A 230,686-nucleotide genomic window follows, 5' to 3' on the forward strand; every position below is an offset into this window, starting at 1 on the left:
GTCGAGTTCATAGCTGACAACCGAATATCCTACACAGTTAAACCCTTCATCTATTCCAAGTTCGTTGCTTGCTCTTGCAACAGCTTCAAATTCCAGTTCAGAAATGTCTTCAGCTGTGATTTCTCTGTAGGGTATTTCCACCGAGATTTTTACATTCGATGTCTTCAGAGCTCTTCCTGCAACAGCAACTGATACTTTGGATAATTTATGCCCGATTTGCTTTTCCAGATCGGTTTTGACTGTATCTACGACTTTAGCGACCTTTTCAACATCATGTATCTGTCCATCCTGCATGCTTCGTTCACTATGTTCATGAATGCACGCAGCCCTGATATTGAGGTGCTCATCCTCTGTAATGAGGCCAACTACAGTCCTTGTTCCGATATCCAGAGCAAAGTGGGCACTGTTCATCTTATCCCATCATCTTTTTCATGACCGCTGCCATTATTACGTCTGTAGCACCTGGTTCAAAAAGCATGTTGAATTCGTTCTTTGAATTTGTAGAGGGTATGAAACATTCTCCTTTAACAACAATGAATTGATCAGCAAGAGTTCCAATCTGTGCTTTAATGAAGTCACCTACTCCTTCCATATTGACTTCAATACTCGGATCGCCTATTTTCAGGTCAATTCCAAGGAATTCATTGACAACCCTCATGTAGGAACTGCAGAGATTTAATCCCATTTCACGCAGTTTCCGAATCTGTGGTTCCTCTATCTTTGTGGTTGTACCTATGGATTTCTTCATAAGTAGGTCAGAAAATGAGAGTGCGGAAAATTTAGGAAGCAGTATAAGAGTTCCACCAGTCACATCACCGGACATGTGGAGGTGTATTCCTATTACACTTTTGTTCTTCCCTTCTTCATTGCTCTTTGCAATTATCTCATCAAGAGTAAGCATTTCAACAACAGGGATATCTATCTTTACGTCCCTATTCACCATCTTTGAAAGTGAAGTAGCCAGATGGCCCATTCCAATGTTTCCTGCTTCTTGAAATGCTCCTTTTGCCATTTCGTCCAATTCTGCCATGTTATTCCCTCATATTTAGATTAATGTAGCAATATCCAGGATCAATGCGACACTTCCATCTCCTAGGATAGTTGCACCTGCGAATCCTCTTATGTTTTTCAAAATTTTATTATCAAGTGTTTTAATTATTACTTCCTGCTGGCCAAGAAGACTGTCAACTACCAACCCGATGTTGTTTCCCATTTTTTCAACAACAACAACGATTAGAGTCTTTTTCTCTTCCTGTTCTTCCGTACAATCCAGAACATCATGCAATCTCAACAACGGAAGTACTTCGCCTCTCAGAAGAACAACTTCTTTACCTTCTATGGTCTTTATTTCGCTGGCTTTTATCCCAACATCACGAATAACATTGCCAAGTGGAATGGCGTATGTTTCATCGGCTACAGTGACCATAAGTGACTGAATAATGGCTACTGTTAATGGTAGCTGCAGTTTCATTATGCTTCCCTGGCCGGGTACTGAACTGATCTTTACGCTTCCGCCAAGGGACTCAATCTTTGTTTTGACAGCATCCATACCGACTCCCCTTCCGGAGATGTCAGTAATAGCTTTAGCCCCGCTAAATCCAGGCATGAAAATAAGGTTCAGGGCATCTGTATCTGAAAGCTTATCAACTTCTTCCCTGCTCATTATTTCTTTCTTAACAGCTATATCTCTCAGAGTAGCAGGGTCCATTCCTTTTCCGTCATCTTCCACTTCTATCAGAACACTATTTCTCTGACGTGAAGCTGCCAGCCTGACAAGACCTGCAACAGGCTTCCCTATTTTTCTACGCTCGTCCTCTGATTCGATTCCATGGTCAACGGCATTACGCAGAAGATGGACGAGTGGGTCCCCAATTTCATCCAGAACAGTTCTATCAAGTTCGATCTCTTTTCCTTCGATGATGAGGTTTATTTGTTTACCCTCTGATTTTGCAAGGTCTCTTATCATTCGTGGGAACCTGCTGAAGATCTGGTCGATAGGGACCATTCTTGATTCCATGACTTCTGTCTGTATCTCGTTTGTCAGGCGGTCAAGGTTTGCAAGTGATTCATCCAGATCCTTTGCATTAAGGTCAGAGGCAAGCTGGTTTAACCTTATCTTGTTTATGATAAGTTCTCCAACCAGATTCATCAGGTTATCAAGCCGTTCAATATTAACCCTGACACTTTGTATGCTTTTGACCGCATCTGACCTTTTGACACTGGAACTGTTTTGATGTACTTCTTCATCGTTCTCTTTTTTGTCATGGTCTATTTTATCATTCTGGGTGCTCTGGGAAATTGTGGTGGGGACTACATTTTTGATTTCTGAAATTTTCGTTATGTTTCCAACTATCTCTTCATCAGTAGCTTTTGTAGAAAATATGACTGTGAACTCAAGATCGAATTTTTCATCTTCAAGCTGTTCCTCCCCGGGTTCACACTTTATAATTTCTCCCATCTTTGTAACATTGATAAGTACAAGCGTTGACCTAGCTGATTTAAGCACACATGATTCATCAAGGGTAACTTTTAAGGATACAACCCTGTTCCCATCCTGTGCAGCACATTCGATTGCCTGTTTTTCAGCTTCAGAAAGTTCGATGTCAGTCTCACTGGCAATCTTTACTGCAGACTGTAATTCACTACCGATATCATTTTCAATTGTACTGGTACTTGCAGCTATTGAACATGTTATCTCGCCGGTAGCTATTGTTCCTTCCATGGCTCTTACAAGTGTGGCCTGTAGGGATGTAATATTTACTGTTTCTCCGCTATCCACAGTTGCAACAAGCGCTTCCAGAGTATCCAGACATTCAAAGAGAATATCTATAAGACCATTACTAATCGCCAGCTGTGACTTTCTTACCATGTCCATTAAATTTTCCATTTCATGTGTCAGCTCTGCAATGGTATTGAATCCCATTGTTGCTGACATTCCTTTCAGAGTATGTGCTGAACGGAACATGGTATTGATGTACTCAAGATCATTGGGGTTCTGTTCAAGCCCCAGTAATGAATCATTAAGTTGCTGCAGATGTTCTTCTGATTCTGCTTTAAATATTTCTTTATATTCCGACATATCCATGGTCACACCAACCCTAAGATCATAATGATCTTCTATCCTTTTGCAAAAACATTTTAATCACCAGATGAATTCAGCATTCGTACAATTTCATTCGAGACCTTTTCCAAAGGAACAATACTGTCTGCAAGACCTCGCTGTACTACTGCTTTTGGCATGCCATAGACAACACAGGATTTTTCATCCTCAGCAATTGCTTTTCCTCCGGCATTCTTTATCTCTTCGACTCCGTCAGCTCCATCAGCTCCCATCCCTGTCAAAACGGCAGTTACGATGTTTGCTCCATATATAGGCACCAGCGATTTGAAAAGTATGTTTGCACAGGGTCTTACTCCCTGTTCCCGGGGATTCTGATTAAGTTTGATCACTTCATGGTAAACGCCGCCGGATTCTTTTGAGACAATCTCCATATGATAGTTTCCAGGTGCAAGATACGCATGTCCTGCATGAAGCACATCTCCTTCTTTTGCCTCAGTAACTGTCAATTGTGATTGTACATCCAGTCTTTGTGCAAGTGATGCTGTAAAGCCTGCAGGCATATGCTGGACTATTACCACAGGAACTTTGAGATTACCTGGTAATTTTGGAATAACCTGTTCAAGTGCACGCGGTCCGCCTGTTGATGATGCAATTGCAATAATTTTTCCTCTTGCATGGTGTTTGTTCTTCGGGATAACTTGCTTCTTTTGTTTAGTGGGCAAAGTTTTTCCTTCATTTTCACGTGCATTTTTCACGTGTTCTTCCATGAACCCGAGTTTTTTCAGGTCCACTTTTGATGCAATTTTTACTTTAGTACGGATCTCTAAAGCAATATCCGCAATGTTCAGACTAATATTTCCAGATGGTTTTTGTATAAAGTCAACTGCTCCATACTCAAACGCATTTAGTGTACTCTCTGCTGACCTGGAGTCGACCGCTGTCAACATGACAACTGGTGTGGGACATTCGCTCATGATATATCCCAAAGCGTGTAATCCGTCCAACACGGGCATCTCAACATCCAGGGTTACTACATCCGGCCTGAATTTTTCAACTTTCTCAATAGCTTCCTGCCCATTTCTGGCAGTAGCTACTACGTTTATTTCAGGATCTTCTTTCAGGATATCTGAGACTACCTTTCGCATGAGTGCGGAGTCATCGACTACAAGTGCATTGATAGTCATATTAGATTACTTTTCCAATTACTTCCAGGACTTTTGCTGCATCAAAAGGCTTAACTATAAAGTCAAGAGCTCCGGTTTTGAGTGCATCAGTTACAACAGATTGCTGTCCTATGGATGAACACATCACTACTTTTGCAGCAGAGTCCATTTCCATTATCTTTTTAAGAGCATCAATTCCTTCCATATTTGGCATGACAATATCCATAAAGACCAGTTCTGGTTTTAGCTGTGGGTATTTTTGTACAGCATCAAGCCCATCGACACATTCGCCAACCACTTCATGGCCATTTTTTGTTAATATGTCCTTGATGACCATACGCATAAAGGCAGCATCGTCCACAATCATTACTTTTACCATTTTGTTCATATCTCCAGTTTTTGGTATCATTTAATATGTGCAAAAATTGCACTGCACGTTAGTATAAAGCGGATTGTATCTCCACGTTATTATATAGAGGATAATATAATATATTAAATTATTGTTTGTTCCATATTCTGTTTTTGTATGGTTAATAGGCTATTTTCTACTCCTTTTTGAAATAACCACATCTTACAGGCTGTGCAATTTATACTATGCAACAACAATAAAAGCAAAAAAAATGCATCCTCATGTAAATATTCAATACAATTGATATATAAATACTTGATAATACTGACTTTAAAAATGTAAGCACTCGCTACATAATTTTACATTTGAGAAAATAAGTGAAAATTGTTCTTTATGCTATAGATAAAAGAATTAGCAGAATGCAAAACCTGACGAATATACTGATTCCTGTAGAAAATGCTACAATTCTGATTCCTATGCGTGGACCAAATATGGATATATAACGTGGTAATAGTGTCCTGATGCTGAATACCGGGAGCATGAACATACTTCCCAGCATGAGCACTATCATCGCCTGGATATATGATATCCCGTTATTGCTTATCATGGGGCCAAGCAGTGAAATTCCAAGAATGGGGCTTGCAACATAGCTGGTTAGGGGTACAATGCTTTCAGGCGGTATTCCAAACAGCTCGGCAAGAGGTAACACATTAAATATTTCAAAAGCACCTCGTTCCTTGAGAATAAACACCAGTGTGGTCATCGAAAGATATATTATCGCTATCTTGGTGAAAAGTTTACGATTACGTTTCAGGGATTTTTTGATTGCGTCTTTCAGGGAGACCTTCTTTGATGAAATATTATCTTCATACATGCATCTGTTCTTTTTGAGGAAGATCTTACTGAGTATTAGTACAGCACTTACCTTTACAATTGCAGTCAATATGAATACCATTACATAGAACCCTCCAACTACTGGACCAAGTGCCGGAAGAACTATGGGTATCTGGTAGGTTACTATTTCCCTGATATATGCCGGTGTGCTGTTAAGCAATGCACATAGCATAGTTTCCCTTTCATTGATACATCCTCCTTCTTTAAAATTCACTACCATACTGTTTGCAGCTACTGTAGAGCCCAATGCTACCATAAAAGATGAGGCACATGTATCAGGAAGGTTCGTGTACTTGAAAAGAGGCCTGACAAGTCCTGAAAATTTCTGCATGAATCCAAGTTCTATAAGGACGCCGGTTCCGAAAAGTCCTACGAATATCATTATCAGTATAGGAACTGCAAAGTCCAGTACCTTAAGGAAAATGGAAAACATGGATTATTGTACGGGCAAGGAACTAAATTAAACTATCTCTTCTTTTCAAAAACTCATACATAGAACTATCAGTGTTGCAATATTGTTTCAGGTTCTGCAATAGAAAAACCTTATATTGATTGTAACATATTCAAAGGTGGTGATCGAGTTGAAAAAGAACCTTATAGATATTCTTGCATGTCCTGTATGTAAAGGAGATCTTATCCTAAACATAGAAAAGGAAGATGCCAATGAGGTTATATCGGGCACCCTGTACTGTTCTGTCTGCAATGAATATTACCCTATAGAGGAGGGTATCCCAAATATGCTTCCTCCTGATCTTAGGGAATGAAATTTGTGAGGAAATTCAATTGCAACAGGTTCATATTAACAGACTTGGTGTAAATTCACTGGAATTCGAAACGGATACCGTCGAGTTACCTTTGTCTCCTGGTGAGGAACGTAGTTTTGAAATTGTGTTGATCAACTATGGTGCACCTACACATGTCAATTTATCCGTAAGTGACTCTATCAGGGAAAATATTACTGTTCTGGAAGACAATCCTTATGTCAAACATGAGGAATATATCCCGTTGATAGCAAGAATACCTTATGATGGAAGGCTCTATAGTAAAGGCCAGATATATATTACTGTAGGTTACGGTTCAAAGAGGCAGGGATTTAACCTGAATCTGGGTCACCAGAGTCCAAATGACAAAAGTTTCTCTGTAGATGTTGATGAGTCATTATACAAACCAGCCCCATCAAAACCAGTAAGGTCCTCTAAACCTTCTTCTTCCAGTATGTATGAAGGAGAACATTGGAGTGCTCAGCTTCCTTCTATATCATTTGAAATGATAAGATCTGCTTTAGGTCTTGCTGCTCCTCATTCACTTAATATTTTCAAGGCAGTTATGATATTGCTATTAGTTTCTGTCCTTGCTGCTATAGTGCTGTCTATTGATTTTGGACAGTTCTTTGGCTTTTACCAATCTATATTATATTCCATTTTACTGACATATTTTATGGCTTATCTATTACTAAGACTTCCTAAATCTAAAAGATAATCAAGGTGAATAATATGAAATACATCATAGTGACCGGCGGAGTAATGAGTGGGCTTGGAAAAGGAATTACTACTGCTTCTATTGGGCGTAACCTGAAGAACAAGGGACACAAAGTTACGGCTATAAAGATCGATCCTTACATCAATATAGATGCAGGTACTATGAGTCCTTTCCAGCATGGTGAGGTTTATGTTCTTAAAGATGGAGGCGAGGTAGACCTTGACCTTGGGAATTATGAACGTTTCCTGGATACGGAACTTACAAGAGAGCACAACCTGACGACCGGAAAGATATACGAATCTGTGATTTCCAAGGAGCGCAGAGGCGAGTACCTGGGAAAGACCGTGCAGATAATCCCTCATATAACAAATGAGATAAAGGACAGGATTCGCAGAGTTGCTGCAAAGAGTGGCGCTGATATCTGTTTGATCGAGGTGGGCGGTACAGTTGGTGACATTGAGAGTATGCCTTTCCTGGAAGCTGTAAGGCAAATGCACAGGGAGGAGCCAAAGGAGAATCTCGCTTTTGTTCACGTGACCCTTGTACCCATGGACCCACAGGGTGACCAGAAAACCAAGCCTACACAGCATTCTGTGAAAGAATTAAGACAGCTTGGTCTTAAACCCAACATCATAGTGACCAGGTGTCAGGAACCATTGCTTGAAAGCACGGTATCCAAGATCTCCCTTTTCTGTGATGTAGCTGAAGAAGCGGTTATAAGCGCTCATGATGCAGATGATATCTATGAAGTACCTTTGATGATGGAAGAAGAAGGGCTTACTGATATCCTGATGAAACATCTGGAGCTGAGTTCCTTCGGATCGGATGATGCATGGGCTAAGATGGTAGACCGGATGCACAATCTGAAGGGTGAGGTCAGGATAGGCATTGTAGGAAAGTACACTCACCTTGAAGATTCATATTTGAGTATAAGCGCTTCCATCAAGCACGCTGCCATTGAGTGTGGTGTCAATTATGAAGTATGCTGGATAAATGCAGAATCATTTGAGGAAGAGCCTGATACAATATCATGCCTCTCAGAATATGATGGCATACTTGTCCCCGGTGGCTTTGGGGAAAGGGGTACTGAAGGTAAGATAAAGGCCATACAGTACGCCAGGGAGAATAACATTCCTTATCTTGGTCTTTGTCTTGGAATGCAGCTTTCTGTCATAGAGTTTGCCAGAAACGTGGCAGGTCTTGAGAATGCTAACAGCACAGAATTCGATGAGAATACGCCTTATCCTGTTATCGATATACTCCCTGAACAGGAAAATGTGGTTGATATGGGTGCAACAATGCGTCTTGGAGATTACGAGGCAGACCTTAAGCCAGGTTCACTTGCAGAGAAGATATACGGTCAATCCAAAATAGTGGAACGTCACAGGCACAGGTATGAGGTCAACCCGAATTATGTTGACAAGATCGAAGCCAGTGGGATGGTATTTTCCGGCAAGAACAGGAATAGGATGGAGATTGCAGAGATTCCGGGACACAAGTTCTTCTTCGGATCACAATTCCATCCGGAATTTAAATCCCGCCCTGGTAATCCGTCACCACCTTTCAAGGCTTTTATCCAGGCAATGCTTAAAAAATAATCTCGAATTTGGATTAGAAATAAAAATATAATGCCCACTTTGTGTGGGCTTAGCTCATTTTTAGCGGTTCTACTTTCATATATTCCCTGAGAACTGTTGTTGCATAACTTCCCTTTGGCAGTGAAAATGTGAGTGTTGCCTTACTCTTTCCGGGATTCAGTTCGTCTTCTCCGGTTTCAAATACAGGTTCACAGTAGAGTAGTATTTCCCTTCGAAGGCCTTTTGATGCAAGCACAGGCATTTGTTTTATTTTGAAAGCTTCCTGTGAAATATCGGATTCTTTAAACATATCTATTTCAATATCACCGGGTACATCAGATGCAAACTCAGTATTGTATCCTACAAGAGGGGCTGTTACAAATGCCCTCCTTCTTTTAAGGAGATTATTCATGCCGTCAACATTTTCCTCAGTGGTCTTCTGCATTTTAGTGACATCTGGCAGACCTTCCTTATTCTTGAAACATATGATATCCCCGGGACATGCTTTATCAAGGGGAAGCCCGCGTTCTATCCTTTTGCAGATAACACGGTTGAAGATATATGACTGGTATGCGTGTATGAACATTCTGCTGATATTTTCTGAAAGTACGCTAAAGGAACCTATGAAATCCCCTGGATTTTCCACAAGGTAATGCATCATTGCCCTCTCATATCTGAGACGTAAAGGATAGTTTTTCAGTCCTTCAGCAAAGTCTCTTGTTTCCCATACATAGTCCCTTACCTCTTTCACATCATCAGTTTCATCCGGGAATGATTGCGCAATATATATTAGTGCAGCCTTTTCAAAATCACCTCTAAGAAGCTGTTCTCCAACCATGTGTGTGATAGGCCTGATAGCTCCAAACCTCTGAATTCCAAAAAAGTTAGGAACTCCGCCAAAAGCATTTATTTCTTCTGTGGTTTCTTTGAGGGTTCTTTCCAGCTCTTCAGGTTTAAGATCAATATCTCTTATGGTGATGCGGAATTCATTACCGTACAGGTCTCCAAGACCGAGTGACCTGTTAGACCTTCCTATGACCTTGAGTTCCACATCTTTGAGGTAGAAGTTCTCAATATCTGTTTCCGAGATATCATATATGCTGATCTTCTGGGTGGTCTTTGCTCTTTTATCCTTGGTACCGGCAAATCCGATTCTCTTCTGGCTGATGCCTAATTTGCGTGACATATCCCTGATGAGGTGGTGCATATCCCAGTTTGTTTTTGTCATCTCGAGGATCAGGTACTTCCCGCTGTCACCTTCTTCCCTGTTTGTTATCTCATTGACAATAAAATCATCTGGTTCCTGTCTCAGCATGCCTCCAATTCCATCGGCATGTGTACAGTAAAGGTCAATTCCCATCTTTTTTTCGACTTCTGGTATCATTTGTAATCATCCTAATTCTGGGGCGCAATATCAATCACAGTGACTGTCGTAGTATTGAGGAAGGTCCATCCTTCATCGGTTGGAGCTGTTCCTCCCGGGAGTCCTCCTGCATATATGCTGGATGTTGGGTCCATCATAAGCCATGAGCCATACTCGTCTGTAGTATAATATATTGGTACAGGGCCGTAGTACTCTCCTATTGCAGTTCCCATCTCTTCTGTGTTGTTGCCTATGTATACTGCTGCAAAAGCGTGTGTATCGGTCAGGTAGATTCTGGAAGTCCCTCCGATGGACTCTATCAGTGATGAAAGAAGGATAGCATAGTCATCACAATCTCCTGCTCCTACTTTTAATGTGTCACCGGGTGTGGACCACAGGTCTTTTCCTCTGGGGTCGCTTATGTACTGTATATTCTCTTTTGTATCATCGAATAATGCACATATCTGGTAAATGTTATACTGTCCGGGATATTTCTTTGCAGACGCTGCAGCCATTGTCCGCACTTCCACATCAAATGGCTCAATTTTATCATTGATCTGATTGAATATACTTTCGGGGTTAAAGACATATTCCGGTTCCTGCATACTCTTCTTTTGAGAAACTTCAATTGTAATATCTTCAAAGTCTTGATTTTCGTAGTCATGCCAGGTGTCAGATTTCGTTTGTGCGAGCAATGACATATGTGGCTGGAGTTCAAGTTCTTCTACATTCTCCGGAACCTCTATTGATATGACTCCAATATTCTTTTCTTCCCCTGGAAGTATGGTTATGCCTGTATCTTGTGAAGTAAGTTCTTTTTCCGGTAGTAATGAAAAACCAAACTGGTATACGTAAACAGGTGTATTTCCCATGTTTTTCACATACACACTGATAACGCTCTCGCTTCCTTCGTAAAATTCCGTATAGAAATAGTAGCTTGAAATCTCAAAACCTGGTAAATTATTTGACAGGTCATCTGGCTTGCTCTCATACGTGGAGATTGGCTGGACTGGAATAACCGGAGTCGTAAGTTCATCTGCATCTATCTGGTAATAATTCTCTTCCTGGAACAATTTGACAGACGATGGATTGAAAATATCCCCTACTTTTTCCATTGGTTCGGAAAGGCATCCGGAAGACAGGATTGCAGCTATCAGTAATACATGTAGTATTGCATGCAACACCCATCTCGTTTTTTCCATTCTCACCATGCTATACTTCCGCCCGAACGCAAGACCAAAACTCAGACGAGCTTCAAGTTTCCTGTGACCTTGTCGAGTTCATCAGCCTTTGCAGGTCCTATGCCAAGTACTGTAACTGTTCCCGGTGCAATTTCGGTAAGTCCTGCATCCTGTATAAGTGCAGTAGGAAGTCCCTGTCTCCTTGCTACTTCTTTCAGCTGGAACATGTCTTTTAATGTAGCTACTCTCAAGACCACTTTCTTTTGGCCGCCTTCTTTCCATTTATCGAGAGTTGTACGGTCTGCCCATTCAGAAGCAGAGACTGCAGCATGTGCAACCTGTACTGCAAGTTTTCCTTTGGATAACTTGAGGTCATCCCTGATAACAATACATTGTTTGTATTCAGTCATTGTTCTTCCTGATCCCAGACATTTACAGCCTGTTCTCGATAGTATCTATTATATGTTCTGCTACATTGATATTCAGAGATTTATAGATGCCTGCTCCCGAAGGAGTTGCATTTACTTCCAGGACAAAGCATCTATCATCACTTTCGATAATATCCACACCGGCAAATACTGCTCCAATGGCTCCAGCAGCATCAATACACATTTTTTCCTGTTCTTTTGTCAGTTCGCATCTCTGCGGAGTCCCACCCTGACTCAGGTTATTTAACCACCAGCCATCCGGCGCTTTCCTGTATATGGCCCCTATAACCTTTCCGTCAACAACAAATGCGCGAATGTCCCGTCCGGGATTTTCTATGAATTCCTGTATATAAGCAATTCCTTTTTCATTTATTGATTCAGAAAGAAAATCATAAACTGTCGTATTTTCTGCATTTCCGTCCGGTCCTATCACTTTATTGTTTTTTATGCGTTTGATCCCTAATCCCTTATACCCGAAAACCGGCTTGACCACAGCATCTTTCATTTTTTCAATGACGTCGATGGCAGTCTCAGTTTCCTGGCTTACAAAGGTCTCAGGCGTGGAAATTCCGGCTTTTGATATAAGGCAGCTTGCATGGAACTTATTGGCCGCGTTCTGTATGGCAGCCGGAGGATTGATCATAATCTTCCCGCTTTCTTCCAGTTCCTGAAGTACATCGAAACGGAATACATGGGCATCATTCTTGCCAGGTCCCATGTCCCTTATGACAATTGCATCCAGTCCTGACAGTTTAACTCCATCTGCAATATGCTCAATATCTTTCCCTATGGAAGTTTCCAGTTTTCCAAGGTTCAGGCAAAAAGTTTCAAAACCTCTTTTTCTGGCTTCCTGCACAAGTGCATCTGCAGTCCAGTCATCGGGGTCAGTGACGACTATTCCCAGTTTTTTCATGTGGTTTCCTTAAGTATTCTGTATTATTAGACTTATTGCTCATGTACAATTAAGACTTTGGCATTATTTTCCTTCATTATTCTCTGGATATGCAGGCCGGAATATCAATCACGTTATTCACAGAATCTATTATAATTCCGTCAGCGGTAGCTACAACATCTGAGATGTAACAGTTCTTCAGGTCATAGTCAACATGTCGTGATGTCATGGCACTTCCTGTAATTTCCAGTTCTTGCATTCTTTTTCTGATAAATGCTGCCAGTTCTCCACTGTTCTTCATCTGTGTGTCCAACAGTACATTCGCTTCTTTTACTTTTGATCTTGAAACGAAAGATAACATCTTCTCAACAGCTTCAAACGTAACATCATCATTTGAGTGGTTCCTGAACACTCCTCTGATATCCCTCAAAAAAGAATCATCTGCCAGCCACGTTCTTTCTCCTTTAAGCAGGCTTTCCAGTGTGATAAGTACATTGTATCCGTCTATCAGGACTGTTCTTCCTTTAAGCTCCCCACAGTTCAGTTTTTTCTTCTTGCGTTCCATGGATGTCTCTGATGAAAACACCGTACGCGCAAGTATGTATCTTTCATTTCTGCCAAGACGGTAATGGTCTCCTGCAAATCTGATGGAGCTTTCCCTTTGATACCCTCTCTCCAGAAGATAGCGAATATCTGTTGCAGCTTTCGCCATCATTTCAGGCTGTCTGTCTTTTTTATTAAGATAATTTCCAATCATCGGGTCTCATATGTAATTCTGTACTTTGGAAGAATTATATGTGTCGGAATGCAGGCAATTTCGGGGTTTATTTATATAGATTAAATATTATACTACCTTTTAACGTCGATGTCTGCTTATCCAATTCAGGATCAGATGTCAACAGAACGTTTTATGAGTGACCGGGATGGATGAACAAAAAAAGGGAAAAGTGCTGATAGTCGACGATGAATCAATGAATATCAGGCTGCTTGAAGCCTACCTTATGCACGAATATGACCTAATTTCTGCATCAGGTGGAATTGAGGCATTGGAAAAGGTAGAGGCACATAACCCTGACATAATCCTTCTTGATGTGATGATGCCTGATATCACCGGTTATGAAGTATGCAAAACTCTAAAAGGTTCTGAAAAGACACGTTTTATTCCTATTATAATGGTCACAGCTCTCTCCAGCCTGGAAGATCGTATAAAAGGTATTGAGGCTGGTGCAGATGATTTTTTAACAAAGCCGCTTGACAGGATTGAAATAAAAACAAGGGTAGGTTCTCTTCTCAGAATAAAAAAACTTCATGATGAACTCATAGCTGAAAGGGATCAGGCACAAAATTATCTTGACCTTGCAGGAGTAATGCTTCTCGTTCTTGATGAAAAAGGTATTGTCAGGCTGATTAACAGAAAAGGCAGTGAAATTCTCGGTTACAGTGAAGATGAGATTATTGGTAATGACTGGTTTGATAGCTATGTACCTGATATTTTCAGGGAAGATGCCAAAGAAGGATTCAATAACCTGTTATCTCGCGGAAGTACCGAAAACGGGAACTTTGAAATACCATTTCTCAACAGCAAACAGCAAAAAAGAATAATGAGCTGGAACAATATTGCGATAAAAGATTCTGAGGGAAACATAAATGGTTTGCTTGTTTCAGGTGAGGATATTACAGAAAGACTTGAAGCAGAATCTAAAATTAGACGGGCCAATGAATATCTGGATAATCTGTTAAAAGCATCTCCTATAGCTATCCTGTCTCTTGATGGCAAAAGGAAGATAGTTACAGCCAACAAGAATGCAGCCGACCTCCTTGGCTATGATGTTGGTGAGCTCATTGCAAGACCTATAAGGAATTTTGCAGATGAAACTGATCTGCTGGAATTTGCTGACAAAAAAGATTTTGGTATGGACTTCTTCACAAAACATGGTGAAAAAGTGTTAATGAATGTTTCAACTTCCCTTCTTACGGACGATGGTGGAAAACAGGGTCTCATCGTTGCCTTGCAGGACCGTTCCCGGCTAAGGGGAATATTCATCACTCCTCTTACTGAAGATGTTGAAGAGGATACAAACAATAATATAGTCGAGCTGGAAAGTGGTTATATCTATCTTTCCGAGTGTGAAGGTCCTGAGCAAAGTTATCAGGCATTCTCCGAGCTTGTTAAGGGTGGAAAACCAGGTCTTTGTATTACCAGGCAGAACCCGGATAAGATTCGGAATATGTATGGTATCACAAAGACACCGATTGTCTGGCTGACTAAGAACAAGATAAATGGCCAGCAATCCATTGATTCAACTGAACTTTTCAAAATATATCCTACGATAGCCGATTTTGTGAATAAGGTCGACGATGGCGTAATTTTAATGGACGGTCTGGAGTACTTGATACTTGATAATGATTTTCTATCAGTGGTCAAACTGATAGAGCAAACGAATGATACTATAATGGCATCCAGCTCAAGAATGGTTTTACAGGTGGATCCGAATGTACTGGAGAAGAAAGAATTCCATCTGCTAAAAAGATGGATGAGGTCTGTATCCGGGGATTCTATTAGTTAACTTGAATTTGTGTTTATATCGATTTTCTCACCATATTCTCCATTAAACATTTATATTATTTTGACTCTATTATTCTTACTTCTTTTTTGCATACGTCAAGAAAAGAGGGGTATTATGCGATTTGTGGATACTATAGATGGTTTGAATGAGGTTTTTGAGACTGATATACCCAAAAACAGTGTTGTGCTGGTAACCGGTGCAGCAGGTACTTTGAAGTCCGGTTTTACTTTTCAGGTTCTTTCCAATTATCTGGAACAACAGGATGACTATGGATTATACGTAACATTTGAGCAAAGCAAAGAGAACCATCTTCAGAATATGGGTAGTATGGGTATCACCCTATCTAAAAAATTGCATATTTCTGATTTTAGTGACTACAGGGTTCAATATGATGATTTTTCAGAGGATCTTTTGAGTATCCTGGAAGAGAATATAATTCAGTTCAAAAAAGAAGTCGGTGAAAAATGCACCTGTGTTGCTATTGATTCCCTTGGTGCCCTGTATTCTCTTCTGGATGTAGAACCTCAGCACTTAAGGAAAAAGATGTACAAAATGCTTGAAACCCTCAGACGCGAGGAACTCACAACATTTCTAATCCTTGAAGAAGAGAAGCTATCCGGTATTTCTGATCCTTCGACTGGTATGGAAGGTTACCTTGCCGATGGAATAATTGAGTTAGGCCTGCATCTTAAAGGCAATGTTGCAAACAGGTACATGAGAGTACGTAAAATGCGTTCGGCTTCCCATAGTATGGAGCCCTGGATTCTCACTGTATCGGAAAATGGTCTTAAGGTATACAAAGGTAATTTCTAAAACAGGGGTAAGAATATTTTTATATATTCCCGACAAAGCATATCTTTGTTACTAACCGGGGTGTACGGGATATGTTTTCAGAATTCAACAATGCTTTTATGAATTTATTATTACAATTTTTATCTGTTCTTATACTGGGAATTGCCCTTTCGCAGGTATCAAAAGATCCCTCTGGAAAACACTGTAATCTTGTGAGTGTTGCTGTATTGTTGCAATTATTATCCATCATTGCATTCATGTTCCCATCGATGTCAACACTTACCAATATAGGGGTAGGTTCTTCCCTGAGTACCCAGATGTACCTTCATCATCTCGCAGGTTTATTCGTGATCCTTTTCGCGATATACATAAAGCTTGCAGTTGATGGCAGGATAAAGCCAATTGTAAATCCCTTCAACCTAATGAAAATCACCCTTGCATTGTGGGTGCTTGTTTTCATAGGAGGTCTCAGTCTCTATCTGAAGCTCTGGGAAGGTATCTCACTTCTGTGATCACCTTCTGTCAACTATTCGTTTGGGTCTTCCTTTAACACGGTAAAATTCAAGTTCACCGGGCTTTGTATAGTTAAAAAGGATGTTCAAGCTTCCATCAATGTACGAATTTTCCAGATTTTGCTTATAAGCAAAGAATGATCTCAGGAAATTTTCCTTAATCAATTCTTCATCGCACTTATGAAGGTCATTACACTCCATACTGACCCTCAGGGTTGTTTCTCCTTCATCCTCTCCGCCATAAAGGAAAGCCTCATATTCACCAGTCAGGTATTCCATGTTCTCTCTCTGGAACACGCCTTTTTCAACCTCCACACGATTGAACGGAGTTCCGGAAACCCAGAAAGTTTCAGCTTCTCTTTCCGGATTCATTATCTTCATATGAGTTCGTCCGCAGGAACATTTATCCCGGCTAAGGACTACGGTTGTGTCTTCTGTATCGTAATTCAGAAGTACGTTTCCACCCTTTGCACCGACAGGTAGCAAAGTTGTGAGTACAAGTCTGCCACATTCTCCATCCTTCACAAATTTATCCATGTGGGGGTCATACACATCCAGATGCACCAGGTCTTCAGGAACATGCAAGCCACTTATGTCTGTACATTCTCCGCACATGGTTCCTTCGGTACTTCCGTATGTATTGTATACCTCACAATCCCATATTTCCGAAACGTAGTTCCTTGATTCCTCTGCAAAGCTCTCTCCGCCTATCACAAGATGTTCAATACTGGACTTTGCAGGATCCATTCCCTGTTCCTTCATCCTCTTTGCAAGGTGAATGAGCTTGAAGATACTTCCGACAATGGAAGTTGGCTTGTATGCTTCCATGATTCTAACGGGAAACGTACACTTCCCCTCAGGAATCATTGTCATACCAATGTTCCTAGCTGCGAGTGTCATTGTGTTCGCACCTACATTCATACCATAGGATGCGCAGACAATGACGCGGTCATCAGGTCCGAATCCCTGGGAAAGGAAGCTTCTTGCATATTTTTCTGCATATCTTTCCCAGTCATCCCATGTAAGGAAAAATGATTTAGGTGTCCCACTGGTTCCACTTGTTTCATGCACTGTAAAAACATCTTTCCATTCCACAGTTTTAAACCCAAAATCCTCTTTAACAGGTGGTTGGTTTTCTCGAATGGTCTTCCCGGATATTATTGGAAGTTCCAGAAGGTCCTCATGGGTTCTGATATCAGAAGGATTAACACTATTTTCCCTGAACCATTTTCTGTAGAACAATGAGTTCTCTGCTGCATAGTTCACCGTGTACCTGATCCTCTCGTCAATCAGGGCGTCAAGGTCACTTCTGCCCATAGTTTCAATATCTGGATTATAGAATTTTCCATTTGTCATACTCATCACCAGTTATGTATAAATTTAGGAAAGTGTTTCGATCTGTTCCTTTATCTTATCCATGTCATTGGAAGGAAGTTTGCAGTTGTGGTTCTGGCATATGTGCACTGTCGTCTTACCATCTATCATTTCCATCTCTTTGGTATAAACTGCAAAATCTGATAGCCTATCATCTTCTTTCTCTGTTTTGAGAAGCAAAATCTTTCCGGGAATGAACCTCTCATTTATGAATGAGGTGATATCTCCTGTGTCTGTATCTTCCTGATTACCGACAATGACGATTTCCAATGAATCTCTCATATCAAAGTCCAGGGCAGACATGAATTGGGTATATCCAATTGGAGTCGCATTTACTTTTTGTGAGAATGCCTGTATTGTTCTATGGGCAATACTCTCAAGTTTTGTATCTGCTGTTATCTTTGCAAGTTTCAGGAGATTCAATACACATACAGAGTTTCCTGAAGGGATAGCTCCGTCATATACTTCCTTACTTCTGAATATTAGCTCTTCTGCTTCATCGGATGTATGGAAGAACCCTCCATTCTCATTGTCGTTGAAGTGAGTTATCAGATAGTTGTTGAGTTTCAGTGCATGTTCCAGATACTTACTATCAAAGTTTGTCTGGTAGAGTTCTATAAGTCCCCATATGAAAAAAGCATAATCTTCAAGGAAAGCATCTATGGCTGCTTCTCCATCGCGATATCGATGCTTCATTTTTCCATCAACATCTGTCATTTCCTTCATGAAAAAATCTGCTGCATTTTCAGCGATTGTTGCATATTCTGTTTCACCGAAAGCCTGTGCAGCTTTGCAGAGTGCGACTATCGTAAGTCCGTTCCAGTCGGTTAGCATCTTATCATCTTTAGAAGGATGAATACGCCTTTCGCGTTCAATGAACAATTTTTGTCTTGAACGTTCCACAGAAGCCGCGATATCTTCCATACGGTCTGCATTTTTAGAAGTAAATATCCGCATGGTTTCTGTCATATGGGGTATATTTTTCCCAGTGAACTGTTTTGTGTGTTCTTCAGTGAAATTACCTTCATCTTGAATGTTGAAAATGTTTTTGAAAAGAGTTGCATCATCCTTTCCAAGTATTTCTTCGATATCTTCTGTTGCCCAGAGGTAGAACTTGCCTTCTTCTCCCTCACTATCTGCATCTTCAGCTGAGTAGAATCCTCCTTCCGGTGAAATCATATCTCTTTTAAGATAGGTCAATATCTCTTTTGCAGTGGTCTTGTATTCCGTATCTGCTATTGCCTGGTATGCTTCAGCCAGTGCAATTATCATCAATGCCTGGTTGTACAACATCTTTTCAAAATGTGGAACAAGCCATTGACTGTCGGTTGAGTATCGATGGAACCCAAAACCGATCTGATCGAAGATCCCTCCCATACGCATTGCACTTAAGGTTCTTTCTACCATTTCCAGTGCATTTGCATTACCGGTTCTTTTCCAGTATCTCAGAAGGAATGTAAGGTGGTGGGGTGTTGGGAATTTCGGTGCTCTTCCAAATCCTGCATGGACGGTATCAAAGGTATCTGATAGCTGAACGAATGCTCTTTTCAGGAGCTCTTCATTGATATTTATTCCCTGTTCATTTTTCCCGGTAGATGAAACTGCAGATGTTATGGCATCTGCGCTATTGAGAAGCTCTTCTTTTTTGTTTATCCACAGGTCCCTTATGGCAGGTATGATCTCAAGCATTCCCGGGATTCCGTATCTGCTTTCTCTGGGAATGTAGGTGGCGGCGTAGAATGGTTTTTTGTCAGGGGTCATGAGAATGGTCAGTGGCCAGCCCCCGCTGCCGGTAAGTGCCTGACAGACTGACATATATATGTTATCAATATCCGGTCGTTCTTCACGGTCCACCTTTATAGAAACAAATGACTCATTCAAAAGTTGTGCAACACTGTTATTTTCAAATGATTCTTTTTCCATCACATGACACCAGTGGCATGTGGAGTAGCCTATTGACAGGAATATAGGTTTATTCTCTTCTCTTGCTTTTTTGAAAGCTTCCTCTCCCCAAGGGTACCAGTCTACAGGATTATATGCATGTTGCAGCAGATAAGGACTTTTTTCCTGAATTAGGTTGTTACTTTTTCCTGAAATATTCTCTTTTACTCCGGTCAATCTGTCACTCCCATTTTCTAATTTCTTTGGTAGGTATAGATAGTCTTGACTCTTGAAATAGCCTACTGTGCAATAGTTTCTAAATTATTTAGTCTCAGGCATCTTCCTAAATCAATTATCTCATTATGAGTATCATTTTTGAAAGTATCAATATCATTATATAGTGCTCTCCCTCTTATCTTTACTTAAGTAATATTGTTCAGTAACAATGCTTCGAATAAGGATTAAACACAAATGGTGGTACATTTATGAATAAACGATTGATCTTACCAGTTATTATTATGCTTGCATTAGTTCTGCTACTGGCAGGTCTGATGAATTTCCAGGCAGGATCGGCAGAAGAATTGCCGGATTCTGATAATTCAGGTCCGACAATGGAAGAACCAGTAATAGTCGCTCAGAAAGCAGCTTCTACTCCCACAACAATGGCAGCAGCAACCTCTAATAACTCAAGTGGTACGGCTCCTGCTCCAGCACCTACTATGATGGGTTCAATGGGTGCTGCATCAGTTCCAAAAGTAACAACTGCTACAGTTCCAAAGGAATCAAGTGTTGCAGTTCCTTTAGTCGTCACTGCTAATTTCACATATAATACTGAGTGTCTGACCGTTAGCTTTACTGACATGTCACTAAATACTTCAGAAGATACATCATGGGCCTGGGACTTTGGAGATGGTAATTCTTCAAGTGAGCAGAACCCTGTTAATATATATGCAAAAACAGGTTCTTATGAGGTAAACCTGCTCGTTGATAATGGGGATGGAAACAGTGATTCCAAAATGAAGATTGTATCTGTTGATGAATGCACTGGTTATGAAAGACCAACTATCCCTGTTACACAGGAAGTTCCGGAATTCCCAACAATTGCAATCCCAATGGTGGCAATTATTGGAATGGCATTCTTCTTCGGCAGAAAGCAATAAAATTGAAAAATACGAAAACCGCTGAATAGCGGTTTTTATAACATTATTTTTGCAAAACCTCCGACTCTGTCCTTGCAGATGTTTGCGTGTTTTTCTTCATCTTTTATTAGTTGTCCCATATCCTGAAGGAATTTTATCTGGTCATCTTCATCTGGGAATAACTCTTTGATAACGTCCTGATTGGTGTTTTTAACATCAGTATATGCATTCTTTGCAAGTATTTCGTATTTCATTATTTTTTCGAACATCTCGTTACTTGACATTCCTTCAAAATCAAAGATGTGTTTTGGAAGTCCTGATGGGGCTGTTTCAGGAACAGTTATGCCTCCTTTTGTCAACCATTTTTTGAGAATGTCTCCGTGTCTGTCAGAGTCATGAGATAGCATTTCAAGTGCAGCTATATTATCATCCATCATCTCTATTCGTGCTTCCCATGTGCCGAGTTGCTCCATTTCAGCCTCTATCCAGTACATTCTCTGGAGTAATTTCTCAAGGGTTATTTTATCTTTGATCGCTGGCAAAAAGATTCCTCTTATATTATATTTATTTTTTTTATATTTATGTATATTGAGGCATTTGACGATGGGTATTTATATTCATATGTTCTTAAAGTACTCCTTCAATATTACTACAGTATTATTCGGCTCATGGAGGATTATCTATCAGTTCAATTGCTTTGTTAAGTAGCGGTCTTGATTCAGTTACTGCCATTGCGGCAGTTCAGGAACATATCGGAGTTAAGATGGCCCTTATATTCAATTACGGTCAACGCTCTGTGGAGCGTGAGATCGAGAATTCAGTGAAGGTTTGCGAACACTTTGGAATCGAATATCGTATTCTTGACATCAGGTGGATGTGTGAGATAACCAATACATCTCTTGTTAATACTGATGTAGAAGTTCCATCACTGACCATGGAAGAAATATCTGATGATGCAGACCCTTCAATAACCATTCAGTCTGCTAAATCTGTCTGGGTTCCAAACCGAAATGGCATCCTCATAAACATAGCAGCAGCTTTTGCTGAAAGCATGGATTGTGAGTATGTAATTGTGGGTTTCAACAAGGAAGAAGCTGTAACGTTCCCGGATAATTCTGCTGAATTTATCATTGCTATTGATGATTCGCTTTCATATTCAACAGCAAATGGTGTTAAAGTACTTGCACCACTCATCGGTCTGGATAAAAAAGAGATCGTTGCTAAGGCAATGGAGCTGAAAGCCCCATTAGAATATAGCTGGAGCTGCTATCATGGTGCAGATGTACCATGTGGTGAATGTGAAAGCTGTACTCGCAGAAGAAGGGCTTTTGAGACCGCAGGTGTTAAAGACCCACTGCTTGCAAGGTTAGGGGTCTGATCTGGATTTGTTAATTTTTGGTGCGATAAAATGAAATGCATAATTCTTGATAAAACCACAGATTATGACGGAAGTCAGATATCATCGCTCTGGGCCTACAACCTTGCAGACGTCCAGACAGACTCCATCATTGCTTTCAGGGGCGGCTGTGACGTTAAGATAGAACACATGATCGATCTTGAGGATAAGAAACAGGGTGATATGATATTTTCCACAGACATGGTCCACTTTATCATAGAACACTTTGACTCAACTGACCTCAAACTGGTGTATGCAAGACAGAGGTTGTTCACTGCAATAGTTGCAGAAGTACTTTCAGAGTTCCGCAATGATATCATCAGAAAAGGTGATGATCTTTTTGTGGATAACAAGAAACTGACAGTATCCATTGCCAGTACATCTGCCGTGTCACAGAAGATCCATTTCGGAATAAATGTCGTGCACGATTATTATGGTAGTCTTGAGGATGTCGGGGTAAGCAGTGATAATGTGGCAGTACTAATGGAAAAGATTGCAAATTGTTACTATAATGAATTCATCGACATTGAGATGGACCTTAGAAAATCCAGACCACTGGATGTGATATGATGTTCGCACCCATTAGTGAGATATTCTGCTCTGTACAGGGTGAAGGTCCTTATGTAGGTTACAGGCAGGCATTCGTTCGTTTTACCGGATGCAATCTGAATTGTAATTATTGCGATACCCCTGTGGAAGCAACAAAGGTTTGCAGGGTTGAGAAAAAAGCAGGATCCAATGTTTTCCAGAATATTGAAAATCCTCTTTCTTCGGATGAGGTAAGCGAGATTGTAAAATCATTCTCAGGATTACACTCCGTCTCACTAACCGGTGGCGAACCGTTACTTCATGCAGAATTTATATCTTCGCTGGATACGGGAATCCCTCTGTATCTGGAATCCAACATGACATTGCCTCATATGGCAAAAAAAGTAAAAGATAATCTGTCATATGTTTCCGGTGATGTAAAACTTCTGCCTCATTCATTGCTTGAGGACCCGGAGCTTCATCTTGACAGTACTATCGAGTGCTTCAGGGTTCTGAAAACTACGCAGAACAGGGATTGTTTCTGTAAGATAGTTGTTACAAAGGATACTCCTGTTGACGACATTGAAGGTATCGTGGGTGCTATATCTGGCTATATATCCAGTCTTATATTGCAACCGGTGACACAAAAAGACATGCAGCCGGAACCTGGCTACTTGTTAAGTCTGCAGGAGTCCTTCCTTAATGATATTGATACGAGAATAATACCACAGACCCACAAAATGTGGGGGTGCTTATAGTGAAAATGAAACTTGGAATAATTGATTATATTGACAGTGCCCATTATCTTCCCGGGCATGAGACATGCGGAATAGTTCACGGACACACTTACAAGACCGAAGTCGTGATCGAAGGTGAGAAAAAGGACACCGGAATGGTCATGGACTTTTATGAAATTAAAAAGGTCATAAAGGAAGTTCTTAAACAATATGACCATGTGTTGTTGAACAACATACTGGAATTTCCTAGCGTGGAGAACCTGTGTGAACATGTCCACACAAACCTTTCATCCAGACTTGACTTTCCGCTTTCCGTAAAAATGTGGGAAGGCGAAGGCAAGTGGTGTGAAGTAAGTACATGTTAAACTGGAAGATTATACAAAACTATATCTATGAGTTTACCTTAAATTGAGCCGTGTTTATTGGAGCTGCATAGGAGCTATATTTATGGAAAATGAAGAAAAAGACATTTGTGAAATAGAAATTTCCAAGGATGAAGATGTCAAGAGAGTGATTGCACAGCATCCTTGTTATTCCAAAGAAGCCCAGCACAAGTTCGGAAGAATCCACCTTGCAGTAGCTCCGAAATGCAATATTCAGTGTAATTATTGTGATCGTAAGTTTGACTGCGTTAATGAGAGCAGACCCGGTGTGACCAGTGAAGTACTGTCTCCACAGGAAGCCCTTGAAAAGACCAGACAGGTACTGAAGGAATATCCTTTCATCAAGGTAGTCGGTATTGCAGGTCCTGGTGACCCTCTTGCAAATGATTCGACCTTTGAGGCACTGGAACTTATAAAGAAAGAGTTCCCGGATGTGACACTCTGCCTGAGTACCAATGGTCTCGCATTACCTGAGAAATTGTCCGATCTGATCAGGGTAGGGGTTACTACATTAACGGTAACAATGAATGCTATCGATCCGGAAATAGAGGCTCAGTTGATAGGTCATATTTCCTACAAGGGAAAGATCTACAGGGGCATCGAGGCTGCTGAGATCATGGTGAAGAACCAGCTGGAAGGTATCAAGCTTGCAGTCGAGGCTGGTCTTGTTGTAAAGGTCAATACTGTGCTTGTTCCAGGTATCAACGATAAGCATATTATTGAAGTTGCAAAGAAGATCAATGAACTTGGTGTCTTTATCATGAATGTGATGCCACTTATCTGTCAGGCAAAGTTTGCAGACAGAGAGCCACCATCGCCTGCAGAGTGTAAGGCTATTCAGGACAAGTGTGCTCCCTATGTCCAGCAGATGAGACACTGTCGCCAGTGCAGATCAGATGCATATGGACTTATTGGACAGGATATGTCACAGATGAGCGAGGATCGCAGGAAAATCATTAAACTCGATATGGACAAGAAGATGCATTCAGATGAGAAGGCTTAAGCCTTTTCACTGACGTTTTATAGTTGTTCTACTTATTAATTCTATTATCATTGTGCAGGTGTTTTTTTTGTATATTGAAGAGCTTGCGGCAAATTTAAGGAACTTTGAAGGGGTTACCCGGAAAAAGCCAATTGCAGATATTGTTAGTATATTCGAAACAGTTCGCTCGGAATACGGAGAGGTCATTGATGATTTCGGAGACGATGCTGCAGTTATTGATATTGGTACTGATGACGTGATACTTTTCGCAGCTGACGCAATCTGGGGAAAGATAGTCAATAAGAGTCCCTGGTGGACAGGTTACACCTCCGTTGTTGTCAATGTGAATGACATATCAGCGATGGGTGGCCGTCCTCTTGCAATGGTCAATGTCATGGCTTCCAGCGACCTGGAATCCACTGAAGAGATCATGAGAGGTATCCGGGATGGAATCAAGAAATTCGGTGTGCCCATGGTAGGCGGGCACATGCATCCTGACACTCCTTATAATTCACTTGCGGTATCGATCATAGGTATTGCTAAGAAAGACTGTGTTATTCGCAGTGACAGTGCAAAGCCAGGAGATGTCGTGATAGTTGCCTATGATATGGACGGCAGGGTCGGACAGAATTCTCCATATAGCTGGGACACAACTTCATTCAAGGAAGCTGATGTTGTTCGTGAGCGTTTCATGGTAATGCAGGAGATCGGGGAAAAGAAACTGGTAACTGCAGGCAAGGATATCAGTAACCCCGGTACAATTGGCACTCTTGGTATGCTCTGTGAAGTGAGCAGGATGGGCGCTTCTGTGGACCTTAGAAAGATACCACGACCTGATGATGTTGACTTTGAGCAGTGGTTGAAGATATATCCTGCAACTGGTTATGTTGTCACTGCAAAAGAAGAGAATGCTTCTCAGTGTGTAGAGGTATTTGAGAATGCAGGGCTTAAGGCTGCTATTATAGGTGAGATCAATGCCAGCCAGATCATTGATATCTATGATGACAGTGGTAAAGCCATTGTATTTGATCTCAGAAATGATACAATAACCGGAATTTGAAAGGACTGGCCATAGAGCCTGTCCATTTACATTTATATTTTTTAATCGCTTTCTATCCAGGCCTGCAGTTCTTCATACAGATATCTTTCAGCAGCCTGTACTTCTTCCAGAGCGCCTCTGAGGACGATTACTTCTCTTTCATCTGTTTCCACAATATGGACACCCATCTTCCTTCCAAATGCTTCGAGATCAAACTCTTCCACAAGGTCGTATATGATGTATGAAGGAGTTCCGGGTGGTATTATAAGATCGTAGAGATTTTCAAGGTCCTGTACAGCAGGATCTGCTTCTTTTTTACTTTTTGCTCTTTCAAGATCCTCAAATTGCAGTTTTCTTGCCAATGTGATCACCGTCTATTCTGGTTTGATGGTATAATAGACATAAATAGTAATCGCTGTGTTTAACAGGGTTTAACTATTAATAGTGTTAGTTATAAAAATGTGCATAGTTGAAATGTGGTCAAAACCACATGTGACATCCGGAGGGTATGAATGAGATTAATCGATCTATCAGATGCAAAAGGACAGATAAGAGTTGAGTTTGGTGGATGTAACATGAAATGTCCTTATTGTGTTCATATACACCAGCCTGTGAAGGAGTGGACCGTTGATGAGATCGTGGACTATGCCAGCAAGTCCACAACTGCGAATGTATATCTGGGAGGTGCTGAACCTACGCTCCAGAAAGACCTTTTGCCGTTAATTGAGGAACTACAGAGGATAGGCAAGAGTGTAATACTGAAGTCAAATGGTATGAAACCTGATGTGCTTGAAAGTGTGCTTCCGCTTGTGCATGGTTTTGTACTTGAGATCAAGACGGCAAATAATGATATCAAAGGCATCATGGAGCTTACGGGAATGTCAGAGCAGCGCAGCATAAAGTATGTGACGCTTCTTAAAGAGTCTCTGTCCATTGCTAAGAAAAAGTGGCTTAGGGTATGGATAAGGGTCATACCTGAATATGTGAATGAAGATACACTTCCACGTATAATGCCTGATCTGGAAGGTGCTTCAGAGGTAATGTTGTACCAGTTCATGAGCAATCCTGAGTTTGACAATCCTTTCATGGGTCATGATACACCTACACCTTCATGGACAGAGATGAAAAAGCTTGGGGAGATCGTGGCAAAAGTGGTTCCAACAGTGAGGATTGTTGGAGAAAGAGGCCAGATATTGTTGCAGGAATCATAATGTTATTGATATTGCATTGTGTTTGAATATATTTGTGATACTTTTGTATTCAAATACACCTGCATGATAACCAATAGGATTAAAAACAGTGTGATGCATGATACATAGCAGAATTTTATTCAATTCAAGCCTTACTATAGGGGATAATATTAATGCAGGAATATAAATTAAAGCGCGGTTTTGCACCTGATATGGATAGAATCTATGAATGCCTGACAGAGACTTTTCCAGGCGAGGTCAAGAAGGAAGATGGTAAATTCGTTACTTCTTACGGTGTTCTTTCCAGCCTGAGTGTTTGGATAGAAAACAAGAAACTGGCTGTTGATACAGTATCTGATACTTCTTTGACGGATGATGAACTTATACTTGATTCTAACAAGCGTTTCAGGGATTTCCTTTTACAGGCTACAGGGTATACTGCAAAGGAACGCCTGAAGCAGGCAAAGAAGGAAGTTTCCAAGTAATTTCCTTTATTTTTTTACCAATGCCAGAGATTGTTAGCATGGGATTTCTCGAAAATCTGAAGAGCTTTGATATTCCTACATGCCTGAGGGTGTGCGCAGGAACTGACGGTTCGGTCACTTTCCTGCTTGAGATCATGACCAAGCATCCTACAGCCGTTGTTACGGAATACCAGCATATCATTCCGGCGGATGAGCATATGGCAGATATCTTCGATGTGGATGTGGGCGCGGATATTAATGAGCGCGTGGTCACTCTCACAGCAGGGGATGTCCCTTATGTGCATGCAAGATCCCTGTCAGCCATTGAGAAGATGCCTGAAGGTGTCCGCTGTGACATGATGAAAGCCGACATCCCAATTGGCAGGATACTGCGCGACCACGATATTGAGACTCGCAGGGACTTTGAAAACATTGAGATACTTGAGGAGACCCCACTCTTCGGAGCTAAAAAAGTTCTTTCACGTTCTTACCGCATAGTCCACCACAACGGTGTCCTCATGTGGATAAACGAGAAATTCCCGGTTGATGACCGCTGGTGCTTATAAACCAACGTCTCTCCAACCGAAAACTTATTAATTGAGTCTGTGTATTAAGGGAAAGCACCCCAATACTTCTTGTGTGCCTCGGTGGCTTAGGGGTATAGCGCGTCCTTGGTAAGGACGAGGTCGTGGGTTCAAATCCCACCCGAGGCTTCAAATCTCGGGGTCAAAAGCCCCAATTTCCTTTTACTTTTTGTTACAACTTAGTCATAGATAAGCGTAAAAACAAAACTATCTGAATATAAAATAAGTTTTGATACAAAAAACATCTCAAAGAATAAAAATCAGATAATTGTTCTTATAATCTATTCAATAAAACTCATTGAAGTTAAAAAAGGATTTGAGTAGATATGGTGAAAATATTCACTTTATCTAAAAAGCTTAATATCATATCTCTTTGAGGTTATAGTGAAAATAACTTATCACTATCCTTTGCTTTTTTATATAGAACAAGTATCTACACGATAGCCACACTCAGCGGATTATTCATACTACACATATGACTTCTGTGATTATTTGGTAAAAAAGATAATGATAATTTTACTTGTCTGAATACAAAAAAACCAGGCCATCTATAGCTGAAGATATGTCGTAACATTTATCAGTTTGAGGTTACGAAATTATCTTGTGGGGAAAAAATATCAACTCGCACAATGGGGAACCAAACATGAAGGAAACAAGCTCTTCCAATCTCACCCAGGTGACCTATCACAAAATATATGTGGACTCACAGGGTGATTCTCACTTTGATGTCGTGACAGTCGAACAGAGCCTCGCGCAAGCAGCACCACCAGCTGCCCCGTTCTACGTATCCGAGGATGGACCTGCGTTGAAGTATCGTTTCTATACATTTGATCCCGGCTGGATCGGTGAACTGCATCCGGCTCCAACCCGGCAGTTCCTAGCCCTCATGTCGGGTGTAGTGGAGATGGAGACAACAGATGGAACTGTCAGGCGGTTTAAGCCTGGAGATCTGGTCCTGCTGGAAGATACATCCGGCAAGGGCCATGTGACGAGGAACATCGGGGACGGGTTCTGCACGTACCTTGTGGTTCCGGTTCCATCAGCCTGATATATTTCATAAGATATCGACTCTTCATCACCTCCTTTCTTTGCAATGTAGCAAGCTAGGACGAGCAGATCACCTATATAGGGAGATAATAGTCTTCACACAGTAATATAGGGTATTTAAATCCAGCCAGAGGCTCCAAATCTCGAGGTCAAGAGCCTTTTTTTGCTCTTTGCTTCAAAAAGCAATTTGTTATCTATCAGGAAAGGATATTATTTTTCCAGAAAAATATTTCATCAGGTTTTCTTTCATACTCTTCGATAGCATTTAGGTATAATCCTGGATATTGCGTACTCTCCCTGCGAAGATGGATTAGTCTGATCATCTTTAGCATCATTTGTTTGATTGTCCACTACGCAGATGGATGTACCATCCGGCTCTACACAGCCGGTGGCTGCCAGTAGCAGTAAGGTCATTAACAGAACACTAAGTATGATTTTTGGATAGCCCATGTTTTACTCCCCCTGTCTAATAATAAAAAGATGGATTTGAAGCGTTATTTACGTTTTGATTTTGATGTAGGTGGCTCTTACCAAAGATATTAATTATACGGCAGGCACATAATAACTAGGGATATAATAGTGGTGTTACCAGCCAGCTTTAGGGGTATAGGGTACTGGTTGGATCAGAGGGCTGCAGGAATTGCTTCTCATGTCCGGGATAACTGACATAAATGGGTTCCACAGGAAAATACTGGATAGTATATGGATTGGGGTCTGGGCTGTGGATAAATATGAAAATATAGTCTTTTTCAACAAAGGGATGGAGTATATTTTCGGAACTTCAAAAGAAAAAGTTCTGGGCACCAATGTTCTGCGATATATCAAGGAACAGAGCATGCGTGACCAGAAGCATTTCTGCGAACTATTCTGTCGTGTAAAAAGAACAGTGACACCGGCTCCATATGATTCTCTATCGATGATCACAAGGAAAGGCAATCTGACATATCAGAGTGGTGTTCTTGTACCCCTGCTCGATGACATGGGAAACTACGATGGGATGGTAGGTACTGTTGAGGATATAACTGAAAGAAAGCTCAGTGAAAAACAGACACTGGATTTCCTCAAAACAGAGAAAGAGCTGGAGATGATCTATAAGAGCAGTCCGGTTGTTGCATTCCTGTGGCTTGCTGAAGAGAACAGACCGGTTGAATACGTGTCAGATAATCTGGACCAATTTGGTTACAATCCTGAAGATTTCACTTCCGGAAGAATGAATTATTCTGAGATCATATTTCCGGATGACCTCAAAAAGTTTCAATCCCATATTCGTAAAGATGAGGCAGAAGGCCACAAATACTTCTCTCAGCAGTACCGGATACTTACAAAGGACGGGAAAGTACGCTGGGTCAGTGAAAGATCACTTATCGTGCGTGATGAGACTGATATTCCTGCTCACCATCAGGGTATAATCATCGATATAACTAAACAGAAAATATCTCAGGAAGCCTTGCTTGAAGCTGAAAAGAAGTATCGCCTGATATTTGAGAACTCCCCATTGGGGATATTTGATTTTGACAATGAAGGGGTTGTCAGGCATTGTAACGATAACCTGATAAAGATACTCGGGCTGCCAAAAGAGGAGATAGTCGGATTCAACCTCATGACATCGCTGAGGGATGAACAAATGAAGACTGCTTTTGAGTCCGTTCTTTCAAAGAAGTCCGGACATTACGAAGGCGAGTATAAATCTACAACAGGTGACAAAGTCACACCCATAAGAGCCTGTTACAGCCCGAATATCTCCGAAGATGGCTCGGTGCTTGGAGGTATTGGCATAATTGAAGACATCACCGAACGTAAAATTGCGTATGATGCCCTGAAGGCTTCCGAAGAAAGATATTCCTCACTTGTGGAGAATGGAAATGATGGGATTGTTATTATCCAGGAACATGTGCTCAAATTTGCCAACTCAAAGTTTGAGGACCTTACGGGGTATTCCAAAGAAGAAATGATCGGGAAATCGTTTTTTGAATTCATATCTCCCGAGTACAGGGACATCGTTTTTGAGATGTATGAAATGGGATCAAAAAAAGACCCGACAATTCCTCACAAATACGAGATATGTATTCTCTCCAAAGAAGGAAAAAAGGTTGCCACTGAATTGAATACATCTTACATTATCCATGATGGGAAGCCTGCCGATATGGCAATAATACGGGATATCACTGAGCGCAAAAAAGCTGAGAGAGCCCTGAAAGAATATGCCCACGAGCTGGCCAGGGCGAATGAAGAGTTGAAATCCCTCGACAGGATGAAGGATGAGTTCCTCTCCAACGTAAGTCACGAACTGAACACTCCCATTGTTTCAATAAAAGGATATTCCGATCTTGTCTATGACGAAACACTTGGAGGCATAAATGACAAACAAAAGGATGCCCTTGAGGTTGTTTTACGTAATACCCAGAGGCTTATAAACGTGGTAAATTCACTTTTATATATCAGTATGGTGGAGTCAGGATCAATTGAATACAAGTTTGAGGATGTACTGATTTCGGATATCATTGATAATGTTGCAGATGATATGACGGCACAGATCAAAAAGAAAAGTCTCTCTCTTGAGAAAAACGTGCCTGCTGATCTTCCTCCTGTAAAAGGTGACAGGGATAAACTGGCAATCCTGTTTACCAATCTGATGGATAATGCAATCAAGTTCACCGATGCCGGTGGACAGATTATACTTAATGTGGAAGAAGAAAAACAAGAAGGAAAAGAAGAAGAACAAAATTACATCCACATAAAAATCAGTGATACGGGCATCGGTATCCCGGAAGAACTTATACCAAAGCTTTTCCAGCGTTTCTACCAGATAGACGCATCAACCAAGCGTAAATACGGTGGAACCGGTTTAGGGTTATATATCTCTAAAAGCATTGTCGATGCGCATGAAGGTCAGATATGGATTGAGAGTGAAAAAGATGCTGGCACTACTATTCATGTAAGATTGCCATGCCAATAGGCCGGACCATGATTGAGAATTTCTGAGTCCGCTACTTGAGTCATGCAACTTATTTGACAGGAACATATTGATGGGAAATCGCAAAGTATATGTCGTTGTGGTCTTGGTTGCTTGAAGGTCTGAATGAACAGAGTGATTGAATATCTATTGGGACTAATCTAAAATATGTGTCTAGTATCACTTTAAGCTAGTGCCCCTCAATATTTTTTAGACGCATATCAAATTATCAACAATTTTTCGTTTGCTCAACAAACGCACATTTATATATTAATAATCCACAATAAAACTTTAAAACTCTTTATTTTAAGGGTCCTGAGTGCAAAAGATTTGTAATTTCTGTATAAAGCCAAGACTGGAGTTATTGGATGGATAAAGAAAAACGATTATCTGATGAAAATAGTGATTTGTACAGGTCATTTTTCCAGGAAAATAACGCAGTCATTCTTCTTGTTGATCCAGAGAACTTTGATATTGTCGATGCAAACACAGCAGCATGCATGTATTATGGGTGGCCGCTCGAAAAAATAACCCGCAGGAGAATCCACCACCTAAACGTTTTGTCGACTGAGGATATCGAAGCTGAAACGCAGAGGGCTGAAGAAGAAAATAGGAATTACTTAACCTTAAAGCACCGTCTTGCAAACGGTGAGATACGTGATGTTGAAGTTTATAACGGTCCAATGGTGCTGAATTCACGAAGAATGCTCTACTATATAGTTCATGACGTCACTGAACGCAAATTAGCAGAAGATAAATTAAGACGAAAGGAAATGCAACTTCGCGCTGCACAAAAGATTGGTCAGTTCGGTAGCTGGGAGATGGACTTAAATTCCGGCAATGTGGATGCTTCAGAGGAAGCAAGAAGAATATACGGATTCGAAGACGAAGAGCTTAGCCTTGAAATAATAAAAAACACGCGGCTGGAGGAGTATCTTCCAGCAATGTATGAAGCATTAGCTAATCTTGTAGAATTAAATTTACCTTATGACCTGAAGTTTAAAATAAGAAGGCAAAATGATGGCAATATCCGTGTTATACACTCTGTGGCTGAATACTATGCTGAGAGGAATGTAGTTATAGGGATGATTCAGGACATTACAGAACGTAAACACACAAAAAGTAAACTACGGGAAAGTGAAGCTCATCTGAATGAAGTTCGCAGTATCGCCAACATCGGTAGTTGGGAATTTGATTCAAATGGTTTAGCCAAATGGAGTCCTGAAGTTGCAAGGATTCATGGAGTAGACCCTGATGATCCTACGGGCATTAACTGTTCTTTTAGTTTTTATACACCAGAGTCAAGAGCAAGTCTTGAAAAAGCCATTCGTAACGCTCTTGAAAAAGGTGAATCTTATGATCTGGAAGTGGAATTTGTCACCGAAAAAGGTGAGCATAAATGGGTTCGTACAATCGGTCATCCTAAAATAGAGGATGGTAAAGTAACAACAGTAACCGGTTCATCGCAGGATATTACAGAGCGCAAGCAAGCTGAAATTAAGGCTGTTGAAGAGGTAGGCTGGCGCAGTATACTCATGGAACAGTCCCGGGATGGAATAGTTATCATTGACCAGGATGGTAAAGTTTTCGAGGCGAACCCCCGATATGCGGAGATGCTTGGATATTCTCATGAGGAAATGAAATCATTACACATGTGGGATTGGGATACTCACTACACACGTGAGCAATTACTGGAAATGCTTCGGTTGGCTGACAGTAAAGGGATTCTTCATGAAACCCGCCAGCTTCGTAAGGATGGCTCTCTCATTGATGTGGAGATCAATGCAAATGCAGCTAAATTTGGAGAACGAAAACTGAGTTTTTGCGTGTGCAGGGATATTACCGAACGCAAACAGGCTGAGGAAGAATTGCTAAATGCTAAGCTGGATGCTGAGGATGCCAACCAGTCTAAAAGTGAGTTTCTGGCTACAATGAGTCATGAACTCAGGACTCCCCTTAATTCTATCATAGGTTTTTCAGATGTACTGCACAGTGAAATATTCGGAAGCCTGAACAAAAAACAGGCAGAGTATCTAAGTCATATTTCAAGCAGTGGCAAACATTTACTGAGACTCATTAATGATATCCTTGATCTCTCAAAAGTTGAAGCTGGCAAGATGGAACTTGTCTGTGAAAAGTTCTATGTTTCTGATGCAATCGAGGAGATTAACATTACAATGATCCCTCTTGCAATAAAAAAAGGCATTTACCTTGATGCAAAAATCGCTCCACATCTTGAAAAGATCAATGCAGATAGGTCAAAATTCCAACAGATACTTTCCAACCTGATTAGTAATGCTATCAAATTCACACCTGATAAAGGTCATGTAACGATTGAAGCACAAAAATCCGGTAATTTTGTCCAGATAGCTATAAAAGATACAGGAATCGGAATTGCAGATAAAGACATGGAAAAATTATTCCAGCCATTTAAACAACTGAATTCATACCTCACTCGTGAACACGAAGGAACAGGATTAGGTCTTGCCCTTGTCAAGAAATTTGTCGAGATGCACGGTGGCAGGATACGGGTTGAAAGCAAAGTTGGAGAAGGCAGTATTTTCACCTTCTTGATCCCGGTTGATTTCAAAGAACAAATCCCGAATCCGGCTTGAGACCAAGATGGGCTATTATTCTTGTCTTAATCAAACATTAGAATCATCAATCTCTCTTCCCTCTACTCCTCTTGTCTCTGATATAAACAACAACACTCTTACCAGCGCCATTCTGTGCTCTTTTATCAATATCAAACAGGTTTGTCGCTTCCACAAGTTCTCCGAGTTTCTTGTATCCGTAGTTCCTTGGATCGAAATCCGGACTGCGCTTGATGAGATTTCCGCCCACCTCTGCCAGGAAAGCCCATCCGTCATCATCAGCGGAATCCTCAACTGCATTTCTCAGGTGACTCACAAGCCTTGTGTCTCCCTTGAGTTCATTTGTATTCCACTTTTCTCTTTTAGATGAAGCAGAGGTATTTTCCGTTTCCGTTTCCTGTTTTCTCAGGATTTCAGTATAGATGAATTTATCACATGCTGAAATAAAAGCCATTGGAGTTTTCTTTTCACCAAAACCATAGACTTTAAGGCCTGCTTCCCTTATCCTCTGTGACAGGCGCGTAAAATCACTGTCACTTGAGACTATGCAGAATCCATTAAGTTTGTCAGTATAAAGCAGGTCCATAGCGTCAATTATAAGGGAACTGTCCGTTGCATTCTTTCCGGTGGTATAGGCGAATTGCTGTATCGGTTGTATGGAATGGTCAAGTAGTGTATCTTTCCATGAATTGAGGTTTGGTTTCGTCCAGTCTCCGTATATTCTTTTTACACTGGCGATACCATAGAGCGCAATCTCATCCATTAATCCTTCAATGATCGATGGCTGGGCATTATCAGCATCTATTAGCACAGCTAACTTATCCTGAATTCCGTTCTCTTCCATTCCTTACACCATTATAGTTTGATATCGTCGACGAACTGCAAGTTCAAAAAGAAGAAAGCATCTACTTATTAGCTTTCCTCAGACTCTTCATCTTTTCAAGCTCAGCTTCAAGTTCCTCTATTTTAGAATCATTGATTTTCTCAGCGAGTTCTTCAAGTTCTTTATCTGCCATCTTCAATGAACTCTGCAGTTTTTCAATGATATTCTTCTCGATGTCAAGTTTTTGTCTTTTTGTTTCGCTTATAAGATCCTCAACAAGTATCTTGCCTTCCTCTTTGCTGATCTTGCCTGTTTCGATCTTTTCCTTTACGAATTCTCTGATTCTCTCTTCTGACAATGCTGCAAGGCCTGCACCGATAAGTGCAGCTGCACCAAGAAGGCCTACTTTCTTCATTTTATCCATGTCAAAACTCCCATCAATTTGTATGCTGGCATGATTTTTATGGTAACATCAAGATATTCCCTGCTAAAATCCTGGGATTCTGCAAGTTAAGATCTAAACGTACCGAACAGGATGCCATGTCCCCACATCCAAATTTAATACAGATATAGAATTATTGGAAGTTCAATCTATATTAATACAATGGCACAAACAAAAAAGTTAGAAATGTGCAATGGGTGTTATGTAGTTCGCAGGACTGGTATACAAATCCTGCGAGATTAATGAATAAAAAAGCTTCTATTTCGCTTCAAGGCATTTCAAGGTGGCCGCAGCCACAACTTCTTCCAAGGAATGTAGATACCCTATGATTAAGGTTGTGAGCTTCACTCTCACTCATAGTCTCAAGGAGGTCCTTGTGTTCAGTTTCGATATGACCAAGCATATTCTTTTCAACTTCATCAATGTCATATCCAAGTGCTATATAGTCACAATCGCAAATTCCTACATCGCTGCATTTTACCATTCTCATTTTCATCAGGGCTGTGCTCCGCTTATCCTTATGAAAACCAATGCATGTAGTATGATATAAACTTAGTTAATTATGCCAATATGTGTCCTCTCCGTGATATCAGCGAAAGTATCATATTTGTAAATCCTACGATATGGATTTTGAATATATATTGGAATTCAGTCCTGCCAACTTATTTAACAATGGATATCAATAGTTATTTGAGCAGATATGAAGGTCAATGATCTCAAGGCAATTCTTAAATTCAGTGCAAAAGAAGAGGCCATGTTTGGCAGATTCGATCTTCCCAAGGATGCATTCTATCCAATGATACTTTCCCTGAAGGTGGGCGGTGCCTGGAGCTATTCTACAGGTGACCTCAAAAGCATCTCAGTTATGAAGGTGTTCACAACCTATAACGAGGAAACCGGAACAGGTCACACCATAGAGGAGGTCTATCTCTTTTTAGATCCTGAATATGTGTCAAAGGAAGGAACCGTATACAGGCTTGAAAAGTGCGGTGGCCGGGATGAACGGGCGCTGGTAACAAGGCCATACTCAGTGACCCTGAAAGCAAAAAGGATAATAGTTGCATCTATAAGTACGGAAAAGAAGAAGATATTCATCAAAGAACTCGATGAAAAAACAATGTCATTTACGGGTCCTTCTGCTTTTTATGCCGCCCATGAGATGGAACATCTGGAACATATCGAAATAGACGGTCTTCCAATGTGGGCTTTTGAGTATGAAGAAGTGAAAAGCTGATACTGCTATCCAACAAGCATAAATTATTCTGTAAAAACATTTTTATATTTCATATACATGCTTAAAAATGAGCAAAAACAATTATTCAATAAAGCCATAATAACTGGCAGGTACTAATTATTTCAAACTGTGCTGGACTCTGCAGGGGTGCGGTAATTGATTAAAAAAAGGTGTTAATATGGGAATGCTAGATGACGTAAAATCAAAGAAAAAGCAGAAAGCTGCTGAGAACTGGATGAAGATGGCCGATTCGGCCAAAACACTTGAAAAACAAATAGAATACTATACAAAATCACTGGATATCGATCCATATAATGCGGAAGCATGGTTCAAGAAAGGCAGAGGTCTCGAAAAGCTGGGACGTTTCGAGGAAGCTAAAAAGTCCTTTGACCTTGCAATAGAGATCGATCCTGATTATCAGGGTCTTATTGGCAAAAAATATGAATCAACTGCTTCTCCTGCACCTTCAGTAGCTGAGAATATATCTTTTGTAGCTGCTCCTCCCACACCAGTTGTTGCAGATGAGAAGGAAAGCGATGAGCAATGGACCACAGAAACCCCGGAGCCTGCTGTTGCAGAAGAACCGGTCATTGCAGAAGAGAGTGAACTGCTAGAGGAATTTGAATATTCATTCAGGCCTCCTGTAGGTGATGAGTCAATATTCAGCAATGTGATCTCCAGAGAAAGTGATGATAACGGTTCTCCGTCAACACTCAGGGAAGAAGAGGAAGAAGATGTTTTTGGCAGTAGCGATGAGGAGCCATCTGTATTATCTGAACCTGAGGTAATTTCAGGCAATAATTACGCAGCCGATAAAGAAGATGATGAAGCGTCTATATTTGCAGCATCTGTTCCTGCTGAGGTTGAAGAAGAAACAGTGGATGAACGGGAAGACACATTCTCCCCGACACCTGAAAAGGTAACTGAAGAACCTTCTTCATTCCGTAGCGATGAAAACATTATCGGAAGCAGAGAGCCTGTGACCTCCAGCGCTGAAGCGATTAACAAACCATCAGCAACTTTCGCTCCTGATTCCAAACCGGCGCAACAGGAAACCGCTACCGCAGGTTCTGATGAAAGTCCTGCAATATCAGGATATGTTCCATCATCAGGTGCTATTGCCAGTTCAAAGTCAGTTGCTTCTCAGGGAGTTGAGATCGTGGATATCAGGATACCATTAAATGAAACAATAAAATTCTGGGCAATAGGCATTGTTGCAATGCTTATAGTTCTGCTCATATCATCAATTCTTTAAATATCCTTGATTTCCGGGATTATTTTCACATGAAAATAGTAAAATGATGTCTGAGGGATCAGATATCATCTAATTTTTTATGATTCTCTTTTCTGTTTCTTGTTTTCGACATTTGCATTATTTGCTGAATAATTTGCTGTCATGACAGAAAGAGCCAGTATACGAATACCTGTGTAATGGTCAGTGGGATCCCAACCCTGGCAAACTCAATGAAACCGAGGGAAATATTGCCTTTACGCTCTGCATTCTGTATAATTATCACATTACTTGCAGCTCCGAGTATGGAGAGGTTTCCTGCGATGGTACTGCCTGCTGCAAGTGCAAGTAATCCTCCGGTCGTTACATGTGCGTGAGAGAGTATTGGCATGTACAGAGCAACAAGGGGAACATTTGATATGAACTGGCTAAGGAAGACACTTATTGGAAGTATCACGGAGGTCGCGGTGATATCCGCTCCAGAACCATTGATAGCATTTTGGAAAAACCCGCTGTTCCAGACGCTTTCCATAAGAATGAACATTGCTGCAAAGAATATGAGGGTGTGCCAGTCCATACTCTTCAGGACTTCTTTTCTTCTTTTGCTCAGCAACAGTACCGGTAATGCTGATATCATGGCTATATAGGTCAATTTGATATCTAATTGCAGGCCGGATAATGCTACCACTATTTTGATGCAGACAAGTAGCAGCACAAGTCCCAGTGATATTCTGGAAAGTCCGGCAAGCCTTGTATCCGTAATAGGTTGTTTTGTATGGTTCAGTGGAGAAGAGGTAAAGTGTTCCTTGTATGATATTTTGAGGAAGAGGTAAGCTATGAAAAGGTTGATCAGTGTTGGTAGCAGCAGGTGTTGCATAAATGTGAGGAAAGGTTTATTCATATCGCTTCCAAGTGCTATCAGGAGATTTTGTGGGTTTCCTATGGGACTTATAACACTGCCTGTGGTCACTGCAAAAGCCAGTGCTATCAACAATAATTTAGGGTCGATACGATGCTCTTTTGCAAGCAACAGCACAACCGGTGTGCCTATTATTGCAAGGGTATCATTCATCAGGAACGCTGATGCAAAGCCCATCCCAAATAGTATGTAAAGTATTACAGCGTCAGTTGATCCTGCATTTTTGAAAAAGTGATATGAAAGGTGGGACAGGTATCCGCTCATCTCAAGGGCTTGTCCGATAATGAACATTCCGAAAAGGAAGAGCATAACATCAATATTAACGGCATCAATTGCATCAGCTATTGATATCTGGTCTGTCAGAAGCACCATCAGGGCACCCAGGGACATTATCTGCCATATTTCAAGTCGGATGTTTCCAACCTGCCTTACGGCTGTAAGAAGGAACACAATTGCAAGTATGAATACAGGTATTATCATCAGAAATCCAGAATCAGTTAGGGTACTTAAATACTTATCTGACTTCACATTTTACTCTTCTTGAATACTCATCCTTATCTAGAATGAAAGCAAAACAGTTGCACTAATGTTTGGACGATTCAGGTGCAATGATGATGTATTTTACGGAGAGGTAAGTGGCAATACTGTAATTTCACAGGAAGGTGCAGTTATAGAGTATAAGCTATCCGAGTTAGAGGTGCTGCCGCCATCACATCCTTCAAAGATCGTTTGTGTGGGTCTCAATTATCATGACCATGCAACTGAACTTGGTTTGAGTGTCCCTGAAGAACCAATACTTTTTATTAAGCCCCCGTCTGCCGTGATAGGGCAGTATGGGAAAATATTGTACCCAAAAGTAAGCAAAAGAGTGGACTTTGAAGCTGAACTGGCTATTATTATCGGAAAAAGATGTAAGAATATAACCTATGACAGGGCTTATGACGTTATCGCCGGTTTCACATGTATTAATGATGTGACCGCCCGGGACCTGCAGCAGAAGGATGGACAGTGGACAAGGGCTAAATCTTTTGATACTTTTGCCCCGGTAGGTCCTTTCATAGTCCCTGTTGAGGATTTCAACCCGGAGGATGCTTCAATTGTAAGTCGTGTCAACGGGGAAGTAAAGCAGGATTCCAACATATGCAACCTGATATTTGATGTGCCGTACCTGATAGAGTTCATTTCTGGAATAATGACACTGGAAGTGGGTGATGTGATTGCAACAGGCACTCCTCCGGGTGTGGGTGAGCTTCATCCCGGGGATGTTGTAGAAGTAGAGATAGAAGGAATAGGAACTTTGACCAATGAGGTTGTATAATGCTATTCGATCAGGTTAACAGGGAACTGGAACTTGCCCAGCGCCATCTGGAAGTTTTAAAAGTGGTTATTGGCCGCGGACCTATTGGTATACTCAAGCTAGCAGAAGAAACAGGCATGCCTACACACAAGGTGCGTTATTCTTTGCGTGTGCTTGAACAGGAACAGTTGATAAAGCCTTCATCACACGGTGCCATTGCAGGTGATTCTGTGGAAAAGTTTCTCTCTGAGTTTGAAAAGGATATTGAGGAATTGATTGTCAGGGCAGAAGTAGTAAAAGATATCGGAAAATCCTTCTGACCATATATTTTAAGTTCAGTTCTTATAATTCAGCCTACTATGCCTATCTTTGCAGGGATTACGGAACTTTCCGTGTCCTTTATGAATGTTGATTTGATTTTTTCGGAGATCTATTATGACTTTAACTGATGAAGATAAGAAGACTATAGAGAAGTATGCACTCCAGAATGCTGTTAAATACGGCCAGGCACCACAGATTGGTGCTGTTATGGGTCGTGTTATGGGTGAGTGCCCTGAACTTCGTTCCAAGGCAAAGGACGTTACTCCGCTTATACAGGAGATCCTTGTGGAAGTTGCAAAGGAAACACCTGAACAGTGGCAGGCTCGCCTGGAAGCTATTGCCCCTGAGCTCATTGAGGAGCTAAACACTAAAAAAGAGCCTGATAAAGGTCTAAAGGCGTTGGACGTTGAAGAGGGACAGCAGGTTGTAATGCGTTTTGCACCAAATCCTAACGGTCCGCCAACACTTGGAAGTACCCGTGGTATCGTTGTAAACTCCGAGTATGTGAAAAAATACGGTGGCAAGTTCATCATACGCTTTGATGATACCGATCCCCAGACAAAGCGCCCAATGCTTGAAGCATACGACTGGTATGTGGATGATTGTAAATGGCTCGGCGCAGACCCTGATGAGATAGTCATCGCTTCTGACAGGGTACCTATTTATTATGATTATGCCCGCAAGCTCATAGAAATGGGACATGCATATGTCTGTTTCTGTGATGGTGCGGATTTCAAGAAATTCAAGGATGCAAAGGAGCCATGTCCGCACAGGAATGCAGGTCCTGAGGAAAATCTGGGACACTGGGACAAGATGCTTGCAGGTGAGTACGAGGAGAAATCCGCCGTCCTGCGTATCAAGACCGATATAACTCACAAAGATCCGGCATTACGTGATTTTGGTGCTTTCAGGATAGTAAAGACAGCTCACCCTCGTCCGGAAGTTGGAGATAAATACTGTGTCTGGCCATTGCTTGACTTTGAGGGTGCCATTGAGGACCATGAACTCGGTATGACTCACATTATCAGGGGTAAGGACCTGATGGACAGTGAGAAACGTCAGACCTATATCTACAATTACCTGGGCTGGACATATCCGAAAACAACTCACTGGGGTCGTGTAAAGATGCACGAGTTCGGTAAGTTCAGTACAAGTGGATTACGTCAGGCTATTGAAGCTGGTGAGTATTCCGGCTGGGATGACCCACGTCTTCCAACTATCCGTGCCATACGCAGGAGGGGTATTCTGCCCGAGGCCATCCGCAAGTTCATGATAGAGCTGGGTGTCGGTGAAACTGATATCAGCATCAGTATGGATTCTCTCTACGCAGAGAACCGTAAGCTTGTGGATTCGGTGGCAAACAGGTATTTCTTTGTATGGGATCCGGTAGAGCTTGAAATAACAGATGCAGAACCATGCACCACAACTCCTGCGCTTCATCCTACAGAGGACAGGGGATGTCGTGAGATCGAAGTGAACAACAAGGTCTATATCTGCAAGGAAGATGCTGAAAAGCTTCAGGAAGGTTCAAAGCTCAGACTCAAGGACCTGTATAACGTGGAAATAACTTCCATAGAACCCCTGCAGGCAAAGTATCTTGGCGATTCCATGGAATCCATGAAAAAGGAAAAGATGAGAATTGTTCACTGGGCCCCAATGGACGGGGTTCCTGTAAAGGTTCTCTCACCCGATGGTGAGTTCACAGGTATTGGTGAGAAACAGGTTGCTACAGAACTGGACAAGGTCGTACAGTTTGAGAGATTCGGTTTCTGCAGAATAGATTCTGTAGCCGAAGAAGTAGTGGCTTATTATACACATAAGTAAAAAGGGAATTCTGTTATTCCCTTTTTTATACATCTATTTTCATCCAAAAACTCTTTTTTGTTGTTTACTGTATTAACATACTATAGAGGTTCTTCTAATGTCCGGATTCCCACGCCCTATCATCGTGATCAGTAAATGTCTTGGCTTTGCAGCCTGCCGTTATGACGGAGAAATTATACCATTTCCTTTAGTCAGATCCATGAGGGCATATGTTGATTTTATCGATGTCTGTCCGGAGTGTGAGATTGGTCTGGGTGTTCCCAGAGAACCTATTAGCATAATCCTTGGTGATAAGAAAAGACTTATTCAAGCAGCGACAGGGCTTGATCTTACGGATAAGATGGAGGCTTTTGCAAGATCATATCTTGGAAAGCTGGATGATTTTAATGGTTTCATTCTAAAATCTAAATCTCCCTCATGTGGGATAGGTACAAGCAAAGTTTTCCCCGAACCTGATGCTGATGAGTACTTGTATCAAAATGAAAATGGTTTTTTTGCAGAGGCAGTGTTAAGGGATTATCCGGGTCTGCCTGTCATCGATGAAAAGCAAATAGAGGATTCTTTTCTCAGGGATCATTTCCTGACCCGAATATTCACAATGGCATCTTTCAGGGAAACTTCATCTTCCACAAAGATGCATGCATTGGTTGAGTATCATACAAAGAACAAACTTCTGTTCATGGCATACGATAAACAAATTATGACTGCTATGGGCAATATTGTTGCAAACAAGGATGATCTTCCGGTTGAGGCTGTTTATGAAAAATATCTGGTCCTTTTATCGCAGATCCTGTCAAAACCGGCAGAAACGGGTAATGTTGTTAATGCTCTGATGCATGCATTCGGCTATTTTTCCCGAAATCTCAGTGTCAGGGACAAGTTTCTTTTCATGAAGAAACTACAGGAATACCGCGAAGATAATTCTTCTGTTTTTGAACTGAAAAAATGGTTCATATCTAAAGCAGAGGAATTCAATGCAGACTATCTTCTGACGCAAACATTTTTCAGTCCTTATCCTCAGGAACTGTCCGGTAGTTTGCAGATAGTTTGATATGTTTTAAAACTGCATATTATATTGTCGATACAGTGTCCATCAGGGGTAAGCACAAAAGGAGGATATTGTCGTGGAAGATAGTGATGTCGAAAGAACTGATATTCAGGAATCGAATGAAGGCGAAGATGAAGAACTGATTGAAGTGTGTCCTGTCTGTGGCAGCCCAGACCTCTATTATGAGACCGGGGGGATTGAAGGCCTTTACCATTGTAAATACTGTGGTTATATTGGTGGATTTGTAATTGATGCCAACAAGAAAATGATGGGCCTTATACGTGATGAATACGAGCGCAAGCTCAGAATATCTGAATAAACTTACAGTTATTTTACCGGACAGATATTAAGAAAAGTAAAGATTAGGTGGTTAGAACCACCTGGATATTAATTTAAGCTTTTACAGGGACAGATTTTACTTCTGTCTTTCTGATCTCTACCCTTCTGAGTGGGTAGATGGACTTTGCATTCCTGTAAATGTTTGCGGAAAGCTTGCCCATGATAGCCTCTTCGATAAACTGCTCGTAGTTAAGTTCTGATGCACGCTCTTTTACGATGACGTTCATTACTTCTCTTATGCCTTTTATCTGGCTTGTTCTTGCTCTCTTAACAGTGAAGCATATTGGTTTCACTCTAACGATGTATCCGTCCTTTGTTGTAACGTCAAGGTTTGCGTCGATCCTTGAGGTCTGACGCTTTACGATAGAGCGCAGGTAATCTGTAGTGATCTCGTGACCAAGGAATCTGGTACTTGCGACGTCACCATTGACATCGTTGATCTCGAGTCTGAGCTTTGTGTTATGCTTTGTGAAATCGTTAGCAATTTCTCCGACAGTGGTCTCAACAACACGACCAATGAGCTGCTCCGGGGTTTCTGCAGGTGTAACTCCAATGTTAGCTCTGCTCATGAATTCAGGTGTTTCAACGTTGTACCATGTCTTAGACTTCCATTTGTCTAACTTTCTCTGCACTTTCCTTGCCAAGTAATTCCTCCGAATAAATGTGATTTGATGATAGATGTAATTCTAATGATGTAATGTAATTGTTCAACAAGCTGTCATAATATAATTCTGAAATAAGGTATGCACTGATAAATTGGCTCTCTATACTATGCATATCTCTATATAAAGAAATCGGTTAATCATTTCAGGCCGACAATTGTTTTAACTCAATTGTTTCACTTCCTGATTGTGAATTACAAAAAGTATTTTAGTGATAAATCCTTCTCTAGGATATTCACAATTGTAAATACATTATCACTAAAATGTCTTCCTGACATAAGGGGCAATTTGTATATGAATCTTCCACTGCAAAAAATAAGGGAAACAAAACCACTGGTACACCATATAACCAACTGGGTAACGATCTATGACTGTGCGAACATGACGAGGGCCTTCGGTGCCCTTCCAGTAATGGCCCATGCACCCCAGGAGGCTGCAGATATGACGGGTATCTCCTCGGCACTTGTGCTCAATATCGGTACTCTCACTGAAGAGCTGATCAATGCAATGCTCATATCGGCAAAAGCTGCAAATGAGAAGAGTGTTCCTGTAGTTCTTGATGCTGTAGGTGTGGGTGCCACACCTTTCCGTGATGAGATGGCAACAAAGATACTTGACTCCGTAAGAATTGATATAATCAAAGGCAATTATTCCGAGATTGCAAAGCTGGCAGGTGAAAATGCCCAGACCAGAGGTGTTGAAGCAACAGCAATTGATGCTGACCCGAAGCAGGTTGCAAAAGAGTTTGCAAGAACAAGGTCATGTGTTGTTGTAATGACAGGTAAGGAAGACATAATCAGCGATGGAGAAAGGACCTTTGTTGTTAAGAACGGACACGAGTCCATGGGCCTGATCGTAGGTACAGGATGTATGGCAGCATCTGTCATAGGTTCCTTCGCTGCTGTCAATGCAGATTACTGCGTTGCAGCAAAGGATGCATTGTGCTATTTTGGAATAGCCGGAGAACAGGCAGCTGAAAAGTCCGCAGGTCCGGGAACTTTCAAGATGTATTTCTATGACGAGGCATTTAACCTTTCAGATGAAAAAGTACAGTCCATGATGAATTTTGAAGAATGCTGAGTTGAGTATGGAACATAAAAGATCATTGTTGAAACTCATAGACTTCTACCTTGTGACTGATTCCGTTTTGTCTAAAAAAGGAACACTGTCAGATGTAGAGAATGCAGTTACTGCAGGTTGCAGGATAGTCCAGTACAGGGAAAAATCCAGAAGCACAAAGGATATGATCCTTGAAGCATCGCAAATCAAAACCCTGTGTGGCAGTGAGGCAATATTCCTGGTGAATGACCGGGTGGATGTTGCTCTTGCTGTTGATGCCGATGGTGTTCATATAGGTCAGGATGACATGCATATATCAACTGCACGGAATCTTCTGGGTCCTGATAAGATAATCGGTCTTACGGTCCACAATGTTGAAGAGGCTCTTGAAGCAGAACGGAATGGTGCTGATTACGTGGGTCTGGGTCCTATCTTTGACACCACCACCAAAAACGATGCAGGTGATGGTATCGGTCCGGAGAGCATCAGAGCTGTAAAAGATGCCATAGACGTTCCTATCGTTGCTATAGGTGGCATTAATAAACAGAACTGTGAAAGTGTTATTGTAGGTGGTTCGGACAGCCTTGTAGCAATTTCTGCGGTAGTGTGCAGTGATGATGTTGCCAGAGAAACAAAGGATTTCATTGACATTATAAAGCAGTTCAAGGAATAAGCAATAATAAAACAGAAACAGCAATTGAACTTGAATAACTAAAATAGTATTTTGATGGGTTTTTCCCATCAAAAACAAAAAGATCAGAGGAACCTGATTCCTCTGGGAACCTCTCCAACTCTTTTCCTGAATTCCTCAGGCCAGTTTGCAGGGTCCAGTCCTTTCTGTGCAAAGAACGCTGAAGCCCATCTTTCCAGTCCGACACCGGAACATCCGGACCAGAGTTCTTCTCCTGACTGGCATTTGACATTGAATCCTGATGGATACTTGTTGCCGTTCACACTGACATTCTGGAATTCCAGCCATTCTCCGTCTTCGCCGCGATAAGGCAGAACTGCTTCATAGTCGGTTGTTCCGGCCTCGGTCTGCTCAGAGACTCCGGTAAGTCCTTCCTGTGCCATGAACCATGGTGTAACCCATGCTTTTCTCCATTCGAGGTCCAGTATCTCATTGAAGATATGCATGTATCTCTCGTGCAGTTCATTGGCAGTCTTGATTACCTGTTCTTTGTTTCCAACCCAGAGGATCTCTATCCTGTGGAATTCATCCACACGTTCCATGCCGTGGATTCCACCACTCTCATACCTGTGTGAAGTTCCTGACCTGTCGAATACCTTGATAGGGAATTCATCTGTAGGTACTGTTTCACCCTGCAGGTATGTCCAGAATGGAGGGCACTGTGCATAGCACATTCCACCAATTGGGTCTCCTATCTTCTCTTTGATAAGGGATGTAGGGACCTCAAGGGTTACTTTATAATGGTCAATTACTTCTTCCCAGAACTCAGGGTCCCTGGTCTTTGGAGGACATACGTAATATATCTCAGGATAAACACCCTTTGCGTGTCCTGATTTCTGCCATACCTCCCATGGAACCAGCTTTGGGAAGATCATTTCCCTGTATCCCAATGGTTCCAGCAGTTCATCAAGAACTATCTTTTCAAAGGTCCTGAACATTTTAGTGGACTGCGGGCCATGTATCCACTGTCCCCTGCTGGCACCTCTCTTAAGCCATCCGGCTTCCATCATTGCCTTGGTAGGGTCTTCTGTGAATGCATGTTCCTTCTTTTCACTCTGCCACAGTACGTTCCAGTGCTCGGTCTTTCCGCCGTATTCTCCCTGCTCCAGTTTATCTTCCATCAGGGAAAGTATCCTGTCAGGAACACGATTTGACATTGCAGCTTCATCAACATCAAGTACAAGTTTGATGCTTCCATCCTTATATGTCATCTCGCTTACATAGGGAATCCTCATTGGAGGAAGTTCTTTTTCGGAAGGTACTTCAATTGTGTATGAGTCAACCTCTATTCCACGGACACCTATCTTGAACTCTTTTCCAAGCTTTCCAGCAAGTGGTTTTCTCATACGGAGCAGTGCATCGTGTACACGGACATGCCTGCCTGACTCGATGATGAGTTTTATCCTGTCACCCTCGACTCTCCATCCAGTGACCTTTGCACCCTGTCCCTCCGGTGCTCCTTTGGTAAGAATAGTGTGATTAGCCTCATGTATGTAGTCACCGATAACATCTGCAGCCGGTGTTGCATCGGCACTGGTCTTAAGTGAACACTCCAGCCTGAATTTGAAATTGATTACAGCTCCGAAACCTTCCGGTTTGTCTGCCGGACAGCATTCATCTCTTTTCTTTGCTTCCATTATGATTCCATTCCTTTTTGTGATTATGATAATTCAGCAGTGATAAGTAAGCTAAGATACCTGATTTCCACAAATATTTCTCTGTGTCTGGTTACTTTATGCATGATGTATCTTTTGCTAATTAAGAGCTTCTCTTTATTGGCTGCCATCCAAGAGTTATTCTTTTAATGGAAAAAAACATCTAAGTCAGAAATGAGGTGCTCTATGAAAGTCCTGATATTAGGTGCGGGAGCAGTGGGTCTTTCACTTGCTGCAAAACTGTCTTCGGTTTGTGATGTGCATGCGGTCTGCCGCCAGAGGCATGCTGACAGGATAAAGGATGCAGGTTTTAAAATGACCGGTCTCTGGGGTGAATCAACCTGCAAATTCAGCTGCTCTGAAGAAGTTCCAGAAGATAATTATGATTATATATTCATCACTTCCAAGTCCACTGCAACTGAAGCTATATGTGAACAATTCTCCAATATAATTAAGGGCAGGGAGGTTGTCAGTATGCAGAATGGCCTGGGTAATGAGGAAATAATTGCCAGATATACTGATAAGGTAATTGGCGGCACTATTATTACCGGGTTTGAATGGGTGGGCGATGCAGAAATACACGTGTCTGTTGAAACCGGACCAATGAACCTTGGAAGATTCCCATCAGGAATTGATGACAGTGTACTCCAACTTGTAGAACTGATTAAAAGTGCAGGTATTCAGGTTACAGGAACAGAGAATATCATGAGTTCTGTCTGGTCAAAGGTTCTTTACAATTCAGCCCTCAATCCACTTGGTGCTGTTATGGGTGTTCCTTATGGAAAATTGGAAAATAAACACGCATGGAATATTATTATCAATGTGGTAAAAGAGGCTTTTATGGTCACAGAAGCAGAAGGAGTTATTCTTCCATGGAAAAGTGCGGATGAATATCTTAATTACCTGCATGATTTCCAGCTCCCAAATACTGCAGAACACCATTCATCAATGCTCCAGGATATCTCATCAGGAAGAAAGACCGAGATCGATTTCCTCAATGGTGCTATTGTTATAAGGGCAAAGGAATTTGGTATCGATACGCCTTACAATACTTTTATCTCAGAGCAAATACGCTTCATGGAAGCTCTTCAGGCAGAAAAACAGACTTAACTTATGCATTAAGCAGAATCTAATGAAAACGAATCAGGTGTTTCATATGGCAATCCGATCAGTTAGTGAACTTGTAGAGCAGGGATTTGAAGGGATCGAGAATGAGATTAATACATGCACTGACTGTCAGCTTCATGAAACGGTCACAAACAGGGTCATTAGTAAAGGCTCTCGTAGTCCGAAGATAGTTTTCGTGGGTGAGGCTCCTGGCAAGAATGAAGATGAGACTGGAATTCCTTTTTGCGGCAGAGCCGGAAAGAACCTTGATGGCATGATCGAATACATGGGCCTTTCCGAGGACGGCTATGCAGTGATAAATACTATAAAGTGCCGCCCTCCAAATAATCGCAATCCCCTGAAAAGTGAAATAAATGCCTGCAAACCCTTCCTCCAGGCTCAGATCGAGCTTCTTAACCCAAAGGTGATCATCCTGCTTGGCAACACTGCGGAAAAAGCCTTTTGCAACGGTGAGAAACTTGATTGGGGTGTCCCCCGAATAGTGGATGGAAAGCACACTCTCCTGAAGATATATCATCCGGCGGCACTCATATACCAGCGTTCAAGAATAGAGGAACAGAATGCCCTGATCGATAACAACAGGCATTTGTGGGAATAAAAAAAGTAATATTTGATTTCCTCACTCATCGAGGTCTTCAGCAATCTCTTCTGCTATTTTTGCATTCATCAGAAGGTCATCGACCGTAGCTATTAGTGATGTGATCTTCTCAGTAGTGATGTGAATGCATACACTATCCTCTTTGATCTCTGTATTCATATTTGTCAGGTTATCAGGTGCCAGCGAGTTTGCAATCCTTTTAGCTACCTGCATAGCTCCTTCATCTTTGAACTCGATGGTAGTAGTAATTTTCATTCACTCTGCTCCTTATGAGGGAGTTGCTCTGCAACGATCTCGTCAACTTTGGCGATGAACTGTTCTGCGGTTCCCGGAGGTATCGAGGCACCGGATGCCACATTATGTCCTCCACCTTCGCCACCTACCAGCTTAGCAGCTTCTCGGAGCGCAAAAGACAGGTCAAGTCCTTTTTCCACAAGTGCACGGGTACCTCTTGCAGAAACCTTCACAAGTTCCTCTACCTGATTAACTGCAACAAATGGCATTTCAGGGTTGACATACCTGACGAAAGTACTGGCTATCATGCCTGTTGATTCCATTTCCTCACCTATCAGGTAGCCGATACTTTTCCCCTGCTTTACCATATCCATACCTTTCTTGATATTCTCTACAATGGATATCTGGTGGGACATTGCCATGTCCGTTGCTTCTGCAAGGTGTGTGTTATTCTTCATACAGATAGACAGCCCCATGCCACCTTTATCGGCCTTGCCACAGGTGTTCAGTATTGCAACGAGGTCATAGACATTATGTACTATCTCCTTGTTCAGGATGTACACATCACCAATAGCTGCATCTATGGCTTCGGGACTTGCATGTTTTGCAAGTTTAAGTGCGATTGCGGATGTTAGTTTCTTGGTCTGGTCGGGGTCGAGGTCCTCAATATTGCCATGAAGCCCGAGAATATCAAGGAAATTATCAATTTTCTCCCTGTCACCAGTGATGTCGAGGTAAGGTTCAGGTGTGTACTCAAGCACTTTTGCCAGGTCTCCGTCACCAATCCTAAGTCCTTTTTTAACAGTCACTACTTCTGCATTCACGGCCTCTTCCAGTATATGGCCATTAAGGGTGCTGAAAAGCTGTTTATCACCTACAGCACCTGCAATTGCAAGTCCTGCAAGGTCTATGTTTGCAGGTTCCATTTCCATTGCCACAAAGAAAGTGGTTCCGGACCCGGACACATGCATTGCTCCGTCAATTCCAACAAGATGAGGATTTACAAGAACCTTTGCAGGTGTTTTTCCCACCGGAACATGGTGGTCCAGTACAACTATGTCCTGTTTGATCTCAGATATGATGTCTGACTGCCCGCTGCCCATGTCGCAGAAAAGTACAAGGTCATCGTCTCCAGCGCTTGCCTTCACTATTTCAACCACGGATCTGTCAAGTCTGGGTACGATAGTAGTGTGAAAACGGATGTCTTTTCTCATGAGTGCCTGGCAGATTATTCCTGCAGATGTAAGGCCGTCGGCATCATTGTGTGAAATGACACGTACATGGTCATGCTTTTCAATGACATCTGCTGCCTCTCTTGCCAGTTCCTTGAGTTTTTGCATCTCTATATTAAATTTCATCCGAATCTCCGGGGTAATGATAGTAAAGCGACTTAATTAGTTTTTCTTTTGTACATAACAACTTCACCGGGCATAGTGGAACTTCCCGGTTCCATTACTGTACCGATGTTGATGCTTGTATTGATGCCTGTGTGAACATCATCTCCCATGATGACGCCAAGTTTCCTGCGGCCGGTATCTACCAGTTCACCCTTAACCATTGATTTTACGTTCTTATTATCGTGTCGCAGGTTCGCAACCTTTGTACCGGCACCGAAGTTGCAGGCTGTGCCTATGACACTGTCACCGAGATAACTGAGATGTCCTATTTTAGTGCCATCCATTATTATACTGTTCTTGACCTCAACAGCATTGCCAATATGGACATCGTTACCAATGGCAGTTGAAGACCTGATGAAGCAGTTAGGTCCGATATCACAGTTTTCACCAATGACCACCGGTCCGATTATATAGGCACCATTGCGGACAATTGTGTTCTTGCCAACCTTTACATTTCCATGCAGGGTCGCATAAGGTTCAACAGTACCTTCATGGGTATCATCGATATTCTCAAGTAGCACCTTGTTTGCATCCAGCATATCCCAGGGCCTTCCAATGTCGATCCAGTCACTGGTGAGTATCTCATAACCAACACTGCAGCCATCATCTATCATCATCTGCAATGAATCAGTTATCTCATACTCTCCTCTTTTTGATTTTCCTGTTTTATCTATGTACTCAAAAATAACATCATCAAAAAGATATATTCCGGCATTTGCAAGGTTTGTTGCCGGGTTCTTTGGCTTCTCGATGATCCGTGTGACTCTCTCTTCCTTATTTTCAATGACACCGAACTGTGAAGGATCTTCCACTTCCTTTACACTGATGATCGCATCCTCTGTTCTGGATATCAGATGTTTGATGTGTTCTGTGCTTACAAGCATGTCTCCGTTTAGAACAATGAAATGCCCTTTAACGTAATCTTTTGCATAACCTATGGCGTTGGCAGTTCCAAGTTGCTCTTCCTGGTGCACATACTCCACACTGATCCCAAGGTGGTTTCCATCCTTGAAATACTCCATTATTGAATTTTCACGGTATCCTGTAACAATAAGGAACTCTTTGATTCCTGCATCCATAGCAGCATTAATGGTATGTTCCATCATGGGTTTGTTCGCTATGGGGAGCATCACTTTTGGTTTAGATGCTGTCAGCGGTCTCATCCTTGTGCCTTCACCGGCAGCAAGTATAACTACTTTCATTGAAGGCACTCCTTCACAATAGTCTCAACCTTTGCATGGAGCTCTTCCACATTCTTCCTGGCTTCTGCTGTAATCCTTATCTTTGCCTCGGTTCCCGATGGCCTGACCAATACCCATCCATCTTCCATATCAACCCTGATACCATCGATGCTGGAAACTTCCCCCATGCTCGCAAGCCTTGAGCTGATAGCTTTCATGACTTCTGATTTTCTGGAATTATCGCATTCAACCGTACTTCTGAGTGTGGGGTACTGTGGCAATTCCTCCCTAAGCACAGAGAGTTTTTTCTCCTTGACAATATCAACAAGCAGAGCTGCCGCATAGATCCCGTCCGGGCAATATGATATCCTAGGGAATATCCAGCTTCCGGATGGCTCTCCGCCAAAATCAGCCTTCTGCTTCTTCATTTCCTCCGCGACATATACGTCACCGACTCTAGTGTGGATAATAGTTGAACCCGGGAGTGCATCATCGACTATCATTGAAGTGTCCACAGGGACTACAACTTTCGGATTGTCCTTGCATTCGTAGCGTGCAAAGATGGCAAGCATTTCGTCACCTGACACAAAAATGCCGTTCTCATCCACAGCCATCATCCTGTCAGCATCACCATCATGAGCGATACCAAGTTCAGCCTTGAACTCGGTCACTGCTCTTTTCAGCATCCAGAGATTCGAGTCTTTAGGTTCTGGATTGCGTGCAGGGAAATGTCCGTCGATCTGTGAGTTAAGCGTGATTACTTCGCATCCCATTTCGCGTAGAAGGAATGGTGTTATAGTTCCGCCTGCACCGCCTCCACAATCGACAACAACCCTTATGGGTGCACCAGTCGAGTGGCTTTGTATCATATCAATGTGATCCCTGACCGCATTCTCGTATGAGGTTATTTCTCCTATCCTGTTCCATGGAACATTGACAAAATCCTCTTTCTCGATGATATACTCAATTTCTTCCTGCTGGGTGGAGTCAAAAGCCATCCCATCAGGGTTCCAGAGTTTGATCCCAACATCCTGTGCAGGGTTATGTGATGCAGTGACCATAACTCCGCAGTCATAATTGCGGGCTGCATATGCAAGAGTCGGTGTTGTCAGGATGCCTGCACGGACAACATTGCATCCTGCAGACATGAGGCCTGAGATGAGCGCATGTTCTATCATCTCTCCGGCTACACGGGGGTCTCTTCCAATAACGGCGGTCTTCTTTGATCTTCCAAGAGCCATTCCCACTTTCAGAGCCAGGTCAACGGTGACTTCTACATTTGCAAGTCCCCGGATGCCTGATGAACCAAATAATTTCATTCAAAATCCTCTCTTAAAATAAAATGATCATTCAACGGTTACACTCTTTGCAAGGTTCCTTGGTTTATCAATAGAACAATCCTTTGCCAGTGCTGTATAATATGAAAGCAATTGCAATACTACTGAAGAAAGTACCGGTGCAAGGAGTTCATGTGAAGAAGGCACTCGAAGTACAATATCAACGTACTTGTCTATCTCAGTATCATCGTCATCAGCCACCGCAATGACAGTGGCATTACGTGCCTTTACTTCCTTGATGTTGCTGAGTATTTTCTCATATGTATGTCCTCTGGTGGCGATTGCAACCACAGGGGTCTCATCAGTAATAAGTGCCAGAGGGCCATGTTTTAGTTCACCTGCTGCATAGCCTTCAGCATGTATATATGAGATCTCCTTCAGTTTCAGTGCCCCTTCAAGAGCCACAGGATAATTCAGGTAACGACCTATAAAGAAACAATCTCTCTTGTCTGCAAACTGTGCAGCACATTCCTTTATCATTTCTTTTTTGTTGAGGATTTTTTGTATCTGACCCGGGAGACGCTTCATCCCGACGATAAGGTCCTTTGCCTCGTTTGCGCTGACAACACCTCGTATCCTTCCAAGATGGATGGCAAGCATGTAAAGTGCTACCAGCTGTGCTGTGAAGGTCTTTGTCGCAGCAACGCCTATTTCAGGCCCGGATCTTGTATATAGCACACTATCCGATTCTCTGGTAATGGTGCTACCCACAACGTTTGTGATTGCAATACTACGGCATCCGTAGGAGCTTGAACTCCTGACTGCAGCCAGGGTATCTGCTGTCTCACCTGACTGTGTGATGGCAATTGTCAACTCCTCTCCGCACAGTACCGGGTTACTGTACCTGAACTCAGATGCAGTTTCCACGTCAGTGTGGAGGCCAGCAAGTTTTTCAAAGAGGTATTTGCCAAGTATGCCTGCATTCCATGAGGTTCCACAGGCTATAATTGTAACTCTTTTTAGTCTTTTGATCTCGTCACGCTCAAGATATAGTTCATCCAGTGTAACGGTCCCTTCAAGTTCGGATAATTTGCCTGCAAATGTATTCTGTATTGAAGTAGGCTGTTCATGTATCTCTTTTAGCATAAAATGCTCGTAACCTGCTTTTTCAGCAGCTTCAAGAGTCCATTCAATGGTTTCCGTATCCCTGGAAATGCTGTTTCCATCAAGATCAAATATGTCAATTGAGTCTGGTTTTAAAAGCCCTATCTCATTGTCGTTGATATATATTACTTCTTTTGTATGCTTTAAAAAAGCAGTAACGTCGGATGCAGCATAATTGCTGCCATTGCCGATTCCAATGACTAGGGGGCTGTCCTTTCTGGCAAAAGCCAGTATACCTGGTTCTTCAGCACATAGTGCTGCAATTGCGTATGAGCCTTCAAGTTCTTTTATCGTTTCTGTCAGGCCATCAAGCAGGTATTTCTTACCATTGCAATTCATGTTAAAATGCAAAAGATGAGCTATAACTTCAGTATCCGTATCAGACTTGAACTCGTAACCAAGACCTGTCAGTCTTTCCTTGAGTTGCATATAATTTTCGATAATCCCATTGTGGACCACTGACACATTAGATGAAATATGCGGGTGAGCATTTCTGGTTTCCGGTTTTCCGTGTGTTGCCCATCTTGTATGCCCTATGCCGGTACTTCCATTTACATTCTCAGGAATTATGTCTTCCAGGTTCTTTATTCTCCCCGCGATCTTATACGTTTCAAGTGATCCGTTGAAAATCGTAACGCCTGCGGAATCATATCCTCTGTATTCCAGCATTTTGAGTGATTCAAGTATTATAGGTACAGCCTGACCATCGCCGATATATCCAACTATTCCGCACATTTTTTCACCCTAAATTACTATAGAATCTGTGGGGATATCCTCAGAGATTGTTTTACCTGAACTTATGCGACAATTTATGGATAGCATGTTCCCTGCACGGACAAGGACGTTGCCTCCAATCTCTGTATCGTCACCTATAACGGTCCCAAGCTTTCCTGCATTTTGAAGCTCGCCTTCTATCTGTATAAGCATATCATCACCTTCTTCAGTGATGAAGTTGGGTCCTGTTGAAACGTTACTTCCGAGTACGGAACTGGACACATTACTGTGTGTGCTGATACGCACATCGTTCATGAGAATACTGTTTTTGATATATGAGAATGAAGCTATTGAAACGTTATTTCCGATGCTAGTGGAAGGGAGAATGACAACATTAGGTCCTATGTCACAATTATCTCCAATGACAACAGGTCCTACTATATATGATCCTGCTCTGATGGTTGTGTTTTTGCCAATGGATACACTGCCTTTTATATTAACTCCATCTTCTATTTTTGCATTTGTAGTATCAGGTTCAAGATCACCAAGTACAATTGTGTTCGCTTCCAGCAGGTTCCATGAGAAAGCGGCATCAAGCCATTCTGCATTGGTTGCTGTCATTGTCACATTCATTCCATTATCGATCATTGCCTGAAGAGTGTCTGTGATGGCATATTCACCCGTTGCAGATATCTGTGTATTTTCTATCATTTCAAATATTTCAGTCCTGAAAAGATAGATTCCTGTATTGATCAGGCGGCTTACAAGGGTCTTGGGTTTTTCAATTATCTCACTGACACGTTTCCCTTTTGCAACTATTACTCCATAGCCACTAACGTCATCCTTTTTACAGGTAAGGAGTGTTGCATCACCCTCTGCTCCGGTTATTAGATCTGATATCGCATCGGGACCTATTATATTGTCTCCGTTTAAAACAATGAATTTCTCTTCGCCATGGTCGATAATAATATCCCGTGCCTGAAGGATAGCATGTGCTGTTCCGATCTGTGTTTTTTGTTCGATGTATCTTATTTTGACACCAAAATTGATCCCGTCTTCAAAATAGTCCATAATACGTTCTTTTTCATATCCTACTACCAGAACAATGTCCTTGATATCGTTCTTTACAAGGGCATTGATGGTGTATTCGAGAATGGGCTTATTCGCCACCGGAAGCATTACCTTTGACCTTGTAAGTGTAAGAGGCCGGCATCTTTTACCTTCACCGGCTGCAAGAATGACCGCTTTCATGGCATATAATGCTCTTTAAAACAATTTATATGTTACCTTCTAATCAATTTTGAAATTGATGAGATTGCATAGTTAACACTACGCGAAAAAGTCATTATAAAAAAAGAATTGAGTTTGACCTTTCGGCCAAACATTAGTATATACTACTTATCTGGTGATCAGCATTTCAGCTGTCTCTGGCTTGTACTTCCATTCAACTGGAAGGACCTTTGTAGACTGGTAGTATTTGACCAATCTTCTGATCTTGGCTTCAATGTTCTGAAGGGAACGTTTGTTGTGAACATCTTTGTGATTATTGTTCATGTGTTTCCTCAGTCCGATAGCCTTTACGATAAGGTTGTACAGGTCCTCAGGTACAGCGAATTTCTCGCCACCCTCTCTGAGTATCTGTGTAATTTTCTTGCCTGTAGCGAGTTTGACATCAGGTACGCCGTATTTGTCTCTGAGTACCATTCCAATTTCACTTGTGCTGATACCCTGTTTCCACATGTCATTTACTACGGTTGTCACTTCTTCAGTGGTCATTGTAGACCATGCAGGTGCTTCTGTACGAAGTGGTCTTGTAGGTCCGGAGTTTCCTTTCCTACGGGTGTGCATTTTTGCCATTAGCTTCCTCCTGATAATTGTAAATTAAATTTTGAATTAAATATGTACGGTTTAAGTTTTAGATACTAGATATTACCAGATCGTTGAACTTGGGAGTCGATCCGATAATGTGTTAATGTGATTGGCGAAGTGCTTCCTATGAATACCATCATCTAATATATATGTTGTGATTGATGAAATTGACCATGTATGCGGTTGCTTGCTAAAGGTTCTTTATTATTTACCATAGCATAAGTACAATGTCTGCACCAGCCGGATTTGCAGTTCTGTAGATTCTATCAAGTTGGATATCAGCAAGCTCATATCTGGTTTTAATCAATCATTTCTTTGTGAGTTTTTGAATGACTTCATCAATGGTCAGCAGTTCCTGTTCTCCGCTAGCCATATCCTTTAACATAACTTTTCCAGCTTCAACTTCCTTCTCACCGATAATTATCACATGCTTTGAATCGATGTTGTTGGCATATGATAATTGAGCCTTAAAGTTCCTTTTCATCAGATCATTGTAGACTGGCATGTGCTGCCTGAGTTTGTTGGCTGCTTTTATTGCATCAAGACGTGTGCTGTCCTTTGCAATTATTACAACGGGCACATCATCTGGTGCTTCAAGTTTACATACTTCCATTATCCTGTCAAAACCAAGACCAAATCCTGTGGAAGGAACATCTCCACCGCCAAATAGCTGAATGAGTTGATACGAACCGCCGCCACATACCTGATTCTGGGCACCAAGTCCTTCTGCATAAATCTCAAAAACTGTACCTGTATAGTAATCAAGTCCTCTGGCGATTCCGAAATTAATTGTGTACTCCACACCATAGGCATCCAGAAGAGTAAGCAATTCTTGGAAATCTTCTATCTCAGGTATATCGCCTATAATGTCCCTTGCTTTTGTAATGGCATCAGTGCCAGTGAGGGAGATAAGCTCAATAAGTTTCATACGAAGGCTGGCAGGAGCATTAATTTCTTCAAGGAACTCATCAAGTCCGTCATAATCCTTTTTGTCAACAAGCCTCATAATTTTGCTCTGATGTTCAGTTTCCAGAACACTCAGGATGTTCCTGATGACACCTAGATTGTTCACATGAAGGTCACCTTTGATACCTACTGCTTTCAGCATCTCTGTTGCCAGTCCAATTACCTCAGCATCAGCATCCATTTTCTTGCTTCCGATGAGTTCTACGCCGAATTGCCAGAATTCTCTGAATCGTCCCTTTTGAGGTCTCTCATACCTGAAACAGTTCTCAAAATAGAATAATTTCAAAGGCTGTTGGTATGCCTGCATTTCATTGACGTACATCCTCATGACAGGAGCTGTCAGTTCAGGACGCAGGGTCATTTCCCTGTCTCCCTTGTCTGTGAAGTTGTAGAGTTCTCCTATTATTCCTTCACCAGATTTTAGTGTGAAAAGTTCCAGGCTCTCAAATGTAGGTGTGATTATTTCGTTGAATCCCCAGTTCTTAACGACCTGACGTAATATACCCTCTACATACCTTCTTTTCTTTGTATCCTCTGGGAGGAAATCACGGGTGCCTCGTGGTTTTGTGATCTTCATTTTGTGTCAACCTGATGATTTGAATTACGGATTCTGGATTGATGAAATATAAAGCAATGATTGTTTGAATTAGCTGAACAAATATCACAGCTTATTTTAGTTATGTCTGGTAGTATTAGTATAGTATATTTTACAGTTTCGATTAGTTGTTATAAAGTTCTTCTTATAATCGATATGATAAAAATTGATATATACTACATTCTGATTTTCAATATTCTACTTATTGAAAGTTTAATGGTAAATAAAGTATTTCTTATTCTGAATGGAAGGAAATGGGATTCTCTAAGGGTACATTGCATTATATGAAGAAGAATGCTGAGGCTGAGAAACCGTTCACTTTTAATTCTCATGTAAAAGAAAGGTTGGAGATGTGGGAGCAAACATAAAAGTATACGTATGTATCTATATTACATAATATACGCAATGTCTGCTTATAGGATGTAAATCTGGTGAAAAAAAGATTACTTGATGTAGCATTCGCTTCTGATAAGAGAAAGAATGTATTATTGTTCTTGCAGGAAGGAGCGAAAGAAATGGATACTCTTCTTGAATTATTGGATACAATCAGACAAGCATTACTTCCTCAGATGAAAATCTTAGAAGAACATTATCTTGTATTTCACTATGATGATAAATATGAACTAACAACTATTGGGAAACTGGTTGTTGATGAGATGGTTCCTTTATTGAATACTGTTGAGCTTTTTGGTAATGATATTGATTACTGGGGAACCCGTGATCTGAATTGTATTCCCCATCATTTAATATCAAGAATAAGTGAGATTGGAAAATCCAAAGTGATATCTATTTCTCCTACAGAGCAATACGATGTAAGAAGTACACATCATGAAAAATCTACTGAATGTAAGTTTCACAGCGTAGTTACCACAATACTCTATCCCAATTATCATGATATATTCTCTTATCTGATTGAAAATAACATAAAAATAGATTTAATTGTCTCTGAAAGTCTACTTAAAAAAATATGTACTGATCATCATGTAAATTTTGAAAACTACATGAAAACTGACGTAGTGAATATCTACGTTTATAATAAGAAAATGGACTTCCTGTTTTTTTCGTATGATGAGTTTTACACCAACTTATGTTTATTAAGAAATAATGGAGAATTTGATTCTAAATTTATTCTATTTGATAACAAGAATGCACTCAAGTGGGGAAAAGACTTTTTCGACTACTACTTGGAGAACTCTACGCCAATAACAGAACTTTAATCACAATACATTTTTTCTTGATTAATATATAACACACAGTTAATTAATAATGGAAGTTCTGTTTTTTAGCTTTATAATTTTGAATGTCATTTAAATTTTCAAATGCATCAAATAGTCCCATCCAAGAGTACAATTCACAAGGAATCGTGCTATATATCGTAAATGTCTATCTATGATCGGGGTTACCATGCGGGAGTGGAACCTTATAAACATCAGCTTCCGAGTTGATGTTCCAGATTATAGCCTGATAAGAGAAGAATCCTAATACCAACAAACTTTGCCTTATCAGGCTATAATTCCTAATCTCTGGGCAGACGCTTTAGCCTACGTAAGCATTTTTGGATTTCTTTACCTTCTATGAAAACATTGGCATTATACATCTTGTATAAATATTGTTCTATCAACTTTTTATAATGACAACAAATTATATATAGTATAAATCTGATTAGAACATCAGATATGCGGGGGAACTATTTTAAATAATTAACCACTCCCACACTAACCCCCACTCCCCAAATCCCCCGCACAATATTCTAATTTTAGTATTGGTATTCTCTAATTTTAAGGGCGTTATAAATTATAACACCATTGTAATTTGCCAATTGATGAAAAAAAATACTGGGATTTGTTTATATGTAATACTTAACAATCATACTAATCAATGGGGTATGAAATTAAGCACACGTGGGGTGGGCTTATCGTGTATCATTCTTCTAATGAAATAGCGATAGTACGATATTAGAAGAGTGATACCTCTCCTACATTCGGTGACATACATTATCTACAAATGAACCTGCCTGATAGCGTTCATCATATAAAGATCTACACAACAACCAAAATGACTCTATCAGGCAACCCTTCCTAATAGATAGTTAATAATAAGAAAAAATGATGTTCATTGATTGAAAATCGCATCATTGAATTTAGTGGTACAATTAAATAAAATGCTGGGGGCATTACTATAAGGCGTAGTAGGTTGGATATTTCTATCGCTATCTTAAAGATAGCCATGCATGGTGCAAAGAAGACTCATATTGTTTATAAAGCGAATTTGAATTCTACAATTGCAGATAAGTATATTTCTACACTGGAAGACAAAAAGCTCATCGAGCGTAAAGAAAATATTTTTATGACAACTGACAAAGGGAGAATGTATGAGGAAACTGCAAGTGAACTAATGGCCCACTGACCTCAGTTACTGAACCTATTTCTTATTATTTTTATCTTTAAAATGAAAAAATATCAAATTCAGCCTCTATAGCTGAAAGTAGCAAATCTATTCTATACGCGACAATACTTTTTGAATTATTACTATTGTTGATTAACATTCATATAAAGGTTCTACAGAACTGAAATCCTAGCGTACAAAAAATCAGAGATAACTATATCCCATAATATAATTGCTGGGATATAGTTATCTCCAAAAAACCGAACTTCATTTAAGAATTATAACTGTGAAAATATTTTAGATTCAAAGAAAGTAATAAATAATACTAACAACTATTATGCAGAAATAAAAATATAAGTTCGGTTATTATGGTATTAACTAGCTATCCAAATAAAAATAATTCTTTAATAGACATCCTGAAGAATTTCAAAAATAACCAACTTAGCAATTTTAAATCGTTTATACATATGTTCACACAAGCATTCAAAAATAATAAAATTAATACAACAGTAGGTTTACTTTTTACTATTCAATTTATAATTCTCATCAAAAATATTGGTCTGTTTACTGAATTTAAAATACATCCTTATTTGATTGCTTCTAGTTTAACAATAGAAATAATAGGGTTGTTTTTGTTATCTCCATTTTATAAAGACTTCATTTTTTTTAGAACACAACATAAAGCATATAAAAACATAATGAATCTACATTATTTTAAAGATAAAGATATTAAAGAAGCCACATATAATTTAGAATTAGAGAGTTTTCAAAAAAACTATAATAAATTGAGAGTACAAGCTAAGAATCATATTCTTTCCTCTGAGGGAAATATTTTGTCTCATGATTTTGAAATCAATCGAATTCTTCAAGATATTGACCTTTTTTTTGATTCAACAATAAGAATTTTGTTTAACAAGAATATGATGGAAATTCCATATCTACCTGTAGAAGAATTTGAGGAAATGGTGAATTCAGGTAGACAAAAAACGTATTGTAATAATCTCAATGAATCACCAGAACTACATGACCCAAATCACTGGAAAACTCATGAAATAAAAGAAATTAATTTTTATTCTTTATCTAATTTTATACGGATATATGGCAATATTATTAGAAGAAATCCCCGAAATAAAAGTATAAATATAATTGCTATAGCTGAACTTTTCAAAACATGGAATGGTATAGTAATAAAGCTTGAGCCTAAAATATATTCATATTCAAAAAAAGAAATTATTGCATTTTATAACGAAAAACAAAAAACTAAAAATTATTTTTATTATAAATACTATGAATTATTTACTGCTTCTATACTAGGATTGATTACAGCATCTATTTTAGAAGTGATTAAATTTCTCCTAGATTCAACTTGAATACTACGTCAACCTCTTCACAGCAGGAGTACTCAAGTTTAACTCTCCTGCTTCCCTTATCCTTTTCTGCATATCCCACAATGTAGTCTTTGGAACTCCCAGAGATTTTGCTTTTGATACGGATATGTTGAGAATATTGTCCATAATCTCTTGCTTGTTGATAAACTCCTGAGCCTTCCTCACATCAAGAGCCTGCTCATCAATATTATTTGCTTCTTTGCCAATATAGATTACAGAATCAGCCTTAACGGGCTTTCTTTCAAGTATTCCTATTTCCCCATGAAACTTTGATTCAAGATGATTAGCGTATTCTATTATTGTCCTACTAAGTTGCTTGAAATAATGTGAACCATTTTTAAGATTCCCGGTCTCATAATCAATAAAAGATTCGTAAACTATGCTCTGTGAATCGCTAGAATAAGGAACTAGAGGCTTTACAGCTTTACCATTTTCCTCTATTGTCTGGAATCCAACAAGATAGAAATTAAATGGTTTAATTTGATGCTTCCATGTCTTATTTTTATTAATCCTCTTGAATCTGTTCAGAACATTAGGAGTAGTAACGGTCAATCTTGAAATGGCAAAAAAACTGGAATACTTTCTTTCAAGATCTGATTCTGAAATTATCCTGTAATATAATTTAAGCAAATCTTCCCATACTTCTGCTTGCCAATCCCCAACAGCCTTCGGAAATGGATTTGTTAGATGACCCAGACCATGAAGTTTGAATGACCTTTCATGCTCCATGAACTTGATATTTCCATCTTCATAAGTGTAAAGAGCATATCTCTTAGAGGAAATCCCATAGAACCACATATCCACCTTTTCAGGTTTCAATAGATCAATATCAAGATTATAAGGATTCAATGGCTGGAAATAATCAATTATTTCCTGTGCATGTCCTGGAGGAACAAAGATACTATCAGTATCCATGTAGGCATGAGTAGAACCTAACTCTCTTGTTTTGGCTTCAGCCATTGCAAGAAAGAGCCTTGAACCTGAAGTAATCATAACAGCAAGCAAAGGATGATAGAAATTACCTTCCTTCTCAAATCTGTTCTCTGAGGTCTGGAAACTATCCAAACCATAGACCTGAATATCACTCTTCTTATCTTCAGGATTAAGTTCTATGAATATGCCATAGCTCATTGCATTAACAAGGATCTTAATAGCCTGTGCCCTGCTCTTTAGAGCTTGATACTCTGAATCTCCCCTTTCAAGTGATTTCATCCTTAACTTTATCTTCTGTCTTTCCTCAACAAGTACCTGGACCAAATTATCTTCTGAAGGGTCTATGTCTATTCCAAGTATCTGAGAGCTGTTCAGGTCATCCTGAATCCCTTTAGGGAGGAATTTAACAGCTTCCACTATCTCAGGTACTTTTCCAGTAAGAAGGACAGAACTAACAACATCAGGTAATGAGTACCATAGTTCAAGCTCAGAGGAAAGATAATTAACGCCTACATTGAAAGAAGTACTGTCTTTCTTGTATGCCATCCTTACAGGTAGAATATCTTCATCAGGACATAATTTGACCATTACAATGAAGTCCTTCCAATTATCCTTGTTCTGGAGATATGCAAGGGTGACATTTGCAAGCATCTTTTTTATTTCACCAGTAACAACCGTTGTTTCGATATTCTCAGCAATAACGAACTTCCAGAGATCAAGAACCATTGTGACGGTAGGGTACATACTTGTAAAATCAAGGGTTGTTACCTTTACAGGTTCTTTTCTGATCTTACATTCACACCTACCACCAAAATAAGAGGTCATTATATTCCCTTTGTGAGTATCGGGAAAGTCGGGTAGCTGTTCACTCAAAGGTTTAATTCCAAGTTGTCTTAGTGCATGTTTACCTAAAGATGCAGAACTGTATATCTTTGTAGGTGCCAAGTCTATTTGATAAAGGTCTAATTCATCTATGAGCTTTTGATAGACCTCAAATGTACTTTCAACATCTGTTACCAGATAATCAATGTACCTTTTTGTAACCCTTCCATGCTCTATATCTTTCATCTTCTGGATGCGGGTGTCCAGTTTCTCACATGCCTTTGCAAGGGAAATACGGGGCGATTGGAGCAAGACTTCAGCTAATGTCTGAACATCAAGGAAATAGCCAGCAAAATAGTTCTCTCCCTTATTCTGTTTCGTAGTTGTGAACTTGACATTGTGAGAGCCACCCAGTTTCTTAATCACAATAGGAGGATTGAAGCGATTATCTGAAAGGGTAAAAGTAAATCCTCCCCTATTCTTTCCTCTTGAATCACTAGACCTTTTTGCTATCCTGCTGAGATCGAAAGGGAGATTGAAACCTATACAAAGACTTCTTAGGTCGAACATTTCAGGATAGAACACATCCTGAATGAACTCATCAAGGTCATACAATAAGATACCACATTCCTTTGAATATGATCTAAGAACAATAGTCTCTCTTTCATCAAGCATGGAAGGATCATAGAAAAGCCCTTCATGCTGGATGAGATTCTCATAGTAGATCTGAAAATATCCTATCTTCAGGTTCTGGAACTGGTCTATTGTTGTTTCTGTATCAAAGACAAATATCCTATCATGCCTTAAAGGATGTTCATTTCCTACTTTTCGTGTATCCTTTTTTGAGTTAGATGCTTTCTGAGTATATCCTCTGACAGCTATCTTACTCATCGAAATCACCCTCAAAACCAATAAATAAAAGCTGGTCAGCGATTATCTTTAGGATTCCACCAACAGAAACAAGAAAAAGTCTGATGTTGTTCTTTCGTGAGGAAGTTTTCGACCTTATTTTAGGTGATAGCTTATTCTGTTCTGACGTGATCTTTGCATGACAGTTCTTGCATAATGGTACAGTCATTTCAGAATTAGCCCTACTGAACAAATGATGATTCTCAAGGGTTTCAGGACTGGATTCACCACATATTGAACAACAGAGAGATGTTTTCTTATCTCTCTTTTGTTTATTGATGCTTTGTTTGTATGCTTCCTTGTTCATGGTTTCACCTCACTCCTTGTAAATCTCGAAAAATTCGGGTTCTTCCTGGGCTTCTGTTATCTCATACAGTTTTTCAAGATCTGTTTCAAGATAGTGTTCTATTCCATCAGCATCCACTATCCTGAGGTCTTTGAACTTGTCCAATAATGAAGGGTCATTGGTTCTGAGTGCCTTTTGTACAAGAGCAAAATGCTCTCCTATCAATGATCTGTCCTTTGAACTCTTGGTTACAATGGATACATGTCCCTCAGTTCCAAAGATGGACATTTCGACTTCCATTGTATCGGTCGGTTTAACCTTCCATTCTTTGCCGGACTTCTGAAGGTAGCCACCAAGGTTCTTTAATGCGAACTGTCTATTGATGCCTCTTTTTTCTATAACATTGGTTAATGTTTCTCCTTTCCTTATCTCCCTCAATATCTCAAGGGACAGTTTTCTATCACTTTTCTGAGATGAGCTTAAACTGCTCCAGTCAGTCTTGCTTATATCATAATCGCTTATCCTGAGCTTTCTTAACTGGCTCAGACTCTTATCAGGGAAATACTGATGTTTTCTGATTATTTCCTTAGCATATCTGGAATCTCTAGGAAGGGCTTTTAACCATTCACCATAGGTCCTATATTCTCTGGAAAATTCAGGACGACTCATTTCTCGGTCTCCCAGAGTTTCATTATTCCCATCCTAACAACTTCAGCCTGAGAGCATCCAAACTTATCTGACAATTGTTCGAGTTTCTCCTTCAGGAAAGGGGAGATTGTTGTTAGTATTCTTCCATTATTGCTCATGGTATTATCACCATGAACTACATTCCCCGGAATTGTTATATACAGATTTGAGTGTAATTATGAGTATGAATATGAGTACCAATAACGAAGTTGATGATACAGATAATATCATAAATGAGGTAGATTTTGATACAGAGGTCATTACATATCTCAATTATGTTGGGCATATTAGGAGGAAAGAACTGGTGAATGACCTTATGTCAGAGCATAAAGATGAAAGAGGTTATTCACAAAAAAGTATAGATCGAAAATTAGGAATCCTTGTTAAGACTGGTCAAATAAAGGTCTTAAAAGAGCCTGAAGAGCTTGAAAGATATGGGATAGACAGAGAAGATGGAAAAGCTTCTTATCTCGTTTCTAAAAGGACAAGTGAACTAAAAGAATACCTCGACAATATGATAGACCTTTTGAAAAATGGTGATGATATTGAAAAAAGAGAAGCTTTGGTAGAGCTTGATACCTTCAAAAATAGTTATGTTCTAGACTCTGTTCAACTTGACCTCTTGGTTCAAAGCCTTGATACAACCAATAAAAAACTCATTATGCAGATAATTAATATTCTTTACGAGTACATTGATAAACGAAGAAGAGATCCACTAAATAGAGATACATTTATTGAGAAACTTAGGGATCTACTTACTAGATATCCTGAACGTGAAAATAATAATGACCATCTGAGGACTGCTTTAATTCACTTACTTGGATATTATAATGATCAGTCCGTTATTGATCAACTGATGAAGGATGTCAATACATTAGATAATCTATCCTCTGTGCAACCTGATTATGAAACATGGTACACAGCCACTATTCTTGAATCTAATAGAGAGCTATTATTTGATATTATCACAAAATTAAGACGAGATAAAAGGGAAAAAGAAGCCACTTTTCTTTCATCTATCAGACATAAGGCAAGGGTTCATTTAGGAATGGTGTGATTTATGAAGTTACTTCAGGGAAGGGGTAGAGATGTGGGAGGGGTCTTAATATGGATATTCAATCGAGTAAAAATATTTTGCTGTTAGGAGCTGGTTTCACCAAAAATTTTGGTGGGCTATTGGCAAATGAAATGTGGGCTGAAATTTTTAATCACGAAAAAATACAAAATCAGCCAAGACTTAGAACCTTGATGTTAAATGATTTTGATTACGAGTCTGTTTTTTATTCCGTATTAGAAGGCTTTGAAGATGCTAAAGGTTTGTTAGGCGATAAAAATGAGTTAATATTATTTGAAACTGAAGAAAAAAATGCTATGATGAAAGCAACAACATCTGCATATCATTATATTGATGAAATTTTAAGAGAGTACGTAAAAAATCGTCCTCATCCCACAGAATTAGACTATTTTAATGAATTGATTTGTCAAATTGGATCACAGAATATAATAAGAAATCCAATTGTTAATGAGAGTGGAGAAACCACTTACGCATTCCAAGATACAGGGAGTAAAAATTTCATCTTTACACTGAATCAAGATTTGTTTTTTGAAAGATTATCTAGAAAAGATAGATATGCAAATATTTCTATTCCAGGAATTGATAATAATTCAAAATGGTTCACCACTTTCTTTAATGAGCCTTTAGAGGCATCCGATTTTTGTAAATTGCCTACTGAGGACGAATTAAATGGCAGAAATATTTTAGACGAAGGAAACTATTTCTTAATTAAACTTCATGGTTCATGTAATTGGTTCAGTTTTGATGATTCAGAAATGATGGTAATTGGAAGAGGAAAAGAATCAAAAATTCAGAAAGAACCTCTTTTGAAGGAATATTTTGAAATTTTTGATGCTGTTATTTCAAGAGGTGCAGGTCGCTTATTAATCATAGGGTACGGTTTTGGTGATGCACATATCAATGAAATAATATCTAAAGCTGTGGACGAACATGGATTGAAAATATACATACTTTCTCCAGAAAAACCAGAAGCTCTTAGAAAGATGCTATGTGAAAATGATGATACTAAAAATATCTGGGAAGCAATTTCAGGTCACTTTCAATTCGTGGGAGAGGTTCTAATAAAAAATGATTATTTCAAGGAAACCACAAAAAATCATTTTCATGATACCTTTTTTGGTGAACGTTTCTGATAATGATTTCAAATGTCCTGGTCAAAACAGCTTTGTGTAAATGTCAATTTCATCTAATACAAGAAATCTACATGGAAAGTTTGGGGATGTGGGATAGCTGAAAGAGAGTAAGTACTACTGTTTTAACACAACTACTCTCTTTTTTGTGAGAATGCTCTGAGACTACCTATTAGAGAATCTACTTGGTCTGAGTTGATGTAAAGAATCTGTGTAGTAGAGTTTCCTTGTGTTTTGATTCTTATATCACCTGTTCTCATCTCATCTACGAACATACGGATTACATCTGCCATTTGTATTACTTCCTTTAATGCTTATTTTGTCAAGTAATTTATTTGAGGGACGTTTTTCTAAATATCAAATTTAAGATTACCAAGCATAATAAACGTTTTAGAATCATAAGTCATATTTACAAAATTATATTTTAGGTTTCTTTGAGAATCATCGATTTCATATAAGAAGAGCCAAGTATCTTCTTTTTTAAAAATTGGAGGAGATGTGTCATAATAAGTAAATTTAAAGCTAGCATTATTTGGTAAATTGGTTTTATTTGCTATTACATCAACTCTCCAAACCTCTTCATCGTCATCATCGGCGTCAATATTAGATTTAATTGACGAATCATGGCTATATTCAGGATGTAGAGCCGAATCTATTTTTACTAAAAACTCTTCTGAAGAGGCTTGAAGGATATAAGATCCTGAATCATCACCATAATTGTGTACTTTAAAATTAAAACTATTTTTAGAATATTGGTTAATTTCATTTGGAGGGGTAAATGTAAAATGTTCTAGATCTGAAGAAGATGAGGAAACAGTAAACATTAAGCCTCCAATTGCTACCAATAAAGTTAGTATGGCTATATCTCTATCTTTTAGAGGCATAAGTACAATAATATATTCTTTGCTAATAAATTTTTTTAATTGATACTGATAAAAACCAATCTAATTTTAAGACATGTATTACAAAAAAAGCCACTGATTGAATTTAAGTGTGAAGTTCGGTTTTTTGGAGATAACTATATCCCATAATATAATTGCTAGGTGTACTATTTGAACCTAGCAACTGAAGTTGATGCTCGTCAAGATAGAAGGAAATACAAATTCAAGGTTACTTTCCTGAATCAAAAAGTGGCATGGTGGTTGATCAAATAATTGGTGATTTTTTTGACATTAATGCATGCTACATTCGTTACTACTTTACCCACACTATATAAATTTTTTGAAATAATATAGGTATAATAGCAGTTTTAAGAAATTTAAAGTCATAATTTTGTAACTAATTTGGCAGTACCTTCGTCTTGGGCACCCTATTAGTCTTTCAGCCATATTCTCCTTAAATTCCCAAATCAAAACCATTAAATACCTCGTCAATGTACTCTTTTATACACTATTGATTTCACTTTTTTATAGAGGTATAACTATGGATCATACAAAGATACTACTTGATGAAAATGAAATGCCAAAACAGTGGTATAACATACTTGCTGACCTTCCGGTGGAGCCACCACTGAATCCGGCAACCAATGAGCCAATGAATCCAGCAGATCTTGAGCCTATATTTGCAAAGGAGCTTATCAATCAGGAAATCAGTTCTAAGAAATACATTGACATTCCTGAAGAGATCAGGGAAATATACACACTATGGAGACCATCACCTTTGCACAGGGCACACAGGCTTGAGAAGGTACTGGGAACGCCTGCAAAGATATACTACAAAAATGAAAGTGTCAGTCCTGCAGGAAGCCACAAGCCAAACACTGCAATTGCACAGGCATACTACAACATGAAGGAAGGTACCGAAAGGATCACAACCGAAACAGGTGCAGGCCAGTGGGGCAGTGCACTATCACTTTGCTGTAACTATTTTGACATTGAGTGTAAGGTCTACATGGTAAGCTCAAGCTTTTACCAGAAGCCATACCGTAAGTCACTTATCAACCTCTGGGGAGCAAAAGTAGTTCCTTCTCCAAGCCCTGATACACAATTCGGAAGAAAGATCCGTGAGATGTATCCTGACACAACAGGAAGTCTTGGAATTGCCATAAGTGAAGCAATTGAAGATGCTGCCCTTAACGATAATACAAAATATGCACTTGGCAGTGTCCTTAACCACACCAGTCTCCACCAGACCGTAGTAGGTCTTGAAACACAGGCACAGTTCGACAAGACAGAGGACTACCCGGACATCGTCATCGGATGCTGTGGCGGTGGAAGTAACCTTGCAGGTGTAAGTCTGCCTTACATCAGGGACAACCTTGCCGGCAAGACCAATACAAGGTTCATAGCTGTCGAACCTTCTGCATGTCCAACTCTTACAGCAGGTGAATTCAAGTATGACTTCGGTGACATGGCACAGATGACTCCTCTGCTTAAGATGTATACACTCGGTTCAGAGTTCATACCACCTGCAATCCACGCAGGCGGTCTCAGGTACCACGGAGCATCACCAATTATCAGTAAGCTTGTTGCAGATGGTATCATGGAAGCAACATCATACCACCAGGTAGAGGTGTTTGACGCAGCAGTAACATTCGCACGCAGTGAAGGCATCGCTCCTGCTCCGGAATCAGCACATGCTATCAAATGCGCAATCGATGAAGCACTCAAATGCAAGCAGACCGGTGAAGAGAAGACAATCCTGTTCAACCTTAGTGGTCACGGTCACTTTGACATGGGTTCCTATGACAAGTACTTCAGTGGAGAGCTGAGCAACGAATAAATTTAGTTATTTATTAAAACAGGGTTAAGTGGCATGCAAGGCATGCCACATACTTTTTCTTTTAATTCTTTCAGTTATCTAACGTTTTGCCAATTGATCAGTTAGATTCCATATCCTTTTTGTAAACAATAGTGCGGTATGGGAATGGTATTTCGATACCTTCTGCATCGAATCTCTTTTTGACCGCCTCTCTGATATCACAACCGATATCATATGCAATATCCCTGTCTTCAACCCAGATAAGAAGCCTTAAGATCACAGCAAAATCTCCCAGTTCCCTGACACGAACACTCGTTACTTCTTCTTTTTTAATATCAGGGTGATAATTCTTAAGCTGGCTGAAAGTCATTACTCCATTCTGTTTTCTGGCTTCACATATCATGATATGTCTTGCTTTGTCAATATCAGAATCATAACTGATCCCGATATCAATCGGCCAATTCACAGTCGGGTCCTCAATGGACCAGTTGATTATCGATTCCTCACTTATCACACTGTTTGGAATGATGAGTCTCCTGTTATCCCATGTCCTGACAACGGTATGCCTGAGTGTGATATCTGTAATTCTTCCATACTCGTCCCTGATGGTTACAAGGTCTCCAACTCTGAAAGGCCTGAATGCTGCAAGTGAGATGCCGGATATGATATTTGAGAGTGTACTCTGGGCTGCAAGACCAAGCACAATACCGGCAAAACCTGCACTGGCAAAGAGGGTTATGGACAGTGCTTCAAGTGATGGTATCAGGTTTACGACAACAAGGATGCCAAAAATATAGATAGAAGCAACCGCCGTATGCCTCACAACTCTATAACTTGTCTGGTCGACATTCATTTTTTTGCTTACAATTTTGAACTGCCTGGAAAGGATATGGTCAACAGACCGTGCAAAAAAGACAGTCAGCAGTATTGTAAGTATTATGAGGCTTACATTCACAAGCTCCCAGGTAATCCATGCTGGTATAGTTATCAGGTCTGCCATATTAACTCTTAAACATATTAGCAATTGAATGAATATGAGTTTATTGCAGCTAGCTGAAAACTCAGTATCAGTTTTTTCAAGTTTCAAAAGCTTTATTTCACATTGCTTCAGAATATAAAGTGGAGTGAACAAATCTTTCAGGTAGGGTGTGTATGTAGGGTAAGAACTCAGGAGCAATAGCCATAGATAAGTGAAAGCATTCCGTTCTTTTTATTTTTTTGATTTATTCTGTTACGCCTCTGCCAGGTATACTTGTGCACTTTCAAGTGAGTAAGGGGTTAATATGAAAGAAATATATGACAAAATGGCAATAGAAGCCATGAATGCACAGAAAGCTGTTGTAAGTACCATTAACAAGAAACGTGGTACCGCCTTTAAAGTAGAGGATGCAAAGCCATACGTGGATGCAGTCAATAAAATGCAGCCCAAAGGCGATCAGTGCAAAGAAGTATTTGATCTGCATGTAAATTCGGTGAATACGCATTTTGAGACACTTTCCGGCTTAACTGACAGTGTAAAACCGGAAGATGACCCATATGTCGAGCATTATCAGACACCTCCTATACTGGATATATTGTACGAGGAAGATCATGCTTTCAGGGATTCAGTGGAAAAATTCATTGACAGGATTGGCAGGTCAGAGGCTCTGATAGGTAAGGAATCAATTCGAAGATATGGGGGATTTTATGGTCCTACCTGTGTGGTCGACTTTGCCTTTGTTCCTGGCAGTACAAGCAATGTGGTCAACAGGATATTGCAGAAAACAGACATTCCAGTAGATCACAAACGTGCAATCCTCTCTTCCAAGTCATGGGGAATGAATACATCATACGGAATAGGTTCTAAGTTCCAGATGGCAATTGAGAACGGCAAGACTCCTGATGAAGCTGTTAAAGAAGAAATAGAGATGCTTCAGATGGTCTATGATGCACCTATGGCTGCGCAGGCCAAGCTTATGGACGAAGCTGGTCACACATCCTTTGATGTAAAGAAATACATGAACCAGTACAAGCAGAAAATGAAGCCAACTATCAAGGCTGCAATGGATGCTGATGTTTTCTACGGCAATATCGTCACAGTTCCTGCATATGGTGTGGGGGATGTTGCTCATCACATATCCCAGTCGATGTTCAACATGACAAAAGATGATGTTATCATGGCAGTCATCAATGCCGTAACAGACGTCATGGACGGGACCATGAAGAATGCCATGGGCAAGTTCAAGGATGAATATTCACCGCTTACCATTGCAACAGATGCAGCCGCAGCAGCAACTACAAAAATACTCTGGATGGATGGATTCACAACTATGATGGTCCTTGACCTGCTGGTCAAGAGATACCACAACCTTGTGCTCAACAACCCAACAAGAGGTGCCGCAGCTGAACTTCACAACGTTGACTTCATCGACCTCATCGAAAAGGGTGAACGTATCATTGACCACAAGCCAAGGGGTATGGGTGGCAGAGTCCAGGGCATACCTGTTGATCTGAGTCCAATTGAGAAGAACGAGGTTCTCAATAACCCGCAGCGTTACACATATCCTGCATGTGCCATCACTGTAAGGTTCTCCGCTCTCATGCGGCTGGCTGACTTCCCATGCCTGCTGACAAGTGAACCAGTCACCGCTACAATGCTGACCAATATTATAGCTCTGCATAAGACAGAACCACATTCACCGGCACGTACCTGTAAGTTCTGTGCAGCTAACTACTTCGATTACAAGTGCAAGTATTGTAACTGGACGGAGGCAGTTTGATCACAGATGTGCCTCAATGAGGCGCATTTTGTTTTCAGGCAGGTGATTTTATGTCAGAACCGGGTCTATTTAAAAGATCCATCGCCGAACTGATCGGGACGTATGTGCTGGTGTTTTTGGGAACAGGGTCTGTGGTAACAACAGTCCTGCTGATCCAGGGCACGAGTTCCATACCGGGCAACACTTTCAATGTAGGCATTGATATCGCAGCATGGTTTGCTATAGGCATAGCTTTTGGACTAGCGATAATTGCCATGATATATGCCTTCGGTCACATATCAGGAACACACATCAACCCAGCAGTGAGCATTGCATTATGGGCAACCGGACGGTTCCCTGCAAAGGATATGCTTGGATATATCATTGCCCAGTTGATAGGTGCAAGTCTTGCATCTTTCACTATTGTTGCGATACTTGGTTCAAGGGCTGTTGCTACAGGTCTTGGTGCAACGGGTATGTTTGATGGTGTGAGTTATGGTCAGGCTATACTTTGTGAAGCCGTTGCAACTTTTTTCCTTATGCTGACAATTATGGGATCAGCGGTGGATAAAAGAGCACCCTCAGGTTTTGCAGGATTAGCCATTGGTTTGGTGGTGGCTGCAGATATCATTGTGGTGGGAAACATAACTGGCTCATCGCTTAATCCGGCCCGTACTTTCGGACCGTATCTGGCGGAATTCGTAATGGGAGGTACGAATTTCTGGTGGCAGTTCCCTATATACATTGTAGGACCTATAGTTGGTGCTCTTGTTGCAGCTTTACTTTATGATTTTGTAGCAGGAACGAAGGAAGCCAGTTGAGAGCACCACATAATGCTTCTTCCTTTCTTTTTTTGTATTTATGGCATAGTGATCGACTTCCAGTTTTTACAGATAGGGCAATTTTAATTAGATATAACTCTCTCTTAAATCCCAGTTATCATGAAAATTGAATCTCTGGACCTACCAGATGAAGTTATCCGTTTCTACCTTGATTCAGGCATAAAAGAACTCTATCCGCCCCAGGCGCAGACAATTGAAAAGGGATTGCTGGAAGGTAATAATATGCTTGCTGCAATTCCAACGGCTTCCGGAAAGACGCTACTAGCTGAGCTTGCTATGTTAAAAGCAATCGCTAACGGTGGAAAAGCACTCTATATTGTTCCTCTGCGTGCCCTTGCAACTGAAAAATTTGAGCGGTTCAAGTCATTCTCCTCCATAGCAATAAAAAACGGTGGCTTGAAAGTTGGCATATCCACAGGTGATTTTGAATCGCGGGATGAGTGGCTTGGTTCCAATGATATTATTGTTGCAACATCCGAAAAGACCGATTCACTCCTGCGTAACGAGACTTCATGGATGCAGGAGATTACTACTATTGTTGTTGATGAGGTTCACCTCCTTGATTCAGTTAACAGGGGTCCAACACTGGAAGTTACCCTCACCAAACTTATGAAGCTCAATCCCGAATGCCAGATAATTGCTCTTTCGGCAACAGTGGGGAATGCTTATGAGGTTGCAGACTGGCTAAAGGCTAAACTTGTGCTCAGTGAATGGCGTCCGACCGACCTGCATGAAGGTGTTTACTATGGTGGCAACATCAATTTCAGGAGTTCACAAAAACGCATCGATGCTCCAACCCAGGATGATGCGATCAATATCCTTCTGGACACATTGGAAGATGGTGGCCAGTGTCTTGTTTTCGAAAGCAGTCGTAAGAACTGCGTTGCCTTTGCTAAAAGAGCAGGAAACAAGGTTTCAGAGTTGCTTGACAAGCCCACACGTAAGTCACTTAATGAGATTGTCGAGCAGATCGTTGAAAGTGGTGAAACTGAGGCAACCAACGTTCTTGCACAATGTGTAAGGAACGGAACAGCATTTCACCATGCTGGCCTGAACTCAGCACACCGAAGACTTGTCGAGGATGGTTTCAGGGACAACAAGATCAAGATGATATGCAGCACTCCGACCCTTGCGGCAGGTCTGAACCTTCCGGCAAGAAGGGTAATTATCAAAAGTTACAGACGTTATGATCCAAATTATGGGATGCAGCCAATACCTGTTCTGGACTACAAACAGATGGCAGGCAGGGCAGGCAGACCGCATCTTGATCCTTATGGGGAATCTGTCCTTATCGCCAAATCATATGACGAAATGGCAGGGCTTTTTGACAACTATATCGATGCAGATGCAGAGGATATCTGGTCCAAGCTTGGAACCGAAAATGCCCTGAGGACTCATATCCTTTCAACCATCGTGAATGGTTTTGCGACCACGAGGGATGGTCTGATGGAGTTTATTGAGGCTACATTCTTTGCTCACCAGAATGATACATGGGGTATTGTGGAAGTAGTGGATGAATGTCTTGAATTCCTGAGGGACAATAAGATGCTTGAAGGTGAAAAGACTCTATTACCTACTGCCCTTGGAAGGCTTGTGTCTACTCTATACATTGACCCTCTTTCAGGTGCTTACATAGTTGACGGGTTAAAGAAGGCTGATAATATTACAGATCTGACTCTATTGCATCTCATTTGCAAGACGCCGGATATGAGGCAGCTCTACATGAGGTCCAATGATTATGAGATTATCAATGATTTTGTCATGTCTCATAGTGATGAATTTGCAGAGATTCCGCCTCGATCCAGGGAGATTGATTATGAATGGTTTTTGGGTGAGGTAAAAACTGCTCTTCTGATACTTGACTGGATAAATGAGAAGTCACTTGAGCAGATAACCAAGAAATTCAATGTAGGTGAAGGTGATGTGCATGCATTTTCAGACATTGCTGTATGGCTGATGCATTCTACTTCAAGGCTTGCAGGTCTCATTTCTCCAGAACTGTCCAATGATGCCGTCAGCAAGGCTGTGGTGTTGGAAAAGAGAATACACTATGGTGCCTCTCCTGAACTTATTGAACTTGTCAGTATAAGGGGAATAGGTCGTGTGCGTGCCCGCAAGCTTTATGATAATGGCCTTAAGACTGTGGCAGACATACGAAACTCTAATCTGGATACTGTTTCAACTCTTATTGGTCAAAAGACGGCAGCAAAGCTGTTCAGTGAGGTAGGCATCCATTTAAAGCTCAGTTCGGATGATTCTGGGAAGGTAAGCTCAAAGGCAATGAGTTCATTGATGGAAAATGAGCAGATGACTTTCAGCGACTTTGAAAAATAAGGTGCCAACTCAGATGAAATCCTGTTTGAGACGTTAGTTTTAACCGTTATATATGATGAACAGGTATAAGCATCAGGAAATAATCATAATCATTTACTAATATCACTGATAATTAGCAATTTTACAGTATCCTTTCCGGGGAAATATCATGCTTTACAAGAAACTATCCGAACTTACCGATGAAGAAAGAGGCAGAATAATTGGTCGTGGTGGAGAACTTGCAGACGTTGGGGATACTGTTGCTGCTATCCTTAAGGATGTAAAACAGAATGGTGATGCAGCTCTGCGGGAATACACTAAGAAATTTGATGGTGCTGATATTGAAGCTATCGAAATCTCAAAAGAAGAGATCGATGAGGCTGTAAAAAATGTGGACCCTGCTCTTCTGGCACACCTTGAATTTGCTGCCAGTAATATCAGGAAATTCCATGAAGCACAGATGCCAAAAAAAATGTGGTTCATTGAAATATCTCCGGGCATTGAGCTTGGGCAGAAGGTCACAGCTCTTGAAAGCGTGGGTGCCTATGTGCCAGGTGGAAGAGCATCATATCCTTCCACTGCCCTTATGACAATAGTTCCCGCAAAGGTTGCAGGTGTCAAGAATGTTGTTATGTGTACACCTCCGGGTAAGGATGGAACAGTTAATCCGCTTACACTTGCGGCAGCAAAAGTAGCTGGTGCAGACCACGTTTATAAAATCGGTGGTGTGCAGGCAGTTGCCGGTATGGCATATGGTACTGAAAGTGTGCTGAAAGTTGACAAGATCGTAGGTCCGGGCAATGTCTTTGTGACCGCTGCAAAAATGCAGGTAAGGGACATGGCAGAGATTGATTTCCCGGCAGGCCCCAGTGAAGTGCTTATCATAGCTGATGATTCCTGTAATGCCAGAATGGCCGCATCGGATATGATAGCCCAGGCAGAACACGATCCGAATTCAGTTTCTGTTATTATCACAACATCTGAAAAGCTTGCAGAAGAAGTGCGGGATGAGGTTGTCAGGCAGGCAGCAAAAACCCTTAGAACAGAGATTGTGGCTACTTCTCTTGAAAATGCCGCAGTGCTGGTGGCCGATTCTATGGATGAATGTATTGCGTTTTCCAATGAGTTCGCTCCGGAGCACCTTGAGATAATGGTTGAGGATTCTGATGCTGTCCTCGAAGGAATAGAGCATGCAGGTTCCATATTCGTAGGCAATTATTCTCCGGTTCCCGTGGGTGACTATGCATCCGGTACCAATCACGTATTACCTACAGCAGGCTACGCAAGGATATACTCCGGCCTGAATATTGATCATTTCCTGAAATCTTCAAGCATACAAAAAATCAGCAAGCAGGGGCTTGAAACACTAAAAGATTCTGTCATTTCCATCGCCGAAAAAGAGGGTCTGAAGGCACATGCAGATTCTGTAAGGGCAAGGTTTGAATAACTGACCCTTTTATTTTTTTCTGTTACAAATCGGTAATTATTTAATAGGTGAATACATACATTATTTTAATAAGTTCTCTACGAACTGGAGGTGAGGGAGACTCATGAAAATAAGAGTTGTAAGTTCGCGAGAGGAAATACCGCAATTGAATCCAAATGAAAAGGTAATTCATCTTGCTTTCAGACCATCGAACAAGGATATATTTTCACTTGTCCAGACATGCCCAAAAGTGGAAGTGATCCAAATCCCGAGTTCTTACAGACGTACAGTCTCAAAGTCCATCGAGATGTTCATGAAAATGCAGAACATCAAGCTCGTTGAAGGTGATGTGTGGGGTCACAGGAAAGATATTAATGAATACTATAGTATCGCTCCGGCCTTGCTCGACAAGATCAAAGAGCTTAAGTCAGAAGGCATGTCTGATGAAAATATAGTGACCAAACTGGAACGTGAAGGAAAATTGAACAGGGAAATGCTGTTCTATATATTGGGTAAAAAGTAGGATTTCAAAAGGGTAGGATAAGGTGCGGTATCTAACGGTACAGCACTCCATTCATATTTAGTTAAGGTTTGTTTTTAGCCTTAAGATTCTTTTTATAAGATCATCTTTGTTTTCATACAATCGGTTTGTTTTTTCTTTAGATTATAAAGTTACCTTGTTTTCATCATGTCTTCGGGACGATGCATATTTATAACTTGGTAAGTTCATTATCATCTAAAAAAGATATACAGGATTTCATTAACATGGCCCAGAAATATGGTAAAGTCTATTTGGTTGGTTCAGGCCCGGGTGATCCGGAACTATTAACGCTCAAAGCACGCAGGCTTCTAGATACTGCTGAAGTTGTGGTATATGACCAGCTTCCAGGGAAGGCTATTATTGATTCTATCTCTGGAACTGCTGAAAAGATAGACGCAGGTAAACATGCAGGTGAACATACCCTCACCCAGGACGAGATAAATGCTCTCATCATCCAAAAGGCAAAGGAAGGCAAGGATGTAGTTCGTCTGAAAGGCGGTGACCCATACATGTTTGGTCGAGGAGGGGAAGAGGCCCAGGAACTGATCGCTGAAGGCATTGAATTTGAAGTTGTGCCGGGCATAACATCTGCTGTTGCTGTTCCTGCATATGCGGGCATACCTGTGACCCATAGGGATCATGCTTCAATGGTGACTTTCATCACAGGGCATGAGGACCCGACAAAAGAAGAAAGTGCACTTGACTGGGAGACACTTGCAAAATTCGATGGAACTATTGTCATATTCATGGGCGTGAAAATGCTTGGCAGGAATGTCGGGGAACTCATGAAATACGGCAAGGACCCAAAGACTCCCGTAGCCCTTATAGAAAGAGGTACGAGGCCGGACCAGCGTGTTACAACAGGTTTCCTTGATAATATTGCTGAGATCGCAAAAGAAAGAGGTGTCAAAGCTCCTGCAATTACAGTAGTAGGAAGCGTTGTCACACTTCACGATATACTTGGCGAACAGACTTCAGGCAGTTTTGAATAGAAGGTATTTCCTATGGCAGAACAAGTCAAAAGACCGTTACTTGCAATAATGAGGCCGCAGCGCTATCTTAAAGAGTCAACCGAACTTGCAGATTCCATGGGTTTTGAACCCCTGGCGGTTCCTATGATCGAACTTGCCGACATGAAGGATGAATACTTCGATGGGTTTGTCGAAAGGGTTCTCTCCGGCGTTTCGGACTATGTGATCATTACAAGTGCCAATGGGATTGATTTTACTCTTAACAAGATTCCTTCCGATAACAGGGAAAAGTTCATTGAGGCGTTGAATGCTACAAAGGTCATAGCCATTGGTCCGACGACCCGGAAAGCACTGGAAAATCTGGGTATCAATGTAATTGGAATGCCTGGTGTCTACAGTTCCGAAGGACTTGTGGAATTCCTCTGTCCTAATATAAAAGGCAAAGTTGTTGACACAGCCAGGAGTTTCTATGGTTCCTCCCTGCTTATAGAGGGCCTTAAGGACTGTGGTGCTGAAGTACATGAAACCAATGTTTATACGCTTACCAAACCGGAAGGTGACGTACAGGAAGATTTCATGCGCAGAGTGCTTGATGGTGATGTCGATGTATTTGCGTTCACAAGTTCCATGATGGTGCGTAATTTCTTTGAACATGCGGTAAGCCAGACCACAAAGGAAGAAGTAATCAACATTATGAACAATTCCGTAGTTGCGGCCATAGGCATACCTACGGCACAAACACTTGAAAGTTATGGCGTGAAGGTTTCAGTTACTCCGGGGAAATTCACTTTCGAAGATATTCTTAAAAAAGTCCAGGAATTGCTGAGTTAAGCATTTCCTGAACATTCCTGTTTTTCTGTGTTATCTACCATAGATGTAATATATGATGATGATATAGAGTTCGCACATATTCTAATGATTTTCTTCTATTCTTCTATTTCGGAGTCCTGATCATGATAGGTATTTCAAAACTCTATTGCAGAACCGTGGAGCCCTCGGATGCACTTCGCTATGGGCGTGATTCAAAAAAACTTCCATCCCACCTCCTCCAGTTCTCAAAAGATAAAAAAACGGTTGTAGTGTGGAATGTTACTCAGCGCTGCAACCTCAAATGTGTTCATTGTTATGCACATTCAAAGGATATTGATTACAAAAATGAGCTTACGCTTGAGCAAGGCAAGGCACTCATAGATGATCTTGCTGATTTTGGATGTCCTGCTATTTTGTTCTCAGGAGGGGAACCCCTGATGAGAAAAGATCTTCCTGAACTGGCAGGTTATGCCACATCAAAGGGCATAAGAGCTGTGATCTCCACCAACGGAACCATGATCACGCCGGAAATAGCAAGGAAGCTCAAAGACATTGGCCTTTCCTACGTAGGGATATCCATTGATGGTATGCGTGAGACCAACGATAAATTCCGTGGCATCGAAGGCTCTTTTGACAGGGCAATGCAAGGTCTTCATAACTGCCAGAAAGAAGGAATCAAAGTTGGACTGCGTTTTACTATCAATCGCCATAATGTACATGATATTCCGGCAATATTTGATCTGATAGAAAGGGAAAACATCCCTCGTATCTGTTTCTACCACCTTGTATATTCAGGACGTGGTTCTGATATGATCAACGAGGATCTGTCCCTTGAAGAAAGCCGTCAGACTGTAGACCTCCTGATAGATAAGACCAGGGACCTGCACAGCAAGGGTAAAATGGTGGAAGTCCTCACAGTTGATAATCATTGTGATGGTCCGTACATATACCTGCGTCTTCTGAAAGAGGATCCAGAGAGAGCTGCTGAAGTTTTAGAACTCCTGAACATGAACAGAGGCAATTCTTCCGGAATTGGCTTTGGCTGTGTATCATGGGATGGTTCTGTTCATCCTGATCAGTTCTGGAGACATCACTCCTTTGGAAACATAAAGGACCGCAAGTTCAGTGAAATATGGAGAGATACCACTGATGAACTAATGGCAGGACTTAAGGACCGCAAGCCGCTTATCAAGGAAAATGCAGACAGGTGTGCCAAATGCAAATGGTTTGATGTATGTAACGGTAACTTCCGTGTACGTGCTGAATCTGTTTATAGCAATATATGGGCAGATGATCCGGCATGCTACCTTAGTAATGAAGAGATCGGTTACGATGATTTCCAGTAACCGTTCTTTTTCAGGTATGCATCTGTGGGATCATATAGTCTACTAATACATATGCCATGATTACCATTATAATGGCCAGAAATGCAAATTTAAATACGAGTTTTACGATCATGCATTCATCTCTTTACTTTTCATCGGCTTTCAGGATGCCTTTGTTTAAGGGTGGAGATGAACACGTATAAAAAAGATGTGGCAACCGATGCCACAAATACTATATTTTTAATAAACAGAATCAAACTTCTATACAGTTCTGCCATACACCGTGAACGTTGCAGTATTCAAGAGCGCAGAATGACTTGAAGTCATCGATGTTGTTCACGTGGAAAGTTGCAACAGGGTCGGTGTGTACTGGTTCGAAGGTCATTTTTCCAAAGTTGACTGTTTTTCCTTCTTTAGTAACGCCGTAGAGTTCTACCCATTCGATATGATGTTCGACTGTGTTTGGGTGTGGCACTTCTTTTCCGACGACTACTCGTACAAAGTCAGCTTTTGATTGTCCATGTCCTCTGATAAGCTCTATCTCAGGAACATGTTTCTCTTTACCTTCAACATCCTTCCCTTTTAAAATATCTCCGAATTCCATATTTTCACCTTTTAATGTAATAGTAATTTTTTATTATTCCTTTGCAGGCGGATTGAAAACTCTTGCTTCAAGTTCCTTGTCAATCATGAAAAGGCCGTTCCCGTCCTTGCCTACAAGTTTGAGCTTTGCTATCATTTCATTATCATTTGCTTCTTCCTCTATCTGCTCTGTAACGAACCACTGGAGGAATATCTGGGTTGCGTAATCCTTTTCTTCATTTGCAAGGTCTACAAGTCCATGTATTGACTTTGTTATGAACTGCTCATGCTTCAATGTTGCTTCAAACATCTCTAATGGAGTTCCAAAGTTTCCTGGCGGCTTTTCGATGGCATTCAGGACTACTTTTTCACCCTGATTGTTCACGTAGTCATATATCTTCATGGCATGACTCATTTCTTCATTGTACTGAACCATGAACCAGTTGGCAAAACCATTAAGTCCTACGTAGCTACAGTGTGCTGACATGTCCATGTAAAGAAATGCAGAGTACATTTCCTTATTGATCTGCCCGTTAAGGGCTTCTGTCATCTTTTTGCTTATCATTTACTTTCTCCATTATTGATTTTTAGATAATTAGAATACAACAATTTCGTAGCCTTCATCCATATATCGTGACATGCTTGGATGTCCGAACATTTCATCACACAATGGCAAAAGCTGCTGCTTTGCACTTTCAAGACTCTCCATTTTAGCTGCACAGGCCATGCATACGCAGTCTATCAATCCTGCATCCTTTGCTTTTGTGTAAAGGTTGGTAAAGGGTCTTTTCACATCTTCTGCTTCTTTTACAAGGCGTGTTGCAGAACCTTCTATGATCAATTTGACATCATAGCCTTTCTCTTTCAAATCAAGTGTATTCATTAAAGCATGAATGAAACACATTTCCTCCCCATTAAAAGCAAAAACAGCTATCTTTCTGGTCATAGGATCACCTTATGTGGTAATTTACCTCGCCTTCCCCTTTGAACTATTGAATAGATTTGTATAAAGTGTTTTCGGTTTCCTGATATTTTTATTCAAAGTACGAAGGTACCGTTGCAAAATGATTCTATTCTCTGAAAGAACAAAATAGCAGAAGAATACTAAATTCTCCTCCTAAATGTTTTGTCCATTTGCATATGACTGGGCATACAATAGGACACATGGTCCAGGCGGCACCATCAAACATTCGTCAAGGAAATGTTTGCTTTCAATCGTACACCAGTGACCTTTTGTCCATTCTGGGTAATCTGTAAGGTATTCTGTCGTGCAGGAACTTGCCTCTTTTTGAAAACATTTGAAGGTTCTGCTCCTTTATGTTTGTTATACTGTCTGTAGGGTCAGTATCTTTGGTTCTAACCAGATAATTTAAATAATCTGACACCACTTAGGATAAAAAAACACAATCAATACATTCAATTACGATATTAATTGATTATACTTATCGGAGAGTCACAATGACCATTCCAAAAGAATATGACCCACACATTATAGAGCCTAAATGGCGTGATTCATGGAATATGTCCATGTATCATTTCGACTGGAAAGATGAAAGCAGACCCCAGTTCATAATTGATACGCCACCACCATATCCTACTGGCAATTTCCATATTGGTAACTCCCTTAACTGGTGTTACATCGATTTTGTTGCAAGATACAAGCGTATGTGTGGATATAATGTGATGTTCCCGCAGGGATGGGACTGCCACGGTCTTCCTACGGAAGTGAAAGTAGAAGAAATCCATGGTATCACAAAGAACGAGGTTCCAAGGGAAGAGTTCAGGAACATGTGCCGTGAACTTACTGTTGGCAACATCGAGAAAATGAGGAACACGATGCTCAATCTCGGTTTCTCAACTGACTGGAGCAATGAATTTGTGACGATGGAGCCGGAGTACTATTCCAAGACCCAGAGGTCTTTCAGGAAAATGTATGACATGAACCGTCTTTACCAGTCCGAACACCCGGTAAACTGGTGTCCAAGATGTGAAACAGCTATTGCTTTTGCAGAAGTTGAATATGATTCAAGGGAAACAAAGCTTAACTACCTGTATTTTGACGGGCTTCAGATCGCTACATCCAGACCTGAGTTACTTGCAGCATGTGTTGCAGTGGCTATCAATCCGGAAGATGAGCGCTATAAGGAACACCTGGGCTCAACGGTCAAGGTGCCTCTTTTCGGTCATGACGTCAAGGTTATCGGTGACAAGGATGTAGATCCTGAATTCGGTACCGGTGTAGTTATGATATGTACCTTTGGTGACAAGCAGGATGTAAGATGGTGGATGGAACACGATCTTCCACTGCGAAAGGCCATTGACAAGAGCGGCCTTATGACTGATATTGCTGGTAAGTACAAGGGAATGTCTATTCCTGAATGTAAGAAAGCCATTATTGAAGACCTTGAAAAAGCAGGTCATCTCTTTGAGCAGAAACCACTTGAACAGAATGTCGGTATGTGCTGGAGATGCAGCACTCCTATTGAGATCCTTTCCGAACGCCAGTGGTTCATCAAGATAGACACCGATGAGGTGTCAAAGGCATCAAATGATATCGAGTGGCTGCCTGAGTATATGAAGGTCAGGCTTGACAACTGGACCAATACAATGGAATGGGACTGGTGTATATCCCGCCAGAGGCTCTTTGCAACACCAATACCTGTATGGTACTGCAAGCACTGTGACGAGGTAATGGTTGCAAAGGAAGAATGGATGCCTATTGATCCAACACAGCAGCAACCACCTGAAGCCTGTAAATGTGGCAGTACTGAGTTTGAAGCCGAAGAGGATGTTCTGGATACATGGATGGATTCATCTATCACAGCACTTCATGTTTCAGGATGGCTTACTGATCATGAGATGAGGTTGCCTGCACAACTTCGTCCACAGGGACACGATATTATCAGGACCTGGGCATTCTATACAATATTACGCTCTATGGCTATAACTGGTAAAAAACCGTGGGATGCCATTTTGGTAAATGGTATGGTGCTTGGAGAAGATGGACACAAGATGAGCAAATCACTTGGTAACGTCATAGCTCCTGAAGAAGTTATCAAAGACTACAGTGCAGACTCTTTCAGACAATGGGCGGCCATCGGTGGTTCACCAGGGTCTGATGTGATGTTCCGCTGGAAGGATGTTGTATCTGCATCAAGGTTCTTCACAAAGATGTGGAGTATCTATCGGTTTGCAATGTCTCATCTCGAAGATTACGAGCACTGTGATATGGATGTATCCGAGCTGAAGATAGTCGACAGGTGGCTTTTCAGTAATCTGAACACTCTTGTAAGATCAGTTACCGGGTCAATGGATGCCTATCAGTTTGACGAGGCATTCAAAGCTGTCAGGGGTTTCACATGGGATGTCCTTGCAGACAATTATATCGAACTTGTCAAATCACGTCTGTATGGTGATGACGAGTCCGGAAAGAAAGCTGCAAAATACACTTTATATGTTGCAATTGACACTCTTTCCCGGTTGCTTGCTCCATTTGCTCCGTTCTTTGCAGAGGAAATGTTCTCTCGTATCGGTGATGGCAGTGTGCATGTTCATTCATGGCCAAAAGTTTGCGAGTCCATGATAGATGCTGACATTGAGAAGTCCGGTGAATTCATAAAGGATGTTGCAAGCAATGTGAGGAGATACAAATCCGAGCATGGTATAGCACTCAATGCTCCTCTTGAGAAAATAGAGATATATGGAAGCCTTGCAGACATAACTGATGTACTGGGCGCAACGAACTCTCCCGTAGAGGTTATTGCAGGTGAGCCTGATTTCGAGCATGTTCCTGTGAATGTCAAACCTAATATGGGCGTGATCGGTCCGAAATTCAGGGGACAGGCAAAGGACATAATCAATGCACTGATCGAAGAGAATCCTAAAAAGATCGCTGATGAGATTGCAAAAGGAAAAATAACTGTAAAAGTTAACGGTGATATGCTTGAACTTGACCCTGAGTGTGTTGAGGTGGAGAAGGAAGTTGTCTCAGCAGGAAGGTCAGTTGATGTTCTTGATATCAGTGGAGTTCCTGTAGTTATTGTAAGATGAAGTTTTTAAGGATGCATTATGCGGACCCTGTCCGCATAAACTTTAAGAGCATCCGCCACTTATTTTAGCATAGTAATTATCAGGGTAACAACAATCGGGTAATATTTATCTGTTTGACAGGTGATTAGTTGAAAATAAAATCCAGGGTCCAGCTAAGAAAATCAGCAAAGAATCAACTCTTGAGTGATATTACTTCTATTTTTGGTGAAGCGGTAAAGAAGCTCGAAAGCAGCAAGTTTGAAACGGCAAACATCGATGATATGTCCCTCATACTTGTTGATGGGGAACCGCTGCTGTTCCAGATAAATGGCTTTTACTTCCCTACTGTAAAAGGTGTCCTTAAGCTGGGTTTGATGAAGAATGTGGTGACAGTAGATTCTGGTGCTGTTCGTTTTGTTATAAACGGTGCTGATATTATGTGTCCGGGAATTGTTGATGCTGATCCTGATATAAGGGAGAATGACCCTGTTATCATAATTGAAGAAGCTCATAGCAAACCTCTGGCCATTGGGACAGCTTTGATGCCGGGGGCAGAAATGAAAGGAAATAAAGGCAAAGCTGTAAAGTCCATCCATTACGTGGGTGACAAGCTCTGGAACTTTGACATCTGAAAGAAATCATTAAAATAGGATGAGTTTTAATATAAATAGCAGCAACAGTTCATATATAACGTCAGGTAACGTTTTAAGTAGTAGTGATATTATTAATATAACAATGTTTTTGAATACATGAGGGCGAATTATGGCAAATATCGTGAACAAATTATTTGGTAGCAGCAGCAAAAGCTCAACCACTGAGGATGAATATACAGAACTTGACCTCACCAAGTATGAAGAAGTAATGGATGATGAACCTGCAGAAACCTATATTCGGGTTGCAGAGCTCACAAACCTCAACGAGCTGACCTCACTCAAAAAAGAGATATATGACGGTAATATCGTAATGATCGATATATCCAACATCAAAGTGGACAAGTTATTACTTGACCGTGCTTTGAAGGACCTCAAGGAGGTCGTGATGGATGTACATGGCGATATCGCCGGCATCAAGGAAGACCAGGTGCTTGTAACACCGATGGGTATCAAGATCGACAGGTCAAAGATCACTGGTGGCAGATATTGATAGATAGAGACTCCTGCCATAGTTTTGAAACGAGAACGTCATGTCCGCTTTGCCATGAAGATCTGGTGATCAGTTGGCAAGGCGATGATATCCCTTATTTTGGCGAAGTGATGTATATTACTGCATTGTGTAAATGCAGCTTCAGATTCGCTGATACCATTATTCTTTCCCAGAAAGAACCAATGAGGTATGAGTTGAATGTAGAGGGTCTTGAGGATCTCAACAGCAGGGTCATACGTTCCACTTCCGGTACCATTAGGATACCTGAGCTTGGGATTGACGTAGAACCCGGTTCAATCTCCGATTCTTATATCACCAATATTGAAGGTGTTCTTGACAGGATATACAAAGTAGTCATCACTGCAACCAAATGGTCAGTGGACGATGAAGAGAAACATTCCAAGGGGCTTGAGATACAAAAAGCCCTGGAAGAGGCTATGGATGGTAAAAGGTCCCTTACTGTTATTATAGAGGATCCTTTTGGCAATAGTGCTATTATTTCTGACAAAGCTAAATCCTGTGTACTCTCTTCTGAAGATATGGCACATCTCAAGACCGGGATGATTGTCTTTGATGTGAATTCTTCAGAGATGGAACTTGATGCAAGTGACTCTGAGCATCAACTAAAGGAATGATATTTTCATTCCTGCTTTTTTTATAAGATACTACTAAAGTATTCATTTACTTATCCTGTCAACTGGCAGGCGTGAAAGAATGATTGGATGAGGGTATGAAATTCCTTGAATGTTTCCTCATTATAAGCAAAGATATACAATAGGCTTTATCGTCACTCTCATTTTCTCCTTTTTTATTTTCATTTAATCTGTTACGCTTTAAAACCGTGGGCAATGAAAGGAAATGCCTATAAGCAATGTATCTATTAATGTAGCCAAAATCAAATTTAAACAGGTGAATAAATGGCAGAGCAAGAAAAAGAGGCTGCGCTTCCTCCAAAAGAGAATTTCAGTGAATGGTATAATGACCTGCTTCTAAAGGGTGAGATCATGGACGTACGTTATCCTGTCAAAGGGTTATATGTGTGGTTCCCATTTGGTTTCAACATCAGAAGAAATGTTTACGATATCATTCGTAGATTGCTTGATAAAGATCATCAGGAAACCTTGTTCCCACTTCTTATCCCGGAAAATGAGTTCATGAAAGAAGCAGAACACATAAAGGGTTTTGAAGAAGAAGTCTATTGGGTAACTCATGGGGGAACTTCTCCGCTGGATGTAAAACTGGCACTCCGTCCTACAAGTGAGACTGCTATATATCCAATGTATAAGCTGTGGATCAGGTCTCATGCAGATATGCCTCTTAAGCTCTACCAGATCGTTAATACATTCAGGTACGAGACAAAACACACACGTCCTCTTATAAGGCTACGTGAGATCACATCTTTTAAGGAAGCGCACACAGTCCATGCTACCTGGGAAGATGCGGCATCGCAGGTTGATGAGGCCATAAGACTTTATACTGATTTCTACCGCCAGCTTGCTGTTCCTGTACTTGCGTCTAAGAGGCCGGATTGGGATAAGTTCCCGGGTGCGGATTATACAATAGCTACCGATGCCCTCATGCCAGATGGTAAGACTCTGCAGGTAGGTACGGCTCATCATCTCGGCGATAATTTTGCGAAGACATTTGACATAACCTATGAGGATGCAGAAGGTGAGCAGGTCTATGCTTATCAGACCTGCTATGGCATCTCAGAACGTTCTATAGCTTCCATGATATCAATACACGGTGATGATAAAGGTCTGGTTCTTCCACCTGCGGTTGCTCCTGTACAGGTTGTAATTATTCCTATCATTTTCAAGAAGCCTGAAGGTGTCCTTGAAGCTTGTGAGGATCTAAAAGCTGCTCTTGAAGCGGCTGGCATACGTGTAAAAATGGATGCAAGTGACAGTCGTCCTGGTGCCAAGTACTATAAATGGGAAATGCGTGGTGTCCCTGTAAGGCTTGAGCTTGGTCCAAGGGATCTTAAGAACAATGCAGCAATGCTTGCCCGTCGTGATACTGGTGAGAAGCAGCAGGTGTCCCTTGATAACATCACGGAAGATGTTCTTTCCCTGCTTGGTGAAATTCATGAGGGTCTGTATGAAAAGGCAAAAGCAAGCGTTCAGGAGCGCATCTTTGAATGTGAGGACATTGCTACTATCAAGGAAAAACTTGCTGAGGGTATTGCAAAGGTATTCTGGTGTGGCAATAAGGAATGTGGTTTGAAACTTGAGGAAGATATCGGTGCCGGTATACTTGGTATACCCATTGACCAGACAGAAGGCTGTTCCGGTAAATGTCCTGTGTGTGGCTCAGATGCAGACACTCAGGTGTATATTGCCAGGACCTATTGAAGTTCCTCTGGAAAAAGTCATATACTCCCTCTAAAATACATCTAGGCGATTGGTATGGATACACTAGCACCTGAAAAAGTCCGGTTACCTGAAAAACCGTTGTTCGTATGTGTTCTCGCAAATACGGAGACTGCCTACATAGAAGGTTTGTCTGCTGCAGGCAAGACTGCAAAACTTACAGACTATACGCCGGCAGGCGATGCGGAAGTCCTTGAAACAGGAACTATCATAGACATTCCGATCCTGCCAATGACTCCTCCGTATGATACGCCTACGCCAGCTCTCATTACTCGTGCAGCGCTTTCGATTACAGGCGTTCCGCATGTGTTTGTGAATGCAGGTTTAAAGATTCTTCCTGCAAAACAGGTGCCTCTTGTTGATATTGGTGGAATGCCTGGCGGGGATATCAGGAATCCGATTGCGGTGCACAATGTTGAAGATGCATTTAAAAATGCATTCAAACTTGGTGAGGAGCTTGCAAAAGATCATGATCTGATCGTAATCGGTGAAAGTATCCCTGCAGGAACAACGACTGCAAATGCGGTGCTTCAGTCACTGGGTTATGACGGAAATGTCAGCAGCAGTTCCAGTTCCAATCCTCTATCACTCAAAAAACAGGTTGTGGCTGAAGCTCTTCAGTCATCTGGTATAAGCTATGGTTCTTTGCGTGATGATCCTCTCAAAGCAATAGCATCTGTCGGTGATCCGATGATGGTTGCAGTTGCAGGAATTGCTGCAGGCCTTGGTGATACTCCTGTTATTCTTGCAGGTGGCACTCAGATGGCTTCGATATTTGCTGTTATCAAGCACCTGGGTTACTCTACGGATAATATTAAAATTGTTACGACCACTTATGTTGTAAGGGATGAGTCGGCTAATTTCGTAGAACTGGTCGGTGAAATTGGTGCCAGATATGAAGGTGCTGATCCTGAATTTGGTAAATCTACATTCAAAGGTCTTCAACAATATGAAGTTGGCTTTGTAAAAGAAGGCGTGGGTGCAGGTGGTGCTATTTATCTTACTGGCCTGTTCGGTTATTCTATGGGTGATCTGCGCTTAAAGATAGAGGAACTTTGTGACGAGTTGTGTAAATTCGGCGATATTGGCCGGGTTGCTGACGAAAACATGTGATGTAGGGGGTGCTGTACCGCTAAATATATCTTTGATAAGATGTATTCTGGGGGTACTGCCCAAATATATGGGGCTGTGGCCTAGCCCGGCATGGCGATGGGCTCCAGCGGATAAATGATGAGCAACGGGTCTACTGAGACTAACCCGACGGGGTTGGTTTGTGAGGAACCGTTGGAGCACTGATATGTGCTCATAAACTGAAGGCTGTTAATGCAGCTGTTCGGAGAGACCCGTCGATCGTGAGTTCGAATCTCACCAGCCCCACTATAATTCCTTGCAGTACAATGGCTTTTCTGCAAGGTTAATTTTTCTATGCCTAAACTATATATGTAGATAGAACTATATAATTAATAGTAAAAATTAATCTAATAATTTTACAAACAATTACGTAACAAATACCGGGTTACCACCAGATTTATATTGCAATATATTTATTTAATTTACGTGTAAACAGGGAGCCTATGATTCATGCGAAATCAGGATAAAGTACTCATTGTTGACGACGAACAGGCCATAGTGGAATTAATGGGCCTTTACCTTAAATCAGACTATGAAGTAATTCCTGCTTATAGTGGGCAGGAAGCTCTGGATAAGGTTAAAAGTGAAAAGCCTGACATAATTCTGCTTGATGTGATGATGCCTGATATGAATGGGTATGAAGTTTGCAGGGTTTTGAAAACATCTGTTGAAACTCAATTCCTTCCTGTTGTCATGGTAACTGCACTATCTGGGAAAGATGACCGTATCAAAGGGATCGAAGTGGGTGCCGACGAGTTTCTTGGTAAACCTGTTAACCGGCTTGAACTTGTTACTCGGGTAAAATCTCTTTTGAGGATGAAGCATCTTCAGGACAAGATTCTTGCTGAGCGGAATGAAGCAATGAATTATCTCGACATTGCAGGTTTTATTATTTTTGTTATTGATGGGGATATGAAGATCAACCTTGTGAATACAAAGGGCAATGATGTTCTGGGATATGGTGAATTTGAATTGATCGGCCATGATTTCTCAAAGGTCCTTGTGCCTGAAAATCTGGAAGATGAAGTAAGGACTCAGTTTGAAGGCGCTTTAAAAGGTGAATCTGAGCTGCCTGAATTCATTGAGCATTCTGTTATTTCAAAAGAAGGCAAAGAAATCCCGGTGCGTTGGTATGATGTTGTCTTGAAAGATGTGGATGGCAATATTACTGGTATTCTATGTTCTGGTGAGGACCTGAGTAGATTCCAGTAACGTGCATGCTTTCATAATGTATCTGTTTTCTAAAGATCAATGATGGGGCATTTATTCTCTTCATCTTCTTCTTTTCTGAATATGTTTTTCACAGGATATTCATTTATGATGTAGTATCAGGTGAATTCCTGTGGCTGCAATCATCAGGATAGTATTGTTAAAATAACATCAATGGAATAGTTCTATTTCATCCTGTTCATTTTTGTCCTCATTTGTAGTCTGGCTATTATTTCAATAAGATGTATAATTTTAATAGTCTATGTTATGTTTAAGTCTGGGTGTTCTCCTGTAATTCCATTTTCTTTATTGCGTGGTGCAAAGGTTTAAATTCAATTACGTTAAGTAGTAGTCCTGTTTCATTGTCGGGATAAGTCCCGTGGGAATGTAGCTTTACAAAAGCTGAACCGTGAAACTAGAAATGAAACTAAGGTGAACAAATTGTCAAAATCATTTTACGCATACGTAAGAGACGCATGGAAAGACCCGGACAGCACTTATGTCCATGAACTGAGATGGGAAAGACTCCAGGAATGGAGGAAGGAAGGATCTGTTACCAAGATCAGGCGTCCAACCCGTATAGACCGTGCCCGCTCCCTTGGATACAAGGCTAAGCAGGGTATCATTGTAGCCCGTGTACATGTACGCAGGGGTAGCCTGAGAAAGTCCAGATACATCCGTGGAAGACGTACTCAGCGCATGGGTAAGAATAAGATTACCGCTGGAATGAGTCTTCAGAGAATGGCTGAAGGTCGTGCAGGCAGGAAATTCCCTAACATGGAAGTTCTCAACTCCTACTGGGTCGGTGAAGATGGTAAATTGAAGTGGTTCGAGGTAATCCTTGTAGACCCAAGCCACCCTGTTATTAAGAGTGATAAGAATCTTAACTGGATCTGCGGCAGTTCCCACAAGGGACGTGCAGAACGTGGTAAGACCAGTGCGGGTCGTAAGGGCAGAGGTATGATGTCACGTGGAACAGGTACCGAAAAGACAAGGCCAAGTATCAGGTCAAACCTTAACAGGGGCAAGTGATCCACTATATTAACTTGCGCGTGATCGCGCACTCAACTGAGGATATTTCCAGGGTACGCGGTGCCCTGGACTTCTTTTTATGGAATGCTATTGGCAAACCCGAAGGTACTGTTACTGATGACTATATTGAAGTAACTGATATTGAGGGTCATTATGGTAATTCCTCTGTGATGCTCAGTTCTCAGATCACTCGCAAATCGGACTCTGTAAGACTTGCCAGGTTCATCCGGGATCATATGTCTCCCGAAGATGTTGAGCTCCTGCGCAGTGAAATGCCTGACAGGCTGGATGACGATCAGTTATTCCATATGAGGTTTGATAAGCAGGCTGCTTCCCTTGGGAAGTTAGTACTGAGTTCTTCTTCCGATGCTATCATTGTAAAGGTAAAGATAGCCACTTACCCTCAGAACCGCATTCTTGCGGGTCAGATAGTGGAGGAATTGTTTGGCTAGATTCAATTTCTATGATCTGAACGTCTATTCTGTGCCTGAGGGTAAAAACACGATTGAGGAAATGGCTGCTCTTGCGAGGCATTTTTGCTATAAGGGTATTGCTATTACCAATCCTTCAAAATCATGTCCTCCTGAAAAGTCTACTTTAGTAGATGGATTAGAGGTTTTCAGTGGTGTTGAACTGAATGTGGAAAATGCTTCAAAGGTGCATGGGCTTGTAGGGAAATATCGGAAAATGGTTGATATTATTGTCGTCCGTGGTGGCAATGAAAATATAAACCGTGCAGCCGTAGAAAATTCTGGCGTAGATATTCTCTCCAATTGTGGTTCTTTAAAGGACAGCGGGCTGAATCACGTTCTGGCCAAGTCTGCAAATGATCATGATGTTGCAATTTCTTTTGATCTTGGGGATATTATAAGTCAGCGTGGTGGAAGAAGAGTAAGGGCTTTATCAAATTTCAGGAAAAATCTGAAACTTGTACGAAAGTATGATGTTTCTTTCATTCTTACTAGTAATGCAATATCTTATTATGACCTGCGCGCTCCTTATGAGCTAATGGCGCTGGCAGAGCTTTTTGGTATGAGTCGTGAAGAGGCCATTTCCGGACTATCGACCACTCCTGAAAAGATTATATCAAAGAATCGGCCTTCTGCTAATTATGTCTTTGAAGGCGTTGAAATTGTAACTGATCCTTCAAAAGCTGCTCTTTTGAATGAAGGTGATGATGTATGAAAGTACTTCCGCCAACAATTCGGGAGAACAAAAGGTATCTTGCATTTGAACTTATCGCGGATGGTCCGGTGAGCAGAGATGACCTGATAAGGGAGATATTTTCTGTATCGGGTAGTTTGCTTGGTGACCTTGGTTCAAGTGAATGCAACATATGGCTTTTTGCCTTTGAGGACTTTAAAGGCGTAATAAGTTGTGACCGGGAGCATGTCCGGCAAACACGTGCTACTCTTGCTACAATTACCAACGTAAAGGGTAGAAGAGTTAGTCTTCATATTCTTGGTGTTTCAGGTACGGTTCTTGGTGCAACAAAAAAGTATTTAGAGGGTGTGGATATATTTAGCCCCGAAGAACAGTCACATATAAATGAGTAGAAAGCATATTTCAGTTAGTTATCGTATATATTCTATTATTATTTACAAATAAATTAGGAGATGAAGTGAAGATGCAAATGACACCACAAATGGGATATGATCGTGCCATTACAGTTTTTAGTCCTGACGGACGTCTCTTTCAGGTAGAATATGCAAGAGAGGCCGTTAAGAGGGGTACAACCGCAGCCGGAATCAAAGCAAAGGATGGTGTGGTATTGCTTGTGGACAAGAGGATCACAAGCCGTTTGATAGAGGCTGAATCCATTGAGAAAATATTCCAGATCGATGACCACATTGGTGTTGCTACTTCAGGACTTGTAGCAGATGCTCGTGCTCTTGTAGACAGGGCAAGGGTAGAGGCCCAGGTAAATATGGTTTCATATGATGAGCCAATAGGCGTTGAAGTTATTGCCAAGAAAATATGTGATCACAAACAGACATATACTCAGTATGGTGGTGTTCGTCCTTACGGTACTGCTCTTCTGATAGCAGGTGTTGATGATTCCAGTCCACGTCTGTTCGAAACAGATCCAAGTGGTGCATTACTTGAATACAAGGCAACAGCTATTGGGGCTGGTCGAAATGCCTTTATGGAAATATTTGAGGCAGACTACAAGGCTGATATGGATATTGATGCTGCCATCATGTTAGGCATGAAAGCACTCTATACTTCAACAGAAGGAAAAGTGGATGCAGCTACTCTGGAACTTGGTGTTGTAACACTTGAGGCCCGCCAGTTCAGAAAACTGTCTGAAGAAGAAGTTGCAACATATGTTTCAAGGGTTCGTGAAGAGCTCAAAGACACGGTCGAAGAAGAAAAGAAAGACGAGTCTGAAAGTAAGGACGAAACAACTGAATAAATCAATATTTTGTGTTATGGGGTGAACTAATATGGTATCTCTTGATGAGTCTGTAATTGCAAGGCTCAAGAAAGGAAAAAATCATTTTGAAGTCTTTGTTGATCCGGAGGGTGCGTTTGCGCTTAAAAGGGGAGAGAAAGTAAATATAGAGGATATAATCGCTGTAGAGTCTATATTCTATGATGCTCATCAAGGAGAACAAGCTGCAGAGTCTGATTTTGTGAACATCTTCAATACCAATGATGTATTGGAGATTGCTGAACAGATTATTCTGCATGGGGAGCTACAGCTCACCAAAGAACAAAGAAAGCGTATTTTGGAAGAGAAGACCAGACAGGTCATCACTTTTATTGCGCAAAATGGTATTAATCCCCAGACAAAAGCTCCCCATCCACCATCCAGGATCGAAAAAGCAATGGAAGAAGCAAAATTCCATATCGATCCTCTCAAAAGTGTTGATGACCAGGTAAATGCTGTAATGAAAGCCATTCGTCCGATAATTCCTATAAGGTTCGAGGAAGTTGATATTGCTGTAAGGATTCCGGGTGAATTTGCAGCAAAGGCTTATGGGGATATCTCTAAATTTGCAACTCTTGTGAAGAATGAATGGCAAAATGATGGTTCATGGGTGGCAGTTGTAAAAATGCCTGCCGGCCTGCAGAATGATTTCTATGGCCTTGTCAATCACCTTACAAAAGGGGATGCTGAAACTAAATTATTATGAGGCCGCATAATGGAACGTGAAATTGTAATTCCAGGGCAGCTATTGTCCGAAAACAAGGCTGATTCTGGTCCGGGTACTTACGTAAAGGACGGAAAAGTCTATTCCCTTTTATACGGAGTAAAGAATGCCAAAAATAAGATTTCTGTAATTCCCTTTACCGGTAAATATATCCCATCACCAAGGGACTATGTTATTGGTACGGTTATAGGGGTCACTCCTTCTAACTGGATATTTAACATTAGTTCTCCATATGATGGATTACTGCATGTGTCAGAGTATCCAAGACGTGTGGAATCTGACAAAATGTCAGAAATTATGGGTGTTGGCAGCTCAGCTTTGCTTCGCATAAAAGATGTAAATTCATCCATGAAGGTAGAACTGACCATGAGAGAACGTGGTCTGAGGGCTCTTAATGTGGGCCGGATTATTGAAATAACTCCTACAAAAGTTCCGCGTATCATAGGACATGGTGGTTCTATGGTATCTATGCTTAAGAAAGAAACAAATTGCGAGATATTTGTGGGACAGAATGGAAGAATATGGATTAAAGGCAACGATGCTGAAATGGACCTTCTCAATGAAGCTATTGAGCTTATAATGAAACATTCTCACACCTCCGGCTTGACGGAGAGGATCTCTCATTTCTTGAAAAATGAGGATGATGTTGTTTCTGGGAAGGATGAAACTGTTTTAGAGGATGATCTCGCTGTGGATACGGAAGATGAATGCGAGATTCGGGAAGAAGCCTGTAGAAAAGTGGATGCGTTACTGGACGATGATGATAATTGATCCAAATGTATCTCTTTTAGATCAACAGGGAAAATGTGCAAACATTGGAGAATTAATATGAGTGATAAACCTGAAAAGTTCATTGATGAAAAAGGATTACGTCTTGATGGCAGGCGTGTTAATGAGATCCGCCCTATGAAAATGGAGATAGGTGTACTCTCCCGGGCTGATGGTTCATGTTATTTGGAATGGGGCAAAAACAAGGTCCTTGCAGCTGTATATGGGCCAAGGGAGCTCCATCCAAGAAGATTACAGAAAGCAGATTCTGCGCTGATAAGGTACCGTTATAATATGGCTGCTTTTTCCGTGGAGGATCGCATAAGGCCGGGTCCTAGCAGAAGAAGTATTGAGATATCAAAGGTCAGCCGTGAGGCATTTGAGCCTGTTGTGCTTACTCACCTTTATCCTGGTGCTGTAATTGATGTATTTGCAGAGGTTCTTCAGGCAGACGCCGGAACCCGTACAGCAGCTATAAATGCAGCTTCCATGGCGCTTGCAGATGCCGGTATTCCTATGAAGGGACTCGTCTCTGCCTGTGCAGTAGGGAAGGTTGATGGCCAGCTGGTACTCGATCTTAATAAACCGGAAGATAATTACGGTGATGCTGATATCCCAATGGCTATGACATCTGAAGGTGAGATCACTCTTTTGCAGATGGATGGTGACGTAACGCAGGAAGAGTTCAAACAAGCAGTTGAACTGTGTAAGGAAGGATGTCGCCAGATACTTGAGATTCAGAAAGAAACTCTCAAGAACAAATTTACCAAGCTGGAAGAAGTGGAAGTATCTGATGAAGAAGAAGATGTAGATGTCTCTGCTCTTGTTGAATCTACACTTGATTCTTTAGAAGAGGATGAAACATCTGAAGATGTTGAAGACATCGAAGAAGAAATGGAAGTGGAAGATCTAGAGGATGTTGAAGCAGAGGATGAAGTTGAATCTGTGGAAGATCAAGAGGATTCTTTCCGGGACGTCGATGAAGTGGAGATTCCTGAAAATAATGATGAGGATGTCCCTGAAGATGATGAAGAGACTGCCTGAGTGATGTGGTAACCATGAGTAATCAATCAATGTCTATACTTAAGAAAGATTATATTTACAACCTTATGCTCAAAGGAAAACGTGAGGATGGTCGTACCTTTGATGCAATAAGAAATATAGATATCAGGACCAATGTAATTGAGAAAGCAGAAGGTTCTGCATGGATCAAGCTGGGAGAGACCGAAATAGTGGTAGGTGTTAAAGTTCAGGTAGGAACTCCGTTCCCTGACTCAGCTGGTGAAGGTGTAATTATTACAAGCATGGAGCTCAACCCAATTGCTTCCCCTGATTTTGAGGCTGGTCCTCCTAAGGAGAATGCAATAGAGATGGCTCGTGTGACTGACAGGGGTATCCGTGAATCAGGCGCAATTGATTTAAGTAAGTTGTGTATTACGGAGGGAGAAGAGGTTTGGATGGTATTCATCGATATCCATGTACTCAACAATGCAGGGAATATTCAGGATGCTGCCTCTTTGGGTGCAATTGCAGCCCTGCTGTCTACCACCGTTCCTGGCAAACGTGAGGGACGTGGGGAGGACATGCCTATGCCTATTCGGGATATGCCTGTGGCAATCACGCTGGTAGATATCGGCGGTGAGATGATGGTTGATCCTGATCTTGATGAAGAAACTGTCTGTGACACTCGTATAACGATCATCTCTAATCAGGATGGCTCTATATCAGGAATGCAAAAGAGCGGTGACGGTGCACTCACTGAAGAACAGCTTTTAAAGGCTGTGTCCCTGGCATGCCAGAAAGCATCAGAACTAAGGGAAACTCATCTGTTGAATATTTAAACGGACAGATTCAATATAATTAAATTCACCATTTCAAGGAGATAAGATTCATGGCAAAAAAGTATACAAGAAAAGGACGTGTATCCAGATCCGCTGGTAGGTTTGGTACACGATATGGTAGGAAGGACCGTAAACTGGTAGCGGACCTTGAAGAAAAGATGCGCATGCCTCACAAGTGCTCAAGATGTGCACGTCCTACTGTCAAGAGAATAGGCACTGGTATATGGAAATGTACAAAGTGTGATCATACCTTTGCAGGTGGAACTTTCCTGCCTCAGACCAATGTGGGTAAGACAGTTGCACGTTCTGTTAAGAAAGCAACAGAAGCACTCGAGTAGGTGAATATGGCCTATAAATGTACAAGATGCAAAAGAAATGTTGAGATAGATTACGAGTATACAGGTATACGCTGCCCATACTGTGGACACCGTATCCTTGTGAAAGAGCGTCCAACATCCATCAAACGCATCAAAGCAGAGTAAGAAGCGATGTTAATCACTTCTTCTCGCAAACCTTCTGCCAGCACGCGTACTCTGTGTAAGCATCTGGCATCTTTTTTCGGTTGTGAATATGCCAACCGTGGTAAGATGGGCATGGGTGAGGTTCTAGACCTTTCTCATGATACTCCTCTCATCATAGTGGGTGAATATCACGGCAACCCTGGTAGTATTGTTTTTTATGATCGGGGGGGTTACTGTGTGCTGTCGCTCCATATCTCGATGTTGCCCACAGAGTTTTCGTATCCCCGAAAGTCCGGTGTTATTCCTTCAATAGGGGGGGATAGTGAACTTGTATCTGTCATATCTGATGTTCTTTATCCAGATGGCTCGAATGACTCCTCAGTTGTTCTGTCACTTGGGATCTCAGGTGATAGGATGGATTTCAATGAACAGGACAAAGTGCTTTTCAGTCTGAGGGTGAAAAGTCATAAAATATATGATGGTGATGAAGATTGCTCTTGATCACCAATTCTATATTTGAAACACCTGCTGCTCCTTCCATCTATCGTTCCCTGAAACCTGAACTTGAAACTATGATAACTGACAGGTCTTCTGTTGAGATGGTGGTTGAGGGTACATCTCTGCATCTTACCGTAAGGTCGGATGATCTTGTTGCTATGCGTTCAACACTCAATACATGGTTACGTCTTATTCAGGTTGCATCTGAGACTGCATCCTGTCTGATGTGATCTGTAAAATACTATCAATTTTTCTGGCTCCAATTTTGTATCTAAGCTTTCTCTTCTCATCATTGTTTTGTATCTCTATGTGTACATAGAAACATTAAAATCACTTTAGGTTTATTGACATGTCAGGTGAAACCAAATGAGTACACAAATACCCCCGCAGATACAGAACCAACTGGCTCAGTTGCAGCAGGTTCAGCAGCAGGCGCAGTCCCTTGCTATGCAAAAATCCCAGATAGAGTCCATGCAGAAAGAGTCTGAGATGGCACTGGAAGAGCTGGAAAAACTTCCTGAAGACGTTGTTGTTTATCGCAGTGTCGGCGAATTACATGTCAAATCAAGCAAGGAAGAAGCCGTTTCTAAATTGAATGAAAAAGTAGAGACACTTTCACTCAGGATACAATCCATTTCAAGACAGGAAGAAAGGATCTCAAAGCGTTTCACACAACTTCAGGAACAGATTGAACAATCCATGGGGAACCAGGCTCAATAAGCCTCTTCCCTATGCTGATGACATTGCCGCTATAAAAAGCCGGTAATGTTCAGAGGTTTCCATGCAAGTTGAAGAAACGGAGTTTTTTAATAAACTTCTGGATTACAACAATATTCTTTATCTTTGCCATCGAAATGCTGATCCAGATGCAGTAAGCAGTGCATTTGCCCTTTCTGAGGCCCTGGGTGGGACTATAGGTCTTGTGGACGGATGCAACAGAGTTGCTTCACTTCTTATAGATAAACTCAATATTGAAGTGGTCGAAAAACCCGATCCATCTGAGTATGATATTACTCTGGTAGTTGACACTTCAACCAGTTCACAGCTCAATGATATCAAACTTGGCAGGTATTGTGTGATCGATCATCATGCTACTACAGCTTTAATTGAGAATGCCGAGTTCTATCTTCACCGTCATGCAACATCAACTGCAGAAATGGTCTTTGGTATCCTGCAATCCATGGGAGCTCCCATCATGCGTCGCACCGCTATGGGTCTTCTGACCGGCATAATTACCGATACAGGACACTTTAAGCATGCTACACAGGAAACGTTCAGGACGGTTTCTGAGATAATAGCAGCTAGTGGAGTAGAGTACGCTGATGTACTGGAAATGATGGCTGCAACTCCTCAGGATATATCGATGCGTATCGCTATGTTGAAATGTGCAACAAGGGCAACCATTGAAAGAGTCGATGACTGGCTGTTAGTAGACTCTCATGTGAATTCTTTCGGAGGAGCTGCTTCTTCTATGTTCCTTAACGTTGGTGCAGACGTGGCTCTCATCGGTACGTCACGTGATGCCAATATACGGGTTAGTGGAAGGGCGAAGCGTGAAGCTGTTGCTGCAGGTGTGAATCTGGGGAAGATAATGGAAGATATTAGTAAGAACTATGATGGTACTGGAGGAGGACATGCAGGAGCTGCTGGCATAGATGTAGTTGCTGACATGGATACCATCATTTTCGAATGCAAATACAGGATACGTGATATCCTTAGAGGAAAACCCAATCCTTCGATATGTGATTCATTGAACGAAGAATCTCAAGAATCAGAATGATCTAATAAAGGGCGATTAGATGATAGAGTACTGGAACCCATTGGTTGAAAGGATGCCAGTTGATGAACTGGATAAGATGCAGGAAAGGAAACTAAAAAGTCTGGTTGATTATGTATACCAGCATTCAGAGTTCTATAAAAAGAAATTTGATGCTGCAGGTGTCAAGCCAGGGGATATCCAGTCAATGGATGACCTGAAAAAATTGCCTTTTACATATAAATCAGACCTAAGGGATACCTATCCTACAGGTATGTTCTGTGTTCCGAATGAACAGCTTGTTCGTTTCCATGTTTCTTCCGGAACAACTGGAAAGCCCACAGTGGTTGGCTACACACGTAACGATATCAATGAATGGGCTACATCCCTTGCAAGGGCGCTGACATCTATTGGGGTCGGACGTGGTGATGTTATCCAGATAAGTTATGGATACGGTCTTTTTACAGGCGGTCTTGGTTTACACTATGGTGCTGAAGAAGTAGGCTGTACAGTTCTTCCGACAAGTTCCGGAAATACTGAAAAGCAGCTTGATCTGATGCAGGATCTTAAATCCAGCGTAATGGCCTGTACTCCATCTTACTTCCTCTTCATGAACGAGGTTGCAAATAAGGCAGGCATTAGTATCGAGAACGATACTCAGCTTCGTGTAGGTATATTTGGTGCAGAGCCATGGTCTGAGGAAATGAGGTCCAGGATCGAGGAAGCCACAGGTATCAAAGCATATGATGTATATGGTACTTCAGAACTCAGTGGACCCCTTTGCACAGAATGCCAATATCAGGATGGTATACACATCTGGGCAGACCAGTTCCTGATAGAGGTTATTGATCCGGAAACCGGAGAGCAGCTTACAGAAGGTGAGCGTGGAGAACTTGTAATCACTACGCTGGCCAAGGAAGCACTTCCACTTATACGATACCGTATTGGTGATATCACAGTTATCAACAAACAGCCTTGTAAATGTGGACGAACCCATCCGCGCATAATGAGGGTTCTGGGACGTGCTGATGATATGCTCATTGTCCGTGGTATCAATGTGTTCCCCGGACAGGTCGAATCAGTCCTGATGACTATCCCGGAAGTTGGCGAGCATTTCATGATAGTTGTTGACAGGGTCAATGAACTTGATATCATGAAGATCCAGATAGAGATGACCGATGAAGCATTCAGTGACAAGGTCAATGATATCATCTCTTTGGAGAAAAAGGTTGCAGCAGCACTGAAAAATGTGCTTAACCTTGCTGTGAAGGTAGAACTTGTTGAAAAAGGTACAATTCCAAGATCAATGGGCAAAGCCAAGAAAGTGATGGACAACAGAAAGTTATAATATTTCGTAGGACAACATAACTTTTAATAAAATTGCAGGTGCTAACATGGAAGAGAAGATCATCAAACAAATTTCCCTTTTTGCTGAGAATAAGCCTGGTCGTCTTGCACACATTGCTGAGAACTTCAGGAAGGCTGGTATTAATATCAGAGCATTCACTATAGCCGAAGCAGGAGACTTTGGAATTATCAGGATGGTCGTTGACAAACCGGATGCAGCACATGAGGTTCTTCATGATGCGGGTTTCACGGTTTCCGAGACCAGTGTAATGGGTGTGGAGATGGAAGATGTGCCCGGAGGACTCGGAAAGATAGCAGATGTCCTTGGGGAACAGAACATCAATATTGACTATGCATACGCTTTCGTAACAAAGACTGAGAAAGCTCTTCTTATTCTCAGGGTCAATGACATTGAGGGTGCTATTAAGGTTCTTCATAGTGCAGGTGTCAAGCTTATAGATATGGCTGATATTCAGGAGATATGATTTCCTGAATTGTTACTTATTTTTTTAATGCAATTAGGGCTTTGGTATTTTTCTTTGATTTTGTTGTTGCTTATAAGCGTCAACCACCACAATTTTATAGTATCTGTTGTCATTCCCCTTGAAATGACTGATACTATCAATGCAAATGGGATAAATAAACCGAAGTCTAAACTTGGCGGTTCCCATACTACCATAATCGGCGGCCGAAATGGTAAAAAGATAGTATCCTTATTGAGCCGGCATCCTGATATTAAAAAGATAATACCTTCAGTGATAACTGTTAAAGGTAAAGGTAATTCAGGAGGCATGCTGACTGCCAAGGTACAGAGGCCCGATGACAGGGGTAATCTGAGGCTGCTTCTTTCACATGGCACATCCTTTCAGGAACTGCGCCTGGTAACTACGGTTGGTAGTTTCACAGAAGGTGAGCGTATCATGAAAGAGCTCAATTTGTTGTTGCTTGATGATTAAAGGTGGTATATTATGTTCATTGGAATTGATCACGGTACGACTGCAATGCGTTTTGCTGCGCTTTTCCCGGAATCCGGAAAGGTGCTGAAGCTGGAGATTCCAAGAACTGAAGCAGCTGATATGACCGAATCCCAGCTAGTATCATCAATGGAAGATGCTTTCGGTATCAAGAGTGTTGATATCTCCCTTATGGCGGTGACATACTCCATGGGTGACGGCATCACGGATATTGAGAACATTCGAAGCGTTAATAACCGCGGTGTCAAAAGTATCGAGGGCGCTGGTAAAAAAACAGGTGGTGGTAGCCGTGTTTTTGATTCAATTGTGTCATCGGGGATTCCAGCGGTCGTTATACCTGGTATCCATGATGGGAGTAATACGGACCCGCGGCTGAATATCTTCTCTCATTCCACCAGTCCGGAGAAAGTAGGTATTGCATACCATGCATTTTCTCTTGGATATACTGATTTCGTTCTTTCTGATATAAGTTCCAATACTGTTACAGTAGGTGTTGCCGGTGGAAAACTTGTTGGAGCCATAGATGCCTGTATCTTTGCACCGGGATTGCAGCATGGTCCACTGGACGTGCAGGCCCTGAGGGATGTAGATGCCGGAAAGATGAGCGCAAATGAAGCATTTGTGCATTCGGGTGTTCTCAAGAACACTCCTTTCTCAGACAGGCATGACCTGATCAAGGCAGCTGAGGGCAAGGATTCACAGGCCCTTCTTGCACTGGATAGCATAGCTCTCTTCGCTGCCATGGAAATTGCAGGCATGCAACTTTTGCTGAAAGACTATGATTCAACTGGTGAGATCATCATAGAGGGCTCTGTTGGTGAGATTCCCTATGTCGTTGACAAAATAGAAGGTCATCTTGGTGTAAAGGTTCACGTGCTTGACAGGTGGAGTGCTGCTGTTGGTTGTGCTGAAATTGCAAAGGCTATTAATTCTGGTTCCCAGGATATTCTGGGTCTGAATGTTAATTTTCAGAAATGATTGTTTGATATTTCAAACTTAACATTATAACACATGTACTATAAATTGTAACCTATATATTTGAAACTTCAAACAATTTGCAGTATGGTTTATTAAAAATCAGATGATATGTAGTTGATGATACTCAATACAGTGTGCATTTACCTTCAATATAGATGACAGAAACTCCTTTTGTTTTCAGCTTTTGTTGTATAAGGTTTCTGAGTATATCCTGAGTTTTATCCGAACCTTCTGAACTGATGCTTCTGTCAATATCAAAAACTGTCGTGTCAGGTACAAGAGTTCTCACAACATCATGAAGGTCAGGTGTCTCTTGTCCGCCTGTCATTGCAGCAATTTCATTCTGGAGTATGATTACAAGAATGTCAAAACCACAGCTCACTGCATTTATGAGTCCTACAATGCCGGAGTGTGCAAGGCCAAAATCGCCAATGACGGCTATTCCCTTTCCGGGGAAACCACATGCAGTGGAGATTGCACCACCAAGTGCAAATCCTGTGTTGACTGCATTGAGGGGGTCCGGTGCCGTGCGTATGGAACATCCCATATCTCCTGCAACCGGCTCTATGTCATGCAGTACATTGTAAAGTGGCATGAATGGACAATCGCCACATATGGGTCTTGATCCCCTGCTGACAATGGTCTGGATGTGTGTATATTTTGAAACATCATCCTTATCAATGTTCTCAAGGGCAAATTCCACATGCTCTTTTTCAATCATGCCAACAGGAAGATGTCCGCTTCTTTTTCCAAGAATGCTGTCACATGTACTGATGTATGATTCAATGAATGCTTCACTTTCCTCCACGACAAGTATGCGCTCATGTTTGCTGATGAATTCCTTCACCACATTTTTGGGAAATGGTGACACAAGGCCAAGTGCCAGATGCGAATAGCCAGAGTAGACCAGTTGTGTGGATAATATGTCGTTAACTATTGATGATGGGTATCCTGAGGATATTATTCCTACTTTATCTCCGTTTACCTTCATAAGGTTGAAACGGGAATTCTCAGTTTCATGGCTGAGAAGGGGTTCGGATTCTATATGGAAGCGCTGGTGTTTCCCATGCATGGTGAGTTTCCAGATGTCCCTGTCAAGCTTCTTTCCTAGTATGTTTGCCTCTTCTTTCTTGCCTGCTGTTCTGGTTACGTTTTGCTCTCTCTTTTCCAGCCTGTCAGTGATTCTCATGATGACTGGAACTTTAACCTCTTCCGAGAGTTCAAAAGCCCGCTTTAATGAGTCATAAGCGTCTTTTGGTGTTGCCGGGTCAAAAACAGCTGTTTCTGAAAGTGGTCCGTAGAATCTGGAATCCTGCTCATTCTGTGAAGCCTTTGCTCCGGGATCATCTCCTGCAAGTATGACAAGTCCTGCACCGATAGTATGCATCATTGCAGTCATGAGCGGGTCTGAAAGCAGGTTCATGCCTACATGCTTGACCAGTACCATGGACCTTATTCCGGTTACTGAAGCACCCAGTGCAGCTTCCATGGCTGCCTTTTCGTTGGTGAACCAGTGGATATCGTAATTGTTGGAATCTTTTTCCTTAAAAAAGTAGTCTGCAACAGCAGTTATGGGATATCCGGCAACAGCAGTAATGAACCTCACATTGCTGTCAATAGCTGAAAGATAAATTGCTTCAAGACCGGTTATATCCTTATTATCTGTCATATCTTTGTTATTCGAGTTGTGAATCCAGCGTGACCGATTCGTCAGGCCGTGCAAACCATGCAAGTGCTGCAAGTGCTCCTATGACACCATTGCCATCCAGCCAGATGTCAACATTGTTGTCTTTTGCACATTGCATTGCGTATTCTTTCGTGAGCTCGCCACTGCGGCATTGTTTGCTGTACTCGTTCATTTTCTTCGCATCAAAATCAGAGAGGACGACCATCCCTGTCTCATCGGAAACACTGTACTTCAGGAGTGCTGCCTTTATACTCTCAAGCAGTTCCTGTTTCGCGTTCTCGTCCACACATGCGAATTCCAGTACTGTGGATACGCAGTTCTGTGTCCTTGCTGATACCGGGAAAAGTTGTACAAGTGAGTGGGAAAGATAAACAGACTCGATACAGTCCAGTTCCTTTGCCATATTATGGGTAAGTGTCCAGGTGGCGCCTTCTTCCTTTGTGTCCGTGTCATCGATGCCGATGAGCACTCTCTCTCTTTTAGGGACCACGATTGTTCCCTTTGCAGCACGGCCACCGCCGGATTCGGTATAGTTGCAACACAGTACACCCTCTGCGAATGCCCTGCATTTTGTAGCACCTACTCCGCCTCCCCCAAGTCCTGCATATGTAATATGGACCTCATCTCCTTCCACAACAACAGATTCGATTCCTGCCGCAGCAGTGGATGGCTTAAGCTCGAGGGCAGATGTGCCGGTTTTCACAAAGTATCTGATCATGTTCCCTATGGAACGTGTATTCAGAATGAGTGGCGAATGTGAATAATGGAACTTTGACCATGCGGCACCGCCATAGCAGTTCGTATGCTCAACGATCTCTGCATATTCGTTGTTCCTGTCGCATATTGCATATATGCCCCTGTATGGAGTTGTATAGGGGTCATTAAGTTCTATCTCTTTCATTTGTGTGCTAATTGCCGGTTAATACCTTAAATGTTTTGTTAGGTATTGGGGATATTATCTCACAAATCCTTCATCTTTCAGACTAACATACCTGCCATCTCCAATGACAACATGGTCCAGCACATCGATACCCAGCAACTTGCCACCTTCCACAAGTTTTTCTGTTACTGCTATGTCCTCCCTGCTTGGCGTGGGGTCGCCCGACGGGTGGTTATGTGAAAGTATGACTGAGGCGCAAGATTCCATGAGTGCCGCCTTGAACACCTCTCTGGGATGTACGATATTAGCATTCAGGCTGCCTATGGAGATGAGCTCCTCCCTTATCACATGGTTCTTGGTATCAAGGAGCAATGCTACAAGTCTCTCGCGTTTGTGTTCCCGCATCTTGGGGTAGAGAAGTGAATATACGTCGGCAGGTGACTTTATCTTTCTTTTAGGCTCATCACTGAATCCTTCAAGCTTGCGGGCAAGTTCAAAAACTGCGGCTATTTGTGCAGCCTTGGCATTTCCGATTCCATGCATCTGGGTGAGTTTTGAAATGTTTGCCTGGCTGAGCTGTTTGATATTGTAGTCCGAGAATATTCGACTGCACATATTGATCACATTCTCTTTCTGTGACCCTGTCCTCAGGATAATGGCCAGTAGTTCTGCATTGGAAAGTGCTTCAGGTCCGTATTTGAGCAATCTTTCGCGTGGTCTCTCATCTACAGGCATGTCATGGATACTTATTTTGTATTCACTCATTGCAATGGCTACAAAACAGTAGGATATAAACTATTCGTAATTTATCTATTATAATTTTTAACAAATCTTAAAAATAATCAATATGAGTTATACTGCGTGCTATTCGCGTTGTATACTTATACGATGAATTCTCATAAACTCTTTCTATGAAAGTCATTTGCGTTGCAGGCTACAAGAATTCCGGCAAAACCACATTGGTCACATGTCTTGTTGAGGCTCTTTCCAAAAGGGGTTCTGTCGGTACTGTAAAACAGATGTTGCATCATCGTTTCAATCCGGAGAATACCGATACTGGTAAACACTTTGATGCAGGGGCAGATGTAGTTGCCGCCATCACAGATATCGAGCTTGTGACAATAAAGCGAAATCCGACACTTCAGGATGCCCTGAATGCACTTGCTGACGGAGGGGCTGACTTTGCCATTGTCGAGGGTGCAAAAAGCAGTGATCTTCCCAAGATATTTCTTGGAGAGGTCGAAGGCTCCGACGATGTGTCTAATATTCTTGTTCAGCTACCCGTAAGGTCGGAATGGGATATTGGTGCATTGGTAGAACTCATTGTTAGCCAGCCGGAATGGGTGACTCTTGATTCCCTCATTAAGAAGGTCCGTTCGAATCCGGACATCCGTCTATCTGGTGGGATTGCAACATTCACGGGGATCGTCAGGCGTGTGAATGATACTCTGGAAACCACTGCCATTAATTTCGAAAAATACGAAGGTGTTGCTGACAGGGCAATTGAAAAAATATGTTATGAACTCAAGGAAAAGGACGACATAATAGACGTACTTATTCATCACAGGGCAGGTCTTATCAGATCAGGCGAGGACATTGTCTATATTGTTGTTGCTGCTGCCCACAGGAAAGAACTTTTCGAAACACTTGTGGAGGCGCTTGAGCGCATCAAAGAGGAAGTTCCTATATGGAAGAAGGAATTCACTATTGAGGGTGATTTCTGGGTCCATGATAAAATGTAAAGAAGGGATCCAAGAATAAAATGATGGGTTTTTACCTGTTCTTCAGTCCCATCTGCTCATCAATTTCTTCTGCTATCTCTTCCAGTTCCTGGAATATACGTTCTGAGTCTTTTCTCATTTCCTGGACTGCAGCCTTGAGGCTACCTCCACGAATGTAGAGTGCTCTTTTTTGCCTGTATATCAGACCAGAACTAATAAGATTTCTGATGTGGTGGTTGACCCTTGACAGGTTCACATCCAGGTTTTCTGCAATAGTATCTGAAGATATCTTTCCTTCTCTTTCGGAAAGTTGTTGCAGCAGGTCATGAACTACCTGTGTGGCAATGTTCTCAGTATCTCTTCCTGAGGATAATCCGAAACTGTTACAAAACCAGCGGATATCTTCTTCAAGTTTTTTTTCCCGGGGTTTTTCCAGATTTATCAGGATTATCTGTTGTGGCATAAGATTACTCTATTTAACTATCCCTATATAAACCTTATTCTCATTTTATCGATATGATTTCGATAAAACTGACAAAACATGCATCTTTTACAAAACATTTAAATAGGAGTTTTACGATATAATTGCTCAGCTGACTGGAACGATTCTGCCAGAATAAAGACAATAGAAATTAACAGAAAAACAAAGCTGAATAGCCGGAAGAACAAAGATATCTTAATATCCATAAAACAAAAGGTGAGATAGTATGAAATTTGGTTTAACAAAAGTGACACCAGCAAGGAGTGGATTATGGAGTCCAATGGAAGAGATAGTACAGATGCAAGACATGTTGAACAACATGTTCAAAGAAAGGAATTTCGGAGACAGATGGGCAGAAACCGGAATACTTGCACCACTTGTGGATGTTAAGGATGAAGGTTCAGAGATCACTGTTACAACCGATCTACCGGGAATTAAGAAAGATGGTATCGATCTTGATGTCAGCGACAATATGTTGACAATATCCGCAAATTGCAGCACTAACAATGAAGAAAAAGATAAAAGCTATTTGCGCAGGGAAAGGACCTACAGTTCATTCTCAAGGGCCATTACTCTTCCGGAAGCTGTAACTACCGAAGGTGCAAAGGCAAAACTTGAGGATGGTGTGCTTACGGTAACCCTTCCGAAGTTGCAGATCGAAGAAAGGAAAAAGATACTCATCGAGTAAGTTCAGCTTGTATGGGTAAGCTTTGCCTGCAAGTAAATGAAATGTTAAAAAGATAATTCTTGCAGGCATTATTTTGTGCGTAAATCCGGGTATTTCCTGTCCTTAAAAAACGTATCAAAAGTAATTTAAACAAACATTCTAAATTAAAATGATGGGATAATGGGGACATCAATCCCGGGGAGTTTATAAAATGGATCTTAACCGTTTCACGCAGAAGGCTCAGGAAGCTATTCAGGATTCAAGTACGATTGCTGCAAGGTACAGAAATCAGCAGATAGATTGTGAACACATGTTCCTTGCATTGCTGGAGCAGAGTGGTGGACTTGTAACTACATTATTGCATAATATGGAAGTTCCGGTGGACCGTCTGAAGCAGAAGGTTGAAGCTCAGCTTGCAAACCTTCCGCAAGTCTCAGGCCCGGGTGGCGAGCAGGTCTACATGACTCAGACCATGAGGCGTATTCTGGATGCTGCAGTGCAGGAAGCCGGAAAGATGAAAGATGAGTATGTGAGCGTTGAGCATCTCCTGCTTGCAATGGTTGGAGAAAAGGACAGCCCGTGCGGTAAGATCCTTGCAAGTGAGGGTGTTACGCGTGATCGTCTACTCGATGTTATCAAACAGATAAGGGGGAATAGGAGAATTACTTCAGAGAATCCGGAAGACACAATGGAGCCACTTAAGAAGTACGGAATAGATTTCACAGAACTTGCAGCCCAGGGAAAACTGGACCCGGTCATTGGCAGGGATCAGGAAATAAGGCATTCCATTGAGATCCTTTCCCGTAGAAGGAAGAACAATCCTGTGCTCATCGGTGAGGCCGGTGTCGGTAAGACTGCAATTGTCGAGGGACTTGCACAGCGTATTGCAAAAAGGGATGTACCCGATGCCATGAAGGATAAGCGTATCATTGCCCTTGATATGGGTTCACTTATTGCAGGTGCAAAGTTCAGGGGTGAATTTGAGGAAAGGCTGAAAGCGGTACTCAAGGAAGTTGCTGATTCAGAAGGCCAGATAATTCTCTTTATAGATGAGATACACACCATTGTAGGTGCAGGTGCCACAGAAGGTGCCATGGATGCAGGAAACCTCCTGAAACCGATGCTTGCACGTGGCGAGCTTCACTGTATAGGTGCTACCACAGTTGACGAATATCGCAAGTATATCGAAAAGGATGCTGCACTTGAACGCAGGTTCCTGCCGGTCTTCGTAGAAGAGCCTACGGTGGAAGATACTATTTCCATACTGCGTGGTCTGAAGGAGAAGTATGAAGTCCATCATGGTGTACGTCTGAAGGATTCAGGGCTTGTTGCAGCTGCTGTAATGAGTAGTCGCTACATTGCCGACAGGTTCCTTCCGGACAAGGCTATCGACCTTGTGGATGAGGCGGCTGCAAAGAAGAGAACTGCAATTGACAGCAAGCCGGCAGAACTCGATGAGGCCGACCGCAAGATAATGCAGCTTGAGATTGAGCGCGAAGCACTCAAAAAGGAAAAGGATGCAGCTTCAAAGGACCGCCTGGATGCCCTTGAAAAGGAACTTGCAGACATCAGGGCAGAATCAGATGCTATGAGGGCCAGATGGGATCATGAGAAGGAAGCTATCTCAAAGCTTGGTGCCCTGAAACAACAGATGGAAGATACAAAGGTCCAGCTTGAACTTGCTGAGAATGACAATAACCTTGAACTTGCTTCCAGGTTGAAGTACGGAACTCTCATTCCATTGCAACATGAGTATGCTGAAGAGGAAAAGCAACTTCAGGAGATGCAGGGCGACATGCTCCTCAGTGAGGAGGTCGGCGAAGAGGATATTGCCGAGGTTGTCAGCCAGTGGACTCACATACCAGTTACAAGGCTCATGGAAGGCCAGCGTGAAAAACTTGTTCATTTCGAGGACAACCTTCACAACCGTATAATTGGCCAGCATGAGGCTGTAAAGGCAGTGGCTGATGCTGTCATACGCAACTATGCGGGTATCAAGGACCCGAAGCGTCCAATTGGAAGTTTCATATTCCTTGGTCCGACCGGTGTTGGTAAGACTGAGCTTGTAAAGGCACTTGCAGCTGAATTGTTCGATAATGAAAACAACATGGTGCGCATTGACATGTCAGAATACATGGAAAAGCACACCGTTGCAAGGATGATAGGTGCACCTCCTGGCTATATCGGACATGAGGAAGGCGGCCAGCTTACAGAGGCGGTACGCAGGAGACCATATTCCGTTGTGCTCTTCGATGAGATCGAAAAAGCTCATCCGGATGTATTCAATGTAATGCTGCAAATTCTTGATGACGGCCGGCTCACTGATTCAAAGGGGCGGACTGTGGACTTCAAGAACACTCTGATCATTATGACCTCAAACATCTTCGGCGGTGACCTCACTGAACTGCTGAAGTCAGGTGATGAGCTGTCCCGTCCGGAACAGGGACTTCCTGATAGCGGTAAGGGTGGCAAGATTCTGGATTATGCGACCTTGCAGATGCGTGCAATGAGTGAGCTTGGCAAGTATTTCAGGCCCGAGTTCCTTAATCGTGTTGATGAGATCGCCATTTTCCATGCATTGAAGCCGGAAGAATTGGTGAAGATCGTTGATATCAAGGTTGCAGACCTTGTCGAAAGGCTCAGGGATAAGCGTATCAGTCTTGAAATGACTGGTGCTGCAAAGGCCTACCTATCAAAGGCAGGATACAGCGAGACCTTCGGAGCCAGACCACTAAAGAGGGTCATTCAGAATGAGGTTGAGACCCGGATAGCCAAGTTGATAGTTGCAGGTGAAGTGCCCGAAGGTTCCACAGTGCATGTGGATAGCAATGGCGCAGAACTGCTCGTTGATGTAAGGTCAACAGAATAAGCAAAAAATCAAAAAAAAGTGCGAATTCGAAAGTGTGGATGCGGTTGCCGTATGAGCAACCGGTCCATTTATTGTTTTCCAATTTACTTAATTAAAACCCAAGTGCCATCCTTATGAGCACTATAAGTCCGACGAAAAGGTCAAGGACTATCAATCCGCCAATGACCATACCTCCGAGTTTCAGGTATTTTGTGTCAAAGTCCAGTATTGAAAGGGCATTTTTCACCGAGTCCATTGTATCGTTGGCTTTCTCGACAGTTCCTTTTGCTTCCACAAGGGTCGCATTGACATTATCGAGCAAAAGGTCGATACGTGGCTGCTCCTCAGTCCTTACATTTTCCAGAACACCATGCAGTTCATCCAGTGTCTTTGGAATTATTCCCGGTTCTTCGACCCACCTGTTAGACAGGAACTCGTATTTTCTCTCCATTTTCAGGGACTGCCTGAAATAGAATGCCTTCTGGGCCTTCATCAAGTCATAGTTTCGCTGGTAACCATCGAACTTGGTACTGAGGGATGCCGATATCTTTGCACCGTACGGCTGCATCATGGACATCGGATTACTGGGTGATCTCTTGATGGATGTTGCGATCCTGGCCATATTTGCAGCAGATATGTTTGCAGTCTCTTTCTTTGCAGCTGCTGCACTTACTGAGCTGCTTGCTGCTTCTATATTGCTTGTGGATGCTGTCCGCATCACAGGTTGGGAACTTGAAATGTTTCTTACAGTCCTGTTAATGATGCCTGTATCAATATTTTTAACAGTATCTCTAATGTTTATGTTCTCTTCGATCTTTTCAGATTCTCTGACAACATCGGTCACTCCAGTGTTAACTCCGATGTCATCTTTTATTGACTCTGCTATGTTTATATTATCGAGTATGTTTGTTGCACTTATTACGTCATCAAGTACATTGCTGGCATAGATGCTTGCTTTTGGTACATTGATGGCTCCTGCTGTAATCTCAAACTTGTTTTCAGGGTGTATCTTGATGATATCTCTCAGTTGTGCTGTAACTGTATCCTTTCTCGAGATAAGCCCTTCATAGTAGAGTTTATCTGTCTGGATCATCTCTAACTGGTCCCTTATCGAAGGGCTGAGTTCTGCAATTGAAACAGGTACTTTCTTTTTGGTGACAAAGAGCTTCTTTACTTCCTTGAGGACCTCTTCGCTGACGTCCAGATTATCGTCGAGTGATGCTAGTATGTCCTCGATCATTGGTTGCTCGATCGTGTTCAATCGTTCAAGTACTTCTTTAGCGTTGTAAATGCCTGTTGTGACAACACCTGGTTCCTGATAGAATATATCATGTATCTCCTGATTTACAGCTGCCAGCTTTGCCATGAGCTGGAACTTCTCTATCACATCGGTGAAGTCTGAAAGTATGTCCCAGAAATTAAAATCAAAATTGCCGGTGTCATTAACACCTTTTTCTTTAAGTTTATTCTCAAGCCGTGTCTTTTCCTGCCTGAGGGAGTCAAGCCTTGCTTTCTCCTCGTCCCAGAGGTCTGCCTCACTTCTTGGTGTCAGTCTCTGGATAGTGAGGAGTTCCTCAACTTCTTTTAATGTAGAATTCAACTGCTCGCCCACAGCTTGTATTGTTGAGCCTATCACTGCAATTGCCATACCAGCTTCTTCGGCAGCATCGCCTGCATCTTCAGCTGCATTTCCTGCCTGGTAGATAGCTTTACCAACTGTGTATAATCCACCTGTAGCAACGCCTGCTACGACATCAAACCATCCCATATTTTTTTCTCCCGTTCTCTTTTATCTTATTATCCGGAAGAGGCAGGGCCCCGTTTACACTTTTGACTACGGGGAGAATTGCACATCCGCAAATGTCCTGATTCCCATTCCGGATTCTTTAAAAGACTTCATGAATTTTATGAATGGCTTATAATATATATGTTGCCTATATTTTCTATATGATTTATAGGCTCATATACATCTACTCATATTTTTAAAACAGTTTTCAGGAGCTCATGTCAATTCTTTGCCCTTTGGCCCAGAGCTCCTCGAATTTATCTTTCAGTTTCCCTGCATATTCCTTGTCATATACTTTCAATTCCCCAAAGACCTTTTTTGGAGAAAGGGGATCAGGAATAGGTATGTGTGTAATGTATTCATCGATCAGTATGAAGTCATATTCACAATCAAGGATCTTTACATCGATGTTTTTCTTAATAATGCTTCTAAGGGAAAGGTCGTCTACTTGTTCGATCTTATCTTTAAGTGCAGTCAGGAAAAGCTCCTCAGGTATAATGGTCCTGATCTTTATTCCCTTCTCTGCCGCTTTAATGAATTCATCAATAACCGTAGGGATAAAAGTCTTTGGATCGATGCATTTTTCTTTTTCCAATATCTTTTTCAATTTGGCAGGTTTGACATGCAGGATCTCTTTTTCAGTTTCTTCCAGCATATTTTTGATATTCTTTATAATGTCCTCTTCACCTATCAAAGTAGACCAAAACTGTAATTCTGTATGTTCGGGCTGGGAAATGTCTGAAAATCTGGTTTCCAGCTCTGCAACTTTCAATTTGAAATCATCCAGCTCATTTTTCGTATCTTCCTCTTTTTTATTGTAGAGGTTATTCAGGGCTATCTTTGGTTTAACTGCCTTGTATTTCCTGGGTCTTGATCTCTGGAATTCAACAAGCCCCATGTTATTAAGATTGGAAAGTACTTCGTATATCTTTCCAACAGGTATGTCTGATCTGCGTGACAGATCCTGGGCACCTGTAATTCCTTCTTTTAATAAGGTTGCATACGCAGAAGCTTCGTATTTTGTAAGTCCCAGATCTCTTAATGCTCTTTCATTGTCCATATTTTCACTGTTTGGTTGTTTTTTTACGGGTGAAATGTTTATCAGGTTCTAAGTTAAAACAACTATAAAGGTGTTTTTAATATGCATGTAATTTGACTAGTTCTCACAGGGTCATCTTTATAAGTGTGCGAAACATCGACATACTTGACGATACATAGTCATCAATTTGTAGTAAACTCATTAAAGGTGTTTTATGATGCGATCAAATTTAGAAAATCCGAAAAGACTGATATCTTCCGTTGAAATATTAAAAGCTCATGTGGAAGATCTGCCTGTTCGGAACCTTGATACTGATTGGATAAAGGGAAATAAAGTAGACCTTAACTTATTGATGAAAGACCGGCACCCAAGGATTTGATTCGGGTATGTTTCCTGGATGTTGAATGGTTATTAATTTGGAATGTCACAATCAACATGTTTTTTTGAGAGTACAATCCTTATATAAATTCCTTGTATATACAGGTACATTCAGTCTTATTATTTTCGAGATCAATTATTATTAACTCTAATTTTGGATATATACTTTGTAACTGTGGACTTTTTGTCATATATGTGTTATTATTGCCAAACTAATTAAAAATAAATCAATTCTGTCGATATATAGAAACACTTATCTACTAATAATGCAGTTGTACTGTTGTGTACCATCAACCACACGCTTGTCGTGTAGTTAGTACCACCCTATCCAACCCCCAAACGAGGCATCCTTTCCAGGATGTCTCAAAACCTATTCACTATATTTTATAGCAGAATGTTGATGGTGCATTCCTCTCTCTTCATAGTTTCATTATTATGCCACTGCTTACGATTCTGTTTTAACTTTTAATCAGTTTATTAATGGGTAAAATCCTTATATAGAAAAACATGTTATTAAGGCTCAAATTAAAACAACTAATACAGAGTTTTTTTATTATCATAATTAAACATAAGGAGTGTTTGTCATAAAAAACATCTTTGAAAAACTGGGTGTCTTCATTGAAGACAATACGATACCTATCCTGCTAATCACGTTTCTTCTCGTGATTATTTCATTTCAGGGTGCCCAGTACATAGGGATGGCATCAGGGACTGATACTTTTGTAGATAAGAACTCTCAATTGTACCAGAATTATGATCATCTTTACCAGAATCTCTTTGGCACCGAATCAATTGTAATAATGATTGAAGGCACTGATGTAACAAATCCTGAACTTCTCAAGGCAATGGACAGAGCATACGAGTCCACAGTCAATATTCCCGGAGTAATTCAAGTCAATTCCCCATCATCTATAATCAAAGATGCTAATTATGAGATGACTGGGCGGAGTGAAATCCCGGATGATGGAGAAGTGATCGATGAAATTATCAGTTCATCAGTTCCAGCATATTATCTTCCTGATGAAACTCATGCTATTATGTCTGTAGTCGTTGAAGCAACTACCTCAGATGATACGAAGGAGGAAATACTCAGGGAAACCAGAACATCTGTTGAAATGGCAGATTTCCCTGGGGATTATAATGTAATTGTGACGGGAGATCCTGCTTTTATGGTCGAAATGAATGAAGCAATGAATTCCAGCATGGGTACATTGCTCATGATCTCAATTCTCCTCATGGTAGTAGTGCTATATCTTGTCTTCAAACATGTAAGGTGGAGACTTCTTCCGCTTCCAATAGTCATACTTGGTATTATTTTCACTTTTGGAGCCATGGGTTATCTGGACATCCCAATGACGATGGTTTCCATGTCTGCCTTCCCGGTACTTATTGGACTTGGCATCGATTACGCTATTCAGTTCCATAATCGTATTGAAGAAGAACTGGAGCATGGTACCAGTGATGAACAGGCAGTAATTAACACCATCAAGCATACCGGTCCTGCAGTTCTGATCGCACTGATAATAACTGCACTTGGTTTCTTCTCATTGTTTACATCAACTGTTCCAATGATACAGGATTTCGGAAAACTTCTGATGATCGGTATCGTGATGTGTTTCTTAGCCTCATTGTTTGTAGGGGTTACAGTACTATACGGCTTCCATAAAATTTCAGAGAAAAATATACTCTCTAAAATAGGGCTGAAAAAGCAATCTTCTAAGAAAAAAGTATCTGTAATGGAACAATCTGAACATGAACCGGATTTCCTTGAAAAGGCGCTTAAAGGCATATCTGGTTTTTCGATGAAGCATTCAGTACTGGTTATAGCAATTGCAGGTTCCCTTTGTGTTGGTGGACTTTATGCAGATACTCTGGTCTCTATTCAGACCGATACACAAACCTTTGTACCCCAGGATCTTCCTGCATTGATCGATCTTACACACATGGGCGAAATATTGGGTGGAGAAGATCAATTAAACCTGATAATAAAGACTGATGACAACACAGATCCGGAACTACTTGAATGGATAGATGAGTTCTCACAGCATGAAGTAGGGGGAAGGAGTCATATTTACGGCTCAAATAGCATTATTGATCTTATAAAGGCCCAGAACGGTGGAGAAATCCCTGAGAGTTCAGCAGAGGTTGCAGCGTTGTATGAACAGATACCTGACGCTCAAAAGGAACGTTATCTTAACGGAAATTCCATACTTCTGGTCAACCTTGAGATTGGCAATGCAATGAGTGAGCTTGGACTGATGGGTATCGGAGACCTCTCAGATATAGTGGAAGACGATATCCTCTGGATGGCACCTCCTCCGGGAGCAGAAGTAACCATAACCGGAAACTCTGTTGTTTTTGTAGAGGTTATAGGTGCTTTGACATCCGGCAGAACCATGATGACATTACTGGGAATCATATTGGTTTTTGCAGGTCTGCTTGTGATATACCGTGATCTGTTGAAGGCTTTAACTCCGGTGATAACCATGATAATGGTAGTTGGCTGGTCTGGAGGTCTCATGTATTACACAGGTCTGGAATATACCCCCATGACCGCAACCCTTGGTGCGCTTATCCTGGGTGTTGGTTCAGAATATGCAATCCTTATGATGGAGCGCTATTTCGAAGAAAAGGATAAAGGTGCAGATCCCGAACAGGCAATGGAAGAAGCAAGTGTGAAGATTGGAAAAGCCATCGTCACATCTGGTGCAACCACTGTGTTTGGTTTTTCTGCATTGATAGCATCACCATTCAGTATTACCAGCAATTTTGGCCTGATAACAGTTATAGACGTATTCCTGGCTCTGCTGGCTACGTTTGTGATCTTCCCTCCCGTAATTGTCACACTTGACAAATTCAAGGAAAAAAGAAGAGCACATGCAGCGATCAGCCGCAAATCCAAACTCATTGATACACGTGAATCAAATACCATTCCGGAGGTCATAACCACATGAATGGCACATCCAATAAAGTTGACAAATCAAAACTATACTTTATCCCCTTACTGGTATGTATCCTTCTTGCAGCCACCTTTGTGCTGATGCCTTCGGCAACTGCAAAGGAATACATATCCCCTACCTATGAATATACGAACAATTACTACAAGGCTTACGGAGAACCTGACATATACGCATCAGTTCTTGGAGACACAGAATTCGAACGCGGTGAAACTGCCCAGATAAGGGTCATGTTATCCAACAAGGGTGTATTGTATGGTTTCAAACCAGGCACCAGCATAGATACTTCAGAGGGTGTTCATCAATTATCTCTCACAGAGCTACAGTATGAAACTCAGAGAACATCAGCATATGGGATAAAGGCACATCTTGTGTCCTCGACTGATCTGATAGAGATTGATGCAGCAACGAATAGTAAAACACTGGATGAACTGCTTGCCGGTGAATTATCAGAGGATCCTTTTGTCTTTACGGTTACTATTTCAGAGAATGCTCCCGCAGGAACATATCTTCTTGAAATGCCAATGAATTATGAATATCCGGAAGATGTAAGGATGACAGCCGGTGAATCTATCATACTTGGAATGCCTGATCAGGATCATGCAACTTATTATGAGACCGTTGAACAAACGATCCAGATCCCTGTCATTGTAGTGCCTGAAGCTAAATTTGAAGTCAGCAGTGTTTCAGGAAATATTACTGCAGGTAGCACTAACACTCTCAATATAACCTATACCAACATCGGTGAACTTCCTGCAGAAGATGCAGTTGCAAGGTTGATAATGATGCAACCATTGAGCACTGACCGCCCTATACAATCACTTGGTACGATGCAACCCGGTGAGAGCAGAACCATATCATTTGATATTACTTCTGATTTCCAGGCTGTTGAGAAAAGCTACGGTATTGACAGTGAGATCAAATATACAGACGTAGACGGTGAAGATGCGTTCTCAGAGAATATGAAAGTCGATGTCTTCCTAAAACAGCCTGAAGGAAAAGTCAATGTAACCGGTCTTGCTATTGCAGGACTTGTAATTATGGGAATAGTACTGGTAATCAAAAATATCAGAAAAAACGGATCGAAGAAATCAAATAAATAAGAGAGGGATGCTTATGAAAACAATTAATGCTAAAAAGATAATTCCGGCATCAATTATTCTAATTATGCTGCTTGCACTTCCTGTGCACGCTGAAATGACAGTAACTAGTATGGAACTTCCTGAATATTTCAACTTTGATGATAACTATTATACAGTTTACGGAGGGCCGGATGTAAGCGCAACACTTGTAGGCGACAATGAATTTTATCGTGGGGATGAGGTAACTCTCAATCTCAACTTGATGAACAAAGGTGTTGTAACTGGTTTTAAATCAGAGGATGAAGCTGATGATTCATCAGACCTTGAGCAGAAAATACAGCAAACAGAAATGGGTTATGAAGCTCAGAGGACAACAGCCATTGGAATCGTTGCTATTCTTGTATCAGAAGACCCAAATATCAGGGTAAAGTCAGGACCACAGGAAGCAGGTACTCTTGCCTCTGGTGAGCAGGTAGAGGATCCGGTCATGTTTAACATCGAAGTATCCAAGAATGCTCCTGCTGGTGAATATCCTCTCAACCTGCAATTATACTATGGATACCAGGAGAATGTCCAGATAGATGGTGACGATGAAACTGACCTCGGTATCACTAACATGGAAGTCGGACTCTGGTATGCTGTTGGCCAACAGATGCAGGACATCTCAATCATTGTGAGTGAAGAGGCTGATTTCGAAGTTGTAAACGTTACCGGTGAACTTGAAGCTGGTTCAGAGGGACTTTTGCATGTTATTTACAAAAATACAGGTGAAGAAGCTGTGAAGGATGCCACGGTCAGAATAAGTTCCAATGATCCATTCAGCACAACAGATGACCAGTCTTTCCTTGGTTCAATCGCACCAGGTGAAACTGCAGAGGCAGTATTCAAACTGAAAGTTGATGAAACAGCAGTACCAAAGGTCTATGCCATCAATAGTGAGATCAAATACGAGGATACTGATGGACACAGCCGGATATCGGACACTATTAAGATACAGACAGAAACTCTTCCTGCCGGTTCTTCTGGCTCAGGTATGGGTATGTACGTTGGAATTTTAGTAGTTCTGATAGTCCTTGGGGCTGTTTTTGTAGGTGCAAAGAAATACATGGGTAAAAAAGAAGGAGATAACTGATCTCCTTTTTTCCTTCTTTCTTTATTTGTTTTTTCTTCTAATCAGGGGTTGATTTTATTACAATGCTCTTAACATCTCTCCAGAAACTTGGTTTTACATCATATGAAGCAAAGGTCTTTGTGGCTCTTGTGAAGAATGAAAGTGCCACAGTATCAACCCTGCATCTTGATTCCGGGGTTCCGAATTCAGCTATATATGGTGCACTCAAAAAACTGGAACAGAAAGGCATCATTGAATTCCAGAACACAAAACCAATGCGTTACAGGTGTATTCTTCCAGAGGATGCCATACTGAAACTCAAACGTGATTATGGGGATGAATGTGACAATGTTCTTGACCAGTTGAACAGAATATATGGTGAATGTTCAACTAACAAGAGTGAAGAACTTATGTGGACCATCAATGGTATCAGGAATGTTACGGATCGGGTCATGCAGATGTTTGAAGGTGCTCAAAAAGAGATCATCATACTTAGTTCCTCAACGCCATTCTATAAGCTTGCTGACAGGTACAAATCCCTCAAAAAAGACTACACTACAATGATTGGTATTTTGAACAAAAAGACAACTGATGAAGGTGTCAGTCTGAAACTTATAAGTTCTTGTGAGGAAGAAGCCCGAAAATTATCTAATATTGTTCCTCTTGCATCCGTTCGGATAAATTCCATGGAGAAGAATCCACTATACTTGAAAAGTTTTGTTGTTGTTGTAGATAATTCAGAGATGCTTGTGGATATCTTAAAAGATGACGATGGTGAGGCCGACCTGACTGCCATATGGACAAATGGAAAAGAATTCTCTTCTACAATGTCACATCTGCTCAATGCCAAATGGGAAACTTCCACAGAATACCATCCTCTATGAGGTGCATTATCTTGAAGAATAACTTTATTTCAGGTTCCTTTCGCATCTTACAGTTTGCTATTTTTCTTGGATTGATCATACTTCCGGCTTCTGCAGCAGACAGCGTAGTCTTTTTCCCCTCGGCTGCAGAAGTATCCACACATACCGGTGAATCAATCAGCTTTTCCACATCTTCTGTCAACTCATCAGATGTAACCTGGTTGCTTGATGGTGTGATGGTGCAAAAAGACCTTTCATGTACATCTTCAGTATATCTCGTTTCTAAGAATGAGGCTGAAGCTTACAATCTGACAGTCATTGTTGATGATGGGACTAACGTTTTAACCAACGAATGGTTTCTGGAAGTAATTCCTGATTTTGATGTAACATTCTCGCCTGATTCAGAGTTTATAACTTCAAGGCTTGACCGTGAGCCGGAATTCTCTGTGAATGTAAGTGAAGGGTCAGATATTCTCTGGTACCTGGATGATGAATTGATCAATACTTACGCCAATGAAAATGATTCAAGCTACATACCATCTGTTTCCGAAACAGAGAATTATAGTATCAAAGTCCATATTTCCAACGACAATGGCAGTGTATGGAATCAATGGTATTGGACAGCCACAGCAACTCCTTCACAGATAATATCGGGCAGTAGCAGTGGTGGAACTTCTTCAGGTTCAGTGTTCTCAGCTGAAGATTACAGCAATGTCAAAGCTAAATATGTCAGCATGCAGGTAGTCAATAAGGGTGCAGTTACAAAATTTTCATTCCCTGACGAGAAAAACCCATTTGATTATCTTGAGTTTAAGTCAACTGTGAATTCCGGCTATGTTAAGACTACTCTGGAAGTCCTGAATAACAGGTCATCATCTGTGTCAAAGAACCCTGATAATGCTGTCTATTGCTATTCTAACATAATTCTCAGCAATACTGTTCTGGAAAGCAAAATGGATGATACTCGTATTATCTTCCATGTAGATAAGGGATGGATAGATGAGAACAGGATTGATGTTGATTCTATACGGCTGAACCTGTACAGTAACTCTGACTGGAAATCATTCCCTGTCAAAGTGGTAAATGAAAACGATGGTAATGTTTCTTTTGTTTCGACAACAAGCGGATTTGGTAATTTCGCTATAACCGGAAAAGCCAATGAAACACTTGAAGATGACATCGTTGTTGTGGATATGGGGGGCAGCACCATGTCAGATCCTTCTGGCAGGAAATCGGATGATTCGGGAAATAGAAACAATTCTAACTCTGAAAATGAAGATGTTCTAGGATCAGTCCTGAGATCCATGAAGGAACTATTTATAAAAAGAAACCCTGTAAATAATTAAAATTTGATTGCAGGTATAAACATGGCATTAACTACAAATTCCAAAGTATGGAGCATAATGTTCCTTGTTTTTGTATTTTTAAGTGTTTTTTTCTTCATACTTTTCCATTTTGAAGACCTGTTCATTGTTCTTATCATAGGCTCCATACTTGTCCTGGTAACTGACAGGACTTTTATGATATTCAATAAACGCTTTGGGGACAAATCGTTATGGGCCAGAAGGATATATGCGATCATACTTCTGTCCATTGTTGTTTTTCTCTTCTCCATATTCATGCTGAGCCAGCTGTCTGATATGAACTCGCTGGTAAGTTCGCAGGAAGATTATGAATCAGGTATAACGAATCTTTTTTCCACGTATGGTGATTTGTTTGCTCCTCAAAATAGGAATTTGGATGGAGCTCCAAATGGTAGTGCAGGGCCAATACTTTCCGGTGAGGACATGAGATCGATTGGAGATTATATATTCAGTTTCTTCTCTTCCATTATATCCAGATTATCTTATTTCCTTTTCACTGGTCTACTGATAATACCTATGATGTTCCGTCTTTATTTTTCAAAGAAGAATGTGATAGTCAATGATCTTATCGGATTCTTTCCTCTGAAGTATCAGGACTGTGTGGATTCATCTATTTATGATATTGGAAGAAGGCTTGGTGATTTCTTCTCTGCCAAGATACTCGAAAGTGTTATTGTCGGTGTGATATGCTGTATCGGTTTCTATCTTGCAGGTATCAACGGATGGTTTTTCCTGGGTGCTCTTGCAGGCCTGCTTAACATTGTGCCATATATAGGTCCGGTAGTTGGTGCCATTCCGGCAGTGATAGTTGGTTTTATTGTCAGTCCTACCACTGCATTGTTTGCAGTCATTACTGTCATCATCGCCCAGCTTGTGGATAATCTCTATCTGATTCCTTATATGATATCGGGAAAAGTTGCTGTAAATCCTTTACTCAGTATCCTGCTTACCCTTATCTTTGCTGATATGCTGGGCGCTCTGGGGATGATACTTGCCATTCCTATATACATTGTTTACAAGGTAGTATTAACTGAGTTTTATCATGAACTGTTGAAGATATATCCTGATGAGTAAGATTCCCAAATTTACAGATATTTCCTCCATTTCCAATCATCTTTATTTCTAATTACATGTTAACAACGTTAACATTTTGCTTCGCTGTATATCGATTTTATTGAATTGATGGTAAGGTTGATATAACAGTTGTGCATAATATATGCACATCCGAAAAAACACATCTTTTTCTAATAGGAGATTAAACGATGAACAACGAAGAAATTCAGAGATTAGGTAAAGAGCTCAGAGACGTCCTTAATATCAGTACTTCCCCAGTTGCAGTCCATCTGGTAAAGGCAGATGAAGAGATTCCTGAAGGTATACCACATATAGGTGAAACCACAAGGCACTGCCAGATGGTAGACAACTCAAGGAGACTTGGTACCCAGTTCTATTCTTTACTTGATGACCAGATGTGTAAAGGTGGAGCTGCTGTTATGGGTCTGACTGAAATGAGTCCAAAACTCAAGTCCGGTGAAGTTTATTATAATTTGAACCACTTTGCTTCCCTTGAAGCTGCAAAGTCAACTATGGAGAAGGTTCCTATGGTGGGGGCAAATTCTATAAAGGCTATTGTCTATTCCCCTCTTGAGAAAGCTACATTCAAACCTGATGTTATCCTTGTTATTGCCAAACCGAAGCAGGTCATGGAACTTTCACAGGCTCTTCTCCAAAAGAATGGTGGACGTGTGAATGCAGGATTTGCAGGTAAGCAGAGTGTATGTGCAGACGGTGTTGCCTATCCATACCTTACCGGCGAAGCAGGAGTGACCATTGGTTGCAGTGGAAGCAGGAAATATACTGAGATACAGGATGAGGAAATGATAATGAGTGTTCCTGTAGACATGTTACCTGCTCTTGTAGAGTCTGCAAAATCAATGTTCGGCAGCTACGCCTGTTAAGTAGTTCATATATAATTCAGTACTTTAAGGGTACTGAATTCTTTACTTTTCATAGATTTAAAAGTCAATTCGCCACAATTAATAATTATGCATATTGCATAATATTTGAAAGAAACAAAAGTTCAGGATGCTTTGTAATATTTGTCATTTGCATCTTCTGATTCGATTATACTTTTTGCTGATATCAATTTATCAATAATTGGTTTAAGAGTTTGTTCATCTATTCCAAGTGATGCAGATATTTGCTTAAAGGTGCAGGGTCTTCTTAGTATGAGGTCATAGACCTCTTCTTCTGTATTTTCATGTTTCATTCTTGAACGTTTTCTTTTCAGGCCCTTAAGTACCAGTTTGACACGCTCTTTTCCAAAAACTTCATCAAATCTGGATGCAATTTCCTTCAGCCTTTTTTCTGATACAGAAATGATATAGTTCTCTGCCGGTGGTCTGCTAACAGTGAGTATTTCTATTTCATCGGGATTGATTTCCATGAGGACTTCTATCAGTCTGCCAATCTCTTTGTCTGTGCAATTAATAGGGAAATCTATCGTGGAATCAACAAGCATTACTTCAATTCCAAGCTTTGGACGTTTTTCCATGTTCATTATAGCCTGCAGTCCGGTGATGATATTCTCAAGTTCAATACCTTCAGCAGGCCGGTTGATTGCCTTGAATGTTTCTTCATAACCTGATACAAGCGTTGCTACGACCATATCTGCTCCAGCAATATTAGTGCGCACATCTTCTTTATCAACAAGTGAAGAATTTGTAATCACACAAACTGGATGTTTGCTGACATCTTTGACACCTTTTATCATTTTTCCAAGGTCAGAGTTTAATGTGGGTTCGCAGGTTCCTGAAAAGGTAATGTAGTCAAGATCGTCAATGTTCCTGTGGTATGACCTGATGCCTTCAATGACTTCTTTGGCTGAAACTGCTCCTTTTACATCTTTTGGATCTGCAATTTTGTAATCCACATGCCCAAGCTGGCAATAGACACAATCGAAGTTGCAATTCTTTTTAGTTTCGGAATTTTTGATTACGTCAATACCAAGTGATCTTCCAAGTCTTCTTGAAAGGATTGGCCCATAGATGATTCTTGTTTTCATGTAGTAGGTCCTGATTTGTAACTATTTGCTAATCTTTTAGATTTCTATGGAATATCCGGCAGATATCTTCTGGAACTTTTCAGGATACATTTTTCTGATTACATCCTTATGTGATGTACAATGCCCTGCTCCAATGAATTGCATATCTTTGAATACTCCATACTCCTGGCTATCATGTAGTCCACCAAGGACACCGGTGATATTGCCAAAAGAAGATGCTTTATCGATTATCAATAGCATACCCGGATGAGCACAACCTGTAAGGACATAATTCCCTGGTTCACATTCAAGTACCAGAGACTGTTCTTTAATGCCAGTTCCGGGTTTTTCCAATTCACCGGTTGTGTACACATGTTCGCATATTTTCTCAGGAGAGCCTATGCCATAGAGTTTTTTACTTATCCTTGATGTGATCTCTTTTTTAAGACGGGGAGAAAAACTTGATGGAACATATACATTGATATCCGGATTTCTGTTCAGAAATGTGGTCACACCACCGATATGGTCCCAGTGCTGGTGTGAAAGGACAAGAATATCTATAGATTCCGGGTCAATTGATAATCTGTTCATGTTTTCAAGAAGCACATGTCCATCCCATCCGGTATCAAAAAGTATGTTATGGTCTTCTGTCTCTATCAAACAGGCAAATCCCCAGCCACTTTGCAGGCCTTCCTTCGCTTCGTTGTCATAAATCACGGTAAGTTTCATAATATGACTCCTAAATCAATCTGTGATTCCAAAATTCTTCTTTAGATAGTAACCTGAGTAGATGGCTCCTGCAGGATTATGTGCAAGTACGCGGTCCTTGACTATCAGGGTAGTTACCGGAGCCACAGAATGCTGGGTGAATAAAATATCATGGCCGATGCACAGGCCTATTATTATGTTTAGCTGAGTACCTTTCTTTTCCAGCATCATAGCCTGGCCTATTGGGTTACAGGTTGGATCAAAGGTATCAGGATGGAGTTTTTCCAGTTCATAATCCTCCTTGTCTATGCTGGAGACCTTACAACATACGGAAAAGACATCAAAGTCATTTTCAAGTATTTTATGGATAACTTTTGCTTCCTTTTCCAATCCTACACAAAAAGCAAGTCCCAGTTTATTATAACCCAGCTCTTTTGCATAGAGGATTATCTCTTCGAGCCTTGTTTTTTGCATATAGTACCGGGCTTCGATCGCAGCGGATGTTTTCATTGATTCAAGTTCATTTCCTTCATAATTGATGTCATCAGTTATACCTGCACAGTCCTTGCCTTCCCGGCACATTTTATCATCACAATGAGCACATTCCATTCAGAACCACCATATCAATTCAAAGGTCAGTTGTCTATATTTGTATATTGCCTCATATGAGATAAAATAAACCTGCGAAATTACTAAATATGTATGGTTTAAGGAAAAAGTATTCTATAGAAAGCTATACAGATCAATATCTTCAGATTAAAATCTGCGATAAGATCAACGTTGAGATACGCACTGTAAATATTTTCGACATATCCCTGTTATTGAAGATGAAGAATTGCTACAGGATTAAAAAATAGAAAATAGAAATGCTTTATTTACATAAAGCATAGTTTTTTCAGCCTGGAATAGATCGCTATCCTTAGTTATTGTGATCTTATTCCGTAGTTGTTCCGTCGAAGTCCGCTTCATTGGCTTCAGCTTCTTCCTTCGTGGCGCGCACGATTCCATCTTTGTGGTGTGCCGGTGAATAGATAGTATAGAGTTTAAGTTCCTCCGTTTCCGAAGTGTTGATGATGTTGTGCTGCGCGCCTGCTGGTACTACCACTGCAACCCCATCACCCAGTTCATATTCATTGCCGTCAATTATGCACTTTCCCTGTCCACTCTCAAAACGGAAGAACTGATCATTTTCCTCATGCACTTCCATCCCGATATCTTCCATGGGCCTTAGGCTCATAAGTACCAGTTGGCTGTGCTTTGAGGTGTAGAGAACTTTACGAAAATTATTGTTTTCTAAAGTGGCATCTTCGATATTGATAGAGAATCCTTTCATACCACTTAATATGGGTTATTTGCATATAAAATCATTTGCAATAATATTTGCTTTAAACTAAATAATTACCTTAAATAATTAAATCAAAATAATTGTTAATTATTTATCTGTGTTTTTATACTTCTGTAAGTGTAGAGCAGAGGGACCAATTCAGGTTTTATCAGATGAGCTTGAAAAATCTATGTAGTTGATTTTAATATGTTTTTTACAGGGATGAAAAAATCTGAAGGTCATTTTTGTCTCGCTTTTTGCATCGGGCCTTCATGGATTTTCTCAAGAGCTTCTATCATTTTCTCAAGGTTTTCATAAGGGATGCCTGCTATCATTTCATCATTCCTGATGTCTGTTGATCTACGACATCCGAAGCATCCTAGACTCATGTTCACGTTTCCTGAGACAATTGGAATTATCGTGGAATCCACACATGTGGCCTGGAAGGCTGCTGTGCTGAAAGCCTGCCGTCCTCCTTCAAAGAAGGTTGCTGCAGGGACAAGCCAGTAAAGAGTTTCTGGAACATCAACAAGTATGACTACATCAGGTTCAATATCAAAGTCTTTCAAAGGACCAACAACCGTGGCAATAGTGCTTCCCTCTTCAAATTCAGAGCGCTGGTTTATCATATTTGCAGCAGCATCACTACAGTCGAACATACCTATATTCGCATGGAACTCTCCTTCTTTAACTTTGGGTGGTATTGGTACCAGTCCAAGACTTGAAGCACCGACGACACATGCATGTTTACTGGCAGGAATTACAAAAGATTCTCCTTTCCTTGCCCTCATTATTGACTGGCAGTGTCTTATATTGGTTTCAGGTTCCTTAAACCCGTCCGGAATTTTTTCTCCTTTCCTTATAATCTTCACTGCAACTGGCTCATATCTGAGTTCAAGCATCTTAACGAGTTTCTCTGATATCTCTGCATTGTTCATGTTTCCAACTCCCTGAAAATCCATACTCAATAATATTTTAGTACGTCATTTATCTTACTGGTTTCGATACTTTTGTGAATAATACTAAAACCTTACAGTATATTGTGAGCAGATATGATCGATAAACCAGAAGAATTAACCGTGAAATTAAAAAATAAAAACTAGAAAAAGCAGTATTAATTATCGCCAGTACATTTTTGTTGCACTGAAAAAAAGAGTACTGTGTCAATGACACAGCTTAAAGGACTTCCTGTGCTCTCTTGAAGATGAGCTCTGCAATGAGCTTGTCGCTTCCAAGAGGCTTTGCGTAGACGATCCTGACCTTCTGACCATCGAGTTCGAGTTCACCTTCGTTTGTCTCAGGGTCCAGTTTGAGGATTGCAGGGATGTCTTCTGTGATGTGGATGCCTGATGCAAGGAATACTGGTGCTGCAGCGATGGTTGTGACACCTGTACCTTCAAAGGACATGAGTGCCTCTTCTACGGTAGGTTCGCTGTTCTCCATGAATCCTGCTTTCACAACATATTCAGGGTGGTTCTCTGCAATCATGTTAGCGATCTCTGTAACTACCTGGTTGTTGTATGGTAATCTGCTGCCGTGTCCAATAGCTAAAATTCCGATTTTTTCACTCATAATGTAACCTTCTTTGTAAAATATAGTATTATTCTTAATAGTATTTGTGTTACTTAACGGGGGTAGTAGGGTGGTTATGGGATATAATGTTTTTTGTTTGCTATGCATTTGTAACGGTGTGATAACTCATTCAGTCTGAATCCTTCCTTCCCCAGCATAAACATACAAATTCTTCCCTCTCACAAAAGCCACCAGCGCAATCCCTGCCTTCTCTGCCAGTTCCACAGCCTCACGCACAGTGGCACCCTTGCTTGCAACAAGGGGGATGCCTGCGTTCACAGCTTTAGATACCATGGTGGATGCCAGTCTGCCAGTAGTTACAAGGGCGCATTCTGAAAGGTCAGTACCATTCAGCAGAGCTTTGCCAACAACCTTGTCCACGGAGCATGCTCTTCCCACATCCTCGCAGAAAAAGAGTACTTCTCCCTGATTGTCGCAAATGATGGATGTGTGCGCTCCTCCGGTCCTGTGCCATATCCTTCCTACTTCTTTTAACTGGCCTACTGCACGAATAATGGCACCGGTAGTAAATTTAGCATCAGAATTAATGTGTTTGATAACATCCTTGCGATATGATGTTGTTCCGCATCGTTCAAGATGTATTAATTCTTCCAGTTCAGGAATGTTAATTTCAATTTCGCAAAAAATGCATCTATCTTCTATCCTGATCGAATCAACCTTTGTATCAGGTTCTATGAATCCCTCGCAGACGAGAAATCCAAGCGCAAGCTCTTCAAGTTCCATCGGGCTTGCAAAAAAAGTAGTTATATGAACGTTATTCACGAAAAGGTCAAACCTTTCCTCAACAATAACGTCCACATTGATGTGTTGTTTACTGTTCTCAGTGATTTCCAGGCACTTCATAGGGACGTAAAAGGGAGAGGAAATATCTTCCTCATCCTTTCGAAAGACCTCAGTCTTTCTGTTCCTTTCTGAGTACCATTTCTCACTCATGCTTCCTTTTTGGCCTTTACCTTTGCAAAGAGCTGTTTAAGGGTGTCCTCATTGCTCTTTGTTTCAGGGAATGGTGAGTCTGTGAATGGCTCGAAGTATACAGGCACATTGTCGAGCCTGTAGAACGTACCGTCACATTCCATAGCATCAATTACACCAGGCAGAACCACGTCTGCTGCAGTAGTAGATGGACATGGTGCAATATCCAGGCAGATCATTGGTATGTCTGCAAGGTACTTTGCACTCTGTGCAGGAATGTGGTCCATCAGGTCTGCTGACATGACAAATGCAGCGTCGACGTCCTTCTCCCTGAGCAGGTCTACACAGGTTGTCTCTCCAGGGTTGTACCTTGGGTATCCCTTTGTAAAGTCAAGTCCGAATGGGTAACCGTAAAGGTAGGATGCAAGCTGGTTGAATCCTGCTACATTACAGTGGCCTCTAAGAGCACCGATGTTACACTTGGTGTAATTGTTCATCTCTTTGACGAAGTTCAGTGCGATCTCAATGTTCCTGTGCTTACCGTATGAGGATGAGACACCAAGACCTACGTATATAGCGACGAAGTTTGATTCCTTCATCATTTCAACGGTCTGCTTCATTACTGAAATTGGAATTCCTGTAACTTCCTCGACGGATGGGTGTGGTTCCTTTCCGTTAAGGATTGTGAACATAGCACTAAGGAGCTCGTAGTCAGAGTTTGGGTTAAGCTGAAGGTGCATGTCTGATGCAGCGGTTGTAGGGGTTTCCCTTGGGTCCACTGTGACCATGGTCCTGTCAAAGCGTCCTCTCTTGGTCCAGTATCCTCTTGGGAAGACACCATACCTTGACATGTGTCTTGGCATGGATTCCAGTGCGTTGACACCCCAGTATACGATCATGTCAGCTCTGTTCTTTGCCTGACCGGCGGTAGCTCCTACCATACCGGATTCCTGAATACCCATGACAGTTGGTCCGTGGCAGATAGTTGCGTTTGAGTCTGCCATTCCACCAAGGTATTCGGCAATGTGAAGTCCTACTTCCTGAGCTTCACAGGATGTTTCGCTTCCAAGGAAGAAGAATGGCTTCTTTGAATTTACAAGGATGTCTGCTGCCATCTCCAGTGCTTCGTCCCAGCTTACGTCCTTTACCTTACCATTCTCTCTGATGGTTGGTTTAAGGATCCTGTGATGACTTACAACTTCCTGGAATTTGGCGTTACCCATCTTGCATGCATTCTGGACATCTATTGTACCGTTCTTGACATCCAGATCTACCTGAACGTCATCACATGAACCTCCGCAAACCGGACAGATAATGTTCTTGTAGACCATTTTATTCGCCTCCCATGTACATCTTCAGGACAACTTCCTCGGCGCTGAGGATCTCGTCGTCTGTAGGTTCAACAAAAACAGGGCTTCCCTTGTAACGTGGTGAACCGGTTGAGAATGTGTCAGGCTCAACAACTACATTTGCCCAGATGGACCTTGGTATGAATACCTGACCGGATCTCATTGCTTCAGTCACTTTTGTGCTAACTGCAACTGAGTATTTTCTATCTCTTGATATGACTGCCACTTTTTCAGGGCATCCAAGATATGCGAAGTCTTCTGCACACATCCAGCAGACCGCACATTCCTTTGTGTAATCGTCGGTGTACTTGCTTCCACCTTTTGCAAGTCTACCTTCATCGATTGTACTACCTGTATTGAGTAATGCTTCCATGAATATCACCTCACAGACACTCGTTGTTGTCACAGGATACATATAGTGTACCTTTTCCCTTCTGTGGGATGGCATAGTCGCCTGTGAACTTCTTGTATTCTCCGGGGCACTCGATGTCGTTGAACTTGAGGTCAGACTCAATGTCTACAAGCTCAAATCCAGGGGTGAATCTCTCAATACATCCACCTACAACAATGGTACCGCCGGTCATTTCTGCTCCAACGGTTCTGACAGCGTTTCCTTTTACAACGATAAGTCCAGAGCTAATGCGGATTCCGCAGAAGTGTTTGACATTACCGTTAATAATTATCTCTCCGCCACTAAGGCCGCCGCCAACCTGGCTTACAGCATCTCCATCAACGGTGATGCGCCCGCCGGTCATGCCTTTCCAGCTACCGCGGTATGCACAGCCAACGTGGTCCTTTGTGTTTCCTTTAATATGGATGGAGCCGCCTTTCATTTCCATTCCGGCCCATGATTCAGCGTCACCTTCTACGATGATCTCTCCGCCTTCCATTCCAGAGCCTACATGCATTCCTGCAGAGCCTTTGATAAGGATTTTACCGGCTGTCATCTGTTGTCCGATACGCTTTACTCTTGGAACGTCTCCATCTACTATGATGGTAGTATCTTCTGCTGAGCTTCCACCGTTTCCTTCAACTGTAAAGAAATCAGTGAGTGGGTACTCTGCAGGTCCCTGCCACACGAGTACTTTTCCAATCTCATCGGCAGTTTTTCCGGCAAAGTTGTCAGGTGTGACAACCTCTGCCTCTACGGTAAGGTCGAAATTTCCTATTGGTTTAAGAATTACGTCTGCCATTAAAATCACTTCTCCGCATTGACCTGGATCGGTGTTGGGTTTGCCAGGTACTTTTCTGGTGTTGGATATCTGTCAAAACCAATTGTGTAGTACTTGAACCACTTCTTTACATCTGCAAGCATACTCTTCTCATCGTCTGCATCTACTGCAATGTCAGTGTAGAATGTGTTCTTCTCAGGAATTGCAACGATCTCACCCATCTGGGATACGACCTCTCCTGCCTTGATGGTGTATGCAGCGTTCTCAAAGCCTCTTATGATGCTCTCATAATCGTTGACCTCAAGCTTCTTTGGATCGATATTGTAGATAGCAACGTCACCGTCTGCACCGACGCCAAGGGTACCTTTCCTGTATGACATTCCAATTGTCCTTGCAGGGTTTGCACGGGTAAGAATGGCAATTTCGTTAAGTGTCATTTCCCTTGTTTCTCCGCCCAGGCCGGTTCTGTCCTGTGCCCACTTGTGACATTCGGCGAATGTGTCCTCTCTTGCCTTGTTGGACATAAGCCATGCAATGACCTGTGGGTATTTTGTAAATGGTCCACCGTTCGGGCTGTCGGTTGTCATGATGCTCTTCCATGCGTCCTTGACGTAGAGAAGTACTTCAAGACCCATTGCCCACTGTGAACTGTGTATAGGGTTGCTCTTCAGGTATTCGAATGGAAGTACACCTGATCCACATTCACACTCTACATCTGTGTTTGACCATTTGTGGCCGGTAAGTACGTAGAGGTCGTGGATTGCAGGACCGTCACCGGTCATAACTGTTGCGTCACCGAAAGGCACACAGCCACTGTCCATTACAACGTGGTCGTTGCTGTTGACGTAGTCAGTGATTCCTTTTACACCGGACTCGAAGTCTCTCCATGATGTACCACCGAAAGCATTGAACTGGCAGTGTGTGAGGTAAACTGACTCATGCCTCTTTGCATTTCTCTTAGTCTCTGCCCATTCAACATCTGTGTTTGGCTTTGCCTTGACACTCTTTGGTATTTTGAGTGAGTCCCTTGTAATTTCCCAGCATCCAGGGTGACCAAGGTTGTTTGCGTGCAGGTGCACAGGCATTGGGATTCCAAGCTTTTCGTTCAGTTCAGACAGGCTCTTTATCATATCTTCAGGTGTGACCTCGAAGTGAATGTTTGCCTGGTCAAGAGCTCCAACGTTCTCTCCCCATCCCCAGTTCTCTACTCCACCAGGGTTGACACATTTTATACCATAGGTCTTGTGTGTCTTCATCATCCATGAGATGTATGCTGCTGCCTTATCGACATCTCCTTCCTTGAGATATCTCATGAGGAACCAGTTGTTACCCAGTACAAGGTATCCGCCCATGTCCAGCATAGGGGTTGAACGCATTTCCTCGTGTGTGTGGCGTGCTTCCATTGGTGGGACAGCTGCCTCGAAAACAGTTGTGTATCCCATCTTGGAGTACTCGTATCCTCCAAGGTAAACTGAAGGTACAGTGTATCCTGTTCCGGAATGTGTGAGTGGTGTTCTCTTCTGGTAATGCTTGTAGTGGTCCTCTGGTCTCATCATCCTACCAGTATTGACCTTTGCTCCTGCTACGTGGGAGTGTGAGTCAACACCACCGGGCATAACGGTCTTGCCCTTTGCATCAATTTCCTTTACATCTTTCATGTCTGCGCTGGAAAGTTGAGTTACGACTTTTCCGTCTTTGATGAAGATGTCCATGATTTCCCCGTCAATCTCATTGAGGGGGTCGTAAACGTAACCGTTCTTGATTGCAATAGTTCCTGCCATAATTATTCCTCCCTTGTCTCAAGTACGATGGCACTTACCGGGCAGATCATAGCACATGCACCGTCTGAACCACAGAGATCCTGGTTAACGACCTTTGCTACGCCATTCCTTACTTCAAGGACCTTTTTGGCATCGACTTCGTTAAGGTATCCTGCTCCAACGTTATCGTCGGTTGCGTTTACAGGACAAACAATAACACAGTTTCCACAACCAAGGCATGCATCTTCATCGATGACAAGTGTGGAGGTAAGTGTAGGTCTCTTCATTTCAGCATTGAGAAGTTTCTTCTCAAGAAGCGCTTTCTTGTCAACTTCAGGAATAATGGCTGTTTTTGTAACAGTAATTGCTTCGACAGGACAGGCCATGTCACATGCACCACAATAGATACATGCATCAGCACGCTGTGCAATCTTGTCAACCCTTTCTCCTTTTTCCCAGTCAGGGTTGAAAAGTGCATTACATGGGCATGTGTCTACGCATGTGCGACAGGCAGTACAGGTGTTCTCGTCCCTGAACCATGTTCCTTCAAATGGTTTTTCAACGCTGATAGCTTCAGCAGGACAGACAGCTTCACACCATCCACAGTGTATGCAACATTCGGTGTCGATCTTTGTCTCGCCGTCAACACTTGCGGTTCCATCGTTTGCAAGCCACTGTTTTACTTCGATGCATCCCTGCGGGCAGATCTGCTCGCAAAGTCCACAGTGAACACAGTTGTCATTGACAGTTGTGTCTTTAAGTGCAACGCTTATGTAACTATTGTCATTTACAGACTCTCCGGCCTGTTCCAGTTCAAGTGCACCTGTTGGGCATGTCTTAGCACAGATTCCACATACAATGCAGAGTTCTGTCTGGTTCTCGAGGAAATCTTTGTCTATAAGTCCTCTTGCAACGGCTCCTACTGAACCGAGAACTAATGAACCCTTAGGACATGCCATAACGCACGTTCCGCAACCGATACACTTCTCTGATGTGTATAACAGTTGCTTGTCGTCTTTTACTCCAAACACTACTTCGTTCATCTGATCTTCTCCGTAATCCTGCCTATGAATGCAAATGCTTCCAGGTAGATGTCCTGTAAATGATATACAGCAGTTCTGCAAATTTATCGCAGATATTGATACTGATGTCTGCTAAAGAACATTTATCAATCGAGCATTTTAATGTGTTTGCGGGCATGAATACGCCTTTTTCAACAAACTTATCCTTTCAGGCAAAAAGCCATTCTGGTTAGCCTGCTTACAATCTTGACTCTAATGATCGTGTCACTATACTTAAATGATCTCCGAATCCGATGGACCGGAGAATTGTAATTATAGTGACACGTATTTGTTATAAAAGTATCGTTTGTACCTGTTGTTGTTTGCAGTCTACAGATAAGTGTGTGTTTTCTCTGTATGATACGAATAAAATATTATTATTGACGGTAGGGTATTCGGTGACTTTATATACCACTAATCATCCCCATATTATATGGGATATGTAATTGGGTCTTAAATCAATCATGTAGCTTTATTTGATACTATCAATTTTTGACCAAATTTTAATGTTTGCATGGAGATGGGAATATGCCTTTGATGAGCATAATAGGTTGCACAGAATTCGAAAAGGAAATCGTGGAATTATTAGCAGAAGATAAGATGATCGATCACCTGCTTGTTGTGAATGGGTCCAAATCTTTAGGACTTATATCTTCTCTCAAAAAAATGGGTTTAGTCCCGGATGTACTTTCTCCGGAAAGAATACCCAGTGGTTTGAAGAAAAGTAAAGGGTTCAATGTGCTTGTAACTCTACAGGATGTTAATGTATATCAGTCGCCAAAGCACATGAAAAGAGAGATTTACGAAAAAATAAAGTTCTATGGTTTAGTTTCCAATGGTATCCTTATAATCCATAGTTCATGTGGAAGTATGTTTGATAACGCACTTTTGGATTTTTCTAATAGTCGTTTTCTCCTTGAACTGTTATCTTCAGAAAATGAGGATAATATCGGGGATAAAACTGGTGAAGGCTTTTCAGACAACAAAGATATCCATACTGAAATTATAGAACAATATAGAAGCAGCTATAATAAACTTAAGGAACAGATACTTTCATAACGGTCATATTCTAGAGTAGGATTTCTGTTTTCTCTTTTTTGAACATTATTCTTTAATAGTATATAGTACTGGTATGGAGAAATACAGTGGTTCACTTAGAATAAGTGATACACTCTTGTCAATCTATAAAACGTTACAGGGATATCGGAATGGTCTTAAATGGAAGTGCCTATGCACTTGGTGCTGGTACGGTTATCAACGCAATAGCCACATGGAAAGGTGCGGCTTTTGGTATCGATCTCAAAACATTTGCAGATGTAAAACTATCAGATGATATGTCCGGTATAACTGGTGTTATCGAAGGCATGCCGGATGCTGACACAAAACTTATTGAAAATTCGGTATCTTATGTACTTGAGCATTTTGGCATCGATATGGGTGGCACTGTAACAACAAGATCGGAGGTTCCCCTGGCAAGCGGTCTTAAAAGTAGCAGTGCTGCAGCAAATGCATCTGTTCTTGCAACCCTTGCTGCCATAGGTGAAGAACTCGATCCCTTTGAAGCAGTTAAAATAGGTGTAAGGGCCGCCCTCGATGCAAAAGTGACCATCACCGGGGCCCTGGATGATGCATGTGCTTCATTTTATGGTGGCTTTGTTGTAACTGACAACAGGGAAATGAAGCTACTAAAAAGAACAGAACATGAATATGACGTATTGATATTTGCACCGGATGAAAAGTCATTCAGTTCCAATACCAATGTTTCACGTTCCAGAATGATTGCTCCGTGGGTGGATATTGCATATGATCTATCCCTGAAAGGCGACTTCGAAAAAGCCATGACACTGAATGGATTCCTGTATTGCAGTGCACTTGGTTTTGATACCGAGTTCCTTATGCGTGCACTGGAAATTGGTGTCAAAGGTGTCTCTCTTTCAGGCACCGGCCCATCTTATGTGGCACTTGTCACAGGGGACCAGGCAGGTGAGCTGGAAGATGCATGGAACGACTGTGGTACCAGCGGAACCATGATAAGGACTAACATAAATAATAAGGGTGCAAGTAATATCTTAGTCTAAGTTTAAATTAGCGGGGAATACATGTCCACTATCAAAGAAGTACGTGAAGAAATAGAACAGATTGATAGCGAGATCATACAGCTTATCCATAAAAGGGTTGGTATGGCTGCAAAGGTGCTCGAAGCTAAGAAAAAAGAAGGGATAAACATCAATGACCCTTCACAGAACACCGTGGTTCAGGACCGCGCAGCAGATGCTGCAGTAGAATTGAACCTTGATGCTTCTGCTGTAAAAGAGATATTCAATATATTGATACGCATGAATATAGAGCGTCAACAAGAGTTAAGGGGCGAAGGAAATCTTCCTTAGGAGAATAAAATGGTTGATATTGCATTAGTAATGGGTTCTGAATCTGACCGGTCTGTGGCAAACAGGGCAACCGGCGTTCTTGACAGCACAGATTATTCATATGATGTCCAGGTCATATCGGCTCATAGGAATCCTGACAAACTGGATGAGTATGTTGGACAGAGTGATGCAAAAGTGTTCATAGCCATAGCAGGTCTTTCTGCTGCGCTGCCCGGTGTTATAGCTTCAAAAACAAAAAAACCGGTAATAGGGGTTCCTGTAAGTGCAAAGATGATGGGTCTTGATGCACTGCTATCAACTGCCCAGATGCCTCCGGGTGTACCGGTTGCAAGTGTGGGTGTTGATAACGGGGCAAATGCAGCCTATCTTGCAATAAGAATACTGGATCTGATTCAGTAATCTATTTTATTTAACTGGAATATACACTGCTCGTCCCCATTTCCTATGGTTTCGAGCACATCAACTTCCATATCCTGTCCGTAAATATCCAGGATTCTTGAGAATATGCCCCTTGACAGGGTACAGAGTATGGGGTTTAGTTGTGCTTCTTCTTTTCCCCATGGGCAAACATTTCCATGTATTGTGAAAATAGTGTTTTCAGTTGCCAAAAGTTCTGACTTAAACTCAGCTCCAAGCTGGTTTATTATCTGACAACATACATCACCTATGCATTCATAGTTCATGTTCTCGTTTTCAGAATCTGCATTTTCCAGAATAGCTTCTACGACCATATCTATCATCTGGTGTATAACAATACTTTTTTGTTCGCTTGGTAATGTTTTTAACAATACCGGGATGATCTGTGTGAGTACAGACCTGATCTTATTTTGGAGATTGAGTTTATCCCTTTCTGCCAGAAGATCATAATGCATATTCTTCAATTTAAGTAATGAGTTTATACGTGTCAAAAGTTCCATCTTGTTGACTGGTTTCGTCAGGAATTCATCAGCTCCTGCATTTATACCAGCTATCCAGTCATCTCTTCCTGAAAGGGCTGTTACCATTATTACTGGTGTGAATTGGGTTTCAGGATTGCCTTTGAGGATTTCGCAGACCTGATATCCATTAAGTTCAGGCATCATGACATCAAGAAGTATCACATCGGGCTTTTCACTGTCTACAAGCTCAAGTGCTTCTTTCCCGTTAATGGCGGAGACGACTGTATATTTTTCCTCAAGATATGCTTTAAGCAATTCTATATTCATTATCTCATCATCAACGATGAGTATTTTTGGATCAGAGTTAGAGGATGTAATGGTAAAATCTCCTTAATGCCTTGTTTGATACGTTTTTGACCGGATGGTATGTAGTTATTAATTATTTAATTATATAATTAATTTTTTATTATATATACATGATGGCTTTGCTGTATATGTTCAAGGACTCTGGTGATTATTCAAAGTTATCACTACTCGTAATTTTAAAAGATGCAAAAAAAGTTATTGAACTCTAATATTTATTTCAGAGTTCTACTATTTTGGCTTTAGAACCTTTCAAGCTTATACCTGCTGATGTGATGTCAAATACAGTGATATCAAGGGATATCTTCGTACTGCGCATTTTAGGTATACTCAAAAAACGTTCATTTTTGCCAGTATATGGATTCTCTTTAACCATTAATTTGACAGAACCATAAGTCGAATAATCTGCTATCTTATGTGTCATTTCATAGGCCGCTTCGTCCATGATGTATAGCATAGTTGTTGCTTGCTTTGCAAGTAAGCGATTGATGGTGTCGAACTTGTCCCTGAATTCCTTAGCTCCAAGGCCAAAAGCAAGAACGCCTATATTATCGATAACAGCTACCTCAGTTCCTTCAGGAATAAGCCTTACAAGGTCAATGAGGTCAATTTCCTCGAGATTGAATCCTTCCTGGTCTGGTTTAATATACCTGTCCAGGCCTGTTTCTTCTATGATGTCGATTTCATTATCACTGTAATCGTCTACCAGATGTGCATCTCGGGCGATGGATCTGGTTCTGAACTCAATAACCGGTTTTATTTTAAGCAGCCCCTTCTCTATAAATGAATCAAGTCCAAGCCCTAACATTGCTGCTTGTTCCAGGAGATCCTCTGGTGTTTCTTCAGTTGCAATCATTATGCATTTCTTTCCGTCCATGCATGACTTATGTAGAAAATGTAATCCAAATATGGTTTTACCGGCACCCGGGACTCCGGTAATGAGTATTCCTTTTCCTTTAGGGTAACCACCACTGATCTTCTTATCAAGATTCGCTATTCCTGTGGGCATTCTTTCCATTTTTATCACGTTAGGCCTTAATTAGATTTATCTTTCATCGGTTTATATATAATTAAGGACAATATTATATAAATATATTCTTGTTTTTAGGTTCTATATCATTTCACTTACCGTGAAGCCCGTATGCTGTTTTATTTGTGGTGGATTTTGTCATTTCCTCTCAACCTTGCATGTTGCTTTAAACTTTTTTTCTTGGTCTCTGCTTACGAATAATATTTATAGATTCAGTCCAAAAAATAAGAGGGGGCTGGATTCCTCATTTCGATTCTTCAGGATGGGGTCTAATTGAGGGATTATTTTAATTCAAGTGGCACAATGCCGGATTTTATAATCAGATCGTAAGTTTGTGCTTTATCTATAACCGGGTGAACGGAACTAAAAGGGGAATTATCGTGAAAATTGATCTCAATTTAAAAATAGGGGGTGCAGCGGGTCAGGGGCTGCAAACCACAGGCATGGCTTTAGCCAAGGCATTGAAGAAAAGCGGATTCCATGTTTTTGCAACACAGTACTATCTTTCCCGAGTGCGTGGAGGGCATAATACTTTCCAGATACGTATCAGTGATTCTCCTGTTTTTGCAATGAATGAAAACGTGGATATTTTACTGGCTCTGGACAGTGCTTCTATCGAGCAGCATCTGTCTGAATTGAGCGATGGCGTTGTAGTCGTTGATTCTGATGAAATTGAAGTAAAACAAACTGCAGATTCTATTTTTCATGTTCCAATGCTGAAAATTGCCAAAGATGTCTGCGGTGATAAGATATATTCCAACTCAGTTTCCATGGGGGCAGTTATTGGTCTTTTATGCCTTGAACTGTCAGATCTGGAATCTATACTGAAAACAACCTTCAAAAAGAAAGGTGAGGAGATCATCCAAAAGAATATAGATGCAGCACGTGCAGGTTACAATTATGTGAAAGAGAATTATCCAGGGGGATGCAAATTCGAGATAAGTGATTCAGATGAAAAAGAGAACATGATGCTGGTCAGTGGAAATGAGGCTGTAGGTCTTGGTGCTCTTGCTGCTGGTGTGCAATTCCTCGCAGCATATCCTATGACCCCTTCAACCGGTGTTATGACCTATGTGGCTGCAAATGCCGATAAGTTCAATGTGGTTGTTGAGCAGGCAGAGGATGAGATTGCGGCACTGAACATGATCCTTGGTGCTTCCTTTGCAGGTGCGCGTTCAATGACAACAACTTCGGGTGGAGGTTTTTCCCTTATGGCTGAAGCTCTTGGGCTTGCCAGCATCACAGAAACACCTGCCGTTATTTTCCTCTGCCAGCGTCCGGGACCTGCCACAGGCCTGCCGACAATGACTGAGCAAGGGGATCTCCAGTTTGCTCTTTATGCTGCCCAGGGTGAGTTCCCAAGGTGTATACTTGCACCAGGCACGCCTGAGGAATGTTTCCATCTAACTGCAGAAGCCTTTAACATTGCAGATAAATACCAGATACCTGTCTTTGTCATGAGTGACCAGTACCTGGCAGATTCACTATTCACATGTCCGAGATTCGACACTTCAAAAGTAAAAGTTGAAAGGCATCTTCTATCAGATCAGGAATTAAGGACCAAGAAAGAAGAGTACAAGCGCTACAAGTTAACTCCGATGGGAATCTCTCCCAGGACCCTTCCCGGACAGGCAGGTGTACTTGTTGTTGCTGACAGCGATGAACATGATGAGTTTGGGCACATCAATGAAACTCCTGAAAATCGCATAAAGATGAATGACAAACGTATGAAGAAGCTGGAAGTGCTCAGGGAAGAAATGCCTGCAGCAAAAGTTTATGGAAACCGGGATGCTTCTGTTACACTGGTAGGTTGGGGTTCTACATATGGTCCTCTTGCAGAAGCTGTGGATATACTGAATGATGGTGGTAAATCTGTGAACCTTGTTCATTTTACTCATATACATCCGCTTCCTGTTGAAGCAACCCGGAAATTGCTATCAAAAGCCAAAAAGACAGTTTGTGTGGAGAACAATTCTACGGGGCAATTCTCGCGTCTTTTGAAAGTAGATGCCGCTATAAATGTCACAGAGCACGTGCTCAGGTATGATGGTAAACCCTTCAGTCCTGAATTCATAATTGCTGCTCTTAAGGAAAAAGAGGTGATCTGAATGGTCAGTATGGATGATTATGGTAAATTTGAAACTGCATGGTGTCCCGGATGTGGTAATTTTGGTATCCTTAAAGCTATTAAGCAGGCACTTGTGAATCTGGGACGCTCACCACATGAAGTGTTCATAGCATCAGGTATCGGTCAGTCAAGTAAGCTACCTCATTATCTAAAGTGTAATGCTTTTAACGGATTGCATGGTCGTTCATTGCCACCTGCCACAGGGGCCAAGATCGCCAACCATGAGCTAACCGTTCTTGCCGTAACCGGGGACGGGGATTGTTATGGTGAAGGGGGCAATCATTTCCTGCATACTGTCAGGAGGAATCCTGATATTACTATGATAGTACACGACAATCAGATATACGGTCTTACAAAAGGGCAGGCATCACCAACAAGTGAAATGGGTATGAAGACAAAAGTCCAGACCCATGGTGTGTTCAACATGCCTCTTAATCCGCTGTCAATGGCTATATCTCTGGATTGTTCCTTTGTAAGTCGCGGATATGCCGGTAATATTCCTCACCTGACCAAACTTATCGAAAAAGCCATACAACACAAAGGTCTCTCCCTTGTTGATGTGCTCCAGCCATGTGTTTCCTTCAATAAGCTGAATACTTTTAAATGGTACTCTGAAAGGGTATATGAAATGGAAGAAACGGGTTATGAGTTAAATGATCGTGTTAAGGCCTTTGAGAAATCATTGGAATGGGGCGACAGGATTCCTCTGGGTGTTTTCTATATGAATGAGAAACCAAGTTTCGAGAATCATCTTGATGTACTCATTCAGGGTCCACTCTATAAGAATGTCCCTAAGACAGAATTAGTGAATGAACTGATCGATGGTTTCGTCTGAGCATAGATTATAGTTTCATTGCTCTCTGGGTAATTTGATAGTGAATGTGCTGCCTTTTCCGGCTTCACTTTTCACTTCAATTGTCCCACTGTGGAGTTCAACTATATTTTTTACGATTGATAATCCCAGTCCTGTTCCCTGGTATTTTCTTGTCATCGATGAATCTACCTGGTAAAATGGGGTGAAAAGTTTATCCTGTTCTTCTTTGTTCATTCCTATGCCATTATCGATTACAGAGAGTTGCAACAGTTTGTCCTCAACTGTTAATGCAACTTCTACGTGGCCTTTTTCCGGAGTGAATTTCACAGCATTGCTCATGAGGTTATAGAATATCTGCTTGAATCTGGTCTTGTCAGCATATATTCTTGTATTCTTTGAAACCTGGAAGTCGATAGTTATGTGTTTTTTCCTTGCAAGGGGGCCGATTATGTTGTACACATTTCTCATGATGTCATTAACATCAAATTCCTCAAAGTGCAGCTCTATTTTCCCTGCTTCTACTTTTGAAAGGTCCAGAATGTCATTGATAAGTTCAAGTAGGTGTTTTCCACTTGTGGATACGTGGTTTGCAAATCTCTTCTGCTTTGTGTTCAGTTCACCAAAACTGTCTTCCTGCAACATTTGAGAATAGCCTATTATAGCGTTTAATGGCGTTCTTAATTCATGGCTCATTGTTGCAAGGAACTCACTCTTTGTACGATTTGCTTCTTCAGCTTCCATTTTAGACATGAGCATTGCTTTCTCTGCTCTTTTTCTTTCAGTTATATCTTCAACACTGAAGATGACTTTCGCATCATCATATAGGTCGATGTAAGCAGTTGAGGCCAGTACATTCAGTTCAAGTTGTGAACCATTGGGCAATTCAATTGTGGTGATTCCTTCTCTTTTATGAATGTTCTTTCGTGTTTTGAATGTCTCTATCATGGCAATATGGAAGATGCATCTGGTACATTCTTCTGTGGTTCCACACCCATTCCCTTTTGATGCATTAACACAGGAGAATATCTCGCCTGATTTCTTACCAATGGATGCTTCTTTCTTAGTTTTTGATATTTCCATACATTCCTGGTTTATGTCCTCAACAATTCCATTCCTGTTCACAAGTACCATGGGTATGGGGGCAAGCTCAAAAATAGTATCAAGTAGCTGTGCCTGTTTTTCAAGTTCAAGCTCATTTTTTTTGCGCTGATCAATATTGCGGCTGATCCCCAGGAAGAATTTAAAGTTACCTTCACCGTCAAGGACCGGATTGATATGCATCTCTACCCAGACGGTAGAACCATCTTTACATGGCTGTTCTAGTTCTATGGTGCGTGGGATATCTGGAATAAATCCTTTTTTGAATGTACTGAAGAAAGCATTCCATAGTTTCATCAAGTCCTTGTATGATTTGGGTGTAAATCTTTCTTCAATAGGTAAACTCCTCAATTCTTCAGGAGTAAATCCTCTTAAGTTTTCAACTGAAGGGCTGACATAAAGAGTATTACCACTTGAATCAAGCATCCATATTACATCATTTGCATTCTCAGCTATCAGGCGGAACATCTCTTCGCTTTCTTTTAAGGCATTTTCCGCCTCTTTTCTTTCAGTAATGTCTGAGCAAACGCCAATTGTTCGAACTACTTCCTTTGTAACATCGCCAAATATGGGTATTATCTGCTCTTTCCAATACGTTATTTCACCATTTTTTGCCAGCATGCGATACTCAGCATGAAGCACATCGCCCGTTTTACGGTAGTTATCTATTATTTCCCTAATATTTTGCAGATCATCCGGATGCACTCTCTCAAACCAGGCCTCGAGGGTTTGCGGAACGTCCTCCGAGCCATAGCCAAGAACGTCATGAATGTCTCCATACCATTCCAGATGGTCATTTTTTATGTCCCATTCATAGATCAGGTCGTTTGTACATTCCGCTGCAATCCTGAAACGCTCTTCTGCTTTTTTGCGGTCATTGATATCGCGGATAACTCCGGTGAACAATCTAAATTTCCGATCATCATCTAAAACAGGGTTTACGGTCAGCTCTGTCCATAATGTTGAGCCGTCCTTGCATAAGATCTCCATTTCAATTGCCGGAGCTTTGATAGGTAGGCCTTTTTGAAGTTTAGCACAGAAAGTGCCCATAAGGCTATTAATATACTCAAAAGACTGCTTTGTTACCAGTTCTTTCATATTCTTTTTTAGCGTTTCCTCCTGTGTAAAGCCTGTAATCTTTTTTACAGAAGGGCTGACATAAAAGAATTTACCTGAGATGTCCATTGTAAAGATAATATCATGCACACTTTCGGCGATCATATGAAAAGTGTCATCTCTTTTATTCAGGTTGTTTGCAGCCTCTTTGATTTTATATTTGAGTTCATTTCGTGTATAAGGCTCCTTGATGTACAATGCCTTATCTGACATGGCAATTATGTCAAAAAAACATTCATCTGGCTCGGATATGATAAACAAAATAGGTGAATCACTTTCAGAGGATATTCTCATTGCGTATTCCACAATGTCTCTGGCAGTGTCTTTTTCAATTTTACAAATAAATATGGATCTTTCAAAGGGACACATGTCTGTATGGTTACCATAGTCTAAGTGGTGTACAGATATCTTATTACAGATGCCCTGAAGATCGTTTTTCAGCTTAAACGAATCGTTTTTGGTGTGGTTGAGGAGGACTGATCTTGTCATGTAGTTCCTCTAAATAAGGTGGATGTAACAATGTTCAACAAATGAACACGTGATTTAATTATATTATTCTCCGTATTTAAGCGTATCATTAATCTATGGATTAATCACTTTTTGGGATTGATAGCAAAGTAATTTTCAGATACTATTAAGCCTTTTTGCCTTAATGACAACCAGTTCTTCAAAAGAGCATTTATCCCTGGCAATAGTCTGTGGACTAAAACCATATTGTTCCATTTCCTGCATAACTTCTTTAATGCCTGTAAGGGATGAAACTAATAATAGGATCATTCCATCAGGTTTTAGGTAGTTACGTACTTGTTCCATGAATGGTTTGATGTCCTTGCGACCGTTGATACCTCCGTCAAAGGCATAATTCAGCCACCCTGGAACTTTTTCATCATCGGATGTTGGAAGATATGGGGGATTGAATATCACAACGTCAAATTGATTTCTGGCTTTAAGCCCTGTGAACATATCCGTCCTGATAACATCGATACCATTGGATTTTGCACAGCTTGCAGCTAAAGGGCTTATTTCTGTTCCCACAAGCCTGATATTCCGGTTGGCTTTCAGAACTGCAGATACAAAACCTGTGCCTGTGCCAATTTCCAGGACATTCATATCATCATTGATTAACTCAAGGGCGGTATCTGCAAGTAAATAGGAATCTTCGGCAGGCTCATATACCTGGTCAGCTAGCCTGATCATTGCATTTCGATGTTTGATTGTAACCATATTCAAAAAAGAATTATTTTTGTTTGTGCCTGAACATCGTGTTGGCAAGTTGTGCGAATTGTTCAGGTTCAAGATTTTCAGGTCTCAGGTTAAGCAGTTCTTCCGGCAATTCATTTATGAATTCATTCATATCTTCGATGCCAAGTAGTTGTTTGTTCCTGAGTATGGAGTTTCTCATCTTCTTACGTCTCTGCCCAAAAACCGCAGTAACGAAATCAAGGAAGTATTTCTCATCCAGTACTTCAAAGTCAGCTGGTCTGGGTATAATTTCAACTACTGCAGAGAGGACTTCTGGTGGCGGGGAGAACGCTCCTTTTGGAATTTTCATAATCATTGAAGTGTCTGCGAAATAGTGTGCATTCACAGAAAGGCGGCTGTAGTCCTTTGAATTAGCATGTGCTACCAGTCTCTGTGCAAACTCGTACTGGTACATGAGTATGCCGAGTTTGAAATTGTATCTGAACAACTTGAATGTTATCTCGGATGATATGGAATAGGGAAGATTTGAAACGACCTTGTCAAAAGGTGGAAAATCAACTTCGAGTACGTCTCCATGGATAATGGTGAGTTTATCTGAATCTCCAAAACGGTCTTTCAGGACATCAACCAGTTCAGGGTCTCTTTCAATGGCAATTACATGAGCTGCTTTATCCATGAGCCTTTCTGTCAGGTTGCCAATTCCTGCTCCTATCTCAAGTATGATCTCGTCAGGTTTGATATCAGCAGCCTCGACAATCTTGTCAAGGATTCGCTTGTCAATTAAAAAATGCTGGTCATGGTATCCGCCGCGGATACCATATTTCCTAAGTATGTCATAAACCAAAAAATGAACCCCTTTTATTAATTGCGTGTACGACGTGGGGGTATTGTGAAGAGTCTGTACTTGATATTGTCGTCCTTTAGTTCATCTATGATCCTGTTGACGATAGTCTTCTCCGGGGAGTGTACTCCTCCGACTCTTTCGTGAAGCTCTTCAAGGGTTTTGAAAGGTCCTTTTTTCCTTTCGTCTATAATGGCCCACATGAGTTTTTTCCCAATACCCGGGAGTAATTCAAGCATGTGCAACCTGTTTGTGATCGGATGAGCATCATTAAAGAATTTGACAAATTTATCTTCATTATGCTTTACAGTCTTTTCAAGAATGTAAGGCAGCTCAAGTTGGGCACCATGGCTTAGGTCCTGGTATGGTATGCGGTGCTTTACATGGTCTATGAGATCCCTGTCACCATCTCCTATGTATACCCGGGACTGGATGTCCGGTACTTTCCCTTCTTTAGGTACAAGTTCCATTAATACGAAATGGATCTCTCCGACAGCCTGTACAAGAGGTTTCTTTTGATATGAAGGACGTTTATCATCAGAACTTCCGTATGGAAGATAATCTAGAATCCATGCATATTCTTCTTTCTCAGGTGGCTTTCCCCTTGTTGTCATATAATTTCCTCCTGTGGCATACCTGCTGCTATTGGTGCAACTTCTTTCAAAATTAAAAAAGGGATGTATCGAATATAAATCTAATCCATTGCTTCTTCCACAAGGTCTAGTATTTGATCGAGTTCTTCATCCAGGAGTGTGAATCTCTCTTTTGCATAAAGTGATCTAAGCTCATCTCTTGTCTGTGGCATTATGTCTGCCAGTCTGATGGCTATCTCGGGCTTCATTTTTTCAAGCTCAAGAAGTTTGTTAACCAGATTCCTTGCTTTTTCAGGAGTTGTCTTTGAGAACGTTTCTGCATGATTGATAGCTTTACGCAGTTCATATCCAAGTTCTTCCTCGTCTTTGAGACGTTCTTCCATTATCTCGTGCAACAAACCCTTTACTTCAGCCAGGGTTAACAATTCTTCACTCAGAACTTCTTTTACTATCATTGGTATACACTCTATGCATTATTTGGGGTTTAGGTCATCTTCCGATGACAATAAGATATATTTATATCGTTAAATACGCGCAATAAAGATATATCTAACGATAAAAAAAGGTACTTCAGGTTATTGAACCTGAAATTCCTGCGCACTTAGTATTTCTGTGGTTTCAGGTGCTGTGGGAGGGATATGAGCTCTTTTGTAGCATTTCCGTCCCTTATCTGTAAGAGATAAGCGCGGCCACGCTGACCAATAACCTTTCCGGTCTTACCCTGGAATCTTGCGTGTGGCATTCCTTTCTGTATGCTTGGGTCAATGTCGATGTGGACCATCTGTCCGGTGTCGAACTCCTGAATTGCCTTGCTGATTGGTGAGAGACCTCTTTCTCTTGTGGTTTTCTTTAACTTATACCTTGTACCGTGTTTTTCGCCGTGTGATGTTGCCATGATTATTTTCCTCCATTGATTAAATGATTAGCTTAATTTATAATTATTCAAATGTGATGTCTTATGCATTAAATATCGACTTTAACGACATTAAGTTCAGCTACTGTTGCCTGTATTCCTAACTTTTCCGTCAGGCTTGGTACAGTTCTTCCCTCGTCTCCGGACGTAAGTTCCTTGACATACAGGCCACCATCACAGTGTACTTCAATGATGGCATACTCATCTGTTTTCTCTATGAGCTGCATGTTATGAACATATCGTTTTCGGACAAGATCCGCTCTTCTGTGGGATACTCGCTGTGGAGTCCTTTGATGTATTTGTACTCCAACAAGGGAGCCTATAGCATCTGCAAGATTATCCGTGGAAACAGGCTCTTTGAATGTAACTTTAAGGTTATAAACTTTATCCGCCTTTGCAGACTTTATATTTTCAACTACACTCTTTTCTACTATCTTAAGTCCTTCTACCTCTACTTTGCCACCTGCGAACTCATTTATCTTGTTTTCCAGTTCCCATACATCTATACTTCGAATAACAGGATTCAGTGCCTCTACAACAAAAGGTCTTCCAGTTCCAAGCATAAGGGCATCGATATCTTCACGTCCGGCTCCATGGAACTTTGTATCTGTTCCTTTTGTTGCCTTAATAACTTCTTCAGAGATAAGCTCGTCTACAGACTCTGGATATTGTTTCCCTGTATTGTCGCATTGTTCACAACCTCTGCCGCCACAGCTTCTGCATGGCCATCTTGTCTGCGGGATTCCTCTTACGAGTTTCCTGTATCTACCCTGTATATAGAGTGACTTTACCTGAATGCTAGTAGATTCCTCTGCAATATCCAGAGTCACAACAACGTCAGGCCTTTCGAACTCAACTTCCTTTCCGGTGCGTGCAGCTATGAGTTTACCGACCTCACGGTTCATTTCAGTTTTGAACTGCTCTGCCTGTGTGATCCCGCATTCACTCCATAATATCTCTTCATTCTCGCCTATCAGGCCACTTACCTTTGTGCCCACAAGGAATGTGGAGTATTCTCTTTCTCCGATGCTTTCGACCGCTCTGTCAGCCCATTGATCAAGTTCATCAAAAATACCCATGCATACCCAGCACTTCTCATCTTCGCCATGAATCTTCAGAGTCTTTCTTGCATAGTTGCTGCTCTTTGCCAGTTCTTCGAGTAATGACTCGTCAGCTGCCTCTTTGAACAAAGCGTCTCCTTCCATTGCAAGGCTTAATTTGATGGCCTGTCCTCTTTGTACATTGGTGAGGCCTGTGGATAATTTGGCGAATTGCCTTCCCATGCAATGGTCGCAAATGGGTCCTTCGTTGATTATCTTCTTAGCGGTTTCAAGTATGGTCATTGGATCACTTTTATGTATGTAATTCTTTATTATAGGGCTTTATAAGGATGATTGGCAACAGATGGATACTATATAATATAACCTTTTTTGGTTATGCTTCTTTCCTGTCCAGTTCATTATGAATTATAATCATACAGTGGTCTGAATGGAGTGAAATAGGGCCTATATTAAGCGTCTGCTTTGCCACTCTGGCAATTATCTCTTCTTCCTCTTCGGTAACTCCCATATGGTCGCCGAGGACAAATACTGCATCTGTATTAAGGTCCGTATATTCTCTGATGTCTTTTCCATCTTCTTTCAGGTAATATATATCCCTGCCAGCATCCTTGAATTCCGCAAGCAGTTCTTCAAGTCCTGCACGACGTATCCATACGCCAGGCGTGGATTGTGTTTCATATTTAATAGCATCTCTTTCAAGTGCCTTCTTTATGAGGGAACCACTGCTTCTCTCATCGGGGTTGAGGTACTTCAACTTCTCTCCGTTGAACCTTATTATCTTTCCAGGGTCCGGATCTCCCAGTAGTACAAGATGGACATTAATATCGCGTCTCATCCCGTGTGAAAGGAAAAGTGCGGAATTGACGCACCTGCAAAGAATATCCATTCTTCCGGCGGAACCGGGCAGGTCGTTAAGTGAAAAGTCCCCTGTAGTTAATGCTTTATGTCCAATAATCACAAAATCTTTCATTTATTTACCTCTGTTTTATTTCTCATCCTTGAGTAATATTTTTGCAAGAGCAGCTGCAATCTGCCGGTAGTTCATATCATCGTCTGCAATACTTGTGATAAAGTCATCATATTTGTCCAGGTGTCCTCTCCTGATCTGCATCCTGATATCATCGGCGATACGATTCTCTTTAATTCTCTCTATGTCTCTATGGCTGGGAAGTTCTCTTTTAATGATTTCCGTATTGGTGATATTCATTATGTCCTTCAGTTTCCCTAATTCTTTGCCTGATACAAATGAATATGCAAGTCCCGGTCGGCCTGCTCTTGCGGTTCTTCCTATCCTGTGGACGTAGGTCTCAAGTCCCTGGGGCAGGTCGTAGTTAAAAACGACTTCTATATTATCAACATCTATTCCTCTGGCAGCTACGTCAGTTGCTATCAGGATCCCAATATCCTCGTTCTTGAACCTGTCCATCCGCTGTTCTCTTTTCTTTTGTTTGATGTCTCCATGAAGTGCCTCGGCAGGATGTCCTCTTGAACCCAGTTTTATGACTAATTTGTCAACATCCTTTTTTGAATTGCAAAATACGAGTGCGGATTTGATATTCTCGGCTTCTATAAGTCTTTTCAAAGCCTCTGGTTTAGCATTATCCTTTATTTCAAAGTAATATTGCTTTACCTGTGGAACTGTAAGTTCTTCTTTAATTACTTTAATGTGGATAGGGTCTTTCTGGTATTGCTCTGTCAATCTTAATATGGGTCCGGGCATCGTTGCTGAAAAGAGCAATGTCTGCCTGCCGGATGGGGTGCTATCAAGTATTTTTTCGATATCTTCCCTGAAGCCCATATTCAGCATCTCATCAGCTTCGTCAAGTATCACAATACTAATATCATCAGTATGCATCGTTTGTCTTTCGAGATGATCTATCAATCGTCCCGGTGTCCCTACTATGATCTGGGCTCCTGTTTTTAGTGCACTGATCTGGGAATCGACTGACAGTCCTCCGTATATGGATATCACATTGAGTTGCGGGATGTATTTTACAAGTTTGCTGAGTTCTTCAGATACCTGGTTTGCCAGTTCTCTGGTGGGGCACACTACCAATGCCTGGGTCTTTTTATTAGTAGGGTCCAGAAGTTCCATCAGGGGTATTCCAAATGCTGCTGTTTTTCCTGTACCGGTCTGTGCCTGCCCGATGATGTCTTTTCCGTCCTGGATAAGGGGGATGCATTTTTCCTGGATCTCTGTTAGTTCCCTGAATCCCATTTCCTTAATGCTTTTCCTTATCTCCTTTGAAAGATAAAGTCCACTGAATGTTTCTGTTTCCATTTTATTTCCACTCTTGAGAAAACCCGATGTTAGTGATTATCGTAAATTAAAAAAGTGTAATGTGTTGGCATTAACTTTTTAGTTTAGTTTAGTTTAGTTTTCCGGGCCGCATATTTTTCAGCTATCTTTGCAGCCTTCTGTGTGACTTCTGTGGCGCTGTGGCCTATTATTCTGATCATTGCTTCCTTTCCAATGCCGCCCTTGTCAGAGATTATGTCTGGCACGCTTCCATACTTTTTAATAGCATCTTCTGTCCCCCAATCCATAGTGTGTGTATTTTCAGGTTCTTCATCTCTGGAAAATGAAGAGATGCTGAAGTCAAGTTCCTGGCATATGTCTATGAGCTGTTCGGAATATCTTATATTTACAGCAGCTCTGGATATGGGGTCATATTTCATTGATGCCAGTATTATGCGGGCAACATGGCTGCTCGCACCAAATTCAATGTCGCCAACAACATGTACAGTTCCTTTAAGTTTCACGATCCTGCCTGTAACGGCAGCTATATCTTCTGTTGACTCTGCAGCTGGCAATGCCATTGCTATGTTGCATCCGACTTCGGGGATAAGTCCTGCAAATTCTTTGCATCCTGTGAGTATCCTCACTCCTTCTTTCATGTTCTGCAAGACTGTATATCTTTCAGAGTTTTGCAGGATACTGGCTAGCTGGTTAACAGGCCCTACTCCTTTTCCAACTGGCACACTTCCTTTGATGGCTTCCACCACGAAGTCCTTTGCTACCTTTGCAGCTTCATCAATTTTGTATCCCTGCGCAAGGGATGATGCCAGTGCGGCAGAATATGTGCATCCTGATCCGTGTGTTCCACCCTTCACGAAAGTTCCGGGTATTATTGTGTAAGTGTCTTTTTCGGAATCATATATTATGTCCGATGCATCGAGGTGGCCGCCGGTAACAATTACTATTTTGACACCTGTCTGGCTGATTACTTTTGCAGCTTCCTTTGCTTCCTCTACATTAGTTATCTGCATTCCGGAAAGGATATTTGCTTCATTTATGTTTGGTGTCACGACTTCGCTTACGGGTAGAAGTTCTTCCTTTAAGGTTGATACGGCATCTTTTCGGAGCAGATCTCCTCCGGCCTCTGCTGCCATAACGGGATCGACAACCAGTTTAAGATCATGTTTTTTTACCATCTTTGCAACGGTTGATATTATATCTGAAGATGATAGCATGCCTGACTTGGCATATCTTATATCCATGTCATCACAAACGGCATCTATCTGGTTCTGTATTACTTCACAAGGGATGTCATATGCACTCAGAACTCCGGTTGTGTTCTGTGCGGTCACTGATGTGATGGCACATGCAGGGTGCAGTCCTATGGAAGCTATTGTTTTTACATCTGCTTCTATTCCTGCTCCTCCACCTGAGTCAGAACCTGCAATTGTAAGTATTACTGGTATTTTGCTCATCTTAATCCTCTTTGTATCGTTATTGCCGTGTGACGCAGCTCTTAAATGTCTTGTTAGTTATATATTAGTTGGTTAGCCGAACCTATATATCTTTGCGATATGGCCAGTTTGTTTGTGTAAAAGCTGTCATCTGCGATAGTTTTATATACTGAATCTGCGACATTGGAGCATCGCAACATGTATAAGTAAATAAACAAATTTACAATTTAATACGCGTATAATTATTCGAATTTATTTAACTGAGGGCGACTAAAATGGGAAACAGACCTCTTGATATATTGAACGATGCTTTGAACACACCTGTAATTGTGAGACTTAAAGGCGCAAGAGAATTTCGTGGTAAACTCCAGGGTTACGATGTTCACATGAACCTCGTACTGGATGATGCGGAAGAGCTTAAGGAAGGAGAGATTGTGAGAAAACTGGGTAGTGTTGTTATCAGAGGTGACAACGTAGTATATGTTTCTCCTTGAAACAAACGTAATCTATAAGAACTACTAGCCGTATCAAGGGTAAACTCTAAGCCATCCATATACTGGCTACAACTAATACAAATTAATTTCAACTCAAAGGTGATTATAAATGTCAAAAGGTACTCCCTCAATGGGTAAAAGGCAAAAGCGCACGCATGTGAAATGCAGGCGCTGTGGTAGTGTTTCACTTAACATTCATACAAAAGAATGTACTTCATGCGGCTTTGGAAAAACCTCACGCATGAGAAGCTACAAATGGCAAGCAAAGTGCAAATACTGAGTCTTTTTAGACTAGGACTATAAATGCGCGAAGAATGCGGTGTTGTGGGGATCATCCAGTTCAATCCGGAACTGCATCCAGTCCCTTCCGCACTTCGTATCTACTATGCGTTATACGCTCTTCAGCATCGTGGCCAGGAATCGGCTGGTATCACTGTTCATGACGGCAAACATCCGGGAACTATTAAAGGTATGGGCCTTGTGCCTGAGGTCTTTAACAAGGATGATCTTGTAGGTCTCAAAGGTGATGTTGGTATTGGTCATGTGCGCTATTCTACTTCTGGTGATTCACGCATAGAAAACTGTCAGCCATTTATCGTTAATTACAAAAGTGGCAGTGTGTCACTTGCGCACAATGGTAATCTGGTTAATAGTCATGACTTGCGCACACAGCTTGAAGCGGAAGGGCATATTTTCGTTGCAAGTTCTGATACTGAAGTAATTGCTCATCTTTTGGTAAAGGAACTTCTCAAACATGATGTTGTTGAGGCTGTACGTAATGTAATGAAGCAGCTCAATGGTTCTTATTCTCTGGCCATCATGATAGATGACCTTCTCATGGCTGTAAGGGATCCACTTGGGTTCAAACCGCTCTGTATAGGTACTATTGATTCTGGGTTTGTTGTTGCTTCTGAGAGTGTGGCTATTGATACGCTCAACGGGAAACTCTTAAGGGATGTTAAACCTGGTGAACTTGTAATCTTCCGAAATGGCGATGTCGAATCACACCAGTTATTTGATGAAAAATACTCTGCTCATTGTGTCTTTGAGTATGTTTATTTTGCACGCCCTGACTCTATAATTGACGGACAACTTGTGTACAAGGTTCGTGAAAGGATTGGAGAAAGGCTGGCTCGTGAACATCCGGTTGAAGCTGACATGGTTTCTCCTGTGCCTGATTCAGGTATCACATCTGCGATTGGCTTTTCCAAGGAATCAAAGATCGATTATGAAGAGAGTCTCATGAAGAATCGTTATATCGGTCGTACTTTCATTCTTCCTGGTCAGGCAATGCGCGAAACTGCTGTACGTCTTAAGATGAATACCATTGGTGAGAACATCAAAGGTAAAAAAGTTATTCTTGTTGATGACAGCATCGTAAGAGGTACTACTTCCCGTCGAATTATAGATATGGTTCGCAATGCCGGTGCTAGTGAGGTGCATGCACGTATAGGAAGTCCTCCTATAGTTGCACCATGTTATCTTGGTATTGATATGGCTTCAAGAGATGAGCTGATAGCAGCCCATAAAACCATACCTGGGGTTGAAGCTGTGATCAATGCGGATTCATTGGGTTATCTGAGTATAGATGGTCTGGTGGAATCAATTGGTATTAACAGGGATGAACTGTGTCTGGGATGTCTTACATCTGCTTACCCTGTGGAGATTCCTGGTGAAAATATCTGCCAGAGAAGACAATTGAAACTACATGAATTCTAGTTTCAACATTTCCTTTTTTTGTGATGGTGTCTTTGTCAATAAATTAAACACGCACACAAAGTGTGTGGCTTTATATAGTGGCAGGTTATGACTTATATTTAGCAAACTTTGGAATGCTAATATTCATGCAAGGATGTACCACCCCTTGCTGGATATGGTTTTTTTTTCATTATTCTACTTATAGTTGGGATATTAATTTTATTTTTGCTATCATTCACACGTAGTGTCCTCTAATGTGCTTGCAATATTGGGACCAAAATATTAACAAATAACAAAAGACAACTTCTTCATCATTTTGTTTCTAATCAGAATCAGGAAAATAGGTATATGGGGCCGGGATCGAGAATCGAACTCGAATCGTAGCCTCCACAGGGCTACAGGATAACCGCTACCCTACCCCGGCTCGAAGTAGGTGCTTTCCTTGAAAGCACCCTATAGATGTCCGTTTCTTAGATAAATCTTTTCATCAAAAAGTATTTTCGAACTGTGGATATGGCCTGTTTTATTTATATCCTGTCTTATTTTTTCAACTTCTCTATGGCAATTTCGGCAGCCTTTTTGCCGGATAGCATCATTCCACCAAAGACCGGTCCCATTCTTGGGGCACCTGCAACGGCATTAGCTGCCATTCCAGTGACTATGAGCCCTGGGTATACCTCTCTTGTAGTTTCCATTAACATACGCTCTCCTACATCAGCCCACATTGGTTTTTCCCCAACAACGCCCAGTTCTCCAAGTTCTGCGCCTGGTACCTTGCGCTGGACAGTACTGCAGACGCCTGCATCATGTCCTGTTCCGTCAATAACAACCTTTGCACGCACTGCAAGAGGGTCTACATGAAGGCGTGCCATGGAAACCGGTCCCCAGTTGATGACAAGGCCACAAACTGCGTCATCCTCACGAATCATTACGTCTTCTACGTCAATAAGATTGAATATCTCCACACCTGCTTCGGTTGCACCGCATATCAGCTTTGCAACAGATTCTATGGAGCTTGCAACATAGTATCCTTTTTCGTATTCGTGGTAGTTAATTCCGAATTCATCAAGGATATGTTTTGCCTCTTCCTGGACCACTATTCTGGGGAACATCATCCCTCCTCCCCACATTCCCCCTCCTATTGAGAGTTTTTTCTCAAAAAGAACAGTTTTTAAACCTGCCTCTCCAAGATATTTGGCAGCAACCAGATTTGCAGGTCCTCCGCCTACGAGTGCTACGTCCACATCAATATAATCAAGGAAAACCTTTGAAAATTCATCAACTATGGCTCTTGTAATAACGATCTCATCTAGTTCCATTTTATTTCCTCATCAGAATTAATATCAAATTATCAATTGGCTCTGATAGGTCTATCTTTATTAAAGTTAATGGGGCAAAAGGACGATGCACGCTATTTTAATCAGTTTTTGATTTCAGAATCATTTTGGCATTTTTTCAGCCGGACCCAGAATATACTGCCCTTTCCTGCAGGATTATCTTCAACGCCCACTGTTCCACCAAGAAGTTCAGCTATTTTTTTGACAATGGCAAGTCCAAGTCCACTGCCTTTCACACCTGTTTTGTTTACTCTTTTGAAACGGTCAAATACAAGCGGCTTTGCCTCATCTGATATTCCTTCTCCAAAATCAGTCACGGTTACTTTCCACTGATAGTTGGAGTCGATGACATCTACGAAAATTCTTGTATTTTCCGGGCTGTACTTTATGGCATTCGATATATAATTAGAAAATATCTCTTCGACAATAGGATTAAGCATGGCGAAACAACTGTCGCTTACTTTCAATTCAATTTCCATATTCTTTTCCAGAAGGTGCTGGTCGAATTGCTCTATCACACTTATCAGGATGGTTTTTATGTCCATTCTGGCAACATTCAGCTCATCAATGGATTCCAATTTAGCAAATTGGGCAGCTGTCTCTATCATTTCAATAAGCTTGTTATTGTTCTTTTGTATATTCGCGACATATTTTGCTTTTGTGGGATCATCTTCCATCTCATAAAGCAATTCTAAATATCCTTTTATGTTCCCTGCAGGATTGAGTATATCATGGCGCATTATATCTGTGAACAGGTCCTTTAGCTCATTTGAACGGAGAAGCTCTTCTTCGACTCTCTTTCTCTCGTCAAGATCCATTGTAGTTCCTGTGAACCTGAAAGGTTCATTGTTTTTGTCCCACTCTGTCAACTTCCCTCTGGCAAGTATCCACTGCCACTTTCCTTTGCTATTCCTCACCCTGAATTCAGACTCTAAGAAAGGTGTTTTTCCTTGCAGGTGCTTATTGATATTTTCCTGTACTATTTTAAGGTCGTCCGGGTAGGTTAGCTTTCTCCAGCTTTCAATGTTACCTTCGATGTCTGCCAGGTCATATCCCATCATTTCGGCCCAACGTTCATCGTACATGACTTCATTTGTCTTGAGGTTCCAGTCCCATGTTCCAAGATTTGCACCTTCAAGTGCCAGTTGCATAACTTCTTTTGTCTTTGCAAGTATGCTTTCAATATCTCTGCGTTTTGTGATGTCACGTACAATTGCAAGGGCATAATTATACTGGTTAAGGGTGGAAAAAGTGACGTTTATTTCAGCATGTAATATGCTTCCGTCTTTTCTTGTCAGTATTTTATTTGGTTCAAGATAACTGTTTCCAAAAAGGTTCCGAAGGTCATTCTCCCAGAAATTATCATTGAAAAGTGAGTGGATATCGTGTTTTTCCATACTGAGGATCTCATCTCTGGTGTACCCAAGTTCCTGGCATGCAGTTTCATTTACATCTATGATGATGTTCTTTTCCATATCAATAACAAAGATGAAGTCATTAGATCTGTTTATCAGATTCTTGAAAAGGGCTATGTCTTTGAGGAATGACCTATGATTCAATGCCATGCTTATAAGTTCTGAAACCACTTTCAGCGTCTGGGAGTATTCCTGGAAACAGGCATCAGCCATGTTATCATTTTCGATGCTGATGAAACCTATTGATTCACCATTTGATTCCACCGGTATTATCAAGAGGGACTGTAATCCTCCTGAAAATATGCTATTCCTTTCTCTGTCTGCATTTTCGCGAAGTTTAGTGTCTTTTGAGATAAAGATTATTTCTTTTTTCTTCAGTTTCTCTTTTATCCATGGAAAGTTTGAAAAGCCTGCATTTTCAAAGATGCTTTTCTGATTCTGATGTTTGTTCCATTGGTGTGATATGTAGGGGTTACTGTTATTTTTATACAGGAATAGGGTACTTTTTTCAGAATCACAGAGCGTGGCCGTTTTCTGTAAAGCTTCATGTATGGTGCCGTCAATGTCTTTTGGAGTGATGAACATCGATATGAGTGAAGATATCATTACCTCTATCTTTGCGTTGCGTTTTACAAGGTATTCAAGTTCTTCACGTTTTGTGTCCAGTTCAGTAATCTTTGTTTCCAGCTCTATGTTCTTTTTTTCAATATGGCTACTGGCATAGATTATGGCTATGAATGTGAATCCTATCAAAACCGAACTGATTACTATGGAACTTGTATCCTTTGAAATTATGAATGGTGCAAGTAATACGAATCCTAATATACAAACAATCAAAAGAAATACGGTATTTGCAACACCTGTTATTTTCATATTCTTTATCGTATGTTCACTTTTCATCCTACTAAATATATTGTTTTAATTAGTATATTTATGATTCGTTTGTATATTATGGGGTTTAAATTTGTTGTTCGTTCCGAAACCTTTAAGGGTTAGATTTAATAGTTTCCTTAATTCATTTAGTTATTAGAAGAAAAAAGAGATGATATTTATAGTACGGACCGCCCAGAAAACTAGCTCTAAATCTACTCGTGAATCAAATACAGAACCTGCAGAGTGTACAGCAGAGTTCCTTGTCATGGAGCCGGCAGGTTATCCTATGGCCAGTGTCCTTGATGAGTACCCTGAGATCACAGATCCTGGTGTTTTTGAACATTATGCCAGAGAACAGTGGAAAGGTTACAAGGCGCATAAAGGTGATTATCTTTTTGACCGCCGCATGTATCCTGATTTTGCTTACAAGGTTGCCGATGTTGAACCTCCAGGTTCGGTCATCGGGCAGAATACTCGTATTATTGTCAGGGATACGGTTGCGGGTAATGTTCCTACAATAGAGTTTAGAAGTGATGTTACCTTTGATGATGTCATAGGTCAGCAAAATGCGCGTAAGAAATGTAAACTGATAGAACGCTTTCTGGAAGCACCTGACAAATTTGGTAAATGGGCACCACGAAATGTCCTCTTTTACGGACCATCCGGTACTGGCAAGACCATGCTTGCAAAAGCACTGGCAAATAAAGCTCATGTGCCCATTATTCCTGTAAAGGCTACGGAACTAATCGGTGAATTCGTAGGTGAAGGCGCCCGACAGATACATCAGTTGTATGAGCGGGCACAGGAAATGGCACCATGTATCCTTTTCATCGATGAACTGGACGCCATTGCTCTTGATCGCAGGCATCAGGAATTGCGTGGGGACGTTGCAGAGATCGTGAATGCACTGCTTACGGAGATGGACGGTATTGTCGAGCGTCCGGGTGTATGCACAATTGGGGCTACTAACCGTACTGATACGATAGACCCTGCTGTAAGGAGTAGATTTGAAGAAGAGATCGAGTTCACGCTGCCTGATGAAAAAGAGCGTCTTGAAATTCTGGAGTCTAATATAGAAACCTTCCCCATCCCTGCAAAAGGTGTTGACCTTAAGGCAATAGCGAAGATGACTGGGGGACTTTCCGGAAGGGATCTTGTTGGCAAAGTTCTTAAGACTGCACTTCACAATGTTATCATAGAGGACAGGGAATTCGTATCTGCTGAAGATTTGCTTGCTTCAGTCAAGAAACTGAAGAATATCCCACAGCCATCAAATTCCGACAGGATGTACATTTAAGCATATCTTTTTAAACCTGGCAAATATATCGGTGGACTATGTCTGAAGTAAATGAGTCTGACAGATTTGAATGCGTTGTCGTTAATGTGATTGACTCCCTTATATGGAAAGGAGTCGTCGTCCAGGAGATCGAATCTGGAGGTCGTGTGTATTTCGGAAAGGTCAAAGCAGAAGGTTTTAATTATGGCCCTGGTGACATTCTTTATATAGGTGTGAAAACCCTTCCTTATGAACTTGAAGAAATGACCATGGAAGTTTCCCTCTACGATGCTGACAACCAGCGGCTTGACTGGACCTTCCTTTAAGTTTTATTTTTTATATCTTATATCTTATTCTTAATTCATTTTTTATCCTTGTATGGGATGTCAAGTTCCATCATGTCCTCGGCGACAACCACTTTTTCGAAAATATCTTTAGCTTCTTCAAATAGCTGACTTGCATCATCTGAATATCTGGAGCTTATATGTGTAAGTACGAGTCTCAGCACATTTGCTTCCTTTGCCAGAGCCGCAGCCTCCTGCGCAGTTGAATGCATAGACTCAATTGCCCATTCCTGCTGGTCGCTTGCAAGTGTGGAATCGTGTATAAGGAGGTCTGCATCCTTACTGGCTTCAAGTATGGCTTTACAGGGCCGGGTATCTCCTGTGTAAACTATTTTCCTTCCGGGGCGCCCATCTCCCACTACATCTTTTGAGTGGATTAATTTGCCATCTACTTCTACGGATTCTCCTCGATGAAGTTTGGAAAAGAGTGGTCCTGGTTGAACTCCAAGATCGATGGCTTTCTGGCGGTTGAACTTTCCTATTCGTTCATTCTCTATGAGGGCATATCCCAAACTGGGTATGCTGTGTTCTGTTTTTAAGGCCATTATGGAATATTCATCCCGTTTGATGATATCTCCCGGATTCAGGTCAATGGCATCGATCTCAAAACGCAGTTTATAGTAGCCAAGTGCACTGAGTATTTTGGCGAATTCATGAACCCAGTGGGGGCCATAGATTTTCAATGGCTCAGTTCTTCCATGGAATGACATTGTCTGTATGAGTCCAGGGATCCCAAGTATATGGTCTGCATGGAAGTGTGTTATGAATATGGAGGATAATGCTTTCATTCCGGTCTTAGCCCGCATCATCTGTTGTTGTGTTCCTTCTCCACAATCAAAGAGCATCAGCTCGCCTTCACGGTTGACCATAATGGCCGATGGATTGCGTTCAGGTGTTGGGAGTGAACCTCCAGTTCCAAGAAATGTTACGCGAAGCATAGCTCTATATAAGTGTTATAATTATTTATGAATTGTCTATACTTGATAGTTGGCAATGGCAAATTGTATCTATATTGCTTTCTATTTTCTGTGTGAGTGCCGTTATGAAACCACTCGAAAACTTCATATAGCATCTTATTATTAAAGGAACGTCCATAAATCATACCAGATTTAAACAGAATTCCTAATGGTAATTCATTCACAATTATATAACAATCATAAGAGGATATATCATGAAATGGCAAGGCAGATCTAGAAGGAAATACACAGGTGCTAAAGTTAAAACGGCTCGTGGTAAGAGGAAATTCGAGCTTGGTCGTGAATCAGCTGATACTCACATTAACGAGACAAAGAGGAAGAACGTTGCAACCAGAGGCGGAAACAGGAAAGTAAGGCTACTCCAGTGCAATGTTGCAAACGTAACTGACTCACAGGGTAAGACTCAGACCGCAAGCATAGAGACCGTAACCGGAAATGCTGCAAATGGGCACTACATCAGGCGTAACATTCTTACAAAGGGTTCCATTATCAAGACATCTATTGGTAATGCAAAGATCACAAGCCGTCCAGGTCAGGATGGTGTAGTGAACGCAGTATTGCTCGAATAATCGAGCATTTTTTTTTTATTTTTTAATTTGTTCGTCTGGTATTATGGGGTTGCTATATATGGATGATAAAACTCGTCATATTCTGGAATGCCTTGAAGAAGATGCAAGGACAAGTCATGAGAAAATCGCAGCTATGACAGGGCTTACTGTCGATGGGGTTAGTAAAAGGGTAAAAGAACTCGAAGATGCTGGCGTGATTCGTAAGTACAAGACTGTCATTGATTGGGATATGGCAGGTGACGAGTATGTCTACGCAGTCATCGAGCTGAAAGTGACCCTTGAGAGGAAACTCGGCTACCAGGATCTTGTTGAACGCTTGTACAAGTTCCCTGAAGTGCGCTCTGTAAGGCTGCTCTCAGGACAATATGATCTCTCACTTACCGTTTCAGGCAAGTCTATGAAGGAAGTTGCTTTCTTTGTTGCAGAGAAGATCTCCACTCTTGAACAGGTTCAGCATACAACAACTCATTTTGTCCTGAAGACCTATAAGGAGGATGGCGTTATCCTCTACGAGCAGGACCATGTTACACGTTTACTGGTGACTCCCTGATTAGAGTCATATCATACAGGATGTATAATATATGAGAAAGGCATGCAACTCTTCGGAATTTGTAGCGGATGTTATGAAGAAAGTCCCTCCATCGGGCATACGTCGCTATTTTGATCTTGCATCAGAGATAGATGACGTGATCTCTCTTGGTGTAGGTGAACCTGATTATGTTACTCCGTGGCATATTAGAGAAGCGTGTATCCATTCCCTTGAATGTGGTGAAACCTCATATACTTCCAATTATGGTCTTATTGAACTGAGGGAAGAGATCTCAAATCTCTTTTCCACAAAGTACGGTGTTGATTACAACCCTGCTTCCGAGATATTGGTAACTTCAGGTGTCAGTGAAGCTCTTGATGTTGCAATCCGTGCCATCACCAATCCTGGTGATGAGATCATTGTAGTCCAGCCTTCATATGTAGCCTATGTGCCTTCTGTGATGTTTGCAGGTGGCGTGCCTGTAATTGTTTCAACGAAGCTGGAGAATAATTTCAAACTGACTGCCGAGGAGCTTGAATCTGCTATTACAGACAAGACCAAGGCTGTTATTATCAATTATCCTAACAATCCTACCGGTGCCACAATGGGCAGGGAGGATTTTGAGGCTATCGCGGATGTTGTCTGCGAGCATGACATAATGGTCATATCCGACGAGGTCTATGACTGCCTTACATACAACGGTGGACACACCTGTTTCTCCTCACTTGAAGGAATGCGTGACAGGACCATCCTGTTGAATGGTTTTTCCAAAGCATACGCAATGACTGGTTTTAGGATGGCATATGCAATGGCTAATCCGAAGATCATCAGTGCTATGATGCTGATACACCAGTATTCCATGCTCTGTGCTCCAATCACGGCACAGATAGGAGCCATAGAAGCCCTCAAGAACGGCACAAATGAAATGGAAAAGATGGTCCGTGACTATGATCGTCGCAGACACCTTATCATAAGTGGCCTGAACAAGATAGGGCTCGACTGTTTCGAGCCAAAGGGCGCATTCTATGCTTTCCCTTCCATAAAGAACACTGGCTTAACTTCCGACCAGTTCGCAGAACGTCTGCTGAACGAGCAGAAGGTCGTCACAATCCCAGGTAATGTGTTCGGTGAAGCTGGCACAGGTTTCCTCAGGTGCTCATATGCAACTTCCAGAGAAGAAATTGAAAAGGCACTGGAACGTATCGGGGCTTTTGTTGATAGTCTGTGAAACGGGCTTATTTTTGATTTGTAATGGAATTTTTAATTCCATTTTTTAGGTTGTATAGTGATATTTTGCTCGTAAATTCTATTTATTAGCTTAATTTCATTTAAGTCTCTCTTTAAATCCACAATCTCATAATTATGAGTCTCATTATATTGTTCAATGTAGATATATTTAAGTAGTAACAACAAATAGTTGAAATTGTAGTCACAGAATCTGGGATTCAGTTTCTGCTGACTAATTGGTGGTACGATGTGTTTCATCGGAAAAAGCTGAAGTAAAAAACGCATCATAATTAACAGGACGTGGATGGATTCCCTCAGCACTCAATTCATATCTCTCCCAAAAAAAGCTTTTGCCCACGTTCTGTTCTTCAGCATATTTTGTTTCATTCTAACCACTGAGTAGCATAGCAACTCATCATCTTATTTTGTTAGTAAAAAGTTGAACTGAAGAAAAATATGGCTGAATATTATTATCAATGAGATGCATTAACAGCAAGAAGTTCTTTTGGAGGACATTCATTTCTCTTTTTAGATCCTAAAATCATATTCACTTTCCTCACAACATCTGATGCATCACTTCCATAAATATCTGCACCAATTGCCTGAGCCCATTCGGGGGTTACAGGAGTACCGCCAACCACTGTTTTCAATGAATCACGAATCCCTGCTTCCTTTAGTTCTTTCTCAAGGGTTAGCTGGTTAGTCATTGTTATTGTCATCAACGCAGATGTAGCTACAATATCCGGGTGTATGCTCATCGATTTTTCAATAAAAGTTTCCACCGGTACGTCAACGCCAAGATTAATGACTTCATATCCATCTATCTGAAGGGATGTTGCAACGATATCCTTACCAATTGAATGTATGTCTCCTTCAATAGTTCCAATAATAACAGTACCTTTAGATTTCATGTCAGAAAGCATGTTTTCCTTTGAGGGTATTAGTACTCTGACCCCAGCTTCCATAGCCTCAGCGGCTGCGATCATGTGGGGCAGGAATATTTTACCTTCCTTGAACATTTCTTCTATCCGGTTGATGCCTGCATAGAATCCCTCTTCAATCACATATTCTGGTTCGATTCCTGCTTCAAGTGCTTCCATTGCAACATTCTGTGCCATGACGTCATTGAGTGTCATGATGGCTTCTATGGCCTTCTTAATAATATTGTCTCTTGCTAGCACTTGCAATCACTTCTCTGGATTATTGAAAGTTCTGCCCGCATTTCAATGTGGGCAACAAGTAACTGTATTCCTTGTTGTACTATATATATTTTTTGAAGCAATGCTATTGGTGATAGTACATAAAGTGATCGGAATGTTAACGTCAGATTTCTTTTTACGTCATTATTCTGCAACTATCAAGAGTACGAATACTCATGTTCATAGGTAAAAACAAAAGCAATAGCCATTAAAGAGCACGAAGAAAATGATCTCATTGATTAGCGGGTGCCTTGATGTGCTGGATGACTTATTACTATTCTGTAAATGCGGTTATGCATTTTGAGAAATTAATGGGGGAAAAATATTTATTAAAAAAGTGTGTGGAAAAGTATCTGGACTTGATAATCATGTATCCATGTTTTATCGTCAGGACCTTTCCTTCGTATTCATGATCGGGTTTCGTGCCGACTTATGTTCTCACTGCAATCTTTATTCAGAAAGCTGTCAGTTCATAACCTTTTGCAGGCATGTTTGTAATTCCCGGATTTACTTCTGGACTTTCGCTCATAAAAGTCTCACTTATATCCGGTACGTTTTTCAAACCATACAGGCTTTGTCTTGCATCCTTGAAATAGAATCTTTCCTGCAGGAAATCCTCATCCTTCAGCCTGTTAAGCGCGTACCTGATGGTGCGGGGAGGGAGGTAGCTTTGTTCGGCTATCTCCTTTTGAGTCAGGAGGCCGCCGTATTCAAGCACCTTAAAGACAAGTTTTGCTGAAGGTGGCAGTCCTTCAATTGTTTTTCTCAGCTGTTTGTCTTTTGATGCTTCTTTATTCTTCTTTATGTGTATTTTTTCTGCGTAGTTATCAACAAAAACGATCCCTCATTTTTATCACTCCATTTTATAAATTAAAGGTAAATGTTTCCATGATATTTCATGTCAACTGAAATTTCACGATTGTGAATTAACAATTGTGAATTGTATTTATCGTTTATAAAGATTTCGACACGTTTTCTAGGATCATGTATTCTGATTATCTTTTTTTTGGTGACCGGGTGGAAACGCATGGCCTTATTTGCCTCTATCTTAGTTTTTATATCAGTGCACGTGGAACTGTTTTCATTCAACTGATAATACTTAAAGGTGAAAACATGGCAAAAGAAACAATCGAATTAGACCTTAAAGGGGAGACTTGCCCCCTCACTTTCGTAAAAACAAAACTACAGTTAGAGGGTCTGGACAGTGGTGACCGTCTCACGGTAATTTTTGATTATGCTCCTGCGATATCGAATGTGCCAAAAAGTGTGAAGGCCGAAGGTCATATCATTCTTGGTATAGATGTGGAAGAGAATGATATATGGAAAGTTCATATTGAGAAGGCCTGATTTAATCTGTTCATTTAATCTGTAAATCTTTTTAAAATAAAATCCGGGAAGGATTCGTCACATGTATTGTGACAATAGTCCTGTATATTTTGTTCTTTCAGGAAATAAGGCTTATAGCACTATATGCTATAAGACCCGCAATCAATGGCGAAGCTACCCACATGACAACAATACGCTTCACCGTTCCGTTTCTTATCGTATTGATCCCTTCATTGGCACATCCGATCCCAATAACTGCTGCCGGTACAATTTGCCCCAGAGCCACCGGTATGCCTGAATAGGAGGCTGCGTGAACGATAATTGCTGCGATTGCCTCTATGAAGACAGCACGAATAGTACAGAGCTCTGTAATTTCAGTTCCAACTGTCTGGAGCACTCTTCCTCCTATCAGTATAGCTCCTACTCCAAGTGCGATTCCTCCTACAATGGAACCTGTTGTCTGGTCCATGAAACCTGCACCAACAAGGGGACCAACTGCATTGGCAGCATTGTTCGCACCTGCTGAATAGGCGACATAACATCCGGTGACTGTAAGGAGTTTTGCAATGGTCTTACGTATCTGGGCTTCAGACTCATGATCTATAAGCCAGAGTAAAACTTTAGGATGGATATATTTTCCACTAAGGTATGCGAGTATAAATGCGAGTGCCGGTGTGACTATCCACCAGCCAGCTATCTGTGTGATCAGCTGGATATCGAGTACTCCGAAGAATATGCCGATTCCTATGATCGCACCCACTGTTGACTGGCTTGCAGATACCGGTACCTTCAGTACGTTCCCGATGAAAATACTAAGCGCTGCAGCAGTAATTGCAATAATGGCAGCAGTGAGTGTTATTGTATTGCCGGGGACTATCCCTTTACCGAGTGTTTCTATCACATCCCCTCCGCTGATAACAGCACCAAGCAGGGAGAATATGGCTATCAGTGTTACTGCCTGCTTTTTAGTACGGGCTTTTGCACCATATGCTGCTCCCATGGAAGCTGCTGCATTGTTCCCGCCAATGTTTATTCCCATAAAGATTGCAGATGCAATTGCAGCCAGTACTATGATCATTTGTTAGTCGCTCCCTTTCCTTTTATTGTGATGCTTTTATCTGCCTGATTGGACAGTATGGGACAAATCAAAGTGAGCTTGTTATATAGCACTGGAGAATGGGGCCAAAATTACCACAAAAAAGCCTGCAACATTTGCCCTTTTATATACGTATATATCCCAATCTGTGAAAGTGGGGGCGATAACAAATGGATGAAAAGACAATTAATTATAACAGACTCAAACAAGGTGGTTTTCTTGTTCAGAGGCAACCAGAAGACCTTTTCTCCATACGACTTCGTGTTGTAGGGGGTCAGCTGACCTCTGAGCAGCTTCGGGCACTTGCTGATGCTTCTGATAAATACGGAAGGGGCGAGGTCCACATAACCGCACGTCAGGGACTTGAGATATCATACATCCCATTTGAGGATGCAGATAATCTCCTTGATGAACTTGAGGGGCGGGGTGTCCGTCAGGGTACCTGTGGTCCAAGGGTTCGTGGTGTGGTTGCCTGTCAGGGTAATCGCGTTTGTCCCCGTGGGTTGATCGATGCGGAAGACATCGCAAAGAAGATCGACGATAAATATTTTGCAAAGGAACTTCCTGGCAAATTCAAATTTGCAGTAACAGGCTGTCCTTCATCGTGTATGAAAGCACAGGAGAACGACCTTGGTGTAATGGGAGGGCTCGAGCCGCAGTGGGTAGAGAAGAAATGTACCTATTGTAAGCTCTGTCAGACTGCCTGTCCGGCTGATGCCATCCGGGTAGAAAAAGGAGCCCTGCATTATGAAAGGGACAAATGTATCCTGTGTGGTCAGTGTCGCCTTATATGCCCCAAGGACGCATGGGCAGTATCCAGGGAAGGGTACACTGTCTATGTTGGCGGTAAGGTTGGAAGATACCCAAGGTTCGGTGTCAAACTAACTGAACTCGTAGATGAGGACACTTTATTCGGGATAATTGAAAGATCCCTGGAGTTCTTCAAAAAGGAAGCAACTTCCGGCGAACGTTTCGGAGATACAATTCAGCGTGTAGGTTTTGAGCAGTTCAAAGCATTTGTGCTGGAGTGAAAAGGTCCCTGCATCAACAGTATATATCTGTGATGCGGGTCCTTTTTACATTATATACAAAATCTCTGCATGAACTTACATATTCGATCTAAATTATCGGGAAATCAAACTATGCCAGAACAAAATGCGGAATTAGAAAAAGAGATAGGACAATTGGCTGAGGACTATAGGGACCGTTCTCCACAGGAAATCCTTCGGTATGCCCTCAATAGGTTTGAAAGTGATATTACCATTGCATTCAGTGGTGCTGAGGATGTCGTGCTCATCGATATGGCTACAAAGATCATGCCGGGTGTGAGTGTCTTCTCTCTGGATACTGGTCGTCTGCACCCTGAAACATACAGGTTCTTCAATGTGGTGCGGGAACGCTATGATATCCCGCTTGAGGTATTCTTTGCTAATAGGGAAAAGACTGAGGAACTTGTCCTGAAGAAAGGTATGTTCTCATTCTACAGAGACGGGCATGGTGAGTGTTGTGCTGTCAGGAAGGTAGATCCGCTCAGGCGTTCTCTGGGTACAAGGGCCGCATGGATAACAGGCCAGCGCAAGGACCAGAGTCCCAACACACGTTCAGAGATCCCTGTAATGGAAGTCGATACGGTATTTGGTGAGGGCAAACTTATAAAGTTCAATCCTCTGGCTAACTGGAGCTCAAAACAGGTATGGGATTACATCAGAGAGAACGATGTTCCTTACAATGAGCTTCATAAGAAGGGATACGTCAGCATTGGGTGTGAACCATGTACCAGGCCGGTCCTGCCGGGACAACATGAGCGTGAAGGGCGCTGGTGGTGGGAAGAAGCCACCAAGAAGGAATGTGGTCTTCACTCTGGAAATATAAGGCCCCGTGTTTGACAGAAAAGAACCCGGGAATATCATATATAAGGATCAAATTGAGAATGTCATTTAATACATCTATACAAATTAATGGAGGGTCAAAATGGCCATTAAGGAAGAATCTTACCGGCTTTCAAATCTAAAGGCACTTGAAGCCGAAAGCATAGGTATCATTAGGGAAGTAGCTGCAGAATTCGATAATCCTGTAATGCTATATTCGGTAGGAAAGGATTCATCAGTGATGGCTCATCTTGCGATAAAGGCCTTTTACCCGAAAAAGGTACCTTTCCCATTATTGCATATCGATACCGGATACAAGTTCCCTGAGATGTATGAATTCAGGGACTATTACACAAAGAAGCATGAGCTTGACCTGAGGATTCACAGGAATGAGGAAGCTCTCAAAAGAGGGGTAAATCCTCTTTCCGTTGGAACGGTCAAATGTTGTGCCGATCTTAAGACGAAAGCACTCCTTGATGCATTAAAGGAAGGAGGTTATGATGCAGCATTCGGAGGTGCCCGGAGGGATGAGGAGAAATCAAGGGCAAAGGAAAGGATCTATTCATTCCGCGACAAGCATGGACAATGGAATCCTAAGAACCAGAAACCTGAGCTATGGAGCCTCTTCAACTCAAAGATCGACCCGGGAGAATCCATCAGGGTATTCCCACTCTCGAACTGGACAGAGCTGGATATCTGGACCTATATCTACCATGAGAACATCGATATCGTCCCTCTTTACTTCGCAAAGGAAAGACCTGTCATAGAGAAGAATGGTCAGCTTATCCCTGTTTACACGGATGAGCATGAGGGGGAGGTCAAAGATGTCATGTGCCGCTTCAGGACACTGGGGTGCCACTATTGTACAGGTGCAGTAAAATCCGAGGCAGATACCCTGCCGAAGATAATTGAAGAGATGATGGTTGCCCGCCATTCCGAGCGTATTACAAGGGTGATCGATCATGACCAGGATAGTTCCATGGAACAAAAGAAGAAGGAGGGATACTTTTGAGCTCTGACTCTCTGATCGAACAGAATCAGAATATCGATCTGTTGCGGTTTGCCACCGCAGGCAGTGTAGATGACGGTAAATCGACACTGATCGGCAGATTGCTATATGATTCAAAATCAATATTTGAGGACCAGTTGAATACTATCAGGACCTTCTCAAGGGCCCACAGGAACCAGGAGATCGATTATTCCCTTGTGACAGACGGTCTGAAGTCAGAAAGAGAGCAGGGGATTACGATAGATGTCGCTTACAGGTTCTTCTCAACCCCAAAGAGGCGTTTCATAATAGCCGATACTCCTGGTCATGAACAATATACAAGGAACATGGCCACGGGTGCATCCAATGCATCCCTTGCACTGATCCTTGTTGATGCCAGGAACGGGGTCGTGACACAGACTAAGAGGCATTCGTTCATCTCGTCCCTGCTGGGTATCCGGAACTTTGTAGTTGCGGTCAATAAGATGGATCTTGTGGACTATTCGGAAGAGGTGTTCGATAATATCGTCAATGAGTTCAACGCTTTTGCTGATAAATTATCGGATGAATCTGTCTACTACATTCCCATAAGCGCGCTTAAAGGTGACAATGTCATCGAAAGGAGCGAGAATATGCCATGGTACAAAGGATCCACATTGCTTGACTATCTGGAGAATGTGAATGTCTCAGGTGGTCGCAATCTGGTTGAGTTCAGGTTCCCTGTCCAGTATGTTAACTGGGGTGGAGGCGATGATTTCAGGGGCTATTGTGGTACAATAGCTTCAGGTGTTATCCACAAGGGGGATAAAGTAAGAGTGCTCCCTTCAGGAAAGACGAGCAAGATATCAAGGATCGTCACGTATGACGGGGACCTTGATTATGCCTTTGCTCCTATGGCAGTGACACTTTGCCTTGAGGATGATATTGACATAAGTCGCGGTGATACGATCGCGAAGGTCGATGACCTTCCCGGAATTGCCGGAAGCCTTGAGGCAAATGTAGTATGGATGGATAGTACTCCCCTGGAGATAGGGAAAGATTATTTCATCAAACATACTACCAGCACGGTGAAGGGTAATTTCGAAGAAGTGGTCCATGAGTTCGACCCTGATGACATCAGTATGAAATCATCAGAGTTCTTAGGTCTGAATGGGATCGGTAAGGTCAAGATCGAGCTAAAAAGCCCGATATTTGCCGATATCTATTCCGAGAACAGGGCAACGGGTTCGTTCATCGTGATCGATCCCCTCACAAACCAGACTGCTGCTGCCGGTATGATCACTAAATACAAGCAGGTATCTCCTGATAAGGCATGTAAAGCTGTAAAGGCCAGGATCATTACGTATACGGGCGATAAAAAAGAAGAGGCAAAGGTCAATTATGACCGCCTTTCCATGCACGGTACACATTGTATCTACGTAGATGATGATCTGCTACAGGAAACTCTTTGTAAGGGTGTCCCGATGGACAGTGTCAAATATACAGAGATGATCGATGACCTGTGTAAGATCGCTACAAGATCGGGTGTGTCGGTGGTCGTGTGCTCTGATCATCTGAGCAGTTGAATTTAAATCCCTGCCATCTTTCATGATTGGCAGGTTTCTTATCTTTTTTAAAAATAGTAAGGGTTTAAAGTTGAAGTTCCTTCACAAAACGAAGGTCAAAGATATCTTCCTGCCTGAGCTTGTCTGAAATATATCCAAGTTCATTTAACACATCCACGAATCGCATGGTAGATGCCATGTAATTTTCAGAGATGCCTGCTGAGTATTTGGGTGATACTTCATACATATCACGTACAAAGTCCTCATCAACTATTTTTATCGTTCTGGAAATCAGTTTTGCTGCTTCTCCGGTATGCTCACAAATGAATGCGCTGGCTTTCTCGTGCAATTCTATGAACTTTAAAAGAGTCTCTGACGAGTTTTCAATTATATCGCAGGTTGCAACTATCCCGTAACTTGGATTATCGGGCCATAGCTTTTCAGGTGGGATCACTATCTTTGCATCACAGTATCTTTTTGCAACAACGGCCAATGATGGTGTTCCAACTGCAACCTTTATGTCTCCATCTGCTATGGCTTCAGGAATCATGTCAGCCCATTCATAGTTGAGAACATCGATATCGTTCTCATGGCCTGTATCTTTGATATAATTCCTGATGATCACGTCATGGATAGAGCCTGCTGGCGGACAGGCGATAGTAAGTCCTTTGAACTGGTTTAAAAAAAGTGTACTATCATTTTTGTATTCATCAAAAGTCAAGAATTCAGGTGTAGCTATCATCACCGTTCCTTCAACATGGCCACCTGCAACACATTTGATCTGCAGTCCTCTGTCAATTCCTATCATTGCAGGGGGGAGGCCAATATATCCTATGTCTATCACATCATTTTCAAATGCATTGACAATTGCAGGCCCGCCGCCAAAAAGTTTCCATTCGGCTTCTATTCCTGCCTTTTCCAGCCAGTCCGTTCCCATCAATATGAATGAGCTATGGTACATGGTTGAAAGATGTCCGATCCTCAATCTTTTCATAAAATCACCGTTAAACTGGCTTTCAAGTTCTATCTGAGGGCTTCTTTTCGAAACATTCTGTTTCCACGATTCGCTCTTTCATGTTACTTTCAGTTTTATCCTCCGCTTATCGCAGGAAGGATTGATATTTCATCGTTGTCGGTTATTTTGGTGTCCGAGCCGCAAAGGTGTCTTATGTCCTCGCCGTTGACATAGACATTGACAAACCTTCTTATTTCTCCGTCCTGAAACAGGTTTGTTTCAAAATCCTTGCCGTACTCAGTGACAAGTTGCTCAAAAAGAGCCTTTACTGTAGTATCGCCAAGATTGATGTTCGTAGCTCTTGTTTTTGTTATGTTGTTCAAGGCCGATGAAAATTTTACAAATACCATTTTTGTTTCACCTTTTTGTTTTGAAACCATTACCTTTTACATATACAACTGTTCTTTTATCGGGGCTAATATGGCCGCTTTCTATGTCTATTTATCAGAAAATCATGCATATTTAAAAAAGCAGATACGAGTTGCGATCTGTCATATGGCAGAGTCACAATACATATTCATTCATGGGATGTCACAGGTAATTGTGATCTATTGTTTTAGGGAAGGTAAAAATGATAAGTGAGTTTACTGAAGAGCAGATCAGGCGGTATTCGAGACATATTATACTGCAGGAAGTTGGTGGGAAGGGGCAGCAAATGCTGCTGTCCTCAAAAGTACTCTGTATAGGTGCCGGGGGGCTTGGTTCCCCTATAATACAGTACCTGGCTGCCGCCGGAGTCGGGACCATCGGTATTGTTGATGATGATGTTGTCGACCTTAGCAACCTTCAAAGACAGGTTATTCATGGTGGCAATGTCGACCTTCCTAAAGTGGAATCTGCAAAAAGATACGTTGAAAACCTCAATCCTGATGTGGATGTTATCACTTACCGTGAAAGACTCAATCCAGATAATGTTCTTGATATCATAAAGGATTACGACATCGTAGTGGATGGCTCTGACAATTTTGCCACAAGATATCTTGTGAACGATGCCTGTGTGCTTGCGAAGAAACCTCTTTCACATGGCAGTATCTTCCGTTTTGAAGGTCAGGTGACTACTATCCTGCCGGATGAGGGTCCTTGCTATAGATGCCTTTTTGAACATGCGCCACCAGCCGGAATGGTTCCAAGCTGCCAGGAAGCCGGGGTCATCGGTGTACTTCCGGGTATCATTGGAGTTATTCAGGCAACCGAGGTTATCAAATACCTGCTCGGATTCGGCGAGATGCTGAAAGGCCGGCTTGTCTTCTATGATGCATTTAACATGTCGTTCGATGAGATAAAAGTCCGCAAGAATCCTTCATGTCCTGTATGCGGTGAAAATCCTTCGATAATATCAATAGAGGATGAGAATTACCAGCAGGGCGGTGGAGTATGCAGTATTGGGTAGATGGAAAGAGGGTCACACAATGAAGATGTTAATGTTCGATACGGAATACTTTTGGTTTGAGACCTTCAGTAAGAACCTTGATCATGTGGATGATCTTGAAACAGAAGAACGGATAGAAGATACTGCAGTTGCTTTCATCCATGCTGAGGTAGAGGATGAGCCACGAAAGGATAAAGTGGTAAAAAAGGCAGTATCAAATCTGAAATGGTATCTCAATAAGGTGAATAAGAACAGGATAGTACTGCACTCGTTTGCTCATCTGTCTTCCAGTAAATCCTCTCCTGAATTTGCGATGGAAGTACTTTCAGAGATCAAAACAAAACTGGAAAATAAGGAAGTCGAGGTTCATACAACTGCTTTCGGATACTTTTCAGAATTTTCCATTCATGTTCGCGGTGAATCGCTGGCAAAAGTGTTCAAGGAAATCTGAGAACATCCCACTTTAATTATTTTTGTTTTCGATATCAGTAAGGTATTCCTCATTGAACATTTTTGCCATAAGGACTACGTATGATATTAACAGTGGTCCTATAATAATTCCAAGCAGGCCGAACAGGTTTAGTCCGATAATAACTCCTATGAGTGATTCCAGGGGGTGGATTCGTCCTACTTTTTTCTGAATTACTGGTCTAAGGAAATTATCAATTGAACTGAGGATGGCTCCTCCAATGAGAATTCCTACGGCGGTAAAGTAATCCTGCTGGACAAGTTGGATCATGGCTGCAGGCAGCCATATAAGTGTCGCACCCACTACTGGCAGGAATGAAAGAAGGACTGTAACAAATCCCCAGAGAAATGCCCCCTCAACTCCAAGTAGGAGAAATGTTATTGTGAGTATTGTTCCCTGTATAATGGCAATTATTCCTGAACTGATAAGCGTTGCATTGACAATGGACTTGAATTCTTTCTGAAGGATGTCTGTATTCTCCTTGCTGAATGGTATTGCATTCTGAAGCTTCATCGAGCATCTTGAATCCATTCCTACAAGCAGGTAAAAAAGAAGGAAATACATAATTACAAATTCAATGATCCTTTGTCCCAGGCTTTGAATTGCATTTACAAGCATGATACTAAAGAAATTAGCAGCTGATGAGGCCACCTCTGTTATCTTTTCACTGAGATTGATGCCAAGTGGTAATCCTTCAAGATGCAGATTACTTATGTAGAGATTGATAGTTTCCACATATCCGGGGAGAGTGCCCGTGTCAAACAGGATATTTTGTATCTGGATGATAACAACGGTTATTAGCAGGTATAAAGGTATCATTATCAATATAATTGTGAGAAAAATGATTCCAAAAGCCGCGATATTTTTGTTTATGTTCTTTTTCGTCGTCATGTACATATAAAGAGGTTTGAAGACCACGTATAGGATAAAAGCTCCAAAAAAAGCGTTGATGAAGGGATATAGTGCATAAATAAGTACCGCAGCCAGTACACTAAGTACCAGAAGTGCCTGTGGCATCTTGCTTGAGTGGTTCATTACTTCTACCATTTCTTAACCATAGTATTTAAGGTTAATATTCAGGATAGTCCTGTTCAGATAACAGCTATATCCTATTGGATAATTGTTTTAGTCAATGATATCAGGATATATCGGTCTTTTCAGAAAAACTCTGGATAAGTGGATAGAGGATGATGGTATCACAAATAGTGCAGCTCTTTCTTTTCATGCACTAATAGGCCTGCCTGCTCTTCTTCTCTTTGCTCTGTTCATAGGTAGTATCTTCCTGAAACAACAGATTATCGAGGCTGCCATTATTACAGATGTATCACTGCTTGCAGATGATCTTTCCATGCAGGCTTTGAATATGCTTTTCACACAGCTTTCTATAAGCAGCTCCCCTGGCTTTGGAATTATCTTGAGTTTCCTGATATATCTTTGGAGTGCAGGTAACATATTCCTTCAGCTCCAGAAGATGATAAATAAAATGTGGGGTCTGAGGATTTCTAACAGGAGCTGGCTTCATCAATTTGTCCGCAAAAGGGTCTCAGCTCTAGTTGCAGCTCTGGCATTTGGAATGCTTGTGGCAATGAGCACGGTTTTCGAACTGGTATTCTTTGTTATTTCCGATAATCTGGAATCAGTTCTTTCCATTTCAACCGGTGCTGTGAAATATGCGAGCTTTTGGATAAATTTTGCAACTCTGATCGTTCTTTTCATATACCTTTTCAGGGTGCTTCCGGAAGCAAACATCGATTTAAAATATGTTTTTACAGGTTCACTATTAACAGTTATCCTGCTTACGGTAGGTAAGTATCTGATAGGAATTTACCTTGCTTACAGTAATATAACTACTGTCTACGGAACTATAGGTTCAATACTTATCATTTTTCTCTGGATATATATGTCTTCCATATTTGTCACTTTCATGGCTGAATTCATAGGTGTCTATTCAGAATACGATCATTAAAAGCTGTTTCAAGTGTCATGTTGCTCTTTATTTTGCATCATTGATTATATACATTAGGGTGTTGCAATGCCCTTTAGTACACCCTATGGAGCTTTATGATTTGTAATACTATCTGGTCATACATCAGGTAATCATTTTCAAGCGACGTGTATGATTTTATATTACATTTTCATACACGTGGTTGGTGTCTTTTTTCACTTCGATTATCATTTGTAGTGTATGATGGGAACATATAACTATTATTCAATATGATATGTAATAAGGGAGTGCATAAAGGTGAATTGGGAACTGATTGACTGGAAAAAACTGATAATTTCAATTGCCTTATGTCAGCTAGCTGGCATAGTTGGGGGACTCTTCACTTACAGTTCCATTCCAATATGGTATGCATCACTTGTAAAACCAGCCTTCGTTCCTCCAAGCTGGCTTTTTTCAGTGGTATGGCCTCTTCTTTATCTTCTAATGGGTAGTGCTCTTTATATTATATGGAACAAAGGCTTACAATCTTCTGAAATAACAATAGCAGTAAAAGTATTTGGAGTCCAGCTGTTTTTGAACATCCTCTGGTCAGCTTTGTTCTTTGGGTTGCGTTCTCCCTTCATGGGTTTTATTGAGATCCTTGTCTTATGGATTGCTATTGTAGTGAATATTGTGTTGTTCTACAGAATATCAAGACCCGCCGGAATGCTTCTTGTGCCATACATTCTCTGGGTGTCTTTTGCTGTCTATCTCAATTATTCTCTCATGGTATTGAATTCCTGAAATCTTCCGTGTTCTTTCTTCTGGGTACATGATGTGCTATGTCTGCCGATGTAACCGCTAGATGCATTGTATAAGCATACCTGGCTTTAACGGAAGCACCATAGAAATTAAGAATGCTGCAAAGCTTACTGGCAACAGAAGTTATGGTAAATGTGCCATGAAAGATGGGCCGGTACAAAAATAAAATAGTGAATTCCAACAATATCTCAAAAATATGATGTGTGTGAGATCTGCTCAGCAGATAAATGTGGGGTCAGCATTTTTAAATGCTGTTCCCTTTTGTTTTTACAGGATATCTCTCAGAGCATTAGCTGCAGTGTAAACGCTCCCTATACCTCCGATATAGTTTGCTATGCGTACCGCTTCCATAATTTCTTCCTTTGTTGCTCCTTCAGCCATTGCCTGCATGGCAAGTACTTTCACACCATCGACTGCTCCATGGTCTGCATCAAGTGCCATAGCTATGAGTAATTTGTATTTCAACGGAATACTGCCTTCAGAAAGTGCATTTTCGAGTGCTCCTTCTATTATATTGAAAAATTCACTGTCTTTTTCCTGTATGATACTCAGTGGGTGTCCTTCCATATTCTCATCTCCTTTCTTCTCATATAGCTTACATCCTGGATTTGATACTGTTGTATAATAATGTGGTTGTATGATATTTTATTGTTTACATTCGGTCTTTTATTCTTTCTTTGGAGGCGGTGGTTCAAAAAACTTAAGTATGACTCTGGTCATTTATGACCGTGGTCATATTTACAATGTGCCACAAATGAGGTAGTATGTCCCTGCGAGAAAAAAAGAAACAGGATACAAGAACTCGTATCTTTGAAGTATCCGGCAAATTGTTCAAGGATAAAGGTTTTGAAAATACCACAGTTGATGAGATCACTAAAGAAGCTGGCATAGCTAAAGGCACATTCTTTAATTATTTTCCTAGAAAAGAGTCACTTTTGTGTTATTTCAGAGAGCAGAAAGAAGAATTTATCTTCAGCATAATGGAAAATCAAATGTCATTAAATGCTCCTGCGAAGGAAAAAATAAAGAATTTCCTTGTTCTGGTTGCAGAGAACTATGAAAAGGACAAGGAGCTTCTGAAATTATTATTCTTTGAGCACAAACGATTGGTTATGAACTCTGACCAGCGGCCAACTGAGAAAAAACAAAGGCATCAAAGGCAGGAACGTTTTATCAGTATGCTCTCTGATTTTCTCAGGGAAGGTATGGATCAGGGTGAAATTAAGAAGGGAATCGACCTGAAAATAGCATCAGAATCCCTGAATGCTATTTATTTCCACTCACTGATGATGTGGCTCCATTCTGATACAGACTACTCTTTTTCCAGGGATATATCCGCGAAGATCGATATAATATTCGAAGGCATTGGTGTATGAAAAATGTATGCAATCACAGTTGAGAATCTAGTTAAGAAATTCGGCGATTTTACTGCCGTGAACGATCTCTCATTCGAAATAAAGAGTGGTGAGGTATTCGGTCTGCTTGGTCCCAACGGAGCCGGCAAGACCACAACCATGTCAATGCTTTCAACAATGCTCAAACCAACATCCGGAAAAGCATCTGTCAATGGATTTGACATCCGGACAAATGAAGATGATGTACGTAAATCCATAGGGATAGTCTTCCAGGACCAGAGTCTGGATGAGGAACTCACGGCCTACGAGAACATGGATTTTCATGGAAGGCTTTATCGTATTCCTAAAAACACAAGGCAAAAAAAGATAGCAGAACTCCTGAAGCTGGTGGAACTGGATGATAAAAAAGACAATCTTGTGAAAACATATTCCGGTGGTATGAGGCGCCGTCTGGAGATTGCAAGGGGTTTGTTACATGAGCCGAAAGTACTTTTCCTGGATGAACCCACTCTTGGACTTGATCCGCAGACAAGGAATCACCTGTGGGATTACATAGCGAAGCTCAATCAAGAAAAAGGTATCACAATAATCCTCACCACACATTATATGGAAGAAGCAGACAAACTCTGCCACAGGATAGCAATAATAGACAAGGGCCAGATAATAGCAATGGATACTTCCGAAAAACTCAAAAATGACATTGGTGGTGATGTTATTACTATAGTCTCTTCTGAACGGGACAACCTGTATTCGGCTATAAAGTCCCTGCCTGCTATTAAGAATATCGAGCTTCATGATTCATCTATCACTATTGGCTTGCAAAATGCGGAAAAGCATGTTGCACAAATCGTCAACATGGCATCTGAAAAGGGTATCCTCATTGATTCCCTGTCAATTCATAAACCAACCCTTGAAGACGTGTTCCTGCACTTTACAGGCAGGACTATCAGGGAAGAGGAAGCCAGCACCAAAGACAAGATGCGCATGATGCAAAGAGTAAGGAGATGATCAAATGGACATAGTTTACACAATCTGGTTAAGGAATGTGAAACGTTATCTTCGTTCAAAAAGCAGGATGGTAGGTAGTCTGGGTATGCCCATGTTCCTTCTGCTTGTCCTTGGATTTGGCCTGAACTCCGTGGTTGCTATTCCGGGTATGGAGCAGGGATACATTGGTTTCATAATGCCCGGGATCATTTCCATGAGTGTTCTTTTCACTTCAGTGTTTGCAGGCATACAGATAATATGGGACAAACAGTTCGGATTCCTGAAAGAGACACTTGTAGCTCCGGTATCTCGGCTAGAGATCATGCTTGGGCAGACCTTCGGAGGCGCTACCACTGCTGTTATACAGGGATTCATAATATTAGTCCTGTCATTATTCATGGGTCTTGATATCAGCAGCATTTCAGGATTTGCAATAGCTGTCATCTTCATGTTACTCATTGGAATTTCCTTTACAGCATTTGGAATTGCCATTGCTTCAAGAATGGAGGATATGCATGGTTTCCAGCTCATAATGAACTTCGTTATCTTCCCGATATTCGGATTGTCAGGCGCCCTGTTTCCTATTGACAGCCTGCCGGGCTGGGTTCGGTACCTTACACTACTGGACCCTCTTACATACGGGGTTGAAGGTATCAGGTATGGTCTTCTTGGTAGTTCCCAGATAGACCCTGGCATAAGTTTTGTAGTTCTTTCAGGATTTACTATTTTGATGGTAATACTGGGTTCATACCTGTTCAGGAAAATAAGTGTCTGATGGATAGTATAAACAAAGTATCTCAATCTTACTTTGTAATCAAGCGGTTGTAATATAATCAATATAAAAATATCATGGAGTCTGCTATACAGGCTCCGGATGTTATTTATTTTAGCTATTTTTGATTTGGTGCCCGTCCTTATTTAGGGCCTATGCTCATACCTCACTTTCATAGGCGAAAAGCGCCCAGTTTGCATTAGTCTAATCGTATAATCGTAATAAACCAGTATTCTTTTATATAAGCAACATTATAACAAAAGTGACATTATAACAGGCATAAATATTCGTGTATGTATAGCCGTATGTGGATACTTGCTGATTATATGGGCTTGTTTATTGGCTGGTTGGGATGGAATATATGCAAAGATTACTGTTGCTCGATTCTAATAAGGAAAAGGATTCTGAACTTGGATCCAAAATTAAAGAAATGGGGTATCCATTCTCTTCGATATTAGTTTCCGGTCAGGGAAATTTTGATAACACATCCATCAAAAAAACAGATATCATTTTTTATTCATATGATGAAGTAGAGTTTGATACGGTCTTCAATGATCTTTCTAATCTACTGGCAGATAGTCTTGTTATTTTTGTAGTTGGAAATTGCAGCACGGCTTTATTTGACAGTATGGCCCGGTTCAGTAACTCCTGGTATCTCAAGGAACCTTTTGATAAAAATGAACTTGATTTCATTGTCCGTATGGCATCTGCTGAGGGTAGTTTGCATGAAGGAACGGCTGTCTGTGAATTTGAAAGCATGGAGCATAAACTGGAAGAGCAAAAAAAACTGGTCAATGTAGCCTTTGATCAGGCTCCTGTGCTTATGATGATAATTAATAATCATTTCCGGGTGGAAATGATCAATGCAATTGGACTTGAGATAATAGGAAAAGACCCTGGCGACCTTCTTGGATTGGCAGGAGGGGATATTTTCTCATGTGTCAATTCATTCAGGGGTGAAGGATGTGGCAACACTCCCGAATGTGCAGTATGCTTCATCCGTACTATCGTCGCTGAGACTTTCAGAACGGGTGAGGATTATCACAAGATTGAAGGAAGCATGGGAATCCTGAGAAATGGTGTTGTTTCAAATCATGATTTCCTGATATCTACTGCATATTTGAACTTGGAAGACGAAAAGAAGATCATTCTCTATATGGATGATATCACAGAACGTAAAAGGGCTGAAAAGACCTTAAAGGAAAGTGAGGAGCGTTTCCAGGTCTTGTATGAGAATATGCCGGGTGGAACGATAATCATCGGAACAGATTATGTTATCGAGGATGTGAACCAGCGTACATGTGAGATTACTGGCTACAGGAAAGAAGAGCTTTTGGGTCAGTTATGCGACATTGTTTGTCCCAAAGGTTCACTATCAAAAAAATGTCCCATATGGATCGATGGTCTTGAGGGATTTCAGGGAATGGATACCGCTATCAAATGCAAGGATGGCAGTAAGACTCCTATATTAAAGAATGCAAAGAAGATCTTTATCGAAGGGCAGCAATATATTCTGGAGAATTTCCAGGATATATCCGAAAGAAAAGAAGCAGAAGAGGCTATACTCACTTCAAAGATCACTGCTGAGGAAGCAAACAGGACCAAGAGTGAGTTTCTTGCAACTATGAGCCATGAACTTCGTACGCCTCTGAATGCTGTGATCGGTTATTCTGATCTTTTGCTTGACGATGCCTTTGGCATGCTCAATTCACAGCAGAAAAGGTCGATAGGTCATATTTCTCAAAGTGGGAAGCATCTTCTAAAACTGATAAATGATATTCTTGATATCTCAAAAGTTGAATCCGGGAAAATGGAACTACACTACGAGGAATTTTATATTCGCGAAATGTTAACCACTGTGTTGAATATTATTTCCCCGCTTGCAAGGAAAAAGAGCATGGAATTTGAGATATCCATTGTTCCTGATAAATTATTGATAAACGCTGATAAGGTTCGTTTCAAACAAATATTGTTCAATCTTGTCAGCAATGCAGTGAAGTTCACTCAGGATGGCGGCCATGTTCTGTTAAAAGCATATCAAAAAGATAATATGGCAGTGATCTCGGTCATAGATACGGGTATAGGTATCTCATCTGGTGATATTGCTAAACTATTCCTTCCTTTCCAGCAGATAGATTCCACAATTTCAAGAAAATATGATGGCACGGGTCTTGGACTATCGCTTGCGAGAAGGTTCGTTGAAATGCACGGCGGTGAGATGTCTGTTGAAAGCGAATTAGGAAAAGGCAGTAACTTTACTTTCAGAATCCCTATTGGTGTGATAACAAACTGATTTTTACTAAGCCATAAGTTCCTTATCAAAATTCTCGATAAGATCATTCATTTTCTGATACCATTGATCTATGGTCTTTTTAATCATCCCTTTGACCACGGTAGGTTCAATAGCAACGTACTCATAATAGTATCCACCGATGGAAATGGATTTTGTTTCCCTGTACACGAGGCCTGCAGAAATAAGATTTTGTAATGAGCGATATGCTGTACTTCTCTCGCGACCCAGTAACTCTCCGAGTTTCTCTGCTGTCATGGGCCCATTCTCAAGAAGTGTCTTGTACGTATTTATGTCAAGTTCTTTTAGGCCGAGTATACATTTTGCCATGTCCTCGCATTTACATTCGGCTCTTAGCATTTCAGGGATAGAACTTGCCATATTATTTCCTCGCATCTTTCAAAATTAGTTTTACTGATTATGATTGTACAATTTGCACAAAACCGATTAAAGATTGCGTCAATTATATATATAGTTTGCCAGAATTCTATCTTCCTTGACAATAATACCTGAAGATGAACGTTCAAGTCTCCCGCTTGATACGGATGAGATAATATACCATCCTGATATGATACGTGCAAATGAGTGGGTACTTTCTGAATATGAACCACCAGTCCGGGATTTCTGCATATTTGTTCCCTGCGCTAAGAAAAAACCATATCATGAGAGTCCTTCGCATAAGATATTCGATAAAGTGATCTTTGAACTGCTTGAGCCTGAGGATGTGCATATCGTTGTTTTCGGAACATGCGGAATCACTCCCAGGGAGCTTGATACGGAATATCCCTTCATGGATTATCAATTCATGCTTGGAAAATGCAATGTGGCAAAGATCAAAAGGGATTTCATCAAAATGGAAAGCCAGAGGTTATCACAATATCTTGAAAAGACGCGTGATAACTACAAGCATCGAATTGCTTATTGCATAGGTGATTTCAGGAAAGCTATGGAGCTTGCAGTTGAAATGTCTGGTGTTGAAGTAACAATAGTTCCGAAAGAAGAAACTGTAAATGAGCATGTTCAACTTGGAAAGAAGTTCATCTATGGAAGTCTAAACCAGGCAAGTTACCTTCAGGACTTTTCAAATTCAATCTCATCCATTGTCGGAAAAGATGCACAAAAAGCTGCTTGCGATGATGATAATGGAAAGACCAATGACAATGATTGGTATTTATATTAAAAGTGATTTTCAAAAAAGAAATATTAAATAAGTGGCTTATATTGCCACTATTACTCGAGGTATGGTGATTGTGCGAGTACTGATATACCATTGTCTGAAATGTTAAGTACACGAACTTCATTGATAGTGCCGGATCCTCTCATCTTCATTATGTAAATTGAACGCTGTAGGTTATTTCCGGTAATTATGCGGTCAAGTTTGATAACTGAATCTGCACCATATTCTACCATTTCATCAAGCCCGAACATTGACCCCACTGTTATTACAGAAGTCACATTATGCTTACGGAACACGCTGAAAACATCATCGATCAGTGTTCTTAATTTATAGTTTGATTCGATAGCAAGGAAAAGTGCTTCAATTGAATCTATAAAGATACGGGTTGGCTGTATGTCCTCAATTTTGCTTTCAACCAGTTTCTTGAAACTCTTGATAAGTTCTGATGGTGCTATCTCAACGCTTTTCTGAAGACGCAGACTTGGGTCAGTGATATCAACGAAGGTAAGCAGACCCTGATTGACATATTCCTCAAGGTTCCAGTTAAAGGAAGTTTTCATTTCCTTTACGATGGATTTTGATTCCTCAGAGGTGATGATACACATTACTTTCTCGCCTTTCTTTGCTCCCTCAACGAGAAATTGTGTTCCAAATATCGTTTTACCTGTACCAGACTTACCTGATACGACATTTGCAGTTCCTTCGAAGAATCCTCCACGTAACATTTCATCCAGTCCGGAGATTCCGGAATTCACTCTCATTGATGGGTCAGCATCTGTCATATAAACCACCTGTTAATGTTATATATCTAAAATTTTGTTCCCAAACTTCTTTAATGTAATGCTTTAATATATACTTTCATTAAAAAGTATATGATGATTGTCATTAGTACTTTTTTGAATATAGTTTATTATGCCATCCTTATATAAAAAAGCACGTATTTAATTTATTCACTTCAATTATTTACTTCGTTTTATGGCTAAAAAGTGATTGGGCGTGAACTATTTGTATCATTGTAACCAAGTTCGACTTATAAAAAAGATACAGGATGCTGTTTATTTATTAACGGGAGATAATTATGACATCAAGAAATGATCTTAGCAGAGAAAAAAAAGAGCTTCTGGAGGATGTAATTTCCGGAAAAGTCTCATTTCATAAGCTTGACAGTATGACGGACAAGAAAACTGCTGTCATGTTAAGGAGATTTGCACTCGAGGATGGTATGGATTTCAATTTTGATCACATACAGAACTTCTCAATAGATGTCGAAGATGCAAGCAAACGAAATATAGAGAATATGGTCGGAGCTATCCAGATTCCTCTTGGGATAGCTTCCTCGTTGAAAGTAAACGGTGAATTTGCGGAAGGTACGTTCCAGATACCGCTGGCTACAACAGAAGGTGCTCTTGTTGCCAGTGTTAACCGGGGCTGTTCCGTTATCACAAAGTCCGGTGGTGCAAATGTTCGCATATTCCGTGATCTTATGACAAGGGCTCCTGTCTTCAGACTGGAGAATGTGATAAGGTCTAAAGAGTTTGCAGACTGGTTGCAGGACCCTGATGTTCTCTCTCGTATGAAAGCCAAAGCATCTGAAACCACACGATTTGGTGAGCTTGTGGATGTTCAGGTATTTGTTACGGGTAATACTGTACATGTTCGTTTTTCCTATGATACGAAAGATGCTATGGGGATGAACATGGTGACTATTGCAACAGATGCGGTTCTAAGTCTTATAAAGGATGAATTCGGTGCAATCCCTGTCTCTCTTTCCGGTAATATGTGCACTGATAAGAAGCCGGCTGCAATAAACTCTATACTTGGAAGAGGTAAGACAGTCGTTGCGGATGTTACGATACCTGCAAAACTTGTAGAGGAACGTCTCAAGTGCAAACCCGAGACAATGGTTGAAGTGAATTATCGCAAAAATTTACTTGGTTCTGCACGGGCAGGGTCCCTTGGATACAATGCACATGCTGCAAACATCATAGCTGCAATGTACCTTGCCTGTGGTCAGGATCCTGCTCATGTTGTTGAAGGGAGCAGTGCCATAACTACAATGGAACTGGCTCCGTATGGTGATCTATATTGTTCTGTCACTCTTCCTGCAATGGCCATAGGTACTGTTGGTGGTGGCACGAATCTGGGTCCGCAGAGTGACTGTCTGAGATTGCTGGGTGTAAAAGGCTCCGGGAATCCTCCGGGTTCCAATTCAAAAAAGCTGGCTGAGATAATCGCCTGTGCAGTCCTTGCCGGTGAACTCTCCTTGATAGGTGCACAAGCCGCAGGGCATCTTGCAAGAGCTCATGCAGAACTTGGAAGATAAAAATTTTAAATTACTGGTACAAAGGGAATTTCATTTTATCCCTTTGTGACAATCTATTTTTTCCTGTCAAGGAAGTAAGCGATTCCCAAAAACGCAATCGCTATCATAATAAGAGTTATCCAGTTTGATATCTTACTATTATCAAACCCTGGTTCTTTTGCTTCGATAATATCATCTTCAGCTTGGTCAGGTGTACTTGCCAACATCATTTCTTCATTTTCATAATTTATGGAATTTTGTTCACTATTCAATGATTCTATGTCATCATCCTGTGCCGGAATGATGTTGAGTTCGCTCTCATCAGCATCTTTATTGTTATCATTTATCTCTTTAAAAGTGCCTGATGAGTCAGTAATGCTGATTATTGAATCAAAGGTTGTTACAGGTAACTCTTTTCCCTGTTCGTCTCCCAGCACAAAGTCTGTGATCCTGAGCTGGCAGGGTCCGTAATCTGATTTTGCTTCAAGGTTGATAGTACAAAAAATACCTTCATTTATGATGCCATCTCCCATTATAAGGGCACCATATATCTGTGATACAGTTCCTGTGGATTCATCTATATTTCCGGAGTTAAACATCACCGGTGAATTGCTGCTTGCAAAAAAGTTACCTTCCTCAATGCTATTAATGGTTACAAGCGAATTATCATAACTCAGATCAAGTTGTAAACCGTAAATCGCCGTATCCGGCTCAATATAAACCTGTAGCGTAAAGTCCTCTCCAGTTACTACTGTCTGTGAGGATGGTAGTATACTCACACTTGTGGCTGCAGTTGCTACGCCTGAGAGGATAATGAAGCAGAATGCGACAAATACTGCATATGTCGCAATCCGTATAGTTGATCTGAACATAAAAGGTTCCTGGCTTACTCTATTTTATTTTTTGCTTTTTTCAGCAACTCTGAACATTCATCCATTTTTGCTGCGGCCATTTTAATATCCTCTGATATTTCCTTATAGCCCGCTGCCTCGATCTTTGCAGCCCATTCGCTAAAACTTTTACTGTGGCTATCGTTGTGTTCTACCCAGTGTTCAATAAGGTGCTCAAGTTTCGGCTTATCAAGTTCCATTGTAATATCTCCGGATGTCTCTGTAATCTTTAAATTTCACGAGGGTCGGTGATTTCTCCTGTAAGTGCAGAAGCAGCTGCAGTTGCAGGTGATGCAAGGTAGATGTAACCGCCAGTACCCATTCTTCCCTTAAAGTTACGGTTGGCCGTTGAAATGCATACTTCACCTTTACCGATAACTCCCATGTGCCCTCCAAGACAAGGTCCGCATCCCGGTGAACCTATTGTAACTCCTGCTTCAAGGAGAGTTTCTATTGTACCTTTCCTGATGGCCTCTATTAGAACATTGCGGGATGCAGGTACTACAATAGTCCTGATGGCAACCTTTTCTCCTTTGAGGATGGATGCGGCAACTTCAAGATCTTCCAGCCTGCCGTTCGTACAGGTTCCTATGAATGCCTGATCAAGCTTTGTGGGCTTGATATCAGATATGTCACTGACATTGTCTACCTGGTGAGGGATGGCTATCTGTGGTTCAAGCTCATTTGTATCAAAATCGTATTCTTTTGAATACGCTGCATCCTCATCAGCGTATACGGGCTCATAGTCCTCGACTGCAATATCCTTAAGGAAATCAAAGGTCGTGCTGTCAGGGGGAACTATGCCTGTCTTTGCTCCCATTTCAATTGCCATGTTACAAAGGGTCATTCTGCCTGATATGGAAAGGGATTCTATTGTGCTTCCGTAGAATTCAGCAGCCTTGTATGTTGCACCGGCAATTCCAAGCGTACCTATTATCTTGAGTGTCAGGTCTTTTGCGTAAATTCCTTTGTTGAATTTGCCTTCAGCAGTTATCTTGATACTTTCCGGTACTTTGAACCAGAGTTTGCCGGATGCGAAGATCTCCGCCATATCAGTTGCTCCGACTCCGGTACCAAACGCTCCGAATGCTCCGTAGGTGCAGGAATGTGAATCAGCTCCGACAACTAGTTTTCCCGGCAGTGCGAATCCGTTCTCAGGGAGCAGTTGGTGGCATATACCTTCGCCTATGTCATAGAAGTTCTTGATGCCCTGGTCTTTTATCCATCCTCTGATATCGTGTTGTAATGCAGCAGTGGTGTCTGTATTTGCAGGTGTCAGGTGATCGAATGGGATTACTATTTTTTCAGGGTTCCATACTCTTTCTTCTTCCATCTCCCTGAAAGCTCTTACAGCAAGGACACTTGTGCCATCATGGGCCATGGCAAAATCTATGTCTGCCATTACAAAATCGTTAGCCTTCGCTTTTTTTCCTGATGCGCGGCTGAATATTTTTTCGCTTATGGTGCTCAAAAGATTAACTCCGTTAGTGTAACTGGGATAAGGATTGGTACAACATCCGTTATTAACTTAAAATCTTCGATAGAAACGGTTGTTGATTATAAGGAGTTATAATGCTCCCTGTAAAAAAGATTTTGTGCTGCCAATGGCAGCAAATAATTAAAAAGATATTATGCAAGTCTTTTCAGCTTTTCAATATTATTAAGCACGTATCTGCTTTCAAGAAGGATTTTTTGCTCTATATTCCGGACGATTTCATCAAGAGGAGTGACAAGTCTGTAGAGTTTAACCGGTCTGCCTTTACCTTCTGTTTTCTTTTCTTCTCTTATGTCTACCCAGTTATTGTCTTTAAGGTATCTCATTGCAATACTAACTTCAGGTTGTCTGAGGTTAGAATTCTTCTCAATCTCACGCGAAGTGATTTCTTCTCCGCTGGATAGGCAGGCGAGAGTTAAAGCTACAGTTCTGTTCATATCTAATTTCCTGAGCAGTTCTACGATCTCATATTCTTTTTCACTCATGCCACTGGGTTTTTTATTTCTCATAAAATCACCGGATTATATGCAATAAATTTCGTTTTGTTTGGATTTCCAGCCATGGGAGTATAATATCTAGGATGGTCGGTCCGATATTTTCTGAATGGTTAGGCCCTGTCCCTGGCATGTAAGTCCTTAAACATTTTCATTAAGACTGCACTAATATAAGTCTCTATTATATATTAATATTTTTTATATTAAAATAGTAAGTCTATAACATCTATTTTCAATGATATATTATTGGCAATGTAGTTATTTGAGGTATGGCTTTAGCTAATGGAGGATAAATGGTGATTTTAGATTTACAGGTGAACAACTAAATATTCAATATCTGGATGGATAAATCGAACATATATGGCCAATCTTCCAAAGGCAAAAATAACCAAAAAGATTGTAACCTATGATACTATTAAAATATTCAGAATAGAAAAAGAGAATTATGGTGGGCCCGATGAGATTCGAACTCATGGCCTCACGGTTATCAGCCGTGCGCTCCACCGAGCTAAGCTACGGGCCCATATTGCTTGTGCTTCACGTGACCCTTCATCACGCGACACTCCAAATACGCATGCAGATACTTAAAGATGTTGGTTGAAATGGACTTTCAGTCCTCATTTTCTTTTAACTGACAAAAGTTCACACAAGTCCGCAGCGATAGATTTATGTTATATAATGTGCTGTATGACTTGATATTCCGGGCTGGTAGATCAGGGGAAGATCGCTACCTTGGCATGGTAGAGGCCTCGGGTTCAATTCCCGACCAGTCCACATAACTATTTTTCAGGCAACAGTAATATACAACAAACAACTACACAGATGTATATAGTTTATTATACATTTGTAGTTATTATGTCTACAAACATTCTTCTTTATTCTCCGGGCAGATTCGGAATTATTTGTACCATCTCGTTACTATCCTAAGTGGTTGGGTGAACAAAGTCTGCATTTGATGATGTACCAGATTCAGCAGTTAGTGCCCTATTTACTCTTTTCTTAAGCCTGAGGTTGTATATGGGTCAAAATATTGACGAATTTTTGATGATATCTTTTCAGTAATCTTATATACGTTAAAGAATCACATTAATATGTTCGTCAAAATTATTATCTATGTTGTGTGTGGTGTCAGTTTTTAATTAGAAATGTATAAATGCAAATGGTGATTATTTGAAAAAAATACTATTATTCATTCTAGTGTCTTGTGTTCTGTTTGTCAGCGGCTGTAATGATTCTGATAATTCACAAAAAGTTGAGGCAGGGGATTATATTTCTGTCAATTATACCGGAAGTCTGGAAGATGGGACTGTGTTCGACACTTCCATTGAAGAAATTGCAATAGAAGAAAATATTTACAATCCTTATAGAAATTATGAACCATTACCCTTTGTAGCGGGTGCAGGCCAGATGATAAAAGGGTTTGATGATGCTGTAATTGGTATGGGGATTGGTGAGGAAAAAACAGTTACTATACCTCCTGAAGAGGCTTATGGTGCATATTGTCCTGAATTATTGATTCCTGTACCTGCAGAAGATTTCGAATCTGCCAATATAACACCGATCATAGGTCAGAAAGTAACTTATCAAAATCAGGTAGTGACAATTGCCAATATATCTGAGGAAAATGTCACTCTTGATTGTAATCATAATCTCGCAGGAGAGACTTTGATATTTACTATAGAATTGGTTTCAATAGAAAAAGCCTGATCCATGTGGTTTATCTATGGAAAAAGAAGAAAAGATCGTTGTGATTCTTCTGTGCATGGCTTTGCTGTCACTAACGATAGCTTATGCCAGCTTTTATTCTGGAGATGATGGCAGTAGCATAGGGGAGTTTAGCTCTTCTTCTCTGCCTGGTGAAGATGTCCGGCTTGAGGGGGATGTACTTTCAAAGAGTTTTACTTACACTGGTGGTCACCTTTTAATGGATATTGATTATGGTTCTGGGGTAGTCAAGGTCTTTGTACCTTCCAATAATGGTGCAAACGATATAGATTCGCAGATAAATGAGAATGACCATGTACTTATCACTGGCATTGTGGATGAGTACGGAGGAGATCTTGAAGTGGTAGTTCAAAGCAGTGGCGATGTCGATCTTTTGAAATAGGTACTAATAAATTGTTTGGATAATGCGTTAATTGGTCGCTAAAGATATATGCAAAAATCACATCTTACTAAAGTATGAAAGCCTGTATAATGTGTGGCGGGGAAGGTACCAGGTTACGTCCATTGACATTTGCTCGACCAAAACCAAGTATTCCTATTTTGAATAAACCTTCAGTTGTTCACCTGATCGAACACCTGTCAAAGGAAGGTTTCAATGATATCGTTATCACTTTGGGATATATGGCTGAGAAGATCGAAGAGGAACTTGGGGATGGGCGCATATTCGGAGTTCATATTGATTATGTCTACGAAAAGGATAAACTGGGCACAGCCGGTGGTGTGAAGAACGCTGAAGAATATTTGCGTGACAGTCCATTCATAGTACTCGGTGGAGATCATGTATTGAACCTGAATCTCAGGGAAATGTTCAGGTTCCATGAAATGACAGATGCTCTTGTAACGATAGGGCTTCTATCTATTGATGATCCTCGTGAGTTTGGTATTGCTGATATGAATGTTAACAACAGGATAAATCGTTTTCTTGAAAAACCCGGTCCCGGTGAGATTTTCAGTAATCTTGCAAGTACTGGAATATATGTATGTGATCCTGAGATATTCGACTGGATACCTTCAAACAAGAAATATGATTTTGCAAAAGATCTTTTCCCGGACATACTTGCCAAAAAAAGAAAGATAAATGGTATCCTTGCAAGAGGTAAATGGACTGATGTGGGAAGTCCTCAGGCATACAGGCAGGCTCAGCGTTGGATGCTTGAATCCTTACCTGGCACTACTATCGAAGGTCATTTCAAGACGCAGGATGCTCGTATTAAAGGTCCTGTTTCTTTTGGTCACAACGTTTCTGTTGGTTCTAACTCTGCAATTGTTGGCCCTATAGTCATTGGTGAGAACACGACAATAGGGGATAATGTTCTGATTGGTCCTTATACGGCCATAGGTTCAAACTGCGTAATCAATAATGATTCAAGAATTCTGTCATCCTATATATTCAATGATATTACCATCGGTAGAAATTCAAATGTATCCGGGTCTACAATTGATAATGGTACAAAAGTGGGCAATAATTGCAGCCTTGAAAATGGTACTGTCATCGGTCCAAATGTTATCATTGAAAGCGATGTTACGGTTCATTCGAACGTGAGGATATGGCCCGAGGTATTGATCCCGTCTAAGTCTAAAGTGAAAGAAGACATCTTCAATGATGCCTATATGTAGTATTTTTCTAGGTACTATATGGTTGGGGATATGAATAAGATTAAGAAGTGGATTCTGATATCGTTATTTATAAGCCTTGTTTCCGGTTTCATTGTGGTTCTTTTCACATTTGATTCCGGAACGATTGGTGCTTTAACGGAAATAAAGCCTGTATATATGCTTGCAGCCGTATGTATCCATGCCCTGACCTATGTTATTTGGGGCTTGAGGACTCGTTCTCTCTGTAAAGCATTAGGTCATGATGTAAGCTACATTAAATCATTTGAGATTGTGACTTCAGGAACCCTTGCTGCATCTATTACTCCTTCGTCCTTAGGTGGTGAACCTCTCAGGATTCACTTGCTTCATGGTCAGAAGATCCCCCTGGGAAAAGCAACTGCTGTAGTTATTGGTGAAAGAGTTCTGGATGGTATTTTTATCCTTGCGCTGGCACCTTTATCTATCTATGTCATACGTGGAGTTCTTGAAGATTCCGTTTTTGATTTTATGTTCATTTTTGCCGAGCTGGGGTTAATTATCATACTATTTCTTACATTGTATGCTTTATGGAAACCTGGCCCTACTAAAAAGGTCGTATATTTCTTTGTGCATCGATTAGCACCTATTCTTGGCAAAAAAACAGATTCCGCTCTTGAAAAAATAATTGAAAGGGTTGACTCTGAACTCGAACATTTCCATGATAGCATCTCAGTATTACTGAATGAAGGAAGAAGGGGTCTTGCTTTTGGAATACTTTCTACGATTGCTTTCTGGCTGGTGGACTTTTCAATGCTATATGTGATATTGATGGGCCTGAACCAACACCCTGATATCGTTATTGTTTTTGCCTCACAGATAATCGTAATAGTGCTGCTTGTTATTCCTGCTACGCCGGGGGCCAGCGGGGTCGCAGAATTTGCAGGAACGACTGTTTTTTCTTTATTTGTAGCTTCATCTGTTCTTGGTATTGCAGTTATTGCATGGAGAGCATTCACATTTTATATGAATGTCCTGGTGGGGGGATTCGTCAGTTTCAGGATACTTAAAGATACGGAATTCATCAAAAACTTTCTTAATTGAAAAGATTTCTTAAAGTTTAATGTAGGCAAGTAGTTCTTCATTGCCGATTCTTTTTAGAAAATCATCTTTATCTGAAAAAGGAATCTGGCTATATATGAGCGCGGCCTGTTTTTTTCCGATGCCGGGGAGTTCTTGTATAAGTGATGCGGGAGCAGTGTTTATATCAAGTGGGTATGGAATTCCGGTAATTGATCTGTGCCCATGCCGGGTCACGGTAATATCTATAAACTTTCCAAGTGGGAGATTTGCAGGGATTCCTGCAAGCAGTGGGTAAGAACCCATCTGTCTTCCAAAACACATTTTTCCATCATTGACTTCACACATGATGTCTCGAAGTATTGTCCCGGCAGGAACTACCTTCTGAAGCATTGGAAGGTCTATATCTTTTCTAACCTTCTCTTTGTACTTTAGAAATACTTGTTTATGCTTCCTGACAAGTTCGTCGTTGCCATACATTAAGGTGCCCGGGAAGGCCATAACCTGCCTTATGTTTATCCTTCGAAGCAGGAGATCAGAGTCAAGGACATTTTTCAGGAAATCATAGTTCAGGTCAAATGTCTTTTTTGATTCTCCCATAAGGCCATGTACAAGGTTGATTCCGGGAAGTATCTCTGGCATTCCATTGCTTCCTCGTATTCTTCCCACTTCATTTATGATCTTAATGGCTTCAAATATTTCATCAGGCATCGCTTTTAACCCATTGGCTTTCACAACACTGGGGTCTGCGCTTTCCATCCCAAGTGCTGCTACGTCTCCTGCAGTGTGGTATTTTACAATGGTTCTGAATATTTCCCTGCATAATTCCGGGTATGCTGATATGGTCCCCGGGTTGGCATTGTCCATATGCAATACTTTTAGTTGCGGTGCCACATTCCTGATGCCTTTATAGAGGGACAGTATGGCTTGCGGATCCGGTTCGGCTATTTGTCCGCCTTTATCCCTGGCATGGTAGCTCAAGATGTCGGGTTGTCTTCCTATCCTGAAATAGCTGGCACCCATCTCATATAATCCGGTGACTTCGGAAACAACATCAATGATGGGGCGGTAGTCTGAGCTTCCGTAGGATGGCTCCGTGCAAAATGAGCAGTGCTGGTTACGCCCGCATCCTCTGTACGTTTCAAGCTCACACATCACATTAGGGTAATCTGGATGTTGTTTGATGATGAACGTTCCTTTTACGGCCCATCTTCCAATTTCATCAACTGACCTGAAACGATGCTGACATTCTTCTATATTTTTTATATTTTCTTCAAGAATGTCATAAACAAAGGCTTCGATATCTTTCTGGCAGATAGTCACATCTGTGGAATTTATCAGGTTACTTTCGGCCTTTTTTCCACCTTCCAGTGAGAATCCAAGTCTTATGGGTCCGCCCAATATTTTCAAACCACTGGATGCACTGAATATGCTCTCTATCTCTGCCAGGTTTATTGGTGTTGAACGCAGGTACTTTCCGGGCACAGTCATACCTGCTACTATTATAACAATTTCAGCTCTTTTTATAAGCTCGGCAGCATGGACCATTTTTTTGCGCAGCTCATCGATAGTGAAAAAAGAGATGTCTGTTTCTTGCAACCCTCTCTCCCGCAATGCGCCTGCGATATATCTTATGTATGGTGATATGTATGGTGGTACTCCAAAACAGGCGGGTTCATCAACATATCCATCGATTATTACTGCTTTCATGCTTGTTCCTTAATAATACATTATTCAATATGTATTTTTAATTATAGTTAATTTCATATATGTATCTAAGCACATTAGTTGCCGAAACCTTTTCTGATGCTTTTTTATTTTTAATTGGCTTTGGAAACTGTCTCTGGCTCATATGGTAATGTTTAAAGTATGTAACTCTCTTGTGTGCTCACCGTTGGAACACTTCATGGATATTTAAGTTAATGGTTACTTGTTCTTGTGTTTTTCTTTCCTTGTTTTGATGTTAGTAGTAAAACAAGCAGGGGTGCATTTTTCTTAAAATAGCTTACAATTCACACGTCATATGGTGTATGAATTATGTAATACGCATGGGTGATGGGCTGCTTAAGGTTAAGTATTCATCATACTCTTATGTGAGCGCCGTTATGCATATTATGTGGATATATCCTCGTCCTACAGTCCTCTTCAAAATTCTCTTGATAATTGCCATGCGGCACATACTTCTTATATATTCCTTTTTCCATTACGTATAGTAGTTTAGATATTATGCAGTAAACGAGGTTTTCTAATGAGAAGTGACAAGACCAAGAAAGGACTTGAACGTGCACCCCATCGTTCACTTTTGAAGGCAACAGGTGTGACGGATTCTGAAATGAAAAAACCGTTCATCGCGGTTGTAAACTCCAGGAATGAATTGATACCTGGTCACATTAATCTTGATAAGGTTGCAGAGGCAGTAAAGGCAGGAATAAGAAGTGCCGGTGGTGTTCCATTCGAATTCCATACAATCGGAATATGTGATGGTATTGCCATGGGTCATGAAGGAATGAAGTATTCCCTTCCAAGTCGTGAGGCTATTGAGGACTCTATTGAACTTGTCCTGCAGGGGCACCAGCTTGATGGAATGGTCATGATCACTGCATGTGACAAGATCACTCCTGGTCATCTTATGGCAGCAGGAAGTCTTGATATTCCTGCCATCGTCGTGACAGGCGGTCCAATGATTCCCGGATTCGTTGATGATGAGTACAGGGATCTTATCTCTGTCTTTGAAGGTGTGGGTGAATGTCAGGCAGAGAAAGTGTCTGACGAGAAATTGAAGCTGCTGGAGGATTGTTCATGTAGTGGTGCCGGTTCATGTGCAGGTATGTATACTGCAAATACCATGGCATGTATGACCGAAGCACTTGGGCTTAGTCTGCCTGGTTGTGGCACAGCTCATGCAGCAGATGCCAAGAAGATAAGGCTTGCAAAGGACTCTGGTGAACGTATCGTTTCCATGGTCAATGAAGGCATCAATCCACGTAGCATAGTCACGATGAAGTCCTTTGAGAATGCCATCATGGTCGATATGGCAATTGGTGGAAGTACTAACACAACTCTTCACCTGCCAGCAATCGCTCATGCGTTCGGTCTTGAATTGTCTCTTGATGTATTTGACAGGCTGAGCCGAAGTACTCCTCACATTATCTCCCTTAAGCCTGGTGGGGCACATTACATGCTTGATTTTGAGAGGGCCGGCGGAGTTCAGGCTATAATGGCACGATTGAGATCTTTGCTTAACCTTGATGAAGCTACTGTGAATGGCAAGACCGTAGGTCAGAACCTCGATGATCTTATAATGGTCAATCCGAAGCTCAATGCAAGGATAATTGGTACTCTTGAATCACCTATACATGAAGAGGGCGGCATTGCTATATTGAAGGGAAGTCTTGCTCCTGATGGCTCGGTTGTCAAGCAGGCAGCAGTCGATCCTAAAATGCTCAAACATAGTGGTCCTGCCAGGGTGTTTGATAGTGAGGAAGCAGCTATGGAAGCAATCCTTGCAAAGAAGATTGTTGCAGGTGATGTAGTGGTCATACGATATGAAGGTCCGAAAGGTGGCCCGGGTATGCGTGAAATGCTATCTCCTACATCAGCTATTGCAGGCATGGGTCTTATCGACAAGGTTGCACTGATAACGGATGGTCGTTTCTCCGGTGGAACCAGAGGTCCTTGCATAGGGCATATTTCTCCGGAAGCTCAGGAAGGCGGGCCGATTGGTCTTGTAGAAGAAGGTGATATCATCGAGATAGATATTCCTGGCAGAATACTGAACCTGAAAGTTTCAGAGGAAGAACTTGAAAAGCGCAGGGAAACTTTTGTTCCTCTGGAAAAGAAAGTTACTGGTTATCTTGCACGATATAGGAAATTTGTCAGTTCTGCAAGTAAAGGCGCTATCATTGATTGATGCTAGATAAAACAGGTCCATATGGACTTGTTTCTTTCCTTTTTTAAAATATGACCGATGGTTATTTTAGATTTGATTGCCTGAGTATTATTTAATGGAAAGAGTGGGCATTTGTTCGATATGTGGTTCGGTATCTGGTATGCACACATGTGCTATATGTGGAAGACTCGTCTGCAACGGATGCTATGATTTCTCCAGAAGTGTTTGTATCCAGTGTTCTTCAGGTATGACTTTTTCTGAGATGTCATCTGAAAGATCCGGGTTGATTTGAATCATTTTAACCTGTGGAGTTGCTCAATACCATTTTCCTGTTTGAGCACAAGTACTTCCCTTGCCACAAGTTCCTGTATTTTCCTGTCAATATCTTCCTGGCTATAATGGCGTGAAACAAGGCTTTTGATAATTTCTTTCTTCACTTTTGCGCCGCGCGGCATATACATCAGTATGTTCCCCTCAAGTTTGTCTAATTTAGTATCATCACTCTGCTCTATCATTGGCGCAGGTGTGAAAGGTGTTGGTTGTGGTGGTATATTATGTACTTCTGGCATACCTTCAAAGTTTGCAGGCTGCACCATGTCCGACAATTCAAATGTAGGCATTCCTTCAGGTGGTTTGAAATCTGGTACTACTGGCGTATGCTCTGGTGGCTTAAGTTCCGGCATTACAAATCCTAAATCCTGGTTCGTTTGCTCCGGTGGTTTCAATTCCGGCATTACAAATCCTGAATTCTGGTTTGTTTGCTCTGGTGGCTTAAATTCTGGCATTACAAATCCTGAGTCCTGGTTTGTTTGCTCTGGTGGCTTAAGTTCCGGCATTACAAATCCTAAATCCTGGTTCGTTTGCTCCTGTGGTTTCAATTCCGGCATTACAAATCCTGAATTCTGGTTTGTTTGCTCTGGTGGCTTAAATTCTGGCATTACAAATCCTGAGTCCTGGTTTGTTTGCTCTGGTGGCTTAAGTTCTGGCATTACAAATCCTATATCCTGATTTGTTTGCTCTGGTGGTTTAAATTCTGGCATTACAAATCCTGAGTCTTGGTTTGTTTGCTCCTGTGGCTTAAGTTCTGGCATCACAAATCCTGAATCCTGATTTGCTTGCTCTGGTGGCTTCAATTCCGGCATTACAACTCCTGAATCCTGATTTGTTTGCTCTGGTGGTTTTAGCTCTGGCATTACAAATCCTGAGTCCTGGTTTGTTTGCTCTGGTGGCTTAAGTTCCGGCATCACAAATCCTGAATCCTGATTTGTTTGCTCCTGTGGCTTCAATTCCGGCATTACAAATTCTGAGTCTTGATTTGCTTGCTCTGGTGGCTTTAGCTCTGGCATTACAAATCCTGAATCCTGATTTGTTTGCTCCGGTGACTTAAATTCCGGCATTACAAATGCTGAGTCCTGGTTTGTTTGCTCCGGTGGCTTAAGTTCTGGCATTACAAATCCTGAGTCCTGGTTTGTCTGTTTCAAGATTATGGGTGTTGCATTTTCGATTTCTGGTTGTGCCATTTCAAGTTCCGATTCACTTCTTTTTTCCGCCACTATTTCAGACAACTTCATTTCATGAATGGATTCTTCGAAGCTTTGCTGTATTTTATTTTCGGGTTCAAATTCTGCTTCTTCGGTACTATTAATCATTGTTTCCTGTACTGGTTCAGCAAGTTCCTGTTTAACTTCTTCATTGTCTGGCAATGGTGGCTCTATTTGTTCTACAGTTTCTTGTAGCACTGGTTTTAAGTTAACCTGGGCTATGGCATCTGCTTCTTTAAAAATGTCATTCGTTCCGATGTGTGCAAACTCTTCGATTGTCTGGGATTCAAAAAGTAATTCGTCATCCAATGTTATGTTTTTATCCTCTGTTTTATGTGCATAGATCATGTCTGATTCATTTTCTACGTTTTCGAGGACTTCATTTATTCCTGGGATATTCTTTTCGATCATTTCCAGGCGATTAAGTACTATGTTCACATCATCTCTGAGGATTGCAAATCTTTCAGTCCATGGTATAATATTATCTGTTGGAACATTGTCTAACATGTCCAGTTCCCTTTCGATAAGTTTTCTGATGAACAGGCTCTTATTCTCAATTACGTCCAGTTTATCAAAAAGCTCATCCGACATGCTTATAGTAAGTCGTTTCATAGCAATCTCTCTTTGATGTATTTTTATGTAGAATCATACTAATGTATGCATATATCATACATATATAATTAATGCAATTATATTTTTATTTCGATGTATGTTACTACCTGTGCTTGAAATCTCTTGTTTATTCAAAATAAAAGACAAGCTAATGGAGGTACTTAAGCATATTAAAAAAAAGTAAATATGTGAATGAAAATTCACATTGATTTCTTACATTCCGGGCAGGCTTTGCCCCTCGTTGTTGAGATAAATGAATGCTTTGGGGTTATACACTTGCACATGGGGCACAATTCATTATTCTTGAATATCTTTTCCACTGCCTGAAGATCTGCCTCATAAATATGTGTGTCCCATCCGGTGGCTATAAGTGACTCTATCTCGTAAGGTAAGTCCTGTTCCTTGAACACCTTTTTGAATCCTTCTACAATGGCAGGGATATTTGCGGGGAATCCACCGAACGCATCCCATGATCTATACAATATGTATATCCTTACCTGGGTGTCGTTTAAAAGCTCTACTTTATATGCTATCCAGCATGGCTGGTCTTCATATTTAGGGATGTGGACTTCGTTCTCCCAGAGGACACCAACATGTCTCCTGGATCCTGGGCGCAGGTTGCTCACATTTTCCTGCAATGTATTATATGCTGTTTGTCCGTACCTGAACAATTGCTTAGCATAGCAGTAGTCGAATTTCCTCTTGTCGTCATCTGAAAGTGAAACGTACCAGTCTGCATACTCTTCCGTGAGTTCTTCCTTGTACTTCTTTATAAGGTTCTCTCCAAAAGGTACGGCAGGATTGACCTGCATGTTGTTCACATCCTCTATGTATATAGTGGCGTGCACTCTCTTTGTCATCGTTTTGTAGTCGGGTTTGTGCTCCTCCCCTTTTTCATAGATCTCGCTGATCAATTGAGACCATGCCGATGAGATCGTTTTTGCTTTTATCAGTACAGCTTCCATGTCACTCATTCCCTGTTGAAGTCAGTTTACTTTAGATGATGCCCTTTTGAAATAAAAATTATTTTATTAAATTAGATGTATCCTCACGGATATAATCATTGTTATTATTCATTGGTTGTTTGTGTGTCATATTTCCCAACCAGTGCACTTGCAAGCATTATAGCTTTAGTGTAGTGCCCTCCAACTCTGGATGTGTCAACAAATACATAATCATCCATTAATATTGGTGCGCCAAGTCCGTCTCCTCCTCCGAGGAATACGAGTGTCCTGAATATGAGATTGCCTGATATGCCATCGGGAGCAAGTATAAAATTTGCTTCCTTTATTGCATCCTCAATTAGTATCGTATAATGTTTTGCATCGATTCCCTGCTCTCTTATCCTGTTGACAATGAAGTCTCCTTCGGCAAGTGTCTGGTCTACACGTGGGTTACGTCCCAGGTCTCCCAATCTTCCTCCTGAAAGGATGCCTACCACTGGCTCTATGTTGAACCTGCGGATGTATTCAACTCCAAGTTTGATGAATCCTATCTTGTCCGCAAGCTCGTTCCCTTCATCTATGCCCACAGGTGCGATAAAAAAAGGAGTTCCTTCATTTGTTTGTAACAGGGCTATTCTGTGCAGGCTTTCCTGATTTAATATTTTCTTGAGGTGCGCCAGTGTTTCCGAAGCCCCTGCGGTTCCTCTGACTGCAGCATCCACATATCTGGATTTTAACAGGTCTCCAATTGTTCTTTCAGGGTCATTGGTTCCTATTATCTCAAGATCTGTTCCTATTTCTTCGATATCTCTTTTGTTACCCACAAGCAACACATGTGCATACCCTGCTTCATGTGCATCTCTGGCACTTTTCAGCATTTTCGGGCTGGGGTTACGTACTCCTATTGCAACTCTTGCCTTATTTTGTAATGCCCTTTTTTCGATCAGGCTAAGGAGGTTCTCTGTACTTTTTGATCCCATGGGGTGATACCTGCCATCAGTAATATCAATCAGAACAATCAAAGTGATGCAAACATTAATTACTTTTCCTGAATATTGGGTTAATAACATGACTGTGCAGATGGAATGGGCAGAAAAATACAGGCCAAAGACACTTAGTGATATCGTGGGTCATAAAAAAGTGATAGATGACCTTAAAAAATGGGGTGAGCAATGGGTGCATGGTGCTCCTGAATTAAAAGCAGTGCTTCTCCATGGTCAGGCGGGTATAGGTAAAACCTCTTCTGCATATGCATTTGCAAATGATATGGGTTGGGAAGTTATAGAGCTCAATGCCAGCGATCAGAGGACTGCAGGTGTGATTGAAAAGGTAGCAGGCTCAGCATCCAGGATGCAAACTCTGACTGGTTCGTCTGCAAAACGGCTTATTGTACTTGACGAGGCCGATAATATTCATGGAAATAGTGATCGTGGCGGAGCACGCGCAATTGTTGATATTGTCAAAAAAACAAGTCAGCCAATCCTGCTTATTGCTAACGACCTTTATGGTATTTCTTCTTCATTGCGTTCATTATGCCTGGAACTCAAGTTCGGTTCAGTACAGTCTCGTTCCATGGTACCGGCACTTAAGGATATTGCACGGCAGGAAGGGTTAATGTGTGGTATTGGTGTGATCGAGAAAATCTCGGAGTCTGCAGATGGTGATTTCAGAAGTGCTGTAAATGATCTGCAGGCAGTTGCCATGGGTCGTACAGAGATTGATATCGAAGATATTTCCACATCTGAGCGAGATACCAAAGAGTCCATATTCAAAGTAGTGGGGAGGATCTTTAAGGGCAAGGATATCTCTTCTGCTCTTGAGGCAACTTATAATCTTGATGAAACACCAGAGGATCTTATTCACTGGGTGGATGAGAATCTTCCATACCAGTACACAGGTAAAGGCGAGGAAGCACTGACTCCCGATATTGTCCAGGTTTATTCCTATCTTTCGCGTTCCGATCGTTTTCTGGGGCGTGTGCGCAGGCGGCAGAACTATCGCATGTGGCGTTATGCAGGTATGCTTATGACTGGGGGCACTGTTGTTTCAAAATCGCGCAGTCGTGGTGGTTTTGTAAAATACCAGTCTCCTTCTCTCTGGCGTAAGATGGGGCAGATGCGTTCCAAAAGAAACATGAGGAACAATATAGCTGTGAAAGTTGGAACTCATTGTCATGAATCAATGCGTTATTCCCGGCTAGAGGTTGCAGGACTCTATTCAAAACTTCTGGAGACAGATGTCTATTCAGTAGAAGTTGTTGCAACACTTGGGCTTGATATGGATGAACTTCTTTATCTTCTGGGTGCCAAGAAAGTCACTAAAAAGATTCAGGCTCTTTATGATGAAGCTCAGGAGTTACGCAAACATGTTCTTCCTTCGGACGAGCCTGTCTTTTTTGTAGAAAGAAATGCTCCTAAAAAAGATCCGTCCCAATTGAGCCTGGATAAATTACCAGTTTCAAACAATGATGTGCCTGTTTTAGAGGAATCTTCGTTCCCAAAAAAGGAACCTTTAAAAAAGCCACAAAAAACTCTTTTTGATTTTTAGGTGTTTATTAGGGGGTGTATTGTTCTTTTTATGATGTATGCCGTGTATAGTAAATGATATCTATTTTTAAAAGGCTATAAAACATCATGCATATTCAAATACACATACTATACAATCTCTATTTTACTGCAAATTTACTCGTATGTGGTTTCCCATCTATTTGCCTATGAACATTACTGTGGCTACTTGTTTAGATTCTCATTATATGTGATTGTTTATACAGTTGTACTATTTATGTATGATTTGTCCAAGTGGGTGGAATAAGGCACTCTGTTATTTTTATAAAAAGTATATGCGATAGTATTCTTGGTAATAACGTTTGTAAAACATCTGGTTATTGAAGTACGATAAACACAGTCAGCTACGTATGTGGGGGTATTCTGTGGGTTCTGCTTCAGTAAAATCAAATGAAAAATATGGAGTGGAGTATGAGCGGGTTGGGGAGTGGGGGTTATTGTCAAAAAGAGGATAACCCGCTCATCTACATTCTAGTATGCATACTCTGATATATAAACACTTTGCTACTCATCATCATTATTATGAGGTCGTTTCCCGATATGTCTGATTATGATATCTACTGTGCTCGATATTACTTTTAATTAACATGGAATATTTCATTGAAAACTGCTAAATACCTTGCATCCCACTTCAGTGATAGTGATACAATGGTAATCGGCGTAACTATGGTAAATGTGCTGCCTGGCAGCGAAAGAACAGCTTTCAATGAACTCCACAAGATTGAGGGAATAAAGGATATCTATCATGTATTTGGTGAATATGATTTTGTTGTAGTGATTGAGGTGGATGATCTGGGAAGTCTCAATAGTATTGTAGACCTCATCCGTGAGACTGGATCTGTCACTGCTACTCAAACTATTGTGGGTGCAGAATTGAAGTGATTCGTAAAAAAGATTTTTATATATTCCGAGTTATTCTTTTCTGGTCACAAGGGATAGTGGCCAACAACGGACGAGGAAGATATTCTTATGGATAATCCAATTGCAGAAGAACTTGCAAAAAACCAAAAATCGATAAGTGTTGCAGAGTTCTTTGAAAAGAACAGGCAGATACTGGGTTTTGATTCTGCTCCGCGAAGTTTGATAACAACGGTCAAGGAAGCAGTAGATAACTCCCTTGATGCGTGTGAAGAATCAGAGATACTGCCGGACATATTCCTGCACATAGAAAGGGCCGGGAAAGATAATGTAGTTATTATCGTTGAGGATAATGGACCGGGAATCGTTAAGGAACAGATACCAAAGGTATTTGCAAAGCTATTGTATGGTTCCAGGTTCCATGCGATAAAACAAAGCCGTGGCCAGCAGGGTATAGGCATATCAGCTTCTGTGCTTTATGCTCAGTTGACTTCGGGTCATCATACCAAGATCACATCAAAGATAGGTCATGGAAAACCTGCTCACTATTATGAGCTTATGATAAATACAAGTACCAATGAGCCCGAAATTCTTCTTGACAGGATTGTGGATTGGGATCGTCCGCATGGTACACGTATTGAAATGGAAATGGAAGCTTCCTACGTAAAAGGAAGGCGTCAGTCCATTTATGAATACCTTAAGGCAACTGCAATTGTTAATCCTCATGCCCGGCTCACTCTGATAGAGCCTGATGGTAATGAAGTGGTCTTTGAGAGGGCAACGGATAAACTTCCTGTTCCTGCAAAGGAAATATTGCCGCATCCTCATGGGATAGAACTTGGTACTCTCATGAAGATGTTAAGATATACTGAGAGGCAAAAACTCTCTCCTTTTTTGAGGTACTCTTTTTCAAAGATTGGGCATCTGGCATCTGAAGAGATATGTAAAGCATCAGGTCTTGATTCTGATCTTGATCCTCATGAGATGACCAGGGAGCAGTCAAGGAAACTGCTTGATGCATTCTCAAAAGTTAAAATAATGGCTCCACCGACAGACTGTTTGTCTCCGATAGGTGAAGAGCTTATTTATAAAGGGCTGGAAAAAGAATTCAGTGTCGATTTCATAGCCACGACAACAAGGACAGCTTCGGTATTTTCCGGTAACCCATTCATTGTGGAAGTCGGTATTGCATTTGGCGGTGAATTGCAAAAGGACGACCGTGTAGATATAATGCGCTTTGCGAACAGGGTTCCTCTTCTGTACCAGCAGGGCGGTTGTGTAATTACGCATGCCATCGAGTCTATTAAATGGAAGCAGTATGGATTGAACCAGCCAGGTGGCGGTTTGCCTTCCGGCCCGGTAGTTATTCTGGTACATGTTGCTTCAACAAATGTTCCCTTCACATCTGAATCTAAAGATGCGGTTGCTGATATTCCTGAAATTAAGGATGAGATTGAGCTTGCTGTAAAAGAAGTTTCAAGGAAACTGAATAGGTATCTTAACAAACGCGACAGTCTCAAGAAAAGACGTGAGAAAGAAATAATAATCACAAAAGTGCTTCCAAAACTTGCAAAGAAACTGGCTGAAACTCTTGATAGAGAGGTTCCTGACATAAATCCGGTAGTTGCAAAGGTCATGGGTAACCTTCTTGTGGACCGGATCGTTGAATCTGACGGTAACGGTGGAGTAAATGTGTCTATACGAGTCAAAAATTTTTCCAGCAAGAAGCAGGATTTCAAGGTTCATGACATGGTTCCATTTGAAATAGAAAATGCAGTGCCTGAGCCCAAGGTCATAAATATGGGTGGCGATTTCGATTATATATGGAACCTCACCGTTTCTCCTGATTCTTCCAAGGTTGTAAAATATTCTGTAGCAACTCTTGATGATGCAGGTATAGCAAGACTTCCGTCCCTTATAGTTGAAGGCCTTGATGAAGAGCTTGTTACTGGTGCTAAAGCTATAAAGGGGTGAATGAATGGCAAAAGAAATATCTCCACAGAGAAAAGAGCATGATGAGGTCGCAAGCAACCGTTTATTGGGTCTTGCAGGGGAATTTTACGACCAGTTCATTGATGAGGTCGTCCCTAACGTATCTCTTCCCAGTCGTACAAAGGCAAATATCGAATACAGTGAGGATAGTGATGTCTGGGTATACGGTGACAGGGAAACAGAGAGAAGTGCAAAGACTGTAAAAGGTGCTTTCCAGTTATTGAAAACATCTCATGTGATCGATTTTCTTGTAAACAACCACCTTGGGCAAAACAGGGGCTCAACTTTAAGAGAGTTGTATTATATCTCGGAGAACTGGGATATAGCCAAATTCCGTGAACAGCCCGAAAGTGACAGGCTTATAGAGGATCTCGAGATCATATCCGGTCTCCAGAGGGAATACTTCCACATGCGTCCTGAGGAGGATGGTGCCACTATGTTCGGTCCGATTCGCCTGCGTGAAGAAACAAAGCGTGGGGACCGCGTGATCCATTGTCAGGAGGATATTGGTGAGAGTGGCTACCAGATCCCGTTCAATGTGGAGAATATCGAATTTTTGGATACTGATGCGAAATTCATTATTGCCATTGAGACTGGTGGTATGTATGCCAGGCTTATTGAGAATGGTTTTGATGAAAGGAATGATGCCATACTTGTTCACCTCAAAGGCCAGCCTGCACGTTCAACTCGTCGTATCATTAAGAGAATGAATGAAGAAATGAACCTTCCGGTTGTTGTTTTCACTGACGGTGACCCATGGTCATATCGTATTTTTGCTTCTGTGGCATACGGTGCTATAAAAAGTGCTCACCTTTCAGAGTACATGGCAACCCCCGGTGCCCAGTTCATTGGTGTTCAGCCCTCTGATATTGTGGAATATGAGCTTTCCACGGATAAATTGACTGATAAAGACGTGGCTGCCCTGAGGAGTGAACTTACTGATCCAAGGTTTGAAAGTGATTACTGGAAAGAGCAGATAAGCTTACAACTTGAGATCAACAAAAAGGCTGAACAGCAAGCCTTTGCAGGAAAAGGTCTGGACTTTGTGACAGATAAATACCTGCCTGAACGTTTGACAGAACTCGGGATACTCTGATATCCCGTTTCAATTATTTTCTGTTCCTTGGTTTGAAATTCCTGCATATTGCACTCTGGGATACTTTCATTGCTTTTGTATCCGTGTGATGGCAAATGCCATTTTTCTGGAACTTGCATGAATTGCAGGCATATACTTTCAGGTTGAGATTATCCTGTATCATTTTTTCTTTTATGAGGTCTTCTCCACAACCTTTGTGGTATTTTATGTCTCCTTTGCTGCAATTCAATGCCTGTGACAGAAGTGTACTTACTGCAGGTGGTTCCCGTCGTGTATATGTCTGGTTCACAGCCATTTTTTTTGTAGGTATGAATGCTGAGGCTCTTTTTCCTCCCATCTCTTCTATGGCTTGATTCAAACTTTCAATATGGTCTTTGATCTTGTCGTTATCTGGTTGCTGTTTTAATGCCTTGTTCATAAAGTTCAGGGCTGCCTCGTTCCTTCCGAGTTTTTTAAGGGCAAGACCCTTGTTATACAATGCAGGAAGAAAACCTGACATGTTGTATTGGTTCAGTATCCTGTCATAGCATTCAATTGCTTCGTGGAACTTCTCTTTTTTATGAAGGAGCATGCCTTTGTTATTCAGAGCAGTGGGATTGTTGGGGTCTAATACCAGTGCAAGGCCAAAATAATGCATTTTCTTTTCAGGGTCTTTTTCTTTCAATCCCTGTTCTATCCATTTATCGGATTCTTCAGAAGTCCTTTTTCTCATTGGTCGGAATAATAGTGGAATTCTATATTATTCTTCTTGCCAATCAGTGATTCATTTAAAAAAGCTTATATAGCAAAATTGTTCAAACCACACATCATGTTTTTGAATGAAACTATTCCTCTTTATATTAACAAGTTCGTAAGTTCTCAGTCCGGGATATTCGGTTCGGATATTGCAGCCGCTGCAATAGTTCTGGTCGCTTCTGTTGTAATTGCTTTTATTGCTGATATTCTGTTTGAGAAGTTCTTCCTGCATTATGCTGCAAAAACAAAGTATGATTGTGATGATCTTATTGTGAAAGCACTCAAAAAGCCGATATTCTATACAATATCGTTTGTCGGTGCATTCATTGCCGCAGAAATCATATTTTCTGGAAATGTTGCAGTAGAGGTCATAATGGGATTACTCCTTACGGCTCTTGGTGTTGTATGGGTACTGGCACTTCTGCGAATCAATAGGATCCTTTTTAAACATGTATTTGCAAGTATTGTCCGTAAGACTGATTCCAAAATGGATGATGAATTGCTACCTCTTTTCAAAAACATAATTGATGTTCTTATTGTCTTCTTTGGTATCCTTGCAATACTTAAGGGTGTTTGGGATGCAGATATATTGCCTCTCTTTGCTTCGGCAGGAATTGTAGGTCTGGCTGTAGCTTTTGCAGCACAGGATACGATATCCCAGTTCTTTGGCGGCATTTCAATTTACTTCGACCAACCCTTTAAAAAAGGAGATCGGATCGAGATTGATGATGGTGAGATTGGTATTGTTGAGGAAGTCGGCATTCGCAGTACAAGGATAAAGAATCTGTACAACAACATGATCGTTATACCCAACAGCATAATAGCGAATAGTAAAGTGACCAATTATACTTCTCCTGAGGAAACCATGATGGTAAAGGTAACTATTGGCGTTGCCTATGGCTCTAATGTGCAGAAAGTAAAGGATGTCCTTACTGATATTGCAAAAAGTACGAATTTCGTCCTAGATGATCCGGCTCCATATGTAAGGTTCGATAATCATGGGGATTTCAGCCTTGATTTTGCAATAATAATGTGGGTGACGCATCCTGGTGAAAAGTTTACTGTCATAAACGAAGTAAACACAAAGATCAATGCTGAGTTCGAGAGAGAAGGTATTGAAATTCCTTTCCCCGTTCGGACTATCATCAGGCAGAATTAATATTGTTTTGTTAGCAGGATATTCTCCTGCTACTATTTTATCAGGTTCAATCTAGGCAGTTGTAGAATCTGATATCCATTTAAGGTATTCTTCTTCGCCATCAATTTCCCATGATATGATTGCTGGGAGGTCGTAACTGTGCATTCTTTTTATGCATTCTGTGATGGCTTCTACTCTGCAAGTTGTTGTTTTTATGGAAAGTGCAATTTCCCTGTCCTCTTCTATTTTCCCTTCCCACATGTAGATTGAATCAATCGGGTGCATATTAACACACGCAGCAAGCTTTTGCTCAACGAGTTTATGGGCTATTCTTTTAGCTTCCTCTTCATCTTTTGTTGTTGTATAAACTATTGAGAACATTGCATATCACATCGTAGCTTTAAACAATGGTTATATATTTTCAGTCTCTATTTATATTAATGTCCAATGATAATCCTGTTATCTATCGCGAGGTCCAGAAATTCAATCAATTCTGGGTTAGGCTACTTATCATTTTGCCTGCTGCAATGGCATGGTATGGTGCCATAGAACAATTAGTATATGGGCGTCCATATGGTAATAATCCTGTATCTGATCAGGGTATGATCGCTATCTGGATTATTTTTGGTTTTCTCTTTCCTTTGTTCATGATGTCTATACGTCTGATAGTTGAGGTAAAAGGTGATGGCATTTATGTAAAGTTCTTCCCTTTCCATTTATCATACCGGCATTTCCTATTTGAAAATATTAGTGCGTATGGTGCCATAAGTTACAGGCCTATTCTTGATTATGGGGGGTGGGGTATAAGGTGCGGTTCTAAAGGTAAAGCTTACAATATAAGCGGCAACAGGGGTGTTATGCTTCAATTCAGGAATGGCAGGCATCTGATGCTGGGATCACAAGAAGCGGAAATTTTTAAGATGGCTATAGACCAGGCTCAAAATAAAAAAGTGAAGTAATTCATTCAAAACGATGTTTCATCCCTGTTTTATCTCTCTGTCATACAAATTATGAGTTTTCATACAAGTGTTGATTGCTTCATAATTATCCTATTTTTACTTTCATACATTTATTCTTTTTATTTCTGAGTTAATTGGTGTATAAATTTCTATTACGTGATTTGTATTACTAAATACGAAATGTATTGTTTTGGTTTGTTTGATATTTCAAATTTGAAATATACAACAAAACATATTCTTTTTCAGGTATACACACATTTGCTTTTTATTATATATGGTCAATTAGTTCTTCATGGACAATGAGCTGACTGAAATGGAGGATGTTGAACTTGAACATTATATCCCCGCAATCTCGAAAAAAGATATCATTGACATTATCATTGCTTATGACATCAGTTTCATCAGGAATTTCGGATCAGACCTGTTCTATGTTGAGATGGTTGATGGTGAACCGCTTGTCCCTATGAATCCCAGGGGGGATTATCCTCCCGGAATAGAAAGATTATTCAGTCTGATGGCCAGGGAAAGGATCAGCATTATAAGTTACAAGAATGAAAAATTAGTGAAAGCATATTTCCCGGTAAACAATAATGATCTCTGATCTGCAAATGCGTTGCCAGTTCATATTATTGGAAAAATTTATATAATATTCAATGTTACTACCCAAAATATTGCTGTAACTGGCACTTAATATTTGTCTTTTCACTGATCGGGTTGATGTTAATGGTATTTCCTGTTGTATGGGTGTATTGGGTATTCAGTCTCACAATCGTTACTTATGTGTCTGCATTTATTATCAACAGATACAAAGAATATGGATTTGCTGCATTAGTGGCCTTTTATACAATTTACCTTGCTGCTTCTCAGATTGTGGCAACCCGTTTAATAGAATTCGACCTTGGATTCTACACTTTCTTTGCTCCGGCTGCAGTATTCCTGTACCCTTTCCTTTCACAGGCAATTGATATGATCAATGAGGTATATGGCGAGAAAAAAGCCCATATTGCCATTATCATTGCTTTCGTTACGCAGGTTTTGCTGATAATGTTCATTGTAATGACCAATAGCCTTAATCCTGCTCCTTTCTTTGAGTATGAGACTGCCTGGCAGAGTATATTCTCACAGGGAATACGGATCGTCCTTGCATCATGGGTCTCTTTCCTCGTATTCCAGAACCTTGATGCCTATGTGTTTGCGTGGATGAAGTCACACTATCCAAAACAGGTATTCTTAAGGAGCGCATCAAGTGATATATTGAGCTTGACCCTTGACAGCCTGATATTTGTAGTACTTGCTTTTTATGGAGTTGCTCCACTTGTTCCTCTTATAATCGGACAGATTGTGGCTAAGAATCTAATTGGCTTGCTTGATACTCCCTGGTTTGTATGGTATAAGCGATATTTGGAAAACAATTCTTCCATTAATAACCAATAAGCTGCGCCCAAATTTCTTTTCAGGAAATAGTTTTTTATAGCTTTAGAATCTATAAAAACAAAGAGTGGAATGAATTCACTATATAATCTAAGAGACTGGTTCTACGAGTGTGACAGGTTTTTGTTCCTGGCGGAAGTACATTACCATAAGGATAATGTTATTCCTTCAGAGCATAAGTTTGCTCATGAACTGACAAGTTCCTGTCTGGACAACATGTTTCAAAGTATCAGAGGCATGACCAAAGAAGCTGATAAATATATCAGTTTTGACACATGTGTTAGTCAGGATGAATTATCCAATTTGAAGGAAATACTTGACAACATCTCATCCGGTAAATGGGATAATATGGATGTTGAGTGTATTATTAAAGCACAAAAAATAGTTCACAAGCTTGCAAATGCTGTTAATGCCGATATTCTCCAGAATAATGAATGTCGTGGCCATCCGCATATTTACAATGCATGCAAGATCAAATAACATAGCCTGAACTTTTTTATTTTCTGTTTTTTCTTATGATTGTTGAAGATGTGCCGTCATCAGCATACATGTCAAGTGGTATCAGATCACAGATATCGGGTATTTCCATATCCTTATCGATGTCCGCATTATTTCTTCTAAATACCATGAATCGAATGTTATATTTGTGAAAATGATCCAAAAGGCTTTTTTTATCTTCTCCGTCCCTGTAATATTTCTCATTGAAAAGCCTGTTAAGGGTATCTGTGCCTATCAGGAATATGGAATTGGGGAAAAGGATTGCTTTCTCTGCAAATAAGGGTGAATTAGTGAGAAAAATATTTCCCATATATTTTTCTTCCCTGTATTTTAATAGTGAGTTAATTCTTTCTTTAAGAGATATATAATCAATTGGTGGCTTGTCAACATTTGCCAGTGAAATTTCGAAGTTAACAGGCTCTTTGTATTTATCAGCAGCGATTTTTGCCATCTCAATATGTTTGGTATGGCATGGGTTAAAGGAGCCTGAGAATATGATTCTGGGTTCGTTATCATTCAGTCCCAGATCTATCTTCAAAGGTTGAATTTCCTTTTTTGAATTGATGCTTTCAAGGGTTTTAAGTAATAATTCTGCCAGGGGTAACTCTGCCTTCGCCTCATCTTTAATAAGTTCCTTAACTATTTCTTTTTTAAACATGGGGTATTGCAGTTTTTCATCTGGATTGCATGTAGCTGCTATATTTTCAATGATATATTCGGTTGCAGCTTTTTCCTGTTCTTCCCGGTTGGTATTTTCTTTTAAAAAAATACTTGATGTAGTTGTTTTAAGATATGATTGTGAAGCAAAGTGGATCTCATGTTGCCTGCCTTTACGCTCATTTGTGATTCTTGCAAGTTTGCAGGTAACACCAATACCTACCAGTTTCTCATGGTTATTTTTCCCTGCCATTGAGTTTAGGTACAATGCATGTCTGTAAGCTGACATTGCCATGTCCCTTGCAGTATCTGTTGAAGCATATCTTAATGGTTCTTTTCCGATAAAATTATCAAGAGACTCTTTGCTATAGGGGACGATTGCTTCGATCAGTGTGTCTGAACCTCTGCCATAACGCAACAATTCACCAATCGATTCTGTGCCACCGCCGGTTATTGCCAATACGATTCTGTATTGCGAATCATGTATCATGCTGATTATGTCCGGAATCTTGGTGTCATCTTCATTTGTGTGCATCACGTTTCATTCCAAGTTGCAAACGTTTTCTATAAATGGGCTATGTCTTTCAGATGTTTAATATCTATATCTATTTACTGTTTTTTCTCATCTAATCATTAATATCCTCTTATTATTATAACAGTAGTTGTATGTGTGCGATATGCTTTTATAGAGTAAATAACTACAATATTATCATTCATTTATTATATTTATTGACTTTATCTTCATGTTTATTAACTTGAAAACAGGCAGTGGTATTCTTCGTATAGCTACTCATGGGCTTGTTGCATGTTATGGTGGAAAATATGATTAAAATAATCTGAGGGAAAAAATGTCACATATACTTGTAATAGAAGATAATCCTGTTAATATGGAACTTACTGTAGACCTTCTGGAGTCATATGGTTATCAGGTCACTCCTGCAGAGGATGGTTTCATAGCTCTGGAAAAAATAAAGGATAACCATTTCGACCTCATCCTTCTGGATATACAATTGCCTAAAATGGATGGGTTGGAAGTGCTCTCACGCTTAAAGGATAATGGAAGTACAAAAGATGTTCCTGTAATAGCCTTAACTGCACATTCTATGCGCGGGGATGATGAAAGGTTCATTGCAGCTGGATGTATTGATTATATCTCTAAGCCAATTGATATTCATAGTTTCAAAGAAAAAGTAAAATATCATCTTGAAGCTTCGAAATGAGTACTAGGCCAAAAAGGGATTAGAATAGGATATGAAACTGCGCTCCAAAACGTTACTTGTTTTTAGTTTCACTCTCTTTTTTCTTGTATTGACACTATACATAAGTGCAGGTTCAATCATATTTCAGAGCTTTGAGGATCTTGAGCGCCAAGATGTCTCTGACGATATGGGCAAAGCGCTTGATTTCTTCGACCATTTAAAATTTACCCGGGAAATAATTGTTCAAAACTGGGCTACAGGGTTTGATACTAATGAATTTATCCAGAATAATAATTCGGGATACATAGAATCAAATCTGGCTAATGATAATTTTAAGGAATTAAATTTGAACATAATCGTTTTTCAGGATGCTTCCGGAGAAATTGTCTACAAAAAAGCATATGATCAATATACTGATGAAGAGATTCCTTTCCCGCAGGACCTGATTGATATTCTGTCGGAAGATAATCCGATGATGCCGTCATCTGATAACAATTATGCTGCTTCCGGTCTTGTAATGCTATCAGAAGGTCCCATGATCTTTGCATCACGTCTTATAAAAGAATCCCCTACAAACAACACTTTAAAAGGTACTGTCATAGCTGGCACATTCTTTGATTCTGGTATAGTTACTTATTTTTCGGATGTCCATAAAATACCTCTGAATTACCATCTGCTTCAGGGTTCAGAACTTGATCCGGAAATAGGACATATGATGGAATTCATCGGGGACGGTAAGGAATCGGTTTACATTCAGCCAGCCAGCGAATATAGTATAATGGGTTATTATGTTCTGGAGGATATCTATGGTACACCTGCATTATTGCTGGAGGTCTCAACACCTCGTATAATCTATCAGAAGGCCAGGACCACATTTGCCTATTTCCTTTATGCTATCATCTTTATAGGTTTTCTGTATGGTGTGGTAAGTACAGTATTCCTTGAAAATTCCATACTGTCCAGATTGTCTTTCCTCACAAGGGACGTAGATGCTGCAAAAAAAGATTATTCAAGTTCAGGTAAAATATCCGTATCAGGCAATGATGATATTTCTTCTTTGGGATCCAGTATTAATCACCTGATGGAAAGACTTGATGAGAGAGAAAACCTTTTGTCCTCTATCATCGAATCATCTTCAGAAGGTGTGATCGTAATTGATGAGAATTACAGGATCACACACTTTAATTCCAAATTTATAAGGATATGGGATATTCCTGAGCAAATTCTCACAGAAATGGATGGGCTTAAGCTACTTGATCACCTGAAAGATCGAATGGTAGACCATGAAGATATGCTTGAACGTCTGCGTAAAAATCATATGTCTGCAAAAAGGACATTCAGTATAGCGGAATTTAGGGATAACACATTTTTTGAAGTCTCATCTTTCCCTCTGGTTCAAGATGAGGAAGTCGTTGGTCGTATCCTGAGTTTCAGGGATATTTCCGAACGAAAAATGGCTGAAGATTTTCTTCAGGAAAAAGATCACAGGTACAGATTGCTTTTTGAACACTCCAATGATGCTATTTTCATTATAAAGGATGAGATCATTCAGGATTTGAGCAATAAAGCTTGTAAGTTGATATGTGAATCAGACGATGAAATTATTGGCAAATCCATACTTGACCTCGTAATTGAGGATAAACAACATTCAATACATGAATTGATAAAAAGTGCCTTGATTGATTCTTTTAGTAAACGTGAAGTAGAAGTGAAAAAACCCGATGGCACATTTATGGATGTGGAGATTACTGCCACAGTTGTCGATACAGAGAATAACCTGATTCAGCTAATAATTCGGGACATTACAGAACGAAAGGAAATAGAAAGACTGGAGCAGGAAAATAAAGAAAGGATGAGTCTCATTCTTGATAACATAAATTGTGGCGTCATTGTTGTAGATGCATACAGCCATGAAATTGTTGATATTAATCCTACTGCACTGGACATTGTTGGTTTCAAAAAGGAAGATGTTCTGGGAAGGGTATGTCATAATTTCCTCTGTCCGGCAGAAAAAGGCAACTGTCCTATAACTGATCTCAATAAGGTAATAGATAGGTCGGAAAAGGTAGTGATGAGATCAGATGGGACACAGGTTCCCATTCTGAAGTCTGTTGAAATCGTGGAACTTGGGGTGCACAAGCTATTCATTGAAAGTTTCTTTGATATAAGCAAAATCAAGGAAACAGAGAACGAACTTCTGGATCAAAAAGTACATGCTGAAACTGCGAACCGTGCCAAGAGCGAATTCCTTGCTACCATGAGCCATGAATTGCGTACTCCTTTGAATTCTGTTATAGGATTTTCAGACCTACTGCTGGATGGCAACTTTGGTGACCTGAATGAGAAACAAAGCCGTTTCATGTCAAATATATCCACCAGTGGAAAACATCTCTTGAATCTCATTAATGACATACTTGATATTTCCAAGATAGAAGCCGGAAAGATGGAACTGTTTTATGAGATATTTGATTTTGCAGACATGATCTCAGATATTCACTTAATGATGAAACCATTGGCAGCAAAAAAAGACATTTTGCTGGACTTTGAAGTGGAGCCTAAGAATATCTTGATAAATGCTGACAGAAGTAAATTGAAACAGGTACTTTACAATATCATTGGCAATGCAATAAAGTTCTCTCCTGAAAATGGTAAAGTTCAGGTTGATGTTTCAACAAAGGACAATATGCTTAATGTCAGCATAAAAGATAGTGGAATAGGCATATCCAGGGATGATCAGGTAAAACTTTTCCAGCCTTTTGTACAGATAGACTCAGCCATTAATAGAAAATATGAAGGCACCGGTCTGGGTCTTGCCCTTGTGAAGAATCTTCTTGAATTGCATGGTGGAAGTATCGGTGTGGAAAGTGAACTTGGAGAAGGTTCTACTTTCTTTTTCTCTGTGCCAATTAATCATGAGATCAAAGATCTAAGCCTTGGATTAGTTTCTATTAGTGATGCATCTTTGAACGATACCTCTTTGTCTTCTGAAGATAATTTTGTTATTTTGGGTCCAAAAGGTTCCACGGGTTTTGAGCCACTTATCCTTGTAGTAGAGGACGATGTCCACTCAAAGGAACTACTGGGTATAATGTTGAACAAGGCGGGGTACCGTGTGGTACTTGTTGAAGATGGTGCAAAAGCCCTTGAAATTGCAAAAAAGATTCATCCTTTTGCAATAACCCTTGATCTTAATTTGCCTGGAATGGATGGAACTGAGGTTCTGGAAAATCTTAAAAATAATAATTATACTTCTTCAATCCCTGTACTTGTATTATCCTCACTTGGTGAAAAAGATGTGGGGATGGTTGTAGGTATTGTTGTAGGTATTGTTGATCACTTAACAAAGCCTATCGATAGTAATCGTCTTCTTCAGATACTCTCTGATCTGGAGAAAAAGTCAGAGGGAGAATGATTAAAGATCCTGGTGGTAGATGATCTCTACTTTGAAGGCTGATTGTCGAACCATACCAATTCCTTTGATAGTATGTACTGCAAAAGATGTGGACTGTGAAGAAATGGATTTCCTCAATAAAAACGCATGTGTTATTATCCAAAAGGGCATGTTCTCAAAAAAAGACCTTTTGAATTGTATAAAAGATGTAAAAAAACTATCATCTTCAGAAAATTAAAAATAAAAAGAAATATCATTCAGGAATGATATTGTCGGTCTGCAGTTCAAATTCATTCGTGATACCATTCACATCAACGGTGTAGATTCCTTTTTCAAGACCATATACATCCAGAACAATTGTATTTTCGAATGGGACAATTGCTTCAGTGCATATTGCATCTGCAGGTCTTGTTGTTGTTATATTGATGGTGAAGGTATTTTTCTGATCGTTAAATTCGATATTCTTCTCATGTATCTGCGTACAACCATCAGGTAGGTATCCGGTTGCGATCACATGTATCTGAACCGGAAATGATTCCAGGATAAGTATCTCTGTATCTTCAACAACTGCATTATTGTACACATATTCACCATTGAGCTGATCAGTGGTTTCTGTCTCATTGTCTAAAACGGTCGGCGGTTCAGCACAGCCAAGAGAAAATGTCGCAATTGTGACAATGACAATAGTAAGTAAGACAAAGATTCCTAACACAGTATTATTGTTGGTTTTCATAAACTCCCTCTTTTAACCCCATTATCTCAATGTCATTCCATACATAAATGTCTTGCTTAAACTACGAATTTGTTTGAAGTTAAGCTATTGAATCCCAATTCTGGAAGTAGCTTCAGCTTTTTGATGCCAGTATCTGAGTCTATGAATCCGGGAAAAGCAGGTTTAATTTTTCCATGTATCTGGCTAATTCTTCATCTCCCCTTTCTGAAGACATTTTTCCCGCAGCAAATGTTAAATGCATATCCAGTACTTCCATCCCTACATACTCGAATGTGCAGTGGTTGATGTATTTCAGTAATTCATGGATATCTCCATGTTTCCCTCCACTGGAATACCAGTCTTCTTCTGCACCGGTACTTATTACCATCATTGCTTTCTTGCCTTTCAGTAATCCGTTCTCATATACTCTTTCTTTTATCGGGCTGAATGCAAAACCTGCTGCAAAAACCCTGTCTATCCAGCCTTTCATTATTGCTGGCATACCGGTGAAAAATATTGGGAACTGGAAAATCAGGACATCAGCCCATTTTATTTTTTCCATCTCTGTCATTATATCTTCAGAGAACGTACCTTCCTTGCTTGCTGTCATTTGTTCAAGAAATGGATTGAATGAGTCCGTTTTCTTGCGTTGCAAAAAATCATTTTTATCAAGTACTGGTTTGAAATCCATTACGTACAGGTCGGAAAGCCGTACATTGTTGCCTTTGTCCTTCAGTGTTCTAATGGCCATCTCTTTCATGGCTGAATTGAAAGACTTCGGTTCAGGATGTGCAAAAATATATAATATATTCATATTACCCCCATTTACATCTTTTATTTTGTATTACTTATACATTTGTATAAGCAGTACTATTTGCAAAGGGGGTATTATAAAAGTAAAAGTACTTCCTTTTCCTGGCTCACTTTCTCATAAATTCTATTATGTCATTCAGTAATTCCACAGTCTCTGTAAGTCTGTAGTTTTCTATATCCTCATGAGTGTGAATTGATTTGAAAGAATGTGAACCTGGTTTTATCTTTGGATTGATAGCTGCAACCATTTCTATAAGTTGATCGATTGCCTTTGGATTGATATCGAATTCTTCTTTTCTTTCTGCGAGCACTTCGATCAATTGCCCAATACCTTTATGCGTGTCATTCTGGAAGTCATAATAAAGAGATATTTCTTCGTCGGATACTGGGTGGAAATTGATTCTTATAATGTCTATCAACAAATTTCTGATCAATTCTTTTGAAAGCAAAAAAGTTGCCATAAAGAATCCACGCTTGTGACATGAATTTATCTCTGCTCTTATTGAATTGTAATGTTCATCAGAAAAATCGATATCCATCAGTTTTTCCTGTTCTGATATTGAGGATGAAGGTTGTGTGGACATCGGATTTATCTTCACAAATTTCTCAAGTTCAAAGGAGAAATCGGTTATCCTTGAAGTAGCCTGTTCCAGGATCGATAGCTGCTCTTTCAGCCTCTTAGTAGTTATTCCGTCCGTATAACTTTTTGGCTTATCCTTAAAATATACCCCCTGGATGTAATCCTGTATGGTATAAGTATATTCATTTGTTCCTGAACGGTTATTTGTATGATATAGACTCTCAAATCTGGCTGCTTTATCAGGAAGCATGCTTCTTACGATGGGCAAACATCTGGTGTACCATTTTCCATAGTCCGAAATAAACTCATTTCGGTTCTTTTGATAATCATGGTCACTGATTGCAATTTTATCTTCAAGTAATTCCAGGAGTTCATCAGCTATTCTTATCAGGTCCGATATTTCCTTCTTTGATGCTTCACTGGTCTTTTGTCCGGTCACATATTATATTAAGCAAGTACTAATATATAATTATGTATATTCATTTAGCCAAAAATGAATAGGATTTTATCCTATCAATTTAAACATATTTAATAAATGTCAAGGAGTGGTGTTTCAATGGATATTCTATGGCTTGAACAATCAGATGTAAAAACTGTTCTAAATATGCCTTTAACTCTATCCGCAGTAGAAAATGGTTTTAGGGAACATGGCCTGAAGAAAGTGCAGATGCCTCCCAAATCGTATCTCTATTTCAATGAGCATAATGGTGATTTGCGTACAATGCCATCATTTATGGAAGAACAGGATATTGCGGGAGTTAAGATAGTTAATGTTCATCCTGATAACAGGGAAAAGGGGCTTCCAACCGTCATGGCTGTTATTGTTCTTAACTCCACGGAAACCGGTGCTCCACTTGCTATAATGGATGGTACTCACATCACTGATATGAGGACCGGGGCTGCCGGGGGAGTTGCTGCAAAATATCTCGCACGCCCGGATTCTCACATCGTAGGTATGGTTGGTACCGGGGGTCAGGCCCGTACCCAGTTACTTGCATTGTCCGAGGTAATGGATATTGAAGAAGTGAAAGTCACCTGCAGAAATATTGCTCATTGTGCTTCATTCGAAAAAGATATGAAGCCGTTTATTAACTGTGATTTCACACCGAAAGATGGCATAAAGGACGTATGTGATTGTGATGTTCTGGTGACGACAACTCCTGTAAGGGAGCCTGTTGTCATGTCAGAGTGGGTTCATGAAGGTACTCATATCAATGCCATAGGTGCCGATGCTATGGGTAAACAGGAATTGGATTCCGTTTTGCTCAAAAGATCAAAGATAATCGTTGATGATATTGTACAGGCATCACATTCGGGAGAGATCAATGTCCCTCTGTCAAAAGGAGTAATATCGCAATCCGATATTTGCGCTGAACTTGGTGAGGTCGTTGCCGGAATAAAACAGGGAAGGCAGTCAGATGAGGATATAACTATATTTGATTCCACAGGGCTTGCTGTTCAGGATCTTGTAACTGCTAACATAGTCTATACAAAGGCTGTTGGGATGGGCATCGGGAAAAAGATAAAGTTATTCTGAGCAATTGGTAAAAGAGAATAATATATTCTCAAATACTTTTTTACAGGTACTTCATATCTTTTCGTATATGTCTCCTGTACTCATGTTCTCTATATTGTAAGCTTTCATGAGCATTCCGTAGACACCAACTTTTCCACCATATTCCATTCTGCCGGTAATTCGTAGTTTATCATTTTTTAGTACCGGACAGATACCGGAATAGAGCACTACAAGCCTGTGATCATTATGGTCTACTGAAAAGATACTTATGTATTTGTTGTTAAGCCATCCAAATACAATAATAAATGGTATTCCTAAAAAGGATGTTACTCTGTTGACGATATCTGAATCTGTGACTGCGTAGGCTTCAATTATTTCTTCTTCATCCATTGTTTGTGACACCTTCGATAGAATACTTTAATATCAAACAGTAGTGTAAAGTTAATACTTAACTATATTTAATTTATGTATTACATCAACTTTATATCATTTAATTTTTAATTTCTTTGCATGGATATCAGTGATTTTATTTCGGTTCCGAGTTTCCAAATGAAATAATTTCCTTTTCAAATTCGATACGCAAAACAAAAGTTGATATCTTGAATAACATAGAAACATGAAATTCTTATACAAGAAAAAAAGTATGATTATATGTGGAAGGATTCAAAGAAGAAAATGGAGAAGAATTTGAAACAGAGAATTTCTCTGAGTTAATAAGATATACAGTTCCCGGTTACATCGTTGGTCTGCTTGCAGGTGTACTACTTGATATATTTGGATACCAGCGCAGTCCTATTGGGCAATGGCTGGTAAGGACGCTTGCCGGTGAGGGGGAAAGTATATTTGAGGGAATCTATTCCATACTTTTATGCACTCAGTGACCAGATAGGGGCTAATATATCAGGTATCCTTTTTCTAAAAAAGAAAGAAGGCCCGTGGGTTGCTACTTTAGACCGTTACATCCATCATCCGGTCATGCTTGCAAGTCTGGCAGTGATACTTATTGTGCCAATAGGGCTTTTAAGTGCACGTTTTCTTGGTTTTAGCCCAAACACACAGACCTTTACGGCTCTTGAAACAATTGCTGCAAACCTGTGCTGGATACCACCTCTTGTTGGCTGGTATGTTGAAAGAAGAAAATAAGCGTTACCAGTATGCATTTTTCTTTTTCTTTTATTTGGTAAATCTGTTAAAGGCATTTTTCACTACTGCGAAAAAGCAGTCAAAATCAGAAGTTCAACATAATCTTTAAATACTCATCATACATACATATGGAGTGTCAAGACTACATATGCAGGATGCAAAATTCCTGTAATGCATGAAGGTGTAAAAAATGAAGAAAACAACGTCAATACTCCTTGCTGGTATGCTCATTGCAGCCATTGCGGGGATAGGTATAGTAAGTGCAGCAGTCGATGAAACCGATGATTCTACATTCTTCGGTCAGATGTACGGCTGGGCAGGACATGGTATGAGATATGCCACTGGATATGGATATGCTAACTGCCCTGTTTACGGAGCATATGCATCTGATGCAGCAACAGTTGAGCTTGAGGTAGAAACCGTCGATGAGGCAATAGATATCGCAGAAGACACAACCGGACAGACAATCTCTGAATCAAATGTCTATCAGATGGGCAGATGGTGGGTCTTCACATACACAGACGATGATGACACTGTCAAGCAGGGACGCATTGATGCATACACCGGTGAAGTAATAGATGACTTCTATGCAGGTTCCACATACCAGAGCCAGGGTCAGTATTATCAGGGCGGACGTGGCATGCGCGGAAGCGGCTATGGCGGATATGGTGGATGTGGCGGAGCTTATAGGTATTGATCCATACCAACAAAAACTGACAATCAAATAGGGGAGGTCGAAAAGTAATAATACATCCCCTCCTATATACTCTTTATTAAAAATATAATTTTTAAGGGTGAATAGAAAAATGATGGGCAGCAGCATGTATGGTTATGGAATATGGGGTCTTCTTTTGAACATATTGCTTATTCTGGCTATAGTCTGGGTAACAGTCACACTTCTTAATAGGTCCGGTTCCGGAAGCTCTGGAGACAATGAACGTCTGGCAAGGGTTGAGAAGGATGTGGAAGATATCAAAAAGATGGTAGAGGATATCAAAGAAAAACTCGATGAGATCTAATTCAGACGTTAAAACTTGAAAATGAAAAACAGAACTAAAAACAGCAGGCTCTTAGATGACAAAGACACTTCAACAGATAATAAGTATCGGAGAAGCTATTTCCCATCCGGTTAGATTAAAACTCCTGTATCTGCTTTCAGAAAGAGAGAGATACATATATGATCTGGCCAAGGATCTTAATCTTTCCCGTCAGGTTGTCCAGTTGCACCTTAAAAGGCTGGAGAATGCGGGATTTGTCGAAAGTGACCTGAGGCTTGAAGATAATGATAACCGGGCAAAAAAATTCTTCAGGCTGAAAGAGTTCGATGTAGAGCTGGGAATTGATGACCTGAATGTAATATTTGAAGGAATCAAGGCTTAGACCGGATCAGCCTGAAAACATCCCATAGGGCCATATTTTTTACATTGATAACATTAAGGCCTGCTTTTTTAACATTCCCGACCGTCTCACGGTTTATGTTCACTCCAGTTAATGCTGCTGTTATGGGATTGAAAAGATCCTCGATAAAAGCAATAATCCCTTTTTCACTTTTCATGTGCTCGAGGTTGATGATAATACCATCTGGTTTGCAAACCCGTTTCATCTCTTCAAGTGCGAAAACAGGGTTTGGGATAGAGCACAACACAAAAGTTGTAACTACGTAGTCAAAAGTATCATCCTTAAATCCAAGTCTTTCAGCATCCATCTGGAAAAGGGATACATTATTTCTTTCGCTGGCTTTTTTCTTTGCATGCGAAAGCATTTTATCACTGATATCGATTCCAACAACATCGCACTCATTCGGGTAATAGGGTATGTTCTTTCCGGTTCCTATGCCTACATCCAGAACACTGCCTGATAATTCTGATAAAATGTCTTTTCTCCATTTGCTGAACCGCATATGTTCCATAGGAATTTCCATAATGTCAAAGATATAGGATATGCGGTTGTATTTAGAAATAATTGACATATAATTCTCTTTGATGTCCTTGTTAAAACAGTCTTTGGGTCATTTTCCGGGTATCATTGTATATTCTGGTCTTAGAGGTTCAGTATTTGTGATTGAGGATATTTTATGTCACTATACATACGTTTATATGCATGGGCTACTTAGTGTAGCCTATCCTAATATTCAAAACGGAGCCTAAATTATGTTTACAAGCTTTATGATAACATTTCGTGAAGGTCTGGAAGCATTCCTGATCGTGGGAATTATACTTGCCTACCTCACCCAGACGAAGAGAGAACAACTCAAACATCACGTATTCACAGGTGCAGGACTTGGTATCATTGCCAGTATTATAGCAGCTGTAGCATTCAATATCCTTGCCATACAATTCGAAGGGCGTAATGAGGAAATATTTGAAGGCATTGTGATGCTTTTTGCTGCTGTCATCCTTACTTCAATGATTATCTGGATGTCAAGGGAAAGCAAGAATGTAAGTTCATCGATCATTCAAAAAGTAGACAGCAATAAGAAGTACGGGATTCTTGCCCTTGTATTCATCTCAGTATTCAGGGAAGGCATTGAAACTGTATTGTTCCTGGGGGCTGCAGCAATGAATACGGACAACACTTCTGTGCTTTACGGTGGAATACTTGGAATTGCGGTGTCACTGGTCGTTGCCTATGCAGTGTTCAGGTACTCTTCCCACACAGATATACACAAGTTCTTCAGGGTAACCAGTATATTCCTGATACTCTTTGCAGCCGGTCTGACTGCACATGGAGTACATGAACTTCAGGAAGGCGGTATCATCCCAATAGTTGTGGAGCATGTATGGGACATAAACCATATCCTTGATGAAAAAGGAGTTGCAGGTTCGGTGATGAAATCACTGTTCGGTTACAACGGCAATCCTTCACTACTTGAGGTGATCTCATATGCAGGGTATTACATTGTAGCGGGAATCGGTCTAAGTATTCCGCGCAAAACAGTTCAGGCAGCATCTCCTGCCTAAACTTATTTTATATTTTATACTCTTTTATTCCTATTCACAATAACTGCTATCAATAATCCCTATTTACCTCCCTGTTCTTTTTAAAAAATATCTTATAGAATAAGATATTACTTTCCAACAGGAAGCATAAAAGGAAGGATAGCATGGTCTTAAAACAGGAAGAATTCTGGGAAAGAGATAATTTCCTGGTTGTAACAGATGGTACAAAACCTGCCATAAAATGGGCAATAGATGAACTCAAAAAAAGAGGAAAAGCACTTACTGTGCTTGACTACTCCGACAAGCCGATGGAAGGCTCTATTCAGGACATCTCATCTGTGCCGGATAGTGTGAGGAATGTTGTGATGGGTATCACAAAAAAGGAACCTGCCAGAGTCATCGAAAAACTGGCTGAAAGAGGTATCAGTGAGTTCTGGGTGCACTGGAAGACCGACACATGTGATGTAAATCATCTTGAATACGAACCTGGCCTGAACATAATCACCGGCAGATGTCCTATGATGTATCTGGGTAGTGGTGCAAGTATGCATGGTTTTCACAGGTTTATCGCAAAGGCTTTTGGAAAGTACTGAGAATTAACTTAAACTTAGTGATATTTGGCATCCTGCAAAAATATAATAAGAATGGTAGCATCCTCTTTAATGAAGTGAGGATGTAGGGATGGTAAATACCCTGTCCCATCTGGGAATCGGGCTTTTGATAGCATCAGTTGCAGGACTGAACAGCAGGCAGATCAAGATAGTTGCCTTCATGGCAATTCTTCCAGACCTTGATTTCATATTGAATGCACTGTTGCTTGCAATTGACCAGGATCTGAGTCATCGGGCTTACAACAGTCTGTATTACTTCTTTGGTCACCGTGAGTTCATGCATTCAATTCTTTTTGCATCTCTTGTAACACTATATATCTGGTTCAAAGAAAAGAACGGGATTTTGACACTTGCTTCCGGTGCAGCTATATTCAGCCATATATATCTGGATTATGTTACCAGCTGGAAGATGCGACCTTTCTTCCCGTTCGTGACGGATTCCTCAACAATAGGGGCCATTGATTTCTTTGATCCGGTTGTTACGATTATTTCTTTTATACCCATTGTTTACATTTTAGCAGAACATGCAAAAAAGAACGGATATCTCAAAGATGGGAATAACTGGTTATCAGGGCTTTCAAAAGGAAAGCATGAAATATTTTACAGGAACCTCCTTATAGTATTCACTATCTGGTGCCTGTTGAATCCTGTTGCAAAAGCTTTGCTCATAGACCATATTGAGGAAACAGAAGGTCATAACATAGGTTATCAGGGTTCTTATCCAATATCTCCGGGTAAATTCCTTTCTGCCTATTCCTACAATGACTCATATTACAGAATATTCACATCAAGCTACTGGTCAGGAATAGAAAATGCTGCATTTGTCCGGAAGTATCCTAACAATGAGGGTGAATTCATAGAATACCTCTCAAAAGCTGAAATATTATACGGGAACAGTCTTCCTGGGGAGATCGATTATCCTGTATATGACGTTTCCACTTATGGAAATAATGTAACAGTAACTCTTAGTGATGCAAGGAATCCCCTTGCACAATACTGGGCTTATTTTAAAACAGATTACGTATTTGTTTTCGATGAGGATACTGGAAATTACCAGGTCTACATTAAAAGAAATGGTCAGTATGGTAAACCGGTACCTATGAACTTGTTCGAGTAATTCTATGGACATGAAGTTCCGTATTAAGTACACGTTAATTTTATTCCTGTACATCTTCCTAAAAATACCTACAAACTCCTTATATACGGGTTCATAATTATTGTCATGTGCAGTCAATTACAAGGAGATTGTGGTTTTGAGGGAAAATGAGAGCAATTTGATTATGGATATTAAGATCCATGAATTTGTTAACAAGAATACATGGCATCTGCATCTTGCCCTGCACGCAAACAATGTGTTGGTGGGGGTAGCATTTGCAAATCTTGGTAATTCTAAGTACGATAATGAAACCGTGGTAGCTGCAATACAGAGCCTGAAGAATGAATATTACAAGGCTATTGGTTCTCCAATGAGGTATCAGTATGGAAGGCTTACATTCCTGCCTGCAGACCCGGGTTTAGTAGCAAAAGAGTCACATCTGACATCTGAAATAAAGATCAGACATGTTTCTGATTTAGATAAAGCGGTGGCTTAATCACATTAATATGAATGCTGGCACAAACGATCCCCTCAGATCAATGCATCCTCTTGCATTAACAACATATTTGCTTTCAACACGCCAGCATTTATATTTCCTTTACAGAATGTAATATTTGATGTTGTTTTTAATCAATTTTTATCTTTTTATCAGCCGTTCCATCTTGGCACAATACTTTTAACATTGTACTCTCATACACATTTTAAGGAGGAGTTGGACAATGTTGGATGATGATGAACTGGATGAACTTATAACTGCAAGACCTTCTGAAAGGGAACGTGTAAAAGCCGAGCATGAGGTAATACACAAAGCAGCTTCACATCCGGTAAGAAGACAACTTATAAAAGAAATCGGTGCTTTCGGAGCCACAAAAGCTGAGCTTCTCGAAAAAACAGAACTAGATGAGAAAGTATTCAAATACCACACTGAATTCCTCATCAATGGGGATTTCCTGGACATAAATGAAGATAAATATTACCTGAGCGACAAAGGACTTGACCTCCTGGCCAATATCTGATAGGCAGGTTTTGTCATATGCTCAATAGAAAGCAGGACAGGATTGCAGTTATTACAGTTATTGCATTCATTTGCATTTTTTTCTTATTGGTGCTTACATCTGGCTGTGTGGAAGACTTGCAGGAAGAAACCAATACTTCCGGAGAAGCAACTGTATTTGAGGGAAATAAACTCACACCTATCTCAGAGCAGCGTAATAACGCTATTCAGGGTACCCAGTACATCGATCAGGACACTTACGAACTTTATGTCCATGGGTTGGTTGGTAATCCTGTTAACCTGAGTTATGAACAGATTCTTGCCTACCCTTCGGTAACAAGGTTCGTGCGTCTGGATTGTGTGGAAGGCTGGGGTTTTGATGGGAAATGGACAGGTGTAAGCCTGAATACAATATTCAATGAAACAAGTATCAACAGTAACGCAACTACTGTCATATTCTATTCTGCCGATGGCTATTCCACAGCACTTGAGCTTGATTACCTTGTGGAGAACGACATCATGCTGGCCTATGAGCTCAATGATGTAACACTGCCTGCAGACAGGGGCTTTCCTCTTCAGCTTGTCGCAGAAGTAAAATA

The 230,686-nt window shown here is 41.0% G+C and carries 235 protein-coding genes, 5 tRNA genes and 1 pseudogene (2 of these 241 running past the window's edge); 140 read left to right on the top strand and 101 right to left on the bottom strand.

Going from position 1 to position 230,686, the window contains the following annotated elements:
• From RE476_RS00620 to RE476_RS00645, 6 genes are all read right to left on the bottom strand, one after another.
• Window positions 1–411: the beginning of a cell division protein FtsA gene (locus RE476_RS00620; RefSeq protein ID WP_309308210.1), read on the bottom strand. The gene continues 1,710 nt to the left of window position 1, outside the view; the window shows 411 of its 2,121 coding nt (coding positions 1–411); its start codon is at window positions 409–411; its stop codon lies off the left edge, out of view.
• Between the two features lies 1 nt (window position 412).
• On the bottom strand, window positions 413–1,030 hold the full coding sequence (locus RE476_RS00625; protein ID WP_309308212.1) for a chemotaxis protein CheC: 618 nt from the start codon (window positions 1,028–1,030) through the stop codon (window positions 413–415).
• Window positions 1,031–1,045: 15 nt separating this feature from the next.
• Window positions 1,046–3,085: a chemotaxis protein CheW gene (locus RE476_RS00630; protein ID WP_406600970.1), complete on the bottom strand. Its 2,040-nt coding sequence runs from the start codon at window positions 3,083–3,085 to the stop codon at window positions 1,046–1,048.
• A gap of 53 nt (window positions 3,086–3,138) precedes the next feature.
• Window positions 3,139–4,245, bottom strand: a complete 1,107-nt coding sequence (locus RE476_RS00635; RefSeq protein ID WP_309308216.1) for a protein-glutamate methylesterase/protein-glutamine glutaminase — start codon at window positions 4,243–4,245, stop codon at window positions 3,139–3,141.
• A 1-nt stretch (window position 4,246) separates the two neighbouring features.
• A complete protein-coding gene (locus RE476_RS00640) occupies window positions 4,247–4,603 on the bottom strand; it encodes a response regulator (RefSeq protein WP_309309535.1) in 357 nt (118 codons plus the stop codon).
• 361 nt (window positions 4,604–4,964) lie between these two features.
• Complete coding sequence (locus RE476_RS00645; protein WP_309308218.1) at window positions 4,965–5,900, bottom strand: nucleoside recognition protein; 936 nt, start codon at window positions 5,898–5,900, stop codon at window positions 4,965–4,967.
• A 139-nt stretch (window positions 5,901–6,039) separates the two neighbouring features.
• On the opposite strand from RE476_RS00645, the gene RE476_RS00650 reads away from it, so the two are divergent.
• The 3 genes from RE476_RS00650 to pyrG are packed head-to-tail and all read left to right on the top strand — an operon-like array spanning window position 6,040 to window position 8,544.
• Window positions 6,040–6,231 (top strand): methytransferase partner Trm112, encoded by a 192-nt coding sequence (locus tag RE476_RS00650; RefSeq protein WP_309308220.1) that lies wholly within the window; start codon window positions 6,040–6,042, stop codon window positions 6,229–6,231.
• A 19-nt stretch (window positions 6,232–6,250) separates the two neighbouring features.
• Window positions 6,251–6,946 (top strand): DUF7524 family protein, encoded by a 696-nt coding sequence (locus RE476_RS00655; protein WP_309308222.1) that lies wholly within the window; start codon window positions 6,251–6,253, stop codon window positions 6,944–6,946.
• A gap of 14 nt (window positions 6,947–6,960) precedes the next feature.
• Entirely contained in the window at window positions 6,961–8,544 is a 1,584-nt protein-coding gene (pyrG, locus tag RE476_RS00660; RefSeq protein ID WP_309308224.1) for a glutamine hydrolyzing CTP synthase, read from the top strand.
• A gap of 49 nt (window positions 8,545–8,593) precedes the next feature.
• Here pyrG and truD read toward each other — a convergent pair whose 3' ends face one another.
• The 5 genes from truD to RE476_RS00685 form a co-directional block, all read right to left on the bottom strand.
• Entirely contained in the window at window positions 8,594–9,907 is a 1,314-nt protein-coding gene (gene truD / locus RE476_RS00665; protein ID WP_309308226.1) for a tRNA pseudouridine(13) synthase TruD, read from the bottom strand.
• A gap of 11 nt (window positions 9,908–9,918) precedes the next feature.
• Window positions 9,919–11,088 (bottom strand): transglutaminase family protein, encoded by a 1,170-nt coding sequence (locus tag RE476_RS00670; protein WP_309308228.1) that lies wholly within the window; start codon window positions 11,086–11,088, stop codon window positions 9,919–9,921.
• 41 nt (window positions 11,089–11,129) lie between these two features.
• Window positions 11,130–11,477, bottom strand: a complete 348-nt coding sequence (pth2, locus tag RE476_RS00675; RefSeq protein ID WP_309308230.1) for a peptidyl-tRNA hydrolase Pth2 — start codon at window positions 11,475–11,477, stop codon at window positions 11,130–11,132.
• Window positions 11,478–11,499: 22 nt separating this feature from the next.
• Window positions 11,500–12,408: a tetrahydromethanopterin:alpha-L-glutamate ligase gene (gene mptN / locus RE476_RS00680; protein WP_309308232.1), complete on the bottom strand. Its 909-nt coding sequence runs from the start codon at window positions 12,406–12,408 to the stop codon at window positions 11,500–11,502.
• A gap of 76 nt (window positions 12,409–12,484) precedes the next feature.
• Window positions 12,485–13,144: a DUF434 domain-containing protein gene (locus RE476_RS00685; RefSeq protein ID WP_309308234.1), complete on the bottom strand. Its 660-nt coding sequence runs from the start codon at window positions 13,142–13,144 to the stop codon at window positions 12,485–12,487.
• 166 nt (window positions 13,145–13,310) lie between these two features.
• Here RE476_RS00685 and RE476_RS00690 point away from each other — a divergent pair, with 166 nt between their 5' ends.
• The 3 genes from RE476_RS00690 (at window position 13,311) to RE476_RS00700 (ending at window position 16,258) form a co-directional block, all read left to right on the top strand.
• Window positions 13,311–14,954, top strand: a complete 1,644-nt coding sequence (locus RE476_RS00690; RefSeq protein ID WP_309308236.1) for a DUF835 domain-containing protein — start codon at window positions 13,311–13,313, stop codon at window positions 14,952–14,954.
• Window positions 14,955–15,068: 114 nt separating this feature from the next.
• A complete protein-coding gene (locus RE476_RS00695) occupies window positions 15,069–15,767 on the top strand; it encodes an RAD55 family ATPase (protein ID WP_309308238.1) in 699 nt (232 codons plus the stop codon).
• Window positions 15,768–15,838: 71 nt separating this feature from the next.
• Complete coding sequence (locus tag RE476_RS00700; RefSeq protein ID WP_309308240.1) at window positions 15,839–16,258, top strand: hypothetical protein; 420 nt, start codon at window positions 15,839–15,841, stop codon at window positions 16,256–16,258.
• On the opposite strand, the gene ftsA is transcribed toward RE476_RS00700, so the two are convergent.
• A complete protein-coding gene (gene ftsA, locus RE476_RS00705; RefSeq protein ID WP_309308242.1) occupies window positions 16,259–17,614 on the bottom strand; it encodes a coenzyme F390 synthetase in 1,356 nt (451 codons plus the stop codon).
• A 1,629-nt stretch (window positions 17,615–19,243) separates the two neighbouring features.
• Window positions 19,244–19,750: pseudogene (locus RE476_RS12880) on the bottom strand (thioredoxin domain-containing protein); the annotation flags it as partial.
• A gap of 248 nt (window positions 19,751–19,998) precedes the next feature.
• On the opposite strand from RE476_RS12880, the gene RE476_RS00715 reads away from it, so the two are divergent.
• Entirely contained in the window at window positions 19,999–20,673 is a 675-nt protein-coding gene (locus RE476_RS00715) for a PKD domain-containing protein (RefSeq protein WP_309308246.1), read from the top strand.
• A gap of 35 nt (window positions 20,674–20,708) precedes the next feature.
• Here the strand turns inward: RE476_RS00715 and RE476_RS00720 are convergent, their stop codons facing one another.
• Window positions 20,709–21,194 carry a hypothetical protein gene (locus RE476_RS00720; RefSeq protein ID WP_309308247.1) on the bottom strand — a complete coding sequence of 162 codons (486 nt, stop codon included), beginning with the start codon at window positions 21,192–21,194 and terminating at the stop codon, window positions 20,709–20,711.
• A 140-nt stretch (window positions 21,195–21,334) separates the two neighbouring features.
• Here RE476_RS00720 and queC point away from each other — a divergent pair, with 140 nt between their 5' ends.
• The 6 genes from queC (at window position 21,335) to RE476_RS00750 (ending at window position 25,738) form a co-directional block, all read left to right on the top strand.
• Complete coding sequence (queC, locus tag RE476_RS00725) at window positions 21,335–22,030, top strand: 7-cyano-7-deazaguanine synthase QueC (RefSeq protein ID WP_309309536.1); 696 nt, start codon at window positions 21,335–21,337, stop codon at window positions 22,028–22,030.
• A gap of 30 nt (window positions 22,031–22,060) precedes the next feature.
• Window positions 22,061–22,618, top strand: a complete 558-nt coding sequence (locus tag RE476_RS00730; protein ID WP_309308249.1) for a DUF366 family protein — start codon at window positions 22,061–22,063, stop codon at window positions 22,616–22,618.
• Window positions 22,615–23,334: a 7-carboxy-7-deazaguanine synthase QueE gene (locus tag RE476_RS00735; RefSeq protein ID WP_309308251.1), complete on the top strand. Its 720-nt coding sequence runs from the start codon at window positions 22,615–22,617 to the stop codon at window positions 23,332–23,334. Before RE476_RS00730 ends, RE476_RS00735 begins: the two co-directional genes overlap by 4 nt.
• Window positions 23,331–23,678 carry a 6-carboxytetrahydropterin synthase QueD gene (queD, locus tag RE476_RS00740; RefSeq protein ID WP_309309537.1) on the top strand — a complete coding sequence of 116 codons (348 nt, stop codon included), beginning with the start codon at window positions 23,331–23,333 and terminating at the stop codon, window positions 23,676–23,678. Before RE476_RS00735 ends, queD begins: the two co-directional genes overlap by 4 nt.
• A gap of 82 nt (window positions 23,679–23,760) precedes the next feature.
• Window positions 23,761–24,699, top strand: coding sequence for a nitrogenase cofactor biosynthesis protein NifB (gene nifB / locus RE476_RS00745; RefSeq protein WP_309308252.1), 939 nt, complete (start codon window positions 23,761–23,763; stop codon window positions 24,697–24,699).
• Window positions 24,700–24,766: 67 nt separating this feature from the next.
• Window positions 24,767–25,738, top strand: coding sequence for a methanogenesis marker 2 protein (locus RE476_RS00750; protein ID WP_309308253.1), 972 nt, complete (start codon window positions 24,767–24,769; stop codon window positions 25,736–25,738).
• A 41-nt stretch (window positions 25,739–25,779) separates the two neighbouring features.
• Here RE476_RS00750 and RE476_RS00755 read toward each other — a convergent pair whose 3' ends face one another.
• Window positions 25,780–26,079, bottom strand: coding sequence for a hypothetical protein (locus RE476_RS00755; protein WP_309308254.1), 300 nt, complete (start codon window positions 26,077–26,079; stop codon window positions 25,780–25,782).
• Between the two features lie 150 nt (window positions 26,080–26,229).
• Between RE476_RS00755 and RE476_RS00760 the strand changes: the two genes are divergently transcribed.
• The 5 genes from RE476_RS00760 to RE476_RS00780 all read left to right on the top strand — a co-directional run bounded on the left by RE476_RS00760 (window position 26,230) and on the right by RE476_RS00780 (window position 29,003).
• A complete protein-coding gene (locus RE476_RS00760) occupies window positions 26,230–26,928 on the top strand; it encodes a radical SAM protein (protein WP_309308255.1) in 699 nt (232 codons plus the stop codon).
• A 152-nt stretch (window positions 26,929–27,080) separates the two neighbouring features.
• A complete protein-coding gene (locus RE476_RS00765; RefSeq protein WP_309308257.1) occupies window positions 27,081–27,392 on the top strand; it encodes a DUF5611 family protein in 312 nt (103 codons plus the stop codon).
• A gap of 38 nt (window positions 27,393–27,430) precedes the next feature.
• Complete coding sequence (locus RE476_RS00770) at window positions 27,431–27,937, top strand: chorismate--pyruvate lyase family protein (protein ID WP_309308259.1); 507 nt, start codon at window positions 27,431–27,433, stop codon at window positions 27,935–27,937.
• Window positions 27,938–28,012: 75 nt separating this feature from the next.
• Window positions 28,013–28,084 (top strand) — tRNA-Thr (locus RE476_RS00775).
• A gap of 514 nt (window positions 28,085–28,598) precedes the next feature.
• A complete protein-coding gene (locus RE476_RS00780; protein ID WP_309308261.1) occupies window positions 28,599–29,003 on the top strand; it encodes a cupin domain-containing protein in 405 nt (134 codons plus the stop codon).
• Between the two features lie 245 nt (window positions 29,004–29,248).
• On the opposite strand, the gene RE476_RS00785 is transcribed toward RE476_RS00780, so the two are convergent.
• Window positions 29,249–29,452 carry a hypothetical protein gene (locus RE476_RS00785; protein ID WP_309308263.1) on the bottom strand — a complete coding sequence of 68 codons (204 nt, stop codon included), beginning with the start codon at window positions 29,450–29,452 and terminating at the stop codon, window positions 29,249–29,251.
• Window positions 29,453–29,651: 199 nt separating this feature from the next.
• Between RE476_RS00785 and RE476_RS00790 the strand changes: the two genes are divergently transcribed.
• Together RE476_RS00790 and RE476_RS00795 are read left to right on the top strand one after the other, a co-directional pair.
• Window positions 29,652–31,958, top strand: a complete 2,307-nt coding sequence (locus RE476_RS00790; protein ID WP_309308265.1) for a PAS domain S-box protein — start codon at window positions 29,652–29,654, stop codon at window positions 31,956–31,958.
• A gap of 365 nt (window positions 31,959–32,323) precedes the next feature.
• Complete coding sequence (locus tag RE476_RS00795) at window positions 32,324–34,570, top strand: PAS domain S-box protein (RefSeq protein ID WP_309308267.1); 2,247 nt, start codon at window positions 32,324–32,326, stop codon at window positions 34,568–34,570.
• Window positions 34,571–34,616: 46 nt separating this feature from the next.
• On the opposite strand, the gene RE476_RS00800 is transcribed toward RE476_RS00795, so the two are convergent.
• From RE476_RS00800 to RE476_RS00810, 3 genes are all read right to left on the bottom strand, one after another.
• Window positions 34,617–35,393 (bottom strand): NYN domain-containing protein, encoded by a 777-nt coding sequence (locus tag RE476_RS00800; RefSeq protein ID WP_309308269.1) that lies wholly within the window; start codon window positions 35,391–35,393, stop codon window positions 34,617–34,619.
• 61 nt (window positions 35,394–35,454) lie between these two features.
• Window positions 35,455–35,796, bottom strand: coding sequence for a hypothetical protein (locus RE476_RS00805; protein ID WP_309308271.1), 342 nt, complete (start codon window positions 35,794–35,796; stop codon window positions 35,455–35,457).
• A gap of 286 nt (window positions 35,797–36,082) precedes the next feature.
• Window positions 36,083–36,310: a DUF1059 domain-containing protein gene (locus RE476_RS00810; RefSeq protein ID WP_309308273.1), complete on the bottom strand. Its 228-nt coding sequence runs from the start codon at window positions 36,308–36,310 to the stop codon at window positions 36,083–36,085.
• Window positions 36,311–36,514: 204 nt separating this feature from the next.
• On the opposite strand from RE476_RS00810, the gene RE476_RS00815 reads away from it, so the two are divergent.
• Complete coding sequence (locus RE476_RS00815) at window positions 36,515–37,048, top strand: putative ATP-dependent zinc protease (RefSeq protein WP_309308275.1); 534 nt, start codon at window positions 36,515–36,517, stop codon at window positions 37,046–37,048.
• 178 nt (window positions 37,049–37,226) lie between these two features.
• The gene (locus RE476_RS00820; protein ID WP_309308277.1) at window positions 37,227–38,303 is read left to right on the top strand and encodes a tetratricopeptide repeat protein; all 1,077 of its coding nucleotides are present in this window, start codon (window positions 37,227–37,229) and stop codon (window positions 38,301–38,303) included.
• Window positions 38,304–38,442: 139 nt separating this feature from the next.
• Here RE476_RS00820 and RE476_RS00825 read toward each other — a convergent pair whose 3' ends face one another.
• Window positions 38,443–39,678 (bottom strand): ArsB/NhaD family transporter, encoded by a 1,236-nt coding sequence (locus tag RE476_RS00825; protein WP_309308279.1) that lies wholly within the window; start codon window positions 39,676–39,678, stop codon window positions 38,443–38,445.
• A gap of 106 nt (window positions 39,679–39,784) precedes the next feature.
• Between RE476_RS00825 and RE476_RS00830 the strand changes: the two genes are divergently transcribed.
• The 5 genes from RE476_RS00830 (at window position 39,785) to RE476_RS00850 (ending at window position 44,007) form a co-directional block, all read left to right on the top strand.
• A complete protein-coding gene (locus RE476_RS00830; protein ID WP_309308281.1) occupies window positions 39,785–40,516 on the top strand; it encodes a fumarylacetoacetate hydrolase family protein in 732 nt (243 codons plus the stop codon).
• The gene (locus RE476_RS00835) at window positions 40,516–40,815 is read left to right on the top strand and encodes a hypothetical protein (protein WP_309308283.1); all 300 of its coding nucleotides are present in this window, start codon (window positions 40,516–40,518) and stop codon (window positions 40,813–40,815) included. The genes RE476_RS00830 and RE476_RS00835 overlap by 1 nt, the downstream gene beginning before the upstream one ends.
• Window positions 40,816–40,930: 115 nt before the next feature.
• The gene (locus RE476_RS00840; protein ID WP_309308284.1) at window positions 40,931–42,640 is read left to right on the top strand and encodes a glutamate--tRNA ligase; all 1,710 of its coding nucleotides are present in this window, start codon (window positions 40,931–40,933) and stop codon (window positions 42,638–42,640) included.
• Window positions 42,641–42,737: 97 nt separating this feature from the next.
• Window positions 42,738–43,691: a YbgA family protein gene (locus RE476_RS00845; RefSeq protein WP_309308286.1), complete on the top strand. Its 954-nt coding sequence runs from the start codon at window positions 42,738–42,740 to the stop codon at window positions 43,689–43,691.
• Between the two features lie 73 nt (window positions 43,692–43,764).
• Window positions 43,765–44,007 (top strand): hypothetical protein, encoded by a 243-nt coding sequence (locus RE476_RS00850; RefSeq protein WP_309308287.1) that lies wholly within the window; start codon window positions 43,765–43,767, stop codon window positions 44,005–44,007.
• Window positions 44,008–44,080: 73 nt separating this feature from the next.
• Here the strand turns inward: RE476_RS00850 and RE476_RS00855 are convergent, their stop codons facing one another.
• Window positions 44,081–44,671 carry a 30S ribosomal protein S3ae gene (locus RE476_RS00855; protein WP_309308288.1) on the bottom strand — a complete coding sequence of 197 codons (591 nt, stop codon included), beginning with the start codon at window positions 44,669–44,671 and terminating at the stop codon, window positions 44,081–44,083.
• 312 nt (window positions 44,672–44,983) lie between these two features.
• Between RE476_RS00855 and thiM the strand changes: the two genes are divergently transcribed.
• Both thiM and thiE read left to right on the top strand, forming a co-directional pair.
• Complete coding sequence (gene thiM, locus RE476_RS00860; RefSeq protein ID WP_309308289.1) at window positions 44,984–45,769, top strand: hydroxyethylthiazole kinase; 786 nt, start codon at window positions 44,984–44,986, stop codon at window positions 45,767–45,769.
• A gap of 7 nt (window positions 45,770–45,776) precedes the next feature.
• Window positions 45,777–46,421, top strand: coding sequence for a thiamine phosphate synthase (gene thiE, locus RE476_RS00865; protein WP_309308290.1), 645 nt, complete (start codon window positions 45,777–45,779; stop codon window positions 46,419–46,421).
• Between the two features lie 83 nt (window positions 46,422–46,504).
• Here thiE and RE476_RS00870 read toward each other — a convergent pair whose 3' ends face one another.
• Window positions 46,505–48,076 (bottom strand): serine--tRNA ligase, encoded by a 1,572-nt coding sequence (locus tag RE476_RS00870; protein ID WP_406600971.1) that lies wholly within the window; start codon window positions 48,074–48,076, stop codon window positions 46,505–46,507.
• 204 nt (window positions 48,077–48,280) lie between these two features.
• Between RE476_RS00870 and RE476_RS00875 the strand changes: the two genes are divergently transcribed.
• The gene (locus tag RE476_RS00875; RefSeq protein ID WP_309308292.1) at window positions 48,281–49,204 is read left to right on the top strand and encodes a ketopantoate reductase family protein; all 924 of its coding nucleotides are present in this window, start codon (window positions 48,281–48,283) and stop codon (window positions 49,202–49,204) included.
• A gap of 46 nt (window positions 49,205–49,250) precedes the next feature.
• Window positions 49,251–49,820 (top strand): uracil-DNA glycosylase, encoded by a 570-nt coding sequence (locus RE476_RS00880; protein WP_309308294.1) that lies wholly within the window; start codon window positions 49,251–49,253, stop codon window positions 49,818–49,820.
• A 21-nt stretch (window positions 49,821–49,841) separates the two neighbouring features.
• On the opposite strand, the gene RE476_RS00885 is transcribed toward RE476_RS00880, so the two are convergent.
• The 8 genes from RE476_RS00885 to hisS form a co-directional block, all read right to left on the bottom strand.
• Window positions 49,842–50,075 (bottom strand): KEOPS complex subunit Pcc1, encoded by a 234-nt coding sequence (locus RE476_RS00885; protein WP_309308296.1) that lies wholly within the window; start codon window positions 50,073–50,075, stop codon window positions 49,842–49,844.
• A complete protein-coding gene (locus RE476_RS00890; protein WP_309308298.1) occupies window positions 50,072–51,412 on the bottom strand; it encodes a DHH family phosphoesterase in 1,341 nt (446 codons plus the stop codon). The genes RE476_RS00885 and RE476_RS00890 overlap by 4 nt, the downstream gene beginning before the upstream one ends.
• A gap of 32 nt (window positions 51,413–51,444) precedes the next feature.
• Complete coding sequence (glmU, locus tag RE476_RS00895) at window positions 51,445–52,653, bottom strand: bifunctional sugar-1-phosphate nucleotidylyltransferase/acetyltransferase (protein WP_309308300.1); 1,209 nt, start codon at window positions 52,651–52,653, stop codon at window positions 51,445–51,447.
• Window positions 52,650–53,951 (bottom strand): phosphoglucosamine mutase, encoded by a 1,302-nt coding sequence (gene glmM, locus RE476_RS00900; RefSeq protein WP_309308302.1) that lies wholly within the window; start codon window positions 53,949–53,951, stop codon window positions 52,650–52,652. The genes glmU (RE476_RS00895) and glmM overlap by 4 nt, the downstream gene beginning before the upstream one ends.
• Before the next feature lie 27 nt (window positions 53,952–53,978).
• A complete protein-coding gene (gene glmS, locus RE476_RS00905) occupies window positions 53,979–55,808 on the bottom strand; it encodes a glutamine--fructose-6-phosphate transaminase (isomerizing) (RefSeq protein ID WP_309308304.1) in 1,830 nt (609 codons plus the stop codon).
• A gap of 9 nt (window positions 55,809–55,817) precedes the next feature.
• Window positions 55,818–57,038 (bottom strand): bifunctional sugar-1-phosphate nucleotidylyltransferase/acetyltransferase, encoded by a 1,221-nt coding sequence (gene glmU, locus RE476_RS00910; RefSeq protein WP_309308306.1) that lies wholly within the window; start codon window positions 57,036–57,038, stop codon window positions 55,818–55,820.
• A gap of 147 nt (window positions 57,039–57,185) precedes the next feature.
• Entirely contained in the window at window positions 57,186–57,644 is a 459-nt protein-coding gene (locus RE476_RS00915) for a 30S ribosomal protein S15 (protein ID WP_309308308.1), read from the bottom strand.
• Window positions 57,645–57,963: 319 nt separating this feature from the next.
• The gene (hisS, locus tag RE476_RS00920; RefSeq protein WP_309308310.1) at window positions 57,964–59,199 is read right to left on the bottom strand and encodes a histidine--tRNA ligase; all 1,236 of its coding nucleotides are present in this window, start codon (window positions 59,197–59,199) and stop codon (window positions 57,964–57,966) included.
• A gap of 449 nt (window positions 59,200–59,648) precedes the next feature.
• Between hisS and RE476_RS00925 the strand changes: the two genes are divergently transcribed.
• The 3 genes from RE476_RS00925 to RE476_RS00935 all read left to right on the top strand — a co-directional run bounded on the left by RE476_RS00925 (window position 59,649) and on the right by RE476_RS00935 (window position 62,972).
• Window positions 59,649–60,434 (top strand): helix-turn-helix transcriptional regulator, encoded by a 786-nt coding sequence (locus RE476_RS00925; RefSeq protein ID WP_309308312.1) that lies wholly within the window; start codon window positions 59,649–59,651, stop codon window positions 60,432–60,434.
• A 976-nt stretch (window positions 60,435–61,410) separates the two neighbouring features.
• Window positions 61,411–61,623: a winged helix-turn-helix domain-containing protein gene (locus RE476_RS00930; protein WP_309308313.1), complete on the top strand. Its 213-nt coding sequence runs from the start codon at window positions 61,411–61,413 to the stop codon at window positions 61,621–61,623.
• A 446-nt stretch (window positions 61,624–62,069) separates the two neighbouring features.
• Window positions 62,070–62,972: a hypothetical protein gene (locus RE476_RS00935; RefSeq protein ID WP_309308315.1), complete on the top strand. Its 903-nt coding sequence runs from the start codon at window positions 62,070–62,072 to the stop codon at window positions 62,970–62,972.
• A gap of 3 nt (window positions 62,973–62,975) precedes the next feature.
• Here RE476_RS00935 and RE476_RS00940 read toward each other — a convergent pair whose 3' ends face one another.
• The 4 genes from RE476_RS00940 to RE476_RS00955 are packed head-to-tail and all read right to left on the bottom strand — an operon-like array spanning window position 62,976 to window position 66,746.
• Complete coding sequence (locus tag RE476_RS00940; RefSeq protein ID WP_309308317.1) at window positions 62,976–65,636, bottom strand: DNA polymerase; 2,661 nt, start codon at window positions 65,634–65,636, stop codon at window positions 62,976–62,978.
• Window positions 65,629–65,961, bottom strand: a complete 333-nt coding sequence (locus tag RE476_RS00945; protein WP_309308319.1) for an HNH endonuclease — start codon at window positions 65,959–65,961, stop codon at window positions 65,629–65,631. The genes RE476_RS00940 and RE476_RS00945 overlap by 8 nt, the downstream gene beginning before the upstream one ends.
• A 9-nt stretch (window positions 65,962–65,970) precedes the next feature.
• Complete coding sequence (locus RE476_RS00950) at window positions 65,971–66,609, bottom strand: hypothetical protein (protein ID WP_309308321.1); 639 nt, start codon at window positions 66,607–66,609, stop codon at window positions 65,971–65,973.
• Window positions 66,606–66,746, bottom strand: a complete 141-nt coding sequence (locus RE476_RS00955; RefSeq protein ID WP_309308323.1) for a hypothetical protein — start codon at window positions 66,744–66,746, stop codon at window positions 66,606–66,608. Before RE476_RS00955 ends, RE476_RS00950 begins: the two co-directional genes overlap by 4 nt.
• Before the next feature lie 65 nt (window positions 66,747–66,811).
• Between RE476_RS00955 and RE476_RS00960 the strand changes: the two genes are divergently transcribed.
• Window positions 66,812–67,684 (top strand): hypothetical protein, encoded by an 873-nt coding sequence (locus RE476_RS00960; RefSeq protein WP_309308325.1) that lies wholly within the window; start codon window positions 66,812–66,814, stop codon window positions 67,682–67,684.
• A 50-nt stretch (window positions 67,685–67,734) separates the two neighbouring features.
• Complete coding sequence (locus RE476_RS00965) at window positions 67,735–68,835, top strand: SIR2 family protein (RefSeq protein ID WP_309308327.1); 1,101 nt, start codon at window positions 67,735–67,737, stop codon at window positions 68,833–68,835.
• A 131-nt stretch (window positions 68,836–68,966) separates the two neighbouring features.
• Here RE476_RS00965 and RE476_RS00970 read toward each other — a convergent pair whose 3' ends face one another.
• Together RE476_RS00970 and RE476_RS00975 are read right to left on the bottom strand one after the other, a co-directional pair.
• Complete coding sequence (locus RE476_RS00970; RefSeq protein WP_309308329.1) at window positions 68,967–69,125, bottom strand: hypothetical protein; 159 nt, start codon at window positions 69,123–69,125, stop codon at window positions 68,967–68,969.
• Window positions 69,126–69,182: 57 nt separating this feature from the next.
• Window positions 69,183–69,716, bottom strand: coding sequence for a hypothetical protein (locus RE476_RS00975; protein WP_309308331.1), 534 nt, complete (start codon window positions 69,714–69,716; stop codon window positions 69,183–69,185).
• 538 nt (window positions 69,717–70,254) lie between these two features.
• Between RE476_RS00975 and RE476_RS00980 the strand changes: the two genes are divergently transcribed.
• Complete coding sequence (locus RE476_RS00980) at window positions 70,255–71,553, top strand: TrpB-like pyridoxal phosphate-dependent enzyme (protein ID WP_309308333.1); 1,299 nt, start codon at window positions 70,255–70,257, stop codon at window positions 71,551–71,553.
• A 97-nt stretch (window positions 71,554–71,650) separates the two neighbouring features.
• Here RE476_RS00980 and RE476_RS00985 read toward each other — a convergent pair whose 3' ends face one another.
• Window positions 71,651–72,532, bottom strand: coding sequence for a mechanosensitive ion channel family protein (locus tag RE476_RS00985; protein WP_309308335.1), 882 nt, complete (start codon window positions 72,530–72,532; stop codon window positions 71,651–71,653).
• A 283-nt stretch (window positions 72,533–72,815) separates the two neighbouring features.
• On the opposite strand from RE476_RS00985, the gene RE476_RS00990 reads away from it, so the two are divergent.
• The 8 genes from RE476_RS00990 (at window position 72,816) to ahbC (ending at window position 82,519) form a co-directional block, all read left to right on the top strand.
• On the top strand, window positions 72,816–74,291 hold the full coding sequence (locus tag RE476_RS00990; protein WP_309308337.1) for a DUF2193 domain-containing protein: 1,476 nt from the start codon (window positions 72,816–72,818) through the stop codon (window positions 74,289–74,291).
• Window positions 74,292–74,341: 50 nt separating this feature from the next.
• Window positions 74,342–75,091: an MIP/aquaporin family protein gene (locus RE476_RS00995; protein WP_309308339.1), complete on the top strand. Its 750-nt coding sequence runs from the start codon at window positions 74,342–74,344 to the stop codon at window positions 75,089–75,091.
• 120 nt (window positions 75,092–75,211) lie between these two features.
• On the top strand, window positions 75,212–77,446 hold the full coding sequence (locus RE476_RS01000; protein WP_309308341.1) for an ATP-dependent DNA helicase: 2,235 nt from the start codon (window positions 75,212–75,214) through the stop codon (window positions 77,444–77,446).
• A gap of 148 nt (window positions 77,447–77,594) precedes the next feature.
• A complete protein-coding gene (gene hisD / locus RE476_RS01005) occupies window positions 77,595–78,872 on the top strand; it encodes a histidinol dehydrogenase (protein ID WP_309308343.1) in 1,278 nt (425 codons plus the stop codon).
• A gap of 103 nt (window positions 78,873–78,975) precedes the next feature.
• Window positions 78,976–79,374, top strand: a complete 399-nt coding sequence (locus RE476_RS01010) for a DUF1699 family protein (protein WP_309308345.1) — start codon at window positions 78,976–78,978, stop codon at window positions 79,372–79,374.
• 242 nt (window positions 79,375–79,616) lie between these two features.
• Window positions 79,617–80,384 (top strand): uroporphyrinogen-III C-methyltransferase, encoded by a 768-nt coding sequence (gene cobA / locus RE476_RS01015; protein ID WP_309309539.1) that lies wholly within the window; start codon window positions 79,617–79,619, stop codon window positions 80,382–80,384.
• A 12-nt stretch (window positions 80,385–80,396) separates the two neighbouring features.
• A complete protein-coding gene (locus RE476_RS01020; protein WP_309308346.1) occupies window positions 80,397–81,194 on the top strand; it encodes a uroporphyrinogen-III synthase in 798 nt (265 codons plus the stop codon).
• 122 nt (window positions 81,195–81,316) lie between these two features.
• On the top strand, window positions 81,317–82,519 hold the full coding sequence (gene ahbC, locus RE476_RS01025; protein ID WP_309308348.1) for a 12,18-didecarboxysiroheme deacetylase: 1,203 nt from the start codon (window positions 81,317–81,319) through the stop codon (window positions 82,517–82,519).
• Window positions 82,520–82,751: 232 nt separating this feature from the next.
• Here the strand turns inward: ahbC and RE476_RS01030 are convergent, their stop codons facing one another.
• The 4 genes from RE476_RS01030 to RE476_RS01045 form a co-directional block, all read right to left on the bottom strand.
• A complete protein-coding gene (locus RE476_RS01030) occupies window positions 82,752–83,102 on the bottom strand; it encodes a desulfoferrodoxin family protein (RefSeq protein ID WP_309308350.1) in 351 nt (116 codons plus the stop codon).
• A 33-nt stretch (window positions 83,103–83,135) separates the two neighbouring features.
• The gene (locus RE476_RS01035) at window positions 83,136–83,645 is read right to left on the bottom strand and encodes a ferritin (RefSeq protein ID WP_309308352.1); all 510 of its coding nucleotides are present in this window, start codon (window positions 83,643–83,645) and stop codon (window positions 83,136–83,138) included.
• A 30-nt stretch (window positions 83,646–83,675) separates the two neighbouring features.
• Window positions 83,676–84,026: a DsrE family protein gene (locus RE476_RS01040; protein ID WP_309308354.1), complete on the bottom strand. Its 351-nt coding sequence runs from the start codon at window positions 84,024–84,026 to the stop codon at window positions 83,676–83,678.
• Between the two features lie 265 nt (window positions 84,027–84,291).
• Complete coding sequence (locus tag RE476_RS01045; protein WP_309308356.1) at window positions 84,292–84,465, bottom strand: hypothetical protein; 174 nt, start codon at window positions 84,463–84,465, stop codon at window positions 84,292–84,294.
• 73 nt (window positions 84,466–84,538) lie between these two features.
• Between RE476_RS01045 and RE476_RS01050 the strand changes: the two genes are divergently transcribed.
• The 27 genes from RE476_RS01050 to RE476_RS01180 all read left to right on the top strand — a co-directional run bounded on the left by RE476_RS01050 (window position 84,539) and on the right by RE476_RS01180 (window position 105,777).
• Window positions 84,539–87,130 carry a valine--tRNA ligase gene (locus RE476_RS01050; protein ID WP_309308358.1) on the top strand — a complete coding sequence of 864 codons (2,592 nt, stop codon included), beginning with the start codon at window positions 84,539–84,541 and terminating at the stop codon, window positions 87,128–87,130.
• Between the two features lie 128 nt (window positions 87,131–87,258).
• Window positions 87,259–87,741, top strand: coding sequence for an RNA-binding protein (locus tag RE476_RS01055; RefSeq protein WP_309308360.1), 483 nt, complete (start codon window positions 87,259–87,261; stop codon window positions 87,739–87,741).
• 130 nt (window positions 87,742–87,871) lie between these two features.
• Window positions 87,872–88,252 (top strand): cell division protein SepF, encoded by a 381-nt coding sequence (locus RE476_RS01060; protein WP_309308362.1) that lies wholly within the window; start codon window positions 87,872–87,874, stop codon window positions 88,250–88,252.
• Entirely contained in the window at window positions 88,249–88,887 is a 639-nt protein-coding gene (locus RE476_RS01065) for a ZPR1 zinc finger domain-containing protein (protein WP_309308364.1), read from the top strand. The genes RE476_RS01060 and RE476_RS01065 overlap by 4 nt, the downstream gene beginning before the upstream one ends.
• A 282-nt stretch (window positions 88,888–89,169) precedes the next feature.
• Window positions 89,170–90,606, top strand: a complete 1,437-nt coding sequence (gene proS / locus RE476_RS01070; RefSeq protein ID WP_309308366.1) for a proline--tRNA ligase — start codon at window positions 89,170–89,172, stop codon at window positions 90,604–90,606.
• 54 nt (window positions 90,607–90,660) lie between these two features.
• Window positions 90,661–91,737 (top strand): nicotinate mononucleotide-dependent phosphoribosyltransferase CobT, encoded by a 1,077-nt coding sequence (gene cobT / locus RE476_RS01075; protein ID WP_309308368.1) that lies wholly within the window; start codon window positions 90,661–90,663, stop codon window positions 91,735–91,737.
• Between the two features lie 69 nt (window positions 91,738–91,806).
• Window positions 91,807–92,001 (top strand) — tRNA-Trp (locus RE476_RS01080).
• A gap of 204 nt (window positions 92,002–92,205) precedes the next feature.
• On the top strand, window positions 92,206–92,967 hold the full coding sequence (locus RE476_RS01085) for a response regulator (RefSeq protein WP_309308370.1): 762 nt from the start codon (window positions 92,206–92,208) through the stop codon (window positions 92,965–92,967).
• Window positions 92,968–93,405: 438 nt separating this feature from the next.
• The gene (locus tag RE476_RS01090; protein ID WP_309308371.1) at window positions 93,406–93,996 is read left to right on the top strand and encodes a 50S ribosomal protein L15e; all 591 of its coding nucleotides are present in this window, start codon (window positions 93,406–93,408) and stop codon (window positions 93,994–93,996) included.
• The gene (locus RE476_RS01095) at window positions 93,993–94,448 is read left to right on the top strand and encodes an RNA-binding protein (protein WP_309308374.1); all 456 of its coding nucleotides are present in this window, start codon (window positions 93,993–93,995) and stop codon (window positions 94,446–94,448) included. Before RE476_RS01090 ends, RE476_RS01095 begins: the two co-directional genes overlap by 4 nt.
• Window positions 94,441–95,181, top strand: a complete 741-nt coding sequence (gene rnp3 / locus RE476_RS01100) for a ribonuclease P protein component 3 (RefSeq protein WP_309308376.1) — start codon at window positions 94,441–94,443, stop codon at window positions 95,179–95,181. The genes RE476_RS01095 and rnp3 overlap by 8 nt, the downstream gene beginning before the upstream one ends.
• Complete coding sequence (locus RE476_RS01105; RefSeq protein ID WP_309308378.1) at window positions 95,178–95,552, top strand: Rpp14/Pop5 family protein; 375 nt, start codon at window positions 95,178–95,180, stop codon at window positions 95,550–95,552. The genes rnp3 and RE476_RS01105 overlap by 4 nt, the downstream gene beginning before the upstream one ends.
• 71 nt (window positions 95,553–95,623) lie before the next feature.
• Complete coding sequence (gene psmA / locus RE476_RS01110; protein ID WP_309309540.1) at window positions 95,624–96,412, top strand: archaeal proteasome endopeptidase complex subunit alpha; 789 nt, start codon at window positions 95,624–95,626, stop codon at window positions 96,410–96,412.
• 31 nt (window positions 96,413–96,443) lie between these two features.
• Window positions 96,444–97,136 (top strand): ribosome assembly factor SBDS, encoded by a 693-nt coding sequence (locus RE476_RS01115; protein ID WP_309308381.1) that lies wholly within the window; start codon window positions 96,444–96,446, stop codon window positions 97,134–97,136.
• 9 nt (window positions 97,137–97,145) lie between these two features.
• Window positions 97,146–97,925 (top strand): exosome complex RNA-binding protein Rrp4, encoded by a 780-nt coding sequence (gene rrp4 / locus RE476_RS01120; RefSeq protein WP_309308383.1) that lies wholly within the window; start codon window positions 97,146–97,148, stop codon window positions 97,923–97,925.
• Between the two features lie 57 nt (window positions 97,926–97,982).
• Window positions 97,983–98,966 carry an exosome complex exonuclease Rrp41 gene (rrp41, locus tag RE476_RS01125; RefSeq protein WP_309308385.1) on the top strand — a complete coding sequence of 328 codons (984 nt, stop codon included), beginning with the start codon at window positions 97,983–97,985 and terminating at the stop codon, window positions 98,964–98,966.
• 14 nt (window positions 98,967–98,980) lie between these two features.
• Window positions 98,981–99,763 carry an exosome complex protein Rrp42 gene (gene rrp42 / locus RE476_RS01130; protein WP_309308387.1) on the top strand — a complete coding sequence of 261 codons (783 nt, stop codon included), beginning with the start codon at window positions 98,981–98,983 and terminating at the stop codon, window positions 99,761–99,763.
• Between the two features lie 50 nt (window positions 99,764–99,813).
• A complete protein-coding gene (locus RE476_RS01135; protein WP_309308389.1) occupies window positions 99,814–100,101 on the top strand; it encodes a 50S ribosomal protein L37ae in 288 nt (95 codons plus the stop codon).
• 6 nt (window positions 100,102–100,107) lie between these two features.
• Window positions 100,108–100,245, top strand: coding sequence for a DNA-directed RNA polymerase subunit P (locus tag RE476_RS01140; RefSeq protein ID WP_309308391.1), 138 nt, complete (start codon window positions 100,108–100,110; stop codon window positions 100,243–100,245).
• A 6-nt stretch (window positions 100,246–100,251) separates the two neighbouring features.
• On the top strand, window positions 100,252–100,725 hold the full coding sequence (locus RE476_RS01145) for a Brix domain-containing protein (RefSeq protein WP_309308393.1): 474 nt from the start codon (window positions 100,252–100,254) through the stop codon (window positions 100,723–100,725).
• Window positions 100,722–100,952 (top strand): KEOPS complex subunit Pcc1, encoded by a 231-nt coding sequence (locus RE476_RS01150; RefSeq protein WP_309308395.1) that lies wholly within the window; start codon window positions 100,722–100,724, stop codon window positions 100,950–100,952. The genes RE476_RS01145 and RE476_RS01150 overlap by 4 nt, the downstream gene beginning before the upstream one ends.
• A 136-nt stretch (window positions 100,953–101,088) precedes the next feature.
• Window positions 101,089–101,442, top strand: a complete 354-nt coding sequence (locus RE476_RS01155; RefSeq protein ID WP_309308396.1) for a prefoldin subunit beta — start codon at window positions 101,089–101,091, stop codon at window positions 101,440–101,442.
• Between the two features lie 61 nt (window positions 101,443–101,503).
• A complete protein-coding gene (locus tag RE476_RS01160) occupies window positions 101,504–102,502 on the top strand; it encodes a DHH family phosphoesterase (protein ID WP_309308398.1) in 999 nt (332 codons plus the stop codon).
• 19 nt (window positions 102,503–102,521) lie between these two features.
• A complete protein-coding gene (locus RE476_RS01165; protein ID WP_309308400.1) occupies window positions 102,522–103,826 on the top strand; it encodes a phenylacetate--CoA ligase family protein in 1,305 nt (434 codons plus the stop codon).
• Window positions 103,827–103,872: 46 nt separating this feature from the next.
• A complete protein-coding gene (locus tag RE476_RS01170) occupies window positions 103,873–104,310 on the top strand; it encodes an ACT domain-containing protein (RefSeq protein WP_309308402.1) in 438 nt (145 codons plus the stop codon).
• A 123-nt stretch (window positions 104,311–104,433) separates the two neighbouring features.
• Window positions 104,434–104,781 carry a DUF2103 domain-containing protein gene (locus RE476_RS01175; protein ID WP_309308404.1) on the top strand — a complete coding sequence of 116 codons (348 nt, stop codon included), beginning with the start codon at window positions 104,434–104,436 and terminating at the stop codon, window positions 104,779–104,781.
• 12 nt (window positions 104,782–104,793) lie between these two features.
• Window positions 104,794–105,777 carry a methanogenesis marker 12 protein gene (locus tag RE476_RS01180; RefSeq protein WP_309308406.1) on the top strand — a complete coding sequence of 328 codons (984 nt, stop codon included), beginning with the start codon at window positions 104,794–104,796 and terminating at the stop codon, window positions 105,775–105,777.
• Window positions 105,778–105,901: 124 nt separating this feature from the next.
• Here RE476_RS01180 and RE476_RS01185 read toward each other — a convergent pair whose 3' ends face one another.
• From RE476_RS01185 to radC, 3 genes are read right to left on the bottom strand one after another with little or no spacing between them, the layout of a single operon-like run.
• On the bottom strand, window positions 105,902–107,446 hold the full coding sequence (locus RE476_RS01185) for a thiamine pyrophosphate-dependent enzyme (protein WP_309308408.1): 1,545 nt from the start codon (window positions 107,444–107,446) through the stop codon (window positions 105,902–105,904).
• Window positions 107,447–107,453: 7 nt separating this feature from the next.
• Window positions 107,454–108,365: a methanogenesis marker protein 11 gene (mmp11, locus tag RE476_RS01190; protein WP_309308410.1), complete on the bottom strand. Its 912-nt coding sequence runs from the start codon at window positions 108,363–108,365 to the stop codon at window positions 107,454–107,456.
• A gap of 54 nt (window positions 108,366–108,419) precedes the next feature.
• The gene (gene radC / locus RE476_RS01195; RefSeq protein ID WP_309308412.1) at window positions 108,420–109,109 is read right to left on the bottom strand and encodes a RadC family protein; all 690 of its coding nucleotides are present in this window, start codon (window positions 109,107–109,109) and stop codon (window positions 108,420–108,422) included.
• 146 nt (window positions 109,110–109,255) lie between these two features.
• On the opposite strand from radC, the gene RE476_RS01200 reads away from it, so the two are divergent.
• The gene (locus RE476_RS01200; RefSeq protein ID WP_309308414.1) at window positions 109,256–110,086 is read left to right on the top strand and encodes a molybdopterin synthase; all 831 of its coding nucleotides are present in this window, start codon (window positions 109,256–109,258) and stop codon (window positions 110,084–110,086) included.
• 31 nt (window positions 110,087–110,117) lie between these two features.
• Here the strand turns inward: RE476_RS01200 and RE476_RS01205 are convergent, their stop codons facing one another.
• Complete coding sequence (locus RE476_RS01205; RefSeq protein ID WP_309308416.1) at window positions 110,118–110,528, bottom strand: winged helix-turn-helix transcriptional regulator; 411 nt, start codon at window positions 110,526–110,528, stop codon at window positions 110,118–110,120.
• 244 nt (window positions 110,529–110,772) lie between these two features.
• Between RE476_RS01205 and RE476_RS01210 the strand changes: the two genes are divergently transcribed.
• On the top strand, window positions 110,773–111,234 hold the full coding sequence (locus RE476_RS01210) for an Hsp20/alpha crystallin family protein (protein WP_309308418.1): 462 nt from the start codon (window positions 110,773–110,775) through the stop codon (window positions 111,232–111,234).
• A gap of 190 nt (window positions 111,235–111,424) precedes the next feature.
• Window positions 111,425–114,082, top strand: coding sequence for an ATP-dependent chaperone ClpB (gene clpB, locus RE476_RS01215; protein ID WP_309308420.1), 2,658 nt, complete (start codon window positions 111,425–111,427; stop codon window positions 114,080–114,082).
• A gap of 91 nt (window positions 114,083–114,173) precedes the next feature.
• On the opposite strand, the gene RE476_RS01220 is transcribed toward clpB, so the two are convergent.
• Both RE476_RS01220 and RE476_RS01225 read right to left on the bottom strand, forming a co-directional pair.
• The gene (locus RE476_RS01220; protein ID WP_309308422.1) at window positions 114,174–115,829 is read right to left on the bottom strand and encodes a coiled-coil domain-containing protein; all 1,656 of its coding nucleotides are present in this window, start codon (window positions 115,827–115,829) and stop codon (window positions 114,174–114,176) included.
• 226 nt (window positions 115,830–116,055) lie between these two features.
• Complete coding sequence (locus RE476_RS01225) at window positions 116,056–116,907, bottom strand: TrmB family transcriptional regulator (RefSeq protein ID WP_309308424.1); 852 nt, start codon at window positions 116,905–116,907, stop codon at window positions 116,056–116,058.
• Window positions 116,908–117,839: 932 nt separating this feature from the next.
• Between RE476_RS01225 and RE476_RS01230 the strand changes: the two genes are divergently transcribed.
• From RE476_RS01230 to RE476_RS01260, 7 genes are all read left to right on the top strand, one after another.
• On the top strand, window positions 117,840–120,218 hold the full coding sequence (locus RE476_RS01230; RefSeq protein ID WP_309308426.1) for an RND family transporter: 2,379 nt from the start codon (window positions 117,840–117,842) through the stop codon (window positions 120,216–120,218).
• A complete protein-coding gene (locus tag RE476_RS01235) occupies window positions 120,215–121,324 on the top strand; it encodes a COG1361 S-layer family protein (RefSeq protein WP_309308428.1) in 1,110 nt (369 codons plus the stop codon). The genes RE476_RS01230 and RE476_RS01235 overlap by 4 nt, the downstream gene beginning before the upstream one ends.
• Window positions 121,325–121,337: 13 nt before the next feature.
• Complete coding sequence (locus RE476_RS01240) at window positions 121,338–122,435, top strand: COG1361 S-layer family protein (protein ID WP_309308430.1); 1,098 nt, start codon at window positions 121,338–121,340, stop codon at window positions 122,433–122,435.
• A gap of 62 nt (window positions 122,436–122,497) precedes the next feature.
• Entirely contained in the window at window positions 122,498–123,298 is an 801-nt protein-coding gene (locus RE476_RS01245) for a TrmB family transcriptional regulator (RefSeq protein WP_309308432.1), read from the top strand.
• A gap of 11 nt (window positions 123,299–123,309) precedes the next feature.
• Window positions 123,310–124,623, top strand: coding sequence for a PGF-pre-PGF domain-containing protein (locus tag RE476_RS01250; protein ID WP_309308434.1), 1,314 nt, complete (start codon window positions 123,310–123,312; stop codon window positions 124,621–124,623).
• A gap of 21 nt (window positions 124,624–124,644) precedes the next feature.
• Window positions 124,645–125,715: an AI-2E family transporter gene (locus tag RE476_RS01255; RefSeq protein ID WP_309308436.1), complete on the top strand. Its 1,071-nt coding sequence runs from the start codon at window positions 124,645–124,647 to the stop codon at window positions 125,713–125,715.
• A 188-nt stretch (window positions 125,716–125,903) separates the two neighbouring features.
• A complete protein-coding gene (locus tag RE476_RS01260; protein WP_309308438.1) occupies window positions 125,904–126,599 on the top strand; it encodes a DUF169 domain-containing protein in 696 nt (231 codons plus the stop codon).
• A 122-nt stretch (window positions 126,600–126,721) separates the two neighbouring features.
• Here RE476_RS01260 and RE476_RS01265 read toward each other — a convergent pair whose 3' ends face one another.
• The 12 genes from RE476_RS01265 to RE476_RS01320 form a co-directional block, all read right to left on the bottom strand.
• A complete protein-coding gene (locus RE476_RS01265; protein ID WP_309308440.1) occupies window positions 126,722–127,705 on the bottom strand; it encodes a radical SAM protein in 984 nt (327 codons plus the stop codon).
• Between the two features lie 36 nt (window positions 127,706–127,741).
• A complete protein-coding gene (locus RE476_RS01270; RefSeq protein ID WP_309308442.1) occupies window positions 127,742–128,413 on the bottom strand; it encodes an MBL fold metallo-hydrolase in 672 nt (223 codons plus the stop codon).
• A gap of 15 nt (window positions 128,414–128,428) precedes the next feature.
• The gene (locus tag RE476_RS01275; protein ID WP_309308444.1) at window positions 128,429–129,001 is read right to left on the bottom strand and encodes a DUF1847 domain-containing protein; all 573 of its coding nucleotides are present in this window, start codon (window positions 128,999–129,001) and stop codon (window positions 128,429–128,431) included.
• 325 nt (window positions 129,002–129,326) lie between these two features.
• On the bottom strand, window positions 129,327–129,725 hold the full coding sequence (locus tag RE476_RS01280) for a cupin domain-containing protein (protein ID WP_309308447.1): 399 nt from the start codon (window positions 129,723–129,725) through the stop codon (window positions 129,327–129,329).
• A 230-nt stretch (window positions 129,726–129,955) separates the two neighbouring features.
• Window positions 129,956–130,678 carry a DUF169 domain-containing protein gene (locus RE476_RS01285; RefSeq protein WP_309308449.1) on the bottom strand — a complete coding sequence of 241 codons (723 nt, stop codon included), beginning with the start codon at window positions 130,676–130,678 and terminating at the stop codon, window positions 129,956–129,958.
• Window positions 130,679–130,892: 214 nt separating this feature from the next.
• A complete protein-coding gene (cfbA, locus tag RE476_RS01290) occupies window positions 130,893–131,288 on the bottom strand; it encodes a sirohydrochlorin nickelochelatase (RefSeq protein ID WP_309308450.1) in 396 nt (131 codons plus the stop codon).
• 126 nt (window positions 131,289–131,414) lie between these two features.
• A complete protein-coding gene (fdhD, locus tag RE476_RS01295) occupies window positions 131,415–132,242 on the bottom strand; it encodes a formate dehydrogenase accessory sulfurtransferase FdhD (protein WP_309308451.1) in 828 nt (275 codons plus the stop codon).
• Complete coding sequence (locus RE476_RS01300) at window positions 132,239–133,552, bottom strand: formylmethanofuran dehydrogenase subunit B (protein ID WP_309308452.1); 1,314 nt, start codon at window positions 133,550–133,552, stop codon at window positions 132,239–132,241. Before RE476_RS01300 ends, fdhD begins: the two co-directional genes overlap by 4 nt.
• A gap of 1 nt (window position 133,553) precedes the next feature.
• Window positions 133,554–133,943 (bottom strand): molybdopterin dinucleotide binding domain-containing protein, encoded by a 390-nt coding sequence (locus RE476_RS01305; RefSeq protein WP_309308453.1) that lies wholly within the window; start codon window positions 133,941–133,943, stop codon window positions 133,554–133,556.
• A 10-nt stretch (window positions 133,944–133,953) separates the two neighbouring features.
• Window positions 133,954–134,763, bottom strand: coding sequence for a formylmethanofuran dehydrogenase subunit C (locus tag RE476_RS01310; protein ID WP_309308454.1), 810 nt, complete (start codon window positions 134,761–134,763; stop codon window positions 133,954–133,956).
• A gap of 5 nt (window positions 134,764–134,768) precedes the next feature.
• A complete protein-coding gene (locus RE476_RS01315; protein ID WP_309308455.1) occupies window positions 134,769–136,523 on the bottom strand; it encodes a formylmethanofuran dehydrogenase subunit A in 1,755 nt (584 codons plus the stop codon).
• A gap of 2 nt (window positions 136,524–136,525) precedes the next feature.
• Window positions 136,526–137,545 (bottom strand): 4Fe-4S binding protein, encoded by a 1,020-nt coding sequence (locus tag RE476_RS01320; RefSeq protein ID WP_309308456.1) that lies wholly within the window; start codon window positions 137,543–137,545, stop codon window positions 136,526–136,528.
• Window positions 137,546–138,091: 546 nt separating this feature from the next.
• Here RE476_RS01320 and RE476_RS01325 point away from each other — a divergent pair.
• The 4 genes from RE476_RS01325 to RE476_RS01340 all read left to right on the top strand — a co-directional run bounded on the left by RE476_RS01325 (window position 138,092) and on the right by RE476_RS01340 (window position 140,349).
• Window positions 138,092–138,622 carry a hypothetical protein gene (locus RE476_RS01325; RefSeq protein ID WP_309308457.1) on the top strand — a complete coding sequence of 177 codons (531 nt, stop codon included), beginning with the start codon at window positions 138,092–138,094 and terminating at the stop codon, window positions 138,620–138,622.
• A gap of 149 nt (window positions 138,623–138,771) precedes the next feature.
• Window positions 138,772–139,641: a shikimate kinase gene (locus tag RE476_RS01330; RefSeq protein ID WP_309308458.1), complete on the top strand. Its 870-nt coding sequence runs from the start codon at window positions 138,772–138,774 to the stop codon at window positions 139,639–139,641.
• 21 nt (window positions 139,642–139,662) lie between these two features.
• Window positions 139,663–139,950, top strand: a complete 288-nt coding sequence (locus RE476_RS01335) for a chorismate mutase (protein ID WP_309308459.1) — start codon at window positions 139,663–139,665, stop codon at window positions 139,948–139,950.
• A 9-nt stretch (window positions 139,951–139,959) separates the two neighbouring features.
• Entirely contained in the window at window positions 139,960–140,349 is a 390-nt protein-coding gene (locus RE476_RS01340; protein WP_309308460.1) for a 5-(carboxyamino)imidazole ribonucleotide mutase, read from the top strand.
• Here RE476_RS01340 and RE476_RS01345 read toward each other — a convergent pair.
• On the bottom strand, window positions 140,343–141,206 hold the full coding sequence (locus tag RE476_RS01345; RefSeq protein ID WP_309309541.1) for a methanogen output domain 1-containing protein: 864 nt from the start codon (window positions 141,204–141,206) through the stop codon (window positions 140,343–140,345). The genes RE476_RS01340 and RE476_RS01345 overlap by 7 nt on opposite strands.
• A gap of 205 nt (window positions 141,207–141,411) precedes the next feature.
• A complete protein-coding gene (locus tag RE476_RS01350) occupies window positions 141,412–142,209 on the bottom strand; it encodes an ATPase domain-containing protein (RefSeq protein WP_309308461.1) in 798 nt (265 codons plus the stop codon).
• Between the two features lie 392 nt (window positions 142,210–142,601).
• Between RE476_RS01350 and RE476_RS01355 the strand changes: the two genes are divergently transcribed.
• Window positions 142,602–144,329, top strand: a complete 1,728-nt coding sequence (locus RE476_RS01355) for a 2-oxoacid:acceptor oxidoreductase subunit alpha (protein ID WP_309308462.1) — start codon at window positions 142,602–142,604, stop codon at window positions 144,327–144,329.
• Entirely contained in the window at window positions 144,330–145,184 is an 855-nt protein-coding gene (locus RE476_RS01360) for a 2-oxoacid:ferredoxin oxidoreductase subunit beta (protein WP_309308463.1), read from the top strand.
• A gap of 15 nt (window positions 145,185–145,199) precedes the next feature.
• Here the strand turns inward: RE476_RS01360 and RE476_RS01365 are convergent, their stop codons facing one another.
• The 10 genes from RE476_RS01365 to thiD all read right to left on the bottom strand — a co-directional run bounded on the left by RE476_RS01365 (window position 145,200) and on the right by thiD (window position 155,702).
• Window positions 145,200–147,866: a PAS domain S-box protein gene (locus RE476_RS01365; RefSeq protein ID WP_309308464.1), complete on the bottom strand. Its 2,667-nt coding sequence runs from the start codon at window positions 147,864–147,866 to the stop codon at window positions 145,200–145,202.
• 135 nt (window positions 147,867–148,001) lie between these two features.
• The gene (locus RE476_RS01370) at window positions 148,002–148,601 is read right to left on the bottom strand and encodes a HemK2/MTQ2 family protein methyltransferase (protein ID WP_309308465.1); all 600 of its coding nucleotides are present in this window, start codon (window positions 148,599–148,601) and stop codon (window positions 148,002–148,004) included.
• Between the two features lie 13 nt (window positions 148,602–148,614).
• Window positions 148,615–149,424, bottom strand: a complete 810-nt coding sequence (gene rsmA / locus RE476_RS01375; RefSeq protein ID WP_309308466.1) for a 16S rRNA (adenine(1518)-N(6)/adenine(1519)-N(6))-dimethyltransferase RsmA — start codon at window positions 149,422–149,424, stop codon at window positions 148,615–148,617.
• 17 nt (window positions 149,425–149,441) lie between these two features.
• Window positions 149,442–150,035, bottom strand: coding sequence for a DUF655 domain-containing protein (locus tag RE476_RS01380; RefSeq protein ID WP_309308468.1), 594 nt, complete (start codon window positions 150,033–150,035; stop codon window positions 149,442–149,444).
• An 80-nt stretch (window positions 150,036–150,115) separates the two neighbouring features.
• Window positions 150,116–150,469 (bottom strand): RNA polymerase Rpb4 family protein, encoded by a 354-nt coding sequence (locus tag RE476_RS01385; RefSeq protein ID WP_309308470.1) that lies wholly within the window; start codon window positions 150,467–150,469, stop codon window positions 150,116–150,118.
• A gap of 146 nt (window positions 150,470–150,615) precedes the next feature.
• A complete protein-coding gene (locus tag RE476_RS01390) occupies window positions 150,616–150,909 on the bottom strand; it encodes a 50S ribosomal protein L21e (protein ID WP_309308472.1) in 294 nt (97 codons plus the stop codon).
• Between the two features lie 68 nt (window positions 150,910–150,977).
• Window positions 150,978–152,270: a tRNA pseudouridine(54/55) synthase Pus10 gene (locus tag RE476_RS01395; RefSeq protein ID WP_309308473.1), complete on the bottom strand. Its 1,293-nt coding sequence runs from the start codon at window positions 152,268–152,270 to the stop codon at window positions 150,978–150,980.
• Between the two features lie 91 nt (window positions 152,271–152,361).
• Window positions 152,362–152,958, bottom strand: a complete 597-nt coding sequence (gene trmY, locus RE476_RS01400; RefSeq protein ID WP_309308475.1) for a tRNA (pseudouridine(54)-N(1))-methyltransferase TrmY — start codon at window positions 152,956–152,958, stop codon at window positions 152,362–152,364.
• Between the two features lie 15 nt (window positions 152,959–152,973).
• Entirely contained in the window at window positions 152,974–154,269 is a 1,296-nt protein-coding gene (locus tag RE476_RS01405) for a DEAD/DEAH box helicase (protein WP_309308477.1), read from the bottom strand.
• An 83-nt stretch (window positions 154,270–154,352) separates the two neighbouring features.
• Window positions 154,353–155,702 (bottom strand): bifunctional hydroxymethylpyrimidine kinase/phosphomethylpyrimidine kinase, encoded by a 1,350-nt coding sequence (gene thiD, locus RE476_RS01410; RefSeq protein WP_309308479.1) that lies wholly within the window; start codon window positions 155,700–155,702, stop codon window positions 154,353–154,355.
• 254 nt (window positions 155,703–155,956) lie between these two features.
• On the opposite strand from thiD, the gene RE476_RS01415 reads away from it, so the two are divergent.
• The 3 genes from RE476_RS01415 to purF all read left to right on the top strand — a co-directional run bounded on the left by RE476_RS01415 (window position 155,957) and on the right by purF (window position 157,894).
• On the top strand, window positions 155,957–156,175 hold the full coding sequence (locus RE476_RS01415; protein ID WP_023844185.1) for an LSm family protein: 219 nt from the start codon (window positions 155,957–155,959) through the stop codon (window positions 156,173–156,175).
• Between the two features lie 109 nt (window positions 156,176–156,284).
• A complete protein-coding gene (locus RE476_RS01420; protein ID WP_309308486.1) occupies window positions 156,285–156,455 on the top strand; it encodes a 50S ribosomal protein L37e in 171 nt (56 codons plus the stop codon).
• A gap of 23 nt (window positions 156,456–156,478) precedes the next feature.
• Window positions 156,479–157,894, top strand: coding sequence for an amidophosphoribosyltransferase (gene purF, locus RE476_RS01425; RefSeq protein WP_309308488.1), 1,416 nt, complete (start codon window positions 156,479–156,481; stop codon window positions 157,892–157,894).
• A 328-nt stretch (window positions 157,895–158,222) separates the two neighbouring features.
• Here purF and RE476_RS01430 read toward each other — a convergent pair.
• The 3 genes from RE476_RS01430 to RE476_RS01440 form a co-directional block, all read right to left on the bottom strand.
• Window positions 158,223–158,297: transfer RNA gene (locus RE476_RS01430), tRNA-His, on the bottom strand.
• A 115-nt stretch (window positions 158,298–158,412) separates the two neighbouring features.
• Complete coding sequence (locus RE476_RS01435) at window positions 158,413–159,192, bottom strand: sulfide-dependent adenosine diphosphate thiazole synthase (RefSeq protein ID WP_309308490.1); 780 nt, start codon at window positions 159,190–159,192, stop codon at window positions 158,413–158,415.
• A 101-nt stretch (window positions 159,193–159,293) separates the two neighbouring features.
• The gene (locus RE476_RS01440; protein WP_309308492.1) at window positions 159,294–161,525 is read right to left on the bottom strand and encodes a sensor histidine kinase; all 2,232 of its coding nucleotides are present in this window, start codon (window positions 161,523–161,525) and stop codon (window positions 159,294–159,296) included.
• Window positions 161,526–161,667: 142 nt separating this feature from the next.
• Between RE476_RS01440 and RE476_RS01445 the strand changes: the two genes are divergently transcribed.
• Together RE476_RS01445 and RE476_RS01450 are read left to right on the top strand one after the other, a co-directional pair.
• Entirely contained in the window at window positions 161,668–162,795 is a 1,128-nt protein-coding gene (locus RE476_RS01445) for an AAA family ATPase (protein WP_309308494.1), read from the top strand.
• A gap of 38 nt (window positions 162,796–162,833) precedes the next feature.
• Window positions 162,834–163,100 (top strand): hypothetical protein, encoded by a 267-nt coding sequence (locus tag RE476_RS01450; RefSeq protein ID WP_309308497.1) that lies wholly within the window; start codon window positions 162,834–162,836, stop codon window positions 163,098–163,100.
• A 35-nt stretch (window positions 163,101–163,135) separates the two neighbouring features.
• Here the strand turns inward: RE476_RS01450 and RE476_RS01455 are convergent, their stop codons facing one another.
• The gene (locus tag RE476_RS01455; RefSeq protein WP_309308499.1) at window positions 163,136–164,056 is read right to left on the bottom strand and encodes a ribonuclease Z; all 921 of its coding nucleotides are present in this window, start codon (window positions 164,054–164,056) and stop codon (window positions 163,136–163,138) included.
• Between the two features lie 233 nt (window positions 164,057–164,289).
• Here RE476_RS01455 and RE476_RS01460 point away from each other — a divergent pair, with 233 nt between their 5' ends.
• From RE476_RS01460 to RE476_RS01470, 3 genes are read left to right on the top strand one after another with little or no spacing between them, the layout of a single operon-like run.
• Window positions 164,290–164,664 (top strand): 30S ribosomal protein S8e, encoded by a 375-nt coding sequence (locus RE476_RS01460; protein WP_309308501.1) that lies wholly within the window; start codon window positions 164,290–164,292, stop codon window positions 164,662–164,664.
• A gap of 58 nt (window positions 164,665–164,722) precedes the next feature.
• A complete protein-coding gene (locus tag RE476_RS01465) occupies window positions 164,723–165,214 on the top strand; it encodes an Lrp/AsnC family transcriptional regulator (protein ID WP_309308503.1) in 492 nt (163 codons plus the stop codon).
• A 31-nt stretch (window positions 165,215–165,245) separates the two neighbouring features.
• The gene (locus RE476_RS01470; RefSeq protein ID WP_309308505.1) at window positions 165,246–166,421 is read left to right on the top strand and encodes an aminotransferase class I/II-fold pyridoxal phosphate-dependent enzyme; all 1,176 of its coding nucleotides are present in this window, start codon (window positions 165,246–165,248) and stop codon (window positions 166,419–166,421) included.
• Window positions 166,422–166,893: 472 nt separating this feature from the next.
• On the opposite strand, the gene RE476_RS01475 is transcribed toward RE476_RS01470, so the two are convergent.
• Both RE476_RS01475 and RE476_RS01480 read right to left on the bottom strand, forming a co-directional pair.
• Entirely contained in the window at window positions 166,894–167,601 is a 708-nt protein-coding gene (locus RE476_RS01475; RefSeq protein WP_309308507.1) for a cobalamin B12-binding domain-containing protein, read from the bottom strand.
• A 472-nt stretch (window positions 167,602–168,073) separates the two neighbouring features.
• Entirely contained in the window at window positions 168,074–168,337 is a 264-nt protein-coding gene (locus RE476_RS01480; protein ID WP_309308510.1) for a winged helix-turn-helix domain-containing protein, read from the bottom strand.
• Between the two features lie 395 nt (window positions 168,338–168,732).
• Here RE476_RS01480 and RE476_RS01485 point away from each other — a divergent pair, with 395 nt between their 5' ends.
• Window positions 168,733–168,966: a sulfurtransferase TusA family protein gene (locus tag RE476_RS01485; protein ID WP_309308512.1), complete on the top strand. Its 234-nt coding sequence runs from the start codon at window positions 168,733–168,735 to the stop codon at window positions 168,964–168,966.
• A gap of 97 nt (window positions 168,967–169,063) precedes the next feature.
• Here the strand turns inward: RE476_RS01485 and RE476_RS01490 are convergent, their stop codons facing one another.
• Entirely contained in the window at window positions 169,064–170,023 is a 960-nt protein-coding gene (locus tag RE476_RS01490) for an inorganic phosphate transporter (RefSeq protein ID WP_309308514.1), read from the bottom strand.
• A 188-nt stretch (window positions 170,024–170,211) separates the two neighbouring features.
• On the opposite strand from RE476_RS01490, the gene RE476_RS01495 reads away from it, so the two are divergent.
• The 4 genes from RE476_RS01495 (at window position 170,212) to cysN (ending at window position 174,462) form a co-directional block, all read left to right on the top strand.
• Entirely contained in the window at window positions 170,212–171,072 is an 861-nt protein-coding gene (locus RE476_RS01495; protein WP_309308516.1) for a 4Fe-4S binding protein, read from the top strand.
• A 111-nt stretch (window positions 171,073–171,183) separates the two neighbouring features.
• Window positions 171,184–171,927, top strand: a complete 744-nt coding sequence (locus tag RE476_RS01500) for a phosphoadenylyl-sulfate reductase (protein ID WP_309308518.1) — start codon at window positions 171,184–171,186, stop codon at window positions 171,925–171,927.
• Window positions 171,928–172,012: 85 nt separating this feature from the next.
• Window positions 172,013–172,921, top strand: coding sequence for a sulfate adenylyltransferase subunit CysD (gene cysD, locus RE476_RS01505; RefSeq protein WP_309308521.1), 909 nt, complete (start codon window positions 172,013–172,015; stop codon window positions 172,919–172,921).
• Window positions 172,918–174,462 carry a sulfate adenylyltransferase subunit CysN gene (gene cysN / locus RE476_RS01510; protein WP_309308522.1) on the top strand — a complete coding sequence of 515 codons (1,545 nt, stop codon included), beginning with the start codon at window positions 172,918–172,920 and terminating at the stop codon, window positions 174,460–174,462. Before cysD ends, cysN begins: the two co-directional genes overlap by 4 nt.
• Window positions 174,463–174,526: 64 nt before the next feature.
• Here cysN and RE476_RS01515 read toward each other — a convergent pair whose 3' ends face one another.
• Both RE476_RS01515 and RE476_RS01520 read right to left on the bottom strand, forming a co-directional pair.
• Entirely contained in the window at window positions 174,527–175,435 is a 909-nt protein-coding gene (locus tag RE476_RS01515; RefSeq protein WP_309308524.1) for an ABC transporter substrate-binding protein, read from the bottom strand.
• 95 nt (window positions 175,436–175,530) lie between these two features.
• Window positions 175,531–175,806 carry a MoaD family protein gene (locus tag RE476_RS01520; RefSeq protein WP_309308526.1) on the bottom strand — a complete coding sequence of 92 codons (276 nt, stop codon included), beginning with the start codon at window positions 175,804–175,806 and terminating at the stop codon, window positions 175,531–175,533.
• 221 nt (window positions 175,807–176,027) lie between these two features.
• On the opposite strand from RE476_RS01520, the gene moeB reads away from it, so the two are divergent.
• Both moeB and RE476_RS01530 read left to right on the top strand, forming a co-directional pair.
• Window positions 176,028–176,846, top strand: coding sequence for a molybdopterin-synthase adenylyltransferase MoeB (gene moeB / locus RE476_RS01525; protein ID WP_309308528.1), 819 nt, complete (start codon window positions 176,028–176,030; stop codon window positions 176,844–176,846).
• Between the two features lie 19 nt (window positions 176,847–176,865).
• On the top strand, window positions 176,866–177,276 hold the full coding sequence (locus tag RE476_RS01530; protein WP_309308530.1) for a threonyl-tRNA synthetase editing domain-containing protein: 411 nt from the start codon (window positions 176,866–176,868) through the stop codon (window positions 177,274–177,276).
• Window positions 177,277–177,288: 12 nt separating this feature from the next.
• Here the strand turns inward: RE476_RS01530 and RE476_RS01535 are convergent, their stop codons facing one another.
• A complete protein-coding gene (locus tag RE476_RS01535) occupies window positions 177,289–178,341 on the bottom strand; it encodes an AI-2E family transporter (protein WP_309308532.1) in 1,053 nt (350 codons plus the stop codon).
• 85 nt (window positions 178,342–178,426) lie between these two features.
• Between RE476_RS01535 and RE476_RS01540 the strand changes: the two genes are divergently transcribed.
• Window positions 178,427–179,260, top strand: coding sequence for a YihY/virulence factor BrkB family protein (locus RE476_RS01540; RefSeq protein WP_309308534.1), 834 nt, complete (start codon window positions 178,427–178,429; stop codon window positions 179,258–179,260).
• A 276-nt stretch (window positions 179,261–179,536) separates the two neighbouring features.
• Window positions 179,537–180,022, top strand: coding sequence for a TspO/MBR family protein (locus tag RE476_RS01545; RefSeq protein ID WP_309308536.1), 486 nt, complete (start codon window positions 179,537–179,539; stop codon window positions 180,020–180,022).
• A 285-nt stretch (window positions 180,023–180,307) separates the two neighbouring features.
• Here RE476_RS01545 and RE476_RS01550 read toward each other — a convergent pair whose 3' ends face one another.
• Window positions 180,308–180,607, bottom strand: coding sequence for a carboxymuconolactone decarboxylase family protein (locus tag RE476_RS01550; protein WP_309308538.1), 300 nt, complete (start codon window positions 180,605–180,607; stop codon window positions 180,308–180,310).
• Window positions 180,608–180,804: 197 nt separating this feature from the next.
• Here RE476_RS01550 and RE476_RS01555 point away from each other — a divergent pair, with 197 nt between their 5' ends.
• The 4 genes from RE476_RS01555 (at window position 180,805) to RE476_RS01570 (ending at window position 185,447) form a co-directional block, all read left to right on the top strand.
• The gene (locus RE476_RS01555; RefSeq protein WP_309308540.1) at window positions 180,805–181,416 is read left to right on the top strand and encodes a TetR/AcrR family transcriptional regulator; all 612 of its coding nucleotides are present in this window, start codon (window positions 180,805–180,807) and stop codon (window positions 181,414–181,416) included.
• A gap of 3 nt (window positions 181,417–181,419) precedes the next feature.
• Entirely contained in the window at window positions 181,420–182,403 is a 984-nt protein-coding gene (locus tag RE476_RS01560) for an ATP-binding cassette domain-containing protein (protein WP_309308543.1), read from the top strand.
• 4 nt (window positions 182,404–182,407) lie between these two features.
• Window positions 182,408–183,157 (top strand): ABC transporter permease, encoded by a 750-nt coding sequence (locus RE476_RS01565; protein ID WP_309308545.1) that lies wholly within the window; start codon window positions 182,408–182,410, stop codon window positions 183,155–183,157.
• A gap of 358 nt (window positions 183,158–183,515) precedes the next feature.
• Window positions 183,516–185,447: a PAS domain-containing sensor histidine kinase gene (locus RE476_RS01570; protein WP_309308547.1), complete on the top strand. Its 1,932-nt coding sequence runs from the start codon at window positions 183,516–183,518 to the stop codon at window positions 185,445–185,447.
• 6 nt (window positions 185,448–185,453) lie between these two features.
• Here RE476_RS01570 and RE476_RS01575 read toward each other — a convergent pair whose 3' ends face one another.
• Window positions 185,454–185,825 carry a helix-turn-helix domain-containing protein gene (locus tag RE476_RS01575; protein ID WP_309308549.1) on the bottom strand — a complete coding sequence of 124 codons (372 nt, stop codon included), beginning with the start codon at window positions 185,823–185,825 and terminating at the stop codon, window positions 185,454–185,456.
• 115 nt (window positions 185,826–185,940) lie between these two features.
• Between RE476_RS01575 and RE476_RS01580 the strand changes: the two genes are divergently transcribed.
• Complete coding sequence (locus RE476_RS01580) at window positions 185,941–186,624, top strand: DUF5591 domain-containing protein (RefSeq protein ID WP_309308551.1); 684 nt, start codon at window positions 185,941–185,943, stop codon at window positions 186,622–186,624.
• A gap of 50 nt (window positions 186,625–186,674) precedes the next feature.
• Here RE476_RS01580 and RE476_RS01585 read toward each other — a convergent pair whose 3' ends face one another.
• A complete protein-coding gene (locus RE476_RS01585) occupies window positions 186,675–187,403 on the bottom strand; it encodes an RAD55 family ATPase (protein ID WP_309308552.1) in 729 nt (242 codons plus the stop codon).
• Window positions 187,404–187,699: 296 nt separating this feature from the next.
• On the opposite strand from RE476_RS01585, the gene hmgA reads away from it, so the two are divergent.
• Complete coding sequence (hmgA, locus tag RE476_RS01590; RefSeq protein WP_309308553.1) at window positions 187,700–188,944, top strand: hydroxymethylglutaryl-CoA reductase (NADPH); 1,245 nt, start codon at window positions 187,700–187,702, stop codon at window positions 188,942–188,944.
• 53 nt (window positions 188,945–188,997) lie between these two features.
• Here hmgA and RE476_RS01595 read toward each other — a convergent pair whose 3' ends face one another.
• The 5 genes from RE476_RS01595 to RE476_RS01615 form a co-directional block, all read right to left on the bottom strand.
• Window positions 188,998–189,795 (bottom strand): cohesin domain-containing protein, encoded by a 798-nt coding sequence (locus tag RE476_RS01595; RefSeq protein WP_309308554.1) that lies wholly within the window; start codon window positions 189,793–189,795, stop codon window positions 188,998–189,000.
• 14 nt (window positions 189,796–189,809) lie between these two features.
• Window positions 189,810–190,013, bottom strand: a complete 204-nt coding sequence (locus tag RE476_RS01600; protein WP_309308555.1) for a hypothetical protein — start codon at window positions 190,011–190,013, stop codon at window positions 189,810–189,812.
• Window positions 190,014–190,042: 29 nt separating this feature from the next.
• Window positions 190,043–191,275: a 3-isopropylmalate dehydratase large subunit gene (locus tag RE476_RS01605; RefSeq protein WP_309309542.1), complete on the bottom strand. Its 1,233-nt coding sequence runs from the start codon at window positions 191,273–191,275 to the stop codon at window positions 190,043–190,045.
• A gap of 167 nt (window positions 191,276–191,442) precedes the next feature.
• The gene (locus tag RE476_RS01610; RefSeq protein WP_309308556.1) at window positions 191,443–191,817 is read right to left on the bottom strand and encodes a transcriptional regulator; all 375 of its coding nucleotides are present in this window, start codon (window positions 191,815–191,817) and stop codon (window positions 191,443–191,445) included.
• Window positions 191,818–192,248: 431 nt separating this feature from the next.
• Window positions 192,249–192,325 (bottom strand) — tRNA-Ile (locus RE476_RS01615).
• A gap of 179 nt (window positions 192,326–192,504) precedes the next feature.
• On the opposite strand from RE476_RS01615, the gene RE476_RS01620 reads away from it, so the two are divergent.
• The 5 genes from RE476_RS01620 to RE476_RS01640 all read left to right on the top strand — a co-directional run bounded on the left by RE476_RS01620 (window position 192,505) and on the right by RE476_RS01640 (window position 196,203).
• A tRNA-Ala gene (locus RE476_RS01620) sits at window positions 192,505–192,576 on the top strand.
• 396 nt (window positions 192,577–192,972) lie between these two features.
• Window positions 192,973–193,509 (top strand): FKBP-type peptidyl-prolyl cis-trans isomerase, encoded by a 537-nt coding sequence (locus RE476_RS01625; RefSeq protein WP_309308557.1) that lies wholly within the window; start codon window positions 192,973–192,975, stop codon window positions 193,507–193,509.
• Window positions 193,510–193,525: 16 nt separating this feature from the next.
• A complete protein-coding gene (locus RE476_RS01630) occupies window positions 193,526–193,909 on the top strand; it encodes an OB-fold nucleic acid binding domain-containing protein (protein ID WP_309308559.1) in 384 nt (127 codons plus the stop codon).
• Window positions 193,910–193,983: 74 nt separating this feature from the next.
• On the top strand, window positions 193,984–195,144 hold the full coding sequence (locus RE476_RS01635) for an NDP-sugar synthase (protein ID WP_309308561.1): 1,161 nt from the start codon (window positions 193,984–193,986) through the stop codon (window positions 195,142–195,144).
• Window positions 195,145–195,174: 30 nt separating this feature from the next.
• Window positions 195,175–196,203 carry a lysylphosphatidylglycerol synthase transmembrane domain-containing protein gene (locus RE476_RS01640; protein WP_309308563.1) on the top strand — a complete coding sequence of 343 codons (1,029 nt, stop codon included), beginning with the start codon at window positions 195,175–195,177 and terminating at the stop codon, window positions 196,201–196,203.
• 9 nt (window positions 196,204–196,212) lie between these two features.
• Here the strand turns inward: RE476_RS01640 and RE476_RS01645 are convergent, their stop codons facing one another.
• Window positions 196,213–197,889 (bottom strand): radical SAM protein, encoded by a 1,677-nt coding sequence (locus RE476_RS01645; protein ID WP_309308565.1) that lies wholly within the window; start codon window positions 197,887–197,889, stop codon window positions 196,213–196,215.
• 538 nt (window positions 197,890–198,427) lie between these two features.
• On the opposite strand from RE476_RS01645, the gene ilvD reads away from it, so the two are divergent.
• Window positions 198,428–200,089: a dihydroxy-acid dehydratase gene (gene ilvD / locus RE476_RS01650; RefSeq protein ID WP_309308567.1), complete on the top strand. Its 1,662-nt coding sequence runs from the start codon at window positions 198,428–198,430 to the stop codon at window positions 200,087–200,089.
• Between the two features lie 272 nt (window positions 200,090–200,361).
• Here the strand turns inward: ilvD and RE476_RS01655 are convergent, their stop codons facing one another.
• The 3 genes from RE476_RS01655 to mtxX all read right to left on the bottom strand — a co-directional run bounded on the left by RE476_RS01655 (window position 200,362) and on the right by mtxX (window position 204,145).
• Window positions 200,362–202,221, bottom strand: coding sequence for a hypothetical protein (locus RE476_RS01655; protein WP_309308569.1), 1,860 nt, complete (start codon window positions 202,219–202,221; stop codon window positions 200,362–200,364).
• A gap of 200 nt (window positions 202,222–202,421) precedes the next feature.
• On the bottom strand, window positions 202,422–203,195 hold the full coding sequence (locus RE476_RS01660; protein ID WP_309308571.1) for a thymidylate synthase: 774 nt from the start codon (window positions 203,193–203,195) through the stop codon (window positions 202,422–202,424).
• A 95-nt stretch (window positions 203,196–203,290) separates the two neighbouring features.
• Window positions 203,291–204,145 (bottom strand): methanogenesis marker protein Mmp4/MtxX, encoded by an 855-nt coding sequence (gene mtxX, locus RE476_RS01665; protein ID WP_309308573.1) that lies wholly within the window; start codon window positions 204,143–204,145, stop codon window positions 203,291–203,293.
• 88 nt (window positions 204,146–204,233) lie between these two features.
• On the opposite strand from mtxX, the gene RE476_RS01670 reads away from it, so the two are divergent.
• From RE476_RS01670 to RE476_RS01685, 4 genes are all read left to right on the top strand, one after another.
• On the top strand, window positions 204,234–205,712 hold the full coding sequence (locus RE476_RS01670) for a replication factor C large subunit (protein WP_309308575.1): 1,479 nt from the start codon (window positions 204,234–204,236) through the stop codon (window positions 205,710–205,712).
• A gap of 617 nt (window positions 205,713–206,329) precedes the next feature.
• Entirely contained in the window at window positions 206,330–206,611 is a 282-nt protein-coding gene (locus RE476_RS01675; RefSeq protein ID WP_309308577.1) for an Lrp/AsnC ligand binding domain-containing protein, read from the top strand.
• Between the two features lie 87 nt (window positions 206,612–206,698).
• Complete coding sequence (locus RE476_RS01680) at window positions 206,699–208,561, top strand: DNA topoisomerase VI subunit B (RefSeq protein ID WP_309308579.1); 1,863 nt, start codon at window positions 206,699–206,701, stop codon at window positions 208,559–208,561.
• 4 nt (window positions 208,562–208,565) lie between these two features.
• Window positions 208,566–209,675, top strand: a complete 1,110-nt coding sequence (locus RE476_RS01685) for a DNA topoisomerase IV subunit A (protein WP_309308581.1) — start codon at window positions 208,566–208,568, stop codon at window positions 209,673–209,675.
• Window positions 209,676–209,688: 13 nt separating this feature from the next.
• On the opposite strand, the gene RE476_RS01690 is transcribed toward RE476_RS01685, so the two are convergent.
• Window positions 209,689–210,387: a tetratricopeptide repeat protein gene (locus RE476_RS01690; protein ID WP_309308583.1), complete on the bottom strand. Its 699-nt coding sequence runs from the start codon at window positions 210,385–210,387 to the stop codon at window positions 209,689–209,691.
• Window positions 210,388–210,483: 96 nt separating this feature from the next.
• On the opposite strand from RE476_RS01690, the gene RE476_RS01695 reads away from it, so the two are divergent.
• Entirely contained in the window at window positions 210,484–211,569 is a 1,086-nt protein-coding gene (locus tag RE476_RS01695) for a mechanosensitive ion channel family protein (protein ID WP_309308585.1), read from the top strand.
• Between the two features lie 51 nt (window positions 211,570–211,620).
• Here the strand turns inward: RE476_RS01695 and cutA are convergent, their stop codons facing one another.
• Complete coding sequence (gene cutA, locus RE476_RS01700; RefSeq protein ID WP_309308587.1) at window positions 211,621–211,929, bottom strand: divalent-cation tolerance protein CutA; 309 nt, start codon at window positions 211,927–211,929, stop codon at window positions 211,621–211,623.
• 59 nt (window positions 211,930–211,988) lie between these two features.
• On the opposite strand from cutA, the gene RE476_RS01705 reads away from it, so the two are divergent.
• From RE476_RS01705 to RE476_RS01720, 4 genes are all read left to right on the top strand, one after another.
• Window positions 211,989–212,507, top strand: coding sequence for a DUF6141 family protein (locus tag RE476_RS01705; protein WP_309308589.1), 519 nt, complete (start codon window positions 211,989–211,991; stop codon window positions 212,505–212,507).
• 292 nt (window positions 212,508–212,799) lie between these two features.
• Complete coding sequence (locus RE476_RS01710) at window positions 212,800–213,108, top strand: hypothetical protein (RefSeq protein ID WP_309308591.1); 309 nt, start codon at window positions 212,800–212,802, stop codon at window positions 213,106–213,108.
• A 116-nt stretch (window positions 213,109–213,224) separates the two neighbouring features.
• Complete coding sequence (locus tag RE476_RS01715) at window positions 213,225–213,941, top strand: queuosine precursor transporter (RefSeq protein WP_309308593.1); 717 nt, start codon at window positions 213,225–213,227, stop codon at window positions 213,939–213,941.
• Window positions 213,942–214,010: 69 nt separating this feature from the next.
• Window positions 214,011–214,418 carry a hypothetical protein gene (locus tag RE476_RS01720; RefSeq protein WP_309308595.1) on the top strand — a complete coding sequence of 136 codons (408 nt, stop codon included), beginning with the start codon at window positions 214,011–214,013 and terminating at the stop codon, window positions 214,416–214,418.
• A gap of 16 nt (window positions 214,419–214,434) precedes the next feature.
• Here RE476_RS01720 and RE476_RS01725 read toward each other — a convergent pair whose 3' ends face one another.
• Complete coding sequence (locus tag RE476_RS01725; RefSeq protein WP_309308597.1) at window positions 214,435–215,628, bottom strand: nucleotidyl transferase family protein; 1,194 nt, start codon at window positions 215,626–215,628, stop codon at window positions 214,435–214,437.
• Window positions 215,629–215,941: 313 nt separating this feature from the next.
• Here RE476_RS01725 and RE476_RS01730 point away from each other — a divergent pair, with 313 nt between their 5' ends.
• Together RE476_RS01730 and RE476_RS01735 are read left to right on the top strand one after the other, a co-directional pair.
• Window positions 215,942–216,313 carry a response regulator gene (locus RE476_RS01730; RefSeq protein ID WP_309308599.1) on the top strand — a complete coding sequence of 124 codons (372 nt, stop codon included), beginning with the start codon at window positions 215,942–215,944 and terminating at the stop codon, window positions 216,311–216,313.
• Window positions 216,314–216,401: 88 nt separating this feature from the next.
• Window positions 216,402–219,704 (top strand): PAS domain S-box protein, encoded by a 3,303-nt coding sequence (locus RE476_RS01735; protein WP_309308601.1) that lies wholly within the window; start codon window positions 216,402–216,404, stop codon window positions 219,702–219,704.
• Between the two features lie 232 nt (window positions 219,705–219,936).
• Here RE476_RS01735 and RE476_RS01740 read toward each other — a convergent pair whose 3' ends face one another.
• From RE476_RS01740 to RE476_RS01750, 3 genes are all read right to left on the bottom strand, one after another.
• Window positions 219,937–220,416, bottom strand: coding sequence for a hypothetical protein (locus tag RE476_RS01740; protein ID WP_309308603.1), 480 nt, complete (start codon window positions 220,414–220,416; stop codon window positions 219,937–219,939).
• Window positions 220,417–220,555: 139 nt separating this feature from the next.
• Complete coding sequence (locus RE476_RS01745; RefSeq protein WP_309308605.1) at window positions 220,556–221,209, bottom strand: NAD(P)H-dependent oxidoreductase; 654 nt, start codon at window positions 221,207–221,209, stop codon at window positions 220,556–220,558.
• 106 nt (window positions 221,210–221,315) lie between these two features.
• Window positions 221,316–222,227 (bottom strand): hypothetical protein, encoded by a 912-nt coding sequence (locus tag RE476_RS01750; RefSeq protein WP_309308607.1) that lies wholly within the window; start codon window positions 222,225–222,227, stop codon window positions 221,316–221,318.
• A gap of 96 nt (window positions 222,228–222,323) precedes the next feature.
• Between RE476_RS01750 and ala the strand changes: the two genes are divergently transcribed.
• The gene (ala, locus tag RE476_RS01755; RefSeq protein WP_309308609.1) at window positions 222,324–223,325 is read left to right on the top strand and encodes an alanine dehydrogenase; all 1,002 of its coding nucleotides are present in this window, start codon (window positions 222,324–222,326) and stop codon (window positions 223,323–223,325) included.
• 51 nt (window positions 223,326–223,376) lie between these two features.
• On the opposite strand, the gene RE476_RS01760 is transcribed toward ala, so the two are convergent.
• Window positions 223,377–223,694 carry a hypothetical protein gene (locus tag RE476_RS01760; protein WP_309308610.1) on the bottom strand — a complete coding sequence of 106 codons (318 nt, stop codon included), beginning with the start codon at window positions 223,692–223,694 and terminating at the stop codon, window positions 223,377–223,379.
• A gap of 263 nt (window positions 223,695–223,957) precedes the next feature.
• Here RE476_RS01760 and RE476_RS01765 point away from each other — a divergent pair, with 263 nt between their 5' ends.
• From RE476_RS01765 to RE476_RS01785, 5 genes are all read left to right on the top strand, one after another.
• A complete protein-coding gene (locus RE476_RS01765; RefSeq protein WP_309308612.1) occupies window positions 223,958–224,185 on the top strand; it encodes a hypothetical protein in 228 nt (75 codons plus the stop codon).
• Window positions 224,148–224,447 carry a hypothetical protein gene (locus RE476_RS01770; RefSeq protein WP_309308614.1) on the top strand — a complete coding sequence of 100 codons (300 nt, stop codon included), beginning with the start codon at window positions 224,148–224,150 and terminating at the stop codon, window positions 224,445–224,447. The genes RE476_RS01765 and RE476_RS01770 overlap by 38 nt, the downstream gene beginning before the upstream one ends.
• A gap of 190 nt (window positions 224,448–224,637) precedes the next feature.
• On the top strand, window positions 224,638–225,144 hold the full coding sequence (locus RE476_RS01775) for a PepSY domain-containing protein (protein WP_309308616.1): 507 nt from the start codon (window positions 224,638–224,640) through the stop codon (window positions 225,142–225,144).
• Between the two features lie 109 nt (window positions 225,145–225,253).
• Entirely contained in the window at window positions 225,254–225,466 is a 213-nt protein-coding gene (locus RE476_RS01780) for a hypothetical protein (protein WP_309308618.1), read from the top strand.
• 55 nt (window positions 225,467–225,521) lie between these two features.
• Window positions 225,522–225,827 carry an ArsR/SmtB family transcription factor gene (locus RE476_RS01785; RefSeq protein ID WP_309308620.1) on the top strand — a complete coding sequence of 102 codons (306 nt, stop codon included), beginning with the start codon at window positions 225,522–225,524 and terminating at the stop codon, window positions 225,825–225,827.
• Here the strand turns inward: RE476_RS01785 and RE476_RS01790 are convergent.
• Entirely contained in the window at window positions 225,817–226,416 is a 600-nt protein-coding gene (locus tag RE476_RS01790) for a class I SAM-dependent methyltransferase (protein ID WP_309308622.1), read from the bottom strand. The genes RE476_RS01785 and RE476_RS01790 overlap by 11 nt on opposite strands.
• A 181-nt stretch (window positions 226,417–226,597) precedes the next feature.
• On the opposite strand from RE476_RS01790, the gene RE476_RS01795 reads away from it, so the two are divergent.
• The 6 genes from RE476_RS01795 to RE476_RS01820 form a co-directional block, all read left to right on the top strand.
• Window positions 226,598–227,407 carry an FTR1 family iron permease gene (locus RE476_RS01795; RefSeq protein WP_309308624.1) on the top strand — a complete coding sequence of 270 codons (810 nt, stop codon included), beginning with the start codon at window positions 226,598–226,600 and terminating at the stop codon, window positions 227,405–227,407.
• Window positions 227,408–227,550: 143 nt separating this feature from the next.
• Window positions 227,551–227,979 carry a hypothetical protein gene (locus RE476_RS01800; RefSeq protein WP_309308626.1) on the top strand — a complete coding sequence of 143 codons (429 nt, stop codon included), beginning with the start codon at window positions 227,551–227,553 and terminating at the stop codon, window positions 227,977–227,979.
• Window positions 227,980–228,067: 88 nt separating this feature from the next.
• Window positions 228,068–229,114 carry a metal-dependent hydrolase gene (locus tag RE476_RS01805; RefSeq protein ID WP_309308628.1) on the top strand — a complete coding sequence of 349 codons (1,047 nt, stop codon included), beginning with the start codon at window positions 228,068–228,070 and terminating at the stop codon, window positions 229,112–229,114.
• A 136-nt stretch (window positions 229,115–229,250) separates the two neighbouring features.
• Complete coding sequence (locus RE476_RS01810; protein WP_309308630.1) at window positions 229,251–229,589, top strand: hypothetical protein; 339 nt, start codon at window positions 229,251–229,253, stop codon at window positions 229,587–229,589.
• A gap of 223 nt (window positions 229,590–229,812) precedes the next feature.
• A complete protein-coding gene (locus RE476_RS01815; RefSeq protein ID WP_309308632.1) occupies window positions 229,813–230,109 on the top strand; it encodes a hypothetical protein in 297 nt (98 codons plus the stop codon).
• Between the two features lie 17 nt (window positions 230,110–230,126).
• Window positions 230,127–230,686, top strand: the 5' portion of a protein-coding gene (locus tag RE476_RS01820; RefSeq protein ID WP_309308634.1) for a molybdopterin-dependent oxidoreductase. 124 nt of this gene lie beyond the right edge of the window; only the first 560 of its 684 coding nucleotides appear in the window; it begins with the start codon at window positions 230,127–230,129; its stop codon lies off the right edge, out of view.

It is taken from the genome of Methanolobus mangrovi (genome assembly GCF_031312535.1).
GTDB lineage: Archaea > Halobacteriota > Methanosarcinia > Methanosarcinales > Methanosarcinaceae > Methanolobus > Methanolobus mangrovi.

What these genes read in the sequence shown, in the direction of transcription:
- RE476_RS01760 (WP_309308610.1), bottom strand. Translation starts at nt 223,694, where the DNA reads ATGGATGAAGAAGAAATAATTGAAGCCTACGCAGTCACAGATTCAGAT.
- ala (WP_309308609.1), top strand. Translation starts at nt 222,324, where the DNA reads ATGTCAAGGAGTGGTGTTTCAATGGATATTCTATGGCTTGAACAATCA.
- RE476_RS00645 (WP_309308218.1), bottom strand. Translation starts at nt 5,900, where the DNA reads ATGTTTTCCATTTTCCTTAAGGTACTGGACTTTGCAGTTCCTATACTG.
- pth2 (WP_309308230.1), bottom strand. Translation starts at nt 11,477, where the DNA reads ATGACTGAATACAAACAATGTATTGTTATCAGGGATGACCTCAAGTTA.
- RE476_RS00770 (WP_309308259.1), top strand. Translation starts at nt 27,431, where the DNA reads ATGGGATTTCTCGAAAATCTGAAGAGCTTTGATATTCCTACATGCCTG.
- RE476_RS01220 (WP_309308422.1), bottom strand. Translation starts at nt 115,829, where the DNA reads ATGGGATGGTTTGATGTCGTAGCAGGCGTTGCTACAGGTGGATTATAC.
- RE476_RS01245 (WP_309308432.1), top strand. Translation starts at nt 122,498, where the DNA reads ATGCTCTTAACATCTCTCCAGAAACTTGGTTTTACATCATATGAAGCA.
- RE476_RS01745 (WP_309308605.1), bottom strand. Translation starts at nt 221,209, where the DNA reads ATGAATATATTATATATTTTTGCACATCCTGAACCGAAGTCTTTCAAT.
- trmY (WP_309308475.1), bottom strand. Translation starts at nt 152,958, where the DNA reads ATGAAAGATTTTGTGATTATTGGACATAAAGCATTAACTACAGGGGAC.
- RE476_RS01720 (WP_309308595.1), top strand. Translation starts at nt 214,011, where the DNA reads ATGAATTCACTATATAATCTAAGAGACTGGTTCTACGAGTGTGACAGG.
- RE476_RS01320 (WP_309308456.1), bottom strand. Translation starts at nt 137,545, where the DNA reads ATGAACGAAGTAGTGTTTGGAGTAAAAGACGACAAGCAACTGTTATAC.
- pyrG (WP_309308224.1), top strand. Translation starts at nt 6,961, where the DNA reads ATGAAATACATCATAGTGACCGGCGGAGTAATGAGTGGGCTTGGAAAA.
- RE476_RS00875 (WP_309308292.1), top strand. Translation starts at nt 48,281, where the DNA reads ATGAAAGTCCTGATATTAGGTGCGGGAGCAGTGGGTCTTTCACTTGCT.
- RE476_RS01265 (WP_309308440.1), bottom strand. Translation starts at nt 127,705, where the DNA reads ATGAAAACAAGAATCATCTATGGGCCAATCCTTTCAAGAAGACTTGGA.
- RE476_RS01200 (WP_309308414.1), top strand. Translation starts at nt 109,256, where the DNA reads ATGAAAGTCATTTGCGTTGCAGGCTACAAGAATTCCGGCAAAACCACA.
- RE476_RS01285 (WP_309308449.1), bottom strand. Translation starts at nt 130,678, where the DNA reads ATGGATTTTCAGGGAGTTGGAAACATGAACAATGCAGAGATATCAGAG.
- clpB (WP_309308420.1), top strand. Translation starts at nt 111,425, where the DNA reads ATGGATCTTAACCGTTTCACGCAGAAGGCTCAGGAAGCTATTCAGGAT.
- RE476_RS00835 (WP_309308283.1), top strand. Translation starts at nt 40,516, where the DNA reads ATGCTATTCGATCAGGTTAACAGGGAACTGGAACTTGCCCAGCGCCAT.
- RE476_RS00830 (WP_309308281.1), top strand. Translation starts at nt 39,785, where the DNA reads ATGTTTGGACGATTCAGGTGCAATGATGATGTATTTTACGGAGAGGTA.
- RE476_RS00695 (WP_309308238.1), top strand. Translation starts at nt 15,069, where the DNA reads ATGCGATTTGTGGATACTATAGATGGTTTGAATGAGGTTTTTGAGACT.
- RE476_RS01610 (WP_309308556.1), bottom strand. Translation starts at nt 191,817, where the DNA reads ATGAGAAATAAAAAACCCAGTGGCATGAGTGAAAAAGAATATGAGATC.
- RE476_RS01040 (WP_309308354.1), bottom strand. Translation starts at nt 84,026, where the DNA reads ATGACCAGAAAGATAGCTGTTTTTGCTTTTAATGGGGAGGAAATGTGT.
- cobA (WP_309309539.1), top strand. Translation starts at nt 79,617, where the DNA reads ATGGCCCAGAAATATGGTAAAGTCTATTTGGTTGGTTCAGGCCCGGGT.
- RE476_RS01305 (WP_309308453.1), bottom strand. Translation starts at nt 133,943, where the DNA reads ATGGAAGCATTACTCAATACAGGTAGTACAATCGATGAAGGTAGACTT.
- RE476_RS01790 (WP_309308622.1), bottom strand. Translation starts at nt 226,416, where the DNA reads ATGTCAATTATTTCTAAATACAACCGCATATCCTATATCTTTGACATT.
- RE476_RS01565 (WP_309308545.1), top strand. Translation starts at nt 182,408, where the DNA reads ATGGACATAGTTTACACAATCTGGTTAAGGAATGTGAAACGTTATCTT.
- RE476_RS01555 (WP_309308540.1), top strand. Translation starts at nt 180,805, where the DNA reads ATGTCCCTGCGAGAAAAAAAGAAACAGGATACAAGAACTCGTATCTTT.
- RE476_RS01795 (WP_309308624.1), top strand. Translation starts at nt 226,598, where the DNA reads ATGTTTACAAGCTTTATGATAACATTTCGTGAAGGTCTGGAAGCATTC.
- RE476_RS01685 (WP_309308581.1), top strand. Translation starts at nt 208,566, where the DNA reads ATGGCAAAAGAAATATCTCCACAGAGAAAAGAGCATGATGAGGTCGCA.
- RE476_RS01420 (WP_309308486.1), top strand. Translation starts at nt 156,285, where the DNA reads ATGTCAAAAGGTACTCCCTCAATGGGTAAAAGGCAAAAGCGCACGCAT.
- RE476_RS00735 (WP_309308251.1), top strand. Translation starts at nt 22,615, where the DNA reads ATGATGTTCGCACCCATTAGTGAGATATTCTGCTCTGTACAGGGTGAA.
- RE476_RS01450 (WP_309308497.1), top strand. Translation starts at nt 162,834, where the DNA reads ATGTCTGAAGTAAATGAGTCTGACAGATTTGAATGCGTTGTCGTTAAT.
- RE476_RS00890 (WP_309308298.1), bottom strand. Translation starts at nt 51,412, where the DNA reads ATGAAATTTAATATAGAGATGCAAAAACTCAAGGAACTGGCAAGAGAG.
- thiE (WP_309308290.1), top strand. Translation starts at nt 45,777, where the DNA reads ATGGAACATAAAAGATCATTGTTGAAACTCATAGACTTCTACCTTGTG.
- RE476_RS01330 (WP_309308458.1), top strand. Translation starts at nt 138,772, where the DNA reads ATGGTCTTAAATGGAAGTGCCTATGCACTTGGTGCTGGTACGGTTATC.
- cysD (WP_309308521.1), top strand. Translation starts at nt 172,013, where the DNA reads ATGGCCATTAAGGAAGAATCTTACCGGCTTTCAAATCTAAAGGCACTT.
- RE476_RS01145 (WP_309308393.1), top strand. Translation starts at nt 100,252, where the DNA reads ATGTTAATCACTTCTTCTCGCAAACCTTCTGCCAGCACGCGTACTCTG.
- RE476_RS00975 (WP_309308331.1), bottom strand. Translation starts at nt 69,716, where the DNA reads ATGCCTCTAAAAGATAGAGATATAGCCATACTAACTTTATTGGTAGCA.
- mptN (WP_309308232.1), bottom strand. Translation starts at nt 12,408, where the DNA reads ATGAAAAAACTGGGAATAGTCGTCACTGACCCCGATGACTGGACTGCA.
- RE476_RS01660 (WP_309308571.1), bottom strand. Translation starts at nt 203,195, where the DNA reads ATGAGTGACATGGAAGCTGTACTGATAAAAGCAAAAACGATCTCATCG.
- truD (WP_309308226.1), bottom strand. Translation starts at nt 9,907, where the DNA reads ATGATACCAGAAGTCGAAAAAAAGATGGGAATTGACCTTTACTGTACA.
- RE476_RS01695 (WP_309308585.1), top strand. Translation starts at nt 210,484, where the DNA reads ATGTTTTTGAATGAAACTATTCCTCTTTATATTAACAAGTTCGTAAGT.
- RE476_RS01160 (WP_309308398.1), top strand. Translation starts at nt 101,504, where the DNA reads ATGCAAGTTGAAGAAACGGAGTTTTTTAATAAACTTCTGGATTACAAC.
- ftsA (WP_309308242.1), bottom strand. Translation starts at nt 17,614, where the DNA reads ATGACAAATGGAAAATTCTATAATCCAGATATTGAAACTATGGGCAGA.
- RE476_RS01335 (WP_309308459.1), top strand. Translation starts at nt 139,663, where the DNA reads ATGTCCACTATCAAAGAAGTACGTGAAGAAATAGAACAGATTGATAGC.
- RE476_RS01340 (WP_309308460.1), top strand. Translation starts at nt 139,960, where the DNA reads ATGGTTGATATTGCATTAGTAATGGGTTCTGAATCTGACCGGTCTGTG.
- RE476_RS01270 (WP_309308442.1), bottom strand. Translation starts at nt 128,413, where the DNA reads ATGAAACTTACCGTGATTTATGACAACGAAGCGAAGGAAGGCCTGCAA.
- RE476_RS01655 (WP_309308569.1), bottom strand. Translation starts at nt 202,221, where the DNA reads ATGAAACGACTTACTATAAGCATGTCGGATGAGCTTTTTGATAAACTG.
- RE476_RS01495 (WP_309308516.1), top strand. Translation starts at nt 170,212, where the DNA reads ATGGATGAAAAGACAATTAATTATAACAGACTCAAACAAGGTGGTTTT.
- RE476_RS00935 (WP_309308315.1), top strand. Translation starts at nt 62,070, where the DNA reads ATGTTCACACAAGCATTCAAAAATAATAAAATTAATACAACAGTAGGT.
- RE476_RS01260 (WP_309308438.1), top strand. Translation starts at nt 125,904, where the DNA reads ATGAACAACGAAGAAATTCAGAGATTAGGTAAAGAGCTCAGAGACGTC.
- mmp11 (WP_309308410.1), bottom strand. Translation starts at nt 108,365, where the DNA reads ATGAAAGAGATAGAACTTAATGACCCCTATACAACTCCATACAGGGGC.
- RE476_RS00870 (WP_406600971.1), bottom strand. Translation starts at nt 48,076, where the DNA reads ATGGAAGCAAAGAAAAGAGATGAATGCTGTCCGGCAGACAAACCGGAA.
- RE476_RS01395 (WP_309308473.1), bottom strand. Translation starts at nt 152,270, where the DNA reads ATGACCATACTTGAAACCGCTAAGAAGATAATCAACGAAGGACCCATT.
- RE476_RS01105 (WP_309308378.1), top strand. Translation starts at nt 95,178, where the DNA reads ATGAAAGTACTTCCGCCAACAATTCGGGAGAACAAAAGGTATCTTGCA.
- cfbA (WP_309308450.1), bottom strand. Translation starts at nt 131,288, where the DNA reads ATGAGTGAAAAAATCGGAATTTTAGCTATTGGACACGGCAGCAGATTA.
- RE476_RS00885 (WP_309308296.1), bottom strand. Translation starts at nt 50,075, where the DNA reads ATGAAAATTACTACTACCATCGAGTTCAAAGATGAAGGAGCTATGCAG.
- proS (WP_309308366.1), top strand. Translation starts at nt 89,170, where the DNA reads ATGGCAGAGCAAGAAAAAGAGGCTGCGCTTCCTCCAAAAGAGAATTTC.
- rrp4 (WP_309308383.1), top strand. Translation starts at nt 97,146, where the DNA reads ATGGAACGTGAAATTGTAATTCCAGGGCAGCTATTGTCCGAAAACAAG.
- RE476_RS01235 (WP_309308428.1), top strand. Translation starts at nt 120,215, where the DNA reads ATGAATGGCACATCCAATAAAGTTGACAAATCAAAACTATACTTTATC.
- RE476_RS01690 (WP_309308583.1), bottom strand. Translation starts at nt 210,387, where the DNA reads ATGAGAAAAAGGACTTCTGAAGAATCCGATAAATGGATAGAACAGGGA.
- RE476_RS00945 (WP_309308319.1), bottom strand. Translation starts at nt 65,961, where the DNA reads ATGAACAAGGAAGCATACAAACAAAGCATCAATAAACAAAAGAGAGAT.
- RE476_RS01470 (WP_309308505.1), top strand. Translation starts at nt 165,246, where the DNA reads ATGAGAAAGGCATGCAACTCTTCGGAATTTGTAGCGGATGTTATGAAG.
- RE476_RS01445 (WP_309308494.1), top strand. Translation starts at nt 161,668, where the DNA reads ATGATATTTATAGTACGGACCGCCCAGAAAACTAGCTCTAAATCTACT.
- RE476_RS01460 (WP_309308501.1), top strand. Translation starts at nt 164,290, where the DNA reads ATGAAATGGCAAGGCAGATCTAGAAGGAAATACACAGGTGCTAAAGTT.
- RE476_RS00780 (WP_309308261.1), top strand. Translation starts at nt 28,599, where the DNA reads ATGAAGGAAACAAGCTCTTCCAATCTCACCCAGGTGACCTATCACAAA.
- RE476_RS01010 (WP_309308345.1), top strand. Translation starts at nt 78,976, where the DNA reads ATGAAAATAAGAGTTGTAAGTTCGCGAGAGGAAATACCGCAATTGAAT.
- mtxX (WP_309308573.1), bottom strand. Translation starts at nt 204,145, where the DNA reads ATGGGATCAAAAAGTACAGAGAACCTCCTTAGCCTGATCGAAAAAAGG.
- RE476_RS00670 (WP_309308228.1), bottom strand. Translation starts at nt 11,088, where the DNA reads ATGGAAAAAACGAGATGGGTGTTGCATGCAATACTACATGTATTACTG.
- RE476_RS01575 (WP_309308549.1), bottom strand. Translation starts at nt 185,825, where the DNA reads ATGGCAAGTTCTATCCCTGAAATGCTAAGAGCCGAATGTAAATGCGAG.
- radC (WP_309308412.1), bottom strand. Translation starts at nt 109,109, where the DNA reads ATGAGTGAATACAAAATAAGTATCCATGACATGCCTGTAGATGAGAGA.
- RE476_RS01280 (WP_309308447.1), bottom strand. Translation starts at nt 129,725, where the DNA reads ATGAAAGGATTCTCTATCAATATCGAAGATGCCACTTTAGAAAACAAT.
- RE476_RS01680 (WP_309308579.1), top strand. Translation starts at nt 206,699, where the DNA reads ATGGATAATCCAATTGCAGAAGAACTTGCAAAAAACCAAAAATCGATA.
- RE476_RS01540 (WP_309308534.1), top strand. Translation starts at nt 178,427, where the DNA reads ATGATATCAGGATATATCGGTCTTTTCAGAAAAACTCTGGATAAGTGG.
- RE476_RS01155 (WP_309308396.1), top strand. Translation starts at nt 101,089, where the DNA reads ATGAGTACACAAATACCCCCGCAGATACAGAACCAACTGGCTCAGTTG.
- RE476_RS01060 (WP_309308362.1), top strand. Translation starts at nt 87,872, where the DNA reads ATGGCAAATATCGTGAACAAATTATTTGGTAGCAGCAGCAAAAGCTCA.
- RE476_RS00690 (WP_309308236.1), top strand. Translation starts at nt 13,311, where the DNA reads ATGGATGAACAAAAAAAGGGAAAAGTGCTGATAGTCGACGATGAATCA.
- RE476_RS01085 (WP_309308370.1), top strand. Translation starts at nt 92,206, where the DNA reads ATGCGAAATCAGGATAAAGTACTCATTGTTGACGACGAACAGGCCATA.
- RE476_RS00805 (WP_309308271.1), bottom strand. Translation starts at nt 35,796, where the DNA reads ATGGATAAAATGAAGAAAGTAGGCCTTCTTGGTGCAGCTGCACTTATC.
- RE476_RS01570 (WP_309308547.1), top strand. Translation starts at nt 183,516, where the DNA reads ATGCAAAGATTACTGTTGCTCGATTCTAATAAGGAAAAGGATTCTGAA.
- RE476_RS01175 (WP_309308404.1), top strand. Translation starts at nt 104,434, where the DNA reads ATGACTGATACTATCAATGCAAATGGGATAAATAAACCGAAGTCTAAA.
- RE476_RS01180 (WP_309308406.1), top strand. Translation starts at nt 104,794, where the DNA reads ATGTTCATTGGAATTGATCACGGTACGACTGCAATGCGTTTTGCTGCG.
- RE476_RS00790 (WP_309308265.1), top strand. Translation starts at nt 29,652, where the DNA reads ATGTCCGGGATAACTGACATAAATGGGTTCCACAGGAAAATACTGGAT.
- RE476_RS01500 (WP_309308518.1), top strand. Translation starts at nt 171,184, where the DNA reads ATGCCAGAACAAAATGCGGAATTAGAAAAAGAGATAGGACAATTGGCT.
- RE476_RS01515 (WP_309308524.1), bottom strand. Translation starts at nt 175,435, where the DNA reads ATGAAAAGATTGAGGATCGGACATCTTTCAACCATGTACCATAGCTCA.
- RE476_RS01740 (WP_309308603.1), bottom strand. Translation starts at nt 220,416, where the DNA reads ATGAAAACCAACAATAATACTGTGTTAGGAATCTTTGTCTTACTTACT.
- RE476_RS00765 (WP_309308257.1), top strand. Translation starts at nt 27,081, where the DNA reads ATGCAGGAATATAAATTAAAGCGCGGTTTTGCACCTGATATGGATAGA.
- RE476_RS00990 (WP_309308337.1), top strand. Translation starts at nt 72,816, where the DNA reads ATGAAAGAAATATATGACAAAATGGCAATAGAAGCCATGAATGCACAG.
- RE476_RS01370 (WP_309308465.1), bottom strand. Translation starts at nt 148,601, where the DNA reads ATGGTTACAATCAAACATCGAAATGCAATGATCAGGCTAGCTGACCAG.
- RE476_RS01725 (WP_309308597.1), bottom strand. Translation starts at nt 215,628, where the DNA reads ATGCACACAAATGAAGATGACACCAAGATTCCGGACATAATCAGCATG.
- RE476_RS01455 (WP_309308499.1), bottom strand. Translation starts at nt 164,056, where the DNA reads ATGCTTCGCGTAACATTTCTTGGAACTGGAGGTTCACTCCCAACACCT.
- purF (WP_309308488.1), top strand. Translation starts at nt 156,479, where the DNA reads ATGCGCGAAGAATGCGGTGTTGTGGGGATCATCCAGTTCAATCCGGAA.
- ahbC (WP_309308348.1), top strand. Translation starts at nt 81,317, where the DNA reads ATGATAGGTATTTCAAAACTCTATTGCAGAACCGTGGAGCCCTCGGAT.
- thiD (WP_309308479.1), bottom strand. Translation starts at nt 155,702, where the DNA reads ATGAGCAAAATACCAGTAATACTTACAATTGCAGGTTCTGACTCAGGT.
- RE476_RS00795 (WP_309308267.1), top strand. Translation starts at nt 32,324, where the DNA reads ATGGATAAAGAAAAACGATTATCTGATGAAAATAGTGATTTGTACAGG.
- RE476_RS01800 (WP_309308626.1), top strand. Translation starts at nt 227,551, where the DNA reads ATGGTCTTAAAACAGGAAGAATTCTGGGAAAGAGATAATTTCCTGGTT.
- RE476_RS01240 (WP_309308430.1), top strand. Translation starts at nt 121,338, where the DNA reads ATGAAAACAATTAATGCTAAAAAGATAATTCCGGCATCAATTATTCTA.
- RE476_RS00630 (WP_406600970.1), bottom strand. Translation starts at nt 3,085, where the DNA reads ATGGATATGTCGGAATATAAAGAAATATTTAAAGCAGAATCAGAAGAA.
- RE476_RS00940 (WP_309308317.1), bottom strand. Translation starts at nt 65,636, where the DNA reads ATGAGTAAGATAGCTGTCAGAGGATATACTCAGAAAGCATCTAACTCA.
- rrp42 (WP_309308387.1), top strand. Translation starts at nt 98,981, where the DNA reads ATGAGTAATCAATCAATGTCTATACTTAAGAAAGATTATATTTACAAC.
- RE476_RS01585 (WP_309308552.1), bottom strand. Translation starts at nt 187,403, where the DNA reads ATGACAGATGCTGACCCATCAATGAGAGTGAATTCCGGAATCTCCGGA.
- RE476_RS00810 (WP_309308273.1), bottom strand. Translation starts at nt 36,310, where the DNA reads ATGAAAATGAGAATGGTAAAATGCAGCGATGTAGGAATTTGCGATTGT.
- RE476_RS01310 (WP_309308454.1), bottom strand. Translation starts at nt 134,763, where the DNA reads ATGGCAGACGTAATTCTTAAACCAATAGGAAATTTCGACCTTACCGTA.
- rrp41 (WP_309308385.1), top strand. Translation starts at nt 97,983, where the DNA reads ATGAGTGATAAACCTGAAAAGTTCATTGATGAAAAAGGATTACGTCTT.
- RE476_RS01315 (WP_309308455.1), bottom strand. Translation starts at nt 136,523, where the DNA reads ATGGCAGGAACTATTGCAATCAAGAACGGTTACGTTTACGACCCCCTC.
- RE476_RS00635 (WP_309308216.1), bottom strand. Translation starts at nt 4,245, where the DNA reads ATGACTATCAATGCACTTGTAGTCGATGACTCCGCACTCATGCGAAAG.
- RE476_RS01535 (WP_309308532.1), bottom strand. Translation starts at nt 178,341, where the DNA reads ATGGTAGAAGTAATGAACCACTCAAGCAAGATGCCACAGGCACTTCTG.
- cutA (WP_309308587.1), bottom strand. Translation starts at nt 211,929, where the DNA reads ATGTTCTCAATAGTTTATACAACAACAAAAGATGAAGAGGAAGCTAAA.
- RE476_RS01635 (WP_309308561.1), top strand. Translation starts at nt 193,984, where the DNA reads ATGAAAGCCTGTATAATGTGTGGCGGGGAAGGTACCAGGTTACGTCCA.
- RE476_RS00800 (WP_309308269.1), bottom strand. Translation starts at nt 35,393, where the DNA reads ATGGAAGAGAACGGAATTCAGGATAAGTTAGCTGTGCTAATAGATGCT.
- RE476_RS00915 (WP_309308308.1), bottom strand. Translation starts at nt 57,644, where the DNA reads ATGGCAAAAATGCACACCCGTAGGAAAGGAAACTCCGGACCTACAAGA.
- RE476_RS00995 (WP_309308339.1), top strand. Translation starts at nt 74,342, where the DNA reads ATGTCAGAACCGGGTCTATTTAAAAGATCCATCGCCGAACTGATCGGG.
- RE476_RS01670 (WP_309308575.1), top strand. Translation starts at nt 204,234, where the DNA reads ATGACTGTGCAGATGGAATGGGCAGAAAAATACAGGCCAAAGACACTT.
- RE476_RS01490 (WP_309308514.1), bottom strand. Translation starts at nt 170,023, where the DNA reads ATGATCATAGTACTGGCTGCAATTGCATCTGCAATCTTTATGGGAATA.
- RE476_RS00760 (WP_309308255.1), top strand. Translation starts at nt 26,230, where the DNA reads ATGAGATTAATCGATCTATCAGATGCAAAAGGACAGATAAGAGTTGAG.
- RE476_RS00970 (WP_309308329.1), bottom strand. Translation starts at nt 69,125, where the DNA reads ATGGCAGATGTAATCCGTATGTTCGTAGATGAGATGAGAACAGGTGAT.
- RE476_RS00820 (WP_309308277.1), top strand. Translation starts at nt 37,227, where the DNA reads ATGGGAATGCTAGATGACGTAAAATCAAAGAAAAAGCAGAAAGCTGCT.
- RE476_RS01225 (WP_309308424.1), bottom strand. Translation starts at nt 116,907, where the DNA reads ATGGACAATGAAAGAGCATTAAGAGATCTGGGACTTACAAAATACGAA.
- RE476_RS01380 (WP_309308468.1), bottom strand. Translation starts at nt 150,035, where the DNA reads ATGACAACAAGGGGAAAGCCACCTGAGAAAGAAGAATATGCATGGATT.
- RE476_RS01135 (WP_309308389.1), top strand. Translation starts at nt 99,814, where the DNA reads ATGGCAAAAAAGTATACAAGAAAAGGACGTGTATCCAGATCCGCTGGT.
- RE476_RS01530 (WP_309308530.1), top strand. Translation starts at nt 176,866, where the DNA reads ATGAAGATGTTAATGTTCGATACGGAATACTTTTGGTTTGAGACCTTC.
- RE476_RS01050 (WP_309308358.1), top strand. Translation starts at nt 84,539, where the DNA reads ATGACCATTCCAAAAGAATATGACCCACACATTATAGAGCCTAAATGG.
- RE476_RS01630 (WP_309308559.1), top strand. Translation starts at nt 193,526, where the DNA reads ATGGAAAAAGAAGAAAAGATCGTTGTGATTCTTCTGTGCATGGCTTTG.
- RE476_RS00880 (WP_309308294.1), top strand. Translation starts at nt 49,251, where the DNA reads ATGGCAATCCGATCAGTTAGTGAACTTGTAGAGCAGGGATTTGAAGGG.
- fdhD (WP_309308451.1), bottom strand. Translation starts at nt 132,242, where the DNA reads ATGAGTGAGAAATGGTACTCAGAAAGGAACAGAAAGACTGAGGTCTTT.
- RE476_RS00785 (WP_309308263.1), bottom strand. Translation starts at nt 29,452, where the DNA reads ATGGGCTATCCAAAAATCATACTTAGTGTTCTGTTAATGACCTTACTG.
- hmgA (WP_309308553.1), top strand. Translation starts at nt 187,700, where the DNA reads ATGACATCAAGAAATGATCTTAGCAGAGAAAAAAAAGAGCTTCTGGAG.
- RE476_RS00985 (WP_309308335.1), bottom strand. Translation starts at nt 72,532, where the DNA reads ATGGCAGACCTGATAACTATACCAGCATGGATTACCTGGGAGCTTGTG.
- RE476_RS01405 (WP_309308477.1), bottom strand. Translation starts at nt 154,269, where the DNA reads ATGGAAACAGAAACATTCAGTGGACTTTATCTTTCAAAGGAGATAAGG.
- RE476_RS01785 (WP_309308620.1), top strand. Translation starts at nt 225,522, where the DNA reads ATGACAAAGACACTTCAACAGATAATAAGTATCGGAGAAGCTATTTCC.
- RE476_RS01210 (WP_309308418.1), top strand. Translation starts at nt 110,773, where the DNA reads ATGAAATTTGGTTTAACAAAAGTGACACCAGCAAGGAGTGGATTATGG.
- RE476_RS00625 (WP_309308212.1), bottom strand. Translation starts at nt 1,030, where the DNA reads ATGGCAGAATTGGACGAAATGGCAAAAGGAGCATTTCAAGAAGCAGGA.
- RE476_RS00685 (WP_309308234.1), bottom strand. Translation starts at nt 13,144, where the DNA reads ATGATTGGAAATTATCTTAATAAAAAAGACAGACAGCCTGAAATGATG.
- RE476_RS01715 (WP_309308593.1), top strand. Translation starts at nt 213,225, where the DNA reads ATGTTAATGGTATTTCCTGTTGTATGGGTGTATTGGGTATTCAGTCTC.
- RE476_RS01205 (WP_309308416.1), bottom strand. Translation starts at nt 110,528, where the DNA reads ATGCCACAACAGATAATCCTGATAAATCTGGAAAAACCCCGGGAAAAA.
- glmS (WP_309308304.1), bottom strand. Translation starts at nt 55,808, where the DNA reads ATGTGCGGAATAGTTGGATATATCGGCGATGGTCAGGCTGTACCTATA.
- RE476_RS00960 (WP_309308325.1), top strand. Translation starts at nt 66,812, where the DNA reads ATGAATATGAGTACCAATAACGAAGTTGATGATACAGATAATATCATA.
- RE476_RS01300 (WP_309308452.1), bottom strand. Translation starts at nt 133,552, where the DNA reads ATGGTCTACAAGAACATTATCTGTCCGGTTTGCGGAGGTTCATGTGAT.
- RE476_RS01815 (WP_309308632.1), top strand. Translation starts at nt 229,813, where the DNA reads ATGTTGGATGATGATGAACTGGATGAACTTATAACTGCAAGACCTTCT.
- RE476_RS01805 (WP_309308628.1), top strand. Translation starts at nt 228,068, where the DNA reads ATGGTAAATACCCTGTCCCATCTGGGAATCGGGCTTTTGATAGCATCA.
- psmA (WP_309309540.1), top strand. Translation starts at nt 95,624, where the DNA reads ATGCAAATGACACCACAAATGGGATATGATCGTGCCATTACAGTTTTT.
- RE476_RS01030 (WP_309308350.1), bottom strand. Translation starts at nt 83,102, where the DNA reads ATGGAATTCGGAGATATTTTAAAAGGGAAGGATGTTGAAGGTAAAGAG.
- nifB (WP_309308252.1), top strand. Translation starts at nt 23,761, where the DNA reads ATGGAAAATGAAGAAAAAGACATTTGTGAAATAGAAATTTCCAAGGAT.
- RE476_RS01550 (WP_309308538.1), bottom strand. Translation starts at nt 180,607, where the DNA reads ATGGAAGGACACCCACTGAGTATCATACAGGAAAAAGACAGTGAATTT.
- RE476_RS01170 (WP_309308402.1), top strand. Translation starts at nt 103,873, where the DNA reads ATGGAAGAGAAGATCATCAAACAAATTTCCCTTTTTGCTGAGAATAAG.
- hisD (WP_309308343.1), top strand. Translation starts at nt 77,595, where the DNA reads ATGCTTTACAAGAAACTATCCGAACTTACCGATGAAGAAAGAGGCAGA.
- cobT (WP_309308368.1), top strand. Translation starts at nt 90,661, where the DNA reads ATGGATACACTAGCACCTGAAAAAGTCCGGTTACCTGAAAAACCGTTG.
- RE476_RS01600 (WP_309308555.1), bottom strand. Translation starts at nt 190,013, where the DNA reads ATGGAACTTGATAAGCCGAAACTTGAGCACCTTATTGAACACTGGGTA.
- glmU (WP_309308306.1), bottom strand. Translation starts at nt 57,038, where the DNA reads ATGAAAGCGGTCATTCTTGCAGCCGGTGAAGGTAAAAGATGCCGGCCT.
- RE476_RS00840 (WP_309308284.1), top strand. Translation starts at nt 40,931, where the DNA reads ATGACTTTAACTGATGAAGATAAGAAGACTATAGAGAAGTATGCACTC.
- thiM (WP_309308289.1), top strand. Translation starts at nt 44,984, where the DNA reads ATGAATCTTCCACTGCAAAAAATAAGGGAAACAAAACCACTGGTACAC.
- RE476_RS01780 (WP_309308618.1), top strand. Translation starts at nt 225,254, where the DNA reads ATGATGGGCAGCAGCATGTATGGTTATGGAATATGGGGTCTTCTTTTG.
- RE476_RS00815 (WP_309308275.1), top strand. Translation starts at nt 36,515, where the DNA reads ATGAAGGTCAATGATCTCAAGGCAATTCTTAAATTCAGTGCAAAAGAA.
- hisS (WP_309308310.1), bottom strand. Translation starts at nt 59,199, where the DNA reads ATGAAGATCACAAAACCACGAGGCACCCGTGATTTCCTCCCAGAGGAT.
- RE476_RS01255 (WP_309308436.1), top strand. Translation starts at nt 124,645, where the DNA reads ATGGCATTAACTACAAATTCCAAAGTATGGAGCATAATGTTCCTTGTT.
- RE476_RS00950 (WP_309308321.1), bottom strand. Translation starts at nt 66,609, where the DNA reads ATGAGTCGTCCTGAATTTTCCAGAGAATATAGGACCTATGGTGAATGG.
- RE476_RS01350 (WP_309308461.1), bottom strand. Translation starts at nt 142,209, where the DNA reads ATGGAAAGAATGCCCACAGGAATAGCGAATCTTGATAAGAAGATCAGT.
- glmM (WP_309308302.1), bottom strand. Translation starts at nt 53,951, where the DNA reads ATGAAATTATTTGGTTCATCAGGCATCCGGGGACTTGCAAATGTAGAA.
- RE476_RS01560 (WP_309308543.1), top strand. Translation starts at nt 181,420, where the DNA reads ATGTATGCAATCACAGTTGAGAATCTAGTTAAGAAATTCGGCGATTTT.
- RE476_RS01000 (WP_309308341.1), top strand. Translation starts at nt 75,212, where the DNA reads ATGAAAATTGAATCTCTGGACCTACCAGATGAAGTTATCCGTTTCTAC.
- RE476_RS01645 (WP_309308565.1), bottom strand. Translation starts at nt 197,889, where the DNA reads ATGAAAGCAGTAATAATCGATGGATATGTTGATGAACCCGCCTGTTTT.
- RE476_RS00640 (WP_309309535.1), bottom strand. Translation starts at nt 4,603, where the DNA reads ATGGTAAAAGTAATGATTGTGGACGATGCTGCCTTTATGCGTATGGTC.
- RE476_RS00825 (WP_309308279.1), bottom strand. Translation starts at nt 39,678, where the DNA reads ATGATAATACCTGTATTCATACTTGCAATTGTGTTCCTTCTTACAGCC.
- RE476_RS01415 (WP_023844185.1), top strand. Translation starts at nt 155,957, where the DNA reads ATGGGAAACAGACCTCTTGATATATTGAACGATGCTTTGAACACACCT.
- RE476_RS01365 (WP_309308464.1), bottom strand. Translation starts at nt 147,866, where the DNA reads ATGACAAGATCAGTCCTCCTCAACCACACCAAAAACGATTCGTTTAAG.
- RE476_RS00980 (WP_309308333.1), top strand. Translation starts at nt 70,255, where the DNA reads ATGGATCATACAAAGATACTACTTGATGAAAATGAAATGCCAAAACAG.
- RE476_RS01360 (WP_309308463.1), top strand. Translation starts at nt 144,330, where the DNA reads ATGGTCAGTATGGATGATTATGGTAAATTTGAAACTGCATGGTGTCCC.
- RE476_RS01485 (WP_309308512.1), top strand. Translation starts at nt 168,733, where the DNA reads ATGGCAAAAGAAACAATCGAATTAGACCTTAAAGGGGAGACTTGCCCC.
- RE476_RS01020 (WP_309308346.1), top strand. Translation starts at nt 80,397, where the DNA reads ATGGCAGAACAAGTCAAAAGACCGTTACTTGCAATAATGAGGCCGCAG.
- RE476_RS01640 (WP_309308563.1), top strand. Translation starts at nt 195,175, where the DNA reads ATGAATAAGATTAAGAAGTGGATTCTGATATCGTTATTTATAAGCCTT.
- RE476_RS01440 (WP_309308492.1), bottom strand. Translation starts at nt 161,525, where the DNA reads ATGAAAAGTGAACATACGATAAAGAATATGAAAATAACAGGTGTTGCA.
- RE476_RS01390 (WP_309308472.1), bottom strand. Translation starts at nt 150,909, where the DNA reads ATGGCAACATCACACGGCGAAAAACACGGTACAAGGTATAAGTTAAAG.
- RE476_RS01185 (WP_309308408.1), bottom strand. Translation starts at nt 107,446, where the DNA reads ATGACAGATAATAAGGATATAACCGGTCTTGAAGCAATTTATCTTTCA.
- RE476_RS01115 (WP_309308381.1), top strand. Translation starts at nt 96,444, where the DNA reads ATGGTATCTCTTGATGAGTCTGTAATTGCAAGGCTCAAGAAAGGAAAA.
- RE476_RS01775 (WP_309308616.1), top strand. Translation starts at nt 224,638, where the DNA reads ATGAAGAAAACAACGTCAATACTCCTTGCTGGTATGCTCATTGCAGCC.
- RE476_RS01035 (WP_309308352.1), bottom strand. Translation starts at nt 83,645, where the DNA reads ATGATAAGCAAAAAGATGACAGAAGCCCTTAACGGGCAGATCAATAAG.
- RE476_RS01520 (WP_309308526.1), bottom strand. Translation starts at nt 175,806, where the DNA reads ATGGTATTTGTAAAATTTTCATCGGCCTTGAACAACATAACAAAAACA.
- ilvD (WP_309308567.1), top strand. Translation starts at nt 198,428, where the DNA reads ATGAGAAGTGACAAGACCAAGAAAGGACTTGAACGTGCACCCCATCGT.
- RE476_RS00955 (WP_309308323.1), bottom strand. Translation starts at nt 66,746, where the DNA reads ATGAGCAATAATGGAAGAATACTAACAACAATCTCCCCTTTCCTGAAG.
- RE476_RS01465 (WP_309308503.1), top strand. Translation starts at nt 164,723, where the DNA reads ATGGATGATAAAACTCGTCATATTCTGGAATGCCTTGAAGAAGATGCA.
- RE476_RS00715 (WP_309308246.1), top strand. Translation starts at nt 19,999, where the DNA reads ATGAATAAACGATTGATCTTACCAGTTATTATTATGCTTGCATTAGTT.
- RE476_RS01705 (WP_309308589.1), top strand. Translation starts at nt 211,989, where the DNA reads ATGTCCAATGATAATCCTGTTATCTATCGCGAGGTCCAGAAATTCAAT.
- RE476_RS01435 (WP_309308490.1), bottom strand. Translation starts at nt 159,192, where the DNA reads ATGGAACTAGATGAGATCGTTATTACAAGAGCCATAGTTGATGAATTT.
- RE476_RS00965 (WP_309308327.1), top strand. Translation starts at nt 67,735, where the DNA reads ATGGATATTCAATCGAGTAAAAATATTTTGCTGTTAGGAGCTGGTTTC.
- glmU (WP_309308300.1), bottom strand. Translation starts at nt 52,653, where the DNA reads ATGAAAGTAGTTATACTTGCTGCCGGTGAAGGCACAAGGATGAGACCG.
- RE476_RS01140 (WP_309308391.1), top strand. Translation starts at nt 100,108, where the DNA reads ATGGCCTATAAATGTACAAGATGCAAAAGAAATGTTGAGATAGATTAC.
- RE476_RS01595 (WP_309308554.1), bottom strand. Translation starts at nt 189,795, where the DNA reads ATGTTCAGATCAACTATACGGATTGCGACATATGCAGTATTTGTCGCA.
- RE476_RS00700 (WP_309308240.1), top strand. Translation starts at nt 15,839, where the DNA reads ATGTTTTCAGAATTCAACAATGCTTTTATGAATTTATTATTACAATTT.
- RE476_RS01165 (WP_309308400.1), top strand. Translation starts at nt 102,522, where the DNA reads ATGATAGAGTACTGGAACCCATTGGTTGAAAGGATGCCAGTTGATGAA.
- RE476_RS01710 (WP_309308591.1), top strand. Translation starts at nt 212,800, where the DNA reads ATGGACAATGAGCTGACTGAAATGGAGGATGTTGAACTTGAACATTAT.
- RE476_RS01275 (WP_309308444.1), bottom strand. Translation starts at nt 129,001, where the DNA reads ATGGAATGTGCTCATTGTGATGATAAAATGTGCCGGGAAGGCAAGGAC.
- RE476_RS01730 (WP_309308599.1), top strand. Translation starts at nt 215,942, where the DNA reads ATGTCACATATACTTGTAATAGAAGATAATCCTGTTAATATGGAACTT.
- RE476_RS00730 (WP_309308249.1), top strand. Translation starts at nt 22,061, where the DNA reads ATGAAATGCATAATTCTTGATAAAACCACAGATTATGACGGAAGTCAG.
- RE476_RS01385 (WP_309308470.1), bottom strand. Translation starts at nt 150,469, where the DNA reads ATGATAGTAAAAGAAGTTCTGAGTGAAGAATTGTTAACCCTGGCTGAA.
- moeB (WP_309308528.1), top strand. Translation starts at nt 176,028, where the DNA reads ATGATAAGTGAGTTTACTGAAGAGCAGATCAGGCGGTATTCGAGACAT.
- RE476_RS01325 (WP_309308457.1), top strand. Translation starts at nt 138,092, where the DNA reads ATGCCTTTGATGAGCATAATAGGTTGCACAGAATTCGAAAAGGAAATC.
- RE476_RS00845 (WP_309308286.1), top strand. Translation starts at nt 42,738, where the DNA reads ATGTCCGGATTCCCACGCCCTATCATCGTGATCAGTAAATGTCTTGGC.